General features: G+C 69.7%; 182 protein-coding genes, 1 tRNA gene and 1 pseudogene. 136 read left to right on the top strand and 48 right to left on the bottom strand.

Features of this window, described 5'->3' with window-relative positions; translation table 11 throughout:
* A partial coding sequence (gene infB, locus F6B42_RS10320; protein WP_150419522.1) for a translation initiation factor IF-2 occupies positions 1-2,506 on the top strand: 2,506 nt, incomplete at its 5' end.
* 131 nt (positions 2,507-2,637) lie between these two features.
* The gene (gene rbfA / locus F6B42_RS10315) at positions 2,638-3,075 is read left to right on the top strand and encodes a 30S ribosome-binding factor RbfA (protein WP_150419521.1); all 438 of its coding nucleotides are present in this window, start codon (positions 2,638-2,640) and stop codon (positions 3,073-3,075) included.
* A 15-nt stretch (positions 3,076-3,090) separates the two neighbouring features.
* Here the strand turns inward: rbfA and F6B42_RS10310 are convergent, their stop codons facing one another.
* The gene (locus F6B42_RS10310; RefSeq protein ID WP_150419520.1) at positions 3,091-3,957 is read right to left on the bottom strand and encodes an HhH-GPD family protein; all 867 of its coding nucleotides are present in this window, start codon (positions 3,955-3,957) and stop codon (positions 3,091-3,093) included.
* Positions 3,958-4,011: 54 nt separating this feature from the next.
* Here F6B42_RS10310 and truB point away from each other — a divergent pair, with 54 nt between their 5' ends.
* Genes truB through F6B42_RS10290 form a run of 4 tightly spaced genes read left to right on the top strand, consistent with a single transcriptional unit; the run spans position 4,012 to position 6,750 of the window.
* Positions 4,012-4,923 carry a tRNA pseudouridine(55) synthase TruB gene (truB, locus tag F6B42_RS10305; RefSeq protein ID WP_150419519.1) on the top strand — a complete coding sequence of 304 codons (912 nt, stop codon included), beginning with the start codon at positions 4,012-4,014 and terminating at the stop codon, positions 4,921-4,923.
* Entirely contained in the window at positions 4,920-5,288 is a 369-nt protein-coding gene (locus F6B42_RS10300; protein ID WP_150419518.1) for a hypothetical protein, read from the top strand. The genes truB and F6B42_RS10300 overlap by 4 nt, the downstream gene beginning before the upstream one ends.
* A 44-nt stretch (positions 5,289-5,332) precedes the next feature.
* Positions 5,333-5,782, top strand: a complete 450-nt coding sequence (locus F6B42_RS10295) for a hypothetical protein (protein ID WP_150419517.1) — start codon at positions 5,333-5,335, stop codon at positions 5,780-5,782.
* The gene (locus F6B42_RS10290; RefSeq protein WP_150419623.1) at positions 5,779-6,750 is read left to right on the top strand and encodes a bifunctional riboflavin kinase/FAD synthetase; all 972 of its coding nucleotides are present in this window, start codon (positions 5,779-5,781) and stop codon (positions 6,748-6,750) included. The genes F6B42_RS10295 and F6B42_RS10290 overlap by 4 nt, the downstream gene beginning before the upstream one ends.
* Positions 6,751-6,766: 16 nt before the next feature.
* On the opposite strand, the gene deoC is transcribed toward F6B42_RS10290, so the two are convergent.
* Positions 6,767-7,483 (bottom strand): deoxyribose-phosphate aldolase, encoded by a 717-nt coding sequence (gene deoC, locus F6B42_RS10285; RefSeq protein WP_150419516.1) that lies wholly within the window; start codon positions 7,481-7,483, stop codon positions 6,767-6,769.
* 94 nt (positions 7,484-7,577) lie between these two features.
* Here deoC and F6B42_RS10280 point away from each other — a divergent pair, with 94 nt between their 5' ends.
* The 6 genes from F6B42_RS10280 (at position 7,578) to F6B42_RS10255 (ending at position 15,298) form a co-directional block, all read left to right on the top strand.
* On the top strand, positions 7,578-7,790 hold the full coding sequence (locus F6B42_RS10280) for a heavy-metal-associated domain-containing protein (RefSeq protein WP_150419515.1): 213 nt from the start codon (positions 7,578-7,580) through the stop codon (positions 7,788-7,790).
* Positions 7,790-10,111, top strand: a complete 2,322-nt coding sequence (locus F6B42_RS10275) for a heavy metal translocating P-type ATPase (RefSeq protein WP_150419514.1) — start codon at positions 7,790-7,792, stop codon at positions 10,109-10,111. The genes F6B42_RS10280 and F6B42_RS10275 overlap by 1 nt, the downstream gene beginning before the upstream one ends.
* 9 nt (positions 10,112-10,120) lie before the next feature.
* The gene (locus tag F6B42_RS10270) at positions 10,121-10,762 is read left to right on the top strand and encodes a hypothetical protein (protein ID WP_150419513.1); all 642 of its coding nucleotides are present in this window, start codon (positions 10,121-10,123) and stop codon (positions 10,760-10,762) included.
* A 219-nt stretch (positions 10,763-10,981) separates the two neighbouring features.
* Positions 10,982-13,135, top strand: coding sequence for a DEAD/DEAH box helicase (locus F6B42_RS10265; RefSeq protein ID WP_150419512.1), 2,154 nt, complete (start codon positions 10,982-10,984; stop codon positions 13,133-13,135).
* A gap of 112 nt (positions 13,136-13,247) precedes the next feature.
* Positions 13,248-14,276: a 6-phosphofructokinase gene (locus F6B42_RS10260; protein ID WP_150419511.1), complete on the top strand. Its 1,029-nt coding sequence runs from the start codon at positions 13,248-13,250 to the stop codon at positions 14,274-14,276.
* A 173-nt stretch (positions 14,277-14,449) separates the two neighbouring features.
* Positions 14,450-15,298 carry a DUF559 domain-containing protein gene (locus tag F6B42_RS10255; protein WP_150419510.1) on the top strand — a complete coding sequence of 283 codons (849 nt, stop codon included), beginning with the start codon at positions 14,450-14,452 and terminating at the stop codon, positions 15,296-15,298.
* 116 nt (positions 15,299-15,414) lie between these two features.
* Here the strand turns inward: F6B42_RS10255 and F6B42_RS10250 are convergent, their stop codons facing one another.
* Positions 15,415-17,541 (bottom strand): S9 family peptidase, encoded by a 2,127-nt coding sequence (locus F6B42_RS10250; RefSeq protein WP_150419509.1) that lies wholly within the window; start codon positions 17,539-17,541, stop codon positions 15,415-15,417.
* A gap of 209 nt (positions 17,542-17,750) precedes the next feature.
* Here F6B42_RS10250 and F6B42_RS10245 point away from each other — a divergent pair, with 209 nt between their 5' ends.
* The 5 genes from F6B42_RS10245 to F6B42_RS10225 all read left to right on the top strand — a co-directional run bounded on the left by F6B42_RS10245 (position 17,751) and on the right by F6B42_RS10225 (position 22,336).
* Complete coding sequence (locus F6B42_RS10245) at positions 17,751-18,980, top strand: inorganic phosphate transporter (protein WP_150419508.1); 1,230 nt, start codon at positions 17,751-17,753, stop codon at positions 18,978-18,980.
* On the top strand, positions 18,977-19,312 hold the full coding sequence (locus F6B42_RS10240) for a peptidase (protein ID WP_150419507.1): 336 nt from the start codon (positions 18,977-18,979) through the stop codon (positions 19,310-19,312). Before F6B42_RS10245 ends, F6B42_RS10240 begins: the two co-directional genes overlap by 4 nt.
* Before the next feature lie 23 nt (positions 19,313-19,335).
* Complete coding sequence (locus F6B42_RS10235) at positions 19,336-20,325, top strand: phosphodiesterase (protein ID WP_150419506.1); 990 nt, start codon at positions 19,336-19,338, stop codon at positions 20,323-20,325.
* Positions 20,326-20,378: 53 nt separating this feature from the next.
* Positions 20,379-21,836, top strand: a complete 1,458-nt coding sequence (locus tag F6B42_RS10230) for an aspartate ammonia-lyase (RefSeq protein WP_150419505.1) — start codon at positions 20,379-20,381, stop codon at positions 21,834-21,836.
* 86 nt (positions 21,837-21,922) lie between these two features.
* Complete coding sequence (locus F6B42_RS10225) at positions 21,923-22,336, top strand: DUF4190 domain-containing protein (RefSeq protein WP_150419504.1); 414 nt, start codon at positions 21,923-21,925, stop codon at positions 22,334-22,336.
* A gap of 70 nt (positions 22,337-22,406) precedes the next feature.
* On the opposite strand, the gene F6B42_RS10220 is transcribed toward F6B42_RS10225, so the two are convergent.
* Positions 22,407-23,273, bottom strand: coding sequence for a fumarylacetoacetate hydrolase family protein (locus tag F6B42_RS10220; protein WP_150419503.1), 867 nt, complete (start codon positions 23,271-23,273; stop codon positions 22,407-22,409).
* A 65-nt stretch (positions 23,274-23,338) separates the two neighbouring features.
* On the opposite strand from F6B42_RS10220, the gene F6B42_RS10215 reads away from it, so the two are divergent.
* The 3 genes from F6B42_RS10215 (at position 23,339) to F6B42_RS10205 (ending at position 25,837) form a co-directional block, all read left to right on the top strand.
* Positions 23,339-24,505, top strand: a complete 1,167-nt coding sequence (locus F6B42_RS10215) for a PrsW family intramembrane metalloprotease (protein ID WP_150419502.1) — start codon at positions 23,339-23,341, stop codon at positions 24,503-24,505.
* 237 nt (positions 24,506-24,742) lie between these two features.
* The gene (locus F6B42_RS10210) at positions 24,743-25,111 is read left to right on the top strand and encodes an FKBP-type peptidyl-prolyl cis-trans isomerase (RefSeq protein ID WP_150419501.1); all 369 of its coding nucleotides are present in this window, start codon (positions 24,743-24,745) and stop codon (positions 25,109-25,111) included.
* Positions 25,112-25,276: 165 nt separating this feature from the next.
* Positions 25,277-25,837, top strand: coding sequence for a YceI family protein (locus F6B42_RS10205; RefSeq protein ID WP_150419500.1), 561 nt, complete (start codon positions 25,277-25,279; stop codon positions 25,835-25,837).
* Positions 25,838-25,929: 92 nt separating this feature from the next.
* Here F6B42_RS10205 and F6B42_RS10200 read toward each other — a convergent pair whose 3' ends face one another.
* Positions 25,930-27,234 (bottom strand): MFS transporter, encoded by a 1,305-nt coding sequence (locus tag F6B42_RS10200; RefSeq protein WP_150419499.1) that lies wholly within the window; start codon positions 27,232-27,234, stop codon positions 25,930-25,932.
* Positions 27,235-27,352: 118 nt separating this feature from the next.
* Between F6B42_RS10200 and rpsO the strand changes: the two genes are divergently transcribed.
* The 4 genes from rpsO (at position 27,353) to efeB (ending at position 31,316) form a co-directional block, all read left to right on the top strand.
* The gene (gene rpsO / locus F6B42_RS10195) at positions 27,353-27,622 is read left to right on the top strand and encodes a 30S ribosomal protein S15 (RefSeq protein ID WP_150419498.1); all 270 of its coding nucleotides are present in this window, start codon (positions 27,353-27,355) and stop codon (positions 27,620-27,622) included.
* 202 nt (positions 27,623-27,824) lie between these two features.
* Positions 27,825-28,751, top strand: a complete 927-nt coding sequence (gene efeU, locus F6B42_RS10190) for an iron uptake transporter permease EfeU (protein WP_150419497.1) — start codon at positions 27,825-27,827, stop codon at positions 28,749-28,751.
* The gene (gene efeO, locus F6B42_RS10185) at positions 28,748-29,974 is read left to right on the top strand and encodes an iron uptake system protein EfeO (protein WP_150419496.1); all 1,227 of its coding nucleotides are present in this window, start codon (positions 28,748-28,750) and stop codon (positions 29,972-29,974) included. Before efeU ends, efeO begins: the two co-directional genes overlap by 4 nt.
* 13 nt (positions 29,975-29,987) lie before the next feature.
* Entirely contained in the window at positions 29,988-31,316 is a 1,329-nt protein-coding gene (efeB, locus tag F6B42_RS10180; protein ID WP_150419495.1) for an iron uptake transporter deferrochelatase/peroxidase subunit, read from the top strand.
* A 25-nt stretch (positions 31,317-31,341) separates the two neighbouring features.
* On the opposite strand, the gene F6B42_RS10175 is transcribed toward efeB, so the two are convergent.
* Positions 31,342-32,352 (bottom strand): isopenicillin N synthase family dioxygenase, encoded by a 1,011-nt coding sequence (locus F6B42_RS10175; RefSeq protein WP_150419494.1) that lies wholly within the window; start codon positions 32,350-32,352, stop codon positions 31,342-31,344.
* A 9-nt stretch (positions 32,353-32,361) separates the two neighbouring features.
* Entirely contained in the window at positions 32,362-33,531 is a 1,170-nt protein-coding gene (locus F6B42_RS10170; protein WP_150419493.1) for an acyltransferase family protein, read from the bottom strand.
* 147 nt (positions 33,532-33,678) lie between these two features.
* Here F6B42_RS10170 and F6B42_RS10165 point away from each other — a divergent pair, with 147 nt between their 5' ends.
* Both F6B42_RS10165 and F6B42_RS10160 read left to right on the top strand, forming a co-directional pair.
* Positions 33,679-34,875, top strand: coding sequence for an LLM class flavin-dependent oxidoreductase (locus F6B42_RS10165; RefSeq protein ID WP_191089330.1), 1,197 nt, complete (start codon positions 33,679-33,681; stop codon positions 34,873-34,875).
* A complete protein-coding gene (locus F6B42_RS10160) occupies positions 34,872-35,516 on the top strand; it encodes a CE1759 family FMN reductase (RefSeq protein WP_150419492.1) in 645 nt (214 codons plus the stop codon). Before F6B42_RS10165 ends, F6B42_RS10160 begins: the two co-directional genes overlap by 4 nt.
* 30 nt (positions 35,517-35,546) lie before the next feature.
* On the opposite strand, the gene F6B42_RS10155 is transcribed toward F6B42_RS10160, so the two are convergent.
* Positions 35,547-36,152 carry a DedA family protein gene (locus F6B42_RS10155; protein WP_150419491.1) on the bottom strand — a complete coding sequence of 202 codons (606 nt, stop codon included), beginning with the start codon at positions 36,150-36,152 and terminating at the stop codon, positions 35,547-35,549.
* Positions 36,153-36,302: 150 nt separating this feature from the next.
* On the opposite strand from F6B42_RS10155, the gene F6B42_RS10150 reads away from it, so the two are divergent.
* Positions 36,303-38,285 carry a GDSL-type esterase/lipase family protein gene (locus F6B42_RS10150; protein ID WP_150419490.1) on the top strand — a complete coding sequence of 661 codons (1,983 nt, stop codon included), beginning with the start codon at positions 36,303-36,305 and terminating at the stop codon, positions 38,283-38,285.
* A gap of 653 nt (positions 38,286-38,938) precedes the next feature.
* Here the strand turns inward: F6B42_RS10150 and F6B42_RS10145 are convergent.
* On the bottom strand, positions 38,939-39,625 hold the full coding sequence (locus tag F6B42_RS10145; RefSeq protein WP_150419489.1) for a response regulator: 687 nt from the start codon (positions 39,623-39,625) through the stop codon (positions 38,939-38,941).
* Positions 39,622-40,890 carry a sensor histidine kinase gene (locus F6B42_RS10140; protein ID WP_150419488.1) on the bottom strand — a complete coding sequence of 423 codons (1,269 nt, stop codon included), beginning with the start codon at positions 40,888-40,890 and terminating at the stop codon, positions 39,622-39,624. The genes F6B42_RS10145 and F6B42_RS10140 overlap by 4 nt, the downstream gene beginning before the upstream one ends.
* 153 nt (positions 40,891-41,043) lie before the next feature.
* Between F6B42_RS10140 and F6B42_RS10135 the strand changes: the two genes are divergently transcribed.
* The gene (locus F6B42_RS10135) at positions 41,044-42,489 is read left to right on the top strand and encodes a cation:dicarboxylate symporter family transporter (protein ID WP_150419487.1); all 1,446 of its coding nucleotides are present in this window, start codon (positions 41,044-41,046) and stop codon (positions 42,487-42,489) included.
* A gap of 67 nt (positions 42,490-42,556) precedes the next feature.
* On the opposite strand, the gene F6B42_RS10130 is transcribed toward F6B42_RS10135, so the two are convergent.
* The 3 genes from F6B42_RS10130 to F6B42_RS10120 form a co-directional block, all read right to left on the bottom strand.
* Entirely contained in the window at positions 42,557-43,102 is a 546-nt protein-coding gene (locus F6B42_RS10130; RefSeq protein ID WP_150419486.1) for a Dps family protein, read from the bottom strand.
* Positions 43,103-43,197: 95 nt separating this feature from the next.
* Positions 43,198-43,662 carry a VanZ family protein gene (locus tag F6B42_RS10125; RefSeq protein ID WP_150419485.1) on the bottom strand — a complete coding sequence of 155 codons (465 nt, stop codon included), beginning with the start codon at positions 43,660-43,662 and terminating at the stop codon, positions 43,198-43,200.
* A 40-nt stretch (positions 43,663-43,702) separates the two neighbouring features.
* Positions 43,703-43,885: a DUF5302 domain-containing protein gene (locus F6B42_RS10120; RefSeq protein WP_150419484.1), complete on the bottom strand. Its 183-nt coding sequence runs from the start codon at positions 43,883-43,885 to the stop codon at positions 43,703-43,705.
* A gap of 290 nt (positions 43,886-44,175) precedes the next feature.
* Here F6B42_RS10120 and F6B42_RS10115 point away from each other — a divergent pair, with 290 nt between their 5' ends.
* From F6B42_RS10115 to F6B42_RS10090, 6 genes are all read left to right on the top strand, one after another.
* Positions 44,176-46,443: a polyribonucleotide nucleotidyltransferase gene (locus F6B42_RS10115; RefSeq protein WP_150419483.1), complete on the top strand. Its 2,268-nt coding sequence runs from the start codon at positions 44,176-44,178 to the stop codon at positions 46,441-46,443.
* Positions 46,444-46,678: 235 nt separating this feature from the next.
* Positions 46,679-47,695, top strand: coding sequence for an aldo/keto reductase (locus tag F6B42_RS10110; RefSeq protein WP_150419482.1), 1,017 nt, complete (start codon positions 46,679-46,681; stop codon positions 47,693-47,695).
* Positions 47,696-47,788: 93 nt separating this feature from the next.
* A complete protein-coding gene (locus F6B42_RS10105; RefSeq protein WP_150419481.1) occupies positions 47,789-48,388 on the top strand; it encodes a histidine phosphatase family protein in 600 nt (199 codons plus the stop codon).
* Positions 48,389-48,443: 55 nt separating this feature from the next.
* Positions 48,444-49,265 (top strand): sulfite exporter TauE/SafE family protein, encoded by an 822-nt coding sequence (locus F6B42_RS10100; RefSeq protein ID WP_150419480.1) that lies wholly within the window; start codon positions 48,444-48,446, stop codon positions 49,263-49,265.
* Positions 49,266-49,275: 10 nt separating this feature from the next.
* Positions 49,276-50,088, top strand: coding sequence for a 4-hydroxy-tetrahydrodipicolinate reductase (locus F6B42_RS10095; RefSeq protein WP_150419479.1), 813 nt, complete (start codon positions 49,276-49,278; stop codon positions 50,086-50,088).
* The gene (locus F6B42_RS10090; RefSeq protein WP_150419478.1) at positions 50,085-50,534 is read left to right on the top strand and encodes a tetratricopeptide repeat protein; all 450 of its coding nucleotides are present in this window, start codon (positions 50,085-50,087) and stop codon (positions 50,532-50,534) included. Before F6B42_RS10095 ends, F6B42_RS10090 begins: the two co-directional genes overlap by 4 nt.
* 114 nt (positions 50,535-50,648) lie before the next feature.
* Here the strand turns inward: F6B42_RS10090 and F6B42_RS10085 are convergent, their stop codons facing one another.
* The 3 genes from F6B42_RS10085 to F6B42_RS10075 form a co-directional block, all read right to left on the bottom strand.
* The gene (locus F6B42_RS10085; RefSeq protein WP_150419477.1) at positions 50,649-51,563 is read right to left on the bottom strand and encodes a TIGR01777 family oxidoreductase; all 915 of its coding nucleotides are present in this window, start codon (positions 51,561-51,563) and stop codon (positions 50,649-50,651) included.
* Positions 51,556-51,981, bottom strand: a complete 426-nt coding sequence (locus F6B42_RS10080) for an OsmC family peroxiredoxin (protein ID WP_150419476.1) — start codon at positions 51,979-51,981, stop codon at positions 51,556-51,558. The genes F6B42_RS10085 and F6B42_RS10080 overlap by 8 nt, the downstream gene beginning before the upstream one ends.
* 112 nt (positions 51,982-52,093) lie before the next feature.
* Positions 52,094-52,537 (bottom strand): TlpA family protein disulfide reductase, encoded by a 444-nt coding sequence (locus tag F6B42_RS10075; protein WP_150419475.1) that lies wholly within the window; start codon positions 52,535-52,537, stop codon positions 52,094-52,096.
* 62 nt (positions 52,538-52,599) lie between these two features.
* On the opposite strand from F6B42_RS10075, the gene thyX reads away from it, so the two are divergent.
* Positions 52,600-53,352 (top strand): FAD-dependent thymidylate synthase, encoded by a 753-nt coding sequence (gene thyX / locus F6B42_RS10070; protein WP_191089325.1) that lies wholly within the window; start codon positions 52,600-52,602, stop codon positions 53,350-53,352.
* A 54-nt stretch (positions 53,353-53,406) separates the two neighbouring features.
* Here the strand turns inward: thyX and F6B42_RS10065 are convergent, their stop codons facing one another.
* Positions 53,407-53,946, bottom strand: a complete 540-nt coding sequence (locus tag F6B42_RS10065) for an NUDIX domain-containing protein (protein ID WP_150419474.1) — start codon at positions 53,944-53,946, stop codon at positions 53,407-53,409.
* A gap of 239 nt (positions 53,947-54,185) precedes the next feature.
* On the opposite strand from F6B42_RS10065, the gene F6B42_RS10060 reads away from it, so the two are divergent.
* The 10 genes from F6B42_RS10060 (at position 54,186) to F6B42_RS10015 (ending at position 64,544) form a co-directional block, all read left to right on the top strand.
* Positions 54,186-55,028 (top strand): type IV toxin-antitoxin system AbiEi family antitoxin domain-containing protein, encoded by an 843-nt coding sequence (locus F6B42_RS10060; protein ID WP_223878431.1) that lies wholly within the window; start codon positions 54,186-54,188, stop codon positions 55,026-55,028.
* A 167-nt stretch (positions 55,029-55,195) separates the two neighbouring features.
* Positions 55,196-56,173: a 4-hydroxy-tetrahydrodipicolinate synthase gene (gene dapA / locus F6B42_RS10055; protein WP_150419473.1), complete on the top strand. Its 978-nt coding sequence runs from the start codon at positions 55,196-55,198 to the stop codon at positions 56,171-56,173.
* Between the two features lie 50 nt (positions 56,174-56,223).
* Positions 56,224-57,900: a ribonuclease J gene (locus tag F6B42_RS10050; protein ID WP_150419472.1), complete on the top strand. Its 1,677-nt coding sequence runs from the start codon at positions 56,224-56,226 to the stop codon at positions 57,898-57,900.
* 61 nt (positions 57,901-57,961) lie between these two features.
* Positions 57,962-60,679, top strand: a complete 2,718-nt coding sequence (locus F6B42_RS10045) for an FtsK/SpoIIIE family DNA translocase (protein WP_150419471.1) — start codon at positions 57,962-57,964, stop codon at positions 60,677-60,679.
* A gap of 16 nt (positions 60,680-60,695) precedes the next feature.
* The gene (pgsA, locus tag F6B42_RS10040; RefSeq protein ID WP_150419470.1) at positions 60,696-61,268 is read left to right on the top strand and encodes a CDP-diacylglycerol--glycerol-3-phosphate 3-phosphatidyltransferase; all 573 of its coding nucleotides are present in this window, start codon (positions 60,696-60,698) and stop codon (positions 61,266-61,268) included.
* Positions 61,265-61,810 (top strand): CinA family protein, encoded by a 546-nt coding sequence (locus F6B42_RS10035; RefSeq protein WP_150419469.1) that lies wholly within the window; start codon positions 61,265-61,267, stop codon positions 61,808-61,810. Before pgsA ends, F6B42_RS10035 begins: the two co-directional genes overlap by 4 nt.
* 160 nt (positions 61,811-61,970) lie before the next feature.
* A complete protein-coding gene (locus tag F6B42_RS10030; protein WP_150419468.1) occupies positions 61,971-62,291 on the top strand; it encodes a helix-turn-helix domain-containing protein in 321 nt (106 codons plus the stop codon).
* A gap of 13 nt (positions 62,292-62,304) precedes the next feature.
* Entirely contained in the window at positions 62,305-62,529 is a 225-nt protein-coding gene (locus F6B42_RS10025; RefSeq protein WP_150419467.1) for a DUF3046 domain-containing protein, read from the top strand.
* Positions 62,530-62,763: 234 nt separating this feature from the next.
* The gene (recA, locus tag F6B42_RS10020; protein ID WP_150419466.1) at positions 62,764-63,819 is read left to right on the top strand and encodes a recombinase RecA; all 1,056 of its coding nucleotides are present in this window, start codon (positions 62,764-62,766) and stop codon (positions 63,817-63,819) included.
* Between the two features lie 191 nt (positions 63,820-64,010).
* On the top strand, positions 64,011-64,544 hold the full coding sequence (locus F6B42_RS10015; RefSeq protein WP_223878430.1) for a regulatory protein RecX: 534 nt from the start codon (positions 64,011-64,013) through the stop codon (positions 64,542-64,544).
* On the opposite strand, the gene F6B42_RS10010 is transcribed toward F6B42_RS10015, so the two are convergent.
* Positions 64,517-67,036 (bottom strand): LuxR C-terminal-related transcriptional regulator, encoded by a 2,520-nt coding sequence (locus F6B42_RS10010; protein WP_150419465.1) that lies wholly within the window; start codon positions 67,034-67,036, stop codon positions 64,517-64,519. The two genes, F6B42_RS10015 and F6B42_RS10010, sit on opposite strands and share 28 nt — an antisense overlap.
* A 409-nt stretch (positions 67,037-67,445) precedes the next feature.
* On the opposite strand from F6B42_RS10010, the gene F6B42_RS10005 reads away from it, so the two are divergent.
* The 7 genes from F6B42_RS10005 (at position 67,446) to dapF (ending at position 74,787) form a co-directional block, all read left to right on the top strand.
* The gene (locus F6B42_RS10005) at positions 67,446-68,135 is read left to right on the top strand and encodes a SipW-dependent-type signal peptide-containing protein (RefSeq protein ID WP_150419464.1); all 690 of its coding nucleotides are present in this window, start codon (positions 67,446-67,448) and stop codon (positions 68,133-68,135) included.
* A 4-nt stretch (positions 68,136-68,139) separates the two neighbouring features.
* Positions 68,140-68,748, top strand: coding sequence for a signal peptidase I (locus F6B42_RS10000; protein ID WP_150419463.1), 609 nt, complete (start codon positions 68,140-68,142; stop codon positions 68,746-68,748).
* A 33-nt stretch (positions 68,749-68,781) separates the two neighbouring features.
* Complete coding sequence (locus tag F6B42_RS09995) at positions 68,782-69,537, top strand: hypothetical protein (protein WP_150419462.1); 756 nt, start codon at positions 68,782-68,784, stop codon at positions 69,535-69,537.
* The gene (locus tag F6B42_RS09990; protein WP_150419461.1) at positions 69,534-71,309 is read left to right on the top strand and encodes a choice-of-anchor G family protein; all 1,776 of its coding nucleotides are present in this window, start codon (positions 69,534-69,536) and stop codon (positions 71,307-71,309) included. Before F6B42_RS09995 ends, F6B42_RS09990 begins: the two co-directional genes overlap by 4 nt.
* Before the next feature lie 74 nt (positions 71,310-71,383).
* Entirely contained in the window at positions 71,384-72,940 is a 1,557-nt protein-coding gene (gene miaB, locus F6B42_RS09985) for a tRNA (N6-isopentenyl adenosine(37)-C2)-methylthiotransferase MiaB (protein ID WP_150419460.1), read from the top strand.
* Positions 72,937-73,872 (top strand): tRNA (adenosine(37)-N6)-dimethylallyltransferase MiaA, encoded by a 936-nt coding sequence (gene miaA / locus F6B42_RS09980; RefSeq protein ID WP_150419459.1) that lies wholly within the window; start codon positions 72,937-72,939, stop codon positions 73,870-73,872. Before miaB ends, miaA begins: the two co-directional genes overlap by 4 nt.
* A gap of 45 nt (positions 73,873-73,917) precedes the next feature.
* Positions 73,918-74,787 (top strand): diaminopimelate epimerase, encoded by an 870-nt coding sequence (gene dapF / locus F6B42_RS09975; protein WP_150419458.1) that lies wholly within the window; start codon positions 73,918-73,920, stop codon positions 74,785-74,787.
* Between the two features lie 38 nt (positions 74,788-74,825).
* On the opposite strand, the gene F6B42_RS09970 is transcribed toward dapF, so the two are convergent.
* Positions 74,826-75,473 (bottom strand): class I SAM-dependent methyltransferase, encoded by a 648-nt coding sequence (locus F6B42_RS09970; protein WP_150419457.1) that lies wholly within the window; start codon positions 75,471-75,473, stop codon positions 74,826-74,828.
* An 86-nt stretch (positions 75,474-75,559) separates the two neighbouring features.
* Here F6B42_RS09970 and hflX point away from each other — a divergent pair, with 86 nt between their 5' ends.
* Complete coding sequence (hflX, locus tag F6B42_RS09965) at positions 75,560-77,077, top strand: GTPase HflX (protein WP_150419456.1); 1,518 nt, start codon at positions 75,560-75,562, stop codon at positions 77,075-77,077.
* A gap of 143 nt (positions 77,078-77,220) precedes the next feature.
* Here hflX and F6B42_RS09960 read toward each other — a convergent pair whose 3' ends face one another.
* Positions 77,221-79,146, bottom strand: coding sequence for a prolyl oligopeptidase family serine peptidase (locus tag F6B42_RS09960; protein ID WP_150419455.1), 1,926 nt, complete (start codon positions 79,144-79,146; stop codon positions 77,221-77,223).
* Positions 79,147-79,183: 37 nt separating this feature from the next.
* Positions 79,184-79,849, bottom strand: a complete 666-nt coding sequence (gene lexA, locus F6B42_RS09955) for a transcriptional repressor LexA (RefSeq protein ID WP_150419454.1) — start codon at positions 79,847-79,849, stop codon at positions 79,184-79,186.
* A gap of 253 nt (positions 79,850-80,102) precedes the next feature.
* Here lexA and F6B42_RS09950 point away from each other — a divergent pair, with 253 nt between their 5' ends.
* The 6 genes from F6B42_RS09950 (at position 80,103) to F6B42_RS09925 (ending at position 84,467) form a co-directional block, all read left to right on the top strand.
* Positions 80,103-80,453: a LysM peptidoglycan-binding domain-containing protein gene (locus tag F6B42_RS09950; RefSeq protein ID WP_150419453.1), complete on the top strand. Its 351-nt coding sequence runs from the start codon at positions 80,103-80,105 to the stop codon at positions 80,451-80,453.
* A 78-nt stretch (positions 80,454-80,531) separates the two neighbouring features.
* Positions 80,532-81,617: a histidinol-phosphate transaminase gene (locus tag F6B42_RS09945; RefSeq protein ID WP_150419452.1), complete on the top strand. Its 1,086-nt coding sequence runs from the start codon at positions 80,532-80,534 to the stop codon at positions 81,615-81,617.
* Positions 81,614-82,219 carry an imidazoleglycerol-phosphate dehydratase HisB gene (hisB, locus tag F6B42_RS09940; protein ID WP_150419451.1) on the top strand — a complete coding sequence of 202 codons (606 nt, stop codon included), beginning with the start codon at positions 81,614-81,616 and terminating at the stop codon, positions 82,217-82,219. Before F6B42_RS09945 ends, hisB begins: the two co-directional genes overlap by 4 nt.
* The gene (gene hisH / locus F6B42_RS09935; protein WP_150419450.1) at positions 82,216-82,884 is read left to right on the top strand and encodes an imidazole glycerol phosphate synthase subunit HisH; all 669 of its coding nucleotides are present in this window, start codon (positions 82,216-82,218) and stop codon (positions 82,882-82,884) included. The genes hisB and hisH overlap by 4 nt, the downstream gene beginning before the upstream one ends.
* Before the next feature lie 58 nt (positions 82,885-82,942).
* A complete protein-coding gene (gene priA / locus F6B42_RS09930; protein WP_150419449.1) occupies positions 82,943-83,689 on the top strand; it encodes a bifunctional 1-(5-phosphoribosyl)-5-((5-phosphoribosylamino)methylideneamino)imidazole-4-carboxamide isomerase/phosphoribosylanthranilate isomerase PriA in 747 nt (248 codons plus the stop codon).
* Positions 83,673-84,467: an SseB family protein gene (locus tag F6B42_RS09925; RefSeq protein ID WP_150419448.1), complete on the top strand. Its 795-nt coding sequence runs from the start codon at positions 83,673-83,675 to the stop codon at positions 84,465-84,467. Before priA ends, F6B42_RS09925 begins: the two co-directional genes overlap by 17 nt.
* A gap of 58 nt (positions 84,468-84,525) precedes the next feature.
* Here F6B42_RS09925 and F6B42_RS09920 read toward each other — a convergent pair whose 3' ends face one another.
* Complete coding sequence (locus F6B42_RS09920) at positions 84,526-84,930, bottom strand: DUF1844 domain-containing protein (RefSeq protein ID WP_150419447.1); 405 nt, start codon at positions 84,928-84,930, stop codon at positions 84,526-84,528.
* A 227-nt stretch (positions 84,931-85,157) separates the two neighbouring features.
* On the opposite strand from F6B42_RS09920, the gene infC reads away from it, so the two are divergent.
* The 10 genes from infC (at position 85,158) to pheT (ending at position 94,563) form a co-directional block, all read left to right on the top strand.
* The gene (gene infC / locus F6B42_RS09915; protein ID WP_223878429.1) at positions 85,158-85,820 is read left to right on the top strand and encodes a translation initiation factor IF-3; all 663 of its coding nucleotides are present in this window, start codon (positions 85,158-85,160) and stop codon (positions 85,818-85,820) included.
* A 44-nt stretch (positions 85,821-85,864) separates the two neighbouring features.
* Positions 85,865-86,059 (top strand): 50S ribosomal protein L35, encoded by a 195-nt coding sequence (gene rpmI / locus F6B42_RS09910; protein ID WP_005048908.1) that lies wholly within the window; start codon positions 85,865-85,867, stop codon positions 86,057-86,059.
* 31 nt (positions 86,060-86,090) lie between these two features.
* Positions 86,091-86,471: a 50S ribosomal protein L20 gene (gene rplT, locus F6B42_RS09905; RefSeq protein WP_023951735.1), complete on the top strand. Its 381-nt coding sequence runs from the start codon at positions 86,091-86,093 to the stop codon at positions 86,469-86,471.
* 69 nt (positions 86,472-86,540) lie between these two features.
* A complete protein-coding gene (locus tag F6B42_RS09900; protein WP_150419446.1) occupies positions 86,541-87,341 on the top strand; it encodes a TrmH family RNA methyltransferase in 801 nt (266 codons plus the stop codon).
* Positions 87,342-87,511: 170 nt separating this feature from the next.
* The gene (locus tag F6B42_RS09895; protein ID WP_150419445.1) at positions 87,512-88,303 is read left to right on the top strand and encodes an amino acid ABC transporter ATP-binding protein; all 792 of its coding nucleotides are present in this window, start codon (positions 87,512-87,514) and stop codon (positions 88,301-88,303) included.
* A gap of 71 nt (positions 88,304-88,374) precedes the next feature.
* Positions 88,375-89,274, top strand: coding sequence for a glutamate ABC transporter substrate-binding protein (locus F6B42_RS09890; RefSeq protein ID WP_150419444.1), 900 nt, complete (start codon positions 88,375-88,377; stop codon positions 89,272-89,274).
* A gap of 74 nt (positions 89,275-89,348) precedes the next feature.
* Entirely contained in the window at positions 89,349-90,005 is a 657-nt protein-coding gene (locus F6B42_RS09885; RefSeq protein ID WP_150419443.1) for an amino acid ABC transporter permease, read from the top strand.
* Positions 90,002-90,925, top strand: a complete 924-nt coding sequence (locus F6B42_RS09880) for an amino acid ABC transporter permease (protein WP_150419442.1) — start codon at positions 90,002-90,004, stop codon at positions 90,923-90,925. Before F6B42_RS09885 ends, F6B42_RS09880 begins: the two co-directional genes overlap by 4 nt.
* Positions 90,926-91,003: 78 nt before the next feature.
* Positions 91,004-92,044, top strand: coding sequence for a phenylalanine--tRNA ligase subunit alpha (gene pheS / locus F6B42_RS09875; RefSeq protein WP_150419441.1), 1,041 nt, complete (start codon positions 91,004-91,006; stop codon positions 92,042-92,044).
* On the top strand, positions 92,044-94,563 hold the full coding sequence (gene pheT, locus F6B42_RS09870; RefSeq protein ID WP_150419440.1) for a phenylalanine--tRNA ligase subunit beta: 2,520 nt from the start codon (positions 92,044-92,046) through the stop codon (positions 94,561-94,563). Before pheS ends, pheT begins: the two co-directional genes overlap by 1 nt.
* A 111-nt stretch (positions 94,564-94,674) precedes the next feature.
* Here pheT and F6B42_RS09865 read toward each other — a convergent pair whose 3' ends face one another.
* Positions 94,675-95,799 (bottom strand): AAA family ATPase, encoded by a 1,125-nt coding sequence (locus tag F6B42_RS09865; protein ID WP_150419439.1) that lies wholly within the window; start codon positions 95,797-95,799, stop codon positions 94,675-94,677.
* A gap of 96 nt (positions 95,800-95,895) precedes the next feature.
* Between F6B42_RS09865 and F6B42_RS09860 the strand changes: the two genes are divergently transcribed.
* Positions 95,896-96,696: an ABC transporter ATP-binding protein gene (locus F6B42_RS09860; protein ID WP_396652462.1), complete on the top strand. Its 801-nt coding sequence runs from the start codon at positions 95,896-95,898 to the stop codon at positions 96,694-96,696.
* Positions 96,678-98,261, top strand: coding sequence for a hypothetical protein (locus F6B42_RS09855; protein ID WP_150419438.1), 1,584 nt, complete (start codon positions 96,678-96,680; stop codon positions 98,259-98,261). The genes F6B42_RS09860 and F6B42_RS09855 overlap by 19 nt, the downstream gene beginning before the upstream one ends.
* 22 nt (positions 98,262-98,283) lie before the next feature.
* Here the strand turns inward: F6B42_RS09855 and F6B42_RS09850 are convergent, their stop codons facing one another.
* Genes F6B42_RS09850 through F6B42_RS09835 form a run of 4 tightly spaced genes read right to left on the bottom strand, consistent with a single transcriptional unit; the run spans position 98,284 to position 100,884 of the window.
* Positions 98,284-99,036, bottom strand: a complete 753-nt coding sequence (locus tag F6B42_RS09850) for an ABC transporter permease (RefSeq protein ID WP_150419437.1) — start codon at positions 99,034-99,036, stop codon at positions 98,284-98,286.
* A complete protein-coding gene (locus tag F6B42_RS09845) occupies positions 99,036-99,938 on the bottom strand; it encodes an ABC transporter ATP-binding protein (protein ID WP_150419436.1) in 903 nt (300 codons plus the stop codon). The genes F6B42_RS09850 and F6B42_RS09845 overlap by 1 nt, the downstream gene beginning before the upstream one ends.
* Complete coding sequence (locus tag F6B42_RS09840) at positions 99,935-100,234, bottom strand: transcriptional regulator (protein ID WP_150419435.1); 300 nt, start codon at positions 100,232-100,234, stop codon at positions 99,935-99,937. Before F6B42_RS09840 ends, F6B42_RS09845 begins: the two co-directional genes overlap by 4 nt.
* A complete protein-coding gene (locus tag F6B42_RS09835; protein ID WP_150419434.1) occupies positions 100,231-100,884 on the bottom strand; it encodes a hypothetical protein in 654 nt (217 codons plus the stop codon). Before F6B42_RS09835 ends, F6B42_RS09840 begins: the two co-directional genes overlap by 4 nt.
* A gap of 342 nt (positions 100,885-101,226) precedes the next feature.
* Here F6B42_RS09835 and argC point away from each other — a divergent pair, with 342 nt between their 5' ends.
* The 11 genes from argC to F6B42_RS09780 all read left to right on the top strand — a co-directional run bounded on the left by argC (position 101,227) and on the right by F6B42_RS09780 (position 112,775).
* Positions 101,227-102,273 (top strand): N-acetyl-gamma-glutamyl-phosphate reductase, encoded by a 1,047-nt coding sequence (gene argC, locus F6B42_RS09830; RefSeq protein WP_150419433.1) that lies wholly within the window; start codon positions 101,227-101,229, stop codon positions 102,271-102,273.
* Positions 102,270-103,427: a bifunctional glutamate N-acetyltransferase/amino-acid acetyltransferase ArgJ gene (argJ, locus tag F6B42_RS09825; RefSeq protein WP_150419432.1), complete on the top strand. Its 1,158-nt coding sequence runs from the start codon at positions 102,270-102,272 to the stop codon at positions 103,425-103,427. Before argC ends, argJ begins: the two co-directional genes overlap by 4 nt.
* The gene (gene argB, locus F6B42_RS09820; protein ID WP_150419431.1) at positions 103,424-104,329 is read left to right on the top strand and encodes an acetylglutamate kinase; all 906 of its coding nucleotides are present in this window, start codon (positions 103,424-103,426) and stop codon (positions 104,327-104,329) included. The genes argJ and argB overlap by 4 nt, the downstream gene beginning before the upstream one ends.
* Positions 104,326-105,582 (top strand): acetylornithine transaminase, encoded by a 1,257-nt coding sequence (locus tag F6B42_RS09815; RefSeq protein WP_396652461.1) that lies wholly within the window; start codon positions 104,326-104,328, stop codon positions 105,580-105,582. Before argB ends, F6B42_RS09815 begins: the two co-directional genes overlap by 4 nt.
* A gap of 64 nt (positions 105,583-105,646) precedes the next feature.
* Positions 105,647-106,570, top strand: coding sequence for an ornithine carbamoyltransferase (gene argF, locus F6B42_RS09810; RefSeq protein WP_150419430.1), 924 nt, complete (start codon positions 105,647-105,649; stop codon positions 106,568-106,570).
* 7 nt (positions 106,571-106,577) lie between these two features.
* Entirely contained in the window at positions 106,578-107,735 is a 1,158-nt protein-coding gene (locus F6B42_RS09805) for a heparan-alpha-glucosaminide N-acetyltransferase domain-containing protein (protein ID WP_223878428.1), read from the top strand.
* The gene (argH, locus tag F6B42_RS09800; RefSeq protein WP_150419429.1) at positions 107,732-109,162 is read left to right on the top strand and encodes an argininosuccinate lyase; all 1,431 of its coding nucleotides are present in this window, start codon (positions 107,732-107,734) and stop codon (positions 109,160-109,162) included. Before F6B42_RS09805 ends, argH begins: the two co-directional genes overlap by 4 nt.
* A gap of 75 nt (positions 109,163-109,237) precedes the next feature.
* Positions 109,238-109,882, top strand: a complete 645-nt coding sequence (locus F6B42_RS09795; protein ID WP_150419428.1) for a SatD family protein — start codon at positions 109,238-109,240, stop codon at positions 109,880-109,882.
* Entirely contained in the window at positions 109,879-110,574 is a 696-nt protein-coding gene (locus F6B42_RS09790) for a hypothetical protein (RefSeq protein ID WP_150419427.1), read from the top strand. The genes F6B42_RS09795 and F6B42_RS09790 overlap by 4 nt, the downstream gene beginning before the upstream one ends.
* Before the next feature lie 79 nt (positions 110,575-110,653).
* Positions 110,654-111,958, top strand: coding sequence for a tyrosine--tRNA ligase (tyrS, locus tag F6B42_RS09785; RefSeq protein ID WP_150419426.1), 1,305 nt, complete (start codon positions 110,654-110,656; stop codon positions 111,956-111,958).
* A gap of 10 nt (positions 111,959-111,968) precedes the next feature.
* Complete coding sequence (locus F6B42_RS09780) at positions 111,969-112,775, top strand: DUF4184 family protein (RefSeq protein WP_150419425.1); 807 nt, start codon at positions 111,969-111,971, stop codon at positions 112,773-112,775.
* Here F6B42_RS09780 and F6B42_RS09775 read toward each other — a convergent pair whose 3' ends face one another.
* Both F6B42_RS09775 and F6B42_RS09770 read right to left on the bottom strand, forming a co-directional pair.
* Positions 112,776-113,141, bottom strand: a complete 366-nt coding sequence (locus F6B42_RS09775; RefSeq protein WP_150419424.1) for an RNA-binding S4 domain-containing protein — start codon at positions 113,139-113,141, stop codon at positions 112,776-112,778.
* A 22-nt stretch (positions 113,142-113,163) separates the two neighbouring features.
* Complete coding sequence (locus F6B42_RS09770) at positions 113,164-113,781, bottom strand: GNAT family N-acetyltransferase (RefSeq protein WP_150419423.1); 618 nt, start codon at positions 113,779-113,781, stop codon at positions 113,164-113,166.
* A gap of 198 nt (positions 113,782-113,979) precedes the next feature.
* Here F6B42_RS09770 and F6B42_RS09765 point away from each other — a divergent pair.
* Positions 113,980-114,053: transfer RNA gene (locus tag F6B42_RS09765), tRNA-Pro, on the top strand.
* A gap of 174 nt (positions 114,054-114,227) precedes the next feature.
* Here F6B42_RS09765 and F6B42_RS09760 read toward each other — a convergent pair.
* Together F6B42_RS09760 and F6B42_RS15075 are read right to left on the bottom strand one after the other, a co-directional pair.
* Positions 114,228-115,370: a tyrosine-type recombinase/integrase gene (locus F6B42_RS09760; RefSeq protein ID WP_150419422.1), complete on the bottom strand. Its 1,143-nt coding sequence runs from the start codon at positions 115,368-115,370 to the stop codon at positions 114,228-114,230.
* Between the two features lie 342 nt (positions 115,371-115,712).
* On the bottom strand, positions 115,713-116,009 hold the full coding sequence (locus F6B42_RS15075) for a hypothetical protein (protein ID WP_191089324.1): 297 nt from the start codon (positions 116,007-116,009) through the stop codon (positions 115,713-115,715).
* A 205-nt stretch (positions 116,010-116,214) separates the two neighbouring features.
* Here F6B42_RS15075 and F6B42_RS09750 point away from each other — a divergent pair, with 205 nt between their 5' ends.
* A complete protein-coding gene (locus F6B42_RS09750) occupies positions 116,215-119,364 on the top strand; it encodes an SIR2 family protein (protein ID WP_191089323.1) in 3,150 nt (1,049 codons plus the stop codon).
* 12 nt (positions 119,365-119,376) lie between these two features.
* Here F6B42_RS09750 and F6B42_RS14990 read toward each other — a convergent pair.
* Positions 119,377-119,460 (bottom strand): annotated as a pseudogene (locus tag F6B42_RS14990) (DUF6112 family protein); the annotation flags it as partial.
* 226 nt (positions 119,461-119,686) lie between these two features.
* Here F6B42_RS14990 and F6B42_RS09745 point away from each other — a divergent pair.
* The 6 genes from F6B42_RS09745 (at position 119,687) to F6B42_RS09720 (ending at position 132,702) form a co-directional block, all read left to right on the top strand.
* Positions 119,687-122,020 carry an AAA family ATPase gene (locus tag F6B42_RS09745; RefSeq protein WP_150419419.1) on the top strand — a complete coding sequence of 778 codons (2,334 nt, stop codon included), beginning with the start codon at positions 119,687-119,689 and terminating at the stop codon, positions 122,018-122,020.
* Between the two features lie 160 nt (positions 122,021-122,180).
* Positions 122,181-125,777, top strand: coding sequence for a hypothetical protein (locus F6B42_RS09740; RefSeq protein ID WP_150419418.1), 3,597 nt, complete (start codon positions 122,181-122,183; stop codon positions 125,775-125,777).
* Between the two features lie 393 nt (positions 125,778-126,170).
* Complete coding sequence (locus tag F6B42_RS09735) at positions 126,171-127,874, top strand: YobI family P-loop NTPase (RefSeq protein ID WP_150419417.1); 1,704 nt, start codon at positions 126,171-126,173, stop codon at positions 127,872-127,874.
* Positions 127,811-129,925: a hypothetical protein gene (locus F6B42_RS09730; protein WP_150419416.1), complete on the top strand. Its 2,115-nt coding sequence runs from the start codon at positions 127,811-127,813 to the stop codon at positions 129,923-129,925. Before F6B42_RS09735 ends, F6B42_RS09730 begins: the two co-directional genes overlap by 64 nt.
* Positions 129,926-129,944: 19 nt before the next feature.
* Positions 129,945-132,221: an nSTAND3 domain-containing NTPase gene (locus F6B42_RS09725; RefSeq protein WP_191089322.1), complete on the top strand. Its 2,277-nt coding sequence runs from the start codon at positions 129,945-129,947 to the stop codon at positions 132,219-132,221.
* A 52-nt stretch (positions 132,222-132,273) separates the two neighbouring features.
* Positions 132,274-132,702, top strand: a complete 429-nt coding sequence (locus tag F6B42_RS09720) for a hypothetical protein (protein ID WP_150419415.1) — start codon at positions 132,274-132,276, stop codon at positions 132,700-132,702.
* Positions 132,703-133,162: 460 nt separating this feature from the next.
* Here the strand turns inward: F6B42_RS09720 and F6B42_RS09715 are convergent, their stop codons facing one another.
* Both F6B42_RS09715 and F6B42_RS09710 read right to left on the bottom strand, forming a co-directional pair.
* The gene (locus tag F6B42_RS09715) at positions 133,163-135,703 is read right to left on the bottom strand and encodes an excinuclease ABC subunit UvrA (protein WP_150419414.1); all 2,541 of its coding nucleotides are present in this window, start codon (positions 135,701-135,703) and stop codon (positions 133,163-133,165) included.
* Positions 135,704-135,840: 137 nt separating this feature from the next.
* Positions 135,841-136,875, bottom strand: a complete 1,035-nt coding sequence (locus F6B42_RS09710) for a serine hydrolase domain-containing protein (RefSeq protein WP_150419413.1) — start codon at positions 136,873-136,875, stop codon at positions 135,841-135,843.
* Between the two features lie 185 nt (positions 136,876-137,060).
* Here F6B42_RS09710 and F6B42_RS09705 point away from each other — a divergent pair, with 185 nt between their 5' ends.
* The 5 genes from F6B42_RS09705 to F6B42_RS09685 are packed head-to-tail and all read left to right on the top strand — an operon-like array spanning position 137,061 to position 143,396.
* Positions 137,061-138,380, top strand: coding sequence for an extracellular solute-binding protein (locus F6B42_RS09705; protein ID WP_191089321.1), 1,320 nt, complete (start codon positions 137,061-137,063; stop codon positions 138,378-138,380).
* Positions 138,377-139,753, top strand: a complete 1,377-nt coding sequence (locus F6B42_RS09700; RefSeq protein WP_150419411.1) for a carbohydrate ABC transporter permease — start codon at positions 138,377-138,379, stop codon at positions 139,751-139,753. Before F6B42_RS09705 ends, F6B42_RS09700 begins: the two co-directional genes overlap by 4 nt.
* On the top strand, positions 139,746-140,579 hold the full coding sequence (locus tag F6B42_RS09695; protein WP_150419410.1) for a sugar ABC transporter permease: 834 nt from the start codon (positions 139,746-139,748) through the stop codon (positions 140,577-140,579). Before F6B42_RS09700 ends, F6B42_RS09695 begins: the two co-directional genes overlap by 8 nt.
* Complete coding sequence (locus F6B42_RS09690) at positions 140,576-141,730, top strand: glycoside hydrolase family 53 protein (protein ID WP_150419409.1); 1,155 nt, start codon at positions 140,576-140,578, stop codon at positions 141,728-141,730. Before F6B42_RS09695 ends, F6B42_RS09690 begins: the two co-directional genes overlap by 4 nt.
* A gap of 13 nt (positions 141,731-141,743) precedes the next feature.
* Positions 141,744-143,396, top strand: coding sequence for a glycoside hydrolase family 53 protein (locus F6B42_RS09685; protein ID WP_150419408.1), 1,653 nt, complete (start codon positions 141,744-141,746; stop codon positions 143,394-143,396).
* 53 nt (positions 143,397-143,449) lie between these two features.
* Here F6B42_RS09685 and F6B42_RS09680 read toward each other — a convergent pair whose 3' ends face one another.
* The 4 genes from F6B42_RS09680 to F6B42_RS09665 form a co-directional block, all read right to left on the bottom strand.
* On the bottom strand, positions 143,450-143,653 hold the full coding sequence (locus tag F6B42_RS09680; protein ID WP_150419407.1) for a cold-shock protein: 204 nt from the start codon (positions 143,651-143,653) through the stop codon (positions 143,450-143,452).
* 320 nt (positions 143,654-143,973) lie between these two features.
* Complete coding sequence (locus F6B42_RS09675; protein WP_150419406.1) at positions 143,974-145,101, bottom strand: baeRF2 domain-containing protein; 1,128 nt, start codon at positions 145,099-145,101, stop codon at positions 143,974-143,976.
* Positions 145,094-145,300 (bottom strand): hypothetical protein, encoded by a 207-nt coding sequence (locus F6B42_RS09670; RefSeq protein ID WP_150419405.1) that lies wholly within the window; start codon positions 145,298-145,300, stop codon positions 145,094-145,096. The genes F6B42_RS09675 and F6B42_RS09670 overlap by 8 nt, the downstream gene beginning before the upstream one ends.
* Before the next feature lie 72 nt (positions 145,301-145,372).
* A complete protein-coding gene (locus F6B42_RS09665; protein WP_317983649.1) occupies positions 145,373-145,864 on the bottom strand; it encodes a ribonucleotide reductase stimulatory protein in 492 nt (163 codons plus the stop codon).
* 74 nt (positions 145,865-145,938) lie between these two features.
* Between F6B42_RS09665 and F6B42_RS09660 the strand changes: the two genes are divergently transcribed.
* The 6 genes from F6B42_RS09660 to F6B42_RS09635 all read left to right on the top strand — a co-directional run bounded on the left by F6B42_RS09660 (position 145,939) and on the right by F6B42_RS09635 (position 150,481).
* Positions 145,939-146,928, top strand: a complete 990-nt coding sequence (locus F6B42_RS09660; protein ID WP_150419404.1) for an aldo/keto reductase — start codon at positions 145,939-145,941, stop codon at positions 146,926-146,928.
* Between the two features lie 41 nt (positions 146,929-146,969).
* Positions 146,970-147,878, top strand: a complete 909-nt coding sequence (locus F6B42_RS09655) for a L,D-transpeptidase (protein ID WP_150419403.1) — start codon at positions 146,970-146,972, stop codon at positions 147,876-147,878.
* A gap of 63 nt (positions 147,879-147,941) precedes the next feature.
* Positions 147,942-148,238, top strand: coding sequence for a DUF1905 domain-containing protein (locus tag F6B42_RS09650; protein WP_150419402.1), 297 nt, complete (start codon positions 147,942-147,944; stop codon positions 148,236-148,238).
* Complete coding sequence (locus F6B42_RS09645) at positions 148,235-148,762, top strand: prepilin peptidase (protein ID WP_150419401.1); 528 nt, start codon at positions 148,235-148,237, stop codon at positions 148,760-148,762. The genes F6B42_RS09650 and F6B42_RS09645 overlap by 4 nt, the downstream gene beginning before the upstream one ends.
* A gap of 5 nt (positions 148,763-148,767) precedes the next feature.
* Positions 148,768-149,781: a YihY/virulence factor BrkB family protein gene (locus tag F6B42_RS09640; protein ID WP_150419400.1), complete on the top strand. Its 1,014-nt coding sequence runs from the start codon at positions 148,768-148,770 to the stop codon at positions 149,779-149,781.
* On the top strand, positions 149,774-150,481 hold the full coding sequence (locus F6B42_RS09635) for an NAD(P)H-hydrate epimerase (RefSeq protein ID WP_150419399.1): 708 nt from the start codon (positions 149,774-149,776) through the stop codon (positions 150,479-150,481). The genes F6B42_RS09640 and F6B42_RS09635 overlap by 8 nt, the downstream gene beginning before the upstream one ends.
* On the opposite strand, the gene F6B42_RS09630 is transcribed toward F6B42_RS09635, so the two are convergent.
* On the bottom strand, positions 150,469-151,200 hold the full coding sequence (locus F6B42_RS09630; protein WP_150419398.1) for a glutamine amidotransferase: 732 nt from the start codon (positions 151,198-151,200) through the stop codon (positions 150,469-150,471). The genes F6B42_RS09635 and F6B42_RS09630 overlap by 13 nt on opposite strands.
* A 107-nt stretch (positions 151,201-151,307) precedes the next feature.
* Between F6B42_RS09630 and F6B42_RS09625 the strand changes: the two genes are divergently transcribed.
* A complete protein-coding gene (locus F6B42_RS09625) occupies positions 151,308-151,553 on the top strand; it encodes a response regulator (protein ID WP_150419397.1) in 246 nt (81 codons plus the stop codon).
* Positions 151,543-152,175, top strand: coding sequence for a CYTH domain-containing protein (locus F6B42_RS09620; protein ID WP_150419396.1), 633 nt, complete (start codon positions 151,543-151,545; stop codon positions 152,173-152,175). The genes F6B42_RS09625 and F6B42_RS09620 overlap by 11 nt, the downstream gene beginning before the upstream one ends.
* Positions 152,176-152,253: 78 nt before the next feature.
* On the opposite strand, the gene lpdA is transcribed toward F6B42_RS09620, so the two are convergent.
* Complete coding sequence (lpdA, locus tag F6B42_RS09615) at positions 152,254-153,654, bottom strand: dihydrolipoyl dehydrogenase (RefSeq protein WP_150419395.1); 1,401 nt, start codon at positions 153,652-153,654, stop codon at positions 152,254-152,256.
* Between the two features lie 9 nt (positions 153,655-153,663).
* Complete coding sequence (locus tag F6B42_RS09610; RefSeq protein WP_150419394.1) at positions 153,664-154,227, bottom strand: copper resistance CopC family protein; 564 nt, start codon at positions 154,225-154,227, stop codon at positions 153,664-153,666.
* Positions 154,228-154,381: 154 nt separating this feature from the next.
* On the opposite strand from F6B42_RS09610, the gene F6B42_RS09605 reads away from it, so the two are divergent.
* The 3 genes from F6B42_RS09605 to F6B42_RS09595 all read left to right on the top strand — a co-directional run bounded on the left by F6B42_RS09605 (position 154,382) and on the right by F6B42_RS09595 (position 156,199).
* Entirely contained in the window at positions 154,382-154,876 is a 495-nt protein-coding gene (locus F6B42_RS09605) for an FHA domain-containing protein (RefSeq protein ID WP_150419393.1), read from the top strand.
* Positions 154,873-155,553, top strand: a complete 681-nt coding sequence (gene ftsR, locus F6B42_RS09600) for a transcriptional regulator FtsR (protein WP_150419392.1) — start codon at positions 154,873-154,875, stop codon at positions 155,551-155,553. The genes F6B42_RS09605 and ftsR overlap by 4 nt, the downstream gene beginning before the upstream one ends.
* Before the next feature lie 100 nt (positions 155,554-155,653).
* Positions 155,654-156,199, top strand: a complete 546-nt coding sequence (locus F6B42_RS09595) for a MerR family transcriptional regulator (protein WP_150419391.1) — start codon at positions 155,654-155,656, stop codon at positions 156,197-156,199.
* A gap of 120 nt (positions 156,200-156,319) precedes the next feature.
* Here F6B42_RS09595 and F6B42_RS09590 read toward each other — a convergent pair whose 3' ends face one another.
* On the bottom strand, positions 156,320-157,135 hold the full coding sequence (locus F6B42_RS09590; protein ID WP_150419390.1) for a ParA family protein: 816 nt from the start codon (positions 157,133-157,135) through the stop codon (positions 156,320-156,322).
* Between the two features lie 81 nt (positions 157,136-157,216).
* Here F6B42_RS09590 and F6B42_RS09585 point away from each other — a divergent pair, with 81 nt between their 5' ends.
* The 3 genes from F6B42_RS09585 to F6B42_RS09575 are packed head-to-tail and all read left to right on the top strand — an operon-like array spanning position 157,217 to position 162,893.
* The gene (locus F6B42_RS09585) at positions 157,217-160,624 is read left to right on the top strand and encodes a pyruvate carboxylase (RefSeq protein ID WP_150419389.1); all 3,408 of its coding nucleotides are present in this window, start codon (positions 157,217-157,219) and stop codon (positions 160,622-160,624) included.
* 50 nt (positions 160,625-160,674) lie between these two features.
* Positions 160,675-162,402: a MinD/ParA family ATP-binding protein gene (locus tag F6B42_RS09580; protein ID WP_150419388.1), complete on the top strand. Its 1,728-nt coding sequence runs from the start codon at positions 160,675-160,677 to the stop codon at positions 162,400-162,402.
* Positions 162,402-162,893, top strand: coding sequence for a peptide deformylase (locus F6B42_RS09575; RefSeq protein ID WP_150419387.1), 492 nt, complete (start codon positions 162,402-162,404; stop codon positions 162,891-162,893). The genes F6B42_RS09580 and F6B42_RS09575 overlap by 1 nt, the downstream gene beginning before the upstream one ends.
* Positions 162,894-162,950: 57 nt before the next feature.
* On the opposite strand, the gene F6B42_RS09570 is transcribed toward F6B42_RS09575, so the two are convergent.
* Positions 162,951-164,786, bottom strand: coding sequence for an AMP-dependent synthetase/ligase (locus tag F6B42_RS09570; protein WP_150419386.1), 1,836 nt, complete (start codon positions 164,784-164,786; stop codon positions 162,951-162,953).
* 146 nt (positions 164,787-164,932) lie between these two features.
* Between F6B42_RS09570 and F6B42_RS09565 the strand changes: the two genes are divergently transcribed.
* The 3 genes from F6B42_RS09565 to F6B42_RS09555 all read left to right on the top strand — a co-directional run bounded on the left by F6B42_RS09565 (position 164,933) and on the right by F6B42_RS09555 (position 167,953).
* A complete protein-coding gene (locus F6B42_RS09565; RefSeq protein ID WP_150419613.1) occupies positions 164,933-165,865 on the top strand; it encodes an ROK family protein in 933 nt (310 codons plus the stop codon).
* A 4-nt stretch (positions 165,866-165,869) separates the two neighbouring features.
* Positions 165,870-166,556, top strand: a complete 687-nt coding sequence (locus F6B42_RS09560) for a lysophospholipid acyltransferase family protein (protein WP_150419385.1) — start codon at positions 165,870-165,872, stop codon at positions 166,554-166,556.
* A gap of 62 nt (positions 166,557-166,618) precedes the next feature.
* A complete protein-coding gene (locus tag F6B42_RS09555) occupies positions 166,619-167,953 on the top strand; it encodes a class II 3-deoxy-7-phosphoheptulonate synthase (RefSeq protein WP_150419384.1) in 1,335 nt (444 codons plus the stop codon).
* A 108-nt stretch (positions 167,954-168,061) separates the two neighbouring features.
* On the opposite strand, the gene pknB is transcribed toward F6B42_RS09555, so the two are convergent.
* Positions 168,062-170,011, bottom strand: coding sequence for a Stk1 family PASTA domain-containing Ser/Thr kinase (pknB, locus tag F6B42_RS09550; protein WP_150419383.1), 1,950 nt, complete (start codon positions 170,009-170,011; stop codon positions 168,062-168,064).
* 76 nt (positions 170,012-170,087) lie between these two features.
* A complete protein-coding gene (locus F6B42_RS09545; protein ID WP_223878427.1) occupies positions 170,088-171,239 on the bottom strand; it encodes a LysM peptidoglycan-binding domain-containing protein in 1,152 nt (383 codons plus the stop codon).
* Positions 171,240-171,426: 187 nt separating this feature from the next.
* Between F6B42_RS09545 and F6B42_RS09540 the strand changes: the two genes are divergently transcribed.
* The gene (locus tag F6B42_RS09540; RefSeq protein WP_150419381.1) at positions 171,427-171,777 is read left to right on the top strand and encodes an Rv2175c family DNA-binding protein; all 351 of its coding nucleotides are present in this window, start codon (positions 171,427-171,429) and stop codon (positions 171,775-171,777) included.
* Positions 171,778-171,806: 29 nt separating this feature from the next.
* On the opposite strand, the gene F6B42_RS09535 is transcribed toward F6B42_RS09540, so the two are convergent.
* Positions 171,807-172,886, bottom strand: a complete 1,080-nt coding sequence (locus F6B42_RS09535) for a polyprenyl synthetase family protein (protein ID WP_150419380.1) — start codon at positions 172,884-172,886, stop codon at positions 171,807-171,809.
* 67 nt (positions 172,887-172,953) lie between these two features.
* Here F6B42_RS09535 and F6B42_RS09530 point away from each other — a divergent pair, with 67 nt between their 5' ends.
* The 19 genes from F6B42_RS09530 to F6B42_RS09440 all read left to right on the top strand — a co-directional run bounded on the left by F6B42_RS09530 (position 172,954) and on the right by F6B42_RS09440 (position 191,388).
* The gene (locus F6B42_RS09530; RefSeq protein ID WP_150419379.1) at positions 172,954-173,337 is read left to right on the top strand and encodes a DUF3040 domain-containing protein; all 384 of its coding nucleotides are present in this window, start codon (positions 172,954-172,956) and stop codon (positions 173,335-173,337) included.
* A gap of 163 nt (positions 173,338-173,500) precedes the next feature.
* Complete coding sequence (gene mraZ, locus F6B42_RS09525) at positions 173,501-173,932, top strand: division/cell wall cluster transcriptional repressor MraZ (RefSeq protein WP_150419378.1); 432 nt, start codon at positions 173,501-173,503, stop codon at positions 173,930-173,932.
* Positions 173,933-174,031: 99 nt separating this feature from the next.
* On the top strand, positions 174,032-174,991 hold the full coding sequence (gene rsmH, locus F6B42_RS09520) for a 16S rRNA (cytosine(1402)-N(4))-methyltransferase RsmH (RefSeq protein WP_150419377.1): 960 nt from the start codon (positions 174,032-174,034) through the stop codon (positions 174,989-174,991).
* On the top strand, positions 174,988-175,593 hold the full coding sequence (locus tag F6B42_RS09515; protein ID WP_150419376.1) for a hypothetical protein: 606 nt from the start codon (positions 174,988-174,990) through the stop codon (positions 175,591-175,593). Before rsmH ends, F6B42_RS09515 begins: the two co-directional genes overlap by 4 nt.
* A gap of 4 nt (positions 175,594-175,597) precedes the next feature.
* Entirely contained in the window at positions 175,598-177,391 is a 1,794-nt protein-coding gene (locus tag F6B42_RS09510; protein ID WP_150419375.1) for a peptidoglycan D,D-transpeptidase FtsI family protein, read from the top strand.
* Between the two features lie 27 nt (positions 177,392-177,418).
* Positions 177,419-178,831, top strand: coding sequence for a UDP-N-acetylmuramoyl-tripeptide--D-alanyl-D-alanine ligase (locus F6B42_RS09505; protein ID WP_150419374.1), 1,413 nt, complete (start codon positions 177,419-177,421; stop codon positions 178,829-178,831).
* Complete coding sequence (gene mraY / locus F6B42_RS09500; protein ID WP_150419373.1) at positions 178,828-179,937, top strand: phospho-N-acetylmuramoyl-pentapeptide-transferase; 1,110 nt, start codon at positions 178,828-178,830, stop codon at positions 179,935-179,937. Before F6B42_RS09505 ends, mraY begins: the two co-directional genes overlap by 4 nt.
* Positions 179,934-181,475: a UDP-N-acetylmuramoyl-L-alanine--D-glutamate ligase gene (gene murD / locus F6B42_RS09495; RefSeq protein WP_150419611.1), complete on the top strand. Its 1,542-nt coding sequence runs from the start codon at positions 179,934-179,936 to the stop codon at positions 181,473-181,475. Before mraY ends, murD begins: the two co-directional genes overlap by 4 nt.
* Positions 181,432-182,694: a putative lipid II flippase FtsW gene (ftsW, locus tag F6B42_RS09490; RefSeq protein WP_396652460.1), complete on the top strand. Its 1,263-nt coding sequence runs from the start codon at positions 181,432-181,434 to the stop codon at positions 182,692-182,694. Before murD ends, ftsW begins: the two co-directional genes overlap by 44 nt.
* 10 nt (positions 182,695-182,704) lie before the next feature.
* Complete coding sequence (locus F6B42_RS09485) at positions 182,705-183,778, top strand: UDP-N-acetylglucosamine--N-acetylmuramyl-(pentapeptide) pyrophosphoryl-undecaprenol N-acetylglucosamine transferase (RefSeq protein ID WP_150419372.1); 1,074 nt, start codon at positions 182,705-182,707, stop codon at positions 183,776-183,778.
* Between the two features lie 79 nt (positions 183,779-183,857).
* Positions 183,858-185,258 (top strand): UDP-N-acetylmuramate--L-alanine ligase, encoded by a 1,401-nt coding sequence (gene murC / locus F6B42_RS09480; protein WP_150419371.1) that lies wholly within the window; start codon positions 183,858-183,860, stop codon positions 185,256-185,258.
* Entirely contained in the window at positions 185,255-186,319 is a 1,065-nt protein-coding gene (locus F6B42_RS09475) for an FtsQ-type POTRA domain-containing protein (RefSeq protein WP_223878426.1), read from the top strand. Before murC ends, F6B42_RS09475 begins: the two co-directional genes overlap by 4 nt.
* A 182-nt stretch (positions 186,320-186,501) precedes the next feature.
* Positions 186,502-187,656, top strand: coding sequence for a cell division protein FtsZ (ftsZ, locus tag F6B42_RS09470; RefSeq protein WP_150419370.1), 1,155 nt, complete (start codon positions 186,502-186,504; stop codon positions 187,654-187,656).
* Between the two features lie 12 nt (positions 187,657-187,668).
* Positions 187,669-188,361, top strand: coding sequence for a YggS family pyridoxal phosphate-dependent enzyme (locus F6B42_RS09465; RefSeq protein ID WP_150419369.1), 693 nt, complete (start codon positions 187,669-187,671; stop codon positions 188,359-188,361).
* A 30-nt stretch (positions 188,362-188,391) separates the two neighbouring features.
* Complete coding sequence (locus F6B42_RS09460; protein ID WP_150419368.1) at positions 188,392-188,853, top strand: cell division protein SepF; 462 nt, start codon at positions 188,392-188,394, stop codon at positions 188,851-188,853.
* A 7-nt stretch (positions 188,854-188,860) separates the two neighbouring features.
* Positions 188,861-189,163: a YggT family protein gene (locus F6B42_RS09455; RefSeq protein ID WP_150419367.1), complete on the top strand. Its 303-nt coding sequence runs from the start codon at positions 188,861-188,863 to the stop codon at positions 189,161-189,163.
* Positions 189,164-189,296: 133 nt separating this feature from the next.
* A complete protein-coding gene (locus F6B42_RS09450; RefSeq protein ID WP_150419366.1) occupies positions 189,297-189,881 on the top strand; it encodes a DivIVA domain-containing protein in 585 nt (194 codons plus the stop codon).
* 3 nt (positions 189,882-189,884) lie between these two features.
* Positions 189,885-190,466, top strand: coding sequence for a signal peptidase II (lspA, locus tag F6B42_RS09445; RefSeq protein WP_150419365.1), 582 nt, complete (start codon positions 189,885-189,887; stop codon positions 190,464-190,466).
* 1 nt (position 190,467) lies between these two features.
* The gene (locus F6B42_RS09440) at positions 190,468-191,388 is read left to right on the top strand and encodes an RluA family pseudouridine synthase (protein ID WP_150419364.1); all 921 of its coding nucleotides are present in this window, start codon (positions 190,468-190,470) and stop codon (positions 191,386-191,388) included.
* Between the two features lie 18 nt (positions 191,389-191,406).
* Here F6B42_RS09440 and F6B42_RS09435 read toward each other — a convergent pair whose 3' ends face one another.
* Both F6B42_RS09435 and F6B42_RS09430 read right to left on the bottom strand, forming a co-directional pair.
* Positions 191,407-192,000 (bottom strand): cyclodeaminase/cyclohydrolase family protein, encoded by a 594-nt coding sequence (locus tag F6B42_RS09435; protein ID WP_150419363.1) that lies wholly within the window; start codon positions 191,998-192,000, stop codon positions 191,407-191,409.
* Entirely contained in the window at positions 192,000-192,473 is a 474-nt protein-coding gene (locus F6B42_RS09430; protein WP_150419362.1) for an NUDIX hydrolase, read from the bottom strand. Before F6B42_RS09430 ends, F6B42_RS09435 begins: the two co-directional genes overlap by 1 nt.
* A gap of 47 nt (positions 192,474-192,520) precedes the next feature.
* On the opposite strand from F6B42_RS09430, the gene dnaE reads away from it, so the two are divergent.
* The 4 genes from dnaE to nrdR are packed head-to-tail and all read left to right on the top strand — an operon-like array spanning position 192,521 to position 199,028.
* The gene (dnaE, locus tag F6B42_RS09425; protein ID WP_150419361.1) at positions 192,521-196,039 is read left to right on the top strand and encodes a DNA polymerase III subunit alpha; all 3,519 of its coding nucleotides are present in this window, start codon (positions 192,521-192,523) and stop codon (positions 196,037-196,039) included.
* A 50-nt stretch (positions 196,040-196,089) separates the two neighbouring features.
* On the top strand, positions 196,090-197,193 hold the full coding sequence (locus F6B42_RS09420; protein WP_150419360.1) for a hypothetical protein: 1,104 nt from the start codon (positions 196,090-196,092) through the stop codon (positions 197,191-197,193).
* 41 nt (positions 197,194-197,234) lie between these two features.
* Positions 197,235-198,533: a histidinol dehydrogenase gene (hisD, locus tag F6B42_RS09415; RefSeq protein WP_150419359.1), complete on the top strand. Its 1,299-nt coding sequence runs from the start codon at positions 197,235-197,237 to the stop codon at positions 198,531-198,533.
* A gap of 12 nt (positions 198,534-198,545) precedes the next feature.
* A complete protein-coding gene (nrdR, locus tag F6B42_RS09410) occupies positions 198,546-199,028 on the top strand; it encodes a transcriptional regulator NrdR (protein ID WP_150419358.1) in 483 nt (160 codons plus the stop codon).
* Positions 199,029-199,051 lie beyond the last annotated feature (23 nt).

The following is a 199,051-nucleotide window of genomic DNA, read 5'->3' as shown; positions in this document are numbered from 1 at the left end:
GGCTGCGCCCGCTGCTCCGGCCGCCGAGGCTCCGGCGGCGCCCGCCGCCGCGCCCGCTCAGCCGTCGGCCCCGGCCGCCGCGCCTGCTCCGGCCACCGCGCCGGCTCCCGGCGCACCCGGCGCCGGCAAGCCCGGTCCGGTCAAGCCCGGCGCCCCCACCCCCGGTGCCGGCCAGCCGCCGCGTCCCGGTGGCGCGCGCCCCGGCAACAACCCGTTCGCGCCGTCGCAGGGCATGGGCCAGCGGCCCGCCGGCCCGCGTCCGGGCAACAACCCGTTCGCCTCCGCTCAGGGCATGGGCCAGCGGCCCACGCCCGGCAACATCCCGCGTCCGCAGGCACCGCGTCCCGGCGCGCCGCGCCCCGGTGCTCCGCGTCCCGGTGGCGCCGGTCGTCCCGGCGGCGGCGGGCGTCCCGGCGCGCCGTTCCAGCAGCGCCCGGGCGGTCCCGGTCGTCCCGGTGGTGCCGGCGGCGGCTTCCAGCGTCCCGGTGGCGCACCCGGCGGCGGTTTCGCCGGCCGTCCCGGCGGCGGCGGTGGTCGCGGGCGCGGCCCCGGCGGCGGTACCGCGGGTGCCTTCGGAAAGGGAGGCGGCAAGTCCAAGCAGCGCAAGTCGCGTCGGGCGAAGCGGCAGGAATTCGAGATGCGGTCGGCGCCGGTCGTCGGCGGCGTCAACGTCCAGAAGGGCAACGGCGAGATCATCCGTCTGCGCCGCGGTGCATCGATCGCCGACTTCGCGGACAAGCTCGAGGCGCTGCGCGGCTACACCGTGCAGCCGGGCACACTCGTGACCATCCTGTTCAACCTGGGTGAGATGGCGACCGCGACCGAGTCGCTCGACGAAGCCACCTTCGAGGTGCTCGGCGAGGAGCTCGGCTACAAGATCCAGATGGTCTCGCCCGAGGACGAGGACAAAGAGCTCCTCGAGGGCTTCGGTCTCGACCTCGAGGCCGAGCTCGACGCCGAGAGCGACGAGGACCTCGAGATCCGTCCTCCGGTCGTCACGGTCATGGGTCACGTCGACCACGGAAAGACGCGACTGCTCGATGCGATCCGTCAGACCAACGTCGTCGCGGGCGAGGCCGGCGGCATCACGCAGCACATCGGCGCCTACCAGGTCTGGACCGAGCACGAGGAGATCGAGCGGGCCATCACCTTCATCGACACCCCGGGACACGAGGCGTTCACCGCCATGCGTGCCCGCGGTGCCCAGGTGACCGACCTGGCGATCCTCGTGGTCGCCGCCGACGACGGCATCATGCCGCAGACGGTGGAGGCGCTGAACCACGCTCAGGCGGCGAACGTCCCGATCGTGGTCGCGGTGAACAAGGTCGACAAGCCCGACGCCAACCCGGCGAAGGTGCGCCAGCAGCTCACCGAGTACGGTCTGGTCGCCGAGGAGTACGGCGGAGACGTCATGTTCGTCGACGTCTCGGCGCGTCAGGGCACCGGCATCCAGGAGCTCCTCGACGCCGTCCTGCTGACGGCGGACGCGGGTCTGGACCTCACGGCGAACCCGAACAAGGCCGCCCGCGGTGTCGCCATCGAAGCGAAGCTCGACAAGGGCCGTGGTTCGATCGCGACGGTGCTGATCCAGTCGGGAACGCTCCGTGTCGGAGATGCGATCGTCGCGGGAACGGCCTACGGCCGCGTCCGTGCGATGGTCGACGAGAACGGCGACGCGGTCGAGGAGGCCTGGCCTTCGCGTCCGGTGCAGGTGCAGGGTCTGAACTCGGTTCCCCGAGCCGGCGACGTCTTCATCGTCACCGAGGAGGACCGTCTGGCCCGCCAGATCGCCGAGAAGCGCGAGGCGGCGGAGCGCAACGCTCAGCTGGCCAAGGCGCGCAAGCGCATCTCGCTCGAGGACTTCACCCGCGCTCTCGAAGAGGGCAAGGTCGAGTCGCTCAACCTCATCATCAAGGGTGACGTCTCGGGTGCCGTCGAGGCCCTCGAGGAGTCGCTGCTCAAGATCGAGGTCGATGACTCGGTGCAGCTGCGCATCATCCACCGCGGCGTCGGTGCCATCACCGAGTCGGACATCAACCTGGCGACGATCGACAACGCGATCGTCATCGGCTTCAACGTCCGTCCCGACACGAAGGCACGCGAGCGTGCGGCTCGTGAAGGTGTGGACGTCCGCTTCTACTCCGTCATCTACAACGCGATCGACGACGTGGAGCAGTCGCTCACCGGCATGCTGAAGCCGGAGTACGAAGAGGTCCAGTCGGGTGTCGCCGAGATCCGCGAGGTGTTCCGCTCCTCGAAGTTCGGCAACATCGCGGGTGTCATCGTGCGGTCGGGAACGATCACGCGCAACGCCAAGGCGCGCGTCATCCGCGACGGCGTCGTGCTCGCCGACGGCCTGGCCATCGAGTCGCTGCGCCGCTTCAAGGACGACGTCACCGAGGTCCGCACGGACTTCGAGGCCGGTATCGGTCTGGGCAAGTACAACGACATCCAGATCGGCGATGAGATCGAGACGACCGAGATGGTGGAGAAGCCCCGCGGCTGACCCTCGTCGGTTGCTACGGCGATGGATGTCGCCCGGATGGCAGGAGCCTGGCTCCGACCGTCCGGGCGGCGTCCATCGCCTCCGCAGTTTCCGGCCCGCCGACGAGCGGGTCGAAGTAAGGAGAAGAAGGTATGTCCAGCGAACGTCAGTCCCGCTTGGCCGATCGCATCCGAGTGCTCGTCGCGGAGCGCCTCGAGAAGGGCCTGCGCGACCCCCGCCTCGGCTTCGTCACCATCACCGACGTCCGGGTCACCGGTGACCTGCAGCACGCGTCCGTCTTCTACACGGTCTACGGTTCCGACCAGGAGCGCACGGACTCGGCGGAAGCGCTGCGTGCCGCGACCGGCATGCTGCGCAGCGAGGTCGGGCGCAAGCTCGGCGTCCGGGTGACGCCGACGCTCGAGTTCATCCTGGACGCGATCCCCGAGAACGCGGGACACATCGAGCACCTCCTCCGCGAGGCTCGCGAGCGCGACGCGGCCACCGCGGCCACCGCGACCGGCGCTGCCTACGCGGGCGAGGCCGACCCGTACGTCAAGCCGCGCGAGATCGACGACGACGAGGACTGAGGTCCCGTCAGCCCCTCAGCGAGGCAGGCGCAGGCGCCCGTCCACCGCTTCGACGAGGCCGTCGACGACGAGGGAATCGATCGCCCGGTCGCGTTGAGCGCGGTCGGGCCAGTCGGCGATGACCTCGTCAGCGGCGACGTCGTGGGTCGTCGCCGCGCGCAGGACCTTCAGGACGGCTCCGCGCGCCTGTCGGTCGCTGCCTTCGTATCGGGCCTGCTTCGTGCGCGTATCGCCCGTGTCGGGGTAGCCCGCAGCGCGCCAGGCACAGCGATCGGCGAGCGGGCAGGCCTCGCAGCGGGGTGAGCGCGCGGTGCACACGAGGGCGCCGAGCTCCATGGCCGCCGCGTTGACGACGGTGGACTCGTCGACGTCCTCGGGCAGGATCGCCGTCATGTCGTCGAGGTCGCGCTTCGCTGCCGGCCCCGGCTGCGAGCGACCCCGGACGGCGCGCGCGAGAACGCGTCGCGTGTTGGTGTCGACGACGGGATGCCGGTCGCCATAGGCGAACACCGCGACGGCGCGGGCGGTGTAGTCGCCGATGCCCGTCAGCGCGAGGAGGGCGTCGACGTCGCGGGGAACATCGCCGTCGTGGCGGTCCCGGATCTCGACGGCGGCCCGGTGCAGCCAGAGTGCGCGCCGCGGGTAGCCGAGGTTCGCCCACTGTCGCACGGCGTCGGCGGGCGCCGCGTCGGCCAGGTCGGCGGGCGTCGGCCAGCGCGTCAGCCACGCCTCGAGCAGGGGGATGACGCGGGCGACGGGGGTCTGCTGCAGCATGAACTCGCTGACGAGGGTGCCCCACGCGCCGAAGCCCTCCCGGCGCCACGGCAGGTCGCGTGCATTGTCGCGGTACCACGCGGCGAGCGGTGCGGCGAGGTCCGGCATCCGTTCAGCCTATGCCGAGAGGGGGCGGGCGCTGGGCGCCGTAGGCTGGACGGCATGCCCGAACGCGCGCCCCGCGGCATCCTGCTCGTCGACAAACCGGGCGGGATCACCAGCCACGACGTCGTCTCACGCACCCGCCGAGCTCTGAACACCCGGAAGATCGGGCACGCCGGCACCCTCGACCCGATGGCCACGGGGCTGCTCGTGCTGGGCGTCGGAGCGGCCACGCGCCTCCTGACGTACATCGTCGGCCTCGACAAGACCTACCTCGCCACGATCCGGCTCGGGGTGTCGACCGATTCCGACGATGCGGACGGCGGTGAGACGTCGGCCTCCACCGCGGATGCCGTCGCCGCGATCACCCGCGAGCGCATCGATTCCGGTATCGCGGCGCTCACCGGCGAGATCGACCAGGTGCCGAGCCGGGTCTCGGCGATCAAGGTGAACGGGCGGCGCGCGTACGATCTCGTCCGGGCCGGGGAAGCGGTCGAGCTGAAGCCGCGCCGCGTGACGGTGTCGCGCTTCGACGTGCTCGAGTCGCGACCGGCGACGACGGCCACCGGGGGAGCGGTGCTCGACGTCGACGTCGTCGTCGACTGCACGAGCGGAACCTACATCCGCGCGCTGGCACGGGACCTGGGAGCGAGCCTCGGTGTCGGCGGGCACCTGACGGCGCTCCGACGCACGCGCATCGGGCCGTTCGCGGTGGACGACGCGGCGCGCGAGATCACGCCCGATGTGCCGCTGCTCGGCGATGCCGCCGTGGCGACCGCGGTGCTGGGGGAGTTCGCCGTGACGGCCGAGGAGGCGCGCGACCTCCGCCACGGCAAGCGGCTCGCGGGCGCTGCGGTGCGGCTGCGAAGCCAGAGCCCCGCTGCGGTGGACCCCGACGGACGGCTCATCGGCATCGTCGGACGCCGCGGCGACGACGTGAAGAGCCTCATGAACATGGCGGAGGACGCGTGATCGGCTGGTACACGGCGGCGCAGATCGTGGTCGCCGTCGCGGCAGGGGTCCTGTGCCTCGTGCTCGGGTTCGCGGGCCGGCGGCCGAGCGATCTCTCGGTCGGGTCGCTCGCCCTGGTCGTCCTGCTCCTGATCGCGCAGATCGTCGTCGCCGTCATCGCACCGCTGGTCGGCAATCCGCCGAGCGGGAGCCTGTTGGAGTTCTGGGTCTACCTCGTCTCGGCCGTGCTGCTGCCGCCCGCCGCGGTCTTCTGGGCGCTTCTCGAACGCAGCCGCTGGAGCACGGTCATCATGGGCGTGGCCGCGCTGTCGGTCGCGATCATGGTGTGGCGGATGCACGTGATCTGGACCGTCCAGGTCGCCTGACACCCCGCGGAGCGCCGGCGCGGGGCGCCTATCATTGAGAGGCCATGACCTCGCACCGCCCCCGCATGACCGGCATCGGTCGCGTCCTTGTCATCGTGTACGCCGTCATGGCGCTCGCGGCCACGGGCCGCTCGCTCGTCCAGATCGTCGAGGACTTCGCATTCGCGCCTCTCGCGTACAGCCTCTCCGCCGTCGCGGCCCTCGTGTACGTGCTGGCGACGGTGGCTCTCGTGCGCTCCGGCTCCGCCGCCTGGTACGTCGTGGCCTGGGTCGCGATCTGCTTCGAGCTCGTCGGCGTCCTCGTGGTCGGGACGCTCAGCCTCGTGCTGCCCGAGCTGTTCTCCCACGACGCGACGGTCTGGTCGGGCTACGGCTTCGGATACTTCTGGGTGCCGCTCGTGCTCCCCTTCGTCGGGATCTGGTGGCTCGTCGCGCACCGTGACGGCCCTCCCGAGCCGCAACCGCTTCCCGCAACGGAGGGATCGTCATGGTGACCGTCTTCCACGACCCCGCCGAGGTCCCCGCGGGCTTCGGCCCGAGCGTCGTCGCCATCGGCAAGTTCGACGGCGTGCATTCGGGTCATCGGGCCGTCATCGACCGCGCGCGGGTGGATGCGGCGTCCCTCGGGGCACGGGTCGTGGCCGTCACCTTCGACCGCAACCCGCTCAGTCTCCTGCGCCCGGACCTCTGCCCGGAGCCGCTCGTGGCGCTCGAGCAGAAGATCGACCTCCTCGCGGATGCCGGTGTCGACGCGATCCTCGTGCTGCGATTCGACGCCGAGCTCGCCGCCCTGCCCGCCGCCGACTTCGTGCAGCGGATCCTCGTCGAGGCGCTCGGTGCGGTGAGTGTTCTCGTCGGCGACGACTTCCGCTTCGGGCGGGGCGGCGCGGGGACCCCCGAGCTGCTCGCCGACCTCGGTCGCGCGAACGGCTTCGACGTCGAGGTCGTCGGCGACGTGCGCGCCCGCGAGGCCGGACGCCGCGTCTCCTCCACCTGGGTGCGCGACCTGCTCGCGGTGGGCGATGTTGCGGGCGCCGCACGCCTGCTCGGTCGCCCGCACGCGGTCAGCGGCCTCGTCGTGCACGGACTCAAGCGCGGACGCGAGCTCGGCTATCCGACCGCGAACCTCGAAGCGGATGCCGCCGGCTTCATCCCCGCCGACGGCGTCTACGCCGGCTGGCTCGTGGACGAGGGGAGTCCCGACTCGGCGTCGAGCACGCCGAGCAGCGTCATCCGCTACCCCGCCGCGATCTCGGTCGGCACCAATCCGACCTTCGACGACGTGCCGGTCCGCCAGGTCGAGGCCTACGTGCTCGACGAGACGGGCCTCGACCTGTACGGACACCGCGTGCAGGTGCGTTTCACCGCCCGCATCCGCGGCATGGCGGCGTTCGCCGGCATCGACGACCTCATCGTGCAGATGGCCGACGACGTCGACCGCGTCCGGGCGGCTCTCGCCTGAGCCGAAGCGCAGACGGTCAGTACGAGGTGTCGTCGACGGCGCCGGTCGCCTCTTCGCCGGCGGCGATGCGGCGTGCCTCGCCGAGGATGGTCGCGCTGCCGCTCGTGCCGAGACGGGTGGCGCCGGCGTCGATCATCGCGAGGGCGTCGTCGTAGCTCCGCACGCCGCCGGAGGCCTTCACCTGCACAGCCGGGCCGACGTTCTCGCGCATGAGGCGGACGTGGGGGATGGTCGCCCCGCCGCCGGCGAAGCCCGTCGAGGTCTTCACGAAGGCGGCGCCGCCCGCCTCGGTGAGCCGGCTGCCGCGGGCGATCTGCTCGTCGTCCAGCAGGCTCGTCTCGAGGATCACCTTGACGACGTGTCCCGCGGCGGCGTCGACCACGGCGCGGATGTCGTCGACCACCGCATCGTCGAAGCCCGAACGCAGCGCGCCGATGTTGACGACCATGTCGAACTCGGTGGCGCCGTCGGCGAGGCCCTGGCGCACTTCGGCGACTTTTCCGGCGGTCGAGGTCGTGCCGTGCGGGAAGCCGATCACGGTTCCGACGGCGACACCCGAGCCGTCCAGGCGATCGACGGCGTGCGCGATGTCGGAGGGGCGCACGCACACCGAGAACACCTTCCACTCGGCCGCGATGTCGAGTTCGGCGTCGACGGCGGAGCGGGTGAGTTCGGGCTTCAGGATCGCGTGGTCGATGGTGGCGGCCAGGTCGCGCTCGGAGATCGTGGGCATGATCTCAGCGTACGCGTCCGCGGTCGGACCCCGTTGGCGGGAATACCCCTGGGGGGTATCCTGTTGTGACCGACATCGGACCGAGAGGAACACCATGATCACCCAGTCCTACGCCGTCGAGGGCATGACGTGCGATCACTGCGCCATCGCCGTGACCCGCGAGCTCGGAACCGTGCCCGGGATCTCCGACGTCGCGGTCGACGTCGCCGCCGGCACCGTGGACGTCACGGCGGTGCAGTCGCCCGACGACGACGTCATCGCCGCGGCCGTCGCCGAAGCCGGCTACACCCTCACCGGCCGCCGCTGATGTCCGCCGCCGTCGGGAGCGCACGGACGGTCCTCGACATCGAGGGGATGACCTGTGCGAGCTGCGTCGCCCGCGTCGAGAAGCGTCTGGAGCGCCTCGACGGCGTGTCGGCGACGGTCAACCTCGCCACCGAGTCCGCCCGCGTCGACTACCCGGCATCCGTGTCGATGGACGAGCTGGTGGCGGCCGTCGGGGCAGCCGGCTACGTCGCGCGTCCGCGCGGGGCCGATCGCCCGTCGCGCACGAGCGTCCCCGACGCCGGCGCGCACGACGGCACCCGCAGCGGCGATGCGCACGAGGGCGCCGGGCACCAGCACGACGTCGAGGACGAGCCCGGACGCACGACGCTCCGGACCCGCCTCCTCGTCGGGGCCGCCCTGGGGCTGCCGGTCGTCGCGCTCGGCATGGTTCCCGCGTGGCAGTTCCCCGGCTGGCAGTGGGTCTCGCTCGTCCTGACGACCCCGGTCGTGCTGTGGGCCGGACTCCCGTTCCACCGCGCGAGCATCGCGAACGCGCGCCACGGCGCGGTGACGATGGACACGCTCGTCTCGCTCGGCACCGTGGCCGCCTATCTGTGGAGCGTCTGGGCCCTCCTGTTCGGCAGTGCGGGGCGCATCGGCATCCGTCACGAGGTCGTCCTGTTCGGGCCCGTCCACGATCCGTCCTCGCTCGTGTACTTCGAGGTCGCCGCGGCCGTGACCGTGCTGATCCTCCTGGGGCGCTGCATCGAGCAGCGATCCCGGCGTCGTGCGGGTCAGGCGCTGCGTGCGCTGCTCGACCTCGGCGCGCAGGACGTGGAGCTGACCGACGGACGCCGAGTCCCGATCGGCGAGCTGCGCGTCGGCGACGAGTTCACCGTGCGGCCGGGGGAGACGGTGGCGACCGACGGAGTCGTGCTCGATGGCGCGGCATCGGTCGACCAGAGCATGCTCACGGGCGAGTCCGTGCCGATCGACGTCGGGCCGGGCGACCCGGTCACCGGCGGCACGGTCGCGGACGGCGGTCGGCTGCGCGTCCGCGCGACGTCGGTGGGGGAGGACACACGGCTCGCCTCGCTGGCACGGCTCGTCGACGAGGCCCAGACCGGCAAGAGCCGCGTCCAGCGGCTCGCCGACCGGGTCTCCGCGATCTTCGTGCCCATCGTCATCGTCCTCGCGATCGTGACGCTCGTCGGCTGGCTGGTCTCGGGCGCACCCGCGGCGACGGCGTTCACCGCCGCGGTCGCGGTGCTCATCATCGCGTGCCCGTGCGCCCTCGGTCTGGCCACGCCGATCGCGGTGCTCGTCGGCACCGGACGCGGTGCCGAACTCGGCATCCTCATCACCGGCCCCGAGGCCCTCGAAGCTGCTGAGCGCATCGACGTCGTTCTCATCGACAAGACCGGAACCCTCACGGAAGGCCGGATGACGGTGGGCGACGTCACCGCTGAGGGCATCGACCCCGATGATCTGCTGCTCCTCGCCGGTGCCGTCGAGGCGGCATCCGAGCACCCGATCGCCCGTGCCGTCGTCGCCGCATCCGGGAGTGCGACGCCGCCGGATGTCGATGATTTCCGCAGCGTCGCCGGCCGCGGAGTCACGGGCATCGTCGCGGGACGCACCGTCGCCGCGGGCAGCGTCGCGTTCGTCGAGTCCGGGGCGGGGCTCCTCCCGCCGACCCTGCGCGAGGCCGTCGGCCGTGCCGAGGCCGACGGGTCGTCGATCGTCGCGGTCGCCGTCGCAGGGCGGCCCGTCGGCGTCGTCGCCGTCGGGGATCGGATCCGGTCCGATGCCCGCGAGACGGTCGAGCGGCTCCACCGCGCCGGCGCGTCAGTGGTCCTGCTCACCGGTGACAACGCCGGCGCAGCCCGTTCCGTCGCGACGAGTCTCGGCATCGACGACGTCGTGGCCGACGTCCGTCCCGAGGGGAAGCTCGCGGAGGTCCGCGACCGACAGGATGCCGGCGCGCGCGTCGCGATGGTCGGTGACGGTGTCAACGATGCCGCTGCTCTCGCCGCAGCCGACCTGGGCATCGCGATGGGGGGAGGAACGGACGCTGCGAAGCACGCGAGCGACATCACGCTGACCGCCGGCAGCCCCGTGGCCGTCGCGGCCGCGATCGAACTGAGCCGGCGGACTCTGGGAGTCATCCGCGGCAACCTCTTCTGGGCGTTCGCGTACAACGTCGCGGCGCTGCCGCTCGCCGTCGCAGGACTCCTGAACCCGATGGTCGCCGCCGCCGCGATGGCGTTCTCGAGCGTCTTCGTCGTCCTCAACAGCCTGCGACTGCGACGGGCACTCGCGCCCGCGCGCCGCACGACGGCGGACTTGCGGACTCATTAGGCTCTGAGCATGAGCGCATCGCCCCGCATCGTCATCCGGTTCGCCCCGATCGTGGCCGCGGTTGCCCTGCTCACGGCGGGTTGCGCGACCCCCGCCGCCACCGCACCCGAGGACTCATCCGTCCCGACGGAGACCGCGACGGCAGAGCCGACGCCGACCGCGACGCCCACGCCGGTCGAGACCGAGGCGCTCACCGACGACATCGCGCTCCCCGCATCCTGCGACGACATCTATCCGGCCGACCTGCGCGCTCAGCTCGAGGGCGACGTGCCACCGTTGAACGACCCCGGCGTCACGATGTACTCGACCGAGAACGCCGACGCTCTCACCATCCTCGAGTCGGGCGTGCCGACATTGCGCTGCACGTGGGGCGTCCCTTCGGACATCGGCGTGGCGACGACGGTCTCGCTCGTCTCGCCCGAGCAGGCGTCGCGCATCGGCGACGCTCTGTCGACCGCTGGATTCGGTTCCGAGGCGGCGGCTGGCGGGGAGATCTACCGCACCTCGCAGCAGATGCTCTCGATGGACGAAGAGGTCGTCGAGCTCGGTGAGACGCACTTCCTTCGGGGCAATGCCTGGGTCGCGACCCGGTGGGTCAACTACGGGCCCGAGGGATACACCCCGGGCATCGTCAGCGCTCTCTGGGGCTGACCCGTCGCTCCGAGCGCATGAATGCCGGCCGGGGCGGCATGGCGTAGAATAGGCGGCATCGGGACGTCGCCGCGTTCGATGCCGCACCCCGCTGAAGCGGGTTCCGCGGGCGGCAGCGACACTCTCGTCTCCGCTCTCCTCGCCGTCCGGCGCCCCCGAGCGGTATTCCGACCGATCCCGCCGCAGCGGGGTCTTCCGGCACTCAGGCTCAGGAGGAGCATGCCGACCATGGCTACTGCCACAGCGACCGCGAACCGCCGTCGGAAGGCGTCGTCCGCACGCCGCGACGATGACGCGCCGCTCATCCCGATCCTCGCGCGCAAGGTCCGCGAGGTCGAGGCCAAGGCCCAGCGGGGCAAGCTGGGCCCCACCAACCGGGTCAAGTTCCAGGTCATCGCCTTCCTCGTCCGCGAGGAGCGCGCCCGTGTGAAGGCGGACGAGAGCGTCTCGAGCGCCGCGCGCGTCGAGCTGCTCAAGCGCCTCGACGGCGTCGCGACGATCCTCGCGAAGACCGCTGCGCGCGATACGTCGCTCATCCAGCTGCTCGAGGTCGATCAGGCGACGTCGCCGGTCGCGAAGCGCATGCGGCGCGACTGGCTGCTGGAGTCGGGCGCCGAGCTGCCCGAGGACGAGCTCATCATCACCGACGTCGCGCCCGTCCAGGCGCCGGTCGTGCCGGCCGCGCTCGCCGAGCGCCAGGTCGTGCCGCCGCAGGTCGTGGCCCGGCGGGAGTCGAACCCGTTCCTGGCGCCCGACCTCGACCTCCGCGCGCCGCACCAGACGCCGCGCCGTCGGCTCGACGGCTGGGAGCTGATGGGGCCGCTGTACAAGGCGTTCGAGACCGGCGCCGGCGGAGCCGCCGCGTCGATGGAGCTCCCGCCCGTTCCCGAGTTCGACCGTCTGTCGCCCAAGGGTCTCGACATCATGCCGCACCAGTCGCGGTTCCTCGAGGCGGTTCGCGAGGGACATCGCTCCTTCCTCCTCGCCGACGAGCCGGGACTCGGGAAGACCGCCCAGTCGGTCATCGCGGCATCCGTCGCCGGGGCCTACCCGCTTCTGGCCGTCGTCCCGAATGTCGTCAAGATGAACTGGGCGCGCGAGGTCGAGCGGTGGACGCCCCAGCGCCGGGCCACGGTGATCACCGGCGACGGCGCCCAGATCGACGCCTTCGCCGACGTGTTCATCGTCAACTACGAGGTGCTCGACCGGCACCTGTCGTGGCTGGGCTCCCTCGGGCTCCAGGGCATGGTGGTCGATGAGGCGCACTTCATCAAGAACCTCGGATCGCAGCGGTCGCAGAACGTCCTCGCGCTCGCCGGCCGTATCCGCGAGCAGGTGCGCGATCCGCTCATGCTGGCGCTGACCGGCACTCCGCTGATCAACGACGTCGAGGACTTCGACGCGATCTGGCGCTTCCTCGGCTGGGCGAACGGCGAGAAGCCCGGACCGGTCCTGATGGAACGTCTCGACGAGACCGGTCTCACCCCGGCGGACAAGGCCTTCTACCCGGCGGCGCGCGACGCGGTCATCTCGATGGGCATCGTCCGTCGCAAGAAGATGGACGTCGCCGCCGACCTCCCCGACAAGCTCGTGGCGGACCTTCCCGTCCAGCTCGACGACGAGTACGGTCGCTCGATCCGTCAGGCCGAGCAGGAGCTCGGTCAGCGTCTCGCGGCGCGGTACCGCCGGATCATCGAGGCGCGGGGAGACCGCGTGCGCATCGGCGAGGCCGACGACGACATCGTGCGGCTCGTGGCATCGCAGGAGCTCGAGGAGTCGAAGGCCGCCGGAACCGGTGCCGAGAACGTCTTCACGATGGTGCGACGCATCGGTCAGGCGAAGGCCGTGCTCGCCGCCGACTATGCGGCCCAGCTGCAGCGGTCGGTCGGCAAGGTCGTGTTCTTCGCGAAGCACATCGACGTGATGGATGCCGCGGAGGCGCACTTCGCGGCGGCCGGACTCCGCACGGTGTCACTGCGCGGCGACCAGACGGCGACCGCTCGTCAGGACGCCATCGATGCCTTCAACACCGACCCCGACGTCGCGATCGCCGTCTGCTCGCTGACGGCCGCCGGTGTGGGCGTCAACATGCAGGCGGCGTCGAACGTCGTGCTCGCCGAGCTCTCGTGGACGGCTGCCGAGCAGACGCAGGCGATCGACCGCGTGCACCGCATCGGTCAGGAGGAGCCGGTCACGGCGTGGCGGATCATCGCCGCGCACACGATCGACACGAAGATCGCCGAGCTCATCGACTCGAAGCAGGGGCTCGCGGCTCGGGCGCTCGACGGTGAGGCGGTCGATCCGACCTCGAGCGACTCGGTGCAGCTGTCGGCTCTCATGCACCTGCTGCGTCAGGCGCTCGGCGCCGACTGAGCCCGGGGAGGTCGGGCGGCGAGCGTCTCGCAGCCCGACACGGACGGCGATAGTCTCGACGAGAGGCAGAGTCGCCGCATCCGTACCCGTAGCAAGAACGAAGGATCTCTCCATGAAGATCGGCATCCTCACCAGCGGCGGCGACTGCCCCGGACTGAACGCGGTGATCCGCGGCGTCGTGCTCAAGGGCACGACCTCGTACAACATCGAGTTCGTCGGCATCCGCGACGGCTGGCGGGGCGTGGTCGACGGGGACTTCTTCCCGCTCACCCGTCACGAGGTGAAGGGTCTGTCGAAGGTCGGCGGCACGATTCTCGGCACGAGCCGCACGAACCCCTACGAGGGTCCGCGCGGCGGCGCCGAGAACATCGCCGCAACGCTCGATCGCCACCGTATAGACGGCATCATCGCCATCGGCGGCGAGGGCACCCTCGCCGCCGCGAACCGGCTGGCGAACGACGGGATCAACGTCCTGGGCGTGCCCAAGACCATCGACAACGACCTCAAGGCGACCGACTACTCGTTCGGATTCGACACCGCCGTCAACATCGCCACCGACGCGATGGATCGCCTCCGCACCACGGGCGACTCGCACCAGCGCTGCATGGTCGCCGAGGTCATGGGCCGCCACGTCGGCTGGATCGCCTTGCACGCGGGTATCGCCGCCGGCGCGCACGTGATCTGCATCCCCGAGGTGCCCATGTCGATCGAGGAGATCACCGCGCAGGTCACGAAGGCCTTCGATCGCGGCCGCGCGCCGCTCGTCGTGGTCTCGGAGGGCTTCAAGCTCACCGGCCAGGACGAGGCCTTCAGCGACAAGGGCCTCGACGCCTTCAACCGGCCGCGTCTCGGCGGCATCAGCGAGGTGCTGGCGCCCGAGATCGAGCGCATCACCGGCATCGAGACCCGGGCCACCGTTCTCGGACACATCCAGCGCGGCGGGTCGCCGTCGGGATTCGACCGGGTCCTCGCGACCCGGCTCGGGCTCGCCGCGGCCGATGCGCTCGTCGACGGCGCATGGGGTCAGATGGTGTCGCTCAAGGGCACCGACATCGTGCGCGTCTCGTTCGACGAGGCGCTCGGCGAGTTGAACACGGTGCCGTTCTACCGCTACGAGGAAGCCGCCGCCCTCTTCGGCTGACCCGCGGCCGATGCCGGCGAACCAGCGAGGGCAGGACGAATCGCCCGCATTCGTCCTGTATGCGCAGGTTCGCCTGCGTCCGTGTGTCCTCCACGACGGCGGAGTGCGGCCCGAGTGTCCACCGGTGGGCAGGGGAGGTCGGTGCGGTGGCACGCCACCCAGAGTGTTGGAGGATGCCGCATCCTCACCTCGATCTCGTCGAATGGCTGGCCCGGCGAGGTGGCGTCGCACACACCTCGACGCTGCGCTCGGCGGGGTACACCTCGCACCGAGTCCGAATCGGGCTCGCCGCCGGCGATTTCGCCTGGGTGCGCCGCTCCTGGCTGGCGACACCGACCGCTGATCCGGAGCTCGCGCGTGCCGCGTCGCTCGCGGGCCGCCTCACCTGTCTGACGTCCGCTCGACGGCAGGGGCTCTGGGTGCCCGACGGGGCGGACGGGCTTCATATCGCTGTCCCGCGTACGTCATCTCGACTGGCCGCGCACGACGTCCACCTGCATTGGGCCGCCGCGCCCGCGCCGAGCGGCGCGTTCTCGCTCGAGGATCCGATTCTCAACGTCCTGTTCCACGTCGCACGGTGCCTCGGAGAAGCGGATGCCGCGGCGGTATGGGAGTCGGCGATCCGACTGCGTCGCGTGGATGCCGGCGTGCTCGCCTCTGTGCGATGGCGATCGACGTCGGCATCGCGACTCGCCCGCTCCGCATCCTCGTTGTCGGATTCCGGGATCGAGACCGCCTTCGTGCGCCTCATGCGAGGGCTGGGGGTCGCGGTCGCACAACAGGTGGTGATCGACGGCCATCCTGTCGATGGGCTCATCGGCGAGCGGCTCGTCGTGCAGCTCGACGGCTTCGCTCACCACCAGGCCCGCCAGCGGCGGCGCGATCTCCGCGCTGACGCGCGACTCGTCTTGCGCGGCTACGTGGTGCTCCGGTTCGACTACCAACAGGTGCTCTTCGACCCGCAGTTCGTGACCGAGACCATCGCGACGGCCATGGCACAGGGTCATCACCACCCGCGCTGAGCATCACGACGACAGGCGAACCGACGGATGCAGGACGTTCTGCAGCGGATCCGCCTGTAACCGCCGGTTCGCCTGTACCGACAGCCGGTGACATGCGCGGGCGACCGGCGGGCGGGTCAGTCGGCGAGGCCGACCACGTCCAGGAGCCAGGCCAGCTCGAACGCGCGCTCGCGCCAGGAGTTGTAGCGCCCGCTGACGCCGCCGTGCCCGGCCGACATCTCGCACTTCAGCAGCGCGTCGGCGCCGACCTCGCGCAGGCGCGCCACCCACTTCGCCGGTTCCACGTACAGCACGCGTGTGTCGTTGAGCGAGGTGACGGCCAGGATGCGGGGGTATGCGGCATCCTCGCGGACGTTCTCATACGGCGAGTACGACTTCATGTACGCGTACACGTCGGCGTCGTGGAGGGGGTCGCCCCACTCGTCCCACTCGATCACGGTGAGCGGCAGCGACGGGTCGAGGATGGTCGTGAGCGCATCGACGAACGGCACGGCGGCGAGCACGCCCGCGAACAGCTCCGGGGCGAGGTTCGCGACGGCGCCCATCAACAGACCGCCGGCGGAACCGCCCTCCGCGACGAGGCGATCGGGAGAGGTCCACCCGGTGTCGACGAGGTGGCGCGCGACGGCGACGAAGTCGGTGAAGGTGTTGCGCTTGTGCAGCAGCTTCCCCTCCTCGTACCACCGGCGCCCCATCTCGCCGCCGCCACGGACGTGCGCGACGGCGAAGACGACGCCACGGTCGAGCAGCGACAGGCGTGACACCGACATCGACGGATCGATCGAGTGCTCGTAGGAGCCGTAGCCGTACAGGTGCAGGGCGCGAGCGCCGCCGTCACCTCCCGGCGTGCCGAACGAGCGCTTCCAGACGAGCGAGACGGGGATGCGCGTTCCATCGTCGGCGGTGGCCCACAGCCGCTCCTGCGCGTAGTCCGACGACTCGTAGCCCCCGAGGACCGGCTGCTGCTTGCGGAGGATCAGCTCTCCGGACGCGACGACGTAGTCGTAGACGGCGCCGGGGGTGACGAACGACCCGTAGCCGAGCCGCAGGACCGGCGGCGCCCATTCCGGGTTGCCGCCCATTCCGACCGTGTACAGGGGCTCGGCGAACTCGAGCTCCGCCATCGCCGAGCGGGCGTAGTCGAACAGGGCGAGCCGCTGCAGACCGTCGCGTCGGTAGCCGACGACGGCGAAGTCGCGGAAGGTCGACAGGCCGTCCAGGCGGCGGCCCGACTCGTGCGCGATGACCACGGTGCGCTCGCCGGTCGGGTCGGATGCGCGCACGCGCACGAGCTCGAAGTCGACGGCATCCTCGTTGTGCAGCACGTACAGCACGTCCTCGCCCCCGACGACGGCGTGCGACACCGAGTACTCGACGCCCTCGCGTCGCGGCCACACCGACCGAGGCTCGGCGCGCAGGTCGTCCGCGGGAACGAGGAACTCCTCGCTCGTGATCGACGAGCCGACCTCGATCACGAGGTATCGGTCGCTGCGCGTGAAGCCCGCTCCCACCCAGTAGCGCTCGTCGGGCTCGTGGAAGAGGCGGGTGTCGGATGCCGCGTCCGCACCGATCTCATGAAGCCACACCGTGTCGGGCCGCCACGCGTCATCGACGGTCGAGTAGACGACGAAGCGCCCGTCGGGGGAGAGGGAGGCGCCCGCGAAGGTGCCGGGGATCTCGTCCGCCAGCTGCTTACCCGACGCGATGTCGCGCAGTCGCAGCGTGTAGCGCTCGTCGCCCTCGACGTCGGTGCCGTAGAGCAGCAGCGCGCCGTCGGTGGAGACCTCGAAGCTGCCGAGCGAGAAGAAGTCGTGCCCCTCGGCCTCGACGTTGCCGTCGAGGATGATCTGCTCCCCGGGCACCGGGACGCCCGGCTCGAGCACGGGCGGCGTCCAGTCGTCGTCGCCCGCGAGCGGCGCACGGCACTGGATCCCGTACTCGCTGCCCTCGACCGTCCGTCCGTAATACCACCACGATCCGCGCCGAGTCGGCACGGAGAGATCGGTCTCGAGGGTGCGTCCTTTGATCTCGTCGAAGATGCGGTCGCGCAGGCCGGCGAGATGAGTCGTGCGCGCATCCGTATAGGCGTTCTCGGCCTCGAGGTGCGCGAGCACGGCGGCGTCGTCCTTCGCCCGCAGCCACTCGTAGCGGTCGTTGACCTCGTCGCCGTGGTGGGTCCGCAGGTGGTCGCGCGTATCGGCATGCGGGGGCTGGACGGGGGCGGCATCGCGGGTGTCGGTCACCGTTCAACGCTAGCGCCGGATGCGGCCCCGATGGACGTCCTGGCCCGGCCCCCGTCGGCAGCGACCCAGAAGTGTGGCAGGATTCGATGGTCCGGTTGCCGGACCATGAACAGACGGTGAACTCTTCGTTCGCGCCCGCCGCGGCCGCGGCAACCCGATCACACCTGCCGGACCCCCAGCCGGGGCCCGCACGTCACAGAGAGCGCGCAGTGGAAACCGCTGTACTCATCCTCCTGCTGGTCATCGGACTGGCCCTCTTCTTCGACTTCACCAACGGCTTCCACGACACGGCCAATGCGATGGCGACGCCCATCGCGACCGGCGCGCTGAAGCCCAAGGTCGCCGTCCTCCTCGCCGCGGGGCTGAACCTCGTCGGCGCTTTCCTCTCGACGGAGGTCGCCAAGACCGTCTCGCACGGCATCATCCACGAAGAGCAGCTCGGGGTCGCGGCCCTGCTCCCGCTCATCTTCGCCGGCCTCATCGGCGCGATCACCTGGAACATGCTGACGTGGCTTCTCGGCCTGCCCTCGAGCTCGTCCCACGCCCTGTTCGGTGGGCTCATCGGGGCGACGCTCGTCGGCGTCGGGGCCATGGCGATCGACTTCGGCGTCGTGTTGAGCAAGGTCATCCTGCCCGCCCTCATCGCCCCGGTGACGGCCGGCGTCATCGCCTTCACCGTCACGAAGGTCGCCTACGCCGTGACCCGCCGCCACGACGGCAAGCCCGACGGCCGCGACGGCTTCCGGTGGGGACAGATCTTCACGTCCTCGCTCGTCGCGCTGGCCCACGGCACCAACGACGCGCAGAAGACGATGGGCGTCATCACGCTCGCGCTCATCGCGGCCGGATGGCAGAGCGCCGAGCACGCAGAGCCGCAGCTGTGGGTCATCATCGCGTGCGCCGTGACGATCGCGCTCGGCACGTACATGGGCGGCTGGCGCATCATCCGCACGCTCGGCAAGGGACTCACCGACGTCAAGCCCGCCCAGGGCTTCTCGGCGGAGACCTCGACGGCATCGACGATCCTCGCCTCGAGCGCGCTCGGCTTCGCGCTGTCGACCACGCAGGTCGCGTCGGGATCGGTCATCGGATCGGGTCTGGGTCGCCGCGGTTCGACGGTCCGGTGGCGCACCGTCGGACGCATCATGGTCGGCTGGCTCCTGACGCTCCCCGCCTCCGGTGCCGTCGGCGCCCTCGCGGCGCTCCTGGTCGTGTGGCTCGGCCCGGTCGGCATCGCGATCGACGCCGTGCTGGCCGTCGTGATCGTGCTCGCGATGTTCCTCCGCTCGCGCCGCGACGAGGTCCACGCCGGCAACGCGATGAGCGAGGTCGCGGACTCGGGCCTCGCCGTCGACGTGCCCGCCGACCCGCCGCCGACGCGGCGTCAGCAGCGTCACGCCGCGGCGAGTGCCGCTGCGGAGCGTGAGGAGAAGCGATGAACGTCTCGATCGACTGGACCGCCTTCCTGCACGTCTTCGCCGTCGCCCTCTCCGGCGCGGTGCTCGTCGTAGGCTTCTACGCGCTCGGACTGCGCCTGATGGTGCGCGCGGGACGCGTGCCCGTCGTCACGCCCGCGGAGTTCACCGACGCGATCGCCGTCATCAGCGAGAAGCAGGCACGTCGCCGCGCGAAGGCTGCGGCGAAGGCGGCCAAGAAGAATCCGCTCACCCCCACTCAGAAGCGCGTCGCACTCATCGGCGCGTACGCGGCATTCGGGCTGTGCGCCCTCGCGGTCCTCGCCGGAATCGTCCTCATCGTCGTCGGCGCGTAGGAGCCCCCGCCTAGGCTGAGGCGATGACCACCACCGACCCGACGGACGCATCGGGCATTCCGCGCGACGACGACACCGACACCGGCGCCCGCGCGGGCACGCCCACCGCCGCGACGACCGTGCAGTTCGGCCAGCACGCTCCCGCACGCCGCGTTCTCGTGCACGTGAGCGACACGCACCTGCTGGCCGGGGGAGCCGCACTCGGCGGCCGCTACGACGCGTCGGGCAACCTCGATGCGACCCTCGCGGCCATCGAGCGCACCGGCATCCGACCCGATGCGCTCGTCTTCACCGGCGATCTCACCGATCTCGGCGAGCCCGACGCCTATCGGCGACTGCGCGAGGCCGTCGAACCCGTTGCCGAGCGGCTCGGCGCTCCGATCGTCTGGGTGGCGGGGAACCACGACGAGCGCGGTCCCATGCGCGCGGGCCTGTGGGGCGGCGCGGCGGACGACGAGAGTCCGATCACCGCCGTGCACGACCTTGGCGGCCTGCGTCTGATCGCGCTCGATTCCACGGTCCCGGGCTGGCATCACGGCGCGATCGACGCCGCCCAGCGGGAGTGGTTGCGACAGGTGCTCAGCGAGCCCGCGCCGCTCGGCACGATCCTCGCCCTGCATCATCCGCCGATCCCGAGCCACGTCCCGTTCTTCGACATCCTCGAGCTGCGCGATCAGCCGGGTCTCGCCGAGATCGTGCGGGGAACCGACGTGCGGGCGATCCTCGCCGGCCACCTGCACTACTCCACGAGCGGGACCTTCGCCGGCATCCCGGTGAGCGTCGCATCGGCCACCTGCTACACGATGAACCTGCAGTCGCCCGCCGACGAGGTGAACGGGATGGATGCCGGGTCGGCGTTCCAGCTCGTGCACGTCTGGGACGACTCGGTCACGGCGTCGGTCGTCCCGGTGGTCGAGGCGGACACCGCCGACCACTTCTCGCCGGAGTGGCTGGCGCGCATGTCCGCCCTCTCGCCGCGGGAGCGTCTGGAGGCGTTCTCGCGCAAGCGCTGAGTAGGCTGGATGCCGTCCCTCCCATCGCCGTGAGACCCACAAGGACCCTGCGCATGACTGCTGTCGCCACCCGTACCGAGACCGACTCCCTGGGATCGATGGAGATCCCCGCCGATGCGTACTGGGGCATCCACACCGCCCGTGCGCTCGAGAACTTCCCGATCTCGCAGCGGCAGGTCTCGGTGTACCGCGATCTGGTCCGCGCGCTGGCGATGGTGAAGCAGGCCTCCGCCCGCGCGAACCGCGAGATCGGCGTCCTCGACGACGAGCGAGCCGATCTCATCGACCGGGCGGCGCAGCGGGTGATCGACGGGGAGTTCCACGACCAGTTCGTCGTCGGCGTCGTCCAGGGCGGCGCCGGGACCTCGACGAACATGAACGCGAACGAGGTCATCACCAACGTCGCGCTCGAGATGGCGGGGCGTCCGAAGGGCGACTACGCCTACCTCTCGCCGATCGACCACACCAACCGCAGCCAGTCGACGAACGACGTCTACCCGACGGCGATCAAGGTGGGTCTCGGGCTCGACCTGCAGACGCTCCTCGAAGAGCTCGCCCTGCTGCGGGAGTCGTTCCTGGCGAAGGCGGTCGAGTTCCACGACATCCTGAAGGTGGGCCGCACGCAGCTGCAGGACGCCGTGCCCATGACGCTCGGCCAGGAGTTCCACGGCTTCGCGACCACCCTCGGCGAGGATCATTCCCGTCTGGGCGAGAACGCGTCGCTGCTCTACGAGATCAACATGGGCGCGACGGCGATCGGCACCGGGATCACGACGCACCGGGACTACCGCCCCGCGGTCGTCCGTCACCTGCGCGAGATCACGGGGCTCGACCTCGAGAGCGCGGCGGATCTCGTGGAGTCGACGAGCGACACGGGGTCGTTCATGTCGTTCTCCTCCTCGCTCAAGCGCAATGCCATCAAGCTGTCGAAGATCAGCAACGACCTGCGACTCCTCTCCAGCGGTCCGCAGGCGGGGTTCGGCGAGATCAATCTGCCTGCGCGCCAGGCGGGGTCGAGCATCATGCCGGGCAAGGTGAACCCGGTCATCCCCGAGGTCGTCAATCAGGTCGCGTTCGCCGTCGCCGGAGCCGACCTCACCGTGACGATGGCGGTCGAGGGCGGCCAGCTGCAGCTCAATGCCTTCGAGCCGATCATCGCGCACTCGATCTTCCAGTCGATCACGTGGATGCGCCGCGCGATGCGCACCCTGCGGATCAACTGCGTCGACGGGATCACGGCCAATCGCGAGCGCCTGGGAGCGATGGTCGGGTCGTCGGTGGGCGTCGTCACCGCGCTCACGCCGTTCATCGGCTACGCCGCTGCCGCCGCGCTCGCCAAGACGGCGCTGCTGACACATCGCAACGTCGGCGACCTCGTCGTGGAGGCGGGGCTGATGTCGCGCGAAGAGGTCGACAAGCAGCTCTCGCCCGCCCGGCTGTCGGGCCTGCAGGCCGTCACCGCCGCGATCCCGATCGTCCGAACGAGCGCCGCGGAGGACATCACGAGCTGACCCGCGGGCGCCACCCTTTGTGCGCGGGCCGCGCGGGTCGATAACGTCGAGTCCGACAGCTTTCCGACTCCAGACCGGGGGATCCCATGACCGACCCGAACAACCCGTCCGCGCCGCAGCCTCCCGCATACCAGCCGCCGGCGTACCCGACCTCCAACGAGCCGGCCTACAACGCGGGCCCCGGCGCCCCCGTGCCCGGCAAGACCCTCGGCATCGTCGCGCTCGTGCTCGCGATCGTGCCCGTGGGCCTGCAGCTGGTCGGTCTGATCCTCGGCATCGTGGCGCTCGTGCAGAGCCGCAAGGCGGGGCGCAAGAACGGTGTCGCGGTCGCCGCGATCATCGTGAGCGCCATCCTGCTCGTGCTCGGCATCATCGCCACGATCGTCGCGATCTCGATCTTCGCGACGATGGGCAACGACGTCTACGAGGCCTGCGTCGTGCAGGGTTCGGACACCGTGCAGATCTGGGGCCAGACGGTCGCCTGCTCCGAGGTGCGCTGAATCGCGCGGTGAACGCGGCGCGGAACCGCGTCGCTTCGCACCGAGTCCCCGTGGGTCCGCCCGCGGGGACTCAGTCGTCGATGCGGCAGTTCGTCCGCAGCTCGCCGATGCCGTCGATCCCGACCGTGACGACCGAGCGGTCGCGCAGGAAGATCTGCGGGTCGCGCGAGTACCCGGCGCCGCCGGGGCTGCCGGTGGAGATGAGGGTGCCCGGCAGCAGGGTCGCCGAGCTCGACAGATGCGACACGAGGGTGGCGACCGAACGGATCATCTGGCCCGTCGAGGCGTCCTGCACCGTCTGCCCGTCCACGACCGCCCAGATGTGCAGATCCTGCGGGTCGGGCACCTCGTCGGCGGTGACGACGAAGGGACCGGTCGGCGTGAACCCGTCGAAGGACTTGCATCGCGACCACTGCGCCTCGGAGAACTGGATGTCGCGCGCGGTGATGTCGTTGACCACCGTGTAACCCCAGACGTGGTCGAGCGCGTCCTCGGCGGAGACGTCCTTCGCGGCCGTCCCGACGATCACGCCGAGTTCGGCCTCGTAGTCGACGGACTCGCTCAACCGGCGCGGCCACGCGGTGACCGCGTCGTGGCCGGTGAGGGAGTTCGGCCAGAGCGTGAAGACGGTGGGCGCGGTATCCGCCTTGAGACCCAGTTCGCTCGAGTGAGCGGCGTAATTGAGACCGACGGCGAGCACGATCGGCGGATTCATCACGGCCGACGCGTAGCGGGCGCCGTCGAGGTCGTGCCAGACGACGTCGGATGCCGCGGCCTCCGACACCTGCGCGAGCCCGGCGTCGCCTCGGGAGATCAGGTCCTGGAGGCTCTCGGGTGCGCCGTCGAACAGGTCGCCGACGAAGGCCGCCCGGTTCTCTTCGACGAGCACGAGGCGGGGTTCGTCGGCCCCCGCGGCGATCACGTGGGCAAAGCGCATGTCACCAGGCTACCGGCACCTCGTCGCTCGGCGCGGTGCCGAGCCGCGGCCCTATCCTGAGGGACGTGTCCTACCCCTCGCCCCTGTCGCAGCCGCAACCGGGGCGACCCGCGCCCGTCCCCGCTGCGCCGAACCCGCCGCGGCCGGTCGGGGTCCGCGCGCGTCCGGGCGGCTGGGCGGTCGTCTGGCTGTGGGCGATGCTCGCCGTGCTCACGCTGGGCCTCGCGGCCTACCTCCTCACGTTCCTCGGCTGGGCGGCGGCGATCATCGCCGCCGTGCTCGCCCTGATTCCGCTGACCGCGGTGCTGTGGTCCGTCCGGCTCGTCGACCGCTGGGAGCCGGAACCGCCCCGCCTGCTGTGGCTCGCCCTCGGGTGGGGTGCCGTCGCCGCCGTCGTGATCGCGCTCGGGGTGGACCTCCTGCTCCGCCTGGTGTTCGGTTCGGCCGGCGACCCCGTCGCCGCGGCCTTCGGCAGCGTCGTGCAGGCGCCGATCGTCGAGGAGATCGGCAAGGGACTCGGGGTCCTCCTCATCCTCGTGATCGGGCGGCGCTTCTTCGACGGTCCGGTCGACGGCGTCGTCTACGGTGCGATGGTCGGGGCGGGATTCGCCTTCACCGAGAACATCCTCTACTTCGCCGACGCCCTGCTCTCGGGCGGTGTCGCGCAGGTCACGGTGACGTTCGTGCTCCGCGGCATCCTGTCGCCGTTCGCCCACGTCATGTTCACCGCGGCGCTCGGGTACTCGCTCGGTCTCGCCGCCCGGCGGGGCGCCCGCGGTGCGGAGCTGATCGGCCCCTGGGCGGGCGGGACGGCGGCGGCCGTCCTGCTGCATGCGCTGTGGAACGGCTCGGCGGTGTTCACCGACTTCTTCGCCCTGTACGTCACGCTGCAGGTGCCCCTGTTCGTCGGCTTCGTCGTGGGCATCATGGTGCTGCTGCGCGAAGAGGCGCGGCTCACCCGAGCGCGTTTGGGGGAGTATGCGGCAGCGGGGTGGTTCACTCCGGTCGAGGTCGACCTGCTCGCGACGCGGTCGGGGCGCCGGCGCGCCCTCGCGTGGGCTCGGACGCTGCCGGGCGACCGCCGTGGCGTCATGCGCGCCTTCATCGCGGAGGCGACGGGGCTCGCGTCCGCTCGCCAGCGTGCGCTGACCGGTCGCGACGATCGCGCCCTGTCGGACGAAGCCGTCCACCTCGAGCGCAGCGCGCACCTGCGTCGCGCGCTGCTCGGCTGACCGTCCGCCGCTGCTGTTCGGCGGGCACGTGCGGCTGGCATTCCGCGGGAATGCTCAAGACGCCCGCAGACAGACTCAGCGCCCGGTGCCGCGGCGATGCCTGCGTGTCTCCCGGGCGCTGAGTTGGCCTACCCCCATGATCCACACACCCCCAGAGGTCGTCAAGACCCCCGGCGGCACACGGGTCGAGTCCGGCTCGCGTTGCACGCCGCCCGGCGCTCGGGTTGGATGGGCATCATGACTGACGACCGCACCAAGCCCGAGATCGACGCTCCCGAGGGCCCCGCCCCCGATGACCTCGTCGTCCGCGACCTCATCGTCGGCGACGGCGCCGAGGCGAAGGCCGGCGACACCGTGACCGTTCACTACGCGGGTGTCGAGTACACCTCGGGCGAGGAGTTCGACTCGTCGTGGAACCGCGGCGAGAGCATCCAGTTCCCCCTCCGCGGCCTGATCCAGGGCTGGCAGGACGGCATCCCGGGTATGAAGGTCGGTGGTCGCCGCGAGCTCGTGATCCCGCCGCACCTCGCCTACGGCCCGGCCGGCGGCCACTTCCTCGGCGGCAAGACCCTCATCTTCATCATCGATCTCCTCGCCGTCGGCTGAGTCTCCGACAGCTCGGAAACGGGCGGATGCCGTGTCGCGGCATCCGCCCGTCGTCGTCTCACCGCCGCCTCGCAGGAATTTCCATTCGCGGGAATAGGATTGGCGGCGGGCTGGTTCCAGTCCGCATACGCCGGATGAGCCGGCGCCCCAGAACGAAGGACGATCATGACCGACAACACCCTGACTGAGATCCCCGGTTACAAGGCTGGCACCTGGGTGCTCGACGCCTCCCACAGCGAGGTGGGCTTCAGCGTCCGCCACATGATGATCTCGAAGGTCCGCGGCACCTTCGCCGTCGCCGAGGCGACGATCGTCGCTCCCGAGAACCCCCTCGACCTGACGCTCGACGCCAAGGTCGACGTCGCGTCCATCAACACGAAGGACGAGGGTCGCGACAACCACCTGCGCAGCGCCGACTTCTTCGACGCCGAGACGTACCCGAACATCACCTTCGTCTCGACCGGCGTGCGTCAGCAGGGCGGCGACTTCCTCGTCGACGGCGACCTCACCATCAAGGACGTCACCAAGAGCGTCACCTTCACGGTCGAGTTCGGCGGCTTCGGAACCGACCCGTGGGGCAACTACAAGGCCGGCGCGACGGCGAAGACGGTCATCAACCGCGAGGAGTTCGGCCTGACCTGGAACGCCGCTCTCGAGACCGGCGGCGTGCTCGTGGGCAAGGATGTCACGATCGAGCTCGACCTGCAGGGTTCCATCCAGGCCTGATCGTCCGGAAGCGAACCGAGGGGCGGATGCTGCGGCATCCGCCCCTCGTCGTCTGCAGCGCGATCCTCCGCCGTCTCGAAGCCGAGCGGCGGTCAGGGCGTCGGGCGCGCGGCGTCGTAGGCCCGGAACGCGGGGGCGAGGCGCACGAGCAGCGCCACCAGCCCGACGATGACGAAGCCGCCCAGCAGCGGCGGGAACCACAGCGCCGTCACCGTTGCGAGCGTTCCGGCGTAGAGGGCCCCCAGGCGCGGGCCGCCCGCGACGACGACGATGAAGAGGCCCTGCAGCCGCCCGCGGATCGCATCGGGGACGGCGGCCTGAACCATCGTGTTGCGGTAGATCGAGCTCACGTTGTCGGCCGCGCCCGAGCCGGCGAGTGCGACGGCGGCGAGGGCGATGAGTCCGATGTTCGCGGAGTCCTCGCCGATGCGGTCGGGTGCGAGGAGGCCGAACGTCGCCGCAAGCAGAACGGCGCCGAAGAGCGCGATCGAAATGCCGTAGGCGATGATCGCGCGCTCGATCCCGCGACCGTGGAGCGGGTAGCGAGCGATGGGTCCCGAGAACAGGCTCGAGAAGAAGGCGCCGACGGCGATCGCGGCGGTCAGCAGGCCGGTGGTGATCGCGCCGCCGCCCAGGAGAACCGCGCCGATCGCGGGGAAGAGCGCCGTGGGCTGGCCGAACGTCATGGCGACGATGTCGAGGATGAACTGCAGGCGGGTGTTCTTCGCGCCGCGGATGAATCGCCACCCGTCGGCCAGCGACCGGAGCCCCGGGCGGACGACGGCGCCCTCGGGTCGGATGCTCGGCAGTGACCAGAGTCCGAGGAACAGGGCGCTCATGAGGACGAGATCGATCGTGTAGGTCCACCCGTAGCCCGTGAAGGCGACGAGCAGACCCGCCGCAGCCGGACCGACCGACACCATGATCCCCATCGTGATCCCCCCGAGCGCCGACGCCGCGGGAAGCAGCTCGCGCGGGATGAGGCGGGGGACGATGGCCTGGCGGGCGGCCATCACGACCGAGTTGGCCGCGGAGTTCACGACGGCGATCGCGTAGAGCCACGCGACCGTCTCGCCGCCGCTCCAGGTCAGGATCATGAGGACGGCGGTCGATGCGAATGTGATGGATGCCGCGACGAGAGCGACCCGCCGGCGGTCGAACGCATCCGCCAGCATCCCGCCGTAGAGCCCCGCGACGATCATGGGCACGAGGCCCGCGACGGCGATCATCGCGACCGCGAACGTCGAGGCGGTGAGGTCGTACATGTGGAGCATGATCGCCACAATCGTCAGCTGACCGCCGAGTCCGGCCAGCGTCGACCCGACCCACATGCGTGCGAAGGCGGGGGAGGTGGTGAGCGGCCGCAGATCGATCAGGTGGTCCCGTCGCAGGCGCATCAGACGAGCCTAGATGACTGGTAGAGTAGAGCGGTTGCCGTTCGATCGGCCGCGGATAAAGAGAGCTCGCACATCCTGTGCCGGGCGCCGCGCAACGAGAAGGAAGGGGATCCCATCTATGGCACTCGAAGCAGACGTCAAGAAGGCGATCATCGAAGAGTACGCGACGCACCCCGGTGACACCGGATCCCCCGAGGTGCAGGTCGCGCTCATGTCGCAGCGCATCAAGGACCTCACCGAGCACCTCAAGATCCACAAGCACGACCACCACTCGCGCCGTGGACTCTTCCTGCTCGTCGGTCAGCGCCGTCGACTGCTCGGCTACCTGCAGGAGCTCGACATCCAGCGTTACCGTACGCTGATCGAGCGCCTCGGGCTGCGCCGCTAAGGAACGCGCACCGCGTATATCGCGCAGAACATTCTTGCGAAGGCCGTCCCAGGTGTGGGGCGGCCTTCGGCTTTCGCTCAGCAGGGGCGCAATCATCGGCTGCGCTCGGCGCGCCTCGCTGCGCGGGCTTTGCGGATGGCGGCGAAAGGAGTACCGTTCGATTCGGCTTAGGTGAGCCTACCCAACCTGAAAGTCGACACCGGTGCTCTCAACCCTTCTCATCGGCCTCCGCGAAGGCCTCGAGGCGGCGATCGTCGTCGGCATCCTCGTCGCCTACCTCGTGCGGGTCGGGCGCCGCGACGTCCTGGCGCGGCTCTGGACCGGTGTCGGGCTCGCCGTCGCCCTCGCGCTCGGGGTCGGCGCGGTGCTGACGTTCGGGTCGTACACGCTCACCTTCGAGGGGCAGGAGATCCTGGGCGGATCTCTGTCGCTCGTCGCGGTCGCGATGGTGACGTGGATGATCTTCTGGATGCAGCGGGCGGGCCGCGGGCTCAAGCGCGCTCTCGAGGGCGACATCGACCGGGCGCTCGCGACCAGTTCGCTCTGGGGGATCGTCGCCATCGGGTTCGTCTCGGTCTCGCGCGAGGGCATCGAGACGACTCTCCTGCTGTGGTCGATGGTGCAGTCCTTCGGCGACGCCCCGAGTGCTCTGCTGGGTGCGCTGCTCGGTCTGGCCCTCGCGGTCGTGCTCGGCTGGCTCATCGCGCGCGGCATGGTGCGACTGGACCTGCGGCGGTTCTTCACGTGGACGGGCGCTCTGCTCATCGTGGTCGCCGCGGGCGTCCTCGCCTACGCCGTGCACGACCTCCAGGAGGCGGGCGTCGTTCCCGGGCCCTTCTCGGCCGTCGCTCCGATCGACGCGGCGACCGGCGCCGTCGCGATCGGGCTCGCCGCCGTGCCGTTCGGCTGGGCGTTCGACGTCTCCGCTGCCATCGCTCCGGGCAGCCCGCTCGCGGCCATCCTCCAGGCGACGGTCGGATTCATGCCCCGGATGAGCTGGATCCAGGTCTTCGCGTGGACCGGCTACATCGTCGTGGTCGGCAGCTTCTTCGTCCGCGGTGCACGTTCGCATCGCGTCGTCGCCCGAGTGGCGGGATCCGCCGCTCCCGTCACCCAAGGAACCGCATGAACGCTCCTCGTCTCGCCGGCGGCGTCGCCTGCCTCTTCGTCGGCTCGATGCTGCTCGCCGGCTGCGTCGCGAAGACGGAGGCCGCCACGGCCGATGCTCTGACCGTCGACACGTCCGACTCGGCCTGTTCGGTCTCGGCCGCGTCCGCGACGAGCGGCACACTGGCCTTCGATGTCAGCAACAGCGGATCGCAGGTCAGCGAGTTCTACCTCCTCGCCGAGGACGGCCTCCGGATCGTCGGGGAGGTCGAGAACATCGCCCCCGGCGCCTCGCGCACGTTGACCGTCGTCGCCCAGCCGGGCGACTACTACACGCTGTGCAAGCCCGGGATGGTGGGTGACGGTGTCGGCCGCGCAGCCTTCGCCGTGTCGGGAGACGCCGTCGCCGCCACGGGCGACGACGCCGAGCAGAAGCAGCAGGCCGTCCAGCTGTACGCGGCGTTCGTCAAGGATCAGGTCGAGCAGCTCGTACCGGCCGTTGCGGCCTTCACCGGCGCCTACGCCGCGGGCGACGACGACGCCGCGCGCGAGCAGTTCCCACGGGTACGCGCGTTCTACGAGCGGATCGAGCCCGTCGCCGAGTCGCTCGGCGATCTCGACCCGCGGATCGACTACCGCGAGGTCGACGCCGTCGCCGAGGGGCTGGCGTGGACGGGCTTCCACCGCATCGAGAAGGATCTCTGGGTGCCTGCCGCCGACGCGCTCAACGCGGACGGAGTCACCCCGGCGTGGCAGGGATGGGAGCCCTCGACTCCCGAGCAGCGAGCCGGTCACGCCGAGCAGCTCGCGGCGGATATCGCCGAGCTCAACGACTACGTCCACTCCGACGAGTTCCAGGCTGCCCTCGACGACCAGGGCATCGCCGGGATCTCGAACGGCGCCATCGCGCTCCTCGACGAGGTCGCCACCGGCAAGATCTCGGGCGAAGAGGACTGGTGGAGCGGCACCGATCTCTACGATTTCGCCGCCAACGTCGAGGGGTCGAAGATGGCGTACTCGCTCGTGCGCGACCTCGTGACGTCGAAGGATGCCGCGGGGGAACAGCTCGCGGCCGACATCGACGCGGGTTATGCCGACCTCGAGACGCGGCTCGCGGCCCACCGCTCCGGCGACGGCTTCGTCTCCTATGTCGAGCTCACCGAGGGCGACAAGCGCGACCTGACCGACTTCATCAACGCCCTCGCCGAGCCGCTGTCGCGCCTGACCGCGACCGTGCTGTCGTGACGGCGAGCCGACGGTGAGCGCAACCCCCGAGTCCGGCGAGAACGTCCATCCGGTCGTACCTGCTGACTCCGTCGCGCCCGAGGCCCGCGGCATCAGCCGCCGCGGGCTCCTCGGGCTCGTCGGCGCCGGTGCCGCCGGTCTGGCGGCCGGCGGATTCGCCGGAGCGGGAGCGGCCGTGGCCCTCGGAGCCGCCGGCACCGCGGCGTCGGGCGGCAGCGGCATCCATCCGTTCTTCGGCGAGCACCAGGCGGGGATCACGACACCCGTCCAGGACCACCTGCACTTCGCGGCGTTCGACCTCGTGGACGGCGCCGCGCGCGACGACCTCATCTCGCTGCTGCAGGACTGGTCGTATGCCGCTTCGCGCATGACCCAGGGACTCGACGTCACGGCGAGCGGCGCCGTCGGCGGATCTCCCGAGGCGCCGCCGGACGACACGGGCGAGGCGCTCGGTCTTCCCGCGAGCTCCCTCACGGTGACCTTCGGTCTCGGTCCAGACGTGTTCGAGAAGGACGGCGTCGACCGCTTCGCCCTCGGCTCGCAGCGCCCGCCGGCCCTGCAGCCGCTGCCGTCCTTCCTCGGCGACGACCTCGACCCGCTCGGCACCGGCGGCGATCTGTGCGTCCAGGCCTGCGCAGACGATCCGCAAGTCGCCGTCCACGCGATCCGGAACCTCAGCCGCATCGCTTTCGGCCGCGCCCGCATCCGCTGGGCGCAGCTCGGATTCGGCCGCACGTCGAGGACCGATGCCGCTCAGGCGACGCCGCGGAACCTCTTCGGCTTCAAAGATGGCACGGCCAACATCCTCGCGTCCGACGGCGACGGACTGCGCGATCACGTCTGGGTCGGCGAGGAGGGCCCGGCCTGGCTCGCCGGAGGAAGCTACCTGGTGGCCCGCCGCATCCGTCAGACGATCGAGTCGTGGGATCGGCTGCGCCTGTCCGAGCAGGAGCGCACGATCGGACGCGACAAGCGCGTGGGGGCGACGCTGTCGGGCGGCGACGAGTTCACCGCGCCCGACTTCTCCGCCACCGATGATCGCGGCCGGGCACGCATCGACGTGCGCTCGCACGTGCGTCTGGCGCATCCCGACAGCAACGGCGGCGTGCGTCTGTTGCGGCGCGGCTACAACTTCGTCGACGGCAACGACGGTCGCGGCAGCCTCGAGGCGGGCCTGTTCTTCCTCTCGTACCAGCGTTCTCCGGAGCAGTTCGTGACGGTCCAGCGTGCGCTGTCGACGGATCTGCTCTCGGAATACCTCCGCCACGTCGGATCGGGCGTGTGGGCCGTTCCCCCGGGCGCGCGCGACGGATCATTCGTGGGCGAGGCCCTCTTCGCCTGAGCCGGTGGCGCGACGCCGTCCGCCGTCAGCGGCGGGCGGCGAGCAGGTCGGCGTGCCAGCGCTCGGCGACGTCGGGGTGGGCGCGCAGACGCGACTTCAGGGCGTTGTCGCCGTGCACCCCGTAAATCGGGTTTCCCGGGTCCTTCGTGACGCCCCTCGCCTCGGCGGCGAGCTCGGCTGGCAGGTCGATGAGCGGGAACGTCGCCTCGAGGGCGGGGTTGAAGAAGAACGGCACCGAGATCCGATCATTCGGATAGCGGGGCGAGACGACCCGGTGGTTCGTCGCCATCAGGTAGCCGTCGGTGGCGTGCTCGAGGAGCTCGCCGATGTTGACGACGAAGGCGCCCGGAACCGGCGGCGCGTCGACCCACTCGCCGTTGCGCTCGACCTGCAGGCCGCCCTTGCCCGGCTCGACCCAGAGCAGGGTGAGCGCGCCGGAGTCCTTGTGCGCGCCGACACCCTGGGAGGGGGCCGGATCGTCCTTGCCGGGGTAGCGGACGATCTTCAGCAGCGTCTGCGGCTCGCCGAAGTGGTCCTCGAAGTACGACGCCGGGGCGCCGAGCGCCTCCGCCCAGGCGCGCAGCAGGCGCCGGGCGACCGTAGAGAGGTGTGCGACCCAGGCGTCGGCGACCTCCTGCAGCTCGGGCTGCGCCGCGGGCCAGAGGTTCGGCCCGATGAGACGCGCGTAGTCCGGAGCGGAGGGGTCGGCCACGGCGGGGCGCTCGGGTCCGATGTCGATCTGCTCGCGCCAGTCGACCCGTCCCTGCGTCAGCTCACCGCCGATGCGCGTGTAGCCGCGGAAGTGCGGACTGTTGACGTTCTCGATCGCGAGCTTGTCGGCTTCGGGCAGCTCGAAGAACTCCCGGGCGACCTGATGGAGGCGCTCCTCGAGTCCGGCTGGGATGCCGGTGCCGGTGAGGTAGAAGAAGCCGACGTCGTGCGTCGCCGCGCGCAGGTCGCGCTGGAACCGGGCGACGGCCGCCGCGTCGCCGTCGAGCTGCGAGAAGTCGAGGACGGGGAGGGAGAGGTCGCTCATGCAGCGAGGCTACGAGCCGCCCGCGGCATCCGCTCGATTGTTGCGCGGCGTGACCGCACCGGCGCCGTTCTCGCGCGGGCGCCTCGAGCCGGTCGGGTCGTTCCGGCGGCCCTCGCGTCCGGCGAGGCTGCGATCGGCGAAGAGCCAGGCGGGTCTCGGCTCGATGAGCGGTCGGAACACCCGGCGCACCGGGCGCGTGCCGAGACCGAGCGCGATGAGCACGGAGGCGACCACGACGAGGGGGAGCCACAGCCAGGTCGGCTCGGCGTCGCGGAGCACGCCGGACTCGCGGAAGGGGTAGAGCACGAAGGAATGCAGCAGGTAGATGTACATCGTGTACTGGCCGAAGTGCGTCCAGCGGTGCGAGCCGCGCGGGACGAGGACGAAGAAGGCGGCCGTGAGCGCGAGCGCGATCAGCAGGAGCGCGACGCGGATGCCGCCGGCCCACCATTCCGCGCTGCCCGCGTCCGAGTAGCTGGCGTCGTAGAACAGCCACTTGCCGAGGTTGATCTCGCGCCAGGTGCCGATGAAGGTCCAGGCGGCCCAGCCCGCGAGGGCCAGCGTCGCGATCGCGCCGATGACCGACCACGCCGTGCGTCTGAGCAGGTCGAAGCGCGCCACGACGTCGCGATCGCGCAGCCACCAGCCGAGAACGAAGAACGGCAGGAAGCCGAGGGTCCGGGACAGCGAGAGAGTGGAGTCGATGTTCGGCAGGTAGCCCGCGACGATCGAGATCCCGAACGCCCAGGCGAGCGGCCAGCGCAGCAGTGCCAGGTAGGGGAGGACGAGCCGGAAGATCCCGAGCGCGAGCAGGAACCAGAGCGTCCACGACGGCTGGGTGGGATTCGGGTTCGCCTGGCCCTCGACGAGGAACTTCGTGAGCGTCCAGAGCCCCTCGAAGACGACATAAGGGACGATGATGTCGGTGATGACCCGAGCCATCTGCCGCCGCGACTGCGGGTCGGACTTCGAGAAATATCCCGAGATGATCGCGAACGCCGGCATGTGGAAGGCGTAGATCACGAGGTACATCGCCATCGCGATGTCGGAATCGTACGTGAGCCGCTGGATCGCGTGGCCGAGGACCACGAGCACGATGCACGCGAATCGGGCGTTGTCCCAGAAGGGGACGCGCCGTCTGGGGCGCGTCGTGGTCGTGCCGGTGGTGGCGTTCGTCATCGTGGATGAAACACTATCCGGCGGGAATACCCTCGGCGCTCCCGCGTTGCATGGTTTATATTCATTTGCATGAAACGGATGCCGCGGCATCCGGGAAGGCGGACCGACGTGAACACGCACGCGAACGACAAGACCGGCTGGCCGGGGATGCAGTTCGGCATCTTCACCGTGAGCGACATCACGGAGGACCCCACGACCGGACGGACGCCGAGCGAGGCGGAGAAGATCCGCGACGCGGTCACGATCGCCCGGCACGCGGAGGAGGTCGGGCTCGACGTCTACGCCGTCGGCGAGCACCACAACCCGCCGTTCTGGTCGTCCTCGCCCACGACGACACTCGCCTACATCGCTGCTCAGACCGAGCGGATCATCCTCTCGACGGCCACGACGCTCATCACCACGAACGACCCGGTGAAGATCGCCGAGGACTACGCGATGCTGCAGCACCTGTCCGGCGGCCGCGTCGACCTGATCATGGGCCGCGGCAACACCGGTCCCGTCTACCCGTGGTTCGGAAAGGACATCCGACAGGGGCTGCCCCTCGCGATCGAGAGCTACGCGCTCCTGCACAAGCTGTGGCGCGAAGACGTCGTGGACTGGGAGGGGAAGTTCCGCACGCCCCTGCAGGGCTTCACCTCGACGCCCCGACCCCTCGACGGGGTGGCCCCCTTCGTCTGGCACGGCTCGATCCGAACGCCCGAGATCGCCGAACAGGCCGCCTACTACGGCGACGGCTTCTTCGCCAACAACATCTTCTGGCCGAAAGAGCACTACCAGCGCCTCATCGACCTCTACCGCCAGCGCTTCGCGCACTACGGCCACGGAACGCCCGAGCAGGCGATCGTCGGCCTCGGCGGTCAGGTGTTCATGAGCGCGAACTCCCAGGACGCGGTGCGACAGTTCCGCCCGTACTTCGACAACGCCCCCGTGTACGGCCACGGCCCCTCGCTCGAGGACTTCAGCGAGATGACGCCCCTCACCGTCGGCTCGCCGCAGCAGGTGATCGACCGGTACGCGGCGATGCGCGAGACCTTCGGCGACTACCAGCGTCAGCTGTTCCTCATCGACCACGCCGGGCTCCCGCTGAAGACCGTGCTCGAGCAGCTCGACATCCTCGGCGGAGAGGTCGTCCCGGTGCTGCGCAAGGAGCTCGCGCACGGGCGCGGCGCCGACGTGCCCGATGCGCCGACGCACGCCGCGCGGGTCCGCGCGGTCTACGGCGACGGTCCCGCGCGCGAGGCGCGTCCCCGCGCCAACCGCGGCGACAACCTCAGCGGTCCCTCGCCGTACCAGGACGTCGCAGCGCCCGCCGGCGCCGCCTTCGGCGTGGGGGCCTCGCGATGAGCGTGCGCCGCATCGCCGTCGTCTCCGCCGGGCTGTCGAACCCGTCGTCGACCCGGATGCTGGCGGATCGCCTCGCGACGGCGACGATCGCCGAATTGGCCGGATCGGGCATCGAGGCGACCGCCGACATCGTCGAGCTTCGCGACCTCGCCCACGACATCACGAACAATCTCCTCACGGGGTTCGCGCCGCCCGCGCTCGAGTCGGCGATCAACTCGGTCGTATCGGCCGACGCCCTCATCGCGGTGACGCCGATCTTCTCGACGAGCTACTCCGGGCTGTTCAAGTCGTTCATCGACGTGCTCGATCCCGACGCCCTCACCGGGATGCCGGTGCTCATCGGGGCGAACGCCGGAACAGCGCGGCACTCGCTGGCGATCGACTACGCCATCCGGCCGCTGTTCGCCTACCTGCACGCAGCGCCGGTCTCGACCGGGGTGTTCGCCGCGTCGAGCGACTGGGGGAGCAAGGCCGACGACGTCGCGCCGCTGAGCGCCCGCGTCGAGCGGGGCGCCCGTGAACTCGCGGCGGCGGTCGCGGCGCGCACCCCCGTGCGCGACGCCGACCCCTTCGACCCGGCGACCTACCTCGGTGAGGGGAAGTCCTTCGGACATCTGCTCGGAGGACTCGCCGGGGAGTGATCTCCCCGCGGGAGCGGCGTCACGGCGCTCTCACGCGCGGTTCTGCGCCCGCCGCCGCGTGATCCGCGCCGCGACGACGTCGATGAGAGCGCCGATCCCGATTGCGGCGGCGACCGACAGCACGATCGCGGCGATCGGAGCGTCGGGGAGCACCGCGCCGATCGCCGCTCCGATGACCGTCTGGTACGTCGCCCACGCCGATGCGGCGACCGCGGTGAACGAGAGGTAGCGCGGCGCCGGCACACGGGTCGCTCCGGCCGTCAGATTGACGGCGAGGCGCGCGAACGGGATGAAGCGGGCGGTGAAGACCACGGTCGCGGTTCCGGCGGCGAGCCGGCGGCCCGCCCAGTCGAACGCGCGCCGCACACGGACCGCACGCATCCAGCGCCACCGACGCAGGCCGATCCGGCGACCGATCAGATAACAGAGGGCGTCCCCGCAGAACGCCGCCAGCGCAGCCACGACGATCACGGCCAGCAGCGGCGGACTCCCCGTGGCAGCCGACAGGGCGCCCGCCGCGGTGACCGCCAGCTCGCCCGGGACGACGACGAGAAGCGAGTCGACGAGCACGAGTCCGAAGACGACCACGAGGATCCACGGGCCGTCGGTGATCGAGGTCAGCAGCTCGGCGGGCACCGACCATCGATACCACCCGAGGATGAACGTCGCGGGAACGGCGACGGACAGGCATCCGCCGGGTGACGCGCGGCCGATGATCGCGTGAACATCGCGCGATGCGGGCCATCGGCGTCACCGCGGGCGCCGCCGCGGCGGCACCCTGGTCGTGTGAGAGTCGCGGTGGTCACCGAGTCCTTCCTGCCCCACATGAACGGGGTGACGGGCTCCGTGCTGCAGACGCTCGGGCATCTCGAGCGACGCGGGCACGAGGCGTACGTCATCGCTCCCGGCGCGGGCCGCGAGCACGCCCTGGCGATGCCCGGCCGCGCCGTGCCGTCTCTGCCGCTGCCGCGGTATCCGGCCGTGCGCGTCGCCGCACCGCCGGTCGCATCGATCGCTCGAGCCCTGCGCGCGTTCCGCCCCGACGTCGTCCACCTCGCCTCGCCGTTCGTCCTCGGCTGGCAGGGGCTGCTCGCGGCCGAAGCCGTCGATGCGCCCACCGTCGCCGTGTACCAGACCGATGTCATCTCCTACACCGAGCGGTACGGGCTGCCGCGGGCGACGGCTCTCGCGGCGAGCCACGTCCGCCGGCTGCATCGACGGGCGACGCTCTCGCTCGCACCGTCGGCGGCCGCGCGCCGACAGCTGGAGGGACTCGGCGTCGACCGGGTGTCGCTCTGGGGTCGGGGGGTGGACGGCATCCGCTTCGCGCCCCATCGCCGGGATGAGGGATGGCGAGCGCGGGTGGCGCCGGGCATGAGGGCCGACGAGGTCATCGTCGGATACGTCGGGCGACTCGCGCCGGAGAAGCAGGTCGAGGACCTCGTCGCCCTGCGCGGGCTTCCCGGCGTCCGGCTCGTGGTGATCGGCGACGGCCCCGCCCGCGGGGCGCTGGAGCGCCGGCTCCCTGAGGCGACCTTCCTCGGCCACCTCCACGGCGACGATCTCGCCGTCGCGATGGCGGGTCTCGACGTCTTCGTCCACCCCGGCGAGAGCGAGACCTTCGGGCAGACCATTCAGGAAGCGCAGGCCAGCGGGGTGCCGGTCGTCGCGACCGGGCGCGGCGGTCCGCTCGATCTCGTTCGCAGCAGCATCGACGGGTGGCTCTATCGCCCGGGCGACGCCGATGATCTCCGCGCCCGCGTCGCTGATATCGCGGGGGATGCCGCGAAGCGCCGCGCGTTCGCCGAGGCCGCACGCACAGCGGTCTCGGGCCGGACCTGGGAGAGTCTCGGTGACGCGCTCCTCGGCCATTACGCGCGTGCCGCGACCTTGCACCGGATCGACCGCGCGCGGCCGGTCCGCGCGTGGCCGCGCGCGGACCCGACCGCCGTCGACAGCGCGCCGCCGCTCTGGCGACGGTACGTCGCCCTCGGCGATTCCATCACCGAGGGTCTCTGCGACACCTCGCGCGCTCCGGCCGGGTCGTACCGCGGCTGGGCAGATCGTCTCGCGCAGCTGCTCGCGCTCGCCGGTCCGCGTTCGCACGGTGCCGTGCGTTTCTCCTACGCCAACCTCGCCGTCCGCAGCCGTCGCGTGCGTCACCTCGTCGAAGAGCAGGTGCCGGCGTGTCTGAGCCTGCGTCCGGATCTCGTGTCGGTGCTCATCGGCGCGAACGATCTGGTGCAGGCGCGCGTCGATGTCGCAGCCGTCGCAGGGGAGGTCGAGATCGCCGTCCGCCGACTGCGGGAGTCGGGCGCCGACGTCGTGCTCGGAACGGTGTTCCTGCCGAGCCGGATGCTCGCGGGGGTGCTCGCGCGCCGCTTCGCCGCGTACAACGCCCGGCTGCGTGAGATCGCAGCTGCCACGGGAGCGATTTTGCTCGACCTCGAGGCGGTTCCGGAGCTGCGCGGACTCGAGGTGTGGGCCGACGACAAGGTCCATCTGCGCTCCGCCGGTCACCGCCTCGTCGCCTACCGCGCCGCGGAGGCACTCGGCGTTCCGCACGCCGAGGCACTCGCGGGACTGGACGGGGCCTTCCACGACGACGAGGACGTCCCCGCAGCCGGAACCTGGCTGCGACGCGACGCCCTGCCCTGGGTCTGGCGCCGGCTGCGCGGACGGACGGCGGGCGACGGCGTCGTGGCGAAGCTGCCCGCGTACGTGGCCGTGGGGCCCGGCCCCCGTTCCCGGTCGTCCCTGCCGCAGTAGCCCGAGTGCCGCGCCCGCCTGGTGCCGGTGCGGCCCGGTGCGGGTGCAGCCGGGGCTGGGCCGTCCCGGCCCCGGGCCGGGATGCAAGGGTTCGTGGCCGGCGCGCCGGTGCGAGGACGTCGGGGCCGGGGTGTCGCATCCGTTCCCTTGCATCGGGGTTCGGCCTGGGCCCCGGACCGCGCCCCGAGCCCTGTGGCGCGCCGGGGCTCGATCCCGGCCACAGTCCCGGTCCCGGGTGCAGCCCAGCCCCGGGCCGGGATGCAAGGGTTCGTGGCCGGCGCGCCGGTCGGAGGCCGTCGGGGCCGGGGTGTCGCATCCGATCCCTTGCATCGGGGTCCGGCTCAGGCCGGGACCGCGACCCGAGCCGGGTGGCCCGCCGGGGCCCCGAGCCGGGGGGACCCCCGGGCCCCGGTCCCGGTCCGGGTGCAGCCCAGCCCCGGGGACCGGTCCCGGGTGCAGCCCAGCCCCGGGGCCGGGGTGCAAGGGTTCGTGGCCGGCGCGCCGGTGGGAGGCCTTCGGGGCCGGGGTGTCGCATCCGATCCCTTGCATCGGGGTCCGGCTCGGCCCCGGACCGTGCCCCGAGCCGGACCGTGCCCCGAGCCGGGCGGACCCCCGGGCCCGGGTGGGGACGAGGATGCCGCGGCGAACGCCGGTCAGCTCCGCCAGCGGTACTCGGTCTCGGGCCGCCCGGGCGTGCCGTAGCGCTGGTCGCGCGCGGCGCGTCCGGCGTCGGCGAGATGCTCGAGGTACCGCCGCGCGGCGACGCGAGACATGCCGAGTCGCTCGGCCGCCTCGCGAGCCGACAGCGCCCCGCCCGCGCGCAGCTGCGCCGAGACGCGCTCGAGCGTCTCGGGCGAGAGGCCCTTGGGCGTGGGGATCGTCGCCGTCGTCGGGCGCAGCGCTCCGAACATCGCGTCGATCTCCGCCTGCGTGGTGGTGCCCGTGGTCTCGCTGGCACGCTCGCGGAATCGCGCGTACTGGGTCATGCGCTCGCGGAAGTCCGCGAAGGTGAAGGGCTTCACGAGGTACTGCACCGCGCCGAGGCTGACGGCCTGGCGCACGACGTCCGCCTCGCGCACCGACGTGATGGCGATGACGTCGACACCGCGTGCCCGTGCCCGCAGGTGCCGCAGCACGTCGAGCCCCGAACCGTCCGGCATGGTCATGTCGAGAAGCACGAGATCGATCTCGGCCGCGGCAGGGCTGTCGAGAAGAGCGCGCAGGGCCGATCGGGCACCGCTGCACTCCGCGATGACGCGAAAACCGTCGAGTCGTCCCACGTACTCGCGATGGAGGTCGAGCGTGAGTGCCTCGTCGTCGACGAGCAGGACGCCGATCATGCGCTCGTCCTCGGCGGCAGGATGACGCGGAACGTCGTCGGGGCGTCGGAGAGCGTGATGACGCCGCCGGCGTCCTCGACGATCGCCGATACGAGCGCGAGTCCGACGCCCCGGCCTTCGCGCCCGGCGGGCTTCGTCGAGAAGCCGTGCTCGAACACCTGCCGATGCAGCTCCGGCGGGATGCCGCGACCGGAATCGGCCACCGCGATCTCGAGCTCGCCCTCGTCGGTGCGGGTCATCCGCAGCTCGACCCATCGAGGCTCGTCGCCGGCGGCCGCGGCATCCATGGCGTTGTCGATGAGGTTTCCGACCACCGAGACCGCGTCGACGGGGGAGAGCACCGAGCGCGGTGCGTTCGGCTCGATCCGGGAGCGCCAGCGGATGCCGCGCTCCTTCGCCTGCGACGCCTTGCCGAGCAGCAGCGCGCCGACCGTCGGGTCGCCCTCGCGGCGGGCCGCGACCTGATCGACGAGCACCTGGCTCTGGCGGGAGGTCTCGGCGAGGATGTCGATCGCCTCGGCGGTGCGCCCGAGCTCGAGCAGGGCGATGGCGGTGTGCATGCGGTTGCCGTGCTCGTGCGTCTGCGCGCGCAGCGCCTCGCCGAGGGTGCGGAGCGACTCGTACGACGAGACGGCGTCGCGCACCGCTCCGGCCGGGAGGTCTCCCGTCACCTGGCGCATCGCGCGCCGGGCCAGCACGGCGCCGATCAGCCCCGCCGCGACGAGCACCCCGGCGATCACGACGACCAGCAGGATGCGCGGACCGAGCGTCGCGGTGATGCTGCCGACCGTCACGCCGACCGACACCCACCCGACGACGGCACCGCCGACCTCGACCGGCACGATCGATCGCACGGACGGACCGAGGGTGCCCGTGAACTCCTCGGTCAGGGGCGCCGGCTCGTTCGGGATGGTCCCGAGGTACGGCTCGCCGATGCGGTCGCGGTCGCGGTGGGTGATGCGGATGCCGGCGGCATTCATCACCGTGACGAAATCCACGCGCGCGTCGTCGATGACCGCCTCGATCTGCGGCTGCAGGTCGGCCGACGCCGCCCTCCGGTCGCCGGCGGCGAGGAGCTCGGCCACCTGGGCGGAGTCGGCGACGGTCTCGGCGACGGCTCGGGTCACTCGCTCGGCCTCGACGCGAACGGTGCGGTGCCCGTCGATCAGGAGGACGGCGGTGATCCCCACCGCCAGCAGCGCCACCGCGGCCGCGACGATGAGGAACACGCGCGACGCGGCGCTGCGTCCGGCTCTCGTCGCCATCGCCTGCCCCTTCCTCGACCGCTCGGGAGCGCGCCTCGGCGCGCGCCGTGACCAATACGACCACAAATCCTCGCGTCTCGGCGCGGGTCGCATCCTGAATGAGCGCCGACAGGGACGTCGGCACCGGACAACGACTGTTCACCTGGAGGAGCAATGGCTCTCACATCATCCTTCCGCCTCCCCGGCTACAACGCGCGGCGCGGCAAGCAGGCCTGGGACAAGCACACCTGGCTCTACGTCTCGGTGATCCTGGCCGTGGTCCTCGGCGCGGTCGTCGGGCTCATCTGGCCCACCTTCGCCGTGGGGCTCGAGCCGATCGGCAAGGGCTTCGTCAACCTCATCAAGATGATGATCGCGCCCATCATCTTCTGCACGATCGTCGTCGGCGTGGGGTCGATCGCCAAGGCGGCGACGGTCGGCCGCATCGGCGGCCTGGCACTGCTCTATTTCATGGTGATGTCGACCTTCGCCCTCGCGATCGGCCTCGTCGTCGGCAACATCATCCACCCGGGTGAGGGCCTCAACATGCAGAGCGCCACCTACGACGCGGGCGCCGCGGGTGAGGCGAAGACGACGACGGAGTTCGTGCTCGGCATCATCCCGACCACCTTCTTCTCGGCCTTCACCGGCGAGAGCGTTCTGCAGGTGCTCTTCATCGCACTGCTCGTCGGCTTCGCCCTCCAGGGACTCGGCGAGAAGGGCGCGCCGATCATGACCGCCGTCAAGCACCTGCAGACGCTGGTCTTCCGCGTGCTCGGGATGATCCTCTGGCTTGCCCCGATCGGCGCATTCGGCGCGATCGCGGCCGTGGTCGGCAAGACGGGGTTCGCCGCGATCGTGAGCCTCGGCGTCCTGATGATCGCCTTCTACATCACGTGCATCGTCTTCATCGTCGCGGTGCTCGGCAGCATCCTCTACGCCGTCGCGCGCGTGAACATCTTCAGCCTCATGAAGTACCTGGCTCGCGAGTACCTGCTCATCGTCGGCACCTCCTCGAGCGAGTCCGCGCTGCCGCGTCTCATCGCCAAGATGGAGCACCTGGGCGTCTCGAAGCCCGTCGTGGGCATCACCGTCCCGACCGGCTACTCGTTCAACCTCGACGGCACGGCGATCTACCTCACGATGGCGTCGCTCTTCATCGCCGCCGGCATGGGCGCGCCGATGTCGATCCCCGAGCAGATCGGACTGCTCGTCTTCATGATCATCGCGTCCAAGGGCGCGGCAGGCGTCACCGGCGCCGGCCTCGCGACCCTCGCCGGCGGACTTCAGGCCTACCGTCCCGACCTCGTCAACGGCGTCGGCGTCATCGTCGGCATCGACCGCTTCATGTCCGAGGGGCGCGCGCTGACGAACTTCACCGGCAACGCCGTCGCCACGGTGCTCATCGGAACCTGGACCCGTCAGTTCGATCGCGAACAAGCGCGCGCCGTGCTGGCCGGCGAACGCCCCTTCGCCGAGTCGATGCTTACCGGTGGGCACGACGGCATGTCCGACGACACCGGCGCCGTCGGGACCCAGGGACTCGGCGAGGCTGCGCTCGACGAGGCGGCGGCCAAAGAGGAGCGCGCCCGGGTGCGGCGGGAGCAGCTCCGGCGCTGACCGCAGACGCGACGAGGCCGCATCCGGAGTCGATCCGGATGCGGCCTCGTCGTCGCGCGGGGGAGCGTCAGTTCTTCGACGCGGTGCGGTTCTCGGCGCTCACCATCCAGGCGAGCTGCTCGAGGCGCTCGAGGATGGAGTGCAGGATGTCCGCCGTCGTGGGGTCCTCGTCGTCGACGTCGTCGTGCACCTCGCGGCATGTCCCGACGACGGCCTCGAGGCGGGCGGTGATGAGGTCGATGACCTCGCTCGTGTCGATCTCGCCCTGCGGGAACTCCGGAAGCGTCGTCGTCTCGGCGACGGTGTCGCTCCGCCCGTCCGGCAGAGCGTGCAGCGCGCGCATGCGCTCGGCGACGGTGTCGGCGAACTCGCGCGCCGCGTCGATGATCTCGTCGAGCTGGAGATGGGTGTCGCGGAAGTTCCGGCCCACGACGTTCCAGTGCGCCTGCTTCCCCTGCAGCGACAGCTCGATGAGGTCGACGAGGACGCGCTGGACGTTCTCGCTCAGCTCCTTCGAGGCGCGGAAGCCGCTCTCGGCGTTCTGCTCGGACGTCAGGCCGGCGCCGGCGGGGCGGCGGCGGTTGCGCGTGGTCGTGTTTCCGTTCGTGGCCATGGATGCCTCCTGGGGGTCGAATGGAACCCACGCTAGGAGCCTCCGCGGCGAGATGCGTGCCGCTTGTCGCACCGCCGTTCGGCTGGTAGAGCCGGTCAGCCGCGCCGCTCGCCGACCCCGTCGACGGCCATTCGTCCGGCCGGACGATGCGCGGCGTCCCGTGCCTCCCGTCGGCGTCGAAGGGCGACCGCGGCCGAGGCGGCGAGGAGCCCCAGGCAGGCGCCGGTGGTGTTGGCGATGATGTCGACGACGCTCGTCGTGCGCTCGGGCAGAAGCGTCTGCGCGGCCTCGATCCCGACAGTGGTCACGATGGCTACGGGGAGAACGAGGTGCGACGAACGACCCAGCGCGAAGGTGAGCAGCGCACCGTACGGGACGAACAGCGCGACGTTCGCGGTGACCTCGACGCGGTTGTAGGTGATCCAGGGGACGATCTCGTCGAGCCGGTGGAGGAGAGGCGAGACGCCGCGGTCGACGGGCTCGGGCCACAGCGCGATGAATGCGAGCGTGACCACGTATGCGACGAGCAGGGTCGCGCCCGTGCGCCGCGTCGGGATCATGCCGCCGCTCGGATGCCGCGCGAGTCCACCCGCGCCCCGCTCAGCCGCTCTTGCGCCGGAACTCGCGGCGCGTCATGGCGCCGTGGGCGCCGTGCACGGCGCCGCCGCCGTCGAGGTGGGCCTCACCGGTGCGCTGCTGGGCGTTCTTCTTCTCGAGCGCCTCGCGGAACTTGCGCTTGACATCATCGGATGCAGCGCCGTCGGTCTCGTCTGATTCGCTCATCCGGCCAGGATACGCACGGAGAAGGCCCGCTGGTAGGCTGGTGCAGGTTGCCGATCGGCAACCGCTCAATTTCACACTGAGCTCCGGGAGCGGAACCGGCAGGAAGCTGGTCCCCTGTGGTGGGTTCCCATCTCCGCGCGCGATGCCGCGACGCGTGATGGTGATCTTTCACTGGTGGCCAGCGCAGGCGGTAACGCGGCCATGCCGTGCGCCCATATCTGCCTCCGCTCCTTCGCACGATCTCGTGCGCGAAACGCGCGTGCGAGTCTAAACAAAGAAGGAGAGACCTCTTGGAAGGTCCTGAAATCACCGCCGCCGAAGCCGTCCTCGACAACGGACGCTTCGGCACCCGCACCGTCCGGTTCGAGACCGGACGCCTCGCCCAGCAGGCGCAGGGCGCCGTGGCCGCGTACCTCGACGAGGAGACGATGCTCCTCTCGGCCACCAGCGCCGGCAAGCACCCGCGTGAGGGCTTCGACTTCTTCCCGCTGACCGTCGACGTCGAGGAGCGCTCCTACGCCGCCGGCAAGATCCCCGGATCGTTCTTCCGCCGCGAGGGCCGGCCCTCGACCGAGGCCATCCTCGTCTGCCGCCTCATCGACCGGCCGCTGCGTCCGTCGTTCGTCGACGGCCTGCGCAACGAGGTCCAGATCGTCATCACCGTGCTCTCCATCGCTCCCGGCGAGTACTACGACGCGCTCGCGATCAACGCGGCCTCCGCCTCCACCCAGATCTCCGGTCTGCCGTTCTCGGGCCCGATCGCCGGCGTGCGTCTGGCGCTCATCCCGGGTCACGGCGAGCACGCCGACCAGTGGGTCGCGTTCCCGAACCAGGCTCAGGTCGAAGAGGCCGTGTTCGACCTCATGGTCGCCGGCCGCGTCCTGGCCGACGGTGACGTCGCGATCATGATGGTCGAGGCCGAGGCCACCGAGAACTCGTGGAACCTCATCAAGGGCGGCGCCACCAAGCCGAGCGAGGAGATCGTGGCGCAGGGCCTCGAGGCCGCCAAGCCGTTCCTCAAGCAGCTCGTCGAGGCTCAGGCCGAGATGGCCGCGTCGTCGTCGCGCGAGCCGGGCGTCTACCCGGTCTTCCCGCCCTACACGCCCGAGGTCTACGACTTCGTGGCCGAGCGTACCTATGGCGAGCTGTCGGGGGTCTACCAGATCGCCGACAAGCAGGAGCGCCAGAGCGCCGACGACGCGATCAAAGATCGCGTCAAGGGCGAGGTCGCCGCCGCCGTCGAGGCCGAGCAGCTGCCGGCATCCGCTCTGGCGGAGTTCTCGGCGGCCTACAAGTCGGTCACCAAGAAGATCGTGCGCGGCCGCATCCTCAGCGAGGGCGTCCGCATCGACGGTCGCGGACTCGCCGACATCCGTCCGCTCGATGCCGAGGTCCAGGTGATCCCGCGCGTGCACGGCTCGGCGATCTTCCAGCGCGGCGAGACCCAGATCATGGGTGTCACCACGCTGAACATGCTGAAGATGGAGCAGCAGATCGACTCGCTGTCGCCCACGACCAGCAAGCGCTACATGCACCATTACAACTTCCCGCCCTACTCGACCGGTGAGACCGGCCGGGTCGGCAGCCCGAAGCGTCGCGAGATCGGGCACGGCTTCCTGGCCGAGCGCGCGCTCGTGCCGGTGCTGCCCAGCCGCGAGGAGTTCCCCTACGCGATTCGTCAGGTCTCCGAGGCCCTCGGATCGAACGGATCGACCTCGATGGGTTCGGTCTGCGCCTCGACGCTGTCGCTGCTGAACGCCGGTGTGCCGCTCCGCGCGGCCGTCGCGGGCATCGCGATGGGTCTCGTGTCCGACACCGTCGACGGCGAGACGCGCTACGCGGCGCTGACCGACATCCTCGGCGCCGAGGACGCGCTCGGCGACATGGACTTCAAGGTCGCCGGAACCAACGAGTTCATCACCGCGATCCAGCTCGACACGAAGCTCGACGGCATCCCGACCTCGGTGCTGACCGCCGCGCTGACGCAGGCGAAGGATGCGCGTCTGACGATCCTGAACGTGCTGAACTCGGCGATCGACAGCCCCGACGAGATGGCGCCGACGGCTCCGCGCGTCATCAGCGTGCAGATCCCCGTCGACAAGATCGGCGAGCTGATCGGCCCCAAGGGCAAGACGATCAACGCGATCCAGGACGAGACCGGCGCCCAGATCTCGATCGAGGACGACGGCACCGTCTACATCGGCGCCGTCGACGGCCCCTCCGCCGAGGCTGCCCGCGCGCAGGTCAACGCGATCGCCAACCCGACCAACCCCGAGGTCGGCGAGCAGTTCCTGGGCACGGTCGTGAAGATCGCGACCTTCGGCGCGTTCGTCTCGCTGCTGCCCGGCAAGGACGGCCTGCTGCACGTCAGCGAGGTCCGCAAGCTCGCGGGCGGCAAGCGTGTCGAGAACGTCGAGGACGTCCTCGGCGTCGGTCAGAAGATCCTGGTGCGCATCACCAAGATCGACGACCGCGGCAAGCTCTCCCTCGAGCCCGTGGTCGAGGAAGCGGCTTCCGCCGCTGCGGACGAGGCCCCCGAGGCCCCGGCCGAGAGCTGAGACGCGTCGCACGTCATCGGATGCCCGTCCCCGGTTCGGGGGCGGGCATCCGTCGTCCCGATGCCCGTCCGCAGCCGATCCGCCGCGCGCGGCGCGACCGTGATGAAACAGTTATCGGAAATTCACGGCCCGGCCCCGATAATCCGCGGCGGTGGCTCGAACGTGACCTACTCTCGTAGTGCGCGCCCGGGGTGCAGCGCGGCAAGAATCCTCGGCGCTGACGCGGAGGTGTGACATGACGGGCGAACGGGTGGTCCAGGCCGAGCCCGTCGGAGCGCCCGCCACCCACCCCTCGACTCCCATCCCCGTCCACGGGCCGCCGATCGGATCGCGTCTTCGCGTGCCGCTCGGCGAGACCGGACTCTCGATCTTCCCGCTCATCCTCGGCGGTGCCGAGTTCGGATGGCGGATCGATCTCTCGGCCAGCCACGCCGTCCTCGACGCATACCGTGCGCGCGGGGGAAACGCCCTCCACACCTCCGACGCCTCCGCCTCCGGTCGCAGCGAGCACATCATCGGGCGCTGGCTGCAGAGCCGGGCCGTGCGCGACGAGTTCGTCCTCGCCGTCCGCGTCGGATCGCATCCCGACAATCCCGGCCTCGGCTCGGTCAACCTCGTCCGGGCCGTGGAGGGCTCGCTCACCCGGCTGGGCACCGATCGCATCGACGTCCTCTACCTGGATGCCGCGGCCGACTCGACCACCGCCCTCGAAGACACCCTCGCCACCGCCGAATGGCTCGTCGACAGCGGGAAGGTCCGGGCGATCGGCGCTGCCGGCTACACGGCTCTCCAGCTCGTCGAGGCCCGCATCCTCGCGTCCGCCGGATACCCGCGGATCGCGGCGCTCGACGTGCCGTACAACCTGCTCCACCGTGCCGAGTTCGACGGCGACATCCGTCTGATCGCGGGGGCGCAGGGTCTCGCCGTGACCCCGTCGCAGGCGCTCGAGCACGGCTACCTCACCGGTCGCCACCGCGATCGCGCCGGTCTCTCCGTCAGCGTTCGCGGATCACAGCTCGCCGCCTGGATGAACCGTCGGGGAACGCGCGCGCTCCGTGCGCTCGACCGCATCTCCGACGAGCTCTCCGTTCCCACCGCGGCGATCGCGGTGGCCTGGCTCCTGGCGCAGCGCGTCGTCGCCGCCCCGATCGTCAACGCGAGTCTCCCCGGCCACGTCGAGGAGCTCGTCCAGGGGGTCGGCACACGGCTCGGACGCGGACACCTCGCCGACGTCGCCCGCGCCGTGGAATGAGCGCGCGGGATCGATCCTGAGCATCTCCGTACCCGTGTCGGAGCCGTGTCGTAGGCTGAAAGCGCCCTGTTCATCGTTTCGAATCGAGCTTCCGTGACGCAGTACCTCTATCTCGTGCGCCATGGGGAGCACCAGGACGCGGAGCACGGTCTCGAGGACGGTCCGCTCTCACCGCGCGGGCGGCGGCAGGCCGAGCTGCTCGCCGATCGCATCTCCGGCGTGCCCCTCGACGCCGTGTGGCACTCTCCCCTCGAGCGCGCCCAGGAGACGGCCCGCGCGGTCGCCAAGCGGCTGCCCGCCCTCTCGCCGCAGGCGTCGTCGCTCCTCTTCGACTGCGTTCCGACCGGAATGACCCCCGACACGCCCGCGTCATACGAACCGTTCTTCGGCTCGTACACCGAAGCCGAGACGGATGCCGGGTCGGCTCAGATGGCCGACGCGGTCGGGGAATTCCTGGGGCGCCGACCCGACTCGCACGACCTGCTCATCACCCACAACTTCGTGATCGCCTGGTTCGTGCGCGAGGTGCTGCAGGCACCGGACTGGCGGTGGCTGACGATCAACCAGGCGCACTGCGGACTGACCGTGCTCGCGCAGCGCCCCGGACGGCCCTGGACTCTCGTCTCGCACAACGACCTGGCGCATCTCCCGGTCGAGCTGCGCACGGGACTGCCCGACATCCTTCCGGTCTGAGCCCCGCGCGGCTCGCCGGTTTGGCCGCCACGGCGCGGAGCCGGAGAATCGATCGGTGCTCGATGGTCCCCTCCTCGCCGACTGGCTGCCGGTCTCGGTCCCCGCGCTCGCCTTCCTGGTGATCGCGGCACTCACGGCGGGGTGGGTGGACGCCGTGGTGGGCGGGGGAGGCCTCATCCAGCTGCCGGCCCTCGTCATCGGCGTGCCGAAGGACATCGCGACGCCTTTCATCCTCGGCACCAACAAGGTGTCGTCCTTCGCCGGCACCCTGTCGGCCAGCTGGGTGTACCTGCGCCGCATCCGCGTGCAGCTCGTCCTGCTCGTGCCCCTCGTCGCCGGGGCCTTCGGCGGCTCCGCGGTCGGTGCGGCGCTGTCGCGCTACGTCCCGCGCGAGCTGCTCACACCGATCGTGCTCGTGGCCGTCGTGATCGTCGCGCTCTACACGCTGTTCAAGCCCGAGATGGGACTCGTCCACGAACCGAGGCACGACGAGCGATCGGCGATCGTGTGGCGCTCCGCGCTCATCGGACTCTCCGTCGGCTTCTACGACGGCATCCTGGGTCCCGGCACGGGGTCGTTCTTCGTCATCCTGCTCGTGGCCGTGCTCGGCTACGGCTTCCTGCAGGCCAGCGTCAACGCGAAGATCGCGAACCTCACGACCAATCTGGCCGCGATCATCGTCTACGGCGTGCACGGCGAGATCCTCCTCGTGCTCGCCGTCGCGATGGCCGCGGGCAACATGGTGGGCGGGTTCGTCGGTGCCCGGATGGCCACGCGCGGCGGCAGTCGCTTCGTGCGCATCGTCTTCCTCGTCGTGCTGTCGATCCTGATCGTGAAGCTCGCGTGGGACACGCTCGTGCAGTTCGCCCCCGCGTAGGCTGAGAACCATGACCACGCGCGTGGCCCTCGTGGGCGGCACCGGCAAGCTCGGCACCATCATCCGCGGGGTGATCGACGAGACCGATGGCTTCGCCGTCTCGGCCGTCCTCGGCAGTGCGAGCGATCTGAGCGAGCTCGACGGCGCCGATCTCGTCGTCGACGCATCGACGCCCGCGGTCTCGATCGACATCGTCCGGGCGGCGATCGAACGCGGCGTCAACGTCCTCGTCGGCACCTCCGGATGGTCGGCCGAGCGCATCGCGCTCGTTCGTCCGCTCGTGGATGCCGCGGGCATCGGCGCCGTGTTCATCCCCAACTTCTCGCTCGGCTCCGTCATCGGCAGCGCATTGGCCGCAGCCTCCGCGTCGTTCTTCCCCTCGATCGAGATCGTCGAGGCGCACCGCGAGACGAAGGTCGACTCGCCGAGCGGCACGGCCGTTCGGACCGCCGAGCTCATCGCCGCGGCCCGGAGCGGTGTCGGGCCGGTCGAGTCCCCGCACGTCGATCAGCGCGCCCGGGGCCAGAAGGTCGCGAGCGTCCCGATCCATTCGCTGCGCCGGCCGGGCGTCGTGGCGCGGCAGGAGACGATCCTGTCGGGGCCGGGGGAGTCGCTTTCGATCGTCCACGACACCATCGAGCCGGCGCGGGCCTACGAGCCCGGTATCCGCATCGCCCTCGCCGCTGCGCGCGACGCGTCGGGGGTCACGGTCGGGCTCGACAGCTTCATCGACATCGGCATCCGCACCCCGCACGGACGCGCCGCTGCGGCCGGCGACGAGGGCGGGGTTCCCGGCCAGGTGGCTCGCACCACCGGCGCATGAGCGCGCGTATCCTCGCCGCCGTGATGGCGGTGCTCCTGGCCGTATACATCGTCTTCGTCGGGCACCGCGCAGTTCTGCTGCTCGGTTCCGGCGACGCGGTGGGAATAGCGATGGGAGCGGCTCTCGTCGTCCTTCCCCTCGTGGCGACCTGGGCGCTGTGGCGCGAGCTGAGCTTCGGCGTCCACGCGTCGCGGCTCGCGCGGCAGCTCGAGGCCGACGATGCGCTGCCGAGCGAGGAGCTGGATGTGCGCCCCAGCGGTCGGGTCGATCGTGCCGAGGCCGACGCGCTGTTCCCGACGTATCGCGCCGCCGTCGAGGCGGCACCGGAGGACTGGCGCGCGTGGTTCCGGCTCGGACTCGCCTACGACGGTGCGGGCGACCGCCGCCGTGCCCGCGAAGCCGTGCGCACCGCGATCGCGCTCGAGCGTCGCGCTCGCCGCTCCTGACCCCCCCGCCAGCCCGCCTCCGCCAGCCCGCGAGTCGATCGAGTTCGCTGGAGACGATCCGACGTTCCGGATGGGTCGGCGCGAAGCGGATCGATTCGCGGGCTGGAGCGGGGATCAGCGCTCGGGCACCACGGCGGCGATCGCGTCCTGCACGCGCGGGTGGGCGAAGGTGAAGCCGGAGCGTTCGAGCACGGCGGGCGCGAGGTCGGTGTCGTTCGTCAGCAGGGCGTCCGCGGCATCCCGTCCGAGAACGACGCGCAGGGCGAACTCGGGGGCGCGCACGAGGTAGGGGCGGTTCATCCGCATCGCGAGCTGGAAGCCGAGGTCGTTCGCCGTCGCCCGCGTCGGTCCGGTGAGGTTGACCGGGCCCGAGACATCGGCGTCGATCAGGTGGCGGACAGCCGACACCTCGTCCTCGAGCGAGATCCACGGCCACACCTGCGTGCCGCGGCCGATCGGACCCGCGATTCCGAGCCGGGTGAGCAGCATGAGAGGCTTCAGCACCGCATCCGGATGCACGAGCGGCGCCGTCCGCAGGAAGACGACGCGCGCCCGGTCGCCCGCCGAGGCCGCGGCACCCTCCCACTCCCCGCAGAGGTCGGCGAGGAAGGTGTCGCCGCGTGGTGCCGTCTCATCCATGCGAACGCCGGGTCGCGAGGGGTAGTATCCCGTGGCCGACGCCGACAGAAACGCGGGAGCGTCGTCGCCGAGCGCACGGACGGCCGTCGCGAGCGACTCCGTCGGCAGCAGACGCGACCACACCAGCTCGTGCTTGTACGACCGCGTCCACGGCAGCCGGCTGATGCTGGCGCCGTTGAGACCGACCACCGCTCGCGCGCCGGCGATGACGTCGGGGTCGAGGGGCTGCTCACCGGGCCACCACTGCACCTCGTCCGGTCCGCCCGGCTCGTGGCGGACGAGCTGGATGACCGGGATGCCGTCGGCGCGCAGGCTGTCGGCGAGTGCGCTCCCGATGAGCCCGGAAGCGCCGGCGAGGACGACGGGGGCCGCGGCGTCCGGCTCAGCCAAGCGTCGCCTCGAGGGTGATCTCGATGCCGGCGAGCGCGGCGGAGACCGGGCATCCGCTCTTCGCCTCCTGGGCGATGCGATCGAAGTCCTCGGTCGACAGGCCGGGCACGACGGCGTGGACGTTCAGGTGCGACCCGGTGATGCCCGTGCCCGGGATGAAGGTGACGGCGGCGCTGGTCTCGACGCTCTCGGGCGGCGTGCCGTTCTCGGCGAGAGCGTGAGAGAGAGCCATGGAGAAGCAGGACGAGTGGGCGGCGGCGATGAGCTCCTCGGGCGTGGTGACCGCCTGGGACCCCTCGCTGCGCGCCTTCCAGTTGACCTCGAACGGCCCTTGGTTCGAGCTCTCGAGGGCGATCCGACCCGACCCCTCGGTCAGGCTTCCGGTCCAGCTGGTGGTGGCTTCGCTCGTGACGCTCATGTCGTTCCTCCTCGCAGGTGTCGGCGCGATCTGCGCCCTCGCGATGAGCCTAGGGCGCGTGCACGCACCCGGGAACGTCTTGACAGGTCGGCACCGTTGCACCGCTCCGGGCTCAGACGGCGGCGGTCTCGCCGTTCAGGCGCAGCAGTTCGAGACGGACGACCTCGCGCCCGGGAATGCCGCCGAACCGGGTGCGGACGACGCCGCGCGAGTCGAGCACGAGGGTCGTCGGGGTCTGCAGGACGTTGAAGTGGCGTGCGATGTCGGGGCGGTCGGTGAGGTCGACGTCGAGATGCGCGACACCCTCCTCCTCGCCGGCGAGCGAGGCGAGCAGGCGATGGACGCCCGGGCAGCGCGAGCACGTGGCCGTGCTGAACTGCAGCAGCGTCGCCGTCCGACCGAGCGCATCGGGAGCCGCGCCGAGCCGCAACGGGTCGACGGTCTCCTCGTGCGAGACCGACCGGGGCCGCCCGTCGCGCCACCGGATGACGAGACCCAGGATCACGGTCGCCGTCAGCAGGACGGCGAGGATGATCGCAGCGGTCAGGAGGTCCACGACAGATCACAGTAGCGCCATCCGGGGCCGGCGGACGCGGCCGCTGACGGTACGCTGGCTGGGTGAGCGACGCCGAGCAGACCCCGTCCGAATCCGCGATCGAATTCCGCAGCGACGTCACCGTCGAGCTCGTCCGCTCCAGTGCCGCCGACGCCGACGTCCTGTTCGCCGCGCGCGTGTCGACCCAGGGCGAGCAGACGCTAGATGCCGCGGCCGCCGGCACCGAGGCGACGAGCCGCGACCGAGGCCTCATCAACTACCTCATGCGCGACCGTCACGGCTCGCCCTTCGAGCACAACTCCCTGACGTTCTACGTCCAGGCGCCGATCTTCGTGTTCCGGGAGTTCATGCGTCACCGCATGGCGTCCTACAACGAGGAGTCGGGCCGCTACCGCGAGCTGCGACCGGTCTTCTACGTGCCCGCGCGCGAGCGCAACCTGAACCAGGTGGGCAAGCCGGGAGCGTACGAGTTCCACCCGGGGACCGACGAGCAGTTCGCCGTCGTCGACGAGACCACCCGCGCCGCTTCGATCCAGGCGTTCGAGGCGTACCAGCGGATGCTGTCGGCCGGCGTCGCACGCGAAGTCGCCCGCATCGTGCTGCCGCTGAACATCTACTCGTCCATGTACGTCACGATGAACGCCCGCGCGCTCATGAACTTCCTCTCGCTCCGCACCAAGGTCGAGGGGACGCACTTCCCGTCGTTCCCGCAGCGCGAGATCGAGATGTGCGCCGAGAAGATGGAGACGGCGTGGCGCGAGCTCATGCCGCTCACGCACGCGGCGTTCAACGCGAACGGCCGCGTCGCGCCCTGATCCCCAGGCCGATCCGATCCTTCGTCGAACCTGATCCTCGGGCGAACCTGATCCTCAGGCGAAGCGGCCGAGCCGGATGCCGGCGTAGGCCAGCGCGGCGACCGTCTCACCGTCGCTGATCGCTCCGGACATCACGGCACGCAGGGCGTCGGCGAACGGCATCCACATGACCCGTTCGATGCCTTCCTCGAGCTGCGAGCGTTCGGCGTCGCGCGCGATCGAGAGCTCCCGGGCCAGGAAGACGTGCTCGGGGGCGACGGCGATGCCGTTGAGCGCGTTCATCCGTCCCAGCGGCTCCCAGGAGGCGGCGATCAGTCCCGTCTCCTCGAGCAGTTCCCGCTGCGCCGCGACGAGCGGATCCTCGCCGTCGCTGCCGCCCGCGGGGACCTCGAGGGAACGGCCGGTCGTGTAGCGGTCGACCTCGACGAAGCAGACCCGGTCGTCGCGATCGAGCGCGACGACGAAGACGGCCGGATGCCGCATCTCGACGACGCCGTAGATGCCGTCGCCGGCGGGGCCGGTGACCTCGTCCTCGCGCACCGAGATCCACCGGTTGTCGTACACCGCGCGGGTGCCTCGCGTCGTCCAGGCCATGACGTCACCCTACGATCGGCGCCTGGCACCTCTTGCCGATACGTTCGTCGGGTCGGTGGGGCTGGAGTCGCCGCGGACAGCCGCCGGGTCGCATCCCGCACCGCCCGTCCGACAGACGTATCCGCGGGCCGCCCGTCCACTCGCCCACCCGTCCCTCCCCGCCTGGCCGCGCGCGCGACGGGTCCACGGAACCCCCGCGGCACCTGCCCTGTGCTCCCGCTCGCCGCCAGCGTTGGAGCATGAGCGCACACGAGCTGGCCGCGAGGATCCGAGTCATGGGCGGGTGTGTGCGGTCGCGGTGGTTGACGTCGCGCGGTGTTACGCGCCTGCAGCTCGCGCGCGCGGTCGACGGCGGAGTGCTGACGCGGGTGCGTGCCGGTGTCTATGCCGTGCCAGACGCCGACCCGGAGCTGGTCGAGGCCGCGGCCCACGGCGGTGAGCTGTGCTGCACCTCCGCCCTCCGGCGCTGCGGCGTCTGGGTGCTGGACCCGGGGAAGCGGCTGCATGTCCGGGTGGGCCGTGCCGGGCGGGTCCACCCGCATCCCGGATGCCGCTGCGTCACCCATCGCGACGGCGACGACGCGGCGTTCGGCGCGGTCTCGGTCGTGCACGCCCTGATCCAGACGGCATCGTGCCAGGGCGCCGAGGGCTTCTTCGCCGCGTTCGAGTCGGCCTGGCGGCTCGGCCTCCTCACGTCGGCCGACCGCGCCGAGGTGCGCGCGAGCCTTTCGGCGCGGTTCCGCTACCTGGTCGATCTCGCGCGCCCCGATGCGGACAGCGGACTCGAGTCGCTGCTGAGGCTCCGACTCTGGCGGTTGGGCATCTCGCTTCAGAGCCAGGTCTTCGTCAACGGAGTGGGGCGGGTCGACTTCCTCGCCGCCGGGGTGCTGATCATCGAGGTCGACGGTCGGCAGAATCACGACGGGCGAACGCTCCGCCACAAAGACCTCGTCCGGGACGCGGAGGCTGCAGCACAGGGCTTCGAGACGCTGCGCTTCGACTATGCCCTCGTCGTCTTCGACTGGCCGCGTGTCGAGCGCGCGATCCTGACGCGGTTGAGCGTCCTCCGCGCGTGCACCTGACGGCGAGGCGGATACACGCGTCGGGCAGCTGGTGCTCGTGCGGCCTCGGCAGCTCGAGACGCAGCACCGGCACCACCGGCCCGACGAACGTATCGCCGAGCCCGGGCGGGGTCGCGTCGGCGGGGCGCGCAGCGGCCTCGCCGGGACGGAACCGATACCCTGGGAGCATGACGCATGCGGGCAATCCCTTCGGGCAGGTTCTCGTCGCGCTGGTCACCCCGATGACCGCCGACGGCGAAGTCGATTGGCCCGCGGTCGAGAAGCACATCGACGACGTCATCACCGCCGGCGCGGACGGCATCGTCGTCACCGGCACGACGGGCGAGACCTCGACGCTGACCGACCCCGAGAAGCTCCGCCTCGTCGAGGTCGGCAAGTCCGTCTCGGCCGGCCGCGCGAAGATCATCACCGGAGGCGGCTCGAACGAGACCGCGCACGCGATCGAGCTCTACAAAGCCAGCGAGAAGGCCGGCGCCGACGGCATCATGATCGTCACGCCGTATTACAACAAGCCCACCCAGGCCGGCATCCTCACGCACTTCCGGCTCGTCGCCGACGCCACCGACCTCCCGGTCATCCTCTACGACATCCCCGGGCGCACCGGCGTGCCCATCAGGTACGAGACGATCCTCCGCCTCGCCAAGCACCCCAACATCCTCGCCGTCAAGGACGCCAAGGGCGACTTCAGCGAGGTCAGCCGTGTGCTGAACCAGACCGACCTCATGTACTTCTCGGGCGACGACGCCAACGTCCTGCCGCACCTGTCGATCGGCGCCGTCGGTCTCATCGGCGTCACGGCGAACATCACCGCGACGCCGTACCGCACCATCGTGGACGCCGTGAACCGCGGCGACCTCGCCGCGGCGACCGCGGCGCACAAGAGCCTCGAGCCGCTCGTGCGCGCGACCATGACGCACGTCCCCGGCACGGTGAGCGCGAAGTACATCCTCCACGGCCTCGGTCGCATCTCGAGCCCGCGCGTGCGCCTGCCGCTCGTCGGCCCCGAAGAGTGGGAGGCCGCGCTCATCGAGGACGAGCTCGCCCTCGTCTCGGGTGTTCCGGGCGCCGATTTCTCCAACTTCCGTCCCGACCGCAATGCCGCCGCCGGCGGTGCCCTGCCCAAGGTGCACGGGACGACCCGCTAGACGAAACAACGGGATGCCGGGGATCGCCCGCATCCCGAGGAAGCACGCACATGCCCACGAACGTCTTCAGCCCGCCCGCCCTCGAGTCCGGAACGCTGCGGGTCTACCCGCTCGGCGGTCTCGGCGAAGTCGGCCGCAACATGACCGTCTTCGAGTACGACGGGAAGCTCCTCGTCATCGACTGCGGAGTCCTCTTCCCCGAGGAGCACCAGCCGGGTGTCGACCTCATCCTCCCCGACTTCGAGCCCATCCGGCACCGCCTGAACGACATCGTCGGCGTCGTCCTCACGCACGGCCACGAAGACCACATCGGCGCGGTGCCGTATCTCCTCAAGCTCAAGGGCGACATCCCCCTCATCGGCTCGGGGCTCACGCTCGCCCTCATCGAGGCGAAGCTGAAAGAGCACCGCATCCGTCCGTTCACGCTGACGGTCACCGAGGGGCAGAGCGAGCAGGTCGGACCGTTCGACCTCGAGTTCATCGCCGTGAACCACTCGATCCCCGACGCCCTCGCCGTCGCCGTCCGCACGCCGGCGGGCCTCGTGCTCGCCACGGGCGACTTCAAGATGGATCAGCTGCCGCTCGACGGCCGGATCACCGACCTCCGCGCCTTCTCGCGCCTGGGAGAGGAGGGCGTGGACCTCTTCCTCGTCGACTCGACGAACGCGGATGTGCCGGGGTTCACCCCGACCGAGCGTGCGATCGGTCCGGTCCTCGACCAGGTCATCAGCAAGTCGCCCCGCCGCGTGATCGTCGCGAGCTTCTCGAGCCACGTGCACCGCGTGCAGCAGGTGGTGGATGCCGCGGCCGCCAACGGCCGTCGTGTCGCCTTCCTGGGGCGCAGCATGGTGCGCAACATGACCATCGCCGAGAACCTCGGCTACCTCAACGTGCCCGACGGCGTCCTCATCGACTACAAGAAGGCCAAGGACCTGCCCGACGATCAGATCGTCTACATGTCCACCGGCTCCCAGGGCGAGCCGATGGCGGTTCTCTCGCGCATGGCCAACCTCGAGCACGCGATCGAGCCGGGACCGGGTGACACCGTCATCCTCGCCTCGAGCCAGATCCCCGGCAACGAGAACGCGATCTACCGCGTCATCGACGGCCTGACCAAGCTCGGCGCGAACGTCGTCCACAAGGGCAATGCGCGCGTCCACGTCTCGGGGCACGCGGCTGCCGGCGAGCTGCTCTACTGCTACAACATCCTGAAGCCGCGCAACGTCCTGCCGGTGCACGGCGAGTACCGCCACCTCATGGCCAACGCCAAGCTCGCCCAGGACACCGGCGTTCCCGCCGAGCGGACGATCCTCGGCGAGAACGGCACCGTCGTCGACCTCAAGGACGGCGTCGCGGAGGTCGTCGGCCAGCTCGACATCGGCTTCGTCTACGTCGACGGCTCGACCGTCGGCGAGATCACCGACGCGGACCTCAAGGATCGTCGCATCCTGGGGGAGGAGGGCTTCATCTCCGTCATCGTCGTGGTCGATTCGAAGACGGGCCAGGTCGTCAGCGGGCCCGAGATCCACGCCCGCGGTGTCGCCGAGGACGACTCCGTGTTCCAGGGGGTCAAGCCGAAGATCGCCGCGGCGCTCGCCGAGGCGGTGCAGTCGGGTGTCCGTGACAACCACGCGCTCTCGCAGGTCGTCCGTCGCGTGATCGGACGCTGGGTGAATCAGTCGCTGCGCCGCCGTCCGATGATCGTGCCGCTCGTGATCGAGGCCTGACCCGGGTCGATACCCGCGTCGTTCCGCGAGATCCGGGGTGGCCCGGCGTACCGTGGGACGCATGGCCAGGAGCACGAACGCGCCTTCCGGACGCCGCGCACCGGCGAAGACCTCGACAGCGCGCGCCCGCAAGAGCGACCCGCCGCCCAAGCGGTACGTCGGTGACGACGATCGACCGCCGGTGATCGCTCGCGCGTGGATGGGGCTCGCCCACGCGACCGGCGGGATGTTCCGGGCCTTCGGGCCCGAGACGCTCGAGAAGGATCAGCGCCGCGACGGTCTGCCGTTCCTGTTCGTGCTGCTCGCGATCGTCGGCGCGGCCGTGGAGTGGTTCCTCATCGGCACCGAGCCCGGGACGCTCATCAGCGCCTACACGGTCGGCGCCCTGATCGGCCGCGAGGCGTTCATCATGCCCGTGCTTCTGCTGTTCCTCGCGGGGTGGCTGTTCCGACACCCCGCGTCCGTGCACGACAACGGCCGCATCGGCATCGGCTTCGGCATGTTCGTTCTCGCCATCGCGGGCTTCTGCCACGTCTTCGGCGGCCGGCCGGAGCCGCGTCTGGGACTGCCCGGACTGAGCGAGGCGGGCGGACTGTTCGGCTGGACCGTCGGCGAGCCGCTGACGATCCTCACGGAGTACGGCGCCGCGGCGGTGCTCGGGCTGCTCGTCGTCCTGAGCATCCTCATCCTGACCAAGACCCCGCCGAATCGCATCGGCGTCCGACTGGGCGATCTCTACGCCTGGATGTTCGGCGCCGAGCGCGCCGTCGCCGACCCCGACGGCGAGGCTCCGACCGTGGCATTCTCGTCCAAGCGCGGCAAGAAGGCGGATGCCGCGGCCGACGACGATGAGGACGACGACGCGCTGCCGTGGTGGCGTCGCAACAAGAGCGGACGCGAAGAGGACCCCGACGACGGCGCCGGGTCGCAGGATCTGACCGAGCTCCTCGGCCCCTCCATCGCCGGCGGCTTCGAGCAGGCGGTCGCGCCGGCCCCGGCGCCGACGCCTCCGCCCGTGCCGCCGCTGCCCGACGCGCAGACCGAGGTCATCGACCCCGCCGTCATCGAGCGCGCCGCACAGGCCGCGCGCTCCGGCCGCGCGGCCGACACCGCCGTGCGCGACGACGGCGACACCGGCGAGATCGACGAGCTTCCCGGGCTCACCGGTCTGGGCGGTGACTTCCACGGCCAGCCGCCGACGACCCCGTACCGGCTTCCGGCCGTCGCCGCTCTCGGCGCGGGCACGCCCGCGAAGACCCGCTCCGAGGCGAACGACGCCATCGTGCGCGCCATCACCGGCGTCTTCGAGCAGTTCTCGATCGACGCGAAGGTCACCGGCTTCTCGCGGGGTCCGACGGTCACCCAGTACGAGATCGAAGTCGGCCCGGGAACCAAGGTCGAGAAGATCACCGCGCTCACGAACAACATCGCCTACGCCGTGGCATCGAACGAGGTCCGCATCCTCGCCCCGATCCCGGGCAAGAGCGCGATCGGCGTCGAGATCCCGAACACCGACCGCGAGATCGTGACGCTCGGCGACGTGCTGCGCTCGAACGCCGCCACATCGTCGACGCACCCGATGACCATCGGCGTCGGCAAGGACGTCGGCGGCGGCTTCGTCGTGGCGAACCTCGCGAAGATGCCCCACCTCCTCGTGGCCGGCTCGACGGGCTCGGGCAAGTCGAGCTTCGTCAACTCGATGATCACGAGCCTCCTGATGCGCGCGAAGCCCACCGATGTGCGCATGGTGCTCATCGACCCGAAGCGCGTCGAGCTCACGAGCTACGCCGGCGTCCCGCACCTGATCACCCCCATCATCACGAACCCCAAGAAGGCCGCCGAGGCGCTGCAGTGGGTCGTGAAGGAGATGGACATGCGGTACGACGACCTCGCGTCGTTCGGCTTCCGCCACATCGACGACTTCAACAAGGCCGTCGTGGCCGGCGAGATCCAGCTGCCCGCCGGCAGCGAGCGTATGCTCAAGCCGTACCCGTACCTGCTCGTGGTCGTCGACGAGCTCGCCGATCTCATGATGGTCGCTCCGCGCGACGTCGAGGACTCGATCGTCCGCATCACCCAGCTCGCCCGGGCCAGCGGCATCCATCTGGTGCTGGCGACGCAGCGACCGTCGGTCGACGTCGTCACCGGCCTCATCAAGGCGAACGTGCCGTCGCGGCTGGCCTTCGCGGTCACGAGCGTCACGGACTCCCGCGTCATCCTCGACCAGCCCGGAGCCGACCGGCTCATCGGGCAGGGTGACGCCCTCTTCCTGCCGATGGGGACGTCGAAGGCCATCCGCGTCCAGGGAGCCTGGGTGGCCGAATCGGAGATCGAGAAGGTCGTCTCGCACGTCAAGGGCCAGGCGCAGCCGGAGTACCGCTCCGACGTGGCGGCGGTCGCGGAGAAGAAGGAGATCGACGCCGACATCGGCGACGACCTCGAGCTGCTGCTGGCGGCCGCCGAGCAGATCGTCTCGACCCAGTTCGGTTCGACGTCGATGCTGCAGCGCAAACTGCGCGTGGGCTTCGCGAAGGCCGGGCGTCTCATGGACCTGCTCGAGTCCCGCGAGATCGTCGGGCCCTCCGAGGGGTCGAAGGCGCGCGACGTCCTCGTGGCGCCCGAGCAGCTCCCCGCGGTTCTGGCGCGACTGCGCGGCGAGGAGCCACCGGCCACCCCCGCGGCCTCGCCTGATCCGCTCGACGCGCAGTTCGACGGACTCGAGGTCGTCGACGCCGACGAGGCGTCGGAGGACGCCTGGGGCCTCACCGGCCGCGACTGACGGCTAGGCTCGCTCCGTGGCCATCCCGAGGCAGCTCCCGAACGCGATCACGATCGTGCGCATCCTGTGCGCGCCCGTCTTCGTCTGGATGCTGCTCGCCGACGACGGGGCGGACGGCGCGCTGCGCTGGTGGGCCGCCGCGCTCTTCATCGTCGCCATCGCCACCGACGGCATCGACGGCTACCTCGCGCGTCGCTACGAGATCGTCACCGATCTCGGGAAGCTGCTCGACCCGATCGCCGACAAGGTGCTGACGGGTCTGGCCTTCATCGGGCTCTCGATCCTCGGTGAGCTGCCGTGGGCGTTCACGATCCTCGTCCTCGTCCGCGAACTCGGCATCACCGTGCACCGTCTCGTGGTCGCCGGCGACCACGTCGTCGCGGCCGCCTGGATGGGGAAGCTGAAGACGGTCGCGCAGGCGGTGGCGCTCTCGCTCGCCCTGCTGCCGCTGTGGACGGTGGTGGGGGAGTGGGTGCACGTCCTCAACACCGTGACCATGACGATCGCCGTCGTCCTCACCGTGGCCAGCGGCATCGACTACGTCATCACCGCCGTGCGGGCCGGGTCCGGTCGGACCTCGCGCCGATGAGCGCGCGCGAGCACGTCCACGAACTGCCGGACGACGTGGAGTCGACGCTCGTATCGTCGGGGCGCCGCACCGACGCCGAGCGGCTGGTCGATCGCCTCCGCGAGCTCGAGTGGACGATCGCCATCGCGGAGTCGCTCACCGGGGGTCTGGTCGTCGCCGATCTCGTGGCGGTGCCCGGAGCGTCCGCGGTCGTCCGCGGCGGGATCGTCGCCTATGCGACCGAACTCAAACAGCGCCTTCTCGGTGTCGACGGAGCCCTGCTCGAAGCGCACGGGCCGGTGCACCCGCGGGTCGCACGCCAGATGGCCGAGGGCGTCCGTGCGGCGCTCGGACCGGGAAGCGCGGCAGCCGATGTCGGCGTCGCGACGACCGGCATCGCCGGCCCCGACTCTCCCGACGGGCAGCCGGTGGGAACGGTCCACATCGCGGTCGCGACCGCGCTGGGGGTCCGCGTCGACAGCGTCGTGATCGACGGGGACCGCGCGGGCATCCGGGCCGAGGCGACGGCGCACGCCATCCGCCTCGCGCTCGCGGCGCTCTGACGCGGGAATACCGGGTCCCCGCGACGAGTTCATGTCACTGTCCGCACCGACTGTCAATTCCCATCCGACCCACAGCGGGGCGGGGCTAGGGTGGCTGTCGGATGAGATACCGTTGTCCACCCGGGACGCGACAGGACGATGACGAAGGAGGGGGTCCGAGATGATCTTGGTTCGACAGGAGATCGGCGATGTTCTGCGTGACCTTCGCCTCCAGAAGGGTCGTACGCTCCGCCAGGTCGCGAGTCGCGCCAGTGTCGCCCTCGGCTACCTCAGTGAGGTCGAACGCGGTCAGAAGGAAGCCTCCAGCGAGATCATCGCCTCCCTCGCCGAGGCGCTCGACGTCCCCATCTCCACGATCATGCGCGAGGTCGGCGACCGGATCTCCGTCCTCGAAGGCATCCCCACCATCGCGGACGTCGTGCCCGACGACATCGCGGGACTCGACGACGACCTGGTGGCGCCCGAGTTGTCGCTTCGCTGACGGCGTCCTCCTCATGCGTCGAAGCGAGTTCGAGCGTGCCGTCGCCGACGAATTCGGCGCTCAGTCCGTCGCACTGCTGTCGGATCTCACGCTGCAGCCGCTCGGCAATCGCACGGCCCGCGAAGCCCTGGCCGACGGCGAGCCGCCGCGTTCGGTCTGGCTGGCGCTGTGCGCCGAGGCGGACGTCCCGGCTGCGCGCCGGTACGGCGTGGGCCGCTTGGATCCTCGCGAACGCTGAGTTCCGGATCCGGCGTGTCGTCGAAGATCCGTTCGAATCGAGCGTAGGCTCCTGCACAGGGCGTCCCGCCCGACTTCGATCCACCGGATCGGAGGGCTCACCGGCGATGTCGGAGGCCCTGCGTAGCGTGAGCCGAGTCGGAAAGACACCCCATGCCTTGTCGCAGCACGACGGCTCCCGCCGCCGGCGCGACAGCCTACAGGCAGTCGGAACCGCGAGCATAAGGAGCACGCCATGCCATCACCCGCTGACCGCGAGAAGGCTCTCGAATCGGCCCTCGCCCAGATCGATCGTCAGTTCGGAAAGGGCTCGGTCATGCGCCTGGGCTCCGACGAGCGCGCGCCCGTCGAGGTCGTCCCCACCGGGTCCATCGCCCTCGACGTCGCTCTCGGCATCGGCGGTCTCCCGCGCGGCCGCATCGTCGAGATCTACGGCCCGGAGTCCTCGGGCAAGACGACGCTGACGCTCCACGCGATCGCCAATGCGCAGCGCGCCGGCGGCATCGCCGCGTTCATCGACGCCGAGCACGCCCTCGACCCCGGATACGCACAGAAGCTGGGTGTCGACATCGACCAGCTGCTCGTCTCGCAGCCCGACACCGGTGAGCAGGCGCTCGAGATCGCCGACATGCTGATCCGCTCCGGCGCGATCGACCTCGTCGTGATCGACTCGGTCGCCGCCCTCGTCCCGGAGGCCGAGATCAAGGGTGAGATGGGCGACTCGCACGTCGGTCTCCAGGCGCGTCTGATGTCTCAGGCTCTCCGCAAGATCACCGGTGGCCTCAACCAGACCAAGACCACGGCGATCTTCATCAACCAGCTCCGCGAGAAGATCGGCGTCTTCTTCGGCTCGCCCGAGACCACCGCCGGTGGCAAGGCGCTCAAGTTCTACGCATCGGTCCGACTCGACATCCGTCGCATCGAGACTCTGAAGGACGGCACCGAGGCGGTGGGCAACCGGACGCGCGTCAAGGTCGTCAAGAACAAGATGGCGCCCCCCTTCAAGCAGGCCGAGTTCGACATCCTGTATGGCGTGGGCATCTCGCGCGAGGGCAGCCTCATCGACTTCGGGGTCGAGCACGGCATCGTGAAGAAGTCCGGTGCGTGGTACACCTACGACGGCGAGCAGCTCGGTCAGGGCAAGGAGAACGCCCGCAACTTCCTGATCAAGAACGCCGATGTCGCAACCGACATCGAGAACAAGATCCTGGTCAAGCTCGAGATCGGCCAGCCCAAGGGCGAGGCCGCTGTCAGCGAGTCCGACGAGCTCGCGGCCCGCCGGCCCGCGTGACCGTGAGATTCGACGACGGGGGAGAGGACGAGCGCCTCGCCCCCGTCGTCCCTCTCTTCGGCTCGCGAGAGCCGCGGACGCACGACCGGTCCGTGCCGGATGGTGAGGCTTCGGAGTCGCGGCGATGGCACACGACGTGGACGGGGGAACGCGACTCCTCCGGGACGTCCGTGTCGGCGGGGCGCTCCGTGGTGCCGACCGTCGCATCGTCGGGCTCGGGCTCGGGCGCGTCCGCGGCGGGATCCGCGTTGGAGCCCGACGACGTTCGTGCCCGCGGCGAACGGATGCTGCTGCGAAAGCTGCGTACACGGTCGCTCTCCCTGCGCGAAGCCCGCCGAGCGCTGACAGACGCCGAGATCGACGACGCCGTGGCCGAGGAGATCCTGGCCGATTTCGAGGGCAACGGCTACCTGGACGATGCTCGCCTCGCGGAACAACTCCTCGACAATGCGCTGGGTCGCAAAGCTCAGGGAGCGACCGCCATAGCGCGGACGCTCTCCCAGCGCGGTCTCGATCGCGAGGTCATCGACATCGCGCTCGCGTCGATGCCGGATGACGAGGCCGACCGGGCGCTCGACTTCGCGCGCCAGCGCGCGCGGGGGATGTCCGGCCTCGATCACGACGTCGCGCTGCGGCGCCTCCACGGGCAGCTCGCGCGCCGGGGGTTCTCGGGCTCTCTCGCGATGAACGCGGCGCGTCAGGCTCTCGCCGAGACCGACGGGTGACCGTTCGCGGGCGGCGGTGACTCGTCGCCGGCCGGCGGGACGGTCGGCGCGCGATGCGCCCCATGACGTGCCACCAGCGCGCCGAGTTCGCGGCGGCTCGGAGCACCCACCTTCGCGCGTGCCTGGTAGATGTGCGACTCCACGGTCCGCACCGACAGGAAGAGGGCTCCAGCGATCTGTCGGTTGGAGAGCCCGTCCTCGACCAGGAGCGCGATCTCCCGTTCGCGGGCGGTGAGCTCCACGGAGACGGCCGGAACCGACGTCGTGGTGGAGGTTGCCGGCCGCGTCCCATGCGGAACGAGAGAGAGGCGGAGACGCGCGAGGGCCCGATCCGCTCGCCAGCCCTCCCGCTCGCGTTCGGAGAACGCCTCCTCGGCGGCGCGCACCAGGTCTCGCGCGGTCGGAGCCTCGACGTCCGCGGCCAGTTCGCGCATGAGGATCAGACTGCTCGCAGCGCACGGATGATCGAGCACCACGAGACGGTGCAGGTCCCGCAGCTGCAGCATGACGGCATCCGTCTCACTGCTCACTGCCCAGGCGTCGGCGGCATGCATGTGCGCCTCCGACAGGGCGCCGTTGGTCGCCGCGACCACGGCTGATGTCGCTGCGAACGACTGTCGGAACACCCGGCTGCCCGTTCCCCGCTGCTCGACGGATGAGAGCAGCTCCGCGGCCTCTCTCGGGTATCCGAACGCAGCGAGCCCGTAGGCGGTCTCGAGCTCGATCAGTCCGACGGCCTCGCCGCCGGCGAAATCGGCCCGTCGGCGTGCGGCGCGGAGCTCGCGGAGAGCGGGGAGGACGCGCCCACGCCGCACCTCGACGAGGACGGCGGCGAACGATGCTCCGGCGACGCCGCCGCCCCCGGACCGAATGGCGCTCTCCCGCTCCGTCGCGAGGTGCGAGACCGCCCCCGCGTCGTCCGTGCCGGCCACGGTGTGGCAGGCGAGGTGGAAGCAGCGCGCCGCGAGGCGGTCGAGCGCGTCCTCGAAGCTCCCGGTTCGGAACAGACGGTGGGAGCGCCCGAGCGCCTCGTGCATCGCGGTGGTCTCGCCGAGGTAGGCGCGCGACATCGCCTCGAGCAGCTCGGCCCCGACCCGGTCGCTGACGCGATTCGTATCGGGATGGCGGCGAACATGCTCGGCGAGCACGACCGCATCCCGGAGTCTCAGGTCGTCGAGGGCAGCGCGGGCACGCCCGACGGCACGCTCCCAGTCGGTCGCGTCGTCCACGCGCACGCCGATGGCGCGGGCGCCGTCGAGTCGGTCGTCCCGATCATCGATCTCGAGCAGCATCACGAGCGATCGCGCGCGGTGATGGTCCTCGGGATCGAGGTCGAGCAAGGATGTGCCGGGACGCCCGGAGCCGAGGACGACCTGCGCGAAGCGATGCTCGAGCGTGATGGCAGGGGTGTCGTGCTCGTCGTCGAGCCACGCGGCGTACGCGGCCGCATGGGCTGCGTCGCCGTGGTCGTTCGCGTCGCGGGCGGCGTCGAGGATCACCCGCTGCATCAGGGGAGCGGCGACCTCATTCAGATCGCTTGGGTGCGCCACCTCGCGTACCCAGCGGTCGGCGAGCTGGCGCGCGAGCGGTCTGCTCCACCACCGACCCCCGTCGCGCAGCATCCGATCGAGCATCTCCCCGACGGCGTTTCGGCTGCGCTCTCGTCCCCACACGCGCTCTGCCGCGCGGGCGAGGGCGCGGTTGACGCTCAGTCGGTGCCCGGTGCTCCCGTCGTCGTGGAGCAGACCGGTCGAGCGCAGATCGTCGAGAACGCTCGCCGGCACGAGGCGGGCCGCATCGGCGTAGCGGAGACCAGGAGCTCGCTCGAGGAGGACGAGGGCGCCCAACTGGTCGTCCTCCAGCTCGCGGACGTGAGCGTGCAGGACTGCAGCCAGCGACCCGCGCGTCGAACCCTCGGACACGATGGTCAGCGGATCGCGACCCGCCGCGATCTCGGCGCGGGCGGCGTCCACGAGGGCACGCAGCAGCAGGCGCGAGCCGTCTGCCGCCCACAGTATGCCGGCGCGGGTCACGCTGTCGAACGGATCGTCCGCTGCGAACTCCTCGAGAAGACGCTCGGCCTCGCGAGGGCACAGGGCGGGAAGTTCCCAGCGATCGGCGCTTCCCGAGATCCAGAGGTCGTCGATGACCTCGATGACGTCGTTGCGGGGCGCGGTCGGCAGCCGGGGCTCCGTCACGGCGATGAGGCCGGTCGCATGATGCGTGTGAACGGCACGCACGACCGTGGCGAGCGACGCCGCGTCGAGCTCCTGCGCGTCGTCCACGATGAGGACGAGAGGTCCCGTGCCCGCGACGCCGTCGGCGAGAGCTGGCGCCCGGGGGTCCGGCGCCACTTCCAGAGCCCCGAGGGCCGTTCGGCGCAGGGCTGCCGACCCGCGGATGACCAGGGGTTCGGCGCCGAGCTCCTGAAGCGCCGCGACGACTCGGGCGATCAGGAAGCTCTTGCCGGAACCGAGAGGTCCACCAGCCACGATCGACCTGCCGGCGAGGAGAGACGTGGCGATCGCCGCAGGATCGCGCTCTGTTCCACCGATCGAATCCTCGGACGGAGGCTGCGCCCACGGCTCGTGCCGGCGTCCTCGCTCTGTCATGCCCCGGCTCCTCTCCCCAGTGAGACTCGGTTACGGAGGACAACCTACCGAGCGCGTGAGACCGCTGCCACTGTCCGCGCGCTTGCCGGCTACTGAGACTGCCCTGAGTAATTACTGAGATCGCTCCGGAAAGTTCCAGCCCGACCTCTATGCGTGCACCCCCACTACCGGTTTCACCACCGGGGCGGTTCGCGTCGGCTGTCGTCCGCTGTGCCCGTGCCCATAGCGTCGCCTCGAATCACACCGGAGCCGGCGCCACACCGCCGGTCGAATCAAGGGAGCTCGGTACATGAACACTCAGACCACGCGGGCCACGACCCGTCGCAAGGTCTTCGCCCTCGCCGCCGGCGGGGCAGCCCTCGGCATCGGCGTCACGGCGACGCTGGCCGCCTGGACGGACACGGAATGGGTGTTCGGGGGCGACGGCACTGGCGGCCCGGGCGTCGGCACGTCGACGTTCTCCGTCGAGCAGAACACCGTCGCACCCTTCACCGACGACGCCGACTTCACGAACGAGCCCGACAACCCCGGCGGCGAGATCGTGTTCGGCCCGGACGCGATCGACCTGACCCCGGGGGACGCCGTCTTCGCCGCCGTGGCGCTCCGCACGTCGACGGAGTCGATCGCCGGCTCCGTCGAGCTTCAGGCGGCGGTGCCCGCTGCCGGCATCGCGGTCGACGACCCCGCCGGCCTCCTCTTCGACGCCCTCGAGGTGCGCGTCGCGACCGACGACGCCTCCTTCGCCTGCGACGCGACGGCGTTCGCCGCCGGTAGCACCGCCACCCTCATCGCGGACGGTCCTCTGGCGTCGACGGGCGGATCGGCGGCTCAGGCCCTGCTCGAAGCGGCGGGAAGCACGCAGTTCTACTGCTTCGAGATCTCGCTGCCCGACACGCTGCCCCTTGCACCCGGCACCACCATCGACGACTACATGGGCCTGACCGCTGCGCCCGCGTGGGAGTTCCAGGCCACGTCCTGATCCCATGACGACGCACACCACCACGGACGCCGAGGACGGCACCACGGTGGGCGGCGACGTCGTCGACTCGGGAGGCGCTGTCACCGACGGCGCCTCCCGGGTCGACCGGATCCGCGATGCCGTGATCACCGTTCTCGGCATCGTCGGCATCATCACGATCGCCTGGCTCATCGCCGCGTGGCTGTTCGGTCTCTCGCTCGTCGTCTTCGTGACGGGATCGATGACGCCGACCATGCCGGTGGGAGCTGCGGCGATCTCGCAGGCGACGGCGGCGGCCGACCTCGAGGTCGGGGACGTCGTGACGGTCACCCGTCCCGACACCGGGCAGCCGGTGACGCATCGCATCGTCGCGATCGACACCGTGACGACGTCCGCGGATGCCCGCGAGCTCACGCTCCAGGGCGATGACAACGACTTCGCCGATACCCAGACCTACCGCGTCGACGAGGCCCCCCGCGTGCTCGTGTCGGCACCCGGAGTCGGCTCGGTCGTGCTGTGGGCGCAGACCCCGATCGTCATGATCGCGGGCAGCATCCTGATCGCCTCGGCGATCGCCTGGGCCCTGTGGCCCACCGGGAACCGGCGCGAGGACGCCGAGCCCGACGAAGCCTGAACGAGGAGTTCCACCCATGAAACGTGCGCGCTCATGAACCGCTCACCGCGCGGTCGCCGTGCGGCCGTCGCGGCCGCGACGGCCGGATCCATCGCGCTGCTGGTCACCGGAAGCGTTCTGCTGGCGGGCGCTGCCCAAGCGGCACTCGTCGACGTGCCGGAGAACGGCGCGCCCGGACGCCTGGTTCTCGCGGCCGATCCCTACCCGGCTCAGTTCAGCGACCTGAGCCCGGGGGACACCCGCGCATGGCAGGTGCAGGCGCGCCTCGAGGACGCCTCGACCGCGACCCTCGCGCTCGAGCTGCGGAAGGACGGCGCGCTCGTCGACCATCCGCGCGGACTCGAGATGAGAGTCGACTCGTGCGGCGTCGAATGGACGGGCCTGCCCGACGCCCCCGTGTGCGCCGTGGGCGCACAGCCGGTCACGGTCGCGACGCCGGCGGACGACTACAGCGCGTCGAGCCCGACCTTCGCGCTGCCCGACCTCGCCGCCGAAGCGCCGGTCAGCCTGCTCGTCACCCTCGGGATCGAGGACAGTCCCGAGGCGATGGCGGACACGACGCTCATGGGTCTGACCGGGGAGATGGGCGTCGGTCTCACCGCCGTCGCCATCGACGGCAGCGTTCCGGCGCAACCCCAACCGCAACCGCAGCTTCCGGGAGCAGGATCACCGACGATCCCCGCAACCGGTGGTGACCTGTCGGCTCTGGCCGCCGTCCTGGCGCTCGCCGGAGGATTCCTCGCCGCAGGTCTCGCCCTGCGCCTGCACCGCCGGGAGGCACGCGCATGAGAAACCGCACCCGATCCGCCGTCGCGTTCGCGGCCGTGGCGATCGTCGCCGTGCCCCTGACGGTGACAGCGACCACGGCGGCGTGGAACACGACGGAGTGGGTCCACGGCCAGGTCGGCACGTCGACGATCGACTGCACGGACGGCACCGGCTTCGCGTCCGTCGCGTCCGGACGCTTCCTCTCGGGCTCGCTCCTCGGGCTGAACCTCGACCCCATCGCCGAGCTCGAGCAGATGCGTCTCGCGCTCGACGGCGCTGGTGACGTGACCGTCTCGCCGGGTGATGCGATCGATCTCGGCTCGGCGCCGCCGGATGAGTACGTCTACGCCAACCCCTTCGACGTCACCGCGCTCAGCGCGATCAACGTTGACCTGACGGGGTTCACCGTGGGCCTCCCCGGGGCACAGCTCGGTGCGGTCAACCAGTATGCGAACGTCGCGACCGACGGCACCGCCGTGGGTGCGTCGGGACTCGTGAACGACTCCGGCGCGGTCCTCGTGTCGGACGCCACGCCGCCCGCGTCGCTGCCGGCGCCGGCCCGCGTCGGGCTGAGCGGGGTGCTGCCGGGCATCGCGGGCATCGCCGACGTCGACCTCGAGATCGGCGCCGTCGCGGCGAGCTCGCAGCTCGACGGCTGCGCCCTGCTGCGCGAGGAGCTGTGGGGGGAGACGGCTCCGGCCACCGCGATCGTGCGGGACTACGGCATCGCGGGCCTCGGCCTGCAACTGGACGCCCCTGTCGTCGGCGGACTCGTGTCGGGCGTCACGGACGCCGTCGACACGCTGGGCGATGCCGTGGACCTCCTGACCGGCCCCGGCGGCCTGATCGCCTCCGGTGTCGGCGCCCAGGTGGATCTGGCGCTCCCGGGCGTTCTGACGACCTCCGTCAGCGGCGACGTGTCGCTGACCGGCCTCGATCTGCTCGGTTCGGTCAGCGGGCTGCTCAGCGCGCCCCTCACCGATGGCGTGATCACGATCGACCTGCAGGACGGCACGATCGATGTCGACCTCGACGCCCTCCTGCCCTCGCTCAACGACGCGGCGCCCAACACCGAGGTCGTCCTCAACGACACGGTGCTGAACCCGATCGTCGATCGCGCGGGCCTGCTGCTCGACACCTGGACGACGCAGATCGTCGCCGCGCTCACGGCCGAACTGCGCGAGTCATCGCTGGTGATCGACCTGGAAGCGCTCGTCGCCGCCCCGGGGATCACGATTCCACCGATCCTTCCGGGACTGCCTCCGGTCACCTTGCTCGGCCTGGACGTCCTGTCGGCGGACATCGCCTTCACCGGCACCCTCGGTGCGGCGCTCGACGGGACCGCCGCGCTCTCGATCGATGCCGACGTCGTCGGACTGGTGGGCCCGGTCAACACCCTGCTGGCGGCGCTCGGTCTGCCGACGGTGACCGACCTGCTCGGTGTCGTCGAGGGTCTGACCGCCACGCTCCTGTCCGGGCTCACCACGACGGTGTCGGACACCGTGACCGGTGCGCTGACGACGCTCGGCGGCACGCTGGCGGGGCTCGTCACCCCGGTGATCACCGCCCTGGGCGGAGTGATCGACGCGCTGCCGTCGGTCGTCTCGCTGATGGTCAACGTCCAGCCGGATCAGCCCGGGGCGCCGCCGGGGGCCACCGCCCTCCCGGCTTCGGGCGACAGCACGGCGCAGTACCGCGTCTCGGCGCTGCGCCTCGGACTGGTCGACGCCCTGGGGACCGTCGCCGCGGTCACTCTCGCGACGGCGACGGCGGGGCCGGTCACCGCGCCCTGACCGCGAGGATCGCATTCGTGGGGCCGCCCGGCGCGGGGTCGGCCCCACGAACGCGATCGTAGAATGAGGGCATCATGTCCACTCCTTCGAGCGCGCCCACCCTGATCGCGCCGTCCCCGGCCGCGTTCTCGGCCGAGGGCCGCGCCCGCACCTACGAGGTGCGCACCTTCGGCTGCCAGATGAACGTCCACGACTCCGAGCGACTCTCCGGGTCGCTCGAGAGCGCCGGCTACGTCCGCGCCGATGCGGGCGCCGAAGCCGACGTGATCGTCATCAACACGTGCGCCGTGCGCGACAACGCCGCCGGCAAGCTCTACGGGACGCTCGGGCACCTGAAGTCCCGCAAGGACCGACACGACGGCATGCAGATCGCCGTCGGCGGCTGCCTCGCGCAGATGGACCAGGACGTCGTGCAGCAGAAGGCGCCGTGGGTCGACGTCGTCTTCGGCACCCACAACATGGGGTCGCTTCCGAGCCTGCTCGAGCGCGCCCGCCACAACGGCGAGGCCGAGCTCGAGATCCTCGAGGCGCTCGAGACGTTCCCGTCGACGCTGCCGACCAAGCGCGACTCGGCGGCGAGCGGCTGGGTGTCGATCTCGGTCGGATGCAACAACACGTGCACCTTCTGCATCGTTCCGCACCTGCGGGGCAAGGAGAAGGACCGTCGGCCCGGCGACATCCTGAACGAGATCCGTCTGCTCGTCGACGACGGCGCCGTCGAGGTCACGCTCCTCGGCCAGAACGTCAACAGCTACGGCGTCGAGTTCGGTGATCGGCAGGCGTTCGGGAAGCTCTTGCGGGCGGCCGGCGAGATCCCGGGGCTCGAGCGCATCCGCTTCACGAGCCCGCATCCCGCGGCGTTCACCGACGACGTCATCGACGCGATGGCCGAGACGCCTGCCGTCATGCCGCAGCTGCACATGCCCCTGCAGTCCGGGTCCGACCGCGTCCTCAAGGCGATGCGGCGTTCGTACCGCAGCTCGAAGTTCCTCGGCATCCTCGATCGGGTCCGCGAACGGATGCCGCACGCCGCCATCTCGACCGACATCATCGTCGGCTTCCCGGGAGAGACGGAGGAGGACTTCGCCGACACGCTCCGGGTCGTCGAACAGGCGCGATTCGCCAGTGCCTTCACGTTCCAGTACTCGATCCGAGAGGGGACCCCGGCGGCGACCATGCCGGACCAGGTGCCCAAGGCCGTGGTCCAGGAACGGTACGAGCGGCTCATGACGCTGCAGGACCGCATCGCCCTCGAGGAGAACCAGAAGCAGCTCGGCCGCGAGGTGCAGGTGCTGGTGTCGTCGGCCGAGGGCAAGAAGGGCGCCGAGACGCACCGCCTGACCGGACGCGCCGAAGACAACCGTCTCGTCCACTTCGCCGTCCCCGACGGGTCGTCCGTGCCGCGTCCCGGCGACGTGGTGACGGTCGTCGTCACGCATGCGGCGCCCTTCCACCTGCTCGCGGACGATCCGGCGGGCGGTCCGCTGCGCATCCGACGCACACGCGCCGGCGACGCGTGGGATCGCGCGCAGGCGGCGTCGTGCGGCGTGCCCGCGGTGACCGGGACCGGCGAGAGCAGCGCGCCGCGTGCGGTGTCGCTCGGGCTGCCGGCGCTCCGCGTCGGCTCGTGACCGCCGCGCCGCGGCTGTGGGCGGTCGTCGGCGCCACCGGCACGGGCAAGACCGATCTGTCGCTCCGCCTGGTCGAGGCGCTCGGCGGCGCCGGTCGGCGTGCGGAGATCGTCAACGCGGACGCGATGCAGCTCTATCGGGGCATGGACGTCGGCACAGCGAAGCTCCCGACGCAGCATCGCCGCGGCATCCCGCACCATCTGTTCGACGAGCTCGACGTGACCGACGAGGCGGCCGTGGCGACGTACCAGCCGCGCGCTCGCTCGATCATCCGCGACATCTTCGAGCGCGACGGCGATGCCGTCCTCATCGGCGGCTCGGGACTCTACGTCTCGAGCGTCGTGTTCGACTTCCGCTTCCCACCGCGCGATGACCGGCTGCGCGCGCAATGGGAGTCCGAGCTCGCCGCCGCAGGACCCGGCGCCCTGTTCGCGCGGCTCCAGGAGCAGGACCCGACCACCGCCGCCCGCATCGACCCCCGCAACGGCCGCCGCATCGTGCGGGCGCTCGAGATCCTCGCCCAGGGCGGCGAGACCCACGGCGCCGCACTGCCGGCGGCGCCCGTGCTGTGGCATCCGGACACGCGACTGATCGGCGTCCACGTCGAACGCGCGGCGCTGGTCGAACGGCTCGACGCGCGCGTGGAGCGCATGTGGCGCGGCGGCATGCTCGACGAGGTGGCGGGGCTGCGACGCGCCGGCCTTGAAGGCGGAGTCACCGCCTCTCGCGCGATCGGGTACGCCCAGGCCCTCGCGCAGCTGCGCGGCGAGCTCGACGAGGTCAGCGCCATCGAGCAGACGCAGGCGCTGACCCGCCGGTACGCGCGCCGTCAGGTCTCGTGGTTCCGGCGCTACGCCGGGATCACGTGGGTCGATCCCGACGTCGACGCCGGGACTCTCGTCGAGTCCGCACCGGCACCGACGCGCGACTGAGGTCGCCCCGGCGGACGGATCCGGCCCGCCGCCTAGACTTGACGGGTGACGACCATCGCATTCACCAAGGGGCACGGGACCGGCAACGACTTCGTCATCGTGGCCGATCCCGACGGGCTCCTGGACATGAGTGACGACCAGGTCGCCGCCCTCTGCGACCGACACCGCGGCATCGGCGGCGACGGGCTGCTGCGCGTCGTACGCTCGGCCGCGCTGCCCGAGGGCGCGGATGCCGCGGCCGCCGGCGCCGAGTGGTTCATGGACTATCGCAACGCCGACGGGTCGAAGGCCGAGATGTGCGGCAACGGCACGCGCGTGTTCGCGCGCTACCTGGCGGACGCCGGGCTCGCGGACATCGACGGCGGCATCGGCGTCGGGACGCGTGCGGGGGTCAAGGCCATCACCCGCGCCGACAACGGCTTCGAGGTCGACCTCGGCGTCTGGCGGGCCGAGGCGGGCGAGACACTCGTGCGCGCGCGCGGTCTCGGGGTCGCGCGGCCCGGCCAGCCGATCGACGTCGGCAATCCGCACGTCGTCGTCGCCCTGGCCGGTGAGACCGAGCTCGACGGCCTCGACCTCACCGTGCAGCCGATCCTCGAGCCGCGGCCCCCGGCCGGCGCCAACGTCGAGTTCGTGGTTCCGGCCGAACCGCTCGTTCAGGGCGGAGTCGGGATGATCCGGATGCGGGTCTTCGAGCGCGGTGTCGGCGAGACCCTCTCGTGCGGCACCGGGGTGGCGGCATCCGCGCTCGCCGTCCGCCTCTGGGCCGGTCCGGCCGCCCCCGACCGGTGGATCGTCGACGTGCCGGGCGGCCGGCTCGGCGTCCGTGTCGTCACCCAGGACGACGGCGAGCACGTGCTGCTGTCGGGACCGGCGACCCTCGTCTTCTCGGGCGAGGTCGCGCTCGCCGACTGACGGGTCGAGCCGGTTCCCGAGGCGTCGGTGGATCGGCGTCAGACGGTCGGCAGCTCGATCGCGCCGGTCGGCGGTACGCCGTGCCGACGCACCCGGAGGACACGGAAACCGCGTCCGGTGGCCGCCCGGGAGACGCCGTAGCCGGACTCGAACGTGGCGGCGAGCCAGCGCTGCAGCGAATCCGAGCCGAGGTTCCGCTGCACCACGAGCCAGGCGTCGCTGCGCTCGGACAGCCGGGGGATCCACCGCTGCAGCATCCCGTGGAGCTCGTTCTTGCCGACGCGGATGGGCGGGTTCGAGCGGATGGTCCGGAATGCGATGTCGTCGGGAACATCGTCGGGCAGCACGGCGTTGACGTTATCGAGTCCCAGTTCGGCGGCGTTGCGTCGCACGAGATCGAGAGCCCGCTCGTTCACATCGACGGCCCACACGGTCGCGAGCGGCGACTCGATCGCGAGCGACAGCGCGATCGGACCCCAGCCGGAGCCCAAGTCGAGGAAGTGCCCGCTCGCGGGTGCCGGGGGAGTGTTCGACAGCAGCACACCGGTTCCCGCGTCGATGTGACCGGGGCTGAACACCCCGCCCGCGGTCGTCACCTCGACATCGCGGCCCGCCAGGGTCACGCGGATGCGGCGGAGGTTCTGCTCGCTGGACGGGGACGCGCTGAAGTAGTGATCGCTCCCCATGCATCCGAGCGTATCGGAGCCGGGGACCCCGGCGGGAAGCTAGAATTCACGGATGCTCGGGCACGGGCATCCCGGGAAGAGAAGGTATGACGCACACCACCACCCCCGACGGCGACGACGACATCGCGGTGGACCCGATCGATCGCGTTCTCGCGAGCGCCGAATCGCGCACCGGGCTGCGTGTCTTCGGCGGCGCGCAGGCGTTGCAGGACGCCACCACCGTCAGCTACGGCGACACCGACGGCGACCAGTGGGACCGCGAGGAGCGCGCCGCGCTGCGCCGAGTCCCGGGCCTGTCGACGGAGCTCCAGGACGTCACCGAGGTCGAGTACCGGCAGCTCCGGCTCGAGAACGTCGTCCTCGTGGGCGTCTACCCGCAGGGGTCGCACGAGGATGCCGAGAACTCCCTGCGCGAGCTCGCCGCGCTCGCCGAGACCGCCGGCGCCGTCGTGCTCGACGGCGTGCTGCAGCGCCGGCCGCATCCGGACCCCGCCACCTACATCGGACGCGGCAAGGCAGCCGAGCTCCGCGACCTCGTGGCCGCCGTCGGCGCCGACACCGTCATCGCCGACACCGAGCTCGCGCCCAGCCAGCGCCGTGCGCTCGAGGACGTCGCGAAGGTCAAGGTCATCGACCGCACGACGGTGATCCTCGACATCTTCAGCCAGCACGCCAAGAGCCGCGAGGGCAAGGCGCAGGTCGAGCTCGCGCAGCTCGAGTACCTGCTGCCGCGCCTGCGCGGTTGGGGCGAGTCGATGAGCCGGCAGGCCGGTGGCCAGGTCGGCGCCGGCGGCGCGGGCATGGGCTCGCGCGGTCCCGGTGAGACCAAGATCGAGCTCGACCGCCGCCGCATCCGCACCCGCATGGCGCAGCTGCGTCGACAGATCCGCGACTTCGCTCCCTCGCGCGAGGCGAAACGCGCCGAGCGCCGGCGCAACACGATCCCGTCGGTCGCGATCGCCGGGTACACCAACGCCGGCAAGTCGAGTCTGCTGAACCGCCTGACGAGCGCCGGCGTGCTGGTCGAGAACGCGCTGTTCGCGACGCTCGACGCCACCGTGCGGCGCGCCGAGGCGGCCGACGGCCGGATCTTCACGCTCACCGACACGGTCGGGTTCGTGCGCAACCTGCCCCACCAGCTCGTGGAGGCGTTCCGCTCGACGCTCGAAGAGGTCTCGGGTGCGGACGTCATCGTCCACGTCGTCGACGGCTCGCACCCCGATCCCGCCGCGCAGCTGGCGACCGTCCGCGACGTCATGGGCGACGTGGGAGCCCGCGCGACGCGCGAGCTCGTCGTGTTCAACAAGTCCGACCTCGTCGACGACGACTCGCGTCTGCTGCTGCGCGGACTCGAGCCCGACGCGCACTTCGTGTCGTCGCGCACCGGCGAGGGGATCGACGAGCTGCGTGCGGCGATCGAGGATGCGCTGCCCCTGCCCGCGGTCGAGGTGCGCGCCCTAGTGCCGTACGAGCGGGGCGACCTGATCTCCGCGGTTCACGAGAGCGGCCACATCGTGGCGACCTCGCACGAGGAGGAGGGCACGGCCGTCCACGCGCACGTATCGGAGCGTCTCGCCGCCGAGCTCGCGCCCTACGCCGTCTGAGGAGTGCCCCGGGCGTCGCGGCGCGCCGCGGTCCCGCGGATACATCCGTCGGGCCGGTGGTGCTGATGGTGCCTTCGTGAGCCGAGCGAGCCTCACCAGCACCACCGACCCGACAGACGTATCGCGGTCGGTGGGGCGCGGGGTCAGTCGAGCTCGATCGGGGCCACGCCGGGTGTCGCGAAGCCGAAGACCCGACCGAGGAAGGCGAGCTCGCTCTCGAGGGCGTGCACGACCGTTTCCGTCCGCCGGAACCCGTGGCCTTCGCCCGCGTAGAGGACGTAGGCGTGGGGCACGCCCTGGGCCACGAGGGCGTCGCGGATCGCCTCGGCCTGGGCGGGCGGCACGACGGCATCCTCGTCGCCCTGCAGGAGCAGCAGCGGGACCCGGAACCGCTCGGGCCGGCTGAGCGGTGAGCGCTCGATGTAGACGTCCTCGGCCTCGGGCAGCGGGCCGATGAGCCCATCGAGGTAACGGGCCTCGAAGTCGTGCGTCTCGGCCGCCAGCGCCCGGGCATCACCGACGCCGTAGCGGGAGATCCCCGCGCCGAACACGTCGGTGCTCACGAGGGCCGCCAGCACCGTCCAGCCGCCGGCGGAACCGCCTTCGATCGCGAGCCGCGCGCCGTCGGCGAGCCCCTCGTCGGAGAGCCCGCGGGCGGCGGCGGCGACGTCGTCCACGTCGACGACGCCCCACTGGCCCTTCAGTCGATCGCGGTACGACCGGCCGTATCCCGTCGAGCCGCCGTAGTTCACATCGAGCACGCCGATGCCGCGGCTCGTGAAGTACGCGATCTTGCTGTCGGCCGTGCCGCCGACGTGCGCCGTCGGCCCGCCGTGCACCCACACGAGATAGGGCGGCAGCTCACCGGCGTCGCCGACGGCATCCGGATTCGTCGGCGGGTACGCGAAGGCGTGCACCGGCCCGTGCGGACCGTCGACCGTGAGCTGGCGCGCATGGGGGATCCACGCGTCGTCGATGTCGGGCGCTCCGCCGCGTACGGCGCTCACCGAGCCGTCGGCGAGGTCGACGGTCCACAGGCCGGCGGCGCCGGGAGCCGAACCGCTCACCAGTGCACGTCCGTTCGCGACGTCCTCGATCTGCACCCGCGACGTCGCGGGGAACGGCAGCGGAACGGCGCGTCCCGAGGGATCGATCAGGACGAGCTCATCGGAGCCGTGCGTGCGCACCGCGAGGATGCGCCCGTCGGCAAGCGGCGCGTACCAGCGCGTGCCGAGCACCCACAGCCCGCCGCCGGTGTCGGCGTCCGCGGGCGAGACGGCTTCAGCCGCGTCGTGCCCGTTCGCGTCGAGGCGGTAGACGTTCCACCGGCCGGTGGGCTCGTCGAGGAGCAGGAGCTCGTCGTCCGACACCCATTCCGGCTGCAGCGCCGCGGTCGCCCCGTCCGTGATGTCGCGAGCGGATGCCGGGTCTCCCATGCGTGCCACGCGCACGCGCGTGCGGTCCCACGGCATGTCGGGGTGGTCCCACGCGACCCAGGCCAGCTGTGCGCCGTCGGGCGACAGCGCCGGCTGGGCGAGGAAGTCGCTGCCGCCGGCCACCACGGTAACCGGCGAGGCGTCGCCGGTGGTGTCCGCTGCGTCGTCCGAGCGCGTCGCGATGGCGACGATGTGGCGTTCGGGCGAGGCGCCGTCTCGCTCGCGCTCGCGCACCGCCAGCAGCGTGCCCCGCTGCCACCGGAGACCTCCGAAGTGCGTCCCCGCCTCGTCCGGAGTCAGGGCCTCGGCCTCGCCGCCGGGTCGCAGCCGGCGCACGCGCTGGTCGGACTTGTCGACGAAGTAGAGGATGCCGTCGTCCGACACCGTCCACGCCCCGCCGCCGTACTCGTGCACCCGCGACCGGGCGTTCGCGGGTGCCGGGAGCACGACCTCGCTCGACCCGTCCGCGCGCCGACGCATGACCGCGACACGACCGGCCTCGTCGGGCAGCGACTCGCCCCACCAGATCTCGTCGCCGACGAACGCCGCGCCGTCGAGGCGCAGCGCGGACGCGCTCGCCCACGCGGCGGTGAGCGGAGAGGGCCAGGAACCGTAGGGAAGCTGCTCGGGCATACCGCCACGGTACGCGAGGCCTCGCGAACGTCGCGGATCAGACGGCGCGGAGGACCGCGACGACCTTTCCGAGCACGACGGCGTCGTCGCCGAGGATCGGCTCGAAGGCGGAGTTGCGGGGGAGCAGCCACGTGTGACCGTCGCGCTGGCGCAGGGTCTTCACCGTCGCCTCGCCGTCGAGCATCGCCGCGACGATCTCGCCGTTGTCGGCGATGGACTGGGATCGGACGACCACCCAGTCGCCGTCGCAGATGGCCGCGTCGATCATCGAGTCGCCGGAGACCTTCAGCATGAAAAGCTCGCCCTTGCCCACGAGCTGCCGGGGGAGCGGGAAGATCTCCTCGACCTGCTGGTCGGCCGTGATCGGCACGCCGGCGGCGATGCGGCCGACCAGCGGCACGAGCGCTGCGTCGCCGAGCGCGGGCGCGGCATCGGCCGGGTTCTCCGCAGCGGTGCCGGGGAGGTCGATGAGCACCTCCATCGCTCGGGTCTTGCCGGGGTCGCGGCGCAGGTAGCCGCTCAGCTCGAGCTGATTGAGCTGATGGGTGACGCTCGAGAGCGACTTGAGCCCCACGGCGTCGCCGATCTCGCGCATGCTCGGCGGATACCCGTTGCGGGCGATCGCGCGCTGGATCACCTCGAGGATGGCGAGCTGCTTGTCGCTCAGACTCTTGCGTCGCCGTGTCTGCGGCTTGTCGCTCATCCGGATTCTCCTGTCGTTCCGCCCCCTCCGAGACCGATGTCGGAGGTTGGTGATGGGCTGTGGCTTGTCGAAAACGTAGTCCGATCCGACGGCGCCGACGCGGAAGCTCCCGCGTGTCGTCTTCGATCGGGTTCCGAGCACGGCCCCCCTTGACAGTCGACAATATCGAATCTATCTTCGGAAGAGAAGTTCGCTCCCCGTCCTCCCCGGCCGGAGGCGGGGGCGAACTTCCCACCGCTCCAGAGGAGAAGCCATGAACAGCAGCACCGCATCCGTCGCACCCGCCACCCGCCTCCGCCTCACCGTGCGCGGCCGCCGGGTCGTCGCGTCCATCGCGGCGCTGCCGGTCGTCGCGGCCGTCGGGTTCGCGGTCATCTCGGGCGGAGGCGCGCTCGCCTCCGGCGACGCCGGTGCCCCCGTCGGCACGTTCGAGACCGTCACCGTGATGTCCGGCGACTCGCTCTGGGCCATCGCCGAGCAGGTCGCGCCGCAGGCCGATCCCCGCGACGTGGTCGACGCGATCATCCGGCTCAATGCGCTCGGTTCGGGCCAGCTCGACGCGGGTCAGACCCTGGCCATCCCGGCCGAGTACGCGGCATCCTGACCTGCCGACCGCGCGACGGCATCCTCGGCGGTCCGCGGGAGGGACGACGGATGCCGCAGCACGCCTAGCATGGGTGGGATGAGCCCGAGTCTGGACGATCTGCCCCTCCGAGACGACCTGCGCGGTCTGACGCCCTACGGCGCACCGCAGGCGCCGCTGCCGGTGGCGCTGAACGTCAACGAGAACACGCACCCGGTGCCCGAGGAGGTCGCCGACGACATCCTCGACTCGATCGCTCGTGCCCTGCGCGAGGTGAACCGCTACCCCGACCGGGAGTTCACGCAGCTGCGCGAGTCGTTCGCCGATTACCTGGGGCACGGTCTCACGCCCGACCGCATCTGGGCGGCGAACGGCTCGAACGAAGTGCTGCAGCACCTGCTCCAGGCGTTCGCCGGCCCCGGCCGCACCGCCCTCGGGTTCGGCCCGACGTATTCGATGTACCCGCTGCTGACCCGGGCGACCGGCGCGCAGTACGTGGCCGGCACGCGCAATCCGGACTTCAGCCTCGACGCCGAATCGGCTGCCGAGCAGGTCGCCGCGGCTCGGCCCGACGTCGTCTTCCTGTGCGCACCGAACAACCCGACCGGCACGCCGCTCGGGCTCGACGTCATCGCCGCCGTCTACGACGCCACCGACGGGATCGTCATCGTCGACGAGGCGTATCAGGAGTTCGCCCCCCACGAGAGCCCGTCGGCCGTGACGCTCCTCGGCGAACGCGAACGCCTCGTCGTCTCGCGCACGATGAGCAAGGCGTTCGCCTTCGCCGGCGCCCGCGTCGGCTACCTCGCCGCGGATCCGGCGCTCATCGACGCGCTCCGGCTCGTGCGCCTGCCCTACCACCTCAGCGCCCTCACGCAGGCGGCCGCGACCGCAGCGCTCTCGCACTCGGCGACGATGCTGCGGATGGTCGACGAGATCGTCGCGCAGCGCGACCGCATGTCGGCGACCCTCGACGCCCTCGGCTACCGCGCCTACGAGAGCTGGACGAACTTCGTCCTCTTCGCCGGGGTGGACGATCCGCGCGCCACGTGGCAGGCGCTGTACGACCGCGGCATCCTCATCCGCGACGTCGGCATCCCGCACGCGCTGCGCGTGACCGCGGGTACGGAAGAGGAGACGACCGCGTTCCTCGAGGCCATGGCCTCGATAGACTCGGGGGTATGACGAGCCCCCGCACGGCCAGCATCCGCCGCACCACGAGCGAATCGACCGTCGAACTGGAGCTCGATCTCGACGGTACGGGAGCGAGCACCATCGACACGACGGTGCCGTTCTTCGATCATCTGCTGACGGCGTTCGCGAAGCACTCGCTGACCGATCTCACCGTCCGAGCGAGCGGCGACACGCACATCGACGCGCACCACACAGTCGAGGACGTGGCAATCGTGCTCGGCCAGGCGCTGCGCGCCGCACTCGGTGACAAGTCGGGCATCTCGCGGTACGGCGACGCGCTCGTGCCGCTCGACGAGGCGCTCGCACAGGCCGTCGTGGACATCAGCGGTCGCCCGTATCTCGTGCACACGGGCGAGCCCGCCGGCTACGAGCATCACCTCATCGGCGGGCACTTCACCGGATCGCTCGTGCGCCACTCGTTCGAGGCGATCGCATTCAACGCGGGACTGACGGTCCACGTCCGCGTCCTCGGCGGCCGCGACCCCCACCACATCGCCGAAGCCGAGTACAAGGCGTTCGCGCGTGCCCTCCGACAGGCGAAGGCGCTCGATCCGCTCGTGGACGGCATCCCGAGCACGAAGGGCGCCCTATGACCTCCGGCGCTGAGAAGCCGGCCGGCGCAGCGCCGCTCGTCGCGGTGCTCGACTACGGGTCGGGCAACGTGCACTCGGCCGTCAAGGCCCTCGCCGCCGCCGGTGCCGATGCGCGGCTCACCTCGGACCGCGGACTCATCGCCGACGCCGACGGGCTCGTCGTTCCCGGTGTCGGAGCGTTCAGCGCCGTCATGGACGCGCTGCGGGCCAGCCGCGGGCACGAGCTGATCGAGCGCCGGCTGGCCGGCGGTCGCCCGGTGCTCGGCATCTGCGTCGGGATGCAGGTGCTCTTCGAGCACGGTGTCGAGCGCGGTCAGGATGCGGCGGGTCTCGGTCAATGGCCGGGCGCGGTGACCGAGCTCGACGCGCCGGTCCTGCCGCACATGGGCTGGAACACCGTTCGATCGGGTCCCGGCTCCGCACTGTTCGCGGGGCTCGAGGACGAGCGCTTCTACTTCGTCCACTCCTACGGTGCCCAGCAGTGGGATCTCGAGGTCATGAAGCCCTTCGCCGAACCCGTGCTGACGTGGTGCGACTACGGCGCTCCCTTCCTCGCGGCTGTCGAGAACGGACCGCTGTCGGCCACGCAGTTCCACCCCGAGAAGTCGGGCGCGGCAGGCATCCGACTCCTCTCCAATTGGATCGACGGCCTGCCCCGCCACTAGTCTCCCTCTGGTGTGCTCGCGCGGACGAGCGCACATCCCGACCCACCCCTGGAATGTGATGAACGACTTCGCGTCCACGCCCGAACTGATCCTCCTGCCCGCCGTCGACGTCGCCGACGGCAAGGCCGTGCGGCTGACCCAGGGGGAGGCCGGCAGCGAGACCAGCTACGGCGACCCCGTCGAGGCCGCCCTCGCCTGGGCGAAGCAGGGCGCGCAGTGGATCCATCTCGTCGACCTCGACGCCGCCTTCGGCCGCGGGAACAACGCAGCGGTGCTCCGCAAGGTCATCAAGCAGGTCAAGGGCGTGCAGATCGAGCTCTCCGGCGGCATCCGCGACGACGCGACCCTCGAGGCGGCCCTCGAGAGCGGCGCGTCGCGCATCAACCTCGGCACGGCGGCCCTCGAGAACCCCGAATGGGCGGCCGACGTCATCGGCCGCTACGGCGACGCGATCGCCGTGGGCCTCGACGTGCGCGGCACGACGCTCGCGGCTCGCGGCTGGACGCGCGACGGCGGCGACCTGTGGGACGTGCTGGAGCGCCTCGAGGACGCCGGGTGCACCCGATACGTCGTCACCGACGTCACGAAGGACGGCACCCTGCAGGGGCCGAACCTCGAGCTGCTCCGCGAGTTGACGGCACGCACCCCCAAGCCCGTCGTCGCATCCGGCGGCATCTCGAGCCTCGACGACATCGCGGCGCTGCGCGAGCTCGTGCCGCTCGGCGTCGAGGGGGCCATCGTGGGCAAGGCGCTCTACGCCGGTGCCTTCACGCTGGCAGAGGCCCTGGATGTCGCCGGAGCCTGAGGACTCCTGCGGCCACTCCGCGGAGCGGGCCGGAGATTCGGCGGGCGTTCCCTGGGAGGGGCGCAGCTTCGAGTCGAACCCGCACTCCGGCGACGACGGATCGGCCGACCCGGCGCTGCTCGCTGCTCTGCTCGCCTTCCGTGCGGGATCGGGTGACGCGGCGGCCGTCGTCGAGGCGTACCGCTCCGCTCGGCTGCTGATCCCGCTGGTGCCCGAGAAGGGCGATGAGGGGGTGGGGCCGACGGGGCTGCGCGTCGACAAGACGCAGGAGCTCTCCATCGTCACGGTCGCCGCTCCCGACGGGCGACGGGTCCTGCCGGTGTTCACCTCGGTCGGAGCACTGTCGCGCTGGGACCCCGTGGCGCGCCCGGTGCCGGCGGACGGCGTCCGCACGGCGATGGCCGCGGCATCCGACGACACCGACCTCATCGTGATCGACCCGGGATCGGAGACCGAGTTCGTCGTTCGCCGCCCGGCCGTGTGGGCGATCGGGCAGGGGCACACGTGGGAGCCGGCTCCGACATCGCCCGAGGTCTACACCGCGCTGCAGGCCAGCATCGGGGGAGAGCTCGCGGTGCTCGACCTCTCGGTCGCCGCCGGTGACCCCGACGCGCGGATGCGCGGCCCGGAGCTCGTCGTGCGCCTGCACCTCATCGACGGATTGGATGCCGGCGAGCTCGACGCCGTGCTGTCGCGGCTCGCGACCCGGTGGGCCGCCGACGATCGCATCGCCGTGCTGGTCGACTCGCTGACCGTGAAGCTCGTCCGCGGCTCCTGACCCCCTCCTTCCCCAGCCCGCGACGCGGGCTGGGCGGGGTGGCGCGGACTGAGGCGGGTCAGGTGACCGGGCCGGTGAGCTTCTCGCCGGGGCCCTTGCCGATCGGGTCGGGAATCGTCGAGGCTTCGCGGAAGGCGAGCTGGAGCGAGCGCAGGCCGTCGCGGAGCGAGCGGGCGTGCATGTCGCTGATCTCGGGGGCGCCGGCGGTGATGAGGCCGGCGAGGGCGTTGATGAGCTTCCGGGCCTCGTCGAGGTCGAGCTGCGTCGCGGGGTCGTCCGCGAGGCCGACCTTGACGGCGGCGGCACTCATGAGGTGCACGGCGGCCGTGGTGATGACCTCGACCGCCGGGACGTCGGCGATGTCGCGGGTGGCGGCGGAAGCGGCGCGCTCCTGCTCCTCCCACCGCTGACGACGTGCCTCGTCGTCGGTGAAGCTGCTGGTGTCGGCGGGGTTCGTGTCCACGTGTCGCTCTCTGCTAGACTGTGCGGGCACCGGAGTGTTCTACTCCGGATCGAAAGAGGATCACATCCCACCCGCGCTTGCCGTTCCAGGCTACCGGGTCACGCACTCCGCTCCGTCCGACTCGTCTCGGCCGGAGTAGCCAGGGTGCGGAACACGAATGCCGACGCTCGTGCGTCGTGCGGGGTGGATGCGATGCTCTTCCGCCCGGGTCGCGTCCTCGCGTCCCGGTGGCCACCACCGCACGAACAGGAGTTCCGCACATCAGCGATCCCCGCACCAACGACCGCATCCGCGTCCCCGAGGTTCGCCTCGTCGGCCCCGCCGGAGAGCAGGTCGGCGTCGTCCGTATCGAGGTCGCCCTGCGTCTGGCGCAGGAGGCCGAACTCGACCTCGTCGAGGTCGCCCCGAACTCGAAGCCGCCCGTGGTCAAGATCATGGACTACGGCAAGTTCAAGTACGAAGCGGCTCAGAAGGCCAAGGAAACGCGTCGCAACCAGGCCAACACCGTCCTCAAGGAGGTCCGGTTCCGGCTGAAGATCGAAGCGCACGACTACATCACCAAGCTCAAGCGCGCCGAGGGCTTCCTGCAGGCCGGCGACAAGGTGAAGGCGATGATCCTGTTCCGCGGTCGCGAGCAGTCGCGCCCCGAGCAGGGCGTGCGCCTGCTCCGCAAGTTCGCCGAGGACGTCGCAGATCTCGGAACCGTCGAGTCGAACCCCACGATCGACGGCCGCAACATGGTGATGGTCATCGCGCCGCACAAGAACAAGTCCGAGGTGAAGACCGAGCAGAACGCCCAGCGCGCCGCCAACAAGGAGGCAGCACGCCAGGCCCGCACCGGTTCCGACGCACCCGCGACCGAAGACGCCGCTCCCGCCTCGGCGGAGTAGCCCCCAGACTCCCGCCGCGCGGGATACACAACGAAGGAAGAGACATGCCGAAGCAGAAGACCCACTCGGGTGCCAAGAAGCGCTTCAAGGTCACCGGCAGCGGAAAGATCAAGAAGCAGCAGGCGAACCTCCGCCACAACTTCGAAGGCAAGCCCACCAAGCGCACGCGCCGCCTGTCGGCCGACAAGATCCTGGCTCCCGGCGACGCGAAGGTCGCCAAGAAGCTCCTCGGCATCTGAGCGCGCTGCGCACGAATAGGAAACAAACGAAATGGCTAGAGTCAAGCGGGCAGTAAACGCCCACAAGAAGCGTCGCGTCATCCTCGAACGCGCCTCCGGTTACCGCGGACAGCGTTCGCGCCTGTACCGCAAGGCGAAGGAGCAGGTCACCCACTCGCTCGTCTACGCGTACCGCGACCGTCGCAAGCGCAAGGGCGACTTCCGTCGCCTCTGGATCCAGCGCATCAACGCCGCCGCTCGTCAGAACGGCATCACGTACAACCGCTTCATCCAGGGTCTCGGCCTCGCCGGCGTCCAGGTCGACCGCCGCATGCTCGCCGAGCTCGCCGTCAACGAGCCGGCCGTCTTCGCCTCGCTCGTCGCCACGGCCAAGGGCGCTCTGCCCGCGGACGTGAACGCGCCCAAGGCGTAAGCACCCGAAGCACGCTGCAGAAGGGGCGTCCTCCCGAGGGAGGGCGCCCCTTCGCCGTATGCTGACACCGTGCTGGAGAACCCCCGATCCCCGCGCGTCCGCGCCGTCGCCAAGCTCACCAAGCGCAGCGCGCGCCAGGAGACCGGGCTGTTCCTGCTCGAGGGCCCGCAGGCCGCGCGCGAGGCGCTGGCCTACCGTCCCGACACCCTCGTCGAGGTGTTCGCGACCCCGGGAGCGTTCGAGCGGCATCCCGAGCTGCGCGCCGCGGCCGACGAGGCCGGGGTCGACATCCTCTTCGCGAGCGATGCCGTCCTCGAGGCGATGGCCGACACCGTGACGCCGCAGGGCATCGTCGCCGTCGCCCGTCAGTCGCCGACGTCGGTGCGGGAGGTCTTCGCGAACGGCCCGAAGCTCGTGGCGATCTGCGAAGAGGTCCGCGATCCCGGCAACCTCGGCACGATCATCAGAGCAGCGGATGCCGCCGGCGCCGACGCCGTGGTCCTGACCGGCCGCACCGTCGACCCGTACAACCCGAAGGTGGTCCGCTCGACGACCGGTTCGCTGTTCCACCTGCCGATCGCCGTCGGGGCGGACCTCGCGGTCGCCGTCGAACGTGCCCACGAGGCCGGGATGCAGGTGGTCGCCGCCGACGTGAAGGGCGACGAGTTCCTCGCCAACCGCGTCGCTCTCACCCGGCCGACGGCCTGGCTGTTCGGCAACGAGGCTCGCGGTCTGGAGGACGAGGCGCTGGCCCAGGCCGACCTCGCGCTGCGGCTGCCGATCTACGGCGCCGCCGAATCGCTGAACCTCGCGACGGCGGCGAGCGTCTGCCTGTACGAGACGGCGTTCGCGCAGCGCGCGGGGGAGTAGCCGCCGCTTCCGTTCGACTCGCCACGAAACGTCGATCGGGGACGGTCGCCATACGCAACTCCTGGCGACTCGACACGGGCGGCGGGCGATGTTCCGATTCTGTTACAGATCGGCGGCGCGGCACGTCAAATGCTGTGACGACGCTCAGCGTCCTCCTAGTGTTGCTCTTTATGACGACACCCGAAAACCCGGCGCCGCCGACGTCGAACATCTCGGTTCGCCGCGGTGACCCCCTCGTCGTGATCGAGGGCGTGCAGAAGCACTACGGCGACTTCCAGGCTCTGAAGGACATCGACCTCACGGTCAACCGCGGCGAGGTCGTCGTGGTGATCGGTCCGTCCGGCTCGGGCAAGTCGACGCTGTGCCGCACCATCAACCGCCTCGAGACCATCAGCGAGGGCACGATCTCGATCGACGGCGATCGACTGCCGTCCGAGGGCAAGGCGCTCGCCGCCCTGCGTGCCGACGTCGGCATGGTGTTCCAGTCGTTCAACCTCTTCGCTCACCTGACCATCCTCGAGAACGTCACCCTGGGCCCCATCAAGGTCAAGGGCGTGAAGAAGGCGGAGGCCGACAAGCTCGCGCGCGAGCTGCTCGACCGCGTCGGTGTCGGACATCAGGCCGACAAGCTCCCCGCGCAGCTCTCGGGAGGGCAGCAGCAGCGCGTCGCGATCGCGCGCGCCCTCGCGATGAAGCCGAAGGTCATGCTCTTCGACGAGCCCACGAGCGCGCTCGACCCCGAGATGATCAACGAGGTCCTCGACGTCATGGTCGGCCTCGCCCATGACGGGATGACGATGATCGTCGTCACGCACGAGATGGGATTCGCCCGCAAGGCTGCCGACCGCGTCGTCTTCATGGCCGACGGGCAGATCGTCGAGGAAGCCGTTCCCGAGCAGTTCTTCACCTCCCCGAAGAGCGACCGGGCGAAGGACTTCCTCTCCAAGCTCATCACCCACTGAGGTCGACACCCACCGACCCGAAACCTCCGCGCTCTGCACCGGGCGCGGATGATCCCAACCAGGAGGACCACATGCGCAAGACACGAATCGCCGGCGCGTTCGCCGGCATCGCCATCGCAGCGATCGCCCTGACGGCCTGCAACAGCGGCTCACCCGGCGCACCGGCCGGCGGCGGCGACGAGGGAAGCGACGAGGCCCTCTGGCAGGTCGCATCCGACGTCTCCCTCGACGGCAGCCCGACCTTCGAGCGCATGACCGCCCGGGACGGCGTCATCGTCGGCGTGAAGAACGACCAGCCCGGCCTCGGATACCAGGATGCCGCGACGAACGACCGAAGCGGCTTCGACGTCGAGATCGCGCAGTGGATCGCCGCGTCGCTCGGCTTCGGCCCCGACCAGATCACGTACGAGACCATCCCGTCCGCGAACCGCGAGCAGGCGATCGTGAACGGCGACATCGACTACTACGTCGGCACCTACTCCATCACCGACTCGCGCAAGCAGCAGATCGACTTCGCCGGTCCCTACCTCATCACCGGTCAGGGCCTGCTGGTCGCCGCCGACAACGACGACATCAACGGTCCCGACGACCTCACGGGCAAGATCGTGTGCTCGGTGACCGGTTCGACCCCGCTGCAGCGGATCCGCGACGAGTACACGCCCGGTGACACCGTCGAGTACGACACCTACTCGCAGTGCATCGACCAGCTGCTCGCCGGCTCCGTCGACGCCATCACGACCGACCAGGCGATCCTCGCCGGCTATGTCGCGCAGCGCCCCGATGAGCTCAAGATCGCCGGCGAGACCTTCAGCGAGGAGCGCTACGGCGTGGGCCTCGAGAAGGGCGACTCGGCGCTGAAGGACCACATCAACACCCTCTTCAACGACGGTGGCGACATCTGGACGGCTCTGTTCGACCGCAACCTGGCGCCCGCCGGCATCGAAGGCTCGCAGCCGACCGCTGACGAGTGATCGGAACCGGGGGCGGCGGCTCGGCCGACGCCCCCGGCATCCGAATCCATCCTGTAACGACGAGAGGACCGCACGTGGGCGTCATCACCGACAACCTCGATCTGTGGTGGGAAACGCTGCTCGGCACCCTCATCCTGTTCTTCGCCGGCGGAGCGCTCGCGCTCGTCCTCGGCACCATCGTGGCGGCGATGCGGGTCTCGCCCGTGCCGATCGCGCGCGGCGTGGGCATGCTGTACGTCGGCACCATCCGGAACACACCGCTCACGCTCGTCTTCTTCGCCTTCGCGTTCGCGCTGCCCCCGCTGCTGGGACTGCGTCTCACCTCGGACGTGTCGCTGACGCTCGCGATCTGCGCGCTTGGCATCTACACCGCGACGTACGTCGCCGAGACGATCCGCTCCGGCATCAACACCGTCCCGATCGGCCAGGCCGAGGCCGCCCGCGCACTCGGCCTCACCTTCGGACAGGTGATGACCCTCGTGGTCATGCCCCAGGCGTTCCGATCGGTGATCCCGCCGATGATGAGCGTGTTCATCGCCCTGCTGAAGAACACCACCGTCGCCGCCGGCTTCTCGGTCGTCAACCTCGGCTCGATCCGCAACTACCTGAGCGAGCGGGGCGAGAACCAGTTCATCGTCATCCTGTGGGTGATGGTGATCTTCGTCGCCCTCGTGCTGCTGCTGTCCTGGCTGCAGCGATCGCTCGAGACCCGATGGAAGGTGGCGCGATGAGCTCCGTCCTCTACGACGTGCCCGGACCGCGGGCGATCGCCCGCAACCGCGTCCTCGGCGTCATCACCGTGCTGCTGGTCGTCGCCGCCGTCGGCTATCTCGCCTGGCGTCTGTACGAGACCGGCCAGTTCACCGCGCAGAAGTGGCAGGCGTTCACCTACACGAACGTCTGGATCAGCATCGGCGAGGCGACGCTCCGCACGCTCGGCGCGTTCGTCGTCGCCGCGGTCGGCGCCCTGGCGCTCGGCTTCATCCTCGCGATCGGCCGACTCTCGAACCACCGCTTCGTGCGGGTGCCGGTCGGTGCTGTCGTGGAGTTCCTCCGCGCCGTCCCGGTCCTGATCTTCATGTTCCTGCTCTACTACGGGCTCCCCGTCGTCGGGGTCCGCATGGAGTCCTACTGGGCGGTCGTGATCGCGCTCATCGCCTACAACGGGTCGGTGCTCGCCGAGGTCATCCGTGCCGGCGTGGAGTCGTTGCCGCGCGGCCAGAGCGAGGCGGGCTACGCGATCGGTCTCCGCAAGGCCGGCGTGATGCGTCTCGTGCTGCTCCCGCAGGCGATCCGCGCCATGATGCCGGTCATCATCGCTCAGCTCGTCGTCACGCTGAAGGACACCGCGCTCGGCTTCATCATCACCTACCCCGAGCTGCTGTTCTACGCGCGCTTCCTCGGGTCGCAGTCGACCTACGGGTCGCCGATCGTCCCGATGACGATGATCGTCGGCGCGATCTACATCGCCCTCTGCCTCCTGCTCTCGTTCGGCGCCACGCTCGTCGAGAAGCGGCTGCGCCGCTCTCCGAAGACGCCCGCGGGCGGCGTGCACCACCCGGTCACGGAGGTGACCGACACGCAACTGATCGCCGCGCAGAAGGGCGCCGGGAAGTTCGACGCCAACAACAACGCGGGCGGCGGCATCTGACCCATCGCGACCCTGCACCACCTCGACGGGCCCCTCACGCGAAAGCGGAGGGGCCCGTCGCCGGTAGACTCGACTCCCGTGTCCGACGCACCCGAGATCACCCCTGACGCGGTCGCCGCGGCGGTGGATGCGGCCCTGGCCGCCATCGCCGACGCCGCCACCACCGCCGAGCTCAAGACCGCCCGGAACGCGCACACCGCGGAGGGCTCGCCCCTCGCGCGGCTGAACGCGCAGCTGCGGTCGGTCCCGAACGAGAAGAAGGCCGAGTTCGGCAAGCTCGTCGGACAGGCTCGGGGTCGCGTGAACCAGGCTCTCGCCGCCCGGGAAGAGCAGCTCGCCGCCGCCGAGACGGCGGCGAAGCTCGAAGCCGAGGCGCTCGATGTCACCGCGATCGCGCCGCGGGCGCGGGTCGGGGCGCGGCATCCGATCTCCCTGCTGCAGGAAGAGGTCGCCGACCTCTTCGTCGGCATGGGCTGGGAGATCGCCGAAGGTCCCGAGCTCGAGCACGAGTGGTTCAACTTCGACGCGCTGAACTTCGACGTCGACCACCCCGCGCGTCAGATGCAGGACACGTTCTTCGTCGACCCCGTCGCGCGTCACCTCGTGATGCGCACGCACACGAGCCCCGTGCAGGTGCGCTCGATGCTCGAGCGCGAGCTGCCGGTCTACATCCTCTGCCCGGGACGGGTCTACCGCACCGACGAGTTCGATGCGACGCACCTCCCCGCCTTCACGCAGTTCGAGGGACTCGTCATCGACAAGGGCATCACGATGGCGCACTTGAAGGGCACGCTCGACCACGCGGCGAAGGTGCTGTTCGGCCCCGAGGCCAAGACGCGCTTCCGCACCAACTACTTCCCGTTCACCGAGCCGAGTGCCGAGCTCGACCTCTGGCATCCGACCTTCGCCGGCGGCGCCCGGTGGATCGAGTGGGGCGGCTGCGGCATGGTGAACCCCAACGTGCTGCGCGCTGCCGGAATCGACCCGGAGGTCTACTCCGGCTTCGCATTCGGCATGGGGATCGAGCGGACGCTGATGTTCCGCTCCGACGTGAAGGACATGCGCGACATGGCCGAGGGCGATGTGCGCTTCAGCGAGCAGTTCGGGATGGTGGTCTGATGCGTGTTCCGCTCTCGTGGCTGCGCGAGTACGTCGAGGTTCCGGCGGACGCCGCGCCCGAAGACATCCTCGCGGCCCTCGTCACCGTCGGCTTCGAGGAGGAGGACGTCCACGGCTTCGACCTGACCGGTCCGATCGTCGTGGGCCGGGTGGTCTCGTTCGAGCCCGAGCCGCAGTCCAACGGCAAGACGATCCGCTGGTGCCAGGTGGACGTGGGCGAGGCGAACGGCGGCGTCCGCGGCATCGTCTGCGGCGCCGGCAACTTCTTCGAGGGCGACAAGGTCGTCGTGACGCTTCCCGGCGCCGTGCTGCCCGGTCCGTTCCCGATCGCGGCTCGCAAGACCTACGGCCACGTCTCGGACGGCATGATCGCCTCGGCGAAGGAACTGGGCCTCGGCGACGAGCACTCGGGCATCCTGCGTCTGACCGAGCTCGGGCTCGACAGTGATGACGACGCGCCGGTCGGCACCGACGCGATCGCGCTGCTCGGTCTCGACGACGCCGCCATCGACGTCAACGTGACACCGGACCGCGGCTACGCGCTGTCGGTGCGCGGCATCGCGCGGGAGTACTCGCACGCCACCGGTGCGGCGTTCCGCGACCCGGGTCTGCGCGAGTTCGACGAGCTCGAGCACCCGGCGACGGGCTTCGAGGTCGCCGTCGACGATGCCGAGCCCATCCGCGGCCGCGTCGGAGCGAGCGAGTTCGCCGTTCGCGTCGTGTCGGGCGTCGATCCCACGCGTCCGACCCCGCCCTGGATGGTGGCGCGGCTGACCCTCGCGGGTATCCGTTCGCTCGGCGTGCTCATCGACATCACGAACTACGTCATGCTCGAGCTCGGCAACCCGATCCACGGGTACGACCTCGACAAGCTCTCCGGCGGCATCACCGTGCGCCGGGCGACGCCGGGGGAGAAGCTGACGACCCTCGACGGCAAGGAGCGCACGCTCGACCGCGAAGACCTGCTCATCACGGATGCGTCGGGGCCGATCGGCCTCGCCGGCGTCATGGGCGGGGGTACGACCGAGATGAGCGGCGAGACGCGGAACGTCCTCATCGAGGCGGCGATCTTCGACACCGTCACGATCGCCCGCACCGCCCGCCGGCACAAGCTGCCCAGCGAGGCGTCGCGTCGCTTCGAGCGCGGTGTCGACCCGCTCATCCCGTTCGTCGCGGCGCGGCGCGTGGCCGACCTCATGGTCGACCTCGCCGGCGGCACGCTCGAGCCCACCGGCGGCGCCCTCTTCGCCGAGGTCTTCCTCGAAGCCATCGAGCTGCCGCGCGGCTTCGTGCCGGGGCTGATCGGCGTGGAGTACTCCGACGCTGAGATCGTCACCGCGCTCGAGACCATCGGCGCCGAGGTCGAGGCGACGGATGCCGGATGGGATGTCATCCCGCCGTCGTGGCGCCCGGACCTCACCGATAAGTGGACGCTCGCCGAGGAGGTCGCGCGCATCCACGGGCTCGACCGCGTTCCCTCGATCCTGCCGACCCCGCCGTCGGGTCGCGGTCTCACCGAAGCCCAGCAAGGTCGTCGCCGCGTCGCGAACGCGCTCGCCGCCGCCGGTTTCGTCGAGACCCCGTCGTTCCCGTTCACCACGCGCGAGCGCAACGATCTGCACGGATCGGCGTCGGGCGGGGAGCTTCCGTCGGTCAAGCTCGCCAACCCGCTCGACGGCCAGGCGCCCTTCCTGCGGCGTTCGCTCGTGCCGGGCCTGCTGCAGGTTGCGCACCGGAACGTCTCCCGCGGCCTCACCGACCTCGCACTGTTCGAGGTGGGCGCGGTCTTCCTGCCCGAGCCCGGCGTCACGTACGGCACCGAGACCGTGCCGCCGCTCGCGGTGCGGCCGGATGACGCGACGCTCGAGGCACTGAACGCCGCCATTCCGCCGCAGCCCCGCCACGTCGCCGTCCTGGTGGCGGGCAACGCGGCGCCGAAGGCGGCCGGGCGCGCCGCGGTCGCTGCGGACTTCAGCGACGTGCTCACCGCCGTCGCGGCGGTGGGCACGTCCGCCGGCGTCGAGATCGAGGTCGCGCAGACGCGTCGTGCGGCCCTCCACCCGGGCCGCGCCGCCGAGCTCACCGTCGCCGGAGCCGTCATCGGCTACGCCGGGGAACTGCATCCCGACGTGTCGGCGAATGCCGACCTCGCCGGTCGCGTCCTCGTCGCCGAGCTCGACCTCGACGCCGTCCTCGCGTCGGCGGGCGAGCGCGTCGTCGTCGCGTCGCTGTCGGGATACCCGGCCGCGACGCAGGACGTCTCGCTCGTCGTGCCGGTCGAGGTGACGGCGCGTGCGCTCGCCGAGGCGCTGACCGACGGCGCGGGCGACCTGCTGGAATCGCTCCGGTTGGTGGACGACTACCGCGGCACGGGCCTTCCCGAGGGCGCGAAGAGTCTCACCTTCGCGCTGCGCTTCCGCGCGGACGACCGCACTCTGACGGCCGCGGAGGCGACGGATGCGAAGCTCGCCGGCGTCAGCGTCGCGGCCGAGCGTTTCGGGGCCACCATCCGCGACTGAGAGCGGACCGGCTCACGCTGTTCGACGCGGGATCGGGCGCAGTTGCGCACGTCGCGCGCGGATCTTCACGCGCCGCACGTTCGGAACCGCGCCCGAATCCGGCGCCGGGGATCAGCGCGATCCCCAGTTCCAGGCCGGCACGTCGAGCATCCCCTGACCCACCACCATCGTCTCGGCCTCGACCCGTCGGAGTTCGACGCGCGCTGAGGACGGCAGCGCCGCGACGAATGCGTCGGCGTGCGAGACGGCGATGACCTGCGTGCGCTCGGATGCCGCGCGCACCAGAGCCGCGAGGGGTTCGAGCAGCGATGGGTGCAGGCTCGCCTCGGGCTCGTTGAGGACGAGGAGGGGCGCCGGGCGCGCCGGCAGCAGGGCCGCGCACAGCAGCAGGTACCGCAGCGTGCCGTCGGAGAGCTCGGCCGCATCCAACGGGCGCAGCAGCCCCGGCTGCTCGATCTCGAGCCGCAGCGGGCCCTCGTTCGCGGTGATGCGCACCCGGCTGCCCGGGAAGGCGTCGTCCACCGCGCGGTCGAGGGCGTCGCCGTGGCCCGCCTCGACGATCGTCGCCCACGTGGCGGCGAGATTCGCGCCGTCGTGGCCGAGCGTGTGGCTGCGCGTGCCGATCTGCGGAAGGCGTGCGGGGGCGTCGGAGTCGACGCGGAAGTGGTCGTAGAAGCGCCACGCCGTCATCGTGCGGCGGAGCGAGAGCAGCTCGGGGGCGGTGTCGCCGTCGGCCAGGTCGGTCACGATGCTCTCGTACGGGGCCAGACGCTGTGCGAGCACCGTCCACGCGTCGTCGCGGACGCGCGTGCTCTGCCGCGTGCGATCGATCAGCAGCGTCGCGGGCTTGGCGAGCGGTCCGGCGAACACCTGCTCGCGCTTGATCTCGGGATCGCGCGCGAAGAGGCTCCGCTGGTCGGACTGCGGGATGCCGAGATCGATGAGGTACCCGAGCTCGTCGGAGGAGTACCCCAGCTGCACCGCGATCGGCCGGCGTCGCACGGTGCCCTGCGAACCGCCGTCCTCCGGCCCCGCCCACAGCACCGAGGGGAGGCCGCCCTCCCGCGCCAGCGCGCCGACGACGTCGCCGCGGGATGCCGCGGCGAGCAGTCGCAGGGCGCGGTACAGATTCGACTTGCCCGACCCGTTGGCTCCCGTCACGACGGTGAGCTCTCCGAGCGGCACGACGAGGTCGCGGAGCGAGCGGTAGCCGGAGACGGCGAGTGTGCGCAGCATCCCGCCACTCTTCCAGGCGTCGCCGACACACGCGAAGCCCCCGGCGGCCGATGCCGGGTCGACATCGCGTCACCCGATGCCGATAGGGTCGGGGCCGTGAGCGAGATCCCAGCCAGTGTGACCCCGGTGAGCGAGACCGCCGCCGCCCCCGCCCTCGAGCTGTCCGGGCTGGTGAAGCGATTCGGCGAGAAGGTCGCCGTAGACGGCATCGACCTCGTCGTCCCCGCCGGCTCGTTCTACGGACTCGTCGGCCCGAACGGCGCCGGCAAGACGACCACGCTGTCGATGGCGACGGGACTTCTGCGTCCGGACGCCGGCGGTGCCCGCGTCCACGGCATCGACGTCTGGCGCGACCCGGTCGCCGCCAAGCGCACGATCGGCAACCTCGCCGACGGCGTGCGCCTCTTCGACCGGCTCACCGGCGAGCAGCTCATCACCTACACGGCGATGATGTTCGGCTTGCCGCGCCCCGAGATCGCGGAACGCGTCTCGGACCTGCTCGACCTCATGGACCTGCGCGCCGCGGCGGGGACGATCGTCGCCGACTACTCCGCCGGCATGACGAAGAAGGTCGCGCTCGCCTGCGCCCTGGTGCACGCGCCGCGGCTGCTCGTCCTCGACGAGCCGTTCGAATCGGTCGACCCGGTGTCGGCAGCGAACATCGAGGACGTACTCCGCAGCTACACCGGCTCGGGGGGATCGGTCATCGTCTCGAGCCACTCGATGGACCTCGTCCAGCGCATGTGCGACCACGTCGCCGTCATCGCCGCCGGCCGCGTCCTCGCCGCCGGATCGATCGACGAGGTGCGTGCGGGCGAGTCCCTGCAGGATCGCTTCGTCTCGCTCGTCGGCGGCCGCCACTCGTCGGAGGGACCGCAGTGGTTGCGACAGTCCTGAAGCTCCGGTACCGCGTCCTCGCGAACACCCTCGCACGGCGGCCCTGGCAGCTCGTCGGGTTCATCCTGAGCTCGCTCTGGGGCCTCGGCATGCTCTCGGCGCTCGTCGCCGGCATCATCGCGCTCGCGCTCTTCCAGGGGCAGGAGGTCGCCGCGGTCGTCGTGATCCTCGGCGGATCGCTGCTGGTGATCGGCTGGGTGATCGGGCCGATCCTCGTCGCGGGGGTCGAGAGCACGGTCGACGCCACGCGCCTCGCGCCGTTCCCGTTGACGCGCAGACAGGTCATGTCGGCGCTCGCGGGTGCGGGGATCACCGGCATCCCGGGCATCGTGACGATGCTCGCCGCGCTCGCCACCGTGATCCTGTGGGTCCGGTGGCCGGTCGCCGCCGTCGTGGCCGTGCCCTCGGTTCTTCTGGGCGTCCTCACCTGCGTGCTCGCATCGCGGCTCATGACCGAGCTCTCGGGCGGTCTCGGCGGCAATCGGCGGGGACGCGAGGTCGTCGGCACCGTCGTGCTTGTGCTCGTCATCATGACCGGTCCGATCATGCTCGGCATCCTGAACCTCCTCGACAGCGCCGGTGGCGACCTCGTGACGCGGCTGCAGCAGGCAGCGGAGATCCTCCCGTGGACGCCGCTCGGTGCCGCGTGGTCGATCGCACCGAGCATCGCGGCGGGGGAATGGATCCCGGCGCTCGCCCGCACCGCGATCGCCGTGGCGACCCTGGCCCTGCTGTGGGTCGTGTGGGACCGTGTGCTGGATGCCGCGGCGACCTCGCCCCGGCAACGCGCGACGAAGGCCGTCGCGGCCGGCAAGATCGGCCTGTTCGGCGTGTTCCCGACCGGCGGTGTCGGCGCCACTTGGGCACGTGCCCTCCACGGCTGGCTGCGCGATCCGCGATACCTCCGCCAGCTGATCACGATCCCGTTGTTCCCCGTGCTGTTCGCGATCCTGGGTGGCATCGACGGCTTCGGATTCCTCGTCTCGCCCATCGTCGCGGCGCTCGTCCTCTCGATCGCCGGCTACACCGACATCTCCTACGACGGCACGGCCTTCGCCGCGGTGCTCGCGACCGGCGTCCGCGGACGCGAGGACCGTCTCGGCCGCATCCTCGGTGCAGCCGTGATCGGCATCCCGGTGATCGTCATCGTCGCCGTGGCCACAGCGATGATCGCCGGCGACCCCGCGCGCCTGCCGGCGACGCTCGGCGCATCGCTCGGGATCCTCTTCGCCGGCTACGCCGTTTGCGCCGTCTCGTCGACGCTCATCGTGACGCCCGTCGCCGCCCCCGGCGACAGCCCCTTCAAGAGCGTGCCCGGTCAGACGGCGGTGGGCGGGCTGCTCGTCTTCCTCGTCTGGGGAGCCGTGGTCGTCCTGGCGTTGCCCTCGATCGTCCTCGCGATCATCGGCTTCGCCTCCGGCGCCGAGATGTGGGGCTGGCTCTCTCTCGCCGCCGGTCTCGGCATCGGCGCCGTGCTGGTCGCGGTCGGCGTGAACGTCGGCGGTCGGATGCTCGAGCGCAACGGGCCCGACCTGCTCGTGCGCATCAAGGCGTTCCCGACCTGACCCGCGGCGAGCGGGGCGCCGCTCAGCGGTAGCGGCGCCCCTCGTCGCGCTTGTACAGCCACACGGCGACGGCTCCGAGCGCGACGGTCCAGGCCACGATGCCGACGATCGCCCACACCGGCACGGCCGTGCCGGTCGCGGTGCCCACGACGATCTCGCGCGCCTGGCGGATCGGCAGGAACGCCGAGGCGATATCGAGCCACGACGGGAACATCTGCGGCGGGAGGAACAGCCCGCCGCCGAAGGCGAGCAGGAACAGGGCGACCTGGGTCACCGCGATGGCCGCCTTGGGCCCCGTCGCGATGCCGATGATCGCGCCGATGAGCATCGGCGGAAGCGCTGTCACGATGACCAGCGCGACGGCCGCGACCAGGTGCAGCGGTTCGGGGCGCGCGCTGGTGAACAGGCCGCCGACGACCAGGAGCGGCACCATGGCGACGGTCGCGATCGCGAGGGTCGCGAGGATCAGGGCGCCGATGCGGGCGAGCGGGCTGGCGGGGAGGGTCCGCAGGTACGGCGTCCACGGCTTGGAGCGCTGCTCGGCGAGTTCGAGTCCCACCGAGAACAGTCCCGCCGACATGAAGGCGAACACGACCATCGACGCGACGGCCGACGTGGCGAACCCGCTGTCGTCGACGACCACGCGCTGCGGCAGGACGAACAGGCACAGGGCGAGGGTGGGGAAGACGATCGCGCCGATGACGGCGATGGGCACGCGCGCCGTCTCGATGAGGTTGTACTTCGTCGCGGTGAGGGTGAGCGAGAGCGTGGACATCAGGCGGCCTTCCGGGCGTCGGCGGACTTGTCGGTCAGGGTCAGGAAGGCCTCTTCGAGCGTCGCGCCCCGAACGGCCAGATCGGCGAACGGGAGTCCGCGCTCGACCATCGCGCGTACGAGCGCGTCGGAATCGCCGACGACCGCGGTGACGAGGCCGTCGGGGTCCTGCGTGACGGATGCCGCGGGGTCGAGCCGCAGGATGTCGTCCGTATCGATGCCGCGCAGCTGCACGCGCCGGCGCGCCACGCTCGAGACGATCGCGGCGAGCGTGTCGTCGGCGCGGACCAGCCCGTCGTCGACGACGACGACGCGCGAGGCGAGCTGCTCGATCTCCTCGAGGTGGTGGCTGGTCACCACGACCGCGCAGCCCGCCGCGTGGCGGCGGCGGACGGCATCCCACAGCGCGCGCCGGGCGTCGACGTCGAGTCCGGTGGTCGGCTCGTCGAGCAGCACGAGATCGGGGTTGCCGACGAACGCGAGCGCAACGGCGACGCGGCGCTGCTGACCTCCCGACAGCGCCCCGCACTGCTGGTGCAGAAGCGGCGCGAGGGCGAACTCCTCGACGATCGTCGACCGCGGCGACGGGGCCGGGAAATGCGCTGCGACGAAGTCGAGCACCTCACGGACGCGGAGCGATTCGGGGAGAGCGGTCGCCTGCGGCGTCGACCCGAGTCGCACGCGCGAGGAGGCGTCGCGAGGATCGCCGCCGAACAGCCGGACCTCGCCGCTCGACGGGGCGCGCAGTCCTTCGACGAGCGAGAGCAGCGTCGTCTTGCCCGCGCCGTTGGGGCCGAGGAGGCCGACGCATTCGCCGGCGTCGATGTCGAGAGTGACGCCGCCGAGGGCGGTGACGTCGCCGAAACGCTTGACGAGGTCGCGGGTGCGGATAAGAGCGGTCATGATCCTCCTCCGAGGAGTTCGAGCAGCTGGGTGCGATACGACCGGAACGCCGTGCGTCCGGTGGCTGTGAGGGAGACGTAGGTCACGGGCTTGCGTCCCGCGAACGCCTTGGTCGTCTCGACGTAGCCGGCGCCCTCGAGCTTGCCGAGGTGGGTCGTGAGGTTGCCGGCGGTCATGCCGAGCAGCTTCTGCAGCACCGGGAACGTGAGCTCGTCGCCGTCGGCGAGGGCCTCGTTCAGGGCGGTGATGATCCGCAGGCGCGCCGGCGCGTGGATCACCGGGTCGAGCTCGGTCACCGCGACCCCTCGGCGGGGAGGATGCCGCGGAGCATGAGCACGGCGACGATCAGCATCGCGACCGGGCCCACGGTGGCGTATACGAGGTAGTTCGTCGGCGCTCCGGCGTACGACGCGCCGATCGCAGTGCCGATCATCACCACCCCGAGCGCGTACTGGACGGGCGAGCGCCAGAGGGCGCCGCCGGCGAGGTAGAGCACGCCGACGAGCAGGACGAAGATCGCGGGCGAGATCACGGCCATGAGGGCGGCGTCGGCTCCGGCGCGCTGTGCGGCGCCCACCAGCATCCCGCCGCCGATCATCGACAGGGTCCAGGCCCACCCGTACATGGCCCCCGCGAGGCGGGACGGTCCGCGCACTCCGGCGCCCGAGCGGATGCCGGCGACGGCGGAGACGACGATGCCGCCGAGGATGGCCGCGCCGAACACGATCCACGCCGGTCCCGTGGGCACGCGGAAGAACGGGTTGCCACCGTCCTCCTCGGCGCTCCAGATCGCACCGAACCCGACGATCCAGGCCACCGCCCACGTCACGAGCATCGTCGCGTAGCTGCGGTTCGCCCAGTGCGCGGTGCGCCGGCGCTGCTGCCGCATGAGGGCGAGCATCGCCGCCGGGTCGGCCGGGGTGGAGTCAGGATGATCCGAGGTCACGCAAAGTAGTTTGCAACGCAAAGTTGCGTTGAGTCAAGCCGCATCCGGCGCACTTCTGCGCGTCCGGCGCGGATATGTCTGCGGCCGATGCACAGATGTGCGCCGTACTACCGCCGATGTGCCCCGGATTTGCCGCGTCGCCGTATCGCCCGATACTGTCGGCGCATGTCCTCGGCTCCGCAGCGCACCGTCACGGTGCTCGACGCGCGCCGACGTCTGGGCGCTCGCCGACGTTAGGCGACCCCGCGCGCTCCCGCTCTCAGCGGTCGAGCCCCCGGAGTCGCCGTCGCCGGTCCCCGTCGCCGCCCGTGCGACGCCGCTCCAGACAATAAGGTTGAAGCCATGCCTCTCTCCGTCGCCGTCTCCGGCGCTTCCGGGTACGCAGGGGGCGAGATCCTCCGTCTCCTCGCCGCCCACCCCGAGGTCGAGATCCGCACCGTCACCGCTCACGCGAACGCCGGTCAGCCGCTCATCGACCACCAGCCCCACCTGCGGTCGCTGCGCCATCTGACCCTCCAGCCGTCGACGCCCGAGGTGCTCGCCGGTCATGACATCGTCTTCCTCGCCCTTCCGCACGGCCAGTCCGGCCAGTACACCGAGGCACTCGCCGACACCGGCCTTGTCATCGACGCGGGAGCCGACCATCGGCTGACCTCGGCCGAGGACTGGGCCGCCTTCTACGGCGGCGACTTCCACGACGCCTGGACCTACGGTGTGCCCGAGCTGATCGTCGACGGGGCGAAGCAGCGGGAGCGGCTCGTCGGCGCCTCGCGGATCGCAGCGCCGGGATGCAACGCCTCGACCGTGGCGCTCAGCCTCGCCCCCGGGGTGGCCGCCGGCGTCATCGACCCCGGCGACATCGTCTCGGTGCTCGCCGTCGGACCGTCGGGCGCGGGCAAGAGCGCGAAGACCACCCTCCTCGCCTCCGAGATCCTCGGCTCGGCGAACCCGTATGCCATCGGCGGCACGCACCGGCACATCCCCGAGATCCGGCAGGCGCTGCGCGGAGCCGGCGCCGCAGGCGACATCCGCATCTCGTTCACCCCCGTCCTCGTGCCCATGTCGCGCGGCATCCTCGCCACCTCCACCGCGCCGATCGCGCCGGGAGTCACCGACGCCGAGGTGCGCGAGGCGTGGCAGAGCGCGTACGGCGACGAGACGTTCGTGCAGCTGCTGCCCGAGGGGTCGTTCCCGCGCACCGCCGATGTCGTCGGTGCGAACACGGCGCTGATGGGCCTCGCCGTCGACCGGGCGGCAGGGCGGGTGGTCGTGGTGACAGCCGTCGACAACCTCGCGAAGGGCACCGCCGGCGCCGCGATCCAATCCATGAACATCGCCCTCGGCCTCCCCGAGGCCCAGGGCCTGAGCGTGAACGGAGTCGCCCCGTGAGCGTCACCGCCCCGCAGGGCTTCGAGGCGGCCGGCGTGGCCGCGGGTCTGAAGTCCACCGGCAAGCCCGACGTCGCCGTCGTCGTCAATCGCGGACCGCTGAAGGTCGGCGCCGCCGTCTTCACCTCGAACCGTGCCAAGGCCAACCCGATCATGTGGTCCGAGCGGGCCGTGGCCGACGGCGTCGTCGAGGCGGTCGTCCTCAACTCCGGCGGCGCCAACTGCTTCACCGGCAGCTTCGGATTCCAGACCACGCACCAGACCGCCGAGAAGGCGGGCGAGCTCCTCGGCGTGAGCTCGGGCGACGTCCTCGTCTGCTCGACCGGCCTCATCGGCACCGGCGACGAGGTCTTCCGGGCCAAGGTGCTCACCGGCACCGCCGACGCCATCGGCTCGCTCAGCGACGACGGCGGCGAGGACGCCTCGCTCGCGATCATGACCACGGACTCGCGGCCCAAGCGCGCCGTCGTGACCCGCGACGGCTGGACCATCGGCGGCATGGCGAAGGGCGCGGGCATGCTCGCACCGGGGCTTGCCACGATGCTCGTCGTGATGACGACCGACGCCGTGCTCGACGCCGCCGGGGCCGACGCCGCACTGCGCTCGGCCACCCGGGTGAGCTTCGACCGGCTCGACTCCGACGGGTGCATGTCGACGAACGACCAGGTGACGCTGCTCGCCAGCGGCGCATCGGGCATCGCTCCGGATGCCGACGACTTCGGCTCCGCGCTCGCCGAGCTCTGCCGCGATCTGGCCGAGCAGCTCCAGGGCGACGCCGAGGGCGCGAGCCACGACATCGCGATCGAGGTCGTGGGAGCGGCATCCGAAGCGGACGCCGTCGTCGTCGGCCGCTCCGTGGCGCGCAACAACCTGTTCAAGGCCGCCATCTTCGGCAACGACCCCAACTGGGGTCGCGTGCTCGCGGCGATCGGCACGACCGACGCGGCCTTCGACCCGTACGACGTGGACGTGTCGTTCAACGGCGTGCGCGTGTGCACGGCCGGCGGTCCCGATCGGCCGCGCGAGGATGTCGACCTCACGCCGCGGGCCACCCGCATCCTCATCGATCTGCGCTCGGGCGACGCCTCGGCGACCATCCTCACCAACGACCTGACGCACGACTACGTCCACGAGAACAGCGCGTACTCCTCATGAGCGACATCGACCTCCAGCAGACGACGCCCGAAGAGGCGGCGATCAAAGCCGGCGTGCTCATCGAGTCGCTGCCGTGGCTCCAGCGCTTCCGCGACCAGATCATCGTGATCAAGTACGGCGGCAACGCCATGGTCTCGGAGGAGCTGCAGGAGTCCTTCGCGCAGGACATCGCCTACCTGCGGTTCGTCGGCGTGAAGCCCGTCGTCGTCCACGGCGGCGGCCCGCAGATCTCCAGAATGCTCGATCGTCTCTCCATCGAGAGCGAGTTCAAGGGCGGCTACCGCGTCACGAGCACGGAGGCCATCGACGTCGTGCGCATGGTGCTCACGGGGCAGATCAACCCGCAGCTCGTTGCGCGGATCAACGCGTACGGTCCGTTCGCGACCGGTCTGTCGGGCGAGGATGCGGGCCTGTTCGGCGGCCGCCGTCGCGGCGTCGTCATCGACGGCACCGAGCACGACCTGGGTCACGTCGGCGACGTCGTCGAGGTGGACCCGCAGCCCGTGCTCGATCAGCTGGACGCGGGCCGCATCCCGGTGATCTCCTCGATCGCGCCGGATCTCGACGATCCGGGAAGCTCGCTGAACGTCAACGCGGATGCCGCGGCCGCCGCCCTCGCGACGGCTCTCGGTGCGACGAAGCTCGTCGTCCTCACCGACGTCCCCGGGCTCTACGCCGACTGGCCGAACCGCGACTCGCTCGTCTCGCACCTGACGGCGACCGGACTCCGCGAGATGCTCCCGTCGCTCGAGTCAGGGATGATCCCGAAGATGCAGGCGTGCCTCGACGCGGTCGACGGGGGAGTGGACACGGCCGCGATCATCGACGGACGGCAGCCGCATTCGGTGCTCGTCGAGGTCTTCACGGCCCAGGGAATCGGTACGGAGGTGGTGGCGGGATGACGAACCCGACCCTGCAGCAGACGGAGATCATGGCGCCCACCTGGGCCGAGGACGTCGATCGCGACCTGGTGCGCAGCGCCGGCGCGCGTCTCGCGCTCCTCGAGCGCGGCGAGGGCGCATACGTGTGGGACGCCGACGGCAAGCGCTACCTCGACTTCCTCGCGGGAATCGCCGTGAACTCGCTCGGCCACGCGCACCCGGTGTTCGTCGAGGCGATCGCGCGCCAGGCGGCGACGCTGTCGCACGTCTCGAACTACTTCGCGACGCCGCCGCAGCTCGCGCTCGCGGCGCAGCTGAAGCGGCTGGCCGGAACGGGCGACACCGGCCGGGTCTACTTCGGCAATTCCGGCGCCGAGGCGAATGAAGCCGCGTTCAAGCTCGCGCGGCTCCACGGCGGAGCGGACCGTCCCCGCATCCTGGCCCTGAAGGACGCGTTCCACGGGCGCACCATGGGAACCCTCGCGCTGACCGGCAAGCCGCACATGCAGCAGCCGTTCGAGCCGATGGTGCCGGGTGTCGAGTTCCTCGACTCCACGATCGAGGCCCTCGAAGCGGCCATGGACGAGCGGGTCGCCGCCCTGTTCGTCGAGCCGATCAAGGGTGAGGCGGGCGTCGTCGAGCTGCCCGCGGGGTACCTGCAGGCCGCGCGGGAGATCACGGCGCGTTCCGGCGCCCTCCTGATCGTCGACGAGATCCAGACCGGTGCGGGGCGCACCGGCGCGTGGTTCGCGTTCCAGCACGCCGGTATCGAGCCCGACGCGATCACCGTCGCGAAGGGCATCGGCGGCGGGTTCCCGATCGGCGCGCTCATCACCTTCGGACGGGCGAGTGAGCTGTTCTACCCCGGCACGCACGGATCCACGTTCGGCGGCAACCCGCTCGGGACGGCCGTGGCGTCCGCCGTCCTCGGCGAGATCGAGAGCGGCGGGCTCGTCGAGGCCGCCGCGACCCACGGCGCGCGCCTGCGTCAAGTGCTCGAGTCGCTCGACTCGTCGCTCGTCGAGGGCGTTCGCGGGCGGGGCCTGCTGCTGGGTGTCGCGCTGCGGCATCCCGTCGCCGGTGCCGTCGTCGCCGCCGCTCAGGAGCACGGCCTCATCGTCAACGCCGCGAACGAGCGCACCGTGCGCATCGCTCCGCCGCTGACGATCGGCGACGTCGAGATCGACGAGTTCGCCGAGCTCTTCGCCGCCGCCCTCAACACCGTCGAGTCGGCGCTGCTGCTCGAGAACCCGACCCCGGAGGAATCCGCATGATTCGTCCTCTGCTCCGCGCCGAGTCGGCGCTGCTGCTCGAGAACCCGACCCCGGAGGAATCCGCATGACCCGTCACCTGCTCCGCGACGACGACCTGAGCCCGGCCGAGCAGGCCGAGGTCCTCGACCTCGCCCTCGCGCTGAAGAAGGACCGCTGGAAGCTGAAGCCCCTCGAAGGGCCGCAGACGGTCGCCGTCATCTTCGACAAGTCCTCGACACGCACACGGGTGTCGTTCGCCGTGGGCATCGCCGATCTGGGCGGGTCGCCGCTCATCATCTCGACGGCGAGCAGCCAGCTCGGCGGCAAGGAGACGCCCTCCGACACCGCCCGGGTGCTCGAGCGGCAGGTCGCGGCGATCGTCTGGCGCACCTACGCGCAGGCGGGTCTCGAAGACATGGCGCGGGGCACGACCGTCCCGGTCGTCAACGCCCTGAGCGATGACTTCCATCCGTGCCAGCTGCTGGCCGATCTCCTGACCATCCGTGAGCACAAGGGCGACCCCTCGGGGCTGACGATGTCGTTTTTCGGCGACGGTCGGTCGAACATGGGGCACTCCTACGTCCTGGCCGGTGTCACGGCGGGGATGCACGTGCGCGTCGCCTCTCCGGAGGGCTACGGCCCGCGCGAAGACGTCGTCGCCGACGCGCAGCGGATCGCCGCGCAGACCGGCGGCTCGGTCACGGTCCTCGTCGATCCTCTCGAGGCCGCGGCCGATGCCGACGTCATCGTCACGGACACCTGGGTCTCGATGGGCAAGGAGGAGGAGAAGCTCGCGCGCATCCGCGACCTGGGCGCCTACAAGGTGACGCAGCAGACGATGGATGTCGCGCGCCCCAACGCGATGTTCCTCCACTGCCTGCCCGCCGACCGCGGTTACGAGGTCGACGCCGACGTCATCGACGGTCCGCAGAGCGCGGTGTGGGACGAGGCCGAGAACCGGCTCCACGCCCAGAAGGCGCTGCTCGTCTGGCTTCTGCGTCAGCAGTGACGCTCGGATGACGACGGCGGAGGCGGCGGACGTGACGCGGGGCGGGAGGATGCTGCGGCGTCGCCCGCTCCTCTCGCCCACGCGGATCGACGGCATCGACCTCGCCCGGGGGCTCGCCGTCGTCGGGATGCTGGCAGCGCACCTGCTGGTCATCCCCGATCTCGTCTGGACCGACCCCTCGACCTACGGCGGAGTCGTCCACGGACGCTCCTCGATCCTCTTCGCGACCCTCGCCGGTGTCTCGATCGGGCTGATCAGCGGAGGACCGGTGCCGCTCAGCGGGCCGCGTCTCGCAACCTCGCGGTTGCGGCTGCTCGTGCGCGCGGGGGCGATCTGGATCGTCGGCGTGATCCTGCTCCTCCTCGCCGTCCCGGTCTACATGATCCTCCCCGCGTACGCGATCCTGTTCGTCCTCGCGGCCGCATTCCTGCCGCTTCGGGCTCGGACGCTGCTCGTGGTGGCCGGGGCGGTGGGCGTGGTCGCCCCCTTCCCGCAGGCCGCGATCGATGCGCTGCCGTTCTGGTCGACACCCGAGGGCGTCGACCTCTCGAACACGTTCGGCTGGCACTATCCGTTCCTGACGTGGATCGCCTTCGTGCTGGCGGGGATGGGCGTCGCACGCCTGGATCTGCGCCGGACCGCGACGGCGGGAGCCGTGGCCGTCGCGGGGGCCGTCCTGGCGATGGCGGGCACGGCGATGGACCTCGTGTGGGGAGAGCTCGAGGTCTTCGGGCAGACCCCCTTCACGGGCGAGGCGCACTCCTCGGGACTGTTCGAGGTCATCGGCTCGGGAGGGTTCGCGCTGCTCGTCATCGGCCTCTGCGTCATCGTCTGCCGCACACCGCTGACCTGGGTGGCGCTGCCCGTGCGAGCCGTCGGCTCCATGCCGCTCACCGCCTACGCCGGTCACATCGTCGTGTGGGCGATCACGCGGCCGGCGCCCGAACCGGGGACGTTCGAACTCGACGTCTATCGCGACCTGTCGCCGTTCTGGCCGATGACTCTCGGGATCATCGTCTTCTGCACCGTGTGGGCGCTGCTGGTCGGCCGGGGACCGCTCGAGGCGGGCATCGACGCCCTCGCGCGGCTGGTCGTCCGCGGCGGCGGCGAGGCCGCATCCGTCGACCGGGGCGCGACCTTCGGCACGGATAAGCTGGAGCGATGAGCGCAGACACCTCCGGCGGCACGAACTCGGGCGCACTCTGGGGAGCGCGTTTCGCCTCGGGACCCGCTCCCGAACTCGCGCGACTGAGCCGATCCACGCACTTCGACTGGGCGCTCGCCGACTACGACATCGCCGGTTCGCACGCGCACGCCAGGGTGCTCGCCGCCGCGGGGTACCTGACCGCCGACGAAGAGGCCCGGATGCACACCGGGCTCGACGCGGTCCTCGCCGCCGTTCGCGACGGGTCGCTGCAGCCCGCCGAGAACGACGAGGACGTCCACGGTGCGCTCGAGGCGGCGCTCATCGCGGAGGTCGGCGCAGAGGTGGGCGGCAAGCTCCGGGCAGGTCGGAGCCGGAACGACCAGATCGCGACTCTCGTCCGTCTCTACCTCCTCGACCACGCCGCCGTCATCGCGCGCGACATCCTGCGCGTGATCGACGCGATCGTCGGGCAGGCCGAGGCCCACTCGCGAGCGATCATGCCCGGCCGGACGCACCTGCAGCACGCGCAGCCGGTGCTCCTGGCGCACCACCTGCAGGCGCACGCCTGGCCGCTGCTGCGCGATCTCGAGCGCCTGCGCGACTGGTCGGCGCGCGCCCGCGTCTCGCCCTACGGCGGCGGAGCTCTCGCGGGGGCGACGCTCGGACTCGACCCGCAGCTGGTGGCCCGCGAGCTCGGGCTCGAGCGCCCTGCCGAGAACTCGATCGACGGCACGTCGTCCCGTGACGTGGTGGCCGAGTTCGCCTTCGTCGCCGCGATGATCGGGGTGGACATCTCGCGATTCGCCGAGGATGTCATCATCTGGAACACCCGCGAGTTCGGCTTCGTCACGCTCGACGACGGCTACTCGACGGGCTCGAGCATCATGCCGCAGAAGAAGAATCCGGATATCGCCGAGCTTGCTCGCGGCAAGGCCGGGCGCATGATCGGCAATCTGTCGGGCCTCCTCGCGACGCTGAAGGCGCTGCCGCTGGCCTACAATCGCGACCTTCAGGAGGACAAGGAGCCCGTCTTCGACTCGATCGAGACCCTGGAAGTCGTCCTGCCCGCGTTCGCCGGCATGATCGCGACGCTCCGATTCGACCTCGATCGGATGGCTGAGCTGGCCCCGCAGGGGTTCTCGCTCGCCACGGACGTCGCCGAGTGGCTCGTGAAGCGGGGCGTCCCCTTCCGTGAGGCGCATGAGATCTCCGGATCTCTGGTCCGGCTGTGCGAGGAGCGCGGGATCGAGCTGCACGAGGCGTCCGACGACGACCTCGCCGCGGTCTCGGCGCATCTCGCGCCCGAGGTGCGCGCGGTGCTGTCGCCGGAGGGGTCGGTCGCCAGTCGCGATGGCCTGGGGGGAACCGCGCCGGTGCGCGTCGACGAGCAGCGGGCGGCGCTCGTGTCGCGGGCGCAGCAGGCCGCAGCAGCATTCTCCGCCTGATCAGCCTTCCGCTGATATCCGCCGAATATCAGTTCAGGTCTAATAAGCGCGAGATATCAGTGATAACCTGATCGCATGCCGATCGCTGTCATCGCCGATATCGTCGGGTCGCGTCGCCTGAGCGATCGAGATCGCAGTCAGACGACGATCGAGCGCGTCATCGCGGCGGTCGACACCGAGCTCCCGGTGGCGCGAACCGGCATGCGCGCGACCTTCGCCGACGAGTTTCAGGCCGTGTTCGCGAGCCTCGAGGACGCGCTCGCCTGGGTGCTCCTGCTGCAGCTCGCGCTTCCCGAGAGCGAGCAGCTGAGGTTCGGGTTCGGGATCGGCGAGGTCGGAACGGTCGATTCGGCGTCGCCGGACATCGCCGACGGTCCGGGCTGGTGGCGTGCGCGTGATGCGATCGAAGAAGTCCATTCCCTGGCAGAGCGGGCGGTGCCGCGAGCGCGGACGCGGATTGTCGGGAGTGGCGAGGAGGATGACGCCATGACCGACCGCATCCGGATGGCGAACGCGTATCTCCTGGCGCGCGACGAGATCGTCGGCGCGATGTCGGAGCGCGCCCGTCGTCTGACCTACGGGCGATGCCTCGGTCGGACGCAGCGAGCCCTGGCGGCGGACGAGGGAATCACGCAGTCGGCGGTGTCGCAGTTGCTGGCCTCATCGGGGGCGCCGGCGATTCTGGCGGGATACGCGGCGCTGAACGGCGGCTCGCGATGATCGGCGCCGGCTTCATCCTCGTCGCCGTCGGCCTCCTCGACATCGCTCGGCGGAACCTCTCGGGCGCGCGCGTGGGGATCGTCGTCGTCCTGCTCGCCGGGACCCTTCTCCCGCTCGCGGCCTGGGCCGGAGCGACGGCGTGGTGGTTCGCCGCGCTGGCGGTCGCCGGCGGCTGGGCGGCGACGACCTCGACCCGCGAGCCGACACGGTGGGGCCTGTGGCCGGCGGCCGGCGTCGCCGCCGTGTCCGCGGGCGCCGTCGCACTGGTGGGCATCCGTGACGGCCAGGGTCCGCTGGCGAACATCTGGCCCGGCGGCTCTCCCCTCGGAACGGTGAGCCTCGACCTGGCCGTCGGCATCGCGGGTGCCCTCGTGTTCCTCCTGGAGTCCGGCAACGTGATCGTCCGCGCCTCGCTGCGCGGTGGGGTGGTCGCGGCCGAGGCTGTCGGCGCGCTCCGCGGTGGTCGTCTGATCGGCCCGCTGGAGCGCATCCTCGTCTTCGCCCTGACCCTCACGGGCGCCTTCACGCTGCTCGCGGCGGTGCTCGCGGCGAAGGGCATCGTGCGCTTCCCGGAGATATCGCGCGACGAGGACGGAGGCGATCGCGCGGAGTACTTCCTGGTCGGCAGCCTGGTCAGCTGGGTCGTCGCACTGGGTGCGGCCTTCCTCGTCTGGTGGTCGGGGTCGAGCTGACCCGTGCCACCGCGGATCCCACGCGCGCTGCGACGAGCCCGGCGGGGCGCGATCGCGCCGCGCTGATAGCCTGGAGCGCGTGTCTGAACAAGCCCTGACGACCGCCCCCGTGGCGCTCGATCCCGCGTTCGAGAACGTGTGGGACGAGCTCGTGTGGCGCGGTCTCGTGCACGTGTCCACCGATGAAGAGGCGCTGCGCGCAGCGCTCGGCGGCGACCCGATCACGTATTACTGCGGCTTCGATCCGACCGCGGCATCGCTGCACCTCGGCCACCTCGTACAGCTCCTGACGCTGCGCCGCCTGCAGCTGGCGGGGCACAAGCCGCTGGGCCTGGTCGGAGGTTCGACCGGCCTCATCGGCGACCCGCGGCCGACGGCGGAGCGGACGCTCAACTCCCGCGAGACGGTCGCCGAATGGGTCGACCGGCTCCGCGGTCAGATCGAGCGCTACCTCAGCTTCGAGGGCGAGAACGCCGCCCGCATGGTCAACAACCTCGACTGGACGGCGCCGCTGTCGGCCATCGACTTCCTGCGCGAGATCGGCAAGCACTACCGCGTCGGCACGATGCTCAAGAAGGATGCCGTCGCCGCCCGTCTGAACTCGGATGCCGGCATCAGCTACACCGAGTTCAGCTACCAGATCCTCCAGGGCCTCGACTTCCTCGAGCTCTACCGGCAGTACGGCTGCACGCTGCAGACCGGCGGATCGGACCAGTGGGGCAACCTGACGAGCGGCACCGACCTCATCCACCGGGTCGAGGGCACGTCGGTGCACGCGTTCGGCACCCCGCTCATCACCAACAGCGACGGAACGAAATTCGGCAAGAGCGAGGGCAACGCGATCTGGATCGACGCGGAGCTCACGAGCGCGTACGCGTTCTACCAGTTCTGGCTCTCCACGGCCGATGCCGACGTCGCCGACCGGCTCAAGGTCTTCACGTTCCTCTCGAAGGCCGAGATCGCCGAGTACGAACGGCTCGTGGCCGACGAGCCGTTCCGCCGGGCGGCGCAGAAGCGTCTGGCGTTCGAGGTGACCGCGACCGTGCACGGCGTCGACGCGACGGCGAAGGTCGTCGCGGCATCCGATGCGCTCTTCGGCCAGGGCGACCTGACCACGCTCGACGCCGACACCCTGCGCTCGGCGCTGCGGGAGCTGCCGCACACGACGGTGTCTGTCGGCGCCGCCGTCGTGCAGGTTCTCGTCGACACGGGTCTGGTGGGCAGTCTGTCGGAGGCGCGCCGGGCCATCGGGCAGGGCGGTGTGTCGATCAACGGCGTGAAGGTCGACGACGAGTCGGCCGTCGTGGTCGGCGACCTGCCGGGTGGTGTGGCCGTGCTGCGGCGCGGCAAGAAGACGCTCGCGGGCGTCTTCGTCGAGGACTGAACCCGACCGGATGCCGTTCACTCCGAGCCACGCCGTCGTCGCGCTGGCGGTGGTCCGCACGGCGCTTGTGCCGGCGGCGGTGGCCGTCGGCGCGATGGCGCCGGATCTCCCGCTCTTCGCGCGGGGGATCGGCATCACCTACGCGCAGACGCACGCCTACCCGTGGCTGACGGTCGTCATCGCCGCAGCGCTCCTGCTCGTGTGGTGGCTCGTGCTGCGACCGGCGGTGCGCGAGCTCGCTCCGGGCTGGCTCGCCGGACGGCTGCCGACGCAGTGGGATGCCGGCGGGGTCGACGCCCTGCGGACCGTGCGGGGAGGTGACGGCCGGGCGCGCGCAGCGCTAGTCACGGTCGCGCTCGTCGTCGTGTCGCTGGCTCTCGGGGTGCTCAGCCACATCGCGTGGGATGCCTTCACGCACGAGGGCCGATGGGGTGTCGAGCTCATTCCGGCTCTCGCCGAGCGATGGGGGCCGTTGCACGGCTACCGGTGGTTCCAGTACTCCTCGAGCGTTCTCGGTCTGGCCGGGCTCGCGGTGGCGGCGGCGGTCTGGCTACGCACCCGGAGGCACGGTTCGGTGCGGCGGGTGCTTCCCGGCATCGTGCGCGTGATCTGGTGGGCGTCGCTGCCGGTCGTTCTCGTCGTCGCGATCGCCGTCGGCTTCATGCAGTACGGACCGCTGACCGCGGAGTGGACCGCGCAGCACCTCGCATACCGCGTGCTGCCGCCGGCGTGCGCCCTGTGGGGCGCGGCCACGCTGGTGCTGTGCGTCGTCGTGCAGTTCGCGCGCCGGCGAAGCGCGCCCACGCTCATCCGGTAGTCACCCGCCGCGGAGACGGTCGATCTCGCGGCGCTCGCGCTTCGTGGGCCGGCCCGCGCCGCGGTCGCGCACGGCGAGCATCGCGGTCGGCTCCCGCGGCGGCGTCCGATCGTCGAGCGCGGTGGCGGCGACGGGTGCACCGACCCGCTTGGTGAGGGTCTGCCGGACGATGAGGATGCGGTCGAAGCCGGCGATCCGCACGCGGAGCTCGTCACCCGGCCTCACCGACTGCGACGCCTTCACCTTCTCGCCGTTGACCCGGACGTGGCCGGCACGGCAGGCGGTCGTCGCGGCCGAGCGGGTCTTGTAGATGCGGACCGCCCAGAGCCACGAGTCCACGCGGACGGGGGCGTCGGATGCGGTCATGCATTCCATTCTCGCCGAAGCGTCATCGCCGCTCTCCGGCCCTGGTCTTGTTCGCGTTGGCGAGGTGGAGCGCGACGACGGCGACGTGCGGCTTCGGGCGGGCGATCTCACGGAAGCCGGCGGTCAGGAACGTGGAGATGGCGCCGTGATACAGCTCGTTAGAGGTGACCTTGCGTCCGGCATCCGGATCGACGGGATAGGCCTCGATGACGCGCGCGCCGTTCTCGCGCGCGAAAGCGATGGCGGCGTCGAGGAGTCTCGCGTTGAGACCCGTGCCGCGATGCTCTTTGCGTACCGCGAAGCAGCTGACGGCCCAGACGTCCTGGTCGCCCCAGGGTTCTTCGGTTGCGCCGGCGTACGCGCGGGTCTTGCCGAGTCGCACCTGGCGCGTGCGCGGCCCCACGCGCACCCAGCCGGCTGCGTCGCCGTCGACGTAGGCGATGAGGCCGGGGGAGGGCGCGGCATCCACTTCGGCGCGGAAAGCCGCTGCGCGACCGTCGATGTCGATGCGCTGGAAGTCCGCGTTCGTCATCGTCCACCACTGGCACTGACACTCGTGCCCGTCGCCGCCGCCGCTCATCGCATGCTGGGCATCGCTGAAGCTGCCGGGCGTCACCGGCACGATCGTCGTCTCGGTCATGTGGGAACGCTAGCGCGGGCATCCGACAGCGGCAACGCGCCCGGCCGCGCGCGGTTCGCGAGAGCCCGGCCGACCCGTTAGGATAGGGGAGTTGTCCGCGTGCGGACAGCGGACCGGGATGTGGCGCAGCTTGGTAGCGCACTTGACTGGGGGACACATTGTCCTCGACGGTCGAGAACAGCCTAGATAACTCAACAACGGGATGTGGCGCAGCTTGGTAGCGCACCTGACTGGGGGTCAGGGGGTCGCAGGTTCAAATCCTGTCATCCCGACAGAAAAAGCCTGATGGAACGGCATTTCCGAGTGTCCGATTTCCGCGGGTATGCGTCGGACGAAGGCCGATCCTGTGGTCCCGATTTGTGCTTTCTATGTTACGGGATGTCGAACCTCACGGAACTCGCATGGTCCCAACCTGTTCCCAAGCCCCTGACCCCCACGAATCAAAGTCAAGTGGTGTAAGAGCTCCATCTGAGATGCTGGCTCGTCCGTTCCGCGGCGCGCGTGAGCTCGGTGGTGTCGGCGTGCAGGTAGCCCTTGGTCGTCTCGATCGAGGCGTGTCCGAGGATGTCACGGACGATGTGAAGAGGGACGCCGGCGTTGGCGAACCATGTGGCCCCGGCGTGTCTGAGATCGTGTCGTCGCAGACCGGGGTGGCCGAGTCTTTGCACCAGGTTGGTCCAGTCCGTTGCTCGCGAGAGCGTTCCGGTGGTGAGGACCCCGGCCCGGGGCCCTCGGAGCAGCGGCTGATCAAGTTCACGGTCCTCAGTTATGCGTCGGAGCACGGGCTCCAACGGCTTGAGGATCGGTACCCGCCGAGCGTGCCTGCTCTTGGTGGGCTTGAGGCATAGCCCGCCCGAACCGGGGAAGTGTTGCCGCGCGATGGTGACGAGACGGTTGTCCCAATCGATGTCGCTGACCACCAGACCCGCGACCTCGGACACCCGTGCCGCGAGAAGCGCGGAGAGGAGAACGAAGTCGCCATACGCCGCGTGAACACGACGGCACGCGTCCGCGAGGCTCTGAACGTCACCCAGGGTCGGAATCGTGCGCGCGAGATCTGCTGTCGACGACCGTGTCCGCCGTCTTGCGCGTGTCCGCGCGGGGTTCGCGGCGATGATCTCATCTCGCACCGCTTCGTCGAGCACCCGTATCAGTGCGGATAGCGTGTTCTTCAGTGTCGACGGCGAGCAGTCGCTTTCCCACCGGTCGATCGTCCTATCGATGACGGCGGTGCTGATCGATCGCACGGCCAGGTGCCCCAGGGTAGGAAGCACGCGAACCCTGATGCTGCCGCGATATCCGCTCGTCGTCGACGACGGATCGAGTCCCCGAAGATACCGGTCCCCGAGCTCGGCGACGTAGTCGGCGAGCGAGATCAGCGGATCGCTCGCGATGTGCGTTAGTGACTGGAGCTGTTCCAGGAACGCCCTGGCCTTGTCTTCGGTTTCGAACGTGGCCGAGTAGCTTCGCCGCTCGCGTGAAACGGGATCGCTCCATCTGGCGCGAGCGCGGAATCGACCATGGCGATTCACGACGTCTTGCGTGAGGTGTACTCCGATGGGCGGGACGTGACGGTGATTAGTGTTCATTCACTCGAAGTTGGCAGAGGGTCGCTTGCGCTCTGACAATGACGTTCCTGGAGCACGCATTCGGCAAAGCGAGCCAAGCGCCTATTGATGCTGCGGGCCAGGGTGCGCCAGATCGTCCGTAGCGATGGTGCCGGAATCCCGATATCGCCGAGTACCCGCATCATGTCGACTTTTGGATACCGGCTCGATACCCGCGCGAGCACGAGCTTGCGGAACTCGCTCGTTCCGACGTTCACCCGCGATCGGGAGCCGACAACCACCGATCCCCGACTGAACCCGGGAACACTGGTTGAAGATGTCCGGATCAAGCGTCTCCTGCCCGTGCAACTCGGCGATGTTCGCTCACGTGACCGTGATCAGCGCGGCCAGGCAAGCGTCGTCGTGAGCGGATCCGAGATGCTCCACGATCCGCTCACATCCCGTGGTGGCTCCTTCACCGATCAACACCGCGATAGAAGAATCGAGGAGATGAGAGGGGTCGATCCGGATGGCCAGTGAATGGAATTCAGATGGCGTGACGCTTCCCGAGAGGATTGAGGAAGCATTTTGGTCTGACAGGCTTGTGTTTTTCTGCGGCGCAGGTGTGTCGTCCGCGAAGCCTTCCGGACTTCCCGGCTTCAGGGGCCTCGCCGAGGACATCGCGCGAACGCTAGGTCATCCCGCTCTGGTTCCCGCGGATGAGAACGTGCCCGTGCAGTTCGATGTCGTCATGGGGCGCTTGCACGAGATCAGCGGAGACATCCACAGTCGAGTTAGCTCTCGCCTTGAAACCGCGATTACGCCGAACGCTTACCATCGTGATATCTGGCGGATCGCTGCGGCTCGGGGTAAGACGCCGAGGATCGTGACCACCAACTTCGATTTACTCTTCGAAGCTGCGCTGAACGAAATTGGTCTTGAAGCGTCCATCCATGTCGCACCGATGCTGCCGCTCGGAGACGATTTCTCGGGCCTGGTCCACCTGCACGGTGTGAAGAACCCCCCGCCTACGACACGTATGGTTCTCACCGATCGAGACTTTGGCCGCGCCTACATCACCGACGGCTGGGCGACGCAGTTCCTCACCCGGCTGTTCGCCGAGTACACCGTGGTGCTGATCGGCTACAGCGCCGAAGACACGATCATCCAATATCTAACTCGTGCATTACCGACTAACGGCGCACGGTTCGCTTTCACAAGGAGCGCTGACCACTACGAACTCTGGGGCAGGCTGGGAATCACCCCCATACCGTTCCCCTCTCCTCCTGAGGATCCCTATGGCTCACTGCAGTCGTTCATCGGGCACTGGAGTGACAGGTTGACCGCCTCGGCCAGCCAACGTTTCGATCAGATTACTGAGTTCGTCGCGCGGGGCCCGGAAGCTGCCGAACGGGAATTCCTCGGGACTGGCTGGAAGCTCAACGACCCCGAGCTCGCACGACACTTCCGCTTGAACGCCCGCTCGTCAGAATGGCTCAAGACGCTGGATAAGGTGCAAGTCTTGGACCAGCTGTTCGACCCCGACGGTGAACGAGACGCCGGGCTACAGGAGTGGTCCCAGTGGGTACGCGCATCGATCGACGATGACGACGGTATGGCGCTACTCACTGTTCTTGCCCGACACGAGGGGAAGTTGCACCAACACCTCTGGTTCCAGATCTGGCACAAGATCCTCGGTGACTTCAACGGCTCGCCACACCACCGACAGTTGATCTTCGTCCTCGCCGTCGCGCAGCAGCCCCAAGAGTCGGAACGCCTCTCAATGCTGCTGCCTCGCGTGGTGGACACGGATCCTGAGGCAGCCGAACTCCTGCTGCACCATATACTCACTCCTCAGCTTCGACTCAAAGTCCGAAGCGGCTGGGCATTCCGCGACGACTCTCTTGAAACGCGCCTCCGCTTGTGGTGGAGAACATCGTCTATCCGAGACGCATGGTCCAAGCTCATGCCGAGACTCTCGCACCGAGCACACCTGCTTTCCGTCGTCCTCGACCTCATTCGTACCGTCGAGAAGACCGACGCGTTCTTCACCGGCAGCGAGCGCGAGAATGCGATATCAGTACGCCGAAGCCAGGTCGAGCACGCGGAGCGGTACACGCGAGATGACCCGTACGTCCTCGTCGTCGACATCGCCCGCGACCTTCTCCGTGAGTCAGTGCGTGACTACGGTGTCTCAGAGGCGACCCGCTACTTGGATGACCATTCGGAGATGATCCGACGACTGGCGGTCGACGCGCTCGCCGAGGCCCGCAGCACCGAGGCCGATGCCCTCGTCAAGATCCTTATCCAGCAGGCTCTACCCTTCGAGTACCGGAGCAGACCTGAAGCGTTCAGGCTTATGGCAGCCGTCTACAAGAACACCTCCGCGCCCACGCGGCAGGCGTTTCTCGACTACATCCAAAGCGCCACCCACTCGGGACCTGACGTCGAGGTCAACGACTACGACCGATACAACGTCTTCGTCTGGCTCACAGGCACCGTCGCCGCAGACGACCCGGTCCATGCGCTTCGACACGAGCTCGAACGCGAGCATGGCTACAGGCCGGACGAGTTCCCCAACCTCACATCAGTCGTGCGGGTCTCATCTCGTTCCGATCCTCCCCGGGACGTCGAAGGCCGTTTCCGCTCGCTGCCCGTCGCGGCTGTCGTCCGTCGGTTGCTCGACGATCGCACGCTCCAGGACGAGTACTCGGGCGGGCCGACCCTCCGAGAACTTCATGACTACCTTGAGCAGACGCCCGACGCCGGCTTCCCGCTTCTCGATGAAATGGCCGCGCAAGGTGCATGGAACACATCAGCGTGGAAGACCGTTCTCCAGCATCTTGTCCGAGGGTCGAGCTGGACAGCGAGTGATGTCCTTCAACGTCTCCACCTGAATACCGAGAATGGACCAGAGATCGCCGCCAGGCTCGACTTCACCGTCGCCTACCCAGAGAACGAACTCAACGGCCCGCTGAACAACGAAGACGAGCGATCGCGCCTGCTTCTCGGCCTATGGCATACCGCTGTTCATGAGAACGGCGCGGACATCCCGACCGACGCATCAGACGCCCGATCAACAGCTCGCGGCTCCCTTGCGCGTTACTACACCGAGACGTTGCTTCGCGTCGCGCAACAACGCGGCGACGACGCCCGCATCCCAGTCGAAGGAATCGAAGGCCTGCAACAGATCCTGGACGCTCAGGATGAGAATCTCGCGGATCCGAGTCCGATGATGCTCACCGAGTATGCGTCCCAGCTTCAGTTCCGCGCACCGGAGTGGTTCAGCACACATCTTCTCCCGCGTTTCGCCGATCTCGGCGTAGCTCCCTACTCGGCAACGCTGTGGGCGGGGCTGCTCGCACGAAGATTCCCCGGAACCCGGCTTCGCGAAGCCCTGCGCGAAGAGATCCGCACCGCGTGGCCCCATCTGTCCAAGAGCATCCCTGGTTCGACGGAGGCTTTCATACAATTGCACGCCATCTGCTTCGCGTTCGATTTCGGGGCGTCTGATCCTGAGTGGGCGGACGCCTTCCTCGCCCACGCTCCTGAATCAGAACGCGAGCGATGGATACGATCAGTAGCCCACTACATCGATCAAGAAGGCGAAGTCGGGGAATTTCAAGAGCTCATCTTCGCCCACTGGAGGCACCGCCTCGACGGACAACCTCCGATATCCGAGACAGAGCAACGCGCGCTTCTGCGCTGGCTAACACTGCCCGGTATCGATGTGCCAAGGGCAGCGGAACTCTTCGTCCGCGGACCTGCCGTCGCTGTCCGCGAAGAAGACCTCTACGACTACTACGACCTCGAAGGTTTTCCGCATGAAGACCATCCCGCACACTACGTGCGCGTCGCGAACCATCTCATGCAGAAGAACGTCTCGCCACCGCCGTTCGTCGAAAAGCTCATCGCCGCGGCGGCCGAGATCGCGGAGACCGACCGACCTCTCGCGGAGAAGACCTTCAATACGCTGCTGAGCCTCGGCTACTCGCCCGCTCGAACGCACCTCGAGAACCTCTTGGATCCGTCGTGACCCCTGATGAGGTCACAGGGTGCCGCCGAGGTTCAGGAAGAAGTTCATCCAGACGGCGCCTGCGAGGGCTGCGGCTCCGAAAGCGATGAACACTCCGACCTCGCGGCGCTTGCCAGGGCGTCGGAGTTCTCAGCCGACTGGTCGTCGTCGGCCCGCGTGTCGGCTGGTTCGGGCGCCGCGGGTCCGCGATCCTGGATGCACGATGTCAATTCCACGAAGCTAGACGGTCAGCCGCAGGTTCCCGTCGGTCAGGAACCTCGATTATGAAGCACTGTCTCGCGCGATCCCGCGCCATGTCGCGCCCGCTCTCCGAGGTGTTGTGATGCGCAGGATCGTCAAGGTGCGGGGAGCGAATGACGCGGGCATCCTCGACGGATGGTCGATGTCCACATCGGTCGAGGACTTCTCGCGTGTGAACGTGATCTACGGAGGAAACGGCAGCGGCAAGAGCACCTTGGCGCGGGTGTTGTCGCAGATGACGCATGCTGATCCCACCGACGTCGCCCTCCAGGTCGATGTTGATGTACCCAGCGGAGGATCGCGACGAGTCGTGGATCGCTCGGATTCCTTCTGGTCCCGGCTCAGAGTGTTCGACAAACGGTTCGTGAAGAAGAACCTGCTGTTCGATGTGAATGGGCGAAGCGATGCTTTACCGCTATTGGTGTTGGGTGAGCCCAACGTCACAAGAGACAAGCGGCTCTCAGAGATCGACGTCCGCCTCGGGACCCTCACAGATCAGCTCCCCGCTGCGAAGAGCGCTGCGGAGAAAGCCACAAGTACGGCGAAGAAGCTCGCGACGGACACCGCACGGACGATCGGGCAGGAACTACAATCAGCAGGCGGACGTTACGCTGCCCGCAGCTACGACGCAAGGCGCGTCACCGAGTTACTCACCACTCTCGACCAGGTCACTGCTCGACGATCCGATACCGAGATCGCGACGGACCTTCGCTTGGTTCAGGGGCAGCGCATGGAGCCGACCGCCCTCGTCCAACCGGTCACGTTCGATCTCACAGCCCTGGAAGCTCAGGTCGCCGCGCTACTCGGTGAGACCATCACCAGTATCGCGATCGAAGAGCTCGCCGGTGACGCGGAAGCCGAACAGTGGGTGCAACAGGGCCTTCGGCTCCACGCGCACCGCGATGCGTGCCTGTTCTGCGCCAACCCACTCACGGCGGAGCGCAGGCAGGCTCTCGCGAGCCACTTTGATGAGAGTTTCACCAAGCTGCAGAACCGCATCAGTGTTCTTGACAGAACTCTGGAACGTGAACACGAGGAGTTCTCGTGCGCCCTCACCTCTGCACCTGATCGCGCTCTCCTGTACGCGGACCTGCAGGACGCCTACCAGGAGCAGCTTCGTCAGAGCACAGAAGACGCCATCGCGTACTGGGAACGGATCACCGCGCTGCGTACTCTGCTCGAGGCGAAACGATCAACACCGTTCAGCGCCGTCGACGCCGGCGATCTCCCCGGCCGAAGCGCGGTCAGCTACCTGAATCTCAACGAGGTGCTGGACCAGCACAACACCCGCTCCGCCGACTACCAGGAAGCTGTTACCAAAGCCGCTCGTCGCATCGAGCTCGCGCGGCTCGCCGAGATCGCCGACGCGCATCGCGAGTCTCTCACCGAAGGGGAGCAGCAGACGGAACTCGCCGACGCCCTCAAGCGTGAGCAGACCCAGCTCACTCAAGAACGCGAACGCATCAATGTCGCCGACCTTGACCCATCACCCTTGGCCGCGGAACTCACCCGTGACGTCGCGAGCCTCCTGGGTCGTGACGAACTGGAATTCTCTCAACGCGACGGGCGCTACTCCATCCAGCGCAATGGCCATCCAGCGACCGCGCTCAGCGAGGGCGAGCAGACAGCCATATCACTGCTGTACTTCCTCTGCAGCCTTCGCGACGAACAGACCCGCAAGATCACGGCCACCGTCGTCATCGACGACCCAGTCTCCAGCCTCGACCAGGAGATTCTCGTTGGCGCATCGAGCCACCTCTGGAGCACGCTTGTTGGCAATGGATCCACCCATCAGGTGATTCTCCTGACGCACAGCTTCGAACTCTTCCGCCTGTGGAGCAACCAGCTCGATCGCCTTCCTGGGAACGTCAAGAGAGACGATTGCCCCTACTCGATCTACGAACTCCGAGCCCGCTACGAGAACCTCCCTGGCGGGACTTCGGCACGCCGCCCCGTACTGCTCTCGTGGACGGACGAGAAATTGCGCGCCAAGCTTCGGTCTCAGTACCACTACCTCTTCTGGCGCATCGCCGATGTCCTGGACAAGGATGGCGTCGACGGAGATCTTGCGAGCGAACTCGAGGCGACAGCAATCATCCCGAACGCCGCCCGGCAAATGCTCGAGGCATTCCTCGCCTTCAAGTACCCCAGCAAGATAGGCGACTTCGAAGGATCCATGCGCCGCGCCTTCCAAGACCAGAGTGTTCCCGATCCGCTTCGCCAACGTGTTACCCGCTTCGTCCATCGCCAATCTCACAACGAAGAGGCAGACATCAGTCGGCCTGTCAAGATCGGTGAGGCGGTGACGATCCTTCGCTCCGCATTCGAGTTCATTAGCACCGTCGACCGCGGTCACTTCGACGAGATGTGTGCGGCCCTTGACCTCGACGCCGCGAAGCTACTCGCATTGCCGTGACCGATGTAGGGAGATCTATGCAAGTGACGACTCAGGAAGGAGCCGTTCTCAAGCGGATGTCTGCCGACGGTATACACGTTCCGGTTGACGGTTCGGATTTCACTCCCCATAGTTTCAGAACCCGTGGCGCTATGCCTCTTCCTGTGAGGATCATCGGTTCATGGCCGGCATCCGCGTAGAAGGCGTTCCCCAGCGTGTGGACGGCCCATCGCTTGTAGCGGCTGCATCCGGGTTGATGCTTCTCCCCACAAACGCGTCACGATACGTCCGACTTCATCGACTCGCCGCGCTGGGGATGGCGTTGCCCGACCATGGGGCCGGCGCGGTAAGCCCGAGTACAATTCGATCTATTCTGAAAAGGGATGACGTTGGAGGGCCACGCATCCTGATGCTCGAAGACCCATATTCAGAAGTGCTTGTGCAGAGCATCACTTTCAGCGGCGGGCCCTACCTCGTATCTGGCGGCTCTGGCGAGCACAGCGTCTCCGATCTCGAGAATCTCATCGACGCGGCGTTCCGTGACCCGTGGATGCCGAGAGAGCTACGAGCGCTCGCACGCCAGCTAGTCCAGGGCTTGCTCACCGTGAGTGACATTGTGCTCAAGAGGGCAGGGCTCGCACGTGGCGCCGAACCAGCAGGCTCGGCACGGACTCCGGTGGACGTACCTGGAGCCGCCCGGTTGAAGGAGCTCGCTGACGCAGCGTTCATCTCGAATGAAGAACTCGATGCTCACGGCCGTTGGCTCCGTGTGGTGGTGGACACATTCGCGCTCGATCCTGGCCACCTGAATCATCCTTGCCAAGACGATTACACCGACGACCGCCTTTACGAAGCGCCGTTCCTCAGAACCGCAGACGGATACCGAGTCGTCTTGCCGCTTGACCTTGCAATCTCTATCCGGTTCCATCTGCTTCGATTTGTCGAGCAGGAAGCTCAACTCGCAGAGTTTGGGAAGCGCTGGCGGCAGGCTGCCTTGCGGCGGTTCATGAGGCTCTTGCCTTCAGATACTTCACTCGAAGAGTTGGAGCACCGCGAATCTTTCAGCAGGTATCTCATCAGCATTGATGGCAAGCGTGACCTTCACTTGGTGCTCGCGACAGATCCCCTCGTCGACTGGGAAGCGGAGATCTGGGGCCAATACAACACGCGCCCAACGCTGGAACAGCTCGCGGATTTGATGACCCCCGAAGCTAGAGCGAGCTACTCCTCGGCTGAGGATATGATCCACCTGGTGATCACTGATAGTCCGGGACGCGGTGCCTTCTGGGGCGTGCCGAATGTGGAGGATTCGGACCCGATGCTGATAGCTCGTTCCGATGATCTTGAGGTGATATTGCACCAGGAACCGGATGGTTTGCTAGGACTGCTGTTGTTTGCCCAAGCTGTCGAGAACCGCCCGGGAGAATCGATGTCGTTCAGCATCCTCGACGAGTTCAGTTCATATGCTCAGAACGACAAGTCCTTCTACCTATCCGACGACCGGCCAGCCACCTTCACCGCTTTCCAGACGGGAGACGGTCTCTCTACGATATTAAAGTTCTCCAAGGAGACGGATCGGCACGGTGTGGTCGTGCCTGTTCCCGGTGCTCCGATCATCCAGGTACAGCGCCGATACGAACTGGATGCGCCAGAGATCTTCATCACTGTCCCGAATACTTCCTACATCGGATCTGCAGTCGAGCTCGAACATCAGACAATCTTAATCACTGTCGACCCTGGCGTCGAAGGGTTTATAGGTGTCGAAATCGATCTACTTGATTGCGTGGCCTACTGGGTTCGTGAGTGCGCAGCGTGTGCAGCAGTGATGTCCGCTTCTGATACCGAAGAACTCGTCTTGCTGGTGAGTGATCCGGAATCATGGAAGAGGGCCGATGTGCGGTCCACGACGGACTCGGCCGTGCGCGCACGACCGACAGATCGAGGACTTGTCCTAGAGTTCACCGAAACCTTCGCAGCACAGCTCCAACAACCCAAGAACACAGCAGAACGTGAACTTGTGGCGGTACTCCTAACCAGCCTGTTCGGAGCCGTCGGCGATGATCTCGCGAGGATGCTCGACCTAATCGCGCCCGAGGGCACGAAGCGAATGATCAACGTCTTCAGCCAGGACCGCTCGCCCGACATGCTGGCGGAGAACCTTCCTCGCCCACTGACAGGCCATGAGCAGGTCGACGCCCAACTGCTGGACGGCCTTGGTGAGTGGCTAAGATCACCCGAAGGCGGTGATCTCTCCACAGGTGTCTTCGATGAGAAGGACCGAGTTCGAGTACTCAACTCTGCTGTTTCCCACCTTTTCAAGTTGCTCGAAGATGACATCGCAGTATTCGATCGAAACAACCTGATCGACTTTCTGGTCTCCCAGAACGAATCGCTTCTGCACAATGCCAGACTCAGCAACACGCTGCTAGCAGCACGCTTGGCATGCTTCGGAGAACAGTCACATACAGTCACAGAGCTCGTAAAGCATCGGAAGGGGATCGCTGCCGCACACAGAGCGAACCGATTCCTGATCGAATACACCGCAGCGCAGCCTCCTGCCGGAGCGCGCGATATCACCATCCTCGACTACTACCGCATTCTGAGCATCGCTAAAGAGATCGGTGAGCGAGGAACGATCTCAGATTTCCTCCACTACGACCTTGCCGACTTCCAGGTCTCAATCCTTGGATCGGGTCGACTTGGTGTCAGCCGGGAGCAGCCTGTGATAGCGGCGATGGAGAAGTATGCCGCCAACTCAGGCACGCGCTCAGTTCGTAATGCTCTACGCGGCGATGCCTATGAAAGCTCCTCCCAGTTCGACGGCGACGCATTCATTGCAAATAGCAGCCAAGCCATGAGTGCAGAGTTCGGATTCACCCTCGCTGAACTCCGTGAAGTGTGTGGTGGCTTGCTCGACTTGGCCACAGCAGATCGGGTTACGCGCATCGATCGCGCTACCAGCATCACCAAGATTGCAGCGAATAGAAACATGTCTCAGGAAGCGGTGTCTACAGTCATCTCCGCGATCACGCTCACGCCACGGTCGTCCTTCCTCAGTATCGGACAAGACGCCTGGCCATGGCGCTTCAACCGAGACATGTCATACATCCGTAGGCCATTGGTTCTTCAAGGTAACGACCTGGTGTTCGGATTCCGAGGTATTTACAGATTGGGCGTTTACTGGGCAGACAACCTACTTTCGGGCAGGCTGCAGGGCCGGGCCAAGAGTATCGAGATGCAGCACTTCATCTCACGGGCCAGAGGCAAAGTTAACGATGACTTTGCTCGTTCTGTGGCGGCCCGATGTCAGAAGCTCGGAATGGACGTGCGAGTCTCGGTAAAGAAGATCGGTAAGAATGTCATCGCCGACTCAGCAGGGAATGAGCTTGGCGACGTTGATATCCTCGCGGTTCACCCCAGGACCCGATCCATCATCGCTATCGAGGCGAAGGACTTCGAGATTTCCCGCACTCCAGCGGAGATTGCCAACGAACTGCAGAAGCTCTTCTTGGGAAAGAAGAACAAGAAGTCCACCGCAGAACTTCACAGCAGGCGTATCGATTGGTTAAGAAAGAACCTTCACGAGGTGGTCCCAGCTTTGGGACACGGCAATGACGGATCAGGGTGGCAGGTAGTCGGGGCGGTGGTCACGAGTGACCCCTTGCTCACTCCTTTGCTTCAGGCGAGCCCGTTTCCTGTGATCCCGTTCGATGATCTTGAACTTGACTCCCTAAACCTCAGTTCGAGAGGTCGCACTCGACGAAGCAACAGAGGCTGACGGAAGTGAGAACGAAGCAATATCTTCCGCGTGGGTCTGCTGCACGGATAGGTCAAGATGTCACCTATTCCTACAGCAGACCCGGGCGTAAAGGGCCGGATCCATCCTCAGCGATGCCGGTCCTTGTGGATCTTATGCAAGGGGCGTCAACGCGGATATGACTAGCCACATCCCGCGGGCATCCTGCGATCTGGAACTTCTTCGATGTGCCGTGTACGTCGGTGGCAGCGAGATTACGGCAGAGCGAGTGAGACCATGCGGGAAGGAACCCCAGTGCTGAACGAGTCTGGCGATTCAACGTCGAACGAGACGCCTACGACAACCGAAGCCGTTACGTCACCGCGTTTAAAGTGGCAACCGCTTCAAGATCTGGCTCCGCATTACGTGCCATCCGTGCACGCGGGGTACCTTCGTGCACTCCTTGAAGGAATCGAAGCACGTCAGGCGACGAACATTGCCTTGTCCGGGCCTTACGGTGCAGGAAAGAGCAGCATCCTCCAAGGGCTCACGGATAGATACCCAGACCAGACGATTCAGGTATCCCTTGCGACCGTGCGGTCCTCCTCCGCGAGTTCGGCAGGCAAGGAAGTCGCGGAGCCCTCGGCCAGTGACTTGCAGAAGGAGATCGTCAAGCAGATCCTTTACGTCGTTGACCCTTCCAAAATGCCTGCCTCGCGGTTTCCGAGGACCAGCAAGTTCCGGTGGTTCAAGAGCCTTGGCTGGGCACTGCTTGCAGGGGCGGCCGGTGTCGCCGTTCAATGGATCATCACGCTGGTTGTCGCATCTCTTCAACACGACTCGACACTGACTTGGCGTCCTGAGCTCTACATTCCGACCCTGGTGGGCGTCGCGCTCGTCGCCCTGCTCCTCCTGCGAATCACGAACGGCCGCCTTGCGATCAGTGACCTCGCAGCCGGACCGGCCAAGCTCACGCTCGCAGACAAGAGCGGCAGCTACTTCGACGACTATCTTGACGAGATCGTCTACTTCTTCCAGGTCTCGAAGACACGCATTCTCGTCCTTGAAGACATGGACCGCTTCGACAACGTCGAAGTCTTCGAAGACCTGCGCGCACTCAACGTTCTGCTCAACCACTCAGCACAACTGAACGCGGAACGACTCCACGGTAAGACGGGCAGCTTGTGGGATCGCGTCTTGAAGCGCAGGCCATGGAAGAAGGCCGAGAAGCTCAATTTCGATGAGCTAGAAAACTTGGAGGAGATTCCCAAAGGGTTTCATCATGGGCCCATCGTTTTCGTGTACGCGATCCGCGACTCCCTCCTGGCCAAGACTGTCCAAGCCACCGGAGACGTGCAACATGACGCTTTCAGCCGAACAAAGTTCTTCGACCTGATCGTTCCGGTCGTCCCCTTTGTCACGGAGCAGAACGCCAGAGGAGCCCTCAAGAAAGAACTCGAGCTGCTCGCTGGAGTTCCGGTCAACGGGTCTGCAGAAGCAGAACCAGGCGCAGAGGAGCGCGCCCGAGTAGAAGGTCGACCTTCCCAAGGTCTCGTTAGGAGGATCGCTCAGTACTTTCCTGATCAACGACAGATCCGCAACATCCGCAATGAATTTGCGATGTATAGAGACCGCCTGCTGCAACCAGGACTCCACCCCGAAGAGCTCACCCCCGATCGGCTCCTCGCCCTGGTCCTATACAAGAACCTGGAAGTAGCCGACTTCGAACTGATTCGTCTCGGCAAGAGCAAACTCCATGTCCTGCTGTGGCTGAGTAAGGCGCTGGTTCTCGAGAATCTAGAGCGCATCAACCTCCGGCTCAGCCATCCATCTGAAGAAGCCCAACGCGATCAGGCTGCTGCACTCGCAGAACAGATACTGACAAGAACCAATGCGCTCGGCGCAGTCTTCGAAGAGGTCATACCGGCTGGCCCGTACTCAAGCACCAGATACCGGGCTTTGACCCTTGAGGAACTCAGCGACCTGGAGCTATGGAGGAGGGTCGCGGCAGGAGGATCAGTCCCGTACAACCAGGGAAGGCGCTGGATCGTAAAGCCATTGAGGCGGCCTTCTCGGTGTCGTTGTCTTTCGCGGAGTCGACGGCAGTCCCGCTCGCTGCTGACGAACGTAGGCGTTTAGAAGCAGACCGTGAATCGCTGGAGTCGGCAACCTGGCACCGGTTGTGGGAGCTCCCGCAATTCGTACTCAGCGCCGACTCCAACGCGTGGCCCAAAGGTCGCGAGCCGGGTGAAGCGTTGTCGTTTTCTCAGATCGTCATCGCTGAGGTCGGCGAGGGACTCACCTCTGACCTCATCGCATCCGGTCATCTGACCCAGAACTTCGCACTGCTCAGCGCCCACGTCGATGTACAGTTCCTAGGAATCGAAGCGCAGAACTTCATCCAGAACTCCATCGAGCACCCCGGACGCACTCCACTTGCGCCCGTATCCGAAGGTGCAATCGGTGAAGTCCTCGAAGATCGCACGCCTCTCGTTCTCGAACGCTCGGGCATGGTCAACATCCATGTCCTCAACTACCTCCTCGTCCACGCTCCGCAAGAGTCGCGCCGCGTGATCGCGCAGCTTCGGGGCTGGACTAACGACGACGAAGCCTTCATCCGCGACTTCTTCAGCAGATACGGGAACCAAACGAACAATGCTGCGCTTGGGGACGCGATCGCCTATCTCGCAAGCCTCACAAGCGAAGTGATTCGCTCGATCATCAACGACCAATCCCTCTCGGACGACCGCAAGGCCAGTCTCTTCGAGGCAGCCCTGGCGGGATCTCAAAGCGAGCAGTTCTCGCGCTCTGTAGCAGGAGACGAGGGGGTGCGACTCTACGCGCAGCAAAACCATCACCGGTTTGGCTCCCTTCGTCGAGACACTCCAGAGAGCACTACTGCTGCGTCGCGTCTGGTTATGTTGAAGACCGCGATCGACGACCTCGAGCCACTTTCCGTCTCAGTACGCGATCTCTTCGTCGAACAGGGACTGTTCGCGATGACCGTCGCGAATCTGAGTGTCATCGTTGGGCGCGAAGAGTCCACATGGGTCAGCTTGGAGAAGCTGAAGACTTCGCCGACTGCTTACAACTCCACGTTGCCACGCATCGGGGAGTACCTCGAGCTGCTCGAGGCTCAGGAGACGGGCGACGAGACGCCGAGTGCCGAGACGCCTATGGAGCTGGCAGAGATTTTGGAGGACCTCCTGGAGGAGCTTGGCGAAGGCGAGGAACTGCAACTCCGGGCCGTAGCGCAGAATGCTCTGCCGTCCATACGTGTGCTGGACATCATGCAGAACGCAGAGATTGTGCAGGAAGTGCTACTGCTCGAGCATCGCGCGGAAGTCTCAACCTCCAATTTGCTGTCGCGGTTCAGCGCCAGCGGTGCGGTGACCGAAGGTATCGCCACCGCACTCCACGATGTGCCCCGGCTAAAAATCAGCGATGACACGGACCTCTCCGCATTCGTATCGTCCGTGCTCCTCGCCACTGCGACTTTCCCGGATCTCCTGACAGACGACGTATTGAGCGACCTCGTCGATCAATTACAGGAGTACTTTGAGATCCCCGCAGATACCTGGCTGAAAGCCACACCACCGGTTGCGGTACGCCTGATCAATGAGGAGTGGGGAGAACTGGACGAGCTTCGAGCTACAGCCGACACCGCAATTGACTGGAGCGTCAGAGAAGCTCTGCTTGTGAAACGACCCGCCCCTAACGCTTCCGAGATTGGCGAGCTCGTCAGCCCCAACGACGTCACCGCCTTCTTGAAGAGCGAAGCGATTGATGTCAACGTGCGGGCCTATGTCGGTGACTATCTCAGCAGCCTGCTGACCTCAACGCAGGCAAAGCAGAATGCCAATGCAATCGCGACCTTCTTCAATGAGCGAAGCATCAGCCTCGGTCTCAATGAAATTCACGCGCTCGCAGTGGCAGGTGCTTCGCGAGCAAGCCTGATTGCACTGCTGAACACGACCGAGGCTCAGGACGCATTCGCCGCTGACCCGGCTGCGACGCTCAGGATCTTGGGCGGCAAGTACGCAGCAATCGTCGATATGGCTTTCGTATCCCCGAAGTTCACTCCTACTGCTGAACACCACAGCTTCTTGTCCACTCTGGAGAAACTCGGCATCGTACGACGTCTCTCAACCAAAGCCGACGGCATGCTCCGTATCAGGCGCGTCAAGTAGCAGGTTCCGAATTTCCAACATGATCAGCTACGACCTACACAAGCTCGGATGGCGTGCGTTCCAAGATCTCAGCGCGGTCATCCTGCAACACGCGCTGGGGCAAACCTTCCATACCTTCGCCGATAGCAACGACGGCGGCCGCGACGGCGCGTTCTACGGTGGCTGGCTGGCAGGGAACCTTGACTCGACCGCGAGCCTCCCGAGCAGCTTGGCCGATGCGGCAGCAGTGGTGGCACAGTGCAAGTTCAGCGCCTCTGGCGTCGGTACGCTGCCTCCCAGCGGCCTTAAAGATGAGTTGGTGAAGGCTGAAAAGCTGCACGCTGAAGGCCATTGCGATGCCTACATCTTGATGACCAATCTTCGAGTGTCGGGCGACACCGAAGCCTGGCTTCGCTCTGAACTTGCTGATCGAGGAATCGATCAGGCGATAGTCCTCGACGGAAACTGGATCTGCCAGCAGATCGCCATTCGACCAGCATTGCGCAGATATGTCCCTCGGGTCTACGGGCTCGGCGACCTCAGTCAGATCCTTGACGAGCGACGACTTGCGCAGGCCGAAGTGCTACTGGCCAACCTCGGACAAGATCTCTCGACATTTGTTCCCACAGCCGCCTATCGACAAGCAGCGGATGCACTGGCCAATCAGGGGTTCACGATCCTGCTCGGAGCGCCCGCAGCAGGGAAATCCACCATCGCCGCCACACTGTCGGCTGCCGCGCTGGACGAGTGGGGCTGCGGTGTGCGCAGAGTCGACTCAGCCGCGGAACTCATCGAGTCTTGGAACCCACACGAGCCCGACCAGCTCTTCTGGGTCGACGATGCCTTCGGGGCGATCCAACACGATCAGCAGCTGACTGATCAATGGTCGCGGCGTCTCGACCAAGTGATGACAGCGATCAGTAGCGGAGCAAAAGTCATCCTGACCAGCCGTGACTACATCTACCGTGAAGCGCGCCGTCACCTGAAGGACTACGCCTACCCGCTACTTCGTGAGCAAGCTGTAGTGGTCGATGTCGAACAGCTTTCGGAAGAGGAACGCCGCCAGATCCTCTACAACCATCTCCGAGCCGGGGACCAGCCCGAGAGCGTCCTAAAGAACTGGCGGCCTTACTTGCAGAGCGTCGCTGCTTCGCGAGCATTTCAGCCAGAGATTGCTAGACGCCTGGGGCGCAAGGCATTCACAAGCCGGATCCAGTACGGCGGACAGCTGCTTGACTACGTTCAGCACCCGCTCGACTTCTTGACCGATGTGCTCAATCAGCTCGAACCGGCCGCTCGAGCGGCATTGGCCTGCGTCTACCTCTCGGGCGGCGGGTTACCTTCTCCAGTCAAACTATCCGACCAGCAGGCGGAGACGGTCACTCAACTGGGAGCTACAACACCGGAGGTCATGCGGGCTCTCGGACATCTCAACGAGACCTTCTTGATGTTGCCAACTGATGCACACGGTGGTGCGAAGTGGCGCTTCCGGCACCCGACGGTCCGGGAAGGCTTCGCAGCTTCGATCGCAGATGACCCGAATGTGGTGCACATCGTTCTGAGCGGACTCACTGACGATGAACTTGTCAAACAGGTGGACTGCGGAGGGACCGAAGCAGGCACACTGATCACAATCCCAGCGCACCTCTACCCAGACGTTGTCGCAAGGACACCGCTCGCCCCCGCATTAGCAAACGACAGATGGTACAGCCCGCTTGCATCGTTCCTGAACCACAGAGCTTCTGATGATTTTTTGAGCCTGTGGGCTTCGAACAACGCAGAGACGCTACCCGGACTCCTCAAGTTTGAGTCCTACAGGAGCGCTTCCTGGCGGCCTACACTGCTGGCGCGACTGCACACCGCACAGGTACTTCCGCAGGGTTTGCGCGAACGTGCGGTAGAGCTCCTTGAGCGTCAAGCAGTTGAAGACTTTGAAGCCACATGGCTTGACTCCGACATCGTGGACCTCTTCACACCGGCCGAACGACAAGCGCTTCTCGACAGGTTCGCCAACGAAGCACTACCTCGGATCGATTACTTGATCGACGAATCTGCTCACGGGTATCTCGACGATGTAGGTCCAGCTGAACGATACGAACACGCACGCGAGACGGTCACCGCATACCTCGAGGTCTTTGAGGAGGACATGCGGGACACCAGGCGCCTAAACGAAGCACTCAGTGATATCGAAGATAAAGTCGCTCAAGCTGAAGAGAGCTTTGAGCCCAAGACCAGCGACTCCTTTGCCCCAACCAAGCATCCCGCGACGGCCCCGACCCGGCGAGACCAGTTCGACGATGTCCACGTAGGGCATTGATTGTCACTCCTGAATGCCGGTCCAGATTCGCAGGGGCCTGTACTACCGGGGAGTGAAGACCCGGTACGGCATGACGCGTCCCCGCGTGGACGATGTTGCTTGGGAAGTGCTCGGTGAGACCGGCAGCGGACCGGCGGGCTACTCCGCTGCACGCGAGTGGGGCGTGACGACTCAGATCCCGGCGTCATTTCATGTCGCAACTCTCTGGCCGACGGACCCGATCGTGGGCCTGACACAGCACTCGAGGCGGAACAGAGAACGGGCAACGCTCACCCCGAAAGAGATCGCCCTCCTCGAACTGCTACGAGCGCCCGACGTCTACATCGAAGCCGGATGGGGTGCTCTGGTCGAGCGAGTCTGGGACGCGCTCGACCAGAGCAAAGTGCGCGAGGGAGTTCTCCATGTTGCTGTCGCCGGGGAACGGAACGTCGCCACGCGGGAGAGCTTCGACAGACTTGTCGCCGATCTGACTGCCAAATGAGGGCACCAGTTCGGAGCGGGTGGACGTGCTCCGAACAACAACTCTTTTACGAAGAGCTCATCGAAGTGAACACCGCCGTTGGGAGAACGCTCCGTGCCTGTGATGTCTTGTCGGGAGTAGGGTTCCCGGGGCGTACCTGATCGGAACGGAGCCCGATCGAGACCCCTCCATAAACCCCACGTAAACCCCCGACGGATCAGCGGTCGGCTACCAAGAGCCGGGACCTGGCCGGGGCCTGACGCATGCAAATCATGCAATCCATGACGTGAAATCGGGCTTCCTGAGGCGCGGAGATGCCCGGAAAATCAAGGAATCTGGTGGAACCGTCTACCTGGGGGTCAAGGGGTCGCAGGTTCGAATCCTGTCATCCCGACCGGTATGAAGAGGGTCCGCCGAGAGGCGGGCCCTCTTCGCATTCGCCGATCGGTGCCTCCGTCCGCTGCGGAAGTCCGCGGCGCGCTCAACGCGCCAGGAGGCGTGCGAGGTACGGCGCGGTGCGGCTGCCGGCCGCGTGGGCGACGGCATCCGGTGTTCCCGATGCCACGATGCGCCCGCCGGCGTCGCCGCCGGAAGGTCCGAGGTCGATGACCCAGTCCGCGGAGGCGACGACGTCCATGTCGTGCTCGACGACGATCACGGTGTTGCCCGCATCGACGAGGGCGTGCAGCTGCGTGAGCAGCAGCCGCACATCGGCGGGGTGGAGTCCGGTGGTCGGCTCGTCGAGCAGGTAGAGCGTGTGGCCGCGACGGGCGCGCTGCAGCTCGGTGGCGAGCTTGATGCGCTGGGCTTCACCGCCCGACAGCTCGGTTGCCGGCTGGCCGAGACGCAGGTAGCCGAGCCCGACTTCGCGCAGGGTGCGGAGACTCCGGGATGCCGTCGGCACCGGTTCGAGGAAGTCGGCGGCCTCCTCGACGGTGAGGGCGAGGACGTCCGCGATGCTCTTCCCGCGGTACTCCACCTCGAGCGTCTCGTCGTTGTATCGCGCACCGTGGCAGGTCGGGCATCTTCCGTAGCTGCCGGGCAGGAAGAGCAGCTCCACGGAGACGTACCCTTCACCGAGGCAGGTCTCGCAGCGACCGCCGGCGACGTTGAACGAGAACCGACCGGCCGTGTAGCCGCGCTCTCGGGCGAGATCCGTACCGGCGAACACCGCGCGCACCGCGTCGAACAGACCCGTGTAGGTCGCGAGGTTCGAGCGCGGCGTGCGACCGATCGGCTTCTGGTCGACGCGGACGAGCCGGTCGATCTGCTCGAGACCCGCCACCTTCCGCACGGTGGCGACGGCGGCTCGCGAATCGGGAGGCATCGCGTCGCCCGGCCCCGCGGCATCCGTCGTCTCGTCGTCGGACTCGTCGGCCGCGTCGCCCGCGCGAAGGTGCGCGGCGACGACGTCGCGGACCGCCCCGCCCACGAGCGACGACTTGCCCGAGCCCGATACGCCCGTGACGGCCACGAAGGCTCCGAGCGGGAACGCCGCGTCGACGTCGTCGAGGTTGTGCAGTGACACGCCTTCGAGGCTCAGCCAACCGCTCGGGGCGCGCACAGTCCGCGTCTCGGCGGCGTCCCGGTCGCCGTCGGTGAAGAGGAACGGCCGTGTCACGGATGCCGCGACAGCGGCGAGGCCGTCGACCGCGCCGCTGTAGAGGACCTCGCCGCCACCCTCTCCCGCTCCCGGTCCGACGTCGACGATCCAGTCGGCGCCGCGCACGACGTCCATGTTGTGCTCGACGACGAAGACGGAGTTGCCCGAGGCGGTCAACCGCTGCAGCACGTCGAGCAGCGGCTCCGCATCCGCGGGGTGGAGTCCGGCGGAGGGCTCGTCGAGCACGTAGACGACGCCGAACAGGCCCGATCGCAGCTGCCTCGCCAGACGCAGACGCTGCATCTCGCCCGGTGACAGGGTCGTCGTGACCCGACCGAGTCCGAGGTACCCGAGCCCCAGGTCGGTGAGAACCTCGATGCGGGCCAGGAGGTCGGCGGCGATGGCCACGGCGACGTCGGTCCGCTCGCCGGAGGCCGACGTGGGGAGTGCGGGCGCAGCATCCGTCAACGACGCCGTCGGACGGAGGACCTTGGCCAGTTCGCTCATGGGCAGGGCGTTCAGCTCCGCGATGGTGCGGCCGGCGAAGGTGACGGCGAGCGCCTCGCGGCGCAGCCCCGAGCCACCACACAGCGGGCAGACACCCGTGCGGACGAACTGCAGCACCCGCTCGCGCATCGTGGCGCTCTTCGAATCCGACAGCGTGTGGAACACGTACTTCTTCGCGCTCCAGAACATGCCCTTGTAGGGCTTCGCAACGCGGTCGCGCTGCGGCGTGATCTCCATGACCGGCTGCTCGTCGGTGAAGAGGAGCCACTCGCGATCCGCGGCGCTCAGCTCGCGCCACGGACGATCCACGTCGTAGCCGAGGGCGATGGTGATGTCGCGCAGGTTCTTCGCCTGCCACGCGCCCGGCCACGCGGCGATGGCGCCGTCCCGGATGCTGAGGGACGGATCGGGCACGAGCGTCTCCTCGGTGACGGTGTGCGCGACACCGACACCGTGGCACTCGGGGCAGGCGCCGGCGGCCGTGTTGGGGGAGAAGGCGTCGGAGTCGAGCCGCTCCGTGAAGCCCGGGGGGAATGTGCCCGCGCGGGAGAACAGCATCCGCAGCGAATTCGACAGCGTCGTGACCGTTCCGACGCTGGAGCGCGAGCTGGGTGCGCCGCGGCGCTGCTGCAGCGCGACGGCCGGCGGCAGACCGGTGATCGAGTCGACGTGCGGGTTGTGGCCCTGCTGAATCAGGCGACGCGCGTAGGGCGCCACGGATTCGAGATATCGCCGCTGCGCCTCGGTGAAGATCGTGCCGAAGGCGAGCGACGACTTGCCCGAGCCCGAAACACCGGTGAACGCGACGATCGCGTCGCGCGGCACATCGACGTCGACGTTGCGCAGGTTGTTCTCGCGCGCCCCGCGGACGCGCACGAAGCCATCGGGTGTCGCGCGGCTGGTTTCGGGCATCGATCAAGCCTACGCGTCGTCCGCTCGCCCCGGCTCGCGAGACAGCAGATGCGCGCCGAGACGGCGGTTGCCAGCCGCTGTCTCGGCGCACGGGTGCTGTCTCGGCGAGAACCGGCGCCGGGCGGCGCCGGCCGGGGTCAGGCCGGGTCGAGTGCGGCGACCGCGTTGGCGAGCACCCGGGCCACCGGCCACGCGCCGTCGGCCGTGCTGCTCATGACCGTCGCGGTGGTCGCGGTCCCGGGATGATGCACCGACCGGAACGATGCTCCGACGTCGCACCCCTCGAGGACGACGCCGGTGCCGGTCTCATTCAGCCAGAAGCCCAGGCCGTACCGCATCCCCTCGTCCTCGTCGTGCGATCGCGGTTCGACCATCCGGGCGACGGTCTCGGTCGAGACGATGCGGCCGGCGAAGAGCGCCTGCCAGAAGCGGTGGACGTCGGATGCCGTCGTCGACGCGCCGCCGTCGCCGTTCGCCCGCACCGGGAGGTGCAGCGTGTTGACCCGCAGCCCCTCATCGAAGACGTAGCCGCGCGCGTGGTCGGCGCCGAGCTCGTCGGTGCGGGGGAAGCCCGTCTCGGTCAGCCCGGCCGGATCGAGCACGAGCTCCTGCACCACCTCGTGGTACCCGCGCCCCGTCACCCGCTCCACGATGATCGCGAGCAGGACGTAGCCGCTGTTGCAGTAGGCGAACCCGTCACCGGGTGCCGCTTTCGCCGGGATGCCGTCGAGGAGGGGCAGGAACGCCTCGGCGCTCGTCAGCGTGTGCACCGGCGCGGCGAGGAAGAACTCGGATACGTCGAGGTCGTCGTCTTCGTCGATGTAGTCGCCGATGCCGGACGTGTGTCCGAGGAGCTGCTCCACGGTGACGGCATCGTCCACCAGCGGGAGGTCCGCACCGAGCACCGAGCGGGCCGTCGTGTCGAGGGACAGGTCCCCGCTCTCGACGAGCCGCATGACCGCGAGCGCAGTGAACGCCTTGCTGCCGGAGGCGATCGCGAATCGCGTGAACGCCGCCACCGGAACCTCGCTCGCGCGATCGGCGAGCCCGTGCTCGCTCCGCCAGAGAGAGGCGGCGCCCGCGTCGACCCGGATGACCCCGGTGAACGGCGCCTCGTCGACCGCTGAGCGGATGGATTGCGGATCGAGGGCGATGGTCGTCGTCGAGCTCATGAGACCACTGTGTCAGTGACATCCTCACGAACGCGAACGGAACTGCTGTGCCGTCACCCGGAAGCGACTCCTCCCCAGGGGAGAGCTCGCGCCAGAACCGGCGGTCTGCCATTACCGTCATGGACTCGAGGCGACCGCGTCACTTGACTGGGACCGGTCACAGTCACAGCAACGAGGGAGTTCGCATGGCCACACGCAACACAGCACTCATCACCCGAACCGCGCTGGGAACCGTCACCGTTCTCGCATTGGCGTTCCTCGCCGGCTGCTCCACGGCGCCGGAGGTCGCGGAGTCGACCCTTACGTGGGATGCCGAGGCAGGCGCGTATGAGATCGAGCCCGACGTCGCCAGCGGAGAGGCGCCGCTGAAGGTCTGGGTGGAGTATCCCGAGTACGGTGACGCGCTCGTCGAGGCGTTCACCGCGGAGTATCCCGATGTCCGTATCGAGCTGACGACGGTGTCGAAGGTCGATGCCGTGGCGAAGATGGAGCTCGACGGCGAGGCGGGCACCGGCGCGGACGTGTACTTCACGAACTTCACCGACCTCTCGGGAGCGATCGACTCCGGGGTGGCGGCACCGTTGGGGGAATACGACACCGAGATCACCGAGCGTGTCGGCGAGACCTTCGCGGGTGTCGTCAGTCGCGACGGCGACCTCTACGGGGTGCCGGTTTCGACCGAATCGATCGCGCTGTTCTACAACAAGACGCTTCTGCAGCAGCTGACGGGTACGAGTGAGCCCGCGCAGACATGGGAGCAGATCCGCGAACTCGCGTCGACGTACAACGACCCGCGCGCGAATCGCTGGACCATTCGCTGGCTGAGCGGTCAGCTCTACTACGCCTACCCCGTGCTGACCTCGCTCGGATGGCATCTCACCGGCGACGCCGCCGATCCCGGCCTCGGCGAGCCCGCTCTGACCGCGGGGCTCGAGTACTACGGCGCGCTCCGCGACCTCTGGCAGGTCAACTCCGCCGACGCCACGTGGGACTCCATCGAGATGGAGTTCGCCAAGGGGCAGACTCCGTACGTGGTCACGGGCCCGTGGGCGATCGGCGACTTCACCACCGCGGGCGAGGACGCGGGCTTCGAATTCGGCGTGACCACGCTGCCGGCTGTGGACGGCGGTGAGGAGCCCGCGACTCTCGCGGGCCTCGGCGTGGCCGCGGTCTCGGGCTACTCGGAGCACCCCGGCGCGGCTCGGGTGTTCGCCGCGTTCCTCGCCTCGGACGAGGCCGCCGCCGCCCTGTACGCAACGACGGGCGGCATCCCCGCGTTGACGAGCGAAAATGCGGCGGGCATCCCGGGCCTCGCCGACGACCAGCACGCGGGCGGCATCCTCGCGCAGGCCGAGCGGTCGGATCTCATCGCCGACGTCGGCGACGAGCTCTGGACCGTCGGGAACACCCTCGTCGCAAGCGTGTGGGACGGTGTCCTCGAAGCGCCCACCGCCCAGCAGCAGGCGGTCGCGGGTTACGCCGACCTGACCGGGCTGGGGGAGTGACCCCGCATCATCGCGGAGCGAGCCCGACGGCGCCGTGGGCGTTCGGGCTCGCCTCCGCGCTGGTGCCGGGTCTCGGCCAGGTGCTCAACCGCGAGTGGGCGAAGGGCGTGGGGCTGGCCGGCGTGGCCCTGCTCGCGGTCGCCCTCGAGGCCTCGACGGGGCATTACGCGAACCTCGGCGGCTACACTCCGCGGACCCACGGTGGCTTCTTCATCCGTGGCATCTGGGGTCTCGTGACATTGGGAACGCAGCCGAGGGCGATGACAGTGGCGGGGCTCTCGGCCGGTGACCATTCGATCGTCCTGATGGTGAACGGGATCATCGCCGTCCTCGTCCTGCTTCTGCTCCTCGCCCTGTCGGTGTGGGCCGTGCGGGATGCCGTTCGCACGCGACGGCGCTTCCTCGAGACCGGCGAGCGCATCGGCGTCGGGTCCTGGGCCCGCGATGTCCGGCAGAAGTCGTTCCCGTACCTCGTGCTCGCCCCGACCCTCGTCCTGCTGCTGTTCGTGACGGCCCTCCCCGTCATCTTCGGCATCCTCATCGCCTTCACCGACTACAGCGACGACACGTTGCCTCCCCTGCAGCTCGTCGAATGGGTCGGGTTGGCGAACTTCGGGCAGCTGCTCGGTGCCGGCGCTTGGGGTGCGACGTTCTTCGGCGTGCTCGGGTGGACGATCACGTGGGCGGTGCTCGCGACGGCGACGACGTACGTGTTCGGGTTCGCGCAGGCGGTGCTCGTCTCGAGTCGGCGCGTCCGCTTCCCCCGCCTGTGGCGAAGCATCTTCTTCCTCCCCTGGGCGGTGCCGGCGATGATCTCCGCGCTGGTCTTCCGCTCGATGTTCAACGGCCAGTTCGGTCCGATCAGCCAATTCCTCGTCGACACGGGCGTGACGCCTGAACGAGTGATGTGGCTCACCGACCCGGCGAATCCGTGGCTCGCACGAATCATCGCGCTGCTGGTCGGCCTGTGGCTCGGCTTCCCGTACTTCATGGCCCTCGTCAGCGGTGCACTGACCAATATCTCGCCGAGCTATTTCGAGGCGGCCCGCATCGAGGGCGCCTCCGCGGCGCAACAGGTGCGCTACATCACCCTCCCGATCGTGCTGCGAGCGACGGCGCCGCTCATCGTGCTGTCGTTCGTCGCCAACTTTAACAACTTCGGGGTCATCTACTTCCTCACCCAAGGCGGTCCCGCCAACCCCGACTACCGGTACGCCGGCAGCACGGACATCCTCATCACCTGGCTCTACAAGCTCACGCTCGACAACGGTCTGTACGACATCGCTTCGGTGATGTCGATCCTGATCTTCGTCGTCGTCGGAAGCTTCTCGGTGTGGAGCCTGCGTCGTTCGAAGGCGTTCGCCGATGCGTAGAACTCGAAGCCGTCTCATCACCGTCCTCATCCACGTCGAGCTCGCCGTCGTCGCGGTCATCGTTCTGTACCCGCTGGCGTGGATCGTCGGATCATCACTCGGCTCGGGACGGTCGCTCGCGCAGGCATCGGCCATCCCGACCGATCCGACGTTCGCCAACTACGTCCGGCTGTTCGCCGAGACGCCGTTCGCAACCTGGTACGGCAACTCGCTCATCGTCGCGGTGTCGAACATGGTGCTCAGCGTGCTGCTGTCGGCGATCGCCGCCTACGTCTTCGCGCGACTCCGTTTCTCGGGCCGCCGCATCGGGTTGCTGGTCATGCTCGTCATCCAGATCTTCCCGACGTTCATGACCGCCATCGCGATCTACATCCTGTATCTCACCTTCGGCCTGCTCGACAGCCTCGCGGGCCTGGTCATCGCGAGCGTCGCCGCCGCGGTGCCGTACAACATCTGGCTGCTCAAGGGTTACCTCGACGGCATCTCGACGAGTCTCGACGAGGCGGCCGTCCTCGACGGTGCGTCCCACCTGCAGATCTTCACGCGCATCCTGCTGCCGCTCATGACTCCGATGCTGACGTTCGTGGCGGTGACCCAGTTCGCCGTGCCGTGGATGGACTTCATCCTGCCGCGCCTGTTGATAAGCAGCCCGGAGAACTACACCGTCGCGATAGGACTGTTCCAGCTGATCTCGGATCAGACCCGGAACGACTTCACGACCTTTGCGGCAGGGGCCATCCTCGTCGCGGTGCCGATCACGGTGCTCTATATGGTGCTCCAGCGCTACCTGGTCGCGGGGCTCGCGCAAGGAGGAGAGAAGGAATGACCATCACGCCACTGCCCGTCCGAGGTGCGGACGTGTCGATGACCGCCGAGGTCGAGGCTCTCGGGGGAACATTCTCGGATGCCGCCGGAACGAGAGATCTGTTCCGCATCCTCGCCGATCACGGCGTCAACCTCGCGAGACTGCGGGTATGGGTCGATCCCACCGATGCCGAGGGTCGTCCCTACCAAGGCGGAACCAACGATCTCGACACCACCGTCCGTCTCGCCGAACGCGCACGAGCCGCGGGTCTCGATCTCATGATCGACCTGCACTACAGCGATTTCTGGGCCGATCCCAAGAAGCAGTCACTGCCGCGATCCTGGCAGGGTCTCGACTTCGCCGGGGTGAGGGATGCCGTCGCCGCCCACACGGCCCGGGTGGTCGAGGCGGTGCGATCCATCGCGGGGAGCCCCGAGTGGGTGCAGGTCGGCAATGAGACGACGAACGGGATGCTGTGGCCTTTCGGACGTGTCCCTCGGTACGACCTCGAGAGCCGGAGCTTCGCCCCGGCGGCCGAGGAAGAGGCTCGCGCGCAATACGACCGCCTTGCGGCGCTGCTGCAGTCGGGATCGGCGGCGGTGCGGGCCGGCGATCCGGGCTCGCGGATCGTGCTGCACCTCGACGCCGGGGGCGCCGCCGACCTCTACCGTCGCTGGTTCGACGAGATCAGCGCGCGCGACGTCGACTTCGACGCGGTGGGCCTGTCGTACTACCCGCTCTGGCACGGCTCGCTCGACGACCTGCGCGACAACCTCCACGCCATCGTCGAGCGATATCGCAAAGACGTCATCGTCGTCGAGACCGCCTATGCCCGCCGGCCCGACAATCCCGCCGGCACGTCGATGTTCGACGCCGGGTCACCGGCCGCGGTCTACCCGGCGTCGATATCGGGCCAGGCGCGTTATCTGGATGATCTCGCCGCTGTCGTGCGAGGCGTTCCCGACGGCCGGGGGAGGGGAGTCGTGTATTGGGAGCCCGCATGGCTACCCGTCGCCGGGACATCCTGGGCATCGGAGGCCGGTATGGCCTACGGAGACGACATCGCCGAGCCGGGAAACGGCTGGGCGAACCAGACGCTTTTCGACGAGCACGGACGTGCGCTCGCCTCATTGAGCGCACTCGGGGCGGCAACCGGCCGCCCCGACAGGTGAGAGGAGAACAGCTATGACGCAGCGACCACGGCGGCGAGCAACGGCGCTCGCCGCGGCGGCGGCAGCCGCTCTGATCGTCGGCGGCCTGCCGGCGACCGCCGCGACGGCGGCCTTCGATCCGGACGACTTCGTGATGGGAGGCGATCTCGGGATGATCCACGAGGTCGAGTCGCTTGGTGGGCAGTTCTCCCGCGGAGGGGCCGCCGGTGATCCGATCGAGATCATGGCCGATTCCGGTATGAACCTCGCTCGGCTCCGCTTGTGGGTCGACCCGTACACCGTCTCGGGCGAGCCCTACGGCGGCGGCACGAACGACCTCGCCACGACGATCGCCACCGCCCAGCGTGCACAGGCCGCGGGAATGGACATTTTGCTCGACTTCCATCTCAGCGACTGGTGGGCGGACCCGGGCACGCAGACGGTGCCGAAAGCCTGGCGGACCCTGTCCTACCCTCAGCTCGTGACGACCGTGCACGATTACACGAACAATGTGATCGACCAGATGCGTGCTGCGGGTGTTCTGCCCGACCTGGTGCAGATGGGCAACGAGATCCCGGCCGGCATCCTCTGGGATCACGGCAGAGTGGGCAACGGCGTCTCGGACTTCTCGCAGCTCGCCGACCTCCTCAGCGCGGGCATCGACGGTGTCGACGCCGCCCTGGCGCCGGGCGAGGACATTGAGATCGTGCTGCACCTCGATCACGGCGGCGACAACGCCCTCTACCGCTGGTGGTTCGATGAGATCACCGCCCACGGGGTGCCCTTCGACATCATCGGCCTGTCGTACTACCCGTTCTGGCACGGCACCATGGGCGAGCTCGCGGTCAACCTCAACGACATCAGTGCGCGCTACGGAAAGGACGTGCTGATCGTCGAGACGGCCTACGGGTGGACGCTCGGCGACGGCGACGGCCTCGGCAACTCGTTCTACCTGGCCGAGGAGGCGGCCGGCGGCTATCCCGCGACCGTCGCCGGCCAGACGGCGTTCCTGCGTGATCTGCGGGACATCGTCCGATCCGTTCCGAACGGCCGCGGTCGCGGGCTCATCTGGTGGGAGCCGGGTTGGCTCCCCGTGCCCGGCGCGAACTGGGGCAGCGAGGCCGGAAAGCTCGACAACGACGACGGCGGCGTATTGTCCAACCCGTGGGACAACCAGACGCTGTTCGACTGGTCCGGTGAAGCGCTCGCGACACTCGACGTCTTCGACGAGGTCCCGCCGGCCGACCTCGCGGTCAACGGCGGATTCGAGCAGGACGGCTACACGAACACGCCGACCGGCTGGGGCGTGTGGTCACCGGGCGGTGCGCACGCGAACGCGGTGTTCACACAGGACCCCGCCGTCGTCGGAGAGTTCAAGCTCACCTTCTGGAAGTCGACGCCGTACACGGCCTCGATCTATCAGACGTTTACGGGTCTGTCCGCCGGAACCTACCGGATCTCGGCCTGGACCCTGAACGGCGGCGGCCAGAACGCCGCCTACCTCTATGCGAAGAACGCCGGCGGCTCCGAGCAGCAGGCCTCGCTCCCGGTGAGCAGCAGCGACTGGCGACGCGTGGCGATCGAGGTCCCGGTCACGAGTGGGTCCCTCACGATCGGGTTCCTCACCGACGCGCAGGCGGGCGGCTGGATGAACGTCGACGACGTCCGCGTGGAGCGGGTCGGCTGAAACGCGAACGGGGCCGGTCCTCTCGGACCGACCCCGTCGTGCGTCAGTGACGCTCAGAGAGCGCGGATGTTCGTCGCCTGCAGGCCCTTCTGGCCCTGCTCGACGTCGAATTCGACCTTCTGGTTCTCGAAGAGGTTGCGGTGGCCCGAGCCGGCGATGGCGCTGAAGTGCGCGAAGACGTCGGCCGTGCCGTCGTCGGGAGCGATGAAGCCGAAGCCCTTTTCGGAGTTGAACCATTTGACGGTGCCAGTGGCCATGTCGTCATTTTCCTTCTGTGTTCTGAGACCACCGCTGTGATGATCCGGATAACCGTGACGGCGGTGCTGTCGCGGAGCGTGGGGGCGAACGTGGATGCGTTCGCTGATGTGTGCGCTGCGGGCGGCGATGCCGGTGCGCTGGCCGGAGCGAGTGGGCTCTCGGCGGTAGATCGATGGCTGGATGATTCGGCGTGCACGACGACGGAGAACGTCGACGGAGAGGCGCCTGAGAGGCGCCGACTCTTGAATGCTACGCGAATACGCGGCGCCGTGGGGCGCCGACGTCATCGGCGGTCCCACGGCGTCGCGAATCGACTCGGTCAGCGGGCCGCGGCCGGCCACCGCAGCAGAGCGACGGGAGGCTCGGGAACCCGCTCCTCGCGCTCCTCGCCGACTTCGGTGCGCTCCTCCGCGACCAGGACCTCGGCGCCGGTCAGCACGGCGGCGCGGGCGAGTGCCTCGGCGACGGATGCCGTGGCGACGGTGCCCGCCGTGAGGCGGTCGTCGTCGCGGACCGCCACCCAGGGCTCGGCGTCCAGGGCCAGGATCGTGTCGTCGGCTTCGAGGAGTCGGTTGTCGAGCACGAGCGTGTCGACCTGCGACTGCTGCAGGGCGGCGACGACCTCGGCGGTGCCGCGCGCGCCGCTCTCACGGTCGCCGGCGGCGGCGCGATCGCGAGCGGTCGAGACCGCGTCGTCGAGCAGGTGCTCGGCCGTCTCCGAGACCGCTGCCAGCAGCGCGTCGTCGTCGGCTCCGTCGGCGCGTGTGTTCGCATCCACCTCGACGACCCGATCGCGAGAGGTGGGACCTAGCTGCTCGAGGAGCAGCTGCCGGGCACGCACGTCGCCCGAGATCGCCACGAATCGGGGGTGCCGTTCGCGCACGATGCGGTCGACCGCCTCGGCGACCTCGGACTGATTGTGCTTCCACGTCTCCTCGGCGCGCGCATGGAAGCGGCGGTGCGACCACCCGCCCGTCCGGACCTTCGTCAGCGTGTCGGTTCGGCCCTCGATCGATTCGGCGCTCACCTCGCGGGAGCGTCCGGCGCGCTCGAGGCGCAGATCGGCGCCGTCTCGCGTCGTCTCGACGACGAGGTAGAGGAGGTCGGCGGATCGGTGCCGGAGCAGCGGGAGCAGCGGCGCGAGGGGACCGTGTCCGAGCTCCTCCGGTCCCAGCCGCTCCCCGCTGAAGTGCTCGTCGACGATCAGGGCACCGCCCCGCGCCGCGAGATAGCGCGCCGACGGCGAGGGCACGCCGCCCGCGTCCTCGAGCGCCCCATCGATCGCCGCGATGTCGGCATCGGGCGCACCGGCGTCGGCCAGCGCATCGCGCACGGTTCGTCGCCGGGCTTCGCGCGTGGGGACCGGCTCGTCACCGGCTCCATCGACGTACGCCCACGTGAGGGCTCCGTTCCCGCCGGTCAGGGACTGCAGCGCCGCCTCAGACATCCGACTCTCCCTGGTCGTCGCGCTCGAGGGCTCTCTCGACCGCAGGGGAGTCGGTGTCATCCGGCAGCGGCTCCGTCTCACGGAAAGGCTCGGCGTGTGCGGTGCCCGCCGCGCCCTGCACCATCCCGCGGGATTCCTGCTCGAGCTCCTCGTCGAGAGCCGGTCCGTGCTTCGTGTTGCCGCGTTGTGCATCGGTCATGGTGTCTCCCTTCGACACCTCGACGCTACGGATGCCGCCTCGGCCCGCGGCAGGAGGTTGACGGATGCCGGTCTATCGGCGACCCTGCGGAGGCTCTGCCGAAGCGAACCGCGCGTCCAGCGCATTCAGCACACGCGCGCAGGCGGCGACGTCCTCCGGTGTGCCGGCGAGCTCGAACTCGAAGACGACCGGACGACCCGACACGACCGCGAGCTCACGAGCCGCCGCCTGGTAGAAGCGGCCGAAGTTGCGGTTGCCCGATCCGATGATGCCGATGAGCCGTCGCCGGGCCGCGGGGGATCGGAGGAATGCGCGCACCGCTCCGGGGAGGGTCGCGTGCACATCGTTCCCCGCCTTGTACGAGGGAGTGAGGAGGACCCACGATCCAGCCGGCTCGGACTGGCGCACGTCCCGTCTGCTCAGATCGAGAACGGGGCGCCCGTCGGTGTCTCGGAGCCGGTCGGCGAACCGCCGGATCAGATTCGACGACGACGAGTAGTAGTACACCGGTACCTGGCCCATCCTCCGATCCTGTTCCGCGGCGGGGAACGGCGCTGCCGTCATGACCGGGATTATGTCGAGCCATCCGATTCGCGGCGGTGAGCCCGGCGACGCTCGCCGCCGCCTACGCTGGGCTCATGCAGCAGCGTCGCCTCGGCCCCACCGACCGTTCCGTCTCCGCCATCGGCCTCGGCACCTGGCAGCTCGGCGCCGGGTGGGGCGATGTGACGGAGGTGGATGCGGACGCGGTGCTCGCGGCATCCGTCGAATCCGGAGTGACGCTGTTCGACACCGCGGACGTCTACGGCGACGGGCGCAGCGAGACGAGCATCGGTCGTTTCCTCGCCGCTCGCTCGGATCACGGTGTCACCGTCGCGACGAAGATGGGGCGACGGCTCGAGCAGGAGCCGCAGAACTACACGCCCGAGAACTTCCGTGCCTGGACCGAGCGATCACGGCGCAATCTCGGGGTCGACACGCTCGATCTCGTCCAGCTGCACTGCCCGCCCACGGCGGTCATCGAGGACGACGCGACGTACGACGCCCTCGACGACCTCGTCGCGAGCGGGGCGATCGCCGCCTACGGCGTGTCGGTCGAGACGGCGGCGCAGGCGCTCGCCGCCATCGCCCGTCCCCGCGTCGCGAACGTGCAGATCATCCTGAACCCGTTCCGCCTCAAGCCTCTCGACGAGGTCCTGCCCGCTGCGGAGGCCGCGGGCGTCGCGATCTTCGCGCGGGTTCCCCTCGCGTCCGGCCTGCTCAGCGGTCGCTACACGGCCGAGACGTCCTTCGCTCCCGACGATCACCGCACCTACAACCGTCACGGCGAGGCGTTCGACCGCGGCGAGACCTTCTCCGGCGTCGACTACACGACCGGCTTGGAGGCTGCGCGACGCCTCGCCGCCGCCCTGCCCGACGGGGTCTCGCTGCCCGCAGCGGCGCTCGCGTGGACGGCGTCCCAGCGCGGCGTCACCTCCGTCATCCCCGGCGCCCGTTCCGCCGAGCAGGCCCGCGCGAACGCCGATGCCGCCGAGCTGATCGGGACGCCCGAGCTGGCGGACTTCTCCCGCGCCGTGACGTCCGTCTACGACGACCTCCTGCGCGCGGACATCCACCCGCACTGGTGACGGCGCTTGCGCCGGGATGGCCGGCGCCCGACGATGGATCCATGCCCCGTCGCCCCGCTGCCGCGCTCATCGTCGGCGTCCTCGGCGGACTCCTCATCGCGGGCGGGACCGGGTGGGCGCTGAGCCCGGCGCTGAGCCTGAGCGCACTCCCATCGGAACGCATCGTCGTCGCCGAGAGCGACCCGGCTTCCGCCACGGCGACGGAGACTGCGAGCGCACCGGCGCCGACGGCCCCGCACCCCGCCGATGACACCCCGTACGACCTCGCGTCCCTTCCGCTCATCGACGTGCGCTCGGTGAACCCCGCCGTGCCCGTCGACGACGACCCGACCGGAGTTCTCAGCTCGAGCCTCGCCCGCCCGCTCGGATCCGGCGCGCCCGTGTTCGCCGAACCGGGCGGCACGCCCGTGGGGCACCTCCCGCGCACGCATCACTACGGCGGCACCACGGTGCCCGTCGTGACCGCCGAGGAGCACTGGGTGAAGGTGCTGCTGCCCGGTCGCCAGGGCGTGCCCCCGCAGGGCGACGGCGGTCAGACGGTCGGCTGGCTCCGCGTCAGCGACGTCGAGATCACTCCCACCGAGTCCTACGTCGAGGTCCGGCTCAGCGCCAACACGATCGATATCGTCACCGCCGCCGGACGCGAGCGGGTCAGCGACCAGTTCGCCTGGGGCAAGCCGGCGACACCGACCCCGTCGGGCCGCACCTTCATCATGTGGACGACCGTCGTGCCGGAGTTCCGCTACACCGAGGGGCACCCCGTGGTCTATCTCGGCATCCAGTCTCCGGTCATGGCCGGGTTCGACGGCGGCGACGTCGCCGTGACGGCATTCCACTACTACCGGCAGCGCGAGGGCGACACCTCCTTCGGGTGCATCTACCTCGACGGCCCGGCCACCGACCGGCTCGCGCAGCTGGCCGCGGGCACCCCCGTCATCATCCATCCCTGACCGCCCATCTCCGACCTGGGGATGCCGCGCCCCGGCGCGCGGGCGACGTCCTACGCTGAGCGGATGATCTTCGAGTTCGACGCCGAGGTGTTCCGCTGGACCGCGCGCACCCAGGACTGGTTCTTCGCCGCCGTGCCCGACGAGATCAGCGCCGACATCCGCGAGATCCCGAGGATGCCGCGCGGCTTCGGCGCCGTCCGCGTGCGAGCGCGGATCGGCGGTTCACGGTGGGAGACCTCGATCTTCCCCGACAGTGATCGCGGCACGTACATCCTGCCGCTCAAGCGCTCGGTGCGGGATGCCGAGGGAATCGGCTCCGACGGGGTCGTCCGCGTCGGTCTCGAGACCGTCGACGCATGAGCTCGGCGGCCGCGGTCGCCGCCGTCGGGATCGGCGTCTGCGCCGTTGTCGGGATCGTGCTCGCGATCACCGACCTGCGGTCGCACCGGCTGCCGAACGCCCTCGTGCTGCCGCTGTATCCGGCAGCCGCCGTCGTGTGCCTCGCGCGGGCCGTCGACCTCGGAGCCGTGTGGCCGGTCGTCTCGGGCGCGGTCGGCGGGCTGGTGCTCTTCGCCGCCTACCTCCTCCTCCGCCGACTCGGCGGCGGTGTCGGCGGCGGCGATGTGAAGCTCGCCGGAGCCGTCGGGATGCTCGCCGGCTCGGTCGACCCGGTCGCGCCGCTCGCCGCGACCGCACTGGCCTTCGTGGGAGCCGGGGTCGTCGCTGCCGTGCTCATCGCCACGCGCCGTGCGACGCGCTCGACGCGCATCCCCTTCGGGCCGTTCATGATCGCCGGAGCGGCGGTCGCGATCGTGCCGGCACTGTCGCCGGCCGCCGAGACTGTCAAGGGCGCCCTGGCGTCCGCGGCCTCCGCGCTAGGGTGACGGCCATGGCCGAAACGACGCTCATCGCCCGGGTCACCGCAGGGGCACTGCAGCGCAAGCCGGTGCGCGCCTTCCTCCGGTACAGCGAGCACCGCGGTGCCCAGCTGGCCGACAGCGTGACATACCGCACCCTCTTCAGCCTCTTCGCCGGCGTGCTGCTCGGGTTCTCGGTCGCCGCCCTCTGGCTCGCGGGCAACCCCTCGGCCTGGCAGGCGCTCATCGATTCGGTCAACCGCGTCGTGCCCGGCCTCGTCGGCAGTGACGGGCTGATCAAGCTCGATGCCATCTCGGCGCCGGCAGGACTGACGATCGCCGGCGTCATCGCCGTCGTCGGTCTGCTCGGCTCGGCCATCGGCGCGATCGGCTCACTCCGCCTCGCGATGCGATCGATCGCCGACGAGCTCACCGATGACGTCCTCTTCGTCTGGGTGCTGCTGCGGAACCTCGGTCTCGCGATCGCGATCGGCGGAGCACTGGTGGCAGCAGCCGCGGTCACGTTCGTCGGGACGGCGGGGATCGGCATCCTGGCCGACCTCGTCGGTCTCTCGGACTCGAGCCCCGCCGTCCTCTTCGGCGGATGGTTCGTCTCGCTCGTCGTCGTGTTCGCCCTCGACACCGTCGCGATCGCCGTGCTCTTTCGCGTGCTTTCGGGAGTGCGCGCCTCCCGGCGCGCTCTCTGGAGTGGCGCGCTGCTCGGCGGCGCCGGACTCACGGTGCTCCAGCAGCTCTCCGGTCTGTTCGTCGGGGGAGCGAGTTCGAACCCGCTGATCGCGTCGTTCGCGTCGCTCATCGCTCTGCTGCTGTGGCTCAACCTCTCGTCGCAGGTCATCCTGATCGCGACGGCCTACATCGTCACCGGCGTGCGCGAGGAGGAGGACCGGGTCCGGAGTCGCTTCGGCGCGCGGACGTTCGCCCAGCGACGTGTCCAGCGCGCCGAGGAATCGGTCGCGGCTGCCGCGCGAGAGCTGCAGGCGGCCCGCGTCGTCGAAGAGAAGGAGCGTCGCGGAGCGGATGCCTGACGCGGAGGCGGTGACGGGCGAAGCGTTGATTCGGCCGGCCTACACGGCCGACCAGGTTCGCGCAGCCGAGGCGCCGCTGCTCACCGCCGGCGAGCCGCTCATGGATCGTGCCGCCGCCGCCCTCGCGACGATCGTCGGCCGTGTCACGCCCGCCGGGCGGCGCATCCTGGTGCTCGTCGGCGGCGGCGACAATGGCGGCGACGCGCTCCTCGCGGGTGCCGCTCTCGCGGAATCGGATCGAGAGGTCGACATCCTCACCGTCGCCGACCGCAGCCACGAGCGCGGCGCGGCGGCCGCGCGTGCCGCCGGCTGTCGGCGCGTCGAGCTCGCCGAGGCCGTGGTGGCGGCGGAAGCCGGCGAATACGCCGTGATCGTCGACGGGATGCTGGGCATCGGCGCTCGCGGCGGGCTCCGAGGCGCCGCGGGCGAGACCGCCGCGACGCTCTCGGGGGCGGTCGGGCGGGATCGCACGCCCGTCATCGCCGTGGACCTGCCGAGCGGTCTCGATCCCGACACGGGCGAAGCGGGGGCCGACGTCCTGCCCGCCTCGACCACGGTCACCTTCGGCGCCCCCAAGATCGGATTGGCGCGCGGTCGCGGCGCACAGCTCGCCGGGCGTGTCGTGCTCGTCGAGCTCGGCCTCGCGCTGACCGAAGCCGATTCCCCGGGAACGGTGACGGCCGAGATCTACCGCGCGTAGCGCTCGACGAAGTTCCGAAGGATCGTCCCGGTGTGGGTCACCGGCTCCCGGCGGACGGCCGCGAGGGTCGGGTCCAGCTCATCGGCGGCGAAGTAGCCGTATCCGGCGTAGGCGTGGATGCGCGTCCGGATGCCGTCGAGATCGAGCTCCGGGTGGAACTGCGTCGCGTACACGTTCGACCCGACTCGGAACATCTGCACCGGACATCCGGCCGAACTCGCCAGGAGGGTCGCCCGCGGGGGCAGGCTCGCGATCGCCTCCTTGTGTCCGACGAAAGCGGTGAAGCGCTCCGGCATCCCTTTCAGGAGCGGATCGGCGGCGCCCGCCGGGGACAGTTCGACGTCGACGACGCTGATGGGCTCGCCGAACCGTCGATCGATCGTCGCACCGAGGTGCGCGCCCACGGTCCCGATGCCGTAGCAGGCTCCGAGAAAGGGGAAATCCGCCGGGACGACGAGGCCTAGCAGATCGGCGAACTCGCTCTCGACGCGACGCTGGACGGGCGACTTCGTCTCGATCGGATCGGATGCGTTGAACGGACCACCGCCGACGAAGATGCCCGACAACGCATCCAGATCGAGCGACGGCAGCGGACCGGCCTCGAGCCGGATGCGGCGCAGGTTCCGCTCGTCGAGTCCCGTGAACCGGAGGAAGAGCTCGTACTCCTCATCGGCCGGCACATCCTCGGCGCGCGTCGCCAGTAGGACGAACGGCTTCACTGCGCGCGCCGCGCGCGGACGTCCGCGCGTACCCGGCTCCTCGGCATGGCGCAAGCGTATCGGGTCGCTCGATGCCCGCGGGTAGGGTCGGGGCAGGAGGTCAGAACATGGCTATTGCACGACTGCACGGTGGTCCGCTCGACGGACAGACCCTTCCCCTCGACGACGCGTCGTCCGACCGGTTGATCCTGCCCTACAGCGAGACGCAGGTCGTCTACGAGCGCGCCGGAGACGCCGAGCACACCGGCGAGGGCGACGGCCCGACGTCGTCGGAGTTCCGTTTCGTCGAGTCCGAGGGCGATATCGATCCCTCAGCCGACGAGCGCGACGACCGCGTGACCAGTGACGACTGAGCCGACGAGTTCGCTCGAGATCGAGCGCAAGTACGACGTGGACGCCGCCGCACCGCTCCCGGTGCTGGCGGCGCTTCCCGGTGTCGCGGGCATCGGCGACGCGGAGATCCGCGAGCTCGACGCCCGGTACTTCGACACCGCCGACGGTCTCCTCGCCGCGGCGCGGACGGCCCTCCGGCGCCGCACCGGCGGTCCCGATGCGGGCTGGCACGTGAAGCGCTCGACCCCCGAGGGCAAGCACGAGACCCGGTGGCCGCTCGACGAGGCGGACGACCTCGGAACGGCCGCCGTGCCGGCAGCGGTCGCGGCGGAGGTGGCCGCCGTCGCGGCGCCGCCCTTCGAGGTGATCGCCCGCATCCGCAATGCGCGAGTCGCGTACGCGCTGCACGACGCAGCCGGCGACCTCGTGGCCGAATTCGTCGACGACAGGGTCAGCGCCCGCGACGAGCGCACCGGCCGGGAGAGCAGCTGGCGGGAGTGGGAGCTCGAGCTCGGACCCGCCGGTCCCGGCGACCCGGACGCGATCACGGCGTTCTTCGCCGCGGCGGACGAGCTGGTCCACGCGGCCGGGGGACGGGTCGCCGCATCCGAGTCGAAGCTCGGACGCGCTCTCGGGCGCTGACCGCGCTGGTTCCGCCCGACGCACGAGCAGCGCCCCGCCGGCCGAAGCCAGCGGGGCGCTGCTCGTCTCCGACGGGTGTCAGAGGTTGATCATGTGGCCCGCGAGCCCGTGGAACGCCTCCTGCAGGCCCTCCGACAGCGTCGGGTGGGTGTGGACGTTGCGCGCCGCCTCGAGAGCGGTCAGGTCCCACTTCTGCGCGAGGGTCAGCTCGGGCAGCAGCTCCGACACGTCGGGGCCGATGAGGTGGCCGCCGAGGAGCTCGAGGTGCTCGGCGTCGGCGATCAGCTTGACGAAGCCGACGGGCTCGCCGAGGCCGTTCGCCTTGCCGTTGGCCGAGAAGGGGAACTTCGCGACCTTGACGTCGTAACCGGCGTCGCGCGCCTGCTGCTCGGTGAGACCGAACGAGGCGACCTGCGGCGAGCAGAAGGTCGCGCGCGGCATGTTGCGGTAGTCGCCGAGCGTCTGCGTCTCAGCGCCGCCGATGGTCTCGGCGGCCACGACGCCCTGCGCCTCGGCGACGTGGGCGAGCTGCAGCTTCGCCGTGACATCGCCGATCGCGTAGATCCCCGGGACGTTGGTCCGCATGTGGTCGTCGATGTCGATCGCGCCCCGCTCGGTCAGCTTCACGCCGGTGTTCTCGAGCCCGAAGCCCTCGACGCGGGGGGCGAAGCCGATCGACATGAGGACCTTGTCGGCCTCGATCTGACCCTTCGCACCGTCGGCGTTCGCCGAGTACGAGACGGTCACCTTGTCGCCGGAGTCGACGATCTGCTCGACCTTGGTGGAGGTGAGGATGTCGATGCCGTACTTCTTGTACTGCTTCTGGATCTCCTTCGAGACCTCGACGTCCTCGTTCGGGAGGGCGCGGTCGAGGAACTCGATGATCGTGACCTTCACGCCGTAGTTCGACATGACGAAGGCGAACTCCATGCCGATGGCGCCGGCGCCGACGATCGCGATCGAGCTCGGCAGGTCGCGCGTGAGGATCTGCTCCTCGTAGGTCACGACGTTCTCGCTCAGCTCCACACCGGGCAGCAGGCGCACGGTCGATCCCGTCGCGATGATGACGTTGTCGAAGCTCACCGTCTCCTGCGAGCCGTCGGCCTTGGTCACCTGGATGGACTTCGCGTCGACGAACGAACCGCGGCCCTCGTACTCGGTGACCTTGTTCTTCTTCATCAGGAAGTGGATGCCTTTGACGTGCGTCTCGGCGACCTTGCGGCTGCGGTCGAACGCGGTGCCGAAGTCGAAGTGCACGTCGCCGCTGATGCCGAAGAGGTCGGCCTTGTGGTTGAACGTGTGCGCGAGGTCGGCGTTCTTCAGCAGCGCCTTCGAGGGGATGCAGCCGACGTTGAGGCACACGCCTCCCCAGTACTTCTCTTCGATGATCGCGACGGACTGTCCGAGCTGGGCCGCGCGGACAGCTGCGACATACCCGCCGGGGCCCGCGCCGAGGATGACGACGTTGTAGTGAGGCATGCTCTCAGCCTAGTCCTCGGTGCGTCGACGGGATGCCGCGACGACGACCACCGCGAGGGCCCCGACGAGCACCACGACGCCCGCCCCGATGCCGATCCACAGGGCCGGCGAGGCGCTCTCGTCGTCCGGGGTCGCGGCGGGCTCCGACGACTCGGCCGGATCCGGCGCGGCCGCGGGATCGCCCGCGACGAAGGCGTACTCGCCCGAGACGGGGTGACCGTCGCTCGACACGACGCGCCATCGAACGGTGATCTCGCCCTGGCTCTCGCCCGAGATCTGCTGCGTCACGCGTGTGCCGTCGAGCTGGGGGTCGCCCTCGGCGAGCTCGGTGCCGGCGGCGTCGGTCACCGATACGACGTTGATGCCGGACTCGTCGATGAGGACGCCGCTGAACGTGAGCGTGAGCTCGTCCGGCAGGGCGTCGATCCGGGCGTCGGCCGCGGGGTCGGCGGCGAGCAGCTCGTCATGAGCGAACGCCGGTGGGGCGAAGCCGATGAGCGAGAGTCCCGCGACGACGCCCAGGGCGGCGAGGAGGCGGGAATGGCGGCGGGAGAGGGGGGCGCGGGAAGACATCGACACGACCCTATCGACGCGCGGTTCGGACCCGGCTGTGAGCGCGGGCCCGACGAGTGCCGGGGCTGCGGGCCGTCGTCTCGCCGAGCCGCGGGCGGCGTTCGCGGACGGGGGCCGATCCCGTTAGGCTGGGCCTTCGAAGAGGGAGGACACCGTGGACGAAAAGGACCGTGACGTCGACGACATTCGACGCGAGCCCGACCGCACCCCGCACAGCGGCTCCTCGGACACCACGCAGACCTTCGGGCACGACCTGGATCTGTCGTTCGTCCCCTTCGGCGCCGACCTCACCGCTGTCGAGCGCGATGCCATCCAGGCCCTCCCCGCGCGTGCCGCCCTCCTCCTGGTCCGCTCGGGCCCCACGGCGGGAGCGCGGTACCTCCTCGACACCGACGTGACGACGATCGGGCGGCATCCCGAGGCCGACATCTTCTTCGACGACGTGACCGTGTCTCGCCGTCACGCCGAGATCACCCGCACCGGCTCGGTCTTCGAGATCGTCGACCAGCGCTCGCTCAACGGCACCTACGTCAACGGCGAGCGCGTCGACCGCGCGGTGCTCGCGGACGGCGCCGAGCTGCGCATCGGCAAGTTCCGCCTCAACTTCTTCGTCTCGCCCCTCGATCGCGCACAGGCGCACGGGGCGTGAGCGCGGCGTCCTCCGCCCGCAGCCGCAGCGCGGCGGCGGGATACCTCAGCATCGGCCAGGTGCTCGCGCGGCTCAGTCCCGAGTTCCCGGCCCTGAGCAGCAGCAAGCTGCGGTACCTCGAAGACCAGGGAATCGTGACCCCGACGCGTACCGGATCGGGCTACCGCAAGTTCTCGCTGGCGGACGTCGATCGGCTCCGCATGGCCCTGACCCTGCAGCGCGACCACTACATGCCGCTCGCGCGCATCCGCGAGTACTTGGAGTCCGAGGGCGCGGAGGCGGAGCTGCCGTCCCTTCCCGCCTCGATCGTCGCCCCGCGGCGATACCGTCGCGATGAGCTCGTCCGCGAATCCGAGGCCAGCGCCGCGCTGCTGGCGGATGCCGTCACCGCCGGCCTGCTTCCGGCCGCCGACACCTACGACGAGCGGGCTCTCGCGCTGCTGCGCACGCTCGTCGCCCTCGATCGGCACGGCATCGGCCCGCGGCACCTCCGCACCGTCCGCCAGGCCGCCGAGCGCGACGTGGCGCTCATCGAGACCGCTCTGGCGCCGCTGCTCCGACGCACCGACTCGACGTCGCGCGGACGCGCGCACGAGCTCGCGCCCGAGCTCGTCCGGCGCCTCGACGAGATGCGCTCGGCGTTCGTCCAGACCGCCCTCGACCGACTCGTCCGGTGACGCCCGCGCGACACGCCGGGCTCCCGACGCGGATGTCGTTGCCGCACCGGCGTCCCTCATCTAGCGTGGAGACAACCCGACCGTCCGGCAGGAGGACACCATGACCGCGCATGATTCGCTCGGCGAGATGCGGTTCACCACCGACCTGCTGTTCACCGACGGTCTGCCGCAGATGGACGACGAGGTCGGCTATCGCGGCGCGCAGGCGGCCCGCGCCGCCGGGATCACCTACCGCCAGCTCGACTACTGGGCCCGCACCGAACTCGTCGTCCCGACGGTCCGCGGTGCGAGCGGCTCCGGATCGCAGCGGCTGTACGGATTCCGCGACATCCTCGTCCTCAAGCTCGTGAAGCGCCTGCTCGACACCGGGATCTCGCTCCAGCAGATCCGCGTCGCCGTCGATCAGCTGCGCGCCGCCGGCATCCGCGATCTGGCCGGCACCACCCTCATGAGCGACGGTGCATCGGTCTACCTGTGCACCTCGAACGACGAGGTCATCGACCTCGTCAGCCGCGGCCAGGGCGTGTTCGGCATCGCGGTCGGAAAGGTGCTCCGCGAGGTCGAGTCGACCCTCGTCGAGTTCGACCCGCAGTCGCCGGACCCGGTCGACGAGCTCGCCGCTCGTCGCTCCGCCCGCACGGCCTGACGCCCGCATCCGGCGTCATCCCGGCCTCTACCGCGAAACATCACTTTCGCGCCGAGACAGCGAGCGAAACCCGCGTTCCCGGCGCGAAAGTGATGTCTCGTGCGATGACGGGACGAGGGATCAGGCGGGTGCGGGTGCTTCGCCGGCGACCGTGATGCGTCCGGTGCGCATGACCCGATCGAGGAGGGCGTCGAAGTCCGACGCGAGCTCCTGCGCCGAATCGCCCGGCCAGATGTGCAGCGGTTTCGCGGCGCCCTGGGCCTGCTGCAGCGAGGTGCGCTCGGGCAGCTGCGGCGAGAGAACGAGCGGACCGAACATGTCGCGGAGCTCCTTGATGCGGAACTGGTGCTCGATCGACTGCGGCCGCACGCGGTTGACGACGATGCCCAGCGGTTGCAGCCGGGGCGAGAGTCCGCGTCGGATCTCCTCGATCGCGCGCAGGGCGCGGTCGGCGGCGGCGACCGAGAACAGGCCCGGCTCGGTCACCACGATGACGCGGTCGCTCGCCGCCCACGCGGTGCGGGTGAGCGCGTTCAGCGAGGGGGCGCAGTCGATCAGCACGAGGTCGTAGTCGGCCTCGATGGTCGCGAGGGCCTCCTCGAGCTTCCAGACGTCGCGCACGCTCGGGTGCGGCCCGTCGAAGTTGATGGCGGAAGGGCTGCCGATGAGGACGTCGATCGTGCCCGGGTGCACCTTGGCCCACCCGCTGGCGGTGATCGCCTGACGGACGACCTTCTCGCGCGGGTTGGCGAGGACGTCGGCGACATTGAGCCGGCCGGCGACCTGGATGTCCATCCCCGTCGAGACGTCGGACTGCGGATCGAGATCGACGACCAACGTCCGGACCCCGCGGGCGAACGCGGCGGATGCGAGCCCCAGCGTGACCGTCGTCTTGCCGACCCCGCCCTTGAGCGAACTGACGGAAAGTACGTGCACGAGGGTCTACGTTACCGTCCCCTAGGCTGTGAGGGTATTCGAGCGGCACCGGCGCCGCCCGACCACCTGTGCGAGGTGAGCATGTTCCGCAAGATCCTGGTGGCGAACCGCGGTGAGATCGCGATCCGCGCCTTCCGTGCGGCTTTCGAGCTGGGAGCGCGTACGGTCGCGGTGTATCCCCACGAGGACCGGTACTCGCTGCATCGGCTGAAAGCCGACGAGGCGTACGAGATCGGGGAGCGCGGTCATCCCGTCCGTGCGTACCTCGACGTCGACGAGATCGTCCGCGTCGCCGTCGACAGCCGCTGCGACGCGATCTATCCCGGCTACGGGTTCCTGTCGGAGAACCCCGACCTCGCGCGGCGTGCGGCCGAGGTCGGGATCGCCTTCATCGGCCCGTCCGCCGAGGTGCTCGAAGCCGCGGGCAACAAGGTCACGGCGAAGCGCCATGCCGCGGCGGCCGGGGTGCCGGTGCTGCGATCGACCGACGCGTCCGACGACGTCGACGCCCTCGTCGCGCTCGCGGGCGACATCGGATTCCCGATCTTCGTGAAGGCCGTCGCCGGCGGAGGAGGGCGGGGGATGCGGCGGGTCGCCGCACCCGCCGAGCTCGCCCCGGCGCTGTCCGAGGCGATGCGCGAAGCGGGCAGCGCCTTCGGCGACCCGCGCGTGTTCCTCGAACAGGCGGTGCAGCGCCCCCGCCACATCGAGGTCCAGATCCTCGCCGACGCCACCGGCGACACCGTGCATCTGTTCGAGCGCGACTGCTCCGTGCAGCGCCGCCATCAGAAGGTCGTCGAGATCGCGCCGGCGCCGAATCTCGACGACGCCGTCCGCACCGAGCTGCACCGGCATGCCGTCGCGTTCGCCCGATCGATCGGCTACGTCAACGCCGGCACCGTCGAGTTCCTGCTCGAGACGGCCGGCGAGCGGGCCGGCGAGGCCGTCTTCATCGAGATGAACCCGCGGATTCAGGTCGAGCACACGGTGACCGAGGAGATCACCGACGTCGACCTGGTGCAGTCCCAGATGCGGATCGCAGCGGGGGAGACCCTGGGCGACCTCGGCCTTCGTCAGGAGAGCATCCACGTGCGCGGCGCCGCGCTGCAGTGCCGCATCACGACGGAGGACCCGTCCCAGGGCTTCCGCCCCGACACCGGCAAGATCACGACCTATCGCTCGCCCGGCGGTGCCGGCATCCGTCTCGACGGCGGCACCACGGCGGCCGGTTCGCAGATCAGCCCGCACTTCGACTCGATGCTGGCGAAGCTCACCTGCCGCGGACGCGATTTCGAAGCCGCGGTCGTGCGGTCCCGTCGCGCCCTCGCGGAGTTCCGCATCCGCGGCGTGTCGACCAACATCCCGTTCCTCCAGCGCGTGCTCGACGACCCGGCATTCGAACGCGGCGACCTGAGCACGGCCTTCATCGACGAGCGGCCCGAGCTGCTCGACGGCCGGGTGTCGAAGGACCGCGGATCGAAGGTCCTCGGCTGGCTCGCCGACACCACCGTGAACCGCCCGCACGGAACGGCGCCGACGACCGTGGAGCCGCGGTCGAAGCTTCCCCGGCTCGATCCGTCCGCCGTTCCGGTCCCCGGCTCCCGGCAGCGTCTGCTCGACCTCGGCCCCGTGGGCTTCGCTCGGGCGCTGCGCGAGCAGACGGCGCTCGCGGTCACCGAGACGACCTTCCGCGACGCCCATCAGTCCCTGCTCGCGACGCGCGTCCGCACGCGGGATCTCGTCGCCGCGGCCCCGGCCGTGGCGCAGCTGACCCCGCAGCTGCTGTCGGTGGAGGCCTGGGGCGGCGCCACCTACGACGTCGCGCTCCGCTTCCTCGGTGAGGACCCGTGGGAGCGGCTCGACAAGCTCCGGAGCGCGCTGCCGAACGTGGCCATCCAGATGCTGCTGCGCGGCCGGAACACGGTCGGGTACACGCCGTACCCGACCGCGGTCGCCGAGGCGTTCGTGGCAGAGGCCGCCGCGAGCGGTGTCGACATCTTCCGGATCTTCGACGCGCTCAACGACGTGTCGCAGATGCGTCCCGCCATCGACGCCGTCCTCGGCACCGGCAGGACGGTGGCCGAGGTCGCGCTCTGCTACACCGGAGACCTCCTCGATCCGCGCGAGGATCTCTACACCCTCGATTACTACCTTCGACTCGCGGATCAGGTGGCGGATGCGGGTGCGCACGTCCTCGCCATCAAGGACATGGCCGGGCTCCTCCGTCCGGCCGCGGCGTCACGGCTGGTCGCCGCGCTCCGCGAGCGCTTCGACCTGCCGGTGCACGTCCACACCCACGACACCGCCGGCGGTCAACTGGCGACGCTTCTCGCGGCGAGTGCAGCGGGAGCGGATGCCGTCGACGCCGCCGCCGCACCCATGGCCGGCACGACGAGCCAGCCCTCGCTGTCGGCGCTCGTCGCCGCACTCGCCCACACCGAGCGCGATACCGGGCTCGATCTGCGTGCGGTCTCCGACCTCGAACCGTATTGGGAGGCGGTGCGACACATCTATCGTCCGTTCGAGTCCGGGCTGCCCGGCCCGACCGGTCGGGTGTACCGGCACGAGATCCCCGGCGGTCAGCTGTCGAACCTCCGGCAGCAGGCGATCGCGCTCGGGCTCGCCGGCGATTTCGAGCTCATCGAGGACATGTACGCCGCCGCCGACGACATCCTGGGCCGAGTGCCCAAGGTGACCCCGTCGTCGAAGGTCGTCGGCGATCTCGCCCTGCATCTCGCGGCCGTCCGAGCCGATCCGGTCGCCTTCGCCGACGACCCCGGCGCCTTCGACATCCCGGAATCCGTCGTCGGCTTCATGGCGGGCGAGCTCGGAGACCTGCCCGGCGGGTGGCCGGAGCCGTTCCGGTCGAAGGTGCTCGCCGGCCGCACGGTCCGGCCAGCGGCGGCAGAGCTCACGCCCGCGCAGGAGATGGCTCTCGAAGGCGACTCCGCGACCCGGCGTCGTGCGCTCAACACCCTGCTGTTCCCCGGCCCGACGCGCGAGTTCGATCGCGTCCGCGAAACCTACGGCGACCTGAGCGTGCTCGACACGGTGGACTATCTCTACGGACTCGTTCCCGGCAGCGAGCATGTCGTCGAGATCGAGCGCGGCGTGCAGCTCTACGTCGGTCTCGAGGCGATCGGCGAGGCGGACGAGAAGGGGATGCGGACGGTCATGGCGACCCTCAACGGACAGCTCCGGCCGGTCTTCGTCCGCGATCGGGCGATCGAGGTCGCCACCCGCCAGGCCGAGCGCGCCGACACGTCGATTCCCGGCCAGGTCGCAGCGCCCTTCTCCGGAGTCGTCACGCTGAAGGCGGGGGTCGGAGACGCCGTCGAGGCGGGTCAGCCGGTCGCGACGATCGAGGCGATGAAGATGGAGGCGGCCATCGCGGCTCCGGTGGCGGGCGTCGTCGAGCGGCTCGTGGTGAGCGGCACCGCGCAGGTCGAGGCCGGGGACCTTTTGGTCGTCATCCGGCCCGGCGAGTAGCCTAGGGGGTCGGGCTCGAGCTCGAGACCCGGGAGTGGACGCAGCACATCATGTCTGAGCACAACGAAAACCAGAACGTCGAGAACGATCCCGCCGTCCTCGCCGACAGCGAGAGCATTCACACGACGGCGATCGGCATCGTCGGGGGGACCGCGCAGGTCGACGTGACCCTGCCGGGGTCACGCGACGACGACCTCGATGACGACGACGTCATCGACGGCGAGGTCGTCGACATCGACCGCGCCGACGAGAGCGCGCATGACGATCTCGAGACCGGCGACATCCCGCTCGGGATCGACGCGCGGGAGAACGACGATGCGCACTTCGGAGCCGACGCGTCGACGGATGCCGACGATGCCCGCTCCGACCTCTCGGAGACCGCCACTGCGGACGACGCCGGCGAGGCGCAGCAGGAGGGGGCGGACGATGACGGTGCGGACGACGACGCCGTCGCAGCGGATGACACCCGCGACGCGGATGTCCCGCTCGCCGACGCAGACGTCGCGCATGCTGAGCAGGGCGCCGCGGTCGACGACGTTCCGGATGCCGCGGCATCCGCTGCGGCGGACGACGTGATCCCTGCGACGATCGACGAGCCGGCCACGCCGGTGACCTCGCCCGTCGCCGCGGCGCCGGCGGCATCCAGCGCCGTCGAACCGGTCGTGGCGACCGTCGTTCCGACGGCGGCCGTGATCACGGGCGGCGTGCCGACGACCCGTCGCGAGGCGCATCAGGCCGCCGAGCAGGTCCGCCATGCGACCGAACGCGTTCAGGTGGTGCGTCCGGAGCCCGTCCTGCAGTCCCGGCGCATCGGCGATCTGGAGCCGGGCCGCGAGTCGGCCGACCTCCTCACCGCCGAGCGGCTGCTCGATCCGGCGCAGATCGTCCGCGCCGAACCGGAGGGCCGGTGGCAGCGCTTCGTCTACACCGTGTCCGCTCGTCGCATCAATCTCGGCGACGGCAAGCGCGCGAAGGCCCGCAAGGAGCTCGATCGACGTATCTCCGCGCCGCTGGCCGGCGGTGCGAAGTTCGTGCCGGTCCTCTCGCGCAAGGGCGGTGTGGGGAAGACGACGATCACCACGCTGCTCGGCATGGCGCTGGCGGATGCGCGTGACGATCGCGTGATAGCCATCGACGCGAACCCTGATCGGGGAACGCTGGCCGATCGCATCGGGCGCACCAGCGGCAAGACCGTCCGGGACCTCGTGCGCACGAGTGCGAGCGTCGTCGGCTTCAACGACCTCTCCTCGATCGTCGCGCGCGACGAGACCCGGCTCGACGTGCTCGCGTCCGACTCCGATCCGAACGTGTCGGAGGCCTTCAGCGACCACGACTACGAGAACGTCGCGGCCATCGCCGCGCACTACTACTCGATCGTGCTCACCGACACCGGCACCGGCATCGTCCACTCGGTGATGGGCGCGACGCTCGGCCTGTCCGATCAGATCGTCGTGGTGGCCGGGATGTCCGTCGATGAGGCGCGCCTCGCGTCGGAGACCCTGACCTGGCTCGAATCGAACGGCTTCGCCGAGGCTGTGGGGCGCGCGGTGGTCGTGCTCAACACCTCGCGCCCGGGTACGCCCATGGTGCGCGCCGACGAGCTCGAGAAGCACTTCTCCTCGCGCGTGCGCACGGTCGTCCGAGTGCCGTACGACCCGCATCTCGCCGCGGGGAGCGCCGTGACCTTCAGCGATCTCGAGCCCGCGACGCGCGAGGCCGCCCGGCGGCTCGCCGCCGGCGTCGTCGAGGGCCTGCGACTCACGGCGTCGGCGGCCTGATGGCGGTCCGCAGCATCCGCTTCTTCGGCGACCCTGTCCTGAAGTCGCGGGCCGCCCGCATCGAGACGATCGACGACGGCGTGCGCTCGCTCGTGCGCGACCTCCTCGACACCGTCGAGCTGCCGGGGAGGGCCGGAGTGGCAGCCCCGCAGATCGGCGTGTCGCTTCGTGCATTCAGCTACAACGTCGACGGTGTGATCGGGTACATCCTCAATCCGGAGCTCGTCGAAGCCTCCGGCGAGCCGTTGCTCGTGGGCGAAGGCTGCCTGTCGGTCCCGAATCTCTGGCACGACACGCTCCGCCACCCGTACGCACGAGCGGTCGGGATCGATCTGGACGGCAACGACGTCGTCCTCGAGGGGGAGGGCCTCATGGCCCAGGCGCTGCAGCACGAGTGCGATCACCTCGACGGCACGCTCTACCTCGACCGGCTCTCGCCCGCCGAGCGCCGGATCGCCATGCGCGAAGTGCGCGAATCCGACTGGTTCTGAGCCGGAACGACGACGGCCCCGCGGGAGATCCGCGGGGCCGTCGTCGTTCCGGCCGCGTCAGCCGAGCGGGACGTTGCTGGTCTTGACCGGCTCGTCGTAGATCGCCGAGACCTCGTCGGCGAAATCCGTGAGGATGACGTTGCGCTTGATGCTCATCTTCGGGGTGAGGTGGCCGCTGCCCTCGGTCCACTCGGTTCCGAGGATCGTGAACTTGCGGATGGATTCCGCTCGCGAGACGTTCTTGTTCGCCTCGTCGACGGCCCGCTGCACCTCGGCGCGGACGGCGGCGTTCGTGCTCGCCGCGGTCAGGGAGAGATCTCCCGGCTGTCCGTTGTTCGCCAGCCACGTCGGAAGCATCTCGGGGTCGAGGGTGATCAGGGCCGAGATGAACGGCTTCTGATCGCCGACGACGACGACCTGACCGACGATCGGGTTGGCTCGGATCGGGTCCTCGAGGACGGCCGGCGCCACGTTCTTGCCCCCGGCGGTGACGATGATCTCCTTCTTGCGGCCCGTGATGGTGAGGAAGCCTTCGGCATCGAAGGTGCCGATGTCACCCGTCTTGAACCAGCCGTCGTGGAAGGCGGCCTCGGTCGCCTCGGGGTTGCGCCAGTACTCGGTGAAGACGTTGATGCCGCGCACCTCGATCTCGTCATCCTCGCCGAGGCGGATGCCGACGCCGGGCAGGACCGGTCCGACCGTTCCGATCTTGGATTTCGTGGCCAGGTTCACGGTCGCCGGCGCTGTCGTCTCGGTGAGACCGTAGCCCTCGAGGATGGTCACACCCAGGCTGTGGAAGAAGTGGCCGAGTCGCGGTCCGAGCGGAGCCGAGCCCGATACCGCGTAGACGACCCTGCCGCCCATGGCGGCGCGCAGCTTGCCGTAGACCAGCTTGTCGAAGAGGCGGAACTTCAGCTTGGTCAGCAGCGGGATGCTCTTGCCGTCCTGCTGGAGGCGGGAGTGCTCGATCGCGACGGCGGCGGCAGTACGGAAGATCTTGCCCTTGCCGCCCGCCTCCGCCTTCTGCTCGGCCGAGTTGTAGACCTTCTCGAACACGCGCGGCACGGCGAGGAGGAACGTGGGCTGGAACGAGCCGAGCGCGGGCAGCAGCTGCTTGGTGTCGGGCTGATGACCGGTCTTGACGCCTGCGTGCACGTTCAGGATCGAGATGAACCGAGCGAACACGTGGGCGGTCGTGATGAACAGCAGGGTCGAGGCTCCGCCGGGGTGGCTGACGACCTCCGAGAGAGCCTCGCCGGAGTTGCGGGCGAGTTCGACGAAATTGCTGTGCGTCAGCACGCAGCCCTTCGGGCGTCCGGTCGATCCCGACGTGTAGATGAGGGTCGCGATGTCGGATCCGACGGCGAGGGTGCGTCGCCGCTCGATCTCGTCGTCGGTGACGTCGGTGCCCCGCGAGCGCAGCCCGTCGAGGTCGCCCGAGCTCATGGTCCAGACCTCGCGCACGAGCGGCGTCTCGCCGCGGATCTCAGCGACACGGTCGGCGTGCTCGGCGGATTCGGTGATGACGGCCGTGGCCTCCGAATCGGTGAGGATCCATGAGATCTGAGACGCGGAGCTCGTCTCGTAGATCGGGACCATCACCGCGCCGGCGAAGAAGAGGGCGAAATCGACCAGGGTCCAGTCGTACGTGGTGCGGGCGATGAAGCCCACCTTGTCCCCCGGACCGATGCCGGCGGCGACGAAGCCCTTGGCGAGGGCGATCACCTCGCGCTGGAACTCGGCGGCGCTGACATCGCGCCAGCCGCCGTCCTCCGGAACGGCGAACAGCGGACGCGAGGGGCTCGCCTTGACGCGCTCGACCAGCAGGTCGGAGATGTTCGCATCCGGGTCGGCGGGAACGATGGCGGGGACTTCGAACTGGACGGCGCTCATGAAGCGGCAACTCCTTCGGTACCGGGTGAAGCGTCTGGCAGGGTTCCGACCACTCTAGCCGGACGCCCGAAGCCAATCGCGGAGCGGTGCCGAGGGCGCACTAGACTCGATCGGTGCCCGCCAACCGGCCGGCCGGAGGGACGCGCGTGCTCAACATCGGCATCGACATCGGCGGCACCAAGATCGCCGGCGGAGTGGTCTCCGCGGACGGCTCGATCCTCGACCGCATCCGCGTCGACACGCCCACCGACACCGATGAGCTCGCCGCCGCCGTCGGCGACATGGTCCGGCACTTCCGCGAGACGCACGACGTGACCGCGGTCGGCGTCGCGGCCGCCGGATTCCTCGATCGCACGCGTTCGGTCATGCGTCACGCTCCGAACATCGATTGGGTCGAGCACCCCCTGCGCAGCGAGCTCGAGGCGCGGGCGGGCATCGCGGTCACGCTCGAGAACGACGCCAACGCCGCCGGCTGGGCCGAGTACCGCTTCGGCGCCGGTCGCGGCACCTCGGACATGATCATGCTCACCCTCGGGACCGGGGTGGGCGGAGCGGTCATCATCGACGGTCAGCTGCTCATCGGCGGACGCGGCGCCGCCGGCGAGCTCGGCCACGTCCGCTTCGAGCGCGACGGACGCCCGTGCGGCTGCGGTCTGCGCGGCTGCCTCGAGCAGTACGCCTCGGGACGCGCACTGCAGCGGGAGGCCGCGGACCTCGCCGACGACCCCGAGCTCGGCGCAGGCCTCGCGGGGGTGCGTGACGCGGGCGGCACGATCCACGGCGACGCCATCTCGCGGCTCATCCTGGCGGGCGACCCGGGTGCCCTCGAGGCTCTGCGCCGCGTCGCGACGGCGCTCGGCGAGACGGCGGGCGGCTTCCAGGCGGCCTTCGATCCGGAGATCTTCGTGATCGGCGGCGGCGTCGCCCAGCTCGGCGAGACGCTCCTCGCCCCGGTCCGGGAGAGGTATCGGGCCTCCCTCCCCGGCGGCGAGAACGCTGCGGGAGCCGACTTCGCGATCGCCACGCTCGGCAACGACGCGGGTCTCATCGGCGTCGCCGACCTCGCCGGCGGGCGGTGATCCGATGTTCTACTGGCTGATGAAGTACGTCTTCATCGGACCCGTCGTGAAGGCGATCTTCCGGCCGTGGATCGTGGGACGGCGGAACGTCCCGGCATCCGGCGCCGCGATCTTCGCGAGCAATCACCTCTCGGTCAGCGATTCGATCTTCCTGCCTCTCATGATCGACCGTCCGATGTCGTTCCTCGCGAAGAGCGACTATTTCACCGGGACCGGCGTCAAAGGGTGGGCCACCCGCATCTTCATGAAGGCGACCGGTCAGATCGCCATCGACCGCACCGGCGGCAAGGCCTCCGAAGTCTCGCTCAACACCGGTCTCCAGGTGCTCGGGCGAGGCGACCTCCTCGGCATCTACCCCGAGGGCACCCGCAGCCCGGACGGCAAGCTCTACCGGGGGCGCACGGGCCTGGCCCGCATGGCGCTCGAGGCCCGGGTGCCGGTCATCCCGGTCGTCATGGTCGACACCGACGCGGTCATGCCCATCGGGCGCAGCATCCCGCGCGTCGGTCGTGTCGGCATGGTCATCGGCGAACCGCTCGACTTCTCGCGCTTCCAGGGCATGGAGAACGACCGTTACGTCCTCCGATCGGTCACGGACGAGATCATGGTGGCCCTCCAGCGCCTCGGCGAGCAGGAGTACGCAGACGTCTACGCGTCGACGGTGAAGGAGCGCGCCGTCGCCCAGGCGTGAGCGGGCCGCGGGCACCGCGTCACACGGCCGGGGCCCGTCCGCGCGAGCACTAGACTCGTCCCGTGCCTACGCTGGATTCACTCGACTCGTGGCGCGATCTCCCCATCAAGCAGCAGCCGGCGTGGAACGACCCCGACGCCGTGGCTGCGGTGTCGGCCGAGATCGCGACGCTCCCGCCCCTCGTCTTCGCCGGCGAGGTGGACCTCCTCCGCGAGCGGCTCGCTCGCGCCGCCGCCGGAGAGGCGTTCCTCCTCCAGGGCGGCGACTGCGCCGAGACGTTCGCCGGTGCGACGGCGGACAAGATCCGCAACCGCATCAAGACCGTCCTCCAGATGGCGGTCGTGCTCACCTATGGCGCCTCGATGCCCGTCGTCAAGATGGGCCGGATGGCCGGACAGTTCGCCAAGCCCCGTTCGAGCGACACCGAGACCCGCGGCGATGTGACGCTGCCGGCCTACCGCGGCGACATCGTGAACGGCTACGACTTCACGGCGGCCTCGCGTCAGCCCGATCCCGCGCGGCTGTTGAAGGGGTACCACACTGCTGCTTCCACGCTGAACCTCATCCGAGCGTTCACGCAGGGCGGCTTCGCGGATTTGCGCGAGGTGCACTCGTGGAACAAGGGTTTCGCCTCGAATCCCGCGAACGCGCGTTACGAGGGTCTCGCGGGAGAGATCGACCGCGCGATCAAGTTCATGGAGGCGGCGGGAGCCAACTTCGATGAGCTGCGGGGCGTCGAGTTCTACACGGGCCACGAGGGTCTCCTCATGGACTACGAGCGCCCCATGACGCGTATCGACTCGCGCACCAGCACGCCGTACAACACCTCCTCGCACTTCCTGTGGATCGGTGAGCGCACGCGCGAGCTCGACGGCGCGCACGTCGACTACTTCTCGAAGATCCGCAATCCGATCGGCGTGAAGCTCGGCCCCTCGACCTCGACCGACACGGCGCTCGCGCTCATCGACAAGCTCGATCCCGAGCGCGAGCCGGGCCGCCTGACGTTCATCACCCGGATGGGCGCGGGCAAGATCCGCGACGCGCTCCCGCCGCTGCTCGAAGCGGTGAAGGATGCCGGCGCGACCCCGCTCTGGGTGACCGACCCGATGCACGGCAACGGCATCACGACGCCGACCGGCTACAAGACGCGTCGATTCGACGACGTCGTCGACGAGGTCCGCGGCTTCTTCGAGGCGCACCGCGCCGTGGGCACCTTCCCCGGCGGCATCCACGTCGAGCTCACCGGTGACGACGTCACCGAGTGCCTCGGCGGCTCCGAGATGATCGACGAGGCGACCCTCGCGACGCGTTACGAGAGCCTGTGCGACCCGCGCCTGAACCACATGCAGAGCCTCGAGCTCGCCTTCCTCGTGGCCGAGGAGCTCGAGAAGCGCTGACCGACCTGCCACCGAGAGCGCGCGTCCCGGGGACCCCCCCGATGGGAGCGCGCTCTCGTGGTTCGACGGGCCTGTGCGCCGTGCAGAACAGAACGGGTGTGCCGCCCGTCAGCCCGTCGCGGTGATCTGCAGGGTGATCGTCGTGCCGCGTTGGTTCAGGCTGCCGCCGCGCGGGTCCTGTGCCGTGACCTCGGTGAGGCCGTCCGGCCAGATGTTCCACAGCGCTGAGTAGCCGACCTCGAAACCGGCGTCGCGCAGGGTCTGCGCGGCGCTGTCGCGCGTCTGCCCGACGACGCTCGGCACCTCGAACAGGGGCGGTCCGGTCGACACGATGAGCGTGATGACATCGCCCGGGCGCCAGTTGCCGCCGCCGTCGCGGTCCGCGATCGTGATGACGTCACCGTCCGCGACGCGCGTCGACGAGTCGGTGAGGGTGTCGCCCGACACCTCGAGCCCGGCGTCCGTCAGGATGCGCGTCGCCCGGTCGACGCTCTGGCCCGAGACGTCCGGTATGCCGCCGCGCGAGACGAGGAGCGAACCCGCGTCGCCCTGACGCGCCGTGCAGCCGGCCGAGCAGTCGATCGGATCGCCCCCGGCGGCAGGCGTCACGGTGGCGCTGATCACCGTGCCGGCTTCGACGTCGGGGTCGAACTCCTCGTCGGCGGCACCGACGCGCACGATGTTCTGCTCCAGCAACTCCCGCGCCGCCGCTTCGCTCTGCCCCGCCAGCTGCGGGATCGAGACCTCGGCGGGGCCGCGGGAGATGACCACGCTCACCTGCTCGTCACGATCGAGACGCGCGCCCGCGCCGGGATCGGTGCGGATGGCGAAGCCGGCCTCGACGTCCCGGCTGTTCTCACCGGCCTCGGTCGCGACGAGCCCCTCCGCCGCCAGGACGATCTGAGCGTCGGCGAACGACAGTCCGCGGACGTCGGGCACGCCGACCTGCGACCCGGGACCGGAGCCGAACCACCATCCCGTTCCGCCGGCGGCCCCGGCCAGCAGGAGCACGAGGATGAGAAGCCATGCGCCCTTCGCGCGATTGCCGCGCGTGCGGCGGCGCAGTCGCGTCGCGTTGTCGACGTCGGTCGTCACCGGGGGAGCGGTGAAGGTGCCGGGCATGACCTTCGTGAGCTCGCCCGACCCCGGTCCGTCGTCCTCGACGACGACCGGGGCGCCCAGCGGGGCGGTGCGGACGACCTGGGGGAAGACCCCGAGCTCCTTCTCGATCACGCGCAGGCGATCGAGCATGACGCGCGCGTCGAGGGGACGCTCGTCGGGCTCGCGCTCGGTCGCCCACAGGACGAGCTCGTCGAGCTGCTCGGGGACGCCCGGGTTCTTCGCGCTCGGCCGCGGCACGGAGTCGGTGGCGTGCTGGTAGGCGATCTGCATCGGCTGCTCGCCCTTGTAGGGCTGCTCGCCTGCCAGCATCTCGTAGAGCATGATGCCGAGGGCGTAGATGTCGCTGCGCGCGTCGGCCGTTCCGCGTGTCACGAGCTCGGGCGCGAGGTACGCGATCGTGCCCAGCAGCATCTGACCGGTGGCGGTGTTCGCGGTCGTCGCCCGGGCGAGCCCGAAATCGCCGATCTTGATGCGGCCGTCCTCGGCCAGCAGCACGTTCTCGGGCTTCACGTCGCGGTGCACGATGCCCGCGCGGTGCGCTGCCGCGAGTCCGGACAGCACGGCATCCATGATCGTGATCGTCTGCGGGATCGTCAGGCGCTTCTGCTCGCGGAGCAGCTCGCGCAGCGTGATGCCCGGAAGGTATTCCATGACCAGGTAGGCCATGTCGCCGTCCTGACCCTGATCGAAGACGTTGACGACGTGCGGATCGGCCAGCCGCGCGGCGGCCCGCGCCTCCTGGATGAAGCGGCTCTGGAAGACGGTGTCGTCGGAGAGATGGCCGTGCATCACCTTCAGGGCGACGCGGCGTTCGAGGCGCAGGTCGGTCGCGACGTAGACCGTCGCCATGCCGCCGCGGGCGATGCGAGCGCGGACGCGGTACCGCTCGTCGACCAGACGGCCGATCAGCGGGTCGGTCTGCTGGCTCATGCTCACGCTGCGATTCTACGGAGCGGATGCTGCGAGCCCGGGCAGCGGCTCACCCCGCCACCGAGACGTTTCCCGGCGCGCCTCAGCCGAGAGCCGCAAGCCAGGAGTACGCCTGCGCCTCCCACTCGCCGTAGCGCTCGGGGTAGGCGGAGATCTGAACCGCCTGTGCGGCATCCGTGAACGCGAGCGATTCCCAGCCGGCGATGTCGAGGAGCCCGCGCGTCTCGGCGCCGTTGGGGTCGGCCGGGCCGCCGTAGAAGGCGGCGATGGATCGCGTCGGGTCGAGCACCTGCTCCGGGCTGCCCCAGCCGGTGCTCGGGCGCTGCTGGAAGAGCCCGAGCGAGTCGCGGTCGCCCCAGTCGAGATTGCGGATCCAGGATTCGACCATGGCCGTCGCCAGCGCGATCGCGATACCCCGGTCGGGCACGCCGCGCTCCCGGCCGACCTGGATGATCAGACGTGCGTTGGCGATCTGCTCCTCGTCGAGGCCGAGAGCCGCCGTGTCCACGGAGGCGACGGCGGCGGCGGGCACGATGTCTCCGCCCGGGATCACGAGGTCCTGCCCGGGGTAGATGATCGACGTGCGGTCGAGCGCGTTCGCCGAGAGGACGGCATCGATGGCGAGGCCGTGCCGAGCCGCGATCGCCCCGACCGTGTCGCCGGCGACGACGGTGTGGATCGCGGCGGCGGCCGGCGCCGGCGCGACGGGTGCGGCAGCGGGCGCCGGACCCGCGCCGGGAGCGGTCGCGCCGGCCGTGGGGAGGGCGAGCGTCCGTCCCGGGTAGATGACCGCATCCGGTCCCATGCCGTTCGCCTGAGCGACCGCGGCGACGCTGACGCCGTGGGCCCGGGCGACGGCCCACAGCGTGTCGCCCGCCACCACGGTGTGCGCCGCTGCCGGGGCGGATGCCGCGACGGGAGCCGGCGCCGGACCCGCGGCCGTCGCCGGGGTGAGCCGGAGGACGTCGCCGGGATGGATGACCGCCGACCAGTCCAGGCCGTTCCAGGACAGGACGTCAGCCGTGCGCAGCCCGTTCGCGGCGGCGATGCGACTGACCGTGTCGCCCGCGCGGACCGTGTGCGTCGCCGCGGCGTCCATCGCGCGGGTCGCCGACGCCAGGGCGTCCCGCAGCGCCGGATCGAGGGCGGGTCGCGGCGCCGGCTCGACGGCGATGGCCGGGGTGCCGGTGAGGGAGAGGGCGATCGACCCGACGACGACGGGGGCGGTCAGCACGGGAACCCGCGATCGGACGGACGGCGGATGGGGCAGCGGGTCGCGGCGCACGGGGGTCCCTTCTCGGAAGTCTCCGAAACGCTGACACGCGAGTAAATCCCTGTCAACCGAAGCGACAGGTGTTACACGTGTGACGGGAGTGACCATGATCGCCCACCGACGTCGACGGGAGTGGGATAGTTGAGGGGTGACCGAGCCCGAAAACCCCGTCGTTCCCGTGTCCTGGCTGTCTCTGGCGGAGATCGTCGACCTCGTCGGAGAGCCGCTCGGCCGTGTCCGGCGGCTGCTTGATGAGAATCACTTCATCGGCTCGCGTCGCCACGGTGCGCTGCGCGTCCCCGACGTCTTCTTCCTCGACGGCGAACCCCTCTCCTCGCTTCGCGGGACGATCACCGTCCTGCACGATGCGGGCTTCGACGACGACGAGGCGATCGACTGGCTGCTGAACGCCGACGACACCATCGGCGTCGCCCCGATCGATGCGCTGCGTGCGGGCCGCAAGAGCGAGGTCCGGCGGGTGGCGCAGACGCTCGCCTGAGCGGAAGCGTCGGCTCCGCGTCGCCGACGTCAGGACTTCCGGCGGATGGCGGCCTCACCGAGAGTGCGCAGGGCGGTGATGACCACCGGGTCGATGGGCGTGTCTGCGAGGGCGGCGTCGGCCTCGACCTCGAGTGCCGCGATCTCGGCCTCGACCTCTGCGAGCGCTCCGCTGTCCACGATCATGCGCTGCAAGGCGGCGATCTGATCCGCGTCGAGGGAGCGATCGCCGAGGAGCGCGTCGAGCGCCGCGCGCCGTTCCGGGTCGACGGCCTCGCGGGTGCGCGCGATGAGGACGGTCCGCTTGCCCTCGCGGAGGTCGTCGCCCGAGGGCTTCCCCGTCACCGCGGCGTCGCCGAACACGCCGAGGACGTCGTCGCGGAGCTGGAAGGCGAGTCCGACGGCATGTCCGAAGCGCGCGAGGCCCGCGCGCTGGCCGTCGTCGGCGCCGCCGAGCGCGGCTCCGATGAGCAGCGGCTGCTGGACGCTGTAGCGCGCGGACTTGTAGGACGCCACCCGCCGGGCGCGCTCGGCGTGCTCGGAATCGGGAGCCGTCACGGAGGCCGCCTCCTCGGCGACGTCGAGGAACTGTCCGATCGTCACGTCGCGCCGCATGAGGGAGTACTGACGTCGCACGTCGCCCGCGTGCCGGTTGTCGACGATCGACTCCTCGAGCAGGTCGTCGCTCCACGAGATGAGGAGGTCGCCGAGCAGGATGGCGGCGGCGCGCCCGAACGCGTCCGCATCGCCGCGCCACCCCAGCGCCGCGTGCCGGGACTCGAGCGCGCGATGCGCGGAGGGACGTCCGCGCCGCGTGTCGGAGTTGTCGACGAGGTCGTCGTGCACGAGGGCGGCGGCGTGGAAGATCTCGAGAGCGGCGGCCACGCCCGTGACGTCGTCGCCGGGTGTCGCGGACGACCCTCGGGCCGCAGCCCAGCCGGCGGCGAGGAAGCGTGCGCGCAGGCGTTTGCCGCCGTCGAGGACGGATGCCGCCGAGTCGAGGAACTGCGCCGCTTCGTCTCCGAGTCCGCGAGTCTGCGAACGCTGTACGGCCACAAAGCTTTCCAGTCGCTGGGAAACAGCGGCGTTCGGGTCGGGGAGGCTCGTCACAGGCCTAGCCTAGTTCTCGACGGCGCGCGTAGAATCAGCGCAGGGATACCCGAACAGAGGGGGACGCATGCCACTGTCAGAACAGGAGCAGCGGCTGCTGGATGAGATGGAACGCCATCTCATGCGCAATGACGCTGACGTCGTGACCGCGCCGCGAGAAGGTCAGTCCCTCAGTTATCGCAATATCGTCTACGGTTCGTTGCTGGTCCTCGTCGGGATCGGCGGACTGATCGTCGGCGTCTCGAGCTCCATCATCGCGATCGGCGTCGTCGCCTTCATCGTCATGGTGGGCGGTGTCGTCCTGGCCCTCACCCCCTCGCGGTCGGGCACCGCCGGCCGCGGTGCGACCGCCGGTACCCGCAAACCTGCGGCATCCGCCTCTGCTTCCGGCTCCGCCGGCTTCATGGACCGCATGAACGATCGTTGGGACCGCCGCAACGGCGAACGCTGACACCGCCTCGTCGGCCACGGCCGAAACGAAAAAGCACCGACCTCCGGGTCGGTGCTTTTTTTGCGTTCAGGGGAGGCGCGGTGCGGCGAACCCATAGGCGAGTGGAGGAAAGTGGAGTAAAGTGGTGCCAACCGACGGGCCGGGAGGGGGTGGTGGAGACACCATGCTGCTCGGCACGCACACCCCCAAGCTCGACGAGAAGGGCCGCGTCATCCTCCCCGCCAGATTCCGCGACGACCTCGGACCCGGTGTCGTCGTCACCCGCGGACAGGAACGATGCCTCTACGTGTTCAGCACGGTGGAGTTCGAGAGGGTCTACGAGCGGATTCGCGAGGCCCCCTTGACAAACAAGCAGGCGCGTGATTTCCAGCGCATGTTCCTCTCCGGCGCCAGCGCCGAGAAGCCCGACAGCCAGAACCGCATCACCGTCCCGCCGCACCTCCGCACCTACGCGGGCCTCGGCCGCGAACTGGTGATGACCGGCGTCGGAGCGCACGCAGAGATCTGGGACGCCGAGTCCTGGAACGCGTACGCCGCCGGCAACGAGGACGCCTACTCGGACATGGAGCAGGAGGTGATCCCGGGACTCTTCTGACCTGTGGCCGTGATCCTCAGCCGCTCGCCCTGACGCACTTCCCCGGTGTCAGGTCGCAGCGGAGGGGGATCAGGGCTCCAGGGAGGATCCCGACGCATCATGGACACTCCCGACATCCACACCCCGGTCCTGCTCGAGCGCTGCATCGAGCTGCTGGCTCCCGCGCTCGAGCACGACGGCGCCGTCGTCGTCGACGCCACCGAGGGGATGGGCGGCCACTCGGAGGCCCTCCTCAGCCGGTTCCCCGGCGTGCGCCTCATCGGCCTCGACCGCGACACCGACGCGCTCCGACTGGCCGGCGCGCGTCTCTCGCCGTTCGGTGACCGAGTCTCGCTCGTCCACACCGTCTACGACGGGATCGCCCGCGCCGTCGCCGACTGCGGTGTGCGGCGGGTCGACGGCATCCTGTTCGACCTCGGTGTCTCGTCACTGCAGCTGGACGAGGCCGACCGCGGCTTCGCGTACTCGCGCGACGCTCCGCTCGACATGCGCATGGACCAGACGGCCGGCACCACGGCCGCCGAGATCGTCGCGACCTACAGCGAGGGCAATCTCCGCCGGATCTTCGAGCGGTACGGCGAAGAGAAGCTCGCCGGCCGCTACGCGCGCGCCATCGTCGACGCCCGCTCGCGTGCACCGCTGACCCGGTCGGGCGAACTCGTCGACCTGCTCGTCTCCGCGACTCCGGCAGCCGTGCAGCGGGAACGCTCGGGACACCCCGCGAAGCGCGTCTTCCAGGCGCTGCGCATCGAGGTCAACGCCGAGCTCGCCGTTCTCGAGCGGACGATGCCCGACGCCCTCGACCTGCTCCGCGTGGGCGGGCGCATCGTCGTGATGTCGTACCAGTCCCTCGAGGACCGGCTGGTGAAGCGGGTGTTCGCGGATGCCGCGAAGTCGACCGCCCCGAGCGGTCTCCCCGTCGAGCTGCCCGAGCACGCGCCGCGGTTCCGACTGCTGACGAAGGGCGCCGAGCTGGCGTCGGAGGAAGAACGCGCCCGCAACCCGCGGGCGACCCCGGTGCGACTGCGCGCCGCTGAACGGGTGAGGGAGGCGTCATGAGCTGGACCAGCACGGCCCGCGACGAGCGGGGCTTCGATGCCGACGTCCTGAGCGCCCCGGCGCCAGGCCCCTCGCGAAACGATCGCGATCTCCATCTGGTCGCCGCGCCCGCGCGCCGTCGTCGCCCGCGCATGGTCTACGGCGTCGTCGCCGTCGCCGGCGCGGTGCTCATCGGCGCCGTGCAGATGGGACTCTCGATCGCCACCACGCAGACCTCGTTCGAGATCTCCGGACTCACCCAGCAGCAGCGACAGCTGAACTGGCAGAAGGAGATCCTGCAGGATGACGTCGCCGGCCTCAGCTCCCCGCAGTACCTGGCGGCGAACGCCGCCGCTCTCGGCATGGTGATCACGGAGTCGCCGAACTACCTGCGGCTGAGCGACGGCGCGGTCATGGGCGCCTCGGCTCCAGCCGGTGGCACCTCCAGCGTCGACGCGCTCTCGCGTGCCGCCGTCGGCAACGCTCTCGTCGCCGGCGTCCCCCTCGTGACGGACCCGGCCGCGAGCATCGAGACCGGCGTCAGCGTCGACGAGCTGCTGACGGTCGATCCCGCGACACCCCCGCCCATCGCCGACGGACTCCCGGCTCCGGCCACACACTGAGCTCATGACGACCCGAGCCACACGCAGCCCGCGCCGCCGCACGGTGGTCGCGCTCCTCGTCGTCCTCATCGTCCTCGGGGCGTTCATCATCCGTCTGGTCGACATCCAGGTCGTGAACGCGGGAGATCACGAGGCGGATGCCCGCGACCTGGCCATGGAGGTCGGAACGACGCTCTACGGCACGCGAGGCGACATCGTCGACGCGAACGGCGACACGCTCGCGACCACCACCTCCATCTACGACGCGAAGATCGACCCCAAGCTCGCCGTTCTCGGCATCAAGCGCAAGAACGACGCGGGGGAGACCGTCGAGGTGACGTGGTCGCAGCTCGCCGGAGAGATCGCCGCCGTCACCGGACAGGAGCCCGCCGAGGTCGAGTCGATCGTCACGACCGCCGTCGCCGCCGATCCCGAGTCGCGGTTCGCCTATCTCGAGCGAGGTCTGTCGACCGAGCAGTTCCGCGCCCTCGCCGATCTCAAGCTCCCGTTCGTCGGGTTCGATCCGCATCCGCACCGCACGTATCCCGACGGCGCCGTGGCCGGGAACGTGATCGGCTTCGTCGGCTCCGACGAGACGCCGCTCGAGGGCATGGAAGCACTGCAGGATTCCTGCCTCGAGGCGAGCGACGGTCAGCAGCGTTACATGCGCGGACTCGACGGCGTCGTCATCCCGGGAACCGAGGTGCAGGATCCCGCGCCGGTGAACGGCGGCACCCTCAAGCTGACGATCGACCGCGACCTGCAGTGGTACATGCAGCAGCTGATCGCGGAGCAGACGGAGAACCTCGGCGCCGAGAGCGGATCGATCCTCGTCGTCGAGGTCGCCACCGGCAAGATCCGCGCGGCGGCCGAATACCCGAGCGTCGACCTGAACGATGTCGCGAGCTCCGACCCCGCCGACCGCGGCAGCCGTCTCTTCCGCGACTCGTACGAGCCCGGCTCGACTTTCAAGCCCGTCACCGCCGCCACCGCGATCGAGGCTGCCGGGCTCACCCCGCTGTCGACGGCCTGGAGCCCGGACCGGATGGAGTTCCCCAACGGCGCCGTCGTCAACGACTCCGAGCACCACGAACCCCAGAACCTGACCCTCACGGGTGGCCTGGTCACCTCTTCGAACGTCGCGCTGTCGCAGTTCGGGTCGCAGGTCGATCCCGCCACGCGGCTCGAGTACCTGCAGAAGTTCGGCGTCGGCGAGGGCACCGCGCTGAACTGGTCGGGGGAGCCCAAGGGCACCTACATCCCCACCGACCAGTGGGACAACCAGACGTACTACACGACGACCTTCGGTCAGGCGTTCACGGTCACCGCCCCCCAGGTCGCGAGCGTCTACCAGACGATCGCGAACGGCGGGGTCCGCGAGCCTCTGAGCCTCGTCGAGTCGTGCACGGATGCCGCCGGCGAGGTGCACGAGCCGACGCTTCCCGACCCGGTCCGCGTCATCCAGAAGAGCACCGCCGACGAGGTCGGACTGATGCTCGAGAACGTGTTCGCGCAGGGCACGCTCGCGAAGGACATCGCGATCCCCGGCTACCGCATGGCGGGCAAGACCGGAACCGCGCAGAAGGTCGACCCGGCCACGGGCGCGTACAAGGACAATCTGTACTACACCTCTCTCGTCGGGTACGCCCCCGCCGACGATCCGAAGTATGTTGTCCTGACAGCATTCGACGAGCCGAAGACGCTGCGACTCTCCGCCGCCAATCGTCCGGCCTTCCAGAAGGCCATGACCCAGGTGCTCAAGCACTACCGGATCATGCCCTCGGACTCGCAGACTCCGCTGCTCCCCGTGACCCAGTGACGCCCCCGCGCGTCCGAGGACCGAATCATGATCACCCTGTCCCTCGCCGACATCGCCCGCGTGCTCTCGGGCACCCTCCACCTCGCCGGTGACGACACCCCGGAGGCCATCGTCTCGGGCGCCGTCGACACCGATTCGCGCGTCATCGGGCTTGGCGACGTGTTCGTCGCCAAGCCCGGCGACGCGACCGACGGCCACCTGTTCGTCGCTTCCGCCGCCGACGCCGGCGCCGCGCTGGCCGTCGTCGAGCACCCGGTCGACGCGCCCATCAGCCAGATCGTCGTCGCGGATGCCGTCGCGGCTCTGGCCGACCTCGCCCGCGAGGTCGTCGGCCGGGTGCGCTCGGCCGGCGACCTGCGGGTCGTGGGCATCACCGGCTCCAACGGCAAGACCACGACGAAGAACATGCTCGCCCGCGTCCTGCAGGACGAGGGCGACACCGTCGCGCCCCGCGCCTCGTTCAACAATTCCGTCGGAGCGCCGCTCACGATGCTGCGCGTCGCGGACGACACCCGCTTCCTCGTGAGCGAGTTCGGTGCCGACGGCGCCGGCCAGATCGCCCGGCTCGCGGGCCTCGTCTCACCCGACATCGGAGTCGTCCTCATGGTGGGCCTCGCCCACGCCGGTGGATTCGGCGGCGTCGAGGCGACGCTGCGAGCGAAGACCGAGCTCGTCGAGGCCGTCCGCCCCGGGGGAGTGGCCGTCCTCAACGCCGACGACCCCCGTGTCGCGACGATGGCGGACGTCGCACGAGCGCGCGATGTCCGGGTGCGGTGGTTCGGGCGGGGAGCGAACGCCGAGGTGCGTGCCGAGGACGTCTCGGTCGACGCCGCCGGCACCTCGTGCGTCATCGTCGCCGACGACGAGCGGATCCCGCTTCGGCTGCGCGTGCTCGGCGAGCACCACGTCATGAACGCCCTCGCCGCGATCACCGCCGCCCTCGAGCTCGGCATCGCCCTCGCCGACGCCGTCGCGCGGCTCGAGACGGTCGAGCTCGCCGAACGCTGGCGCATGCAGCCGCTCGGGTCGGACCGCGTCCGCATCATCAACGACGCCTACAACGCGAGTCCGGACTCCATGGCCGCGGCCCTCCGCACCCTGGCGCAGATCACCGAGCCGGGGCAGCGCAAGGTCGCCGTCCTCGGCGCCATGTCCGAGCTCGGCGAGTTCGCCGGCGAGGAGCACGACCGCGTCGGTCTGCAGGCCGTGCGTCTGCGGATCGAGCGCATCGTCGTCGTGGGCGCCGAGGCGCGACGGCTCTACCTCGCCGCGATCGGCGAGGGATCCTGGGACGGCGAAGCGGTCTTCTTCGCCGACGCGGATGCCGCCTACGACTACCTGATGACCGAACTCCGCGACGGCGACCGCGTGCTCGTGAAGTCGTCGAATTCGGCGGGCCTCCGGCACCTGGGCGATCGTCTGGGAGAATCGTTCTCGTGAGATCTCTGCTGACGGCCGCGACGATCTCGCTGGCGTTCACGCTGCTGCTCACGCCGGTGTTCATCCGGCTGTTCGAGAAGCTCGGGTGGGGCCAGGTCATCCGGACCCCGGACGACGCCACCAACCCCAGCCACCACGCCAAGCGCGGCACGCCCACCATGGGCGGCCTGATCTTCATCCTCGGCACCGTGGTCGGCTACCTGATCGGAACGCTCACCGGCGGCGCGCCGCCGACGATGTCGGGCCTGCTCGTCATCTGGATGATGGTCGGCCTCGGGGTCGTGGGATTCATCGACGACTACATGAAGGTGCGTTCGCAGCGGAGCCTCGGCCTCTCGGGGTGGCGCAAGGTGATCGGGCAGATCGTCGTGGCGGTGCCCTTCGGCGTCGTGGCGCTGCTGATCCCCAACGAGCGCGGCGAGACCCCCGCGACCGCGTACGTCTCGCTCTTCCGCGACATCGAGTGGCTGAACTTCATGGCGCTCGGCGGTGTGATCGGCCTGGTCCTGTATCTCGCCTTCATCTCCTTCCAGGCCGTCGCCTGGTCCAACGCCACCAACCTCACCGACGGTCTCGACGGCCTCGCCACGGGTGCCGGGATCTTCACCATCTCGGCCTACAGCCTCGTGACCTTCTGGCAGTTCCAGCAGCGGTGCTCGACCGATGCGCTCGTGCCGGCCTACGAGGCCGCGTGCTACACGACGCGCGACCCGATGGATCTGACGATCATCGCGGCGTCGTTCGTCGGCGCGCTCGTCGGGTTCCTGTGGTGGAACGCGCCCAAGGCGAAGATCTTCATGGGCGACGTCGGCTCGATGGCGATCGGCGGCGTCATCGTGGCGATGGCCGTGCTCTCGCACACCGAGCTGCTCGCCGTCATCATCGCCGGTGTCTTCATCATCGCGCCGGGCTCGGTCATCCTGCAGCGCTACTACTTCAAGGCGACGGGCGGAAAGCGTCTGTTCCTGATGAGCCCGTTCCACCATCACCTCGAGATGCGCGGCTGGCCGGAGGTCACGATCGTCGTCCGCATGTGGATCATCGCCGGGATGCTGGCGGTCGTCGGCGTCGGGCTGTTCTACGTCGCGTGGCTGGCCGCCGTATGACCGCCCGGCTCGACGCGCTGACCAGCTGGCATGCGGACTGGCGCGGTCTGCGCGTCGTCGTGCTCGGACTCTCCGTCACGGGATTCGCCGCCGCCGACACGCTCGCCGAGCTGGGAGCGGATGTCCTCGTGGCGACCGAGCGGGCCGACGAGGAGTACGCCCGGCTGCTGCCCGTCATCGGCGCACGCCTGCACGAGGGGTCGCTCGCCGAGGTGCCGGACGCCGTCCGGGCGCACCGTCCGGATGTCGTCATCGCCTCTCCCGGCTTCCCGCCGCACCACCCGGTCATCCGCTGGGCGGCGGAGGACGGCATCCCGCTCTGGGGCGACATCGAGCTCGCCTGGCGCGTTCGCGACAAGGTACTGCGGCCCGACGGCCGGCCCGCCGAGTGGCTGCTCATCACCGGCACCAACGGCAAGACCACGACGACCCAGCTGACCGCGACCATGCTCGTCGCGGGCGGACTGCGCGCGGCCCCCTGCGGGAACATCGGCGTCCCCGTCCTCGACGCCGTCCGCGATCCCGCCGGATTCGACGTGCTCGTCGTCGAGCTCTCCAGCCACCAGCTCTGGTACCTCGGCCGCGCCGACCCGGCGGGTCAGCCGTCGCCCGCGGCGAGCGTGTGCCTCAATCTCGCCGACGACCATCTCGAATGGCACGGATCGGCGCGGGCCTACCGGAACGCCAAGGCCGTCGTCTATCGCAACACCCGGATCGCCTGCGTCTACAACAAGGCCGACCTCGCGACGCGCGAGATGGTCGAGGACGCCGAGGTCGTCGAGGGATGCCGCGCCATCGGATTCGATCTCGGCGTCCCGGGGCCGAGCGATCTCGGTGTCGTCGACGGCATCCTCGTCGACCGTGCTTTCCACGAGGACCGCCGCACGGCCGCGTGGGAGCTCGCGACCGTCGCGGATCTCGCCGAGCGCGACCTCGCCGCGCCGCACGTCGTCGCCAACATCCTCGCCGCATCGGCGCTCGCCCGCTCGCAGGGCGTCGAGCCGGTCGCGATCCGCGATGCCCTGATGACGTTCCGTCTCGACCCGCACCGCATCGAGGTCGTCGCTCGCGCGGCCGGCATCACCTGGATCGACGACTCGAAGGCGACGAATCCGCACGCGGCCGGCTCATCGCTCGCCGCGTTCCCCGGCTCGGTCTGGGTCGTCGGCGGGCAGCTCAAGGGCGTCGACATCTCGGACCTCGTCGCCGACCGCGGCACGGGCGTCAAGGCCGCCATCGTGATCGGCGCCGAGCGTTCGGCCGTGGTCGCGGCGTTCGCGCGACACGCGCCCGCGGTGCCCCTGTTCGAGGTCATCGCGACGGAGACTGAAGACGTCATGGCCCGGGTCGTCGAACTGGCGGTCGGAGTCGCTGCGGACGGGGACGTCGTGCTCCTCGCTCCGGCGGCGGCATCCTTCGACCAGTTCGCGTCCTACGCAGACCGCGGACGCCGCTTCGCAGCCGCCGTGCACGAACACTTCGGAAGGGGAGACGGTGACCACGACACCGCTGGACCCCACGCGGACGGCCGCGCCTGAGGACCACGCGCGTTCCGGGTTCGCCGCCCGGGTCATGCTCGGCCGGGTCTTCGCCCCGGTGCCGAGCGAATTCCTCCTCATCGCCTCCACCGCGCTGCTGCTCACCGGATTCGGCCTCGTCATGGTGCTGTCGGCGACGATGGCCGTCGACGGCGCGAACCCGTTCGACACGGTGCTGAAACAGGCGGTGTTCGCGCTGCTCGGCATCCCGATCATGTTCATCGTGAGCCGGTTCCCGGTGCGGTTCTGGAAGCGGATGGCCTGGCCGGCGCTGATCCTCGGCCTGATGCTGCAGCTCCTCGTCTTCGTCCCGGGTCTCGGCGTCCACAACGACGGGAACACGAACTGGATCTCCATCGCGGGATTCCAGGCGCAGCCGTCGGAGTTCCTCAAGCTCTCGCTGGCGGTCTGGCTCGGGTTCATCCTGTACCGCAAGCGCACCCTGCTGTCGAAGTGGCAGCACGTGTTCATCCCCGTCGTCCCGGTCGGCGCCCTCGTGATCGGCACCGTCATGGCCGGCCACGACCTCGGCACCGCCATGATCATCATGGCGATCCTCCTCGGCTGCCTGTTCTTCTCCGGGGTGAAGCTCCGGCTGTTCCTCCTGCCCGCCATCGGCGTCGTCGTCGCGGCCGCGGTCTTCGCCGTCACGAGCCCGAACCGCATGGCTCGCATCATGAGCTTCCTCAACGTCGATTCCACCGACTGCTACTTCGCCGATGCGGGCTCGTGCTACCAGCCGCTCCACGGCGTCTGGGCTCTCGCGAGCGGCGGGGTGTTCGGGCTCGGACTCGGCAACTCGCGCGAGAAGTACCAGTGGCTGCCGGCGGCGGCGAACGACTACATCTTCGCCATCGTGGGCGAGGAGCTGGGACTCATCGGCTGCGTCGTCGTCCTCGCCCTCTTCGCCCTCTTCGCCGTCGGCGCCTTCCACGTCATCCGCAAGACCGACGACCCGTTCGTCCGCATCGTCTCCGGCGGCATCGTCGTGTGGATCGTGGGCCAGGCGCTCGTGAACATCGGCGTCGTGCTGCGCGTCTTCCCCGTGCTCGGCGTTCCGCTGCCCTTCATGTCGCAGGGCGGCACGTCGCTCATGTCGGGCCTCATCGCCTGCGGTGTCCTGCTCTCGTTCGCACGCACCCTGCCGACGCGCGATCCCGCGGCGACGCCGATCGCACCGGCCCGCACCGCGTCGGCGAGGTCGCTCGCGCGTCGGTAGTGTCGATGCGGTGACAACGTACCTTCTGGCCGGCGGCGGCACCGCCGGCCACGTGAACCCCCTGCTCGCCGTCGCCGACGCGCTGCGCGAGCGTCGCCCCGACGACACGGTGCTGGTGCTCGGCACGCGTGAAGGGCTCGAGGCCCGGCTCGTGCCCGAGCGCGGCTACGAGCTGCTGTTCGTCGACAAGGTGCCCTTCCCGCGTCGACCCGATCGCGCCGCAGCCGCCTTCCCGATGCGGTGGCGCCGGGCCGTCGGACAGGTGCGCGCCCACCTCGCGGCCCGCGGCGTCGACGCCGTCGCCGGCTTCGGCGGGTACGCCTCCGCGCCGGCGTACGTCGCCGCGCGTCGTGCACGCGTCCCGTTCGTGGTGCACGAGGCGAATGCGCGGCCGGGTCTCGCGAACGTGCTGGGTGCGCGCGGAGCAGCGGCGACCGGCGTGGTCTTCGAGGGGACGCCGCTGCGCGGTGCCCGGGTCGTGGGGATGCCGCTGCGCCGAGAGATCGCGCGGCTCGACCGCGCCGGTCGCCGGGCCGAAGCCGCCGCGGCCTTCGGGCTCGATCCCGATCGTCCCGTCCTCCTCGTCTTCGGCGGCTCGCTGGGCGCCCGGCGCCTGAACGAGGCCCTGGCCGGGTCGTGGCGCGACGTCGTCGCCAGCGGGTGGCAGGTCCTGCACGCCACGGGGGAGCGCAACCGCGGCGCCGAGTCCGACACGCCCGACTACCGCGTCGTGCCCTACCTCGACCGCATGGACCTCGCGCTCGCGCTGGCCGACGCGGTCGTCTCGCGGTCGGGTGCGGCGACGGTCAGCGAGCTCAGCGCCCTCGGCATCCCGACGGTCTACGTGCCCTACGCGGTCGGCAACGGCGAACAGGCGCTCAACGCGCGCGGCGCGGTCGCGGCCGGCGCGGCGCGGGTCATCGCCGACGCGGAGTTCACCCCCGACCGGGTGCGGAGCGAGATCGTGCCGCTTCTCGGGGACGGGGGCGAGCTCGCACGCATGCGCGACGCCGCCCGCGCGGTGGGGACCGTGGACGGCGCGGCGAACGTCGTGGCGCTCCTCGACGAGGCTCGCGGCGCCTGAGTCGTCACCGGCATCCCGTGCCGGTCGCTCAGCGTGTGCGGGCGGAGCATCCGGCGCGGCGACCTAGACTTGAGCGGTCATGATCAGACCCGACTTGAGCCTCCCGATCCCCGCCGACATCACGGCGGCGCACTTCATCGGCATCGGCGGATCCGGGATGTCGGGGCTGGCCGGGATGTTCCTCGACCGTGGCATCCGCGTCTCGGGGTCGGATCGCGCCGACAGCCCGACGCTGCGCGCGCTGGCCGCCCGCGGTGCGACGGTCCACGTCGGCCATGACGCCGCGCACCTGCCGGCGGATGCCGACACCGTGGTGCACACGGGCGCCATCTGGCCCGAGAATCCCGAGTTCCTGCTCGCGAAGGAGCGCGGCCTCGCCGTCATCCACCGCTCGCAGGCGCTGTCCTGGCTCATCGGCGGTCGCCGCCTCGTGTCGGTCGCCGGGGCGCACGGCAAGACGACCTCCACCGGCATGATCGTGACCGCGCTACGCGAGCTCGGCGCGGCGCCGACCTTCGTCAACGGCGGGGTCGTCGCCGACCTCGGCGTCTCCAGCGCCACGGGGTCCGACGACCTGTTCGTCATCGAGGCCGACGAGTCGGACGGCACGTTCCTCCTCTACGACACCTCGGTCGCGCTCGTGACGAACGTCGACCCGGACCATCTCGACCACTGGGCGACCCGCGACGCGTTCTACGAGGGCTTCGTGAGCTTCGCGGATCGGGCCCGCGAGGCCGTGGTGATCTCGTCGGACGATCCCGGCGCGCGCCGTGTGAGCGACGCCCTGTCGCACCCGAACGTCCTCACGTTCGGCGAGGCCGAGCATGCCGATCTGCGACTGACCGGGATCGTGGCCGAGGGCCCGGTCGCGTTCCGCCTGACGTTCCGCGGCGAGTCGGTCTCCGGACGGCTCCGCGTGCCGGGCGCGCACAACGCCGTCAACGCGGCGGGCGCCGTCGCGGTGCTCATCGCGCTCGGCCACGAGCTCGAGCCCGCGATGCGCGCGGTCGAGGGGTTCGGGGGCACGGCGCGCCGTTTCGAGCTGCACGGCACGACCCGGGGGGTGAGCGTCTACGACGACTACGCCCATCACCCAACCGAGGTCGCGGCCGCCCTCGCCGCCGCGCGGACCGTCGTGGGCGACGGCCGCATCATCGCCCTCCACCAGCCCCACACCTACTCGCGGACGCAGGAGATGTACCGCGAATTCGCCGACGTGCTCGAACAGCACGCCGACCACACGGTCGTGCTGGATGTCTACGGCGCGCGCGAAGACCCGGTGCCGGGCGTCACCGGTGAGCTCGTCAGCGGGGCGTTCGCCGCGCCCGAGCACGTTCACTACGTCGCCGACTGGCAGGATGCCGCCGACTACACGGCGGGTGTCGCGCGACACGGCGACTTCATCGTGACCCTCGGCTGCGGCAACGTGAATCTGATCATCCCGCAGGTGCTGCAGGCGCTGGCCCGGACGGCGGGGTGAGCCCGGTGCGCCGGCCGAGTCCGCTGCCGCCGCCGGCGCGCTCCACCGACGCGCCGGAGCCGGTCGTCCGCGAGCCCGAGCGGATGCCGGTCGCTCCCCGTCGGGAGGGTGCGCCGGCTGCGTCCGCCGCCGGGCCGGCACCGGCCGACGCGAACCCGACCGAACCCATCGAGCAGGTCTGGCACCTCCGCGGACGCGACATCGGCGTCGCGCCGATCATCCCCTTCGACGTGCCGGTGCGGTCAGCCGAGGCCCACGCGGGCGAAGCGGGCGACGAGGCGGAATCCGAATCCGAGCCGGGTCGCCGCTGGACGGCGCGGGAGGTGTGGGCGGCTGCCCGCGGCCGCCGTCGCGCGCTCCGCAGGGAGGTGCGCCGATTCACGGCACGCCAGCGCCGCCGGCGGCGCATCTGGCTCGCCACCGGGGCCGCGGTCGTCGCCCTCGTGCTCGGGTCGATCGCCGCCGCCTACAGCCCGCTCTTCTCGGTCGAGCGCATCACGGTGGTCGGCACGTCGGGGCTGGACGCTGCGGCGGTATCGACGGTCCTCTCGGGTCAGCTGGGCACGCCGATGCCCCTTGTGGACGAGAGCGCGATCAAGGCGGAGCTCGTGCGCTTCCCGCTCGTCGAGTCGTACAGCCTCGAGGCGCGTCCGCCCCACGAGCTCATCGTGCGCATCGTCGAACGCACGCCGATCGGCGCCGTCCCCGGCGACGCGGGCTACACCCTCGTCGACGCCGCGGGCGTCGCGCTCTCGACGACGCCCGAGCCTCCCGCCGGGACGCCGCTGCTGGAGATCCAGGGCGGACCGGGCTCGGCCGCCTTCGAGGCGGCGGGCCAGATCTTCCGGTCGCTCCCGGAGTCGCTGAGGTCCCAGATCGCGACGATCTCGGCGACGACGCCGAACGACGTGACGCTGACGCTCTCCGACAGTCGGGCGATCGTCTGGGGCGGCACGAGCGACACCGGTGAGAAGATCCGCGCCGTCGACCGGCTCATGTCCGTGCGCCCGGATGCCGCGGCGTACGACGTCTCGTCGCCCCTTGCGGCCGTCGTCCGCTGAGGGCGACCCGACCTCGACCGCACCGGTGCGCGATCGACTTGTCGCGACACGCCGCGCGCATCCGCGACTGCGGGCCGTCAATGCGTACTTTCGAGTCAGGAATTGCATACTCGGCATTTCTTTAAACCTCTACATGAGGTTGAAGGTTGAAAGCACGGGTTCGGGACGAGATGGAGGCCGGCATGAGCCAGAACCAGAACTACCTCGCGGTGATCAAGGTCGTCGGTGTGGGCGGTGGCGGCGTCAACGCCGTCAACCGGATGATCGAGCTGGGGCTGCGGGGCGTCGAGTTCATCGCCGTCAACACCGACGCCCAGGCGCTGCTGATGAGCGACGCGGACGTCAAGCTCGACGTGGGCCGCGAGCTCACGCGCGGGCTCGGAGCAGGAGCGGACCCCGAGGTCGGGCGTCGCGCGGCCGAGGACCACGCCGAGGAGATCGAAGAGGCGCTCGCGGGCGCCGACATGGTCTTCGTGACCGCGGGCGAGGGCGGCGGAACCGGCACCGGCGGCGCGCCCGTCGTCGCGCGGATCGCGAAGTCCATCGGTGCGCTGACCATCGGTGTCGTCACGAAGCCGTTCTCGTTCGAGGGGCGTCGCCGGCAGAGCCAGGCCGAGGCCGGCGTCTCGAAGCTGAAGGAAGAGGTCGACACCCTCATCGTCGTCCCGAACGACCGGCTGCTCGAGATCAGCGACCGCGGCATCTCGATGGTCGAGGCCTTCGCGACCGCCGATCAGGTCCTCCTGGCCGGTGTCCAGGGCATCACCGACCTCATCACCACGCCCGGCCTGATCAACCTCGACTTCGCCGACGTCAAGTCGGTCATGCAGGGTGCAGGATCGGCGCTCATGGGCATCGGATCCGCGCGCGGCGCCGACCGCGCCATCAAGGCCGCCGAGCTCGCCGTCGAGTCGCCGCTGCTCGAGGCGTCGATCGAAGGTGCGCACGGTGTGCTGCTGTCGATCCAGGGCGGGTCGAACCTCGGCATCTTCGAGATCAACGACGCTGCGCAGTTGGTCAAGGAGGCCGCGCACCCGGAGGCGAACATCATCTTCGGCACCGTGATCGACGACACGCTGGGCGACGAGGTGCGCGTCACCGTGATCGCGGCCGGCTTCGACGGCGGCGAGCCTCAGACCCGGATCGAGCCGATCACCGCCGCCCGCCCGAGCGTGCCGCCGGTGCTGCCCGAGATCCCCGCCGAGGAGGCGGCGACGGCGACCGAGCCCGCCGAGCGGCGGGAGACGAAGGACGCCGCGCCCGTCGCGGCCAAGAGCGAGTCGTACGACTCCGTCTTCGGCGACGACGATCTCGACATCCCCGACTTCCTGAAGTAGGCCGTTCGCACCATGCCGGACCTGGCCGAACGGCTCGCCGACGTCGACGCCCGCATCGCTCGTGCGCTGCGGGCGTCGGGTCGCGCACCGGACGCGGTCTCCCGGATCGTGGTGACGAAGTTCCACCCGCCCGAGCTCATCGAGCGTCTCGTCGAGCTCGGGGTCCGGGACGTGGGGGAGAACCGGCAGCAGGAGCTGACGGCGAAGCGCGCGGCTCTCGCGACCGTGTCGGACTTGACCTGGCATTTCATCGGCCAGGCCCAGACGAACAAGGCCCGAGCCGTGCGAGCGGGAGCCGATGTCGTCCACTCGGTCGACCGGACGCGCATCGCCGACGCGCTGCACGCCGCCGCGCCGGAGGACGTGGACGCGCCGCTCGACGTCCTCATCCAGGTGAACCTCACCGACGATGCCGGCCGCGGCGGCGCGACACCCGACGGGGCCGAGGCGCTCGCGACGCACGTCGCGGAGCACTGCCCGACGCTCCGCCTGCGCGGGGTCATGGCTGTCGCGCCCCTCGACGAGGCCCCCGCGTCGGCGTTCGCGCGACTTGCCGACGTCGCCGGCGCGGTGCGCTCGGTCGTCCCTGCGGCGAGCTGGATATCCGCCGGTATGACCGGCGATTTCGAAGAGGCGATCGCCGCCGGTGCGACACACCTGCGGATCGGCTCGGCAATCACGGGACCGCGCCCGGACCGCGGATAGCCTCGGAACAGACAGCAAACGGAGGATGCGATGTCGAACCCGCTGAAGAAGACCATGGTCTACCTGGGCCTCGCCGACGAGGAAGAGATGTATGAAGAACCTCAGTCCGAGCAGCAGCCGGCCCGGCGCGAGAAGTCGGTCGAGAAGCCGGCGGCTCCGGTGACGCCGATCCACCGGCCCGCCGTCGTGCGCCAGCCGACGACCGGAACCGTCAGCGAGATCCTGACCGTCCACCCCAAGCAGTACCGGGACGCGCAGATCATCGCCGAGAACTTCCGCGAGGGCGTGCCGGTCATCATCAACCTCTCGCAGATGAGCGACGCCGACGCGCGCCGACTGATCGACTTCGCGAGCGGACTCTCGCTGGGGCTCTACGGCCGCATCGAGCGGGTGACCAGCAAGGTGTTCCTCCTCTCGCCCGAGAACATCGCCGTCTCCGGCGACGGTGCCGTGGCCCAGGCAGAGCCTGAGGCGGCGCCGTTCGCGCAGTGATCACATAGTGGATGCCGTACGGCTGATCGCCGCGCTCGTCTACTTCCTGCTGCTGCTGTACATCCTGGTTCTGTTCATCCGACTGATCCTCGAGTACATCCCGCTGTTCAATCGCGAATGGCGACCCCGCGGCGTCGCGCTCGTGCTCGCCGAGGTCGTCTACACGATCACCGATCCGCCGATCAAGATGTTCCGTCGTTTCATCCCTCCGTTGCGGCTCGGCGTCATCGCGATCGATCTCGCATTCCCGCTCACGATGCTGCTCTGCTTCATCCTCCTGTCCGTCACCCAGGCGCTGGCCTCGGTGTGATGCCCCGGTGCCGTCGCCTCCGGGGGCCCGTCGCGGTCCCCGGAAGCCTCGGACTATGCTGGGTGGGTACGGCCCGCTGCGGCGGGTGCCGGCTGACCGGCCCGCGTCGTGAGCCCTGAAAGAGGACAACACCATGGCTTTGACCCCTGAAGACGTCGTCACCAAGCAGTTCCAGCACGTGCGTTTCAAGGAAGGATTCGACCCGGACGAGGTCGACGACTTCCTCGACGAGATCGTCGTCGAGTGGCGCAAGACGATCGCTGAGAACGAAGAGCTCAAGACGAAGCTCGCCGCTTTCGAGTCGGGTGAGACCCCCGCGGCCCCCGCTCCCGCCGAGGAGTCGGTCGTCGAGGAGGTGCCCGCACCCGTCGCCGCCGTCGAGCCCGCTCCCGCCCCGACGACCGATGCCGGTCCCGCCGCGGCATCCGCCGGCATCATCGAGCTCGCCCAGCGCCTCCACGACGAGCACGTCGCCGAGGGCAAGGCGCAGCGCGACAAGCTCATCTCCGACGCTCAGTCGCAGGCGGCATCCATCATCTCCGAGGCCGAGGCCCGCGGTCGCGACGAGGTCGCCCGGCTCGAGGCCGAGCGCATTTCGCTCGAAGGCCGCATCGCGGACCTGCAGCAGTTCGAGAAGGACTACCGCGGTCAGCTCCGCGGCTTTATCGAGAACAAGCTGCGCGACCTCGACACCACGGGTGTCTCGGCCGGCGCGTAATCCTTGGCGTCTCGCACGCATCTGAACGGTCCGGCGGCCGGTGCCATCGTCGCGATTCTCGCGGCCCTGGTGCTGGCCGCCGACCAGTTCACCAAGTACCTCGCGCTTCGCGACCTGCCCTACCAGCAGGCGGTTCCCGTTCTCGGCGACTTCTTCCAGCTCTACCTGACGAAGAACCCCGGCGCCGCGTTCTCGCTCGGCACGGGCGTGACCTGGGTCTTCACCCTCGCGCTCGCCGCCGTGGCGATCGCCGTCGTCGTTCTCACCGCGCTGCGAGTCCGATCCCGCGCCTGGGCGATCATCCTCGGGCTGCTGTTGGGCGGCGTGCTCGGTAACCTCACTGACCGGCTCCTCCGCGAACCCGGCTTCCTCGTCGGGCACGTCATCGATTTCATCCACACACCGTGGATGTGGCTCTGGTTCCCGTCTGCGATCTACAACGTGGCCGACATGTTCATCGTCACGATGATGATCTCGGTGGCCGTCCTCGTCGTCATCGGCATCCGGTTCGACGGCACGCGGGAGCGTCGCGTCGAGCGCACGGACGCGGCGACGGATGCCGCCACGACCGACGCGGACGCCTGAGATGCCTCAGCGCGCTCTCCCCGTTCCCGACGGGCTCGACGGCGTCCGAGTCGACGCCGCACTGGCGAAGCTGCTCGGCTTCTCGCGGACCTTCGCGGCCGAGGCCGCCGAGGCCGGCGGAGTGAGTCTGGACGGTCGCGTTCTCGGCAAGTCCGACAAGCTCGTCGCCGGCGGGTGGCTCGACGTCTTCTGGGAGGAGCGCGCCGAGGCGCGGATCGTCCCGGTGGACGTCCCCGATCTCGGCATCGTGCACGACGACGACGACATCGTCGTCGTCGACAAGCCCGCCGGTGTCGCCGCGCATCCCTCGCTCGGATGGGACGGCCCGACCGTGCTCGGAGCCCTCGCGGCCGCGGGCTTCCGCATCGCGACCACCGGCGCGCCCGAACGGCAGGGCGTCGTCCACCGGCTCGACGTCGGGACCAGTGGTCTCATGGCGGTCGCCAAGAGCGAGCGCGCGTACATCGCGCTGAAGCGCGCGTTCAAGGAGCGCGAGGTGGAGAAGATCTACCACGCGGTCGTCCAGGGACATCCCGATCCGCTCGCCGGCACGATCGACGCGCCGATCGGCCGGCATCCCTCGCACTCGTGGAAGTTCGCCGTCACACCGACCGGCAAGGACTCCGTCACGCACTACGAGACGCTCGAGGCGTTCCCCGGCGCGTCGCTCCTCGAGATCCACCTGGAGACCGGCCGGACTCACCAGATCCGCGTCCACATGGCGGCTCACCGGCATCCGTGCGTCGGCGACCCGCTCTACGGAGCCGATCCGACCCTCTCCGCCCGCCTGGGCCTGACTCGGCAGTGGCTCCACGCGCACCAGCTGGCGTTCGCGCACCCGGTGTCGGGGGAGTGGGCGACGTTCTCATCGCCCTACGCGCCGGACCTCGCCCGAGCCCTCGAGGTGCTCGGCGGCGACTGACCGCGCTGTGCGGGCTGCTCAGGCCTCGCCGAGTCGGTCCGCGGCCTCGCGAGCGTCGCGGCGCGCCGAGAGCAGGCGGTCGACGAGATCGCCGTACCGACCCTGGAGCGGCGCGGCGTCGCCGTGCGCGGCGAGGAGCGCGAATCCGCCTCGGAGGTTCGTCGCCGCCCCGCCGAGACCGGCCGCGACGGCGTCCGCGGCGACGGCCGCGTCCGACATGAGGTGCCGGTTTCCGATCTCGATGACGCCTCGCAGCTCGTCCCAGACCTCGAGGGCGAGTCCGCCGAGCGCAGCCGACGTCGCCACGGCGCGGCTCGCCGCGTCGACGATCCGCCGACCGCGGGCCGCGGTCCCGTCCTCGGCGGGACGCAGCGCGGCGCCCAGCGCGCCCGAGGCGTGTCCGTCGTCCGCCGCGGCGTCGAGCACCCGCGCGCGGAGGTCGCCGAGCCGGCGGTCGATGTCGCCAGTTCGGTCGGGGTCGCTGTAACGGCACACCATCTGCGCGAGCGACGCGGCGATGGCGGTGACGACTCCGCTGGCGGTTCCGCCCCCGGGATCGCCCTGATCGCGGGCCAGGGCGTCGAGGAGGTCCTCGAGGCGGATCTCCGACATCACCGGCCGCCGCGGAAGGTCGCGGGGTCGTCCTCGGCGATCGCGAGCGCGATCTTCCGGACGTGCTCCGGCGCGACATCGGTCATCTGGCCGAGGTCGTAGAACCCGACATCGGTGAGCTCGCCGTCCGCGGGATGAGGGTCGCCCGAGACCCACGTGCAGCGGAAGACGAGGTCGAGGTAGTCGACCTGGTCGCCGTTGGCGTAGACGATGCGGGGGATCTGGTGGACGAGCGCGAGGCGGTCGACCCTGACCTCGATCCCGGCCTCCTCGCGGCATTCGCGCACAGCGGCGTCGGCGGGCTCCTCGCCGGGGTCGACGATGCCCGACACCGGCTGCCAGCTGCCGTTGTCGGCACGGCGGCCGATCAGCACCTTCTCGTCGCGGAAGACGATCGCGGTGACGCCGACGAGGGGGAGCGGCGCGGTGCCGATCTTGTCGCGCAGCTCGAGGACGAACTCGGGGGTAGCCATGCGCCCAGCCTAGGTCGGGTGTCGGAGGTCGAACGTAGACTCGGTGCGTGGCATCCGACTCCTTCGTTCACCTGCACGTGCACAGCGAGTACTCGATGCTCGACGGTGCGGCCAAGATCTCGTCGATGACGCAGGCGGCATCCGAATACGGGATGCCGGCGATCGCCGTCACCGACCACGGCAACACCTTCGCGGCCTTCGAGTTCTACCGCGCCGCGAACGCCGCCGGGGTCAAGCCGATCATCGGCCTCGAGGCGTATGTCACGCCGGGAACCCACCGCAGCGACAAGTCGAGGGTCGCCTGGGGAACGCCCGAGCAGAAGAGCGACGACGTCTCCGGCTCGGGCGCGTACACCCACATGACCATGTGGAGCCAGAGCACGCAGGGCATGCACAACCTCTTCCGGATCAGCTCGCTCTCGAGCATGGAGGGGTATTACTTCAAGCCGCGCATGGACCGCGAGCTGCTGCAGACGTACGGCGCGGGCCTCATCGCGACGACCGGATGCCCCTCGGGCGAGGTGCAGACGCGGCTGCGGCTCGGGCAGTACGACGCCGCGCGTGCCGCGGCGGCGGAGTTCCAGGACATCTTCGGCAAAGAGAACTACTTCGCCGAGATCATGGATCACGGGCTCTCCATCGAGCGCCGCGTGATGACCGACCTGCTGCGCCTCGCGAAAGACCTCGACATTCCGCTGGTGGCGACGAACGACTCGCACTACACGCACCAGCACGAAGCCGATGCCCACGCGGCGCTGCTCTGCGTGCAGTCGGGCTCGACGCTCGACGACCCCAATCGGTTCAAGTTCGACGGCGACGGCTACTACATCAAGACGGCGCAGGAGATGCGGCAGCTCTTCCGCGATCACCCGGAAGCCTGCGACAACACGCTGCTCATCGCCGAGCGGTGCGAGGTCGAGTTCAACACGTCCGCGAACTACATGCCGCGTTTCCCCGTGCCCGACGGTGAGACCGAGGACAGCTGGCTCATCAAAGAGGTCGAGACCGGGCTCCACTACCGCTATCCCGGCGGGATCCCCGACAAGGTGCGCAAGCAGGCGGAGTACGAGACCGGCATCATCCTGCAGATGGGCTTCCCGGGCTACTTCCTCGTCGTCGCCGACTTCATCAACTGGGCGAAGGACAACGGCATCCGCGTGGGGCCCGGGCGCGGTTCGGGCGCCGGATCCATGGTCGCCTACGCCATGCGCATCACCGACCTCGATCCCCTCGAGCACGGACTGATCTTCGAGCGGTTCCTCAACCCCGACCGCGTCTCGATGCCCGACTTCGACGTCGACTTCGACGATCGTCGCCGCGGCGAGGTGATCGAGTACGTCACCGAGAAGTACGGATCCGAGCGCGTCGCGCAGATCGTCACCTACGGCACGATCAAGTCCAAGCAGGCGCTGAAGGACGCCGGCCGCGTCCTCGGCTTCCCCTTCAGCATGGGCGAGAAGCTCACGAAGGCCATGCCGCCCGCGGTCATGGGTAAGGACATGCCGCTCGACGGCATGTTCGACAAGAACCACCCGCGGTTCAAGGAGGCGAGCGAGTTCCGCGCGCTGATCGACTCCGATCCCGAGGCGAAGACCGTCTTCGACCGTGCCCTCGGGCTCGAGGGGCTGAAGCGTCAGTGGGGCGTGCATGCGGCCGGCGTCATCATGTCGTCCGAGCCGCTGCTCGACATCATCCCCATCATGCGCCGCGAGCAGGACGGGCAGATCGTCACGCAGTTCGACTACCCGTCGTGCGAGACCCTCGGGCTCATCAAGATGGACTTCCTGGGGCTGCGAAACCTCACGATCATCTCCGACGCCCTCGACAACATCCGGATGAACCGGGGCGAGGAGCTCGATCTCGAGCAGCTCGCGCTCGAGGACCGTGCCGCATACGACCTGCTCACGCGCGGCGACACGCTCGGCGTGTTCCAGCTCGACGGCGGCCCGATGCGCTCGCTTCTGCGCCTCATGAAGCCCGACAACTTCGAGGACATCTCGGCCGTCATCGCGCTCTACCGGCCGGGACCCATGGGGGCGAACTCACACACCAACTACGCCCTGCGTAAAAACGGCCTGCAGCCGATCACCCCGATCCACCCCGAGCTCGAAGAGCCGCTGCGCGACATCCTCGACACCAGCTACGGCCTGATCATCTATCAGGAGCAGGTCATGGCGATCGCGCAGAAGGTCGCCGGGTTCTCGCTCGGTCAGGCCGACATCCTCCGGCGCGCGATGGGCAAGAAGAAGAAGTCCGAACTCGACAAGCAGTACGAGGGCTTCGCGGGCGGAATGAAGGAGCGCGGGTACGGCGACGACGCCGTCAAGGCGCTGTGGGACATCCTCCTGCCCTTCTCCGACTACGCCTTCAACAAAGCCCATTCGGCCGCCTACGGACTCGTGTCGTACTGGACGGCCTACCTCAAGGCGCACTACCCGGCCGAGTACATGGCGGCGCTGCTGACGAGCGTCGGCGACTCGAAGGACAAGATGGCGGTGTACCTCAACGAGTGCCGACGTATGGGCATCAAGGTGCTTCCGCCGGACGTGGGCGAATCGATCCGGTACTTCGCCGCCGTCGGCGAAGACATCCGCTTCGGACTCGGCGCGGTGCGCAACGTCGGCGCGAACGTCGTCGACGGCATCATCTCCGCGCGCGCCGACGACAGCTACGTGAGCTTCCACGACTTCCTCACCAAGGTGCCGCTGCACGTCTCGAACAAGCGCACCGTCGAGTCGCTGATCAAGGCCGGCGCCTTCGACTCGCTCGGTTCGACGCGCCGCGCGCTCATGGAGATCCACGAGGATGCCGTCGAAGCCGCCGTCGATGCCAAGCGCAAGGCGGCGACCGGCGCCGTCGGGTTCGACTTCGACAGCCTGTACGACGAGGCCGAAGAGGTCATGCCCGCGAAGGTCCCCGAGCGTCCGGAATGGACGAAGAAGGACAAGCTCGCGTTCGAGCGCGAGATGCTCGGGCTCTACGTGTCGGACCATCCGCTGGCCGGGCTCGAGATCCCGCTGGCCAAGCACGCCTCGACGTCCATCCACGACCTGCTGGCGTCCGAGGACGTCCAGGACGGCGACCAGGTGACCGTGGCCGGACTCGTGACGAGCGTCCAGCACCGCGTGGCGAAGCAGAGCGGCAACCCGTACGGCATGATCACCGTCGAGGACTTCGACGGCGAGGTGACGGTGATGTTCATGGGCAAGACGTACACCGAGTTCCAGTCGATGCTCCAGCCCGATTCGGTGCTCGTCGTCCGCGGTCGGGTGTCGCGACGCGACGACGGGCTCAATCTCCACGGACAATCGGCGCTCGCGCCCGATCTCGGATCGTTCGACGCGTCCGGCGAACTCGTGCTCATCCTTCCCGAGCAGCGGGCGACCGAGACGACGATCTCCGACCTCGCCGCCACGCTCCGCCGGCATCCCGGCGACACCGAGGTGTCGCTCAAGCTCCATCGGGCCGGGGTGGCGAAGGTGTTCGAGGTCCCGATTCCGGTGCGGGTGACCGCCGATCTCTACGGCGAACTGAAAGGACTCCTCGGGCCGCAGTGTCTGGGGTGAGCCGGGTAGTATCGCCTGCGCAGCGCAACATCTGCGACGAAGGGACAGCCGTGACGGACGACAAGAACATCCAGCCCGACCACGATCGCAGCGACGTCGACGCGCCGGCGTTCAGCGCGTCGGTCGACGCGCCCGACCGCAGTGCGGCGACGGTCGACGACTCGGCTCGCACCGACGTGGTCGAGCCGCTGTCCGGATCCGACGCGGACGAGCCGATCGACGAGCCCGCGCCCGCCGCGGCCGATGACCGCGCCGGCGACAGGGCTGCCGACGACAGGGCTGTAGGCGACACGGTTGCGCCGCAGTACGGTGTCGGACCGCTGTCGATCCGTGAAGTGTCGCTGCTCGGCGTCTGGGCGCTGTCGTTCATCTTCTCGTTCTTCCCGATCTACGGCCGCTTCGGCGCCGGTTCGTCCGTGTGGAGCGCCGGCATCGACTGGGTGCTCACGATCGGTGTCCCCACGGCCGCGGTGTTCCTGCTGCTCCTGCGCCGGTTCTCGCCGCAGGGGATCCGGCGGGTCGGCTCGCTCGGGATCGACCAGTTCGCCTCGGTCGCCTTCTCGGTCGCGGCCCTCGTCTGGCTCGGAATCATCTGGGGCGCGTTCGTCGCGCTCGCGCAGACGCGCGTCTTCGTCGCGAGCTGGGTCGTCTGGGTCGAGTTCCTCCTCATGCTCGCGGGCGTCGTCCTCACGGTCGTCGCTCCTCACCTTCCGGTCCTCGGCGAGGATTTCCGCCACCGCCCGGAAGCTCCGGCCCATCGCCTCGCTCGTCCGACGCGTCCCGTCGTCGCCCGCCCCGCCGCCGCTCGTCCCGCCGGCGTCTCGGACACGGCTTCCGCCGCTTCCCGCGCCGGATGGGGGCACGCCGCTTCGCAGGCGCACGACGCGCCTGCTCCCGCGGACGCCGCTGAGCCGTTCGCCGGGGTCGATGAGACCGCGCAGACCGCGACCACTCCCGCATCCGCTCAGCAGGCGTTCTGGGCATTGGCGCCGGAGGAGCGCGATGTGCTCGACGAGTCGGGAGCCCCGCTGTTCCGCGTCGGCCCGACCGCCTGGGCGCTCGTCATCGAGGATCGCGGCGGCGTGTTCGTCGTCCGCCACGAGGACGGTCGCATCGGGTACCTCCACGAGACCGAGGACGTCGTCCGCGGCTGAGTCCGCACGTGGCACCCCGCCGCGCGCAGTAGCCTGGAACGATGCGCACCATCGATCTGCGCGGTCGTGAACTGACCGCCGCCGAGCTGCTCGCCGCCGTCCCGCGCGCTCAGGCCGCGCGCGACCTCGCGCTCGCCACGGCCGCCGAGATCGTGGCTGATGTCGCCGAGCACGGGGAGACGTCTCTCCGTGGCCAGGCGGAGCGCTTCGACGGCGTCGAGGGGCACGCGATCCGCGTTCCCCAGCACCACCTGAACGAGGCGCTCGCGGGACTCGAGCCTGCCGTGCGCTCGGCCCTCGAAGAAGCGATCCGGCGCGTTCGCATCGCCTCCGCCGCTCAGGTCCCGCCGGACGTCGTGACCGAGATCGGACCCGGCGCGCGCATCGAGCAGCGCTGGCGCCCCGTGCGACGCGTCGGCGTCTACGTGCCGGGAGGCAAGGCGGTCTACCCGTCGAGCGTCATCATGAACGTCGTGCCGGCGCAGGTCGCGGGAGTGCGCGCCGTCGCGCTGGCCTCGCCGCCCCAGCGCGACCACGGCGGGCGCGTGCACCCGGTGATCCTCGCCGCGGCGCGCCTCCTCGACGTGACGGAGGTCTACGCCATGGGCGGTGCCGGCGCGATCGGCGCCTTCGCCCACGGTGTCCCGAGCCTCGGCCTCGACCCGGTCGATGTCATCTCCGGACCGGGGAACAACTTCGTGGCGCTCGCCAAGCGCGTCGTCGCCGGCATCGTCGGCACCGACTCGGAGGCGGGGGCGACCGAGATCCTCGTCGTCGCCGATGCCGACGCCGACCCCGCGCTCGTCGCGGCCGACCTCGTGAGTCAGGCCGAGCACGACGAGCAGGCGGCGGCCGTCCTCGTGACCGATTCGTCCGAGCTCGCCGAGGCGGTGGCCGTTCGTGTCGCCGAGCGGGCGGCCGCCACCCGGCATGCCGCGCGCGTGCAGATCGCCTTGGACGGACCGCAGTCGGCGATCGTCCTCGTCGACGACATCGCCGCCGCGACCGCGTTCTCGAACGCCTACGCACCGGAGCACCTCGAGCTCCACATCACCGACCCCCGGGTCGACGAGTTCGTCAACGCCGGCGCGGTGTTCGTCGGGTCCCACACACCCGTGAGCCTCGGCGACTACCTCGCCGGCAGCAATCATGTGCTGCCCACCGGCGGGCAGGCCCGCTATGCCGCGGGGCTGGGTGCGGCGACGTTCCTCCGGTCCCAGCAGGTCATCGCCTACGATCGCGACGCGCTGCGCGCGGTCCACGACGACATCGTCGCGCTGTCCGGGTCCGAGCAGCTGCCGGCGCACGGCGAAGCGGTCAGCGCGCGCTTCGAAGCGTAGTCTGGCTTCGCCATGCACTGCCCCTTCTGCCGCAATCCCGACTCGCGCGTCATCGACTCCCGCACGAGCGACGACGGTCTCAGCATCCGTCGTCGTCGTCAGTGCCCGAAGTGCGGCGGCCGGTTCTCGACGATCGAGACGGCGAGCCTGAACGTGATCAAGCGCTCCGGCGTCATCGAGCCGTTCAGTCGCGAGAAGGTCATGTCGGGAGTGCGCAAGGCCTGCCAGGGGCGACCCGTCACCGAAGCCGACCTCGCCGTCCTGGCGCAGGCGGTGGAGGAGTCGGTCCGTCAGACCGGATCGTCGCAGATCGACACGAACGAGATCGGTCTGGCGATCCTCGGTCCGCTGCGGCACCTCGACGAGATCGCCTACCTCCGATTCGCGAGCGTCTACCAGGCCTTCGACACCCTCGAGGACTTCGAGTCCGCGATCGATCAGCTCCGCGCCGACCACCACGGCGCCGGTGCCGGCAGCACCCACGGGGCCGAGTAGCCGCCGAGCGGGTCAGGCGGGCC

This window comes from Microbacterium radiodurans, from assembly GCF_008710705.1.
Classification (GTDB): Bacteria; Actinomycetota; Actinomycetes; order Actinomycetales; family Microbacteriaceae; genus Microbacterium; species Microbacterium radiodurans.
The sequence above is the reverse complement of the archived record's forward strand: the minus strand, read 5'-3'. Positions and strand labels throughout refer to the sequence as shown.

Bases quoted from the DNA above. Each gene is read 5' to 3' on its own strand.
- F6B42_RS10175 (WP_150419494.1), bottom strand. From the start codon at position 32,352: ATGAGCGACCTCTCCCTCCCCGTCCTCGACTTCTCGCAGCTCGACGGC.
- F6B42_RS09610 (WP_150419394.1), bottom strand. From the start codon at position 154,227: ATGTCTTCCCGCGCCCCCCTCTCCCGCCGCCATTCCCGCCTCCTCGCC.
- F6B42_RS09450 (WP_150419366.1), top strand. From the start codon at position 189,297: ATGGCTTTGACCCCTGAAGACGTCGTCACCAAGCAGTTCCAGCACGTG.
- F6B42_RS10295 (WP_150419517.1), top strand. From the start codon at position 5,333: ATGACCTCGCACCGCCCCCGCATGACCGGCATCGGTCGCGTCCTTGTC.
- F6B42_RS10165 (WP_191089330.1), top strand. From the start codon at position 33,679: ATGCAGTTCGGCATCTTCACCGTGAGCGACATCACGGAGGACCCCACG.
- F6B42_RS10280 (WP_150419515.1), top strand. From the start codon at position 7,578: ATGATCACCCAGTCCTACGCCGTCGAGGGCATGACGTGCGATCACTGC.
- argC (WP_150419433.1), top strand. From the start codon at position 101,227: ATGCCTCTCTCCGTCGCCGTCTCCGGCGCTTCCGGGTACGCAGGGGGC.
- F6B42_RS09650 (WP_150419402.1), top strand. From the start codon at position 147,942: ATGATCTTCGAGTTCGACGCCGAGGTGTTCCGCTGGACCGCGCGCACC.
- F6B42_RS09560 (WP_150419385.1), top strand. From the start codon at position 165,870: ATGTTCTACTGGCTGATGAAGTACGTCTTCATCGGACCCGTCGTGAAG.
- F6B42_RS10125 (WP_150419485.1), bottom strand. From the start codon at position 43,662: ATGATCCCGACGCGGCGCACGGGCGCGACCCTGCTCGTCGCATACGTG.
- F6B42_RS09510 (WP_150419375.1), top strand. From the start codon at position 175,598: ATGACGACCCGAGCCACACGCAGCCCGCGCCGCCGCACGGTGGTCGCG.
- F6B42_RS10240 (WP_150419507.1), top strand. From the start codon at position 18,977: ATGAACGTCTCGATCGACTGGACCGCCTTCCTGCACGTCTTCGCCGTC.
- F6B42_RS09580 (WP_150419388.1), top strand. From the start codon at position 160,675: ATGTCTGAGCACAACGAAAACCAGAACGTCGAGAACGATCCCGCCGTC.
- F6B42_RS09850 (WP_150419437.1), bottom strand. From the start codon at position 99,036: ATGTCCACGCTCTCGCTCACCCTCACCGCGACGAAGTACAACCTCATC.
- hisH (WP_150419450.1), top strand. From the start codon at position 82,216: ATGACCTCCGGCGCTGAGAAGCCGGCCGGCGCAGCGCCGCTCGTCGCG.
- F6B42_RS10265 (WP_150419512.1), top strand. From the start codon at position 10,982: ATGCCGACCATGGCTACTGCCACAGCGACCGCGAACCGCCGTCGGAAG.
- F6B42_RS09895 (WP_150419445.1), top strand. From the start codon at position 87,512: ATGACGACACCCGAAAACCCGGCGCCGCCGACGTCGAACATCTCGGTT.
- F6B42_RS10260 (WP_150419511.1), top strand. From the start codon at position 13,248: ATGAAGATCGGCATCCTCACCAGCGGCGGCGACTGCCCCGGACTGAAC.
- F6B42_RS10255 (WP_150419510.1), top strand. From the start codon at position 14,450: ATGCCGCATCCTCACCTCGATCTCGTCGAATGGCTGGCCCGGCGAGGT.
- F6B42_RS09695 (WP_150419410.1), top strand. From the start codon at position 139,746: ATGCGTAGAACTCGAAGCCGTCTCATCACCGTCCTCATCCACGTCGAG.
- F6B42_RS09655 (WP_150419403.1), top strand. From the start codon at position 146,970: ATGCCCCGTCGCCCCGCTGCCGCGCTCATCGTCGGCGTCCTCGGCGGA.
- F6B42_RS10045 (WP_150419471.1), top strand. From the start codon at position 57,962: ATGGCCAGGAGCACGAACGCGCCTTCCGGACGCCGCGCACCGGCGAAG.
- F6B42_RS09625 (WP_150419397.1), top strand. From the start codon at position 151,308: ATGGCTATTGCACGACTGCACGGTGGTCCGCTCGACGGACAGACCCTT.
- priA (WP_150419449.1), top strand. From the start codon at position 82,943: ATGAACGACTTCGCGTCCACGCCCGAACTGATCCTCCTGCCCGCCGTC.
- pheT (WP_150419440.1), top strand. From the start codon at position 92,044: ATGCGTGTTCCGCTCTCGTGGCTGCGCGAGTACGTCGAGGTTCCGGCG.
- F6B42_RS10005 (WP_150419464.1), top strand. From the start codon at position 67,446: ATGAACACTCAGACCACGCGGGCCACGACCCGTCGCAAGGTCTTCGCC.
- F6B42_RS09575 (WP_150419387.1), top strand. From the start codon at position 162,402: ATGGCGGTCCGCAGCATCCGCTTCTTCGGCGACCCTGTCCTGAAGTCG.
- rpmI (WP_005048908.1), top strand. From the start codon at position 85,865: ATGCCGAAGCAGAAGACCCACTCGGGTGCCAAGAAGCGCTTCAAGGTC.
- murD (WP_150419611.1), top strand. From the start codon at position 179,934: ATGACCGCCCGGCTCGACGCGCTGACCAGCTGGCATGCGGACTGGCGC.
- F6B42_RS09705 (WP_191089321.1), top strand. From the start codon at position 137,061: ATGGCCACACGCAACACAGCACTCATCACCCGAACCGCGCTGGGAACC.
- F6B42_RS09670 (WP_150419405.1), bottom strand. From the start codon at position 145,300: ATGACCGATGCACAACGCGGCAACACGAAGCACGGACCGGCTCTCGAC.
- murC (WP_150419371.1), top strand. From the start codon at position 183,858: ATGATCAGACCCGACTTGAGCCTCCCGATCCCCGCCGACATCACGGCG.
- F6B42_RS09815 (WP_396652461.1), top strand. From the start codon at position 104,326: ATGACGAACCCGACCCTGCAGCAGACGGAGATCATGGCGCCCACCTGG.
- F6B42_RS10235 (WP_150419506.1), top strand. From the start codon at position 19,336: ATGACCACCACCGACCCGACGGACGCATCGGGCATTCCGCGCGACGAC.
- F6B42_RS10025 (WP_150419467.1), top strand. From the start codon at position 62,305: ATGCGTCGAAGCGAGTTCGAGCGTGCCGTCGCCGACGAATTCGGCGCT.
- F6B42_RS09530 (WP_150419379.1), top strand. From the start codon at position 172,954: ATGCCACTGTCAGAACAGGAGCAGCGGCTGCTGGATGAGATGGAACGC.
- F6B42_RS09685 (WP_150419408.1), top strand. From the start codon at position 141,744: ATGACGCAGCGACCACGGCGGCGAGCAACGGCGCTCGCCGCGGCGGCG.
- F6B42_RS10050 (WP_150419472.1), top strand. From the start codon at position 56,224: ATGCCCACGAACGTCTTCAGCCCGCCCGCCCTCGAGTCCGGAACGCTG.
- F6B42_RS09770 (WP_150419423.1), bottom strand. From the start codon at position 113,781: ATGACCGAGACGACGATCGTGCCGGTGACGCCCGGCAGCTTCAGCGAT.
- F6B42_RS10060 (WP_223878431.1), top strand. From the start codon at position 54,186: ATGAGCGCACACGAGCTGGCCGCGAGGATCCGAGTCATGGGCGGGTGT.
- hflX (WP_150419456.1), top strand. From the start codon at position 75,560: ATGACGCACACCACCACCCCCGACGGCGACGACGACATCGCGGTGGAC.
- F6B42_RS10270 (WP_150419513.1), top strand. From the start codon at position 10,121: ATGAGCGCATCGCCCCGCATCGTCATCCGGTTCGCCCCGATCGTGGCC.
- F6B42_RS09990 (WP_150419461.1), top strand. From the start codon at position 69,534: ATGAGAAACCGCACCCGATCCGCCGTCGCGTTCGCGGCCGTGGCGATC.
- F6B42_RS10110 (WP_150419482.1), top strand. From the start codon at position 46,679: ATGACGGGCGAACGGGTGGTCCAGGCCGAGCCCGTCGGAGCGCCCGCC.
- lexA (WP_150419454.1), bottom strand. From the start codon at position 79,849: ATGAGCGACAAGCCGCAGACACGGCGACGCAAGAGTCTGAGCGACAAG.
- F6B42_RS09715 (WP_150419414.1), bottom strand. From the start codon at position 135,703: ATGCCCGAAACCAGCCGCGCGACACCCGATGGCTTCGTGCGCGTCCGC.
- F6B42_RS09925 (WP_150419448.1), top strand. From the start codon at position 83,673: ATGTCGCCGGAGCCTGAGGACTCCTGCGGCCACTCCGCGGAGCGGGCC.
- ftsZ (WP_150419370.1), top strand. From the start codon at position 186,502: ATGAGCCAGAACCAGAACTACCTCGCGGTGATCAAGGTCGTCGGTGTG.
- F6B42_RS09780 (WP_150419425.1), top strand. From the start codon at position 111,969: ATGCCGTTCACTCCGAGCCACGCCGTCGTCGCGCTGGCGGTGGTCCGC.
- F6B42_RS09960 (WP_150419455.1), bottom strand. From the start codon at position 79,146: ATGCCCGAGCAGCTTCCCTACGGTTCCTGGCCCTCTCCGCTCACCGCC.
- F6B42_RS10310 (WP_150419520.1), bottom strand. From the start codon at position 3,957: ATGCCGGACCTCGCCGCACCGCTCGCCGCGTGGTACCGCGACAATGCA.
- F6B42_RS10220 (WP_150419503.1), bottom strand. From the start codon at position 23,273: ATGCGCTTTGCCCACGTGATCGCCGCGGGGGCCGACGAACCCCGCCTC.
- F6B42_RS09680 (WP_150419407.1), bottom strand. From the start codon at position 143,653: ATGGCCACTGGCACCGTCAAATGGTTCAACTCCGAAAAGGGCTTCGGC.
- F6B42_RS10080 (WP_150419476.1), bottom strand. From the start codon at position 51,981: ATGAGCGTCACGAGCGAAGCCACCACCAGCTGGACCGGAAGCCTGACC.
- hisD (WP_150419359.1), top strand. From the start codon at position 197,235: ATGCGCACCATCGATCTGCGCGGTCGTGAACTGACCGCCGCCGAGCTG.
- F6B42_RS09430 (WP_150419362.1), bottom strand. From the start codon at position 192,473: ATGGCTACCCCCGAGTTCGTCCTCGAGCTGCGCGACAAGATCGGCACC.
- F6B42_RS09725 (WP_191089322.1), top strand. From the start codon at position 129,945: ATGATCAGCTACGACCTACACAAGCTCGGATGGCGTGCGTTCCAAGAT.
- F6B42_RS09970 (WP_150419457.1), bottom strand. From the start codon at position 75,473: ATGGGGAGCGATCACTACTTCAGCGCGTCCCCGTCCAGCGAGCAGAAC.
- F6B42_RS09665 (WP_317983649.1), bottom strand. From the start codon at position 145,864: ATGACGGCAGCGCCGTTCCCCGCCGCGGAACAGGATCGGAGGATGGGC.
- dapA (WP_150419473.1), top strand. From the start codon at position 55,196: ATGACGCATGCGGGCAATCCCTTCGGGCAGGTTCTCGTCGCGCTGGTC.
- F6B42_RS09690 (WP_150419409.1), top strand. From the start codon at position 140,576: ATGACCATCACGCCACTGCCCGTCCGAGGTGCGGACGTGTCGATGACC.
- argH (WP_150419429.1), top strand. From the start codon at position 107,732: ATGAGCGCAGACACCTCCGGCGGCACGAACTCGGGCGCACTCTGGGGA.
- F6B42_RS10120 (WP_150419484.1), bottom strand. From the start codon at position 43,885: ATGAGCGAATCAGACGAGACCGACGGCGCTGCATCCGATGATGTCAAG.
- F6B42_RS10225 (WP_150419504.1), top strand. From the start codon at position 21,923: ATGACCGACCCGAACAACCCGTCCGCGCCGCAGCCTCCCGCATACCAG.
- F6B42_RS10170 (WP_150419493.1), bottom strand. From the start codon at position 33,531: ATGACGAACGCCACCACCGGCACGACCACGACGCGCCCCAGACGGCGC.
- F6B42_RS09570 (WP_150419386.1), bottom strand. From the start codon at position 164,786: ATGAGCGCCGTCCAGTTCGAAGTCCCCGCCATCGTTCCCGCCGACCCG.
- F6B42_RS09865 (WP_150419439.1), bottom strand. From the start codon at position 95,799: ATGCTGCGCACACTCGCCGTCTCCGGCTACCGCTCGCTCCGCGACCTC.
- F6B42_RS09760 (WP_150419422.1), bottom strand. From the start codon at position 115,370: ATGAACACTAATCACCGTCACGTCCCGCCCATCGGAGTACACCTCACG.
- nrdR (WP_150419358.1), top strand. From the start codon at position 198,546: ATGCACTGCCCCTTCTGCCGCAATCCCGACTCGCGCGTCATCGACTCC.
- efeO (WP_150419496.1), top strand. From the start codon at position 28,748: ATGAACGCTCCTCGTCTCGCCGGCGGCGTCGCCTGCCTCTTCGTCGGC.
- hisB (WP_150419451.1), top strand. From the start codon at position 81,614: ATGACGAGCCCCCGCACGGCCAGCATCCGCCGCACCACGAGCGAATCG.
- F6B42_RS09775 (WP_150419424.1), bottom strand. From the start codon at position 113,141: ATGACCGCATCCGACGCCCCCGTCCGCGTGGACTCGTGGCTCTGGGCG.
- miaB (WP_150419460.1), top strand. From the start codon at position 71,384: ATGTCCACTCCTTCGAGCGCGCCCACCCTGATCGCGCCGTCCCCGGCC.
- F6B42_RS10035 (WP_150419469.1), top strand. From the start codon at position 61,265: ATGAGCGCGCGCGAGCACGTCCACGAACTGCCGGACGACGTGGAGTCG.
- rbfA (WP_150419521.1), top strand. From the start codon at position 2,638: ATGTCCAGCGAACGTCAGTCCCGCTTGGCCGATCGCATCCGAGTGCTC.
- F6B42_RS10205 (WP_150419500.1), top strand. From the start codon at position 25,277: ATGACCGACAACACCCTGACTGAGATCCCCGGTTACAAGGCTGGCACC.
- F6B42_RS10160 (WP_150419492.1), top strand. From the start codon at position 34,872: ATGAGCGTGCGCCGCATCGCCGTCGTCTCCGCCGGGCTGTCGAACCCG.
- F6B42_RS09635 (WP_150419399.1), top strand. From the start codon at position 149,774: ATGCCTGACGCGGAGGCGGTGACGGGCGAAGCGTTGATTCGGCCGGCC.
- F6B42_RS09880 (WP_150419442.1), top strand. From the start codon at position 90,002: ATGAGCTCCGTCCTCTACGACGTGCCCGGACCGCGGGCGATCGCCCGC.
- F6B42_RS09465 (WP_150419369.1), top strand. From the start codon at position 187,669: ATGCCGGACCTGGCCGAACGGCTCGCCGACGTCGACGCCCGCATCGCT.
- mraZ (WP_150419378.1), top strand. From the start codon at position 173,501: ATGCTGCTCGGCACGCACACCCCCAAGCTCGACGAGAAGGGCCGCGTC.
- F6B42_RS09585 (WP_150419389.1), top strand. From the start codon at position 157,217: ATGTTCCGCAAGATCCTGGTGGCGAACCGCGGTGAGATCGCGATCCGC.
- F6B42_RS10135 (WP_150419487.1), top strand. From the start codon at position 41,044: ATGGCTCTCACATCATCCTTCCGCCTCCCCGGCTACAACGCGCGGCGC.
- F6B42_RS10200 (WP_150419499.1), bottom strand. From the start codon at position 27,234: ATGCGCCTGCGACGGGACCACCTGATCGATCTGCGGCCGCTCACCACC.
- F6B42_RS10095 (WP_150419479.1), top strand. From the start codon at position 49,276: ATGACCACGCGCGTGGCCCTCGTGGGCGGCACCGGCAAGCTCGGCACC.
- F6B42_RS09795 (WP_150419428.1), top strand. From the start codon at position 109,238: ATGCCGATCGCTGTCATCGCCGATATCGTCGGGTCGCGTCGCCTGAGC.
- F6B42_RS10140 (WP_150419488.1), bottom strand. From the start codon at position 40,890: ATGGCGACGAGAGCCGGACGCAGCGCCGCGTCGCGCGTGTTCCTCATC.
- F6B42_RS09675 (WP_150419406.1), bottom strand. From the start codon at position 145,101: ATGTCTGAGGCGGCGCTGCAGTCCCTGACCGGCGGGAACGGAGCCCTC.
- F6B42_RS09460 (WP_150419368.1), top strand. From the start codon at position 188,392: ATGTCGAACCCGCTGAAGAAGACCATGGTCTACCTGGGCCTCGCCGAC.
- F6B42_RS09435 (WP_150419363.1), bottom strand. From the start codon at position 192,000: ATGTCGGAGATCCGCCTCGAGGACCTCCTCGACGCCCTGGCCCGCGAT.
- F6B42_RS09890 (WP_150419444.1), top strand. From the start codon at position 88,375: ATGCGCAAGACACGAATCGCCGGCGCGTTCGCCGGCATCGCCATCGCA.
- truB (WP_150419519.1), top strand. From the start codon at position 4,012: ATGCCCGAACGCGCGCCCCGCGGCATCCTGCTCGTCGACAAACCGGGC.
- F6B42_RS09595 (WP_150419391.1), top strand. From the start codon at position 155,654: ATGACCGCGCATGATTCGCTCGGCGAGATGCGGTTCACCACCGACCTG.
- F6B42_RS09945 (WP_150419452.1), top strand. From the start codon at position 80,532: ATGAGCCCGAGTCTGGACGATCTGCCCCTCCGAGACGACCTGCGCGGT.
- F6B42_RS09645 (WP_150419401.1), top strand. From the start codon at position 148,235: ATGAGCTCGGCGGCCGCGGTCGCCGCCGTCGGGATCGGCGTCTGCGCC.
- F6B42_RS09440 (WP_150419364.1), top strand. From the start codon at position 190,468: ATGCCTCAGCGCGCTCTCCCCGTTCCCGACGGGCTCGACGGCGTCCGA.
- recA (WP_150419466.1), top strand. From the start codon at position 62,764: ATGCCATCACCCGCTGACCGCGAGAAGGCTCTCGAATCGGCCCTCGCC.
- lpdA (WP_150419395.1), bottom strand. From the start codon at position 153,654: ATGCCTCACTACAACGTCGTCATCCTCGGCGCGGGCCCCGGCGGGTAT.
- F6B42_RS09660 (WP_150419404.1), top strand. From the start codon at position 145,939: ATGCAGCAGCGTCGCCTCGGCCCCACCGACCGTTCCGTCTCCGCCATC.
- F6B42_RS10065 (WP_150419474.1), bottom strand. From the start codon at position 53,946: ATGGCCTGGACGACGCGAGGCACCCGCGCGGTGTACGACAACCGGTGG.
- F6B42_RS10030 (WP_150419468.1), top strand. From the start codon at position 61,971: ATGATCTTGGTTCGACAGGAGATCGGCGATGTTCTGCGTGACCTTCGC.
- F6B42_RS09710 (WP_150419413.1), bottom strand. From the start codon at position 136,875: ATGAGCTCGACGACGACCATCGCCCTCGATCCGCAATCCATCCGCTCA.
- F6B42_RS10230 (WP_150419505.1), top strand. From the start codon at position 20,379: ATGACTGCTGTCGCCACCCGTACCGAGACCGACTCCCTGGGATCGATG.
- F6B42_RS10145 (WP_150419489.1), bottom strand. From the start codon at position 39,625: ATGATCGGCGTCCTGCTCGTCGACGACGAGGCACTCACGCTCGACCTC.
- F6B42_RS09805 (WP_223878428.1), top strand. From the start codon at position 106,578: ATGACGACGGCGGAGGCGGCGGACGTGACGCGGGGCGGGAGGATGCTG.
- F6B42_RS09845 (WP_150419436.1), bottom strand. From the start codon at position 99,938: ATGACCGCTCTTATCCGCACCCGCGACCTCGTCAAGCGTTTCGGCGAC.
- F6B42_RS15075 (WP_191089324.1), bottom strand. From the start codon at position 116,009: ATGTCCTCGGCGAGGCCCCTGAAGCCGGGAAGTCCGGAAGGCTTCGCG.
- F6B42_RS09640 (WP_150419400.1), top strand. From the start codon at position 148,768: ATGGCCGAAACGACGCTCATCGCCCGGGTCACCGCAGGGGCACTGCAG.
- F6B42_RS09745 (WP_150419419.1), top strand. From the start codon at position 119,687: ATGCGCAGGATCGTCAAGGTGCGGGGAGCGAATGACGCGGGCATCCTC.
- F6B42_RS10210 (WP_150419501.1), top strand. From the start codon at position 24,743: ATGACTGACGACCGCACCAAGCCCGAGATCGACGCTCCCGAGGGCCCC.
- F6B42_RS10090 (WP_150419478.1), top strand. From the start codon at position 50,085: ATGAGCGCGCGTATCCTCGCCGCCGTGATGGCGGTGCTCCTGGCCGTA.
- F6B42_RS09790 (WP_150419427.1), top strand. From the start codon at position 109,879: ATGATCGGCGCCGGCTTCATCCTCGTCGCCGTCGGCCTCCTCGACATC.
- argF (WP_150419430.1), top strand. From the start codon at position 105,647: ATGACCCGTCACCTGCTCCGCGACGACGACCTGAGCCCGGCCGAGCAG.
- F6B42_RS10130 (WP_150419486.1), bottom strand. From the start codon at position 43,102: ATGGCCACGAACGGAAACACGACCACGCGCAACCGCCGCCGCCCCGCC.
- F6B42_RS10275 (WP_150419514.1), top strand. From the start codon at position 7,790: ATGTCCGCCGCCGTCGGGAGCGCACGGACGGTCCTCGACATCGAGGGG.
- F6B42_RS09950 (WP_150419453.1), top strand. From the start codon at position 80,103: ATGAACAGCAGCACCGCATCCGTCGCACCCGCCACCCGCCTCCGCCTC.
- rpsO (WP_150419498.1), top strand. From the start codon at position 27,353: ATGGCACTCGAAGCAGACGTCAAGAAGGCGATCATCGAAGAGTACGCG.
- F6B42_RS09740 (WP_150419418.1), top strand. From the start codon at position 122,181: ATGGCCGGCATCCGCGTAGAAGGCGTTCCCCAGCGTGTGGACGGCCCA.
- F6B42_RS09515 (WP_150419376.1), top strand. From the start codon at position 174,988: ATGAGCTGGACCAGCACGGCCCGCGACGAGCGGGGCTTCGATGCCGAC.
- deoC (WP_150419516.1), bottom strand. From the start codon at position 7,483: ATGCCCACGATCTCCGAGCGCGACCTGGCCGCCACCATCGACCACGCG.
- rsmH (WP_150419377.1), top strand. From the start codon at position 174,032: ATGGACACTCCCGACATCCACACCCCGGTCCTGCTCGAGCGCTGCATC.
- argB (WP_150419431.1), top strand. From the start codon at position 103,424: ATGAGCGACATCGACCTCCAGCAGACGACGCCCGAAGAGGCGGCGATC.
- F6B42_RS09505 (WP_150419374.1), top strand. From the start codon at position 177,419: ATGATCACCCTGTCCCTCGCCGACATCGCCCGCGTGCTCTCGGGCACC.
- F6B42_RS09995 (WP_150419462.1), top strand. From the start codon at position 68,782: ATGAACCGCTCACCGCGCGGTCGCCGTGCGGCCGTCGCGGCCGCGACG.
- F6B42_RS10000 (WP_150419463.1), top strand. From the start codon at position 68,140: ATGACGACGCACACCACCACGGACGCCGAGGACGGCACCACGGTGGGC.
- rplT (WP_023951735.1), top strand. From the start codon at position 86,091: ATGGCTAGAGTCAAGCGGGCAGTAAACGCCCACAAGAAGCGTCGCGTC.